General features: G+C 70.9%; 196 protein-coding genes, 3 tRNA genes and 2 pseudogenes (1 of these 201 only partly in view). 97 read left to right on the forward strand and 104 right to left on the reverse strand.

The genetic code is table 11. The features are described from left to right. The 4 genes from pepN (ACIP63_RS04840) to ACIP63_RS04855 form a co-directional block, all read left to right on the forward strand. On the forward strand, positions 1–106 hold the 3' end of the coding sequence (gene pepN / locus ACIP63_RS04840) for an aminopeptidase N (RefSeq protein ID WP_401511467.1). The gene continues 2,483 nt to the left of window position 1, outside the view; the window shows 106 of its 2,589 coding nt (coding positions 2,484–2,589); its start codon lies beyond the left edge, outside the window; it ends in the stop codon at positions 104–106. Between the two features lie 171 nt (positions 107–277). Further along, positions 278–1,285, forward strand: coding sequence for a hypothetical protein (locus ACIP63_RS04845; protein WP_401511468.1), 1,008 nt, complete (start codon positions 278–280; stop codon positions 1,283–1,285). 154 nt (positions 1,286–1,439) lie between these two features. After that, positions 1,440–4,748, forward strand: a complete 3,309-nt coding sequence (locus ACIP63_RS04850; protein ID WP_401511469.1) for a S8 family serine peptidase — start codon at positions 1,440–1,442, stop codon at positions 4,746–4,748. A 186-nt stretch (positions 4,749–4,934) separates the two neighbouring features. Next, on the forward strand, positions 4,935–5,963 hold the full coding sequence (locus ACIP63_RS04855) for an aspartate-semialdehyde dehydrogenase (protein WP_401511471.1): 1,029 nt from the start codon (positions 4,935–4,937) through the stop codon (positions 5,961–5,963). Positions 5,964–6,020: 57 nt separating this feature from the next. Here ACIP63_RS04855 and ACIP63_RS04860 read toward each other — a convergent pair whose 3' ends face one another. From ACIP63_RS04860 to ACIP63_RS04870, 3 genes are read right to left on the reverse strand one after another with little or no spacing between them, the layout of a single operon-like run. After that, positions 6,021–6,368: a type II toxin-antitoxin system PemK/MazF family toxin gene (locus tag ACIP63_RS04860; protein WP_401511473.1), complete on the reverse strand. Its 348-nt coding sequence runs from the start codon at positions 6,366–6,368 to the stop codon at positions 6,021–6,023. Continuing rightward, the gene (locus ACIP63_RS04865; protein ID WP_145801513.1) at positions 6,361–6,585 is read right to left on the reverse strand and encodes a ribbon-helix-helix protein, CopG family; all 225 of its coding nucleotides are present in this window, start codon (positions 6,583–6,585) and stop codon (positions 6,361–6,363) included. The genes ACIP63_RS04860 and ACIP63_RS04865 overlap by 8 nt, the downstream gene beginning before the upstream one ends. 46 nt (positions 6,586–6,631) lie before the next feature. Then, a complete protein-coding gene (locus ACIP63_RS04870; RefSeq protein WP_401511474.1) occupies positions 6,632–7,132 on the reverse strand; it encodes a DUF1203 domain-containing protein in 501 nt (166 codons plus the stop codon). Between the two features lie 125 nt (positions 7,133–7,257). Between ACIP63_RS04870 and pepN (ACIP63_RS04875) the strand changes: the two genes are divergently transcribed. Further along, the gene (pepN, locus tag ACIP63_RS04875) at positions 7,258–9,834 is read left to right on the forward strand and encodes an aminopeptidase N (protein WP_401511476.1); all 2,577 of its coding nucleotides are present in this window, start codon (positions 7,258–7,260) and stop codon (positions 9,832–9,834) included. A gap of 60 nt (positions 9,835–9,894) precedes the next feature. Here the strand turns inward: pepN (ACIP63_RS04875) and ACIP63_RS04880 are convergent, their stop codons facing one another. The 7 genes from ACIP63_RS04880 to ACIP63_RS04910 all read right to left on the reverse strand — a co-directional run bounded on the left by ACIP63_RS04880 (position 9,895) and on the right by ACIP63_RS04910 (position 16,223). Further along, positions 9,895–10,293: a VOC family protein gene (locus ACIP63_RS04880; RefSeq protein WP_401511478.1), complete on the reverse strand. Its 399-nt coding sequence runs from the start codon at positions 10,291–10,293 to the stop codon at positions 9,895–9,897. A gap of 154 nt (positions 10,294–10,447) precedes the next feature. Then, positions 10,448–11,593, reverse strand: coding sequence for an allantoicase (gene alc / locus ACIP63_RS04885; protein WP_401511480.1), 1,146 nt, complete (start codon positions 11,591–11,593; stop codon positions 10,448–10,450). Positions 11,594–11,652: 59 nt separating this feature from the next. Next, positions 11,653–12,588, reverse strand: a complete 936-nt coding sequence (locus ACIP63_RS04890) for a LysR substrate-binding domain-containing protein (protein ID WP_401511482.1) — start codon at positions 12,586–12,588, stop codon at positions 11,653–11,655. A 79-nt stretch (positions 12,589–12,667) separates the two neighbouring features. Beyond that, the gene (locus tag ACIP63_RS04895; protein ID WP_015577166.1) at positions 12,668–12,880 is read right to left on the reverse strand and encodes a hypothetical protein; all 213 of its coding nucleotides are present in this window, start codon (positions 12,878–12,880) and stop codon (positions 12,668–12,670) included. A 38-nt stretch (positions 12,881–12,918) separates the two neighbouring features. Beyond that, positions 12,919–15,066, reverse strand: a complete 2,148-nt coding sequence (gene malQ, locus ACIP63_RS04900) for a 4-alpha-glucanotransferase (protein ID WP_401511483.1) — start codon at positions 15,064–15,066, stop codon at positions 12,919–12,921. Next, positions 15,067–15,399 (reverse strand): hypothetical protein, encoded by a 333-nt coding sequence (locus tag ACIP63_RS04905; protein WP_401511485.1) that lies wholly within the window; start codon positions 15,397–15,399, stop codon positions 15,067–15,069. It abuts the gene before it with no gap. Positions 15,400–15,686: 287 nt separating this feature from the next. After that, entirely contained in the window at positions 15,687–16,223 is a 537-nt protein-coding gene (locus tag ACIP63_RS04910) for an HNH endonuclease (RefSeq protein WP_104785722.1), read from the reverse strand. Between the two features lie 318 nt (positions 16,224–16,541). On the opposite strand from ACIP63_RS04910, the gene ACIP63_RS04915 reads away from it, so the two are divergent. The 18 genes from ACIP63_RS04915 (at position 16,542) to ACIP63_RS05000 (ending at position 43,536) form a co-directional block, all read left to right on the forward strand. Then, positions 16,542–17,606 carry a mechanosensitive ion channel family protein gene (locus ACIP63_RS04915; protein WP_401511486.1) on the forward strand — a complete coding sequence of 355 codons (1,065 nt, stop codon included), beginning with the start codon at positions 16,542–16,544 and terminating at the stop codon, positions 17,604–17,606. A 147-nt stretch (positions 17,607–17,753) separates the two neighbouring features. Then, positions 17,754–18,914, forward strand: a complete 1,161-nt coding sequence (locus ACIP63_RS04920; RefSeq protein ID WP_401511488.1) for an ROK family transcriptional regulator — start codon at positions 17,754–17,756, stop codon at positions 18,912–18,914. A 144-nt stretch (positions 18,915–19,058) separates the two neighbouring features. Next, a complete protein-coding gene (locus tag ACIP63_RS04925; RefSeq protein ID WP_401511490.1) occupies positions 19,059–20,399 on the forward strand; it encodes an ABC transporter substrate-binding protein in 1,341 nt (446 codons plus the stop codon). A gap of 11 nt (positions 20,400–20,410) precedes the next feature. Then, positions 20,411–21,409 carry a carbohydrate ABC transporter permease gene (locus ACIP63_RS04930; protein ID WP_401511492.1) on the forward strand — a complete coding sequence of 333 codons (999 nt, stop codon included), beginning with the start codon at positions 20,411–20,413 and terminating at the stop codon, positions 21,407–21,409. Between the two features lies 1 nt (position 21,410). Then, the gene (locus ACIP63_RS04935) at positions 21,411–22,310 is read left to right on the forward strand and encodes a carbohydrate ABC transporter permease (protein WP_401511493.1); all 900 of its coding nucleotides are present in this window, start codon (positions 21,411–21,413) and stop codon (positions 22,308–22,310) included. A 5-nt stretch (positions 22,311–22,315) separates the two neighbouring features. Continuing rightward, positions 22,316–23,581, forward strand: coding sequence for a 6-phospho-beta-glucosidase (locus ACIP63_RS04940; RefSeq protein ID WP_401511495.1), 1,266 nt, complete (start codon positions 22,316–22,318; stop codon positions 23,579–23,581). Continuing rightward, positions 23,572–24,540: an N-acetylglucosamine kinase gene (locus tag ACIP63_RS04945; RefSeq protein ID WP_401511497.1), complete on the forward strand. Its 969-nt coding sequence runs from the start codon at positions 23,572–23,574 to the stop codon at positions 24,538–24,540. The genes ACIP63_RS04940 and ACIP63_RS04945 overlap by 10 nt, the downstream gene beginning before the upstream one ends. Before the next feature lie 295 nt (positions 24,541–24,835). Continuing rightward, positions 24,836–26,227 carry a hypothetical protein gene (locus ACIP63_RS04950; protein WP_401511499.1) on the forward strand — a complete coding sequence of 464 codons (1,392 nt, stop codon included), beginning with the start codon at positions 24,836–24,838 and terminating at the stop codon, positions 26,225–26,227. Between the two features lie 11 nt (positions 26,228–26,238). Beyond that, on the forward strand, positions 26,239–27,279 hold the full coding sequence (locus tag ACIP63_RS04955) for a glutamate ABC transporter substrate-binding protein (RefSeq protein ID WP_401511501.1): 1,041 nt from the start codon (positions 26,239–26,241) through the stop codon (positions 27,277–27,279). 47 nt (positions 27,280–27,326) lie between these two features. Next, on the forward strand, positions 27,327–28,664 hold the full coding sequence (locus tag ACIP63_RS04960; protein WP_401511503.1) for a hypothetical protein: 1,338 nt from the start codon (positions 27,327–27,329) through the stop codon (positions 28,662–28,664). Beyond that, the gene (locus ACIP63_RS04965) at positions 28,661–31,402 is read left to right on the forward strand and encodes a tetratricopeptide repeat protein (protein WP_401511505.1); all 2,742 of its coding nucleotides are present in this window, start codon (positions 28,661–28,663) and stop codon (positions 31,400–31,402) included. Before ACIP63_RS04960 ends, ACIP63_RS04965 begins: the two co-directional genes overlap by 4 nt. Positions 31,403–31,404: 2 nt before the next feature. After that, on the forward strand, positions 31,405–32,766 hold the full coding sequence (locus tag ACIP63_RS04970) for a PP2C family serine/threonine-protein phosphatase (protein WP_401511507.1): 1,362 nt from the start codon (positions 31,405–31,407) through the stop codon (positions 32,764–32,766). A 154-nt stretch (positions 32,767–32,920) separates the two neighbouring features. Continuing rightward, positions 32,921–34,282, forward strand: a complete 1,362-nt coding sequence (locus tag ACIP63_RS04975; protein WP_401511509.1) for a VWA domain-containing protein — start codon at positions 32,921–32,923, stop codon at positions 34,280–34,282. 113 nt (positions 34,283–34,395) lie between these two features. Further along, a complete protein-coding gene (locus ACIP63_RS04980) occupies positions 34,396–35,844 on the forward strand; it encodes an FHA domain-containing protein (protein WP_401511511.1) in 1,449 nt (482 codons plus the stop codon). A 73-nt stretch (positions 35,845–35,917) separates the two neighbouring features. Further along, complete coding sequence (locus ACIP63_RS04985; RefSeq protein ID WP_362937074.1) at positions 35,918–36,322, forward strand: globin; 405 nt, start codon at positions 35,918–35,920, stop codon at positions 36,320–36,322. Between the two features lie 158 nt (positions 36,323–36,480). Then, positions 36,481–39,810: an FtsX-like permease family protein gene (locus tag ACIP63_RS04990; protein ID WP_401511513.1), complete on the forward strand. Its 3,330-nt coding sequence runs from the start codon at positions 36,481–36,483 to the stop codon at positions 39,808–39,810. Between the two features lies 1 nt (position 39,811). After that, positions 39,812–42,583, forward strand: a complete 2,772-nt coding sequence (locus ACIP63_RS04995; protein ID WP_401511515.1) for an FtsX-like permease family protein — start codon at positions 39,812–39,814, stop codon at positions 42,581–42,583. Further along, positions 42,580–43,536 carry an ATP-binding cassette domain-containing protein gene (locus ACIP63_RS05000; RefSeq protein WP_401511517.1) on the forward strand — a complete coding sequence of 319 codons (957 nt, stop codon included), beginning with the start codon at positions 42,580–42,582 and terminating at the stop codon, positions 43,534–43,536. The genes ACIP63_RS04995 and ACIP63_RS05000 overlap by 4 nt, the downstream gene beginning before the upstream one ends. A 16-nt stretch (positions 43,537–43,552) precedes the next feature. Here ACIP63_RS05000 and ACIP63_RS05005 read toward each other — a convergent pair whose 3' ends face one another. The 7 genes from ACIP63_RS05005 to ACIP63_RS05035 form a co-directional block, all read right to left on the reverse strand. Continuing rightward, a complete protein-coding gene (locus ACIP63_RS05005) occupies positions 43,553–44,245 on the reverse strand; it encodes a hypothetical protein (protein ID WP_401511519.1) in 693 nt (230 codons plus the stop codon). Then, positions 44,242–44,664: a thioesterase family protein gene (locus ACIP63_RS05010; RefSeq protein ID WP_362926592.1), complete on the reverse strand. Its 423-nt coding sequence runs from the start codon at positions 44,662–44,664 to the stop codon at positions 44,242–44,244. Before ACIP63_RS05010 ends, ACIP63_RS05005 begins: the two co-directional genes overlap by 4 nt. A 5-nt stretch (positions 44,665–44,669) precedes the next feature. Continuing rightward, positions 44,670–46,334, reverse strand: coding sequence for an energy-dependent translational throttle protein EttA (gene ettA, locus ACIP63_RS05015; RefSeq protein WP_401511522.1), 1,665 nt, complete (start codon positions 46,332–46,334; stop codon positions 44,670–44,672). A gap of 207 nt (positions 46,335–46,541) precedes the next feature. Next, entirely contained in the window at positions 46,542–48,011 is a 1,470-nt protein-coding gene (locus ACIP63_RS05020) for a Cys-Gln thioester bond-forming surface protein (RefSeq protein ID WP_401511524.1), read from the reverse strand. A 188-nt stretch (positions 48,012–48,199) separates the two neighbouring features. Then, positions 48,200–48,625 carry a single-stranded DNA-binding protein gene (locus tag ACIP63_RS05025; RefSeq protein ID WP_401511526.1) on the reverse strand — a complete coding sequence of 142 codons (426 nt, stop codon included), beginning with the start codon at positions 48,623–48,625 and terminating at the stop codon, positions 48,200–48,202. A 155-nt stretch (positions 48,626–48,780) separates the two neighbouring features. Then, positions 48,781–50,769: a GTPase gene (locus tag ACIP63_RS05030; RefSeq protein ID WP_401511528.1), complete on the reverse strand. Its 1,989-nt coding sequence runs from the start codon at positions 50,767–50,769 to the stop codon at positions 48,781–48,783. Beyond that, a complete protein-coding gene (locus tag ACIP63_RS05035; protein WP_401511530.1) occupies positions 50,766–52,409 on the reverse strand; it encodes a dynamin family protein in 1,644 nt (547 codons plus the stop codon). The genes ACIP63_RS05030 and ACIP63_RS05035 overlap by 4 nt, the downstream gene beginning before the upstream one ends. 306 nt (positions 52,410–52,715) lie before the next feature. On the opposite strand from ACIP63_RS05035, the gene ACIP63_RS05040 reads away from it, so the two are divergent. Continuing rightward, a tRNA-Arg gene (locus ACIP63_RS05040) sits at positions 52,716–52,788 on the forward strand. A gap of 179 nt (positions 52,789–52,967) precedes the next feature. Here the strand turns inward: ACIP63_RS05040 and ACIP63_RS05045 are convergent. The 12 genes from ACIP63_RS05045 to ACIP63_RS05100 all read right to left on the reverse strand — a co-directional run bounded on the left by ACIP63_RS05045 (position 52,968) and on the right by ACIP63_RS05100 (position 60,505). Further along, positions 52,968–54,362, reverse strand: coding sequence for a tyrosine-type recombinase/integrase (locus ACIP63_RS05045; protein WP_401511532.1), 1,395 nt, complete (start codon positions 54,360–54,362; stop codon positions 52,968–52,970). Continuing rightward, positions 54,362–54,559 (reverse strand): helix-turn-helix transcriptional regulator, encoded by a 198-nt coding sequence (locus tag ACIP63_RS05050; protein WP_401511534.1) that lies wholly within the window; start codon positions 54,557–54,559, stop codon positions 54,362–54,364. The genes ACIP63_RS05045 and ACIP63_RS05050 overlap by 1 nt, the downstream gene beginning before the upstream one ends. Beyond that, positions 54,556–55,965 carry a replication initiator protein RepSA gene (gene repSA, locus ACIP63_RS05055; protein WP_401511536.1) on the reverse strand — a complete coding sequence of 470 codons (1,410 nt, stop codon included), beginning with the start codon at positions 55,963–55,965 and terminating at the stop codon, positions 54,556–54,558. Before repSA ends, ACIP63_RS05050 begins: the two co-directional genes overlap by 4 nt. A 91-nt stretch (positions 55,966–56,056) precedes the next feature. Continuing rightward, positions 56,057–56,374 carry a SpdD-like protein gene (locus tag ACIP63_RS05060; protein ID WP_401511538.1) on the reverse strand — a complete coding sequence of 106 codons (318 nt, stop codon included), beginning with the start codon at positions 56,372–56,374 and terminating at the stop codon, positions 56,057–56,059. A gap of 11 nt (positions 56,375–56,385) precedes the next feature. Then, entirely contained in the window at positions 56,386–56,541 is a 156-nt protein-coding gene (locus ACIP63_RS05065; RefSeq protein ID WP_401511540.1) for a hypothetical protein, read from the reverse strand. Between the two features lie 11 nt (positions 56,542–56,552). Then, the gene (locus ACIP63_RS05070) at positions 56,553–56,744 is read right to left on the reverse strand and encodes a mobile element transfer protein (RefSeq protein ID WP_266717818.1); all 192 of its coding nucleotides are present in this window, start codon (positions 56,742–56,744) and stop codon (positions 56,553–56,555) included. Position 56,745: 1 nt separating this feature from the next. Further along, the gene (locus tag ACIP63_RS05075) at positions 56,746–56,940 is read right to left on the reverse strand and encodes a hypothetical protein (RefSeq protein WP_401511542.1); all 195 of its coding nucleotides are present in this window, start codon (positions 56,938–56,940) and stop codon (positions 56,746–56,748) included. A gap of 20 nt (positions 56,941–56,960) precedes the next feature. Further along, positions 56,961–57,623 (reverse strand): DUF2637 domain-containing protein, encoded by a 663-nt coding sequence (locus ACIP63_RS05080; RefSeq protein ID WP_401511544.1) that lies wholly within the window; start codon positions 57,621–57,623, stop codon positions 56,961–56,963. Continuing rightward, complete coding sequence (locus ACIP63_RS05085; RefSeq protein WP_401511546.1) at positions 57,623–57,781, reverse strand: hypothetical protein; 159 nt, start codon at positions 57,779–57,781, stop codon at positions 57,623–57,625. The genes ACIP63_RS05080 and ACIP63_RS05085 overlap by 1 nt, the downstream gene beginning before the upstream one ends. 84 nt (positions 57,782–57,865) lie before the next feature. Further along, on the reverse strand, positions 57,866–59,221 hold the full coding sequence (locus ACIP63_RS05090; protein ID WP_401511548.1) for an FtsK/SpoIIIE domain-containing protein: 1,356 nt from the start codon (positions 59,219–59,221) through the stop codon (positions 57,866–57,868). Positions 59,222–59,223: 2 nt separating this feature from the next. Further along, entirely contained in the window at positions 59,224–59,586 is a 363-nt protein-coding gene (locus tag ACIP63_RS05095) for a hypothetical protein (protein WP_401511550.1), read from the reverse strand. Between the two features lie 139 nt (positions 59,587–59,725). Next, entirely contained in the window at positions 59,726–60,505 is a 780-nt protein-coding gene (locus ACIP63_RS05100; protein WP_401511552.1) for a GntR family transcriptional regulator, read from the reverse strand. Positions 60,506–60,535: 30 nt separating this feature from the next. On the opposite strand from ACIP63_RS05100, the gene ACIP63_RS05105 reads away from it, so the two are divergent. From ACIP63_RS05105 to ACIP63_RS05115, 3 genes are all read left to right on the forward strand, one after another. Then, a complete protein-coding gene (locus ACIP63_RS05105) occupies positions 60,536–60,988 on the forward strand; it encodes an NUDIX hydrolase (RefSeq protein WP_266717831.1) in 453 nt (150 codons plus the stop codon). Between the two features lie 477 nt (positions 60,989–61,465). Beyond that, a tRNA-Ala gene (locus tag ACIP63_RS05110) sits at positions 61,466–61,536 on the forward strand. Positions 61,537–61,596: 60 nt separating this feature from the next. Beyond that, entirely contained in the window at positions 61,597–62,013 is a 417-nt protein-coding gene (locus ACIP63_RS05115; protein ID WP_401511554.1) for a hypothetical protein, read from the forward strand. 1,086 nt (positions 62,014–63,099) lie between these two features. Here ACIP63_RS05115 and ACIP63_RS05120 read toward each other — a convergent pair. The 10 genes from ACIP63_RS05120 to ACIP63_RS05165 form a co-directional block, all read right to left on the reverse strand. Beyond that, positions 63,100–64,374 carry a hypothetical protein gene (locus ACIP63_RS05120; RefSeq protein WP_401511556.1) on the reverse strand — a complete coding sequence of 425 codons (1,275 nt, stop codon included), beginning with the start codon at positions 64,372–64,374 and terminating at the stop codon, positions 63,100–63,102. 967 nt (positions 64,375–65,341) lie between these two features. Continuing rightward, complete coding sequence (locus ACIP63_RS05125) at positions 65,342–66,856, reverse strand: hypothetical protein (protein ID WP_401511558.1); 1,515 nt, start codon at positions 66,854–66,856, stop codon at positions 65,342–65,344. 1,192 nt (positions 66,857–68,048) lie between these two features. Continuing rightward, entirely contained in the window at positions 68,049–68,897 is an 849-nt protein-coding gene (locus ACIP63_RS05130) for a pentapeptide repeat-containing protein (RefSeq protein ID WP_401511560.1), read from the reverse strand. 572 nt (positions 68,898–69,469) lie between these two features. Further along, a complete protein-coding gene (locus tag ACIP63_RS05135; protein ID WP_401511562.1) occupies positions 69,470–69,823 on the reverse strand; it encodes a hypothetical protein in 354 nt (117 codons plus the stop codon). A gap of 592 nt (positions 69,824–70,415) precedes the next feature. Further along, positions 70,416–71,618, reverse strand: a complete 1,203-nt coding sequence (locus tag ACIP63_RS05140) for a type II toxin-antitoxin system HipA family toxin (protein WP_401511564.1) — start codon at positions 71,616–71,618, stop codon at positions 70,416–70,418. Beyond that, on the reverse strand, positions 71,599–73,218 hold the full coding sequence (locus tag ACIP63_RS05145; RefSeq protein WP_401511566.1) for a DUF262 domain-containing protein: 1,620 nt from the start codon (positions 73,216–73,218) through the stop codon (positions 71,599–71,601). Before ACIP63_RS05145 ends, ACIP63_RS05140 begins: the two co-directional genes overlap by 20 nt. Positions 73,219–73,701: 483 nt before the next feature. Further along, entirely contained in the window at positions 73,702–74,004 is a 303-nt protein-coding gene (locus tag ACIP63_RS05150; RefSeq protein WP_401511568.1) for a hypothetical protein, read from the reverse strand. Next, positions 74,001–74,732 (reverse strand): GntR family transcriptional regulator, encoded by a 732-nt coding sequence (locus tag ACIP63_RS05155; protein WP_401512266.1) that lies wholly within the window; start codon positions 74,730–74,732, stop codon positions 74,001–74,003. Before ACIP63_RS05155 ends, ACIP63_RS05150 begins: the two co-directional genes overlap by 4 nt. An 8-nt stretch (positions 74,733–74,740) precedes the next feature. Next, positions 74,741–74,968, reverse strand: a complete 228-nt coding sequence (locus ACIP63_RS05160; RefSeq protein WP_401511570.1) for a hypothetical protein — start codon at positions 74,966–74,968, stop codon at positions 74,741–74,743. A 526-nt stretch (positions 74,969–75,494) separates the two neighbouring features. Next, entirely contained in the window at positions 75,495–75,773 is a 279-nt protein-coding gene (locus ACIP63_RS05165) for a hypothetical protein (RefSeq protein WP_401511572.1), read from the reverse strand. A 78-nt stretch (positions 75,774–75,851) separates the two neighbouring features. Here ACIP63_RS05165 and ACIP63_RS05170 point away from each other — a divergent pair, with 78 nt between their 5' ends. From ACIP63_RS05170 to ACIP63_RS05180, 3 genes are all read left to right on the forward strand, one after another. Further along, entirely contained in the window at positions 75,852–76,607 is a 756-nt protein-coding gene (locus ACIP63_RS05170; protein WP_401511574.1) for a GntR family transcriptional regulator, read from the forward strand. 50 nt (positions 76,608–76,657) lie between these two features. Continuing rightward, positions 76,658–76,855, forward strand: coding sequence for a hypothetical protein (locus ACIP63_RS05175; protein WP_401511576.1), 198 nt, complete (start codon positions 76,658–76,660; stop codon positions 76,853–76,855). A gap of 67 nt (positions 76,856–76,922) precedes the next feature. Beyond that, positions 76,923–77,004: transfer RNA gene (locus ACIP63_RS05180), tRNA-Arg, on the forward strand. 182 nt (positions 77,005–77,186) lie between these two features. On the opposite strand, the gene ACIP63_RS05185 is transcribed toward ACIP63_RS05180, so the two are convergent. From ACIP63_RS05185 to ACIP63_RS05215, 7 genes are all read right to left on the reverse strand, one after another. After that, entirely contained in the window at positions 77,187–77,756 is a 570-nt protein-coding gene (locus ACIP63_RS05185) for a hypothetical protein (protein WP_401511578.1), read from the reverse strand. A 333-nt stretch (positions 77,757–78,089) separates the two neighbouring features. Then, positions 78,090–79,172 carry a glycoside hydrolase family 76 protein gene (locus ACIP63_RS05190; RefSeq protein ID WP_401511580.1) on the reverse strand — a complete coding sequence of 361 codons (1,083 nt, stop codon included), beginning with the start codon at positions 79,170–79,172 and terminating at the stop codon, positions 78,090–78,092. Positions 79,173–79,216: 44 nt separating this feature from the next. Beyond that, on the reverse strand, positions 79,217–80,236 hold the full coding sequence (locus tag ACIP63_RS05195) for an ABC transporter ATP-binding protein (protein ID WP_401511582.1): 1,020 nt from the start codon (positions 80,234–80,236) through the stop codon (positions 79,217–79,219). Then, positions 80,233–81,258 carry an ABC transporter ATP-binding protein gene (locus tag ACIP63_RS05200; RefSeq protein ID WP_401511584.1) on the reverse strand — a complete coding sequence of 342 codons (1,026 nt, stop codon included), beginning with the start codon at positions 81,256–81,258 and terminating at the stop codon, positions 80,233–80,235. Before ACIP63_RS05200 ends, ACIP63_RS05195 begins: the two co-directional genes overlap by 4 nt. A 26-nt stretch (positions 81,259–81,284) precedes the next feature. Next, entirely contained in the window at positions 81,285–82,181 is an 897-nt protein-coding gene (locus ACIP63_RS05205; protein WP_401511586.1) for an ABC transporter permease, read from the reverse strand. Between the two features lie 11 nt (positions 82,182–82,192). Continuing rightward, the gene (locus tag ACIP63_RS05210) at positions 82,193–83,254 is read right to left on the reverse strand and encodes an ABC transporter permease (protein ID WP_401511588.1); all 1,062 of its coding nucleotides are present in this window, start codon (positions 83,252–83,254) and stop codon (positions 82,193–82,195) included. Next, a complete protein-coding gene (locus ACIP63_RS05215) occupies positions 83,251–84,903 on the reverse strand; it encodes an ABC transporter substrate-binding protein (protein ID WP_401511590.1) in 1,653 nt (550 codons plus the stop codon). The genes ACIP63_RS05210 and ACIP63_RS05215 overlap by 4 nt, the downstream gene beginning before the upstream one ends. A gap of 223 nt (positions 84,904–85,126) precedes the next feature. Between ACIP63_RS05215 and ACIP63_RS05220 the strand changes: the two genes are divergently transcribed. Genes ACIP63_RS05220 through ACIP63_RS05230 form a run of 3 tightly spaced genes read left to right on the forward strand, consistent with a single transcriptional unit; the run spans position 85,127 to position 90,702 of the window. Further along, entirely contained in the window at positions 85,127–86,098 is a 972-nt protein-coding gene (locus tag ACIP63_RS05220) for a LacI family DNA-binding transcriptional regulator (protein ID WP_401511592.1), read from the forward strand. Beyond that, a complete protein-coding gene (locus tag ACIP63_RS05225) occupies positions 86,091–89,087 on the forward strand; it encodes an alpha-mannosidase (RefSeq protein WP_401511594.1) in 2,997 nt (998 codons plus the stop codon). Before ACIP63_RS05220 ends, ACIP63_RS05225 begins: the two co-directional genes overlap by 8 nt. Continuing rightward, a complete protein-coding gene (locus ACIP63_RS05230) occupies positions 89,080–90,702 on the forward strand; it encodes a hypothetical protein (protein WP_401511596.1) in 1,623 nt (540 codons plus the stop codon). Before ACIP63_RS05225 ends, ACIP63_RS05230 begins: the two co-directional genes overlap by 8 nt. A 61-nt stretch (positions 90,703–90,763) precedes the next feature. On the opposite strand, the gene ACIP63_RS05235 is transcribed toward ACIP63_RS05230, so the two are convergent. After that, the gene (locus ACIP63_RS05235; RefSeq protein ID WP_401511598.1) at positions 90,764–91,360 is read right to left on the reverse strand and encodes an NADPH-dependent FMN reductase; all 597 of its coding nucleotides are present in this window, start codon (positions 91,358–91,360) and stop codon (positions 90,764–90,766) included. A gap of 113 nt (positions 91,361–91,473) precedes the next feature. On the opposite strand from ACIP63_RS05235, the gene ACIP63_RS05240 reads away from it, so the two are divergent. Continuing rightward, positions 91,474–92,313, forward strand: coding sequence for a helix-turn-helix transcriptional regulator (locus ACIP63_RS05240; RefSeq protein WP_401511600.1), 840 nt, complete (start codon positions 91,474–91,476; stop codon positions 92,311–92,313). Between the two features lie 29 nt (positions 92,314–92,342). Here ACIP63_RS05240 and ACIP63_RS05245 read toward each other — a convergent pair whose 3' ends face one another. The 3 genes from ACIP63_RS05245 to ACIP63_RS05255 form a co-directional block, all read right to left on the reverse strand. Beyond that, positions 92,343–93,659, reverse strand: coding sequence for an MFS transporter (locus ACIP63_RS05245; protein ID WP_401511602.1), 1,317 nt, complete (start codon positions 93,657–93,659; stop codon positions 92,343–92,345). Then, positions 93,656–94,264 carry an ArsR/SmtB family transcription factor gene (locus ACIP63_RS05250; protein ID WP_401511604.1) on the reverse strand — a complete coding sequence of 203 codons (609 nt, stop codon included), beginning with the start codon at positions 94,262–94,264 and terminating at the stop codon, positions 93,656–93,658. Before ACIP63_RS05250 ends, ACIP63_RS05245 begins: the two co-directional genes overlap by 4 nt. A 75-nt stretch (positions 94,265–94,339) precedes the next feature. Next, positions 94,340–95,137, reverse strand: coding sequence for a TIGR01458 family HAD-type hydrolase (locus ACIP63_RS05255; RefSeq protein ID WP_401511606.1), 798 nt, complete (start codon positions 95,135–95,137; stop codon positions 94,340–94,342). Between the two features lie 104 nt (positions 95,138–95,241). Between ACIP63_RS05255 and ACIP63_RS05260 the strand changes: the two genes are divergently transcribed. The 7 genes from ACIP63_RS05260 (at position 95,242) to ACIP63_RS05290 (ending at position 102,460) form a co-directional block, all read left to right on the forward strand. Beyond that, the gene (locus tag ACIP63_RS05260; RefSeq protein WP_401511608.1) at positions 95,242–96,516 is read left to right on the forward strand and encodes a phosphoribosyltransferase family protein; all 1,275 of its coding nucleotides are present in this window, start codon (positions 95,242–95,244) and stop codon (positions 96,514–96,516) included. A gap of 79 nt (positions 96,517–96,595) precedes the next feature. Continuing rightward, entirely contained in the window at positions 96,596–97,147 is a 552-nt protein-coding gene (locus ACIP63_RS05265; protein WP_401511610.1) for a GNAT family N-acetyltransferase, read from the forward strand. Between the two features lie 244 nt (positions 97,148–97,391). Next, positions 97,392–98,915: a sugar ABC transporter ATP-binding protein gene (locus ACIP63_RS05270; RefSeq protein ID WP_401511612.1), complete on the forward strand. Its 1,524-nt coding sequence runs from the start codon at positions 97,392–97,394 to the stop codon at positions 98,913–98,915. Beyond that, the gene (locus ACIP63_RS05275) at positions 98,912–99,964 is read left to right on the forward strand and encodes an ABC transporter permease (RefSeq protein WP_401511614.1); all 1,053 of its coding nucleotides are present in this window, start codon (positions 98,912–98,914) and stop codon (positions 99,962–99,964) included. Before ACIP63_RS05270 ends, ACIP63_RS05275 begins: the two co-directional genes overlap by 4 nt. Then, positions 99,948–101,003 carry an ABC transporter permease gene (locus ACIP63_RS05280; RefSeq protein WP_401511616.1) on the forward strand — a complete coding sequence of 352 codons (1,056 nt, stop codon included), beginning with the start codon at positions 99,948–99,950 and terminating at the stop codon, positions 101,001–101,003. The genes ACIP63_RS05275 and ACIP63_RS05280 overlap by 17 nt, the downstream gene beginning before the upstream one ends. Positions 101,004–101,042: 39 nt before the next feature. Then, a complete protein-coding gene (gene rhaS / locus ACIP63_RS05285) occupies positions 101,043–102,128 on the forward strand; it encodes a rhamnose ABC transporter substrate-binding protein (protein ID WP_401511618.1) in 1,086 nt (361 codons plus the stop codon). Positions 102,129–102,145: 17 nt separating this feature from the next. Next, complete coding sequence (locus ACIP63_RS05290; RefSeq protein ID WP_401511620.1) at positions 102,146–102,460, forward strand: L-rhamnose mutarotase; 315 nt, start codon at positions 102,146–102,148, stop codon at positions 102,458–102,460. A 48-nt stretch (positions 102,461–102,508) separates the two neighbouring features. Here ACIP63_RS05290 and ACIP63_RS05295 read toward each other — a convergent pair whose 3' ends face one another. The 5 genes from ACIP63_RS05295 to ACIP63_RS05315 form a co-directional block, all read right to left on the reverse strand. After that, entirely contained in the window at positions 102,509–103,702 is a 1,194-nt protein-coding gene (locus ACIP63_RS05295; RefSeq protein ID WP_401511622.1) for a hypothetical protein, read from the reverse strand. Positions 103,703–103,761: 59 nt separating this feature from the next. Next, on the reverse strand, positions 103,762–104,712 hold the full coding sequence (locus ACIP63_RS05300; protein ID WP_401511624.1) for an STM4015 family protein: 951 nt from the start codon (positions 104,710–104,712) through the stop codon (positions 103,762–103,764). Between the two features lie 112 nt (positions 104,713–104,824). Further along, entirely contained in the window at positions 104,825–106,420 is a 1,596-nt protein-coding gene (locus ACIP63_RS05305) for a von Willebrand factor type A domain-containing protein (RefSeq protein ID WP_401512267.1), read from the reverse strand. 126 nt (positions 106,421–106,546) lie between these two features. Further along, positions 106,547–107,437: an ABC transporter permease gene (locus ACIP63_RS05310; protein ID WP_401511626.1), complete on the reverse strand. Its 891-nt coding sequence runs from the start codon at positions 107,435–107,437 to the stop codon at positions 106,547–106,549. Continuing rightward, positions 107,434–110,133: an alpha/beta fold hydrolase gene (locus tag ACIP63_RS05315; protein ID WP_401511628.1), complete on the reverse strand. Its 2,700-nt coding sequence runs from the start codon at positions 110,131–110,133 to the stop codon at positions 107,434–107,436. The genes ACIP63_RS05310 and ACIP63_RS05315 overlap by 4 nt, the downstream gene beginning before the upstream one ends. 131 nt (positions 110,134–110,264) lie before the next feature. Here ACIP63_RS05315 and ACIP63_RS05320 point away from each other — a divergent pair, with 131 nt between their 5' ends. Beyond that, the gene (locus ACIP63_RS05320) at positions 110,265–110,699 is read left to right on the forward strand and encodes a GNAT family N-acetyltransferase (protein WP_401511629.1); all 435 of its coding nucleotides are present in this window, start codon (positions 110,265–110,267) and stop codon (positions 110,697–110,699) included. A gap of 90 nt (positions 110,700–110,789) precedes the next feature. Beyond that, positions 110,790–111,425: pseudogene (locus tag ACIP63_RS05325) on the forward strand (phosphatase PAP2 family protein); the annotation flags it as partial. Between the two features lie 33 nt (positions 111,426–111,458). Here the strand turns inward: ACIP63_RS05325 and ACIP63_RS05330 are convergent. From ACIP63_RS05330 to ACIP63_RS05340, 3 genes are read right to left on the reverse strand one after another with little or no spacing between them, the layout of a single operon-like run. Further along, complete coding sequence (locus ACIP63_RS05330) at positions 111,459–112,142, reverse strand: response regulator (RefSeq protein ID WP_401511631.1); 684 nt, start codon at positions 112,140–112,142, stop codon at positions 111,459–111,461. A 7-nt stretch (positions 112,143–112,149) separates the two neighbouring features. Continuing rightward, positions 112,150–113,577: a sensor histidine kinase gene (locus ACIP63_RS05335; protein WP_401511633.1), complete on the reverse strand. Its 1,428-nt coding sequence runs from the start codon at positions 113,575–113,577 to the stop codon at positions 112,150–112,152. 55 nt (positions 113,578–113,632) lie between these two features. After that, a complete protein-coding gene (locus ACIP63_RS05340) occupies positions 113,633–114,238 on the reverse strand; it encodes a DUF4291 domain-containing protein (protein ID WP_401511635.1) in 606 nt (201 codons plus the stop codon). A 118-nt stretch (positions 114,239–114,356) separates the two neighbouring features. Here ACIP63_RS05340 and ACIP63_RS05345 point away from each other — a divergent pair, with 118 nt between their 5' ends. Both ACIP63_RS05345 and ACIP63_RS05350 read left to right on the forward strand, forming a co-directional pair. Continuing rightward, positions 114,357–114,950 (forward strand): hypothetical protein, encoded by a 594-nt coding sequence (locus tag ACIP63_RS05345; protein ID WP_401511637.1) that lies wholly within the window; start codon positions 114,357–114,359, stop codon positions 114,948–114,950. A 16-nt stretch (positions 114,951–114,966) separates the two neighbouring features. After that, positions 114,967–116,046, forward strand: a complete 1,080-nt coding sequence (locus ACIP63_RS05350; protein WP_401511639.1) for a hypothetical protein — start codon at positions 114,967–114,969, stop codon at positions 116,044–116,046. A gap of 3 nt (positions 116,047–116,049) precedes the next feature. Here the strand turns inward: ACIP63_RS05350 and ACIP63_RS05355 are convergent, their stop codons facing one another. The 6 genes from ACIP63_RS05355 to iolC are packed head-to-tail and all read right to left on the reverse strand — an operon-like array spanning position 116,050 to position 123,468. After that, positions 116,050–117,090 carry a phosphotransferase family protein gene (locus ACIP63_RS05355; protein WP_401511640.1) on the reverse strand — a complete coding sequence of 347 codons (1,041 nt, stop codon included), beginning with the start codon at positions 117,088–117,090 and terminating at the stop codon, positions 116,050–116,052. Positions 117,091–117,131: 41 nt separating this feature from the next. Beyond that, positions 117,132–118,640, reverse strand: a complete 1,509-nt coding sequence (locus tag ACIP63_RS05360) for a CoA-acylating methylmalonate-semialdehyde dehydrogenase (protein ID WP_401511641.1) — start codon at positions 118,638–118,640, stop codon at positions 117,132–117,134. 13 nt (positions 118,641–118,653) lie between these two features. Beyond that, positions 118,654–120,570 carry a 3D-(3,5/4)-trihydroxycyclohexane-1,2-dione acylhydrolase (decyclizing) gene (iolD, locus tag ACIP63_RS05365; RefSeq protein ID WP_401511643.1) on the reverse strand — a complete coding sequence of 639 codons (1,917 nt, stop codon included), beginning with the start codon at positions 120,568–120,570 and terminating at the stop codon, positions 118,654–118,656. Further along, entirely contained in the window at positions 120,567–121,451 is an 885-nt protein-coding gene (iolB, locus tag ACIP63_RS05370; protein WP_401511644.1) for a 5-deoxy-glucuronate isomerase, read from the reverse strand. The genes iolD and iolB overlap by 4 nt, the downstream gene beginning before the upstream one ends. A gap of 56 nt (positions 121,452–121,507) precedes the next feature. Further along, positions 121,508–122,398: a deoxyribose-phosphate aldolase gene (locus tag ACIP63_RS05375; protein ID WP_401511646.1), complete on the reverse strand. Its 891-nt coding sequence runs from the start codon at positions 122,396–122,398 to the stop codon at positions 121,508–121,510. Continuing rightward, positions 122,395–123,468: a 5-dehydro-2-deoxygluconokinase gene (gene iolC, locus ACIP63_RS05380; RefSeq protein ID WP_401511648.1), complete on the reverse strand. Its 1,074-nt coding sequence runs from the start codon at positions 123,466–123,468 to the stop codon at positions 122,395–122,397. The genes ACIP63_RS05375 and iolC overlap by 4 nt, the downstream gene beginning before the upstream one ends. Before the next feature lie 168 nt (positions 123,469–123,636). Between iolC and ACIP63_RS05385 the strand changes: the two genes are divergently transcribed. Beyond that, entirely contained in the window at positions 123,637–124,563 is a 927-nt protein-coding gene (locus ACIP63_RS05385) for a sugar phosphate isomerase/epimerase family protein (RefSeq protein ID WP_401511650.1), read from the forward strand. Between the two features lie 169 nt (positions 124,564–124,732). Further along, the gene (locus ACIP63_RS05390; RefSeq protein WP_129263096.1) at positions 124,733–124,924 is read left to right on the forward strand and encodes an AlpA family transcriptional regulator; all 192 of its coding nucleotides are present in this window, start codon (positions 124,733–124,735) and stop codon (positions 124,922–124,924) included. A 19-nt stretch (positions 124,925–124,943) separates the two neighbouring features. On the opposite strand, the gene ACIP63_RS05395 is transcribed toward ACIP63_RS05390, so the two are convergent. After that, on the reverse strand, positions 124,944–125,996 hold the full coding sequence (locus ACIP63_RS05395) for a zinc-dependent alcohol dehydrogenase family protein (protein WP_401511652.1): 1,053 nt from the start codon (positions 125,994–125,996) through the stop codon (positions 124,944–124,946). 301 nt (positions 125,997–126,297) lie between these two features. Between ACIP63_RS05395 and ACIP63_RS05400 the strand changes: the two genes are divergently transcribed. Next, positions 126,298–126,603, forward strand: coding sequence for a heavy-metal-associated domain-containing protein (locus ACIP63_RS05400; RefSeq protein ID WP_401511654.1), 306 nt, complete (start codon positions 126,298–126,300; stop codon positions 126,601–126,603). 725 nt (positions 126,604–127,328) lie between these two features. On the opposite strand, the gene ACIP63_RS05405 is transcribed toward ACIP63_RS05400, so the two are convergent. The 4 genes from ACIP63_RS05405 to ACIP63_RS05420 form a co-directional block, all read right to left on the reverse strand. Beyond that, entirely contained in the window at positions 127,329–130,973 is a 3,645-nt protein-coding gene (locus tag ACIP63_RS05405; RefSeq protein WP_401511656.1) for a hypothetical protein, read from the reverse strand. A 168-nt stretch (positions 130,974–131,141) separates the two neighbouring features. Further along, positions 131,142–132,440: a citrate synthase gene (locus ACIP63_RS05410; RefSeq protein ID WP_073746777.1), complete on the reverse strand. Its 1,299-nt coding sequence runs from the start codon at positions 132,438–132,440 to the stop codon at positions 131,142–131,144. Between the two features lie 197 nt (positions 132,441–132,637). Further along, positions 132,638–134,851, reverse strand: coding sequence for an ATP-dependent RecD-like DNA helicase (locus ACIP63_RS05415; protein WP_401511658.1), 2,214 nt, complete (start codon positions 134,849–134,851; stop codon positions 132,638–132,640). 390 nt (positions 134,852–135,241) lie between these two features. Next, positions 135,242–135,496: a hypothetical protein gene (locus tag ACIP63_RS05420; RefSeq protein ID WP_401511660.1), complete on the reverse strand. Its 255-nt coding sequence runs from the start codon at positions 135,494–135,496 to the stop codon at positions 135,242–135,244. Between the two features lie 615 nt (positions 135,497–136,111). On the opposite strand from ACIP63_RS05420, the gene ACIP63_RS05425 reads away from it, so the two are divergent. Then, positions 136,112–137,533, forward strand: coding sequence for a hydrolase (locus ACIP63_RS05425; RefSeq protein WP_401511661.1), 1,422 nt, complete (start codon positions 136,112–136,114; stop codon positions 137,531–137,533). Positions 137,534–137,555: 22 nt separating this feature from the next. Here ACIP63_RS05425 and ACIP63_RS05430 read toward each other — a convergent pair whose 3' ends face one another. Beyond that, the gene (locus ACIP63_RS05430) at positions 137,556–137,777 is read right to left on the reverse strand and encodes a hypothetical protein (protein ID WP_401511662.1); all 222 of its coding nucleotides are present in this window, start codon (positions 137,775–137,777) and stop codon (positions 137,556–137,558) included. A gap of 309 nt (positions 137,778–138,086) precedes the next feature. Then, positions 138,087–138,917, reverse strand: a complete 831-nt coding sequence (locus ACIP63_RS05435) for an EamA family transporter (RefSeq protein ID WP_401512269.1) — start codon at positions 138,915–138,917, stop codon at positions 138,087–138,089. A 167-nt stretch (positions 138,918–139,084) separates the two neighbouring features. Between ACIP63_RS05435 and ACIP63_RS05440 the strand changes: the two genes are divergently transcribed. Together ACIP63_RS05440 and ACIP63_RS05445 are read left to right on the forward strand one after the other, a co-directional pair. Continuing rightward, positions 139,085–139,987 (forward strand): LysR family transcriptional regulator, encoded by a 903-nt coding sequence (locus tag ACIP63_RS05440; RefSeq protein WP_401511663.1) that lies wholly within the window; start codon positions 139,085–139,087, stop codon positions 139,985–139,987. Positions 139,988–140,090: 103 nt separating this feature from the next. Further along, complete coding sequence (locus tag ACIP63_RS05445) at positions 140,091–140,702, forward strand: ATP-binding protein (protein WP_401511665.1); 612 nt, start codon at positions 140,091–140,093, stop codon at positions 140,700–140,702. Positions 140,703–140,728: 26 nt separating this feature from the next. Here the strand turns inward: ACIP63_RS05445 and ACIP63_RS05450 are convergent, their stop codons facing one another. The 4 genes from ACIP63_RS05450 to ACIP63_RS05465 form a co-directional block, all read right to left on the reverse strand. After that, complete coding sequence (locus tag ACIP63_RS05450; RefSeq protein WP_401511667.1) at positions 140,729–142,666, reverse strand: glycosyltransferase family 2 protein; 1,938 nt, start codon at positions 142,664–142,666, stop codon at positions 140,729–140,731. Between the two features lie 299 nt (positions 142,667–142,965). Further along, the gene (locus ACIP63_RS05455; RefSeq protein ID WP_401511669.1) at positions 142,966–143,799 is read right to left on the reverse strand and encodes a sugar phosphate isomerase/epimerase family protein; all 834 of its coding nucleotides are present in this window, start codon (positions 143,797–143,799) and stop codon (positions 142,966–142,968) included. Next, the gene (locus tag ACIP63_RS05460) at positions 143,796–144,938 is read right to left on the reverse strand and encodes a dihydrodipicolinate synthase family protein (protein ID WP_401511671.1); all 1,143 of its coding nucleotides are present in this window, start codon (positions 144,936–144,938) and stop codon (positions 143,796–143,798) included. Before ACIP63_RS05460 ends, ACIP63_RS05455 begins: the two co-directional genes overlap by 4 nt. After that, a complete protein-coding gene (locus ACIP63_RS05465; protein ID WP_401511673.1) occupies positions 144,935–146,086 on the reverse strand; it encodes a Gfo/Idh/MocA family protein in 1,152 nt (383 codons plus the stop codon). Before ACIP63_RS05465 ends, ACIP63_RS05460 begins: the two co-directional genes overlap by 4 nt. Positions 146,087–146,196: 110 nt before the next feature. Here ACIP63_RS05465 and ACIP63_RS05470 point away from each other — a divergent pair, with 110 nt between their 5' ends. Further along, a complete protein-coding gene (locus tag ACIP63_RS05470) occupies positions 146,197–147,264 on the forward strand; it encodes a LacI family DNA-binding transcriptional regulator (RefSeq protein WP_401511675.1) in 1,068 nt (355 codons plus the stop codon). A gap of 59 nt (positions 147,265–147,323) precedes the next feature. Continuing rightward, positions 147,324–148,112, forward strand: coding sequence for a sugar phosphate isomerase/epimerase family protein (locus ACIP63_RS05475; protein WP_401511677.1), 789 nt, complete (start codon positions 147,324–147,326; stop codon positions 148,110–148,112). A 2-nt stretch (positions 148,113–148,114) separates the two neighbouring features. Here ACIP63_RS05475 and ACIP63_RS05480 read toward each other — a convergent pair whose 3' ends face one another. Next, on the reverse strand, positions 148,115–149,017 hold the full coding sequence (locus tag ACIP63_RS05480) for an EamA family transporter (protein ID WP_401511678.1): 903 nt from the start codon (positions 149,015–149,017) through the stop codon (positions 148,115–148,117). A 99-nt stretch (positions 149,018–149,116) separates the two neighbouring features. Here ACIP63_RS05480 and ACIP63_RS05485 point away from each other — a divergent pair, with 99 nt between their 5' ends. The 5 genes from ACIP63_RS05485 to ACIP63_RS05505 all read left to right on the forward strand — a co-directional run bounded on the left by ACIP63_RS05485 (position 149,117) and on the right by ACIP63_RS05505 (position 154,760). Continuing rightward, complete coding sequence (locus ACIP63_RS05485) at positions 149,117–150,028, forward strand: LysR substrate-binding domain-containing protein (protein ID WP_401511680.1); 912 nt, start codon at positions 149,117–149,119, stop codon at positions 150,026–150,028. Between the two features lie 97 nt (positions 150,029–150,125). Further along, complete coding sequence (locus ACIP63_RS05490; RefSeq protein WP_401511682.1) at positions 150,126–150,734, forward strand: helix-turn-helix domain-containing protein; 609 nt, start codon at positions 150,126–150,128, stop codon at positions 150,732–150,734. Beyond that, complete coding sequence (locus ACIP63_RS05495) at positions 150,731–152,032, forward strand: MFS transporter (RefSeq protein WP_401511684.1); 1,302 nt, start codon at positions 150,731–150,733, stop codon at positions 152,030–152,032. The genes ACIP63_RS05490 and ACIP63_RS05495 overlap by 4 nt, the downstream gene beginning before the upstream one ends. Before the next feature lie 147 nt (positions 152,033–152,179). Continuing rightward, a complete protein-coding gene (locus ACIP63_RS05500; protein WP_401511686.1) occupies positions 152,180–154,018 on the forward strand; it encodes a glycoside hydrolase family 3 protein in 1,839 nt (612 codons plus the stop codon). A 118-nt stretch (positions 154,019–154,136) separates the two neighbouring features. Continuing rightward, positions 154,137–154,760, forward strand: a complete 624-nt coding sequence (locus tag ACIP63_RS05505; RefSeq protein WP_401511687.1) for a hypothetical protein — start codon at positions 154,137–154,139, stop codon at positions 154,758–154,760. 39 nt (positions 154,761–154,799) lie between these two features. Here ACIP63_RS05505 and ACIP63_RS05510 read toward each other — a convergent pair whose 3' ends face one another. From ACIP63_RS05510 to ACIP63_RS05540, 7 genes are all read right to left on the reverse strand, one after another. Next, positions 154,800–156,293 (reverse strand): S28 family serine protease, encoded by a 1,494-nt coding sequence (locus ACIP63_RS05510; protein WP_401511689.1) that lies wholly within the window; start codon positions 156,291–156,293, stop codon positions 154,800–154,802. 77 nt (positions 156,294–156,370) lie between these two features. Beyond that, positions 156,371–156,811, reverse strand: a complete 441-nt coding sequence (locus tag ACIP63_RS05515; protein ID WP_401511691.1) for a hypothetical protein — start codon at positions 156,809–156,811, stop codon at positions 156,371–156,373. Positions 156,812–156,912: 101 nt separating this feature from the next. Beyond that, positions 156,913–160,605, reverse strand: coding sequence for an ABC transporter ATP-binding protein (locus ACIP63_RS05520; RefSeq protein ID WP_401512271.1), 3,693 nt, complete (start codon positions 160,603–160,605; stop codon positions 156,913–156,915). Positions 160,606–160,884: 279 nt separating this feature from the next. Next, on the reverse strand, positions 160,885–161,748 hold the full coding sequence (locus tag ACIP63_RS05525; RefSeq protein ID WP_401511692.1) for a serine hydrolase: 864 nt from the start codon (positions 161,746–161,748) through the stop codon (positions 160,885–160,887). A 244-nt stretch (positions 161,749–161,992) separates the two neighbouring features. Then, entirely contained in the window at positions 161,993–163,675 is a 1,683-nt protein-coding gene (locus ACIP63_RS05530; RefSeq protein ID WP_401511694.1) for a thiamine pyrophosphate-binding protein, read from the reverse strand. After that, entirely contained in the window at positions 163,672–164,640 is a 969-nt protein-coding gene (speB, locus tag ACIP63_RS05535) for an agmatinase (protein WP_104785935.1), read from the reverse strand. The genes ACIP63_RS05530 and speB overlap by 4 nt, the downstream gene beginning before the upstream one ends. Before the next feature lie 95 nt (positions 164,641–164,735). After that, positions 164,736–166,199: a sodium:solute symporter gene (locus tag ACIP63_RS05540; protein WP_401511695.1), complete on the reverse strand. Its 1,464-nt coding sequence runs from the start codon at positions 166,197–166,199 to the stop codon at positions 164,736–164,738. 116 nt (positions 166,200–166,315) lie between these two features. On the opposite strand from ACIP63_RS05540, the gene ACIP63_RS05545 reads away from it, so the two are divergent. Then, positions 166,316–167,833, forward strand: coding sequence for a PucR family transcriptional regulator ligand-binding domain-containing protein (locus ACIP63_RS05545; protein ID WP_401511697.1), 1,518 nt, complete (start codon positions 166,316–166,318; stop codon positions 167,831–167,833). A gap of 274 nt (positions 167,834–168,107) precedes the next feature. On the opposite strand, the gene ACIP63_RS05550 is transcribed toward ACIP63_RS05545, so the two are convergent. The 5 genes and pseudogenes from ACIP63_RS05550 to ACIP63_RS05570 all read right to left on the reverse strand — a co-directional run bounded on the left by ACIP63_RS05550 (position 168,108) and on the right by ACIP63_RS05570 (position 170,542). Beyond that, positions 168,108–168,362, reverse strand: a complete 255-nt coding sequence (locus ACIP63_RS05550; RefSeq protein ID WP_401511699.1) for a hypothetical protein — start codon at positions 168,360–168,362, stop codon at positions 168,108–168,110. Further along, positions 168,349–168,693, reverse strand: a complete 345-nt coding sequence (locus ACIP63_RS05555; RefSeq protein ID WP_401511700.1) for a hypothetical protein — start codon at positions 168,691–168,693, stop codon at positions 168,349–168,351. The genes ACIP63_RS05550 and ACIP63_RS05555 overlap by 14 nt, the downstream gene beginning before the upstream one ends. 143 nt (positions 168,694–168,836) lie before the next feature. Then, positions 168,837–169,485 (reverse strand): annotated as a pseudogene (locus tag ACIP63_RS05560) (RDD family protein). A gap of 177 nt (positions 169,486–169,662) precedes the next feature. Then, entirely contained in the window at positions 169,663–170,097 is a 435-nt protein-coding gene (locus ACIP63_RS05565) for a hypothetical protein (protein WP_401511702.1), read from the reverse strand. A 7-nt stretch (positions 170,098–170,104) separates the two neighbouring features. Next, positions 170,105–170,542, reverse strand: a complete 438-nt coding sequence (locus ACIP63_RS05570) for a hypothetical protein (protein ID WP_401511704.1) — start codon at positions 170,540–170,542, stop codon at positions 170,105–170,107. 104 nt (positions 170,543–170,646) lie between these two features. Between ACIP63_RS05570 and ACIP63_RS05575 the strand changes: the two genes are divergently transcribed. Continuing rightward, positions 170,647–171,057 carry a RidA family protein gene (locus tag ACIP63_RS05575; RefSeq protein ID WP_401512272.1) on the forward strand — a complete coding sequence of 137 codons (411 nt, stop codon included), beginning with the start codon at positions 170,647–170,649 and terminating at the stop codon, positions 171,055–171,057. A 279-nt stretch (positions 171,058–171,336) separates the two neighbouring features. Here ACIP63_RS05575 and ACIP63_RS05580 read toward each other — a convergent pair whose 3' ends face one another. The 3 genes from ACIP63_RS05580 to ACIP63_RS05590 form a co-directional block, all read right to left on the reverse strand. Then, positions 171,337–172,464, reverse strand: a complete 1,128-nt coding sequence (locus ACIP63_RS05580; RefSeq protein WP_401511706.1) for a tetratricopeptide repeat protein — start codon at positions 172,462–172,464, stop codon at positions 171,337–171,339. Then, a complete protein-coding gene (locus tag ACIP63_RS05585) occupies positions 172,461–173,711 on the reverse strand; it encodes an ATP-binding protein (protein WP_401511708.1) in 1,251 nt (416 codons plus the stop codon). The genes ACIP63_RS05580 and ACIP63_RS05585 overlap by 4 nt, the downstream gene beginning before the upstream one ends. Positions 173,712–173,866: 155 nt before the next feature. Then, entirely contained in the window at positions 173,867–174,715 is an 849-nt protein-coding gene (locus ACIP63_RS05590; RefSeq protein ID WP_401511710.1) for a helix-turn-helix transcriptional regulator, read from the reverse strand. Positions 174,716–174,955: 240 nt separating this feature from the next. Here ACIP63_RS05590 and ACIP63_RS05595 point away from each other — a divergent pair, with 240 nt between their 5' ends. From ACIP63_RS05595 to ACIP63_RS05605, 3 genes are all read left to right on the forward strand, one after another. Further along, positions 174,956–175,897, forward strand: a complete 942-nt coding sequence (locus ACIP63_RS05595; protein WP_401511712.1) for an SDR family oxidoreductase — start codon at positions 174,956–174,958, stop codon at positions 175,895–175,897. Positions 175,898–176,107: 210 nt separating this feature from the next. Then, entirely contained in the window at positions 176,108–176,776 is a 669-nt protein-coding gene (locus tag ACIP63_RS05600; RefSeq protein ID WP_401511714.1) for an RNA polymerase sigma factor, read from the forward strand. Further along, positions 176,773–177,906 (forward strand): CU044_5270 family protein, encoded by a 1,134-nt coding sequence (locus tag ACIP63_RS05605; RefSeq protein WP_401511715.1) that lies wholly within the window; start codon positions 176,773–176,775, stop codon positions 177,904–177,906. Before ACIP63_RS05600 ends, ACIP63_RS05605 begins: the two co-directional genes overlap by 4 nt. Positions 177,907–177,973: 67 nt before the next feature. Here ACIP63_RS05605 and ACIP63_RS05610 read toward each other — a convergent pair whose 3' ends face one another. Beyond that, positions 177,974–178,534, reverse strand: a complete 561-nt coding sequence (locus ACIP63_RS05610) for a hypothetical protein (protein WP_401511716.1) — start codon at positions 178,532–178,534, stop codon at positions 177,974–177,976. 147 nt (positions 178,535–178,681) lie between these two features. Between ACIP63_RS05610 and ACIP63_RS05615 the strand changes: the two genes are divergently transcribed. Next, a complete protein-coding gene (locus ACIP63_RS05615) occupies positions 178,682–179,275 on the forward strand; it encodes a TetR/AcrR family transcriptional regulator (RefSeq protein ID WP_401511717.1) in 594 nt (197 codons plus the stop codon). A 69-nt stretch (positions 179,276–179,344) separates the two neighbouring features. Continuing rightward, a complete protein-coding gene (locus ACIP63_RS05620) occupies positions 179,345–179,983 on the forward strand; it encodes a hypothetical protein (protein WP_401511719.1) in 639 nt (212 codons plus the stop codon). A gap of 45 nt (positions 179,984–180,028) precedes the next feature. Here ACIP63_RS05620 and ACIP63_RS05625 read toward each other — a convergent pair whose 3' ends face one another. Beyond that, positions 180,029–180,883 carry an alpha/beta fold hydrolase gene (locus ACIP63_RS05625; RefSeq protein WP_401511721.1) on the reverse strand — a complete coding sequence of 285 codons (855 nt, stop codon included), beginning with the start codon at positions 180,881–180,883 and terminating at the stop codon, positions 180,029–180,031. Positions 180,884–181,119: 236 nt separating this feature from the next. Here ACIP63_RS05625 and ACIP63_RS05630 point away from each other — a divergent pair, with 236 nt between their 5' ends. The 6 genes from ACIP63_RS05630 to ACIP63_RS05655 are packed head-to-tail and all read left to right on the forward strand — an operon-like array spanning position 181,120 to position 189,623. Further along, entirely contained in the window at positions 181,120–182,412 is a 1,293-nt protein-coding gene (locus tag ACIP63_RS05630) for an ABC transporter substrate-binding protein (RefSeq protein ID WP_401511723.1), read from the forward strand. Positions 182,413–182,443: 31 nt separating this feature from the next. Further along, positions 182,444–183,385 carry a carbohydrate ABC transporter permease gene (locus ACIP63_RS05635; protein ID WP_401511725.1) on the forward strand — a complete coding sequence of 314 codons (942 nt, stop codon included), beginning with the start codon at positions 182,444–182,446 and terminating at the stop codon, positions 183,383–183,385. A 14-nt stretch (positions 183,386–183,399) separates the two neighbouring features. Then, positions 183,400–184,227: a carbohydrate ABC transporter permease gene (locus ACIP63_RS05640; protein WP_401511727.1), complete on the forward strand. Its 828-nt coding sequence runs from the start codon at positions 183,400–183,402 to the stop codon at positions 184,225–184,227. Next, entirely contained in the window at positions 184,224–185,276 is a 1,053-nt protein-coding gene (locus ACIP63_RS05645) for a LacI family DNA-binding transcriptional regulator (protein ID WP_401511729.1), read from the forward strand. Before ACIP63_RS05640 ends, ACIP63_RS05645 begins: the two co-directional genes overlap by 4 nt. A 52-nt stretch (positions 185,277–185,328) precedes the next feature. Next, the gene (locus ACIP63_RS05650; RefSeq protein ID WP_401511731.1) at positions 185,329–187,263 is read left to right on the forward strand and encodes a cellulase family glycosylhydrolase; all 1,935 of its coding nucleotides are present in this window, start codon (positions 185,329–185,331) and stop codon (positions 187,261–187,263) included. A gap of 26 nt (positions 187,264–187,289) precedes the next feature. Further along, on the forward strand, positions 187,290–189,623 hold the full coding sequence (locus ACIP63_RS05655) for a glycoside hydrolase family 3 N-terminal domain-containing protein (RefSeq protein WP_401511732.1): 2,334 nt from the start codon (positions 187,290–187,292) through the stop codon (positions 189,621–189,623). 41 nt (positions 189,624–189,664) lie between these two features. Here the strand turns inward: ACIP63_RS05655 and ACIP63_RS05660 are convergent, their stop codons facing one another. The 3 genes from ACIP63_RS05660 to ACIP63_RS05670 form a co-directional block, all read right to left on the reverse strand. Next, positions 189,665–190,999 (reverse strand): MFS transporter, encoded by a 1,335-nt coding sequence (locus ACIP63_RS05660; protein WP_401512274.1) that lies wholly within the window; start codon positions 190,997–190,999, stop codon positions 189,665–189,667. A 171-nt stretch (positions 191,000–191,170) separates the two neighbouring features. Further along, positions 191,171–192,478 (reverse strand): glucarate dehydratase family protein, encoded by a 1,308-nt coding sequence (locus ACIP63_RS05665; RefSeq protein WP_401511734.1) that lies wholly within the window; start codon positions 192,476–192,478, stop codon positions 191,171–191,173. Beyond that, positions 192,475–193,413 (reverse strand): 5-dehydro-4-deoxyglucarate dehydratase, encoded by a 939-nt coding sequence (locus tag ACIP63_RS05670; RefSeq protein WP_401512275.1) that lies wholly within the window; start codon positions 193,411–193,413, stop codon positions 192,475–192,477. Before ACIP63_RS05670 ends, ACIP63_RS05665 begins: the two co-directional genes overlap by 4 nt. A gap of 131 nt (positions 193,414–193,544) precedes the next feature. Here ACIP63_RS05670 and ACIP63_RS05675 point away from each other — a divergent pair, with 131 nt between their 5' ends. Beyond that, a complete protein-coding gene (locus ACIP63_RS05675) occupies positions 193,545–194,339 on the forward strand; it encodes an IclR family transcriptional regulator (protein ID WP_401511736.1) in 795 nt (264 codons plus the stop codon). A gap of 25 nt (positions 194,340–194,364) precedes the next feature. Here ACIP63_RS05675 and ACIP63_RS05680 read toward each other — a convergent pair whose 3' ends face one another. Beyond that, a complete protein-coding gene (locus ACIP63_RS05680; protein WP_401511738.1) occupies positions 194,365–194,928 on the reverse strand; it encodes a TetR/AcrR family transcriptional regulator in 564 nt (187 codons plus the stop codon). 125 nt (positions 194,929–195,053) lie between these two features. Between ACIP63_RS05680 and ACIP63_RS05685 the strand changes: the two genes are divergently transcribed. Next, complete coding sequence (locus ACIP63_RS05685; protein WP_401511740.1) at positions 195,054–195,791, forward strand: SDR family oxidoreductase; 738 nt, start codon at positions 195,054–195,056, stop codon at positions 195,789–195,791. 67 nt (positions 195,792–195,858) lie between these two features. Here the strand turns inward: ACIP63_RS05685 and ACIP63_RS05690 are convergent, their stop codons facing one another. From ACIP63_RS05690 to ACIP63_RS05700, 3 genes are all read right to left on the reverse strand, one after another. Next, entirely contained in the window at positions 195,859–196,863 is a 1,005-nt protein-coding gene (locus ACIP63_RS05690) for a MerR family transcriptional regulator (protein ID WP_401511741.1), read from the reverse strand. Next, positions 196,857–197,537, reverse strand: a complete 681-nt coding sequence (locus tag ACIP63_RS05695; RefSeq protein WP_401512276.1) for a HEAT repeat domain-containing protein — start codon at positions 197,535–197,537, stop codon at positions 196,857–196,859. The genes ACIP63_RS05690 and ACIP63_RS05695 overlap by 7 nt, the downstream gene beginning before the upstream one ends. A gap of 350 nt (positions 197,538–197,887) precedes the next feature. Beyond that, on the reverse strand, positions 197,888–198,352 hold the full coding sequence (locus ACIP63_RS05700) for an Asp23/Gls24 family envelope stress response protein (RefSeq protein ID WP_401511743.1): 465 nt from the start codon (positions 198,350–198,352) through the stop codon (positions 197,888–197,890). Between the two features lie 266 nt (positions 198,353–198,618). On the opposite strand from ACIP63_RS05700, the gene ACIP63_RS05705 reads away from it, so the two are divergent. The 9 genes from ACIP63_RS05705 (at position 198,619) to ACIP63_RS05745 (ending at position 207,406) form a co-directional block, all read left to right on the forward strand. Then, entirely contained in the window at positions 198,619–199,776 is a 1,158-nt protein-coding gene (locus tag ACIP63_RS05705) for an acyl-CoA dehydrogenase family protein (RefSeq protein WP_401511745.1), read from the forward strand. A 21-nt stretch (positions 199,777–199,797) separates the two neighbouring features. Beyond that, a complete protein-coding gene (tesB, locus tag ACIP63_RS05710; protein ID WP_401511747.1) occupies positions 199,798–200,673 on the forward strand; it encodes an acyl-CoA thioesterase II in 876 nt (291 codons plus the stop codon). A 29-nt stretch (positions 200,674–200,702) separates the two neighbouring features. Next, positions 200,703–201,662, forward strand: a complete 960-nt coding sequence (locus ACIP63_RS05715) for a cation diffusion facilitator family transporter (RefSeq protein WP_401511749.1) — start codon at positions 200,703–200,705, stop codon at positions 201,660–201,662. Positions 201,663–202,165: 503 nt separating this feature from the next. Next, on the forward strand, positions 202,166–203,632 hold the full coding sequence (locus ACIP63_RS05720; RefSeq protein ID WP_401511750.1) for an ATP-binding protein: 1,467 nt from the start codon (positions 202,166–202,168) through the stop codon (positions 203,630–203,632). After that, positions 203,629–204,051 (forward strand): roadblock/LC7 domain-containing protein, encoded by a 423-nt coding sequence (locus ACIP63_RS05725; RefSeq protein WP_103514904.1) that lies wholly within the window; start codon positions 203,629–203,631, stop codon positions 204,049–204,051. Before ACIP63_RS05720 ends, ACIP63_RS05725 begins: the two co-directional genes overlap by 4 nt. Then, a complete protein-coding gene (locus tag ACIP63_RS05730) occupies positions 204,048–204,398 on the forward strand; it encodes a DUF742 domain-containing protein (protein WP_401511752.1) in 351 nt (116 codons plus the stop codon). Before ACIP63_RS05725 ends, ACIP63_RS05730 begins: the two co-directional genes overlap by 4 nt. After that, positions 204,376–204,975, forward strand: a complete 600-nt coding sequence (locus ACIP63_RS05735; protein WP_401511754.1) for a GTP-binding protein — start codon at positions 204,376–204,378, stop codon at positions 204,973–204,975. Before ACIP63_RS05730 ends, ACIP63_RS05735 begins: the two co-directional genes overlap by 23 nt. After that, on the forward strand, positions 204,972–206,291 hold the full coding sequence (locus ACIP63_RS05740; RefSeq protein ID WP_401511756.1) for a cytochrome P450: 1,320 nt from the start codon (positions 204,972–204,974) through the stop codon (positions 206,289–206,291). Before ACIP63_RS05735 ends, ACIP63_RS05740 begins: the two co-directional genes overlap by 4 nt. After that, positions 206,183–207,406 carry a cytochrome P450 gene (locus ACIP63_RS05745; RefSeq protein WP_401511758.1) on the forward strand — a complete coding sequence of 408 codons (1,224 nt, stop codon included), beginning with the start codon at positions 206,183–206,185 and terminating at the stop codon, positions 207,404–207,406. The genes ACIP63_RS05740 and ACIP63_RS05745 overlap by 109 nt, the downstream gene beginning before the upstream one ends. Positions 207,407–207,475: 69 nt before the next feature. On the opposite strand, the gene ACIP63_RS05750 is transcribed toward ACIP63_RS05745, so the two are convergent. Beyond that, the gene (locus ACIP63_RS05750; protein WP_401511759.1) at positions 207,476–208,273 is read right to left on the reverse strand and encodes a phosphatase; all 798 of its coding nucleotides are present in this window, start codon (positions 208,271–208,273) and stop codon (positions 207,476–207,478) included. Between the two features lie 82 nt (positions 208,274–208,355). Beyond that, a complete protein-coding gene (locus ACIP63_RS05755; RefSeq protein ID WP_401511760.1) occupies positions 208,356–208,745 on the reverse strand; it encodes an HGxxPAAW family protein in 390 nt (129 codons plus the stop codon). A 98-nt stretch (positions 208,746–208,843) separates the two neighbouring features. On the opposite strand from ACIP63_RS05755, the gene ACIP63_RS05760 reads away from it, so the two are divergent. Continuing rightward, on the forward strand, positions 208,844–209,341 hold the full coding sequence (locus tag ACIP63_RS05760; protein WP_401511761.1) for a MarR family winged helix-turn-helix transcriptional regulator: 498 nt from the start codon (positions 208,844–208,846) through the stop codon (positions 209,339–209,341). Positions 209,342–209,355: 14 nt separating this feature from the next. Here the strand turns inward: ACIP63_RS05760 and ACIP63_RS05765 are convergent, their stop codons facing one another. After that, the gene (locus tag ACIP63_RS05765; RefSeq protein WP_401511763.1) at positions 209,356–209,970 is read right to left on the reverse strand and encodes a TetR/AcrR family transcriptional regulator; all 615 of its coding nucleotides are present in this window, start codon (positions 209,968–209,970) and stop codon (positions 209,356–209,358) included. A gap of 99 nt (positions 209,971–210,069) precedes the next feature. Here ACIP63_RS05765 and ACIP63_RS05770 point away from each other — a divergent pair, with 99 nt between their 5' ends. The 12 genes from ACIP63_RS05770 (at position 210,070) to glmS (ending at position 225,551) form a co-directional block, all read left to right on the forward strand. After that, positions 210,070–211,686: a carboxyl transferase domain-containing protein gene (locus tag ACIP63_RS05770; protein WP_393759068.1), complete on the forward strand. Its 1,617-nt coding sequence runs from the start codon at positions 210,070–210,072 to the stop codon at positions 211,684–211,686. Between the two features lie 13 nt (positions 211,687–211,699). After that, a complete protein-coding gene (locus tag ACIP63_RS05775; protein ID WP_401511764.1) occupies positions 211,700–213,748 on the forward strand; it encodes a biotin carboxylase N-terminal domain-containing protein in 2,049 nt (682 codons plus the stop codon). A 17-nt stretch (positions 213,749–213,765) separates the two neighbouring features. Next, entirely contained in the window at positions 213,766–214,695 is a 930-nt protein-coding gene (locus ACIP63_RS05780) for a hydroxymethylglutaryl-CoA lyase (RefSeq protein WP_401512278.1), read from the forward strand. 7 nt (positions 214,696–214,702) lie between these two features. Next, positions 214,703–215,869: an acyl-CoA dehydrogenase family protein gene (locus tag ACIP63_RS05785; RefSeq protein ID WP_401511766.1), complete on the forward strand. Its 1,167-nt coding sequence runs from the start codon at positions 214,703–214,705 to the stop codon at positions 215,867–215,869. A gap of 218 nt (positions 215,870–216,087) precedes the next feature. Next, on the forward strand, positions 216,088–217,116 hold the full coding sequence (locus ACIP63_RS05790; RefSeq protein WP_401511768.1) for an ABC transporter substrate-binding protein: 1,029 nt from the start codon (positions 216,088–216,090) through the stop codon (positions 217,114–217,116). A 71-nt stretch (positions 217,117–217,187) separates the two neighbouring features. Beyond that, positions 217,188–218,039: a siderophore-interacting protein gene (locus ACIP63_RS05795; RefSeq protein WP_401511770.1), complete on the forward strand. Its 852-nt coding sequence runs from the start codon at positions 217,188–217,190 to the stop codon at positions 218,037–218,039. Positions 218,040–218,201: 162 nt separating this feature from the next. Further along, positions 218,202–219,650, forward strand: coding sequence for a pyridoxal phosphate-dependent decarboxylase family protein (locus tag ACIP63_RS05800; protein ID WP_401511772.1), 1,449 nt, complete (start codon positions 218,202–218,204; stop codon positions 219,648–219,650). After that, positions 219,634–220,920 (forward strand): lysine N(6)-hydroxylase/L-ornithine N(5)-oxygenase family protein, encoded by a 1,287-nt coding sequence (locus ACIP63_RS05805; RefSeq protein ID WP_401511774.1) that lies wholly within the window; start codon positions 219,634–219,636, stop codon positions 220,918–220,920. Before ACIP63_RS05800 ends, ACIP63_RS05805 begins: the two co-directional genes overlap by 17 nt. After that, entirely contained in the window at positions 220,917–221,492 is a 576-nt protein-coding gene (locus ACIP63_RS05810) for a GNAT family N-acetyltransferase (RefSeq protein WP_401511776.1), read from the forward strand. The genes ACIP63_RS05805 and ACIP63_RS05810 overlap by 4 nt, the downstream gene beginning before the upstream one ends. Further along, on the forward strand, positions 221,489–223,273 hold the full coding sequence (locus ACIP63_RS05815) for an IucA/IucC family protein (protein WP_401511777.1): 1,785 nt from the start codon (positions 221,489–221,491) through the stop codon (positions 223,271–223,273). Before ACIP63_RS05810 ends, ACIP63_RS05815 begins: the two co-directional genes overlap by 4 nt. A gap of 118 nt (positions 223,274–223,391) precedes the next feature. Continuing rightward, positions 223,392–223,667, forward strand: coding sequence for a hypothetical protein (locus ACIP63_RS05820; RefSeq protein WP_362926760.1), 276 nt, complete (start codon positions 223,392–223,394; stop codon positions 223,665–223,667). Positions 223,668–223,721: 54 nt separating this feature from the next. Further along, positions 223,722–225,551, forward strand: a complete 1,830-nt coding sequence (gene glmS, locus ACIP63_RS05825; RefSeq protein WP_401511779.1) for a glutamine--fructose-6-phosphate transaminase (isomerizing) — start codon at positions 223,722–223,724, stop codon at positions 225,549–225,551. Positions 225,552–225,637: 86 nt separating this feature from the next. On the opposite strand, the gene ACIP63_RS05830 is transcribed toward glmS, so the two are convergent. Then, the gene (locus tag ACIP63_RS05830; protein WP_401511781.1) at positions 225,638–226,159 is read right to left on the reverse strand and encodes a universal stress protein; all 522 of its coding nucleotides are present in this window, start codon (positions 226,157–226,159) and stop codon (positions 225,638–225,640) included. An 825-nt stretch (positions 226,160–226,984) separates the two neighbouring features. Between ACIP63_RS05830 and ACIP63_RS05835 the strand changes: the two genes are divergently transcribed. Together ACIP63_RS05835 and orn are read left to right on the forward strand one after the other, a co-directional pair. Continuing rightward, entirely contained in the window at positions 226,985–228,217 is a 1,233-nt protein-coding gene (locus ACIP63_RS05835; protein ID WP_401511782.1) for a helix-turn-helix domain-containing protein, read from the forward strand. A gap of 10 nt (positions 228,218–228,227) precedes the next feature. Then, on the forward strand, positions 228,228–228,833 hold the full coding sequence (gene orn, locus ACIP63_RS05840) for an oligoribonuclease (RefSeq protein ID WP_104786026.1): 606 nt from the start codon (positions 228,228–228,230) through the stop codon (positions 228,831–228,833). The last annotated feature ends 13 nt before the right edge of the window (positions 228,834–228,846 follow it).

Raw genomic sequence — 228,846 nt, forward strand, 5'->3', positions numbered from 1 at the left:
GACCTCGCACCCGGACGCGGCACCGGCGCTCCGGCGGCTGGTCCTGGAGGCGCGGGACGATCTGGCACGGGCGCTGCGGGGTCAGGAGCGCGACGCGGCGGCGTGAGATTCCGGCGCGCGCCCCGCACACGTGTGTGGGGCGTGCGCCGTACAATCCCCGTCGCGACCACCCTTTTCGGCGTTCGAACTGCCGTACTTCAAAACGGCGTTGTCCTGGAACGTCGACGGGCGTGTAACACGGGTTAGCGCGGCCCGCGGCTGCGGGAACCTCCCCGGCATGAACCGGAACGCCCCTCTCTCCTCCAGCCCCGTCCATGAAGTGACCCACCGCGTGCAGTCCGCCGCGCAGCTGCGCTCGCAGGGTGTGACCGCCGCGCAGACCGCGGCCCAGTGCCTGCCCGGCGGTCCGTGGCAGCAGCTGCTCCCCGGCGTGTACCTCCTGCACCCGGGACCGCCCACGAACGACGACCGGGTGCGTGGCGCCCTCCTGTACGCCGGGCGGCCCCCGGCCGCCGCCCGCCGGACCGTGCCGGCCCAGCCGGGGCCCGGCTACGGCGAGGCCATGGTGACGGGCCTGGCGGCGCTGGCCCTGTACGGCTTCACGTCGGCTCCCCCGGTGATCGCGCTGCACCGGATCGACGTGCTGGTGCCGCGCACCAGGCGGCTGCGCTCCACCCGCTTCGTCCAGGTCACCAGGGCCGCCGTCCTGCCCCGGCCGCAGCGCCGGCTCGGGGTGCCGCTGGCTCCGGTGGAGCGGGCGCTCGCGGACGCGGTGGCCTCGCTCGCGGACGCCTCGACGGTGCGCCGGATCCTGACGGAGGCGGTGCGTGGCGGGCACTGCGAACCGGCGTCCGTCGTACGGGAGCTGAACGACGCCAAGCTGCTGGGCCGCGCGCACGTGGTGGACGCCGTGGACGCGCTGCTCGTCGAGGGCCGGGCGATGGCGGAGGGCCGGCTGTACGAGATGGTGCGCGCCCACGGTCTGGCCCAGCCGCTGTGGAACGTGGAGCTGTCCCTGCCGGGCGGCAGCTTCCTGGGAGGGGTGGACGCGTACTGGCCGGAGCAGGCGGTCGCGCTCGAACTGGGCACCCGCTCGCCCCGGGAGGAGCATGTCGCCTTCGCCGCGGAGCGGGAGCATCTGGAGCGGCTCGGGGTGACGGTGGTGCGGGTGACGCCGAAGCAGCTGCGTGACTCGACGGAGCAGCTGTCGGTGGTGCTGCGTACGGCGATGATGGCGGCCGAGGACCGTGAACCGGCCGCCTACGTGGTGGTCCTGCCCCGGTGAGCACGGGCCGGTGGCGCGATCGCTCCGGTGGCGGATCTACGCCATGTCACTTTCTCGTCCCCGCCAACTCTCCACAAACCCCTGTCATTTACGAAAGGCTGAGCGGTCATCGGGTACCGAATTCCGGACTCTCTCTTTCTTTCACAAAACAGGGATGCTGATGACCAAGGAATCCCCCAGCTCCATACCCGGGGCGAGACGCGCGGCACGCATCGCGGCCGCAGCCGGTCTGGTGGCCGCGCTGGCCGCCTCCGGCGCGGCCCCGGTCTTCGCCGCCGACGACCCGGTGGCTTCCCCCGTGAAGCCCGCCGCCGCGGGTGCGAGCGGCGACAAGCTGGGCGAGGCCGACGCCGATGTGCTGGCGAAGGCCGAGGCCAAGGGCGAGAAGAACATCACGATGATGGTCGCCACCACCCCCGGTGCGACCGAGAAGGTCGCCGACCAGCTGGACGCCGTCAAGGGGTCCGTGCTGGGGCAGACGTACGACAAGCTCGGCTATGTCCGGGCGACGGTGCCGACCGCGACCGCCGAGGCCACCATCAAGGCGGCGCAGAAGCTGTCGTCGGTCCAGGGCATCGATCTCAAGCAGGAGATCAAGCTGGACGACCCGACGCCCACGGGCGACCGGGCCGCCGGAGCGAAGCAGCAGAAGGCCACGGGCAGTTACGCGGCGCCGAACAGGAAGACCCCGGCGAAGAACCCGTACAACCCGTCCTTCGAGACGGGCGCGGTCGACTTCGTCGAGCAGCACCCGAAGGCCGACGGCCGCGGGATCACCATCGGTGTGCTGGACTCCGGTGTCGACCTCGGCCACCCCGCACTGCAGAAGACCACCACCGGCGAGCGCAAGATCGTCGACTGGGTGACGGCCACCGACCCCGTCAGCGACGGCGACGGCACCTGGCTGCGGATGGACCAGGCCGTGTCCGGCCCGACGTTCACGAGCGGCGGCACGACGTACTCCGCGCCGAAGGGCTCGTACGCCTTCCGCGTCTTCAAGGAGTCCGCCACCCGTGGCGGCGACATGGCGGGCGACCTCAACCGTGACGGCGACACCACCGACCAGTGGGGCGTGCTGTACGACCCGGTCACCGGCACCACCCGTGTCGACCTGAACAGCGACGCGGACTTCGGCAACGACGCCGTGCTCAAGCCGTACAAGGAGAAGCACCAGGTCTCCTACTTCGGTGAGGACGACCCGCGGACCGACGTCGTCGAGCGCATCCCGTTCGTCGTGGAGACCCGCAAGGACGTCGCCGTCGACGCGGCCGGCAACACCGCCGACTACGTCAACATCGGCGTGATCGAGAGCGAGCACGGCACCCACGTCGCGGGCATCACCGCGGCCAACGGCCTGTTCGGCGGCGAGATGAACGGCGCGGCGCCCGGCGCCAAGATCGTCTCCTCGCGCGCCTGCACCTGGTCCGGCGGCTGCACCAACATCGCGCTGACCGAGGGCATGATCGACCTCGTCGTCAACCGCGGAGTCGACGTCGTCAACATGTCGATCGGCGGTCTGCCGCCCCTCAACGACGGCAACAACGCCCGCGCCGAGCTCTACAAGCGGCTCATCGACATCTACGGCGTCCAGCTGGTCATCTCGGCCGGCAACGACGGCCCGGGCGTCAACACCATCGGTGACCCCGGCCTCGCCGACCACGTCATCTCGGTCGGCGCGTCCATCTCCAAGGAGACCTGGGCCGCCAACTACGGCTCGAACGTCACCAAGAAGTACGACATGCTGCCCTTCTCCTCGCGCGGTCCGCGTGAGGACGGCGGCTTCGCGCCGATCCTGACGGCCCCCGGCGCGTCCATCAACACCACCCAGACCTGGATCCCCGGCGGTCCGGTCAAGGAGGCGGGCTACTCCCTCCCCGCCGGCTACTCCATGCTGCAGGGCACCTCGATGTCCTCGCCGCAGGCCGCCGGTGCGACGGCGCTGCTGCTGTCCGCCGCGAAGCAGAAGCACATCGAGCTGCCCCCGGCCGACCTGCGGACCGCGCTGACCAGCACCGCCACCCACATCAAGGACGTGCCCGCGCACGCCCAGGGCTCCGGGCTGATCAACATCGTCGGCGCCTGGAAGCAGATCGAGAAGCAGGGCGCCGCGGCGCACGAGTACACCGTGAAGGCCCCGGTCGACACCGCGATCGACTTCGCGCTGAAGACCCCGGGCTTCGGCACCGGCCTGTACGACCGTGAGGGCGGCCTGAAGGCCGGCCAGAAGAAGTCGTACGACGTCACCGTCACCCGCACCACGGGTCCGGACAAGGCCGTCAAGCACAAGCTGTCCTGGAAGAACAACGACGGCACCTTCTCGCTGACCGGTTCGAGCACCGTCTCGCTGCCGCTCGGCAAGCCGGTGACCGTCAAGGTCCAGGCGAAGCCCCGCACGGCGGGCGTCCACAGCGCGATCCTGGTGGTGGACGACGCGAAGACCACCGGCGTGGACCAGCAGATCCTCTCCACGGTGGTCGTCGCCAAGGACCTGGTGAAGCCGGGCTACGCCTTCTCGACGAGCGGCTCGGTGCAGCGCAACGGCACCACGTCGTACTTCCTGAACGTCCCCGAGGGCGCCGAGACCCTCGAGGTCGCGCTGAGCGCCCTGCGCTCGGGCAGCCAGACGCGGTTCATCTCCATCCACCCGTACGGGGTCGCGGTGGAGGACAGCTCCACGGTCTACTGCTACCCGAACTACGAGAACCCGGCCAACACCTGCCGCCCGGACACGCGCTCCTACAAGGACCCGCAGCCCGGCGTCTGGGAGATCGAGGTCGAGTCCCGCCGTACGTCGCCGCTGCTGGACAACCCGTACAAGCTGGATGTCTCGCTGCTCGGCGCCACCTTCGACCCGGCGGTGCAGACCATCGCCGAGGCGAAGATCGGCACCCCGGCCGCGGTGGACTGGACGGTCACCAACAACGCCGGTGACCTGGAGGGCTCCCTGAAGGGCGGCTCGCTGGGTTCGGCCGACGTCGAGCGGCCGTCGATCGCCACGGGTGGCGAGTACACCAAGACGGTCACCATCGGTGAGGGCGTCGAGAAGCTGGACGTCGCCATCGGGAACACCTCGGACGCCAACGCCGACATCGACCTGTACGTCTACAAGGGCGACACCGAGGTCGGTGCCTCGACGACGGCGGGCTCGGAGGAGTCGGTCAGCCTGGTGAACCCGGCGGCCGGCACCTACACCGTCGTCATCGACGGTTACTCGGTCCCGGCCGGGACCACCGAGTACGACTACCGCGACGTGTACTACGCACCGTCGCTCGGCGAGATCAAGGTCGACGAGTCCAAGGCCGTGAACCTGGCCAACGGCGCGTCCGCCCAGGTCGGGGCCGAGGTCGTGGTCGCCGGAGCGGCTCCCGAGGGCCGGCAGTTCTTCGGCGAGGTCCAGCTCGTGAACGCCCGCGGCACCGCGGCGGGCACGGGCAGCGTCGTGATCGAGAAGGTCACGCCGTAGCCGTAGCGACGGTGTGATCCGCACGACACCGGAACACTGTGGGGCGGGGGCTCGCAAGGGCACCCGCCCCACACCGCTGTGCGCGGCCTGTCCGCCTGCCGGACAATGGATTGGACATGGGGGCCATGGACATAAGCATCATGGACCGGCAACCGTGCCCGTTCGCACATCCGTGAGGGAGTCCCAGTGAAGGTCGGAATCGTCGGCGCCACCGGTCAGGTCGGCACAGTCATGCGCAGGATCCTGGCCGAGCGGAAGTTCCCCGTCGCCGAGCTGCGGCTCTTCGCCTCCGCGCGTTCCGCGGGCTCCACCATCGCTTACGAGGGCACCGACATCACGGTCGAGGACGCCTCCACCGCGGACTACACCGGGCTCGACATCGTGCTGTTCTCCGCCGGCGGCGCCACCTCGAAGGCGCTGGCCGAGAAGGTCGCCTCCCAGGGCGCCGTCGTGATCGACAACTCCTCCGCCTGGCGCAAGGACCCCGAGGTCCCGCTGGTGGTGTCCGAGGTCAACGCGCACGCGGTCAAGAACCGCCCCAAGGGCATCATCGCCAACCCGAACTGCACCACGATGGCCGCCATGCCCGTGCTGCGCCCCCTGCACCAGGAGGCGCAGCTCGACGCGCTGACCGTCGCGACCTACCAGGCGGTGTCCGGTTCCGGTGTCGCCGGTGTCGCGGAGCTGCACGGCCAGGCGACCAAGGTCGTCGCCGACGCGGACAAGCTGACGCACGACGGCGACGCGGTCGACTTCCCCGAGCCGGCCGTCTACAAGCGCCCGATCGCCTTCAACGTACTGCCGCTGGCCGGCTCGATCGTGGACGACGGCTCCTTCGAGACGGACGAGGAGCAGAAGCTCCGCAACGAGTCCCGCAAGATCCTGGAGATCCCGGAGCTCAAGGTGTCCGGCACCTGCGTCCGGGTCCCGGTCTTCTCCGGCCACTCCCTCCAGATCAACGCCCGTTTCGCCCGTCCGATCAGCGTCGAGCGCGCCTACGAGCTGCTGAAGGACGCCGAGGGCGTCGAGCTCTCCGAGATCCCGACCCCGCTCCAGGCGGCCGGCAAGGACGCCTCCTACGTGGGCCGTATCCGCGCCGACGAGACCGTCGAGCACGGCCTCGCGCTGTTCGTCTCCAACGACAACCTGCGCAAGGGCGCCGCGCTCAACGCGGTCCAGATCGCGGAGCTGGTGGCGGCGGAGCTCAAGGGCTGACCACCCGCACCACGGAAGGGCGGCCCCCGATGCCCGGGAGCCGCCCTTTCGCGTGTCTCAGAGGGCGAGGTGACGCCTCAGTGCGGCGTCGATCTCGCTCATGCGCTGACGCGGCACTGTCCCGACGCGCTTCAGAACGCGCTCGGGGGAAACAGTCCGGATCTGCTCGCACTGCACCTTCGAGTCCCTCGGCAGGCCGCTCTCGGCGGACCGGAGCAAGGCCTGGAACGTAAGGACGCGAGCGGTGTTCGAGGTCAGGGGCACCACGGTAATCACCCCACGGCCGTTCGACACGACCGACTGATTGGCCGCGTTGTTGGACACGATCACAGCCGGCCTGACCTTGTCGGCCTCGCTGCCCCGGGCGGGTTCCAGGTCGACCAGATGGATATCGCCTCTACGCATCGACGATTCCGTCCCCGACCGTGCGGTCCCACAACGCGGCGTCCTCGCTCGCGTCCCATTCCTCGAAGGCCTCGGTGTACTCCGCTTCGAGCCCAGCCTCGCGCAGCAACTCGATCGCGGCGTGTATCACCGCCGAGCGGGAGTCCGCCTCGGTCTTCGCGGCGTACTCGTCGACGAAGGCGACATCCTCCTGCGGCAAGCTCACACTGATCTTCATGCCTTGCATCCTACCAAGGTAGGAACACTGTTGCTACCTGTAGGGGTCAGGCCCGTCGTACCTCGAAGTGGAAGCAGCCGTACTCCACGGCCCGCACATGCACCAGTGCCACGTCGGGGTCGGCGAAGGCCTCCGCCATCGCCTCGTCGAAGCCCCGCTCCTCGTCGGCCGGGATCTCCAGCAGCCGGCCTCCGACGATCCTGCCGTCCGCGTCGTAGCGCCGGACCGCGCGCAGCGCGCCCGCCCGCGAGAACGGGTAGCCGGTCCGGTCCGCCGCCGGGCCCTCGCACTCCTCGGAGTGGATGAAGACCGGACCCTGCTCGTCGTACGCCCCCGGGCGCGCCCAGGTCTGAGCCGCCCAGCGCCGCAGCGGCGCGTACGACACGAGGGCGATCCTCTCCCCGGGCCCGGCACCGCGCAGGCAGCAGCGGAGGGGATCGCCGCCCTCCGTCGCCGTGTACGGGACGCAGGGACGTCCGGCGTCGTCGGTCGTGCGCAGCTCTTTCAGAGCGTCCGGCCCGATGGGCCGTGCCTCGTAAGTGGTCATGACCCGAGGGTGGCCCGATCGGCTCCACCGGTCCGGCGGAAAACGGACATCGCGCTGTGCCCGCCTCACGTGGAAGGATGGCGAAAAACGTCGCATATCAAGTCGCACACCAAGGAGATGACCGCGTGCCTGGCACGAATCTGACCCGCGAAGAGGCACAGGAGCGGGCGCGCCTGCTGACCGTGGACGCGTACGAGATCGATCTCGACCTCTCCGGCGCGCAGGAGGGCGGCACCTACAGGTCCGTCACCACCGTGCGCTTCGACTCCGCCGAAGCGGGTGCGGAGACCTTCATCGATCTGGTCGCGCCCGCGGTGCACGACATCGTGCTGAACGGCAAGGACCTGGACATCGCCGCCGTCTTCCGGGACTCCCGGATCACGCTGAAGCACCTCCGGGCCGGCGCCAACGAGCTGAAGGTCGTCGCCGACTGCTCGTACACGAACACCGGTGAGGGGCTGCACCGGTTCGTCGACCCGGTCGACGAGCAGGCCTACCTCTACACCCAGTTCGAGGTCCCGGACGCCCGCCGGGTGTTCGCGAGCTTCGAGCAGCCCGACCTGAAGGCCACCTTCCGGTTCACCGTGAAGGCGCCGTCCGGCTGGACCGTGATCTCCAACTCGCCGACCCCGGAACCCGAGGGCGACGTCTGGTCCTTCGAGCCGACGCCGCGCATCTCCACGTACATCACGGCCCTGATCGCCGGTCCGTACCACGCGGTGCACAGCAGCTACGAGAAGGACGGCCAGTCGGTGCCGCTCGGCATCTACTGCCGGCCGTCGCTCGCCGAGTACCTCGACGCGGACGAGATCTTCGCGGTCACGCGGCAGGGCTTCGAGTGGTTCCAGGAGAAGTTCGACTACGCGTACCCGTTCGCCAAGTACGACCAGCTCTTCGTCCCCGAGTTCAACGCCGGGGCCATGGAGAACGCCGGCGCGGTCACCATCCGCGACCAGTACGTGTTCCGTTCGAAGGTCACGGACGCGGCCTACGAGACGCGCGCCGAGACCATCCTCCACGAGCTGGCCCACATGTGGTTCGGCGACCTGGTCACCATGGAGTGGTGGAACGACCTCTGGCTGAACGAGTCGTTCGCCACGTACACGTCCATCGCGTGCCAGGCGGACGCCGAGGGCTCGAAGTGGCCGCACTCCTGGACCACGTTCGCCAACTCCATGAAGACATGGGCGTACCGGCAGGACCAGCTGCCGTCGACACACCCGATCATGGCGGACATCCAGGACCTCGACGACGTCCTGGTGAACTTCGACGGGATCACGTACGCGAAGGGCGCCTCGGTCCTGAAGCAGCTCGTGGCGTACGTCGGCAAGGACGCGTTCTTCAAGGGCGTGCAGGCGTACTTCAAGGCGCACGCGTTCGGGAACACGCGCCTGTCCGACCTGCTGGGCGCGCTGGAGGAGACCTCCGGCCGTGACCTGAGGACCTGGTCGAAGGCGTGGCTGGAGACGGCCGGCATCAACATCCTGCGCCCGGAGATCGAGACCGACGAGAACGGCCACGTCACCTCGTTCACCGTGCTCCAGGAGGCCCCCGCGCTGCCCGCCGGGGCGAAGGGCGAGCCGACGCTGCGCCCGCACCGGATCGCCATCGGCTGCTACGACCTCGACGCTGCCGGGAAGCTGGTCCGCACGGACCGGATCGAGCTGGACGTCGACGGGGAGCGCACCACGGTGCCGTTCCCGGCCGGCACGGCGCGCCCGGCGGTCGTCCTGCTCAACGACGACGACCTCTCGTACGCGAAGGTCCGCCTCGACGAGGAGTCGCTGCGGGTCGTCACCGCGCACCTGGGTGACTTCACGGAGTCCCTGCCCCGCGCCCTGAGCTGGGCCTCGGCCTGGGACATGACGCGTGACGGCGAGCTGGCGACGCGCGACTACCTGGCGCTGGTCCTCTCCGGGATCAGCAAGGAGACGGACATCGGCGTCGTGCAGTCGCTGCACCGCCAGGTGAAGCTGGCCCTGGACCTCTACGCCGCCCCGGAGTGGCGCGAGGCGGGTCTGAACCAGTGGACCGAGGCGACGCTCGCGCACCTGCGCGCGGCGGAGCCTGCCAGTGACCACCAGCTGGCGTGGGCCCGTGCCTTCGCCGCGACGGCGCGCAGCCCGCTCCACCTGGACGTGCTGCAGTCGCTGCTGGACGGCACCCAGGAGATCGAGGGCCTGGCCGTCGACACGGAGCTGCGCTGGGCGTTCGTGCAGCGCCTCGCCGCGACGGGCCTCATCGACGACGAGGAGATCGCCGCCGAGTACGAGCGCGACAAGACGGCCGCGGGCGAACGCCACGCGGCGTCCGCACGCGCGGCCCAGCCGTCCGAGGACGCCAAGGCCGAGGCGTGGGCGTCGGTCGTCGAGTCCGACAAGCTGCCGAACTCCTTGCAGGAGGCGGTCATCGGCGGCTTCGTGCAGACCGACCAGCGTGAGCTGCTCGCTCCGTACACCGAGCGGTACTTCACGGCGGTCAAGGACGTCTGGGACTCGCGCAGCCACGAGATGGCCCAGCAGATCGCGGTCGGCCTCTACCCGGCCCTCCAGGTCTCGCAGGAGACCCTGGACGCGACGGACGCCTGGCTGGACTCGGCGCAGCCGACCGCCGCGCTGCGCCGGCTGATGTCGGAGTCGCGCGCGGGCGTGGAGCGTGCGCTGAAGGCCCAGGCCGCGGACGCGGCGGCGGCCACCGCGTAGCGGGACCCGCACGGCTAGGGGGGGGCGTCTCCGCCGGGAGGCGCCCCCCTTCCGTGTCCCCTAGGCCCGGCGCTCCCGCGCGTCCTGCGGGTACCAGCGCAGCTCGACGGTGTTGCCGTCCGGGTCCTGTACGTAGACCGACTGCGCCAGGCCCCGGGCGCCGAACCGCTCCCCCGGGCCGTCGAGCACGGTGAAGACGCCGGAGTCGATGACCTGCCGCCAGTCCAGGGGCTCGACGACCAGGCAGATGTGGTCCACGTTGGACTCGCCCCGGGGACCGCTGAGCAGATCGATGATGGTGGTCGGGCTGACCCGCACCGAGGGGAACGGGACCTCGCCGGAGCGCCACTCGTCCACCCGGACCGGCTCCAGGCCGAGAGGCCCGCAGTAGAACTCCAGCGCCCGCTCGACGTCCCGCACATTGAGCACCAGATGGTCGAAGGCCTTGACGCGCAGCATGGGCCGCCCTTTCGGTGGTGACGCCGTCGGTTCCCGCTCGTTGCCGGACATCCTCCCCCGAAGGGCCCTCGTGCCGCTGCCCGATGAGAACCGCCCGGCGGACGGGCGCCTGGTGCGCAGCCGTCCGCCGGGCGGGAGTTGTGGGCGCCCGGCGTCAGCCCTTGGACTGCTCGTAGCGGCGGGCCAGTTCGGCCGCGCCCGCCTCCGTCGGCGAGCCGTGGAGGCGCATCCTGGCCACGCCCCCGTCGGGGTAGGCGTCCAGGCGTACGTGGGTGACCACGGCCTCGGTGCCGAGGACGAAGCGGTGCAGGGTGTCGGGCTGGAGCCGGGTGCGCGGGAGGATCTCGAACCACTCGCCGCTCTCGCCGTCGCGGCCCTGGAGGCCGATCCAGCCGGCCGCGTTCCCCTTGAGGTAGGCGGTGTCGATCTCGACGGCGCGCACCGCGCCCTGGGCGGGCAGCCGGAAGCGCACCCAGTCGTTCGTGTCACGGACCCGGCGGCGGCGGTTCTCCCAGCCGTCGTCCATCTTGCGGGAGGTGCCGGGCAGGATGATCTGCGCCGGCGAGGAGTAGAAGCGGTCCGAGGCGTCCTCGTACATGCCGCCGTTGAGGATCGAGATCAGGTCGATCGTGCCCAGTGCCGCGAGCCAGGCCGGGTCGGGGACGACCTCGCCGTGGACACGGAGGCGTGCGATGCCGCCGTCGGGGTGCTGGCAGATCCGCACGTGGGTGTAGCGGCGGCCGCCCGTGACCTCGAAACCGTTGGCGGCGTGGCCGCGCACGGGGGTCGGCGGGACGAGCTCCTCCCACTTCACGTCGTCGGCGAGGAGCTCCTCCGGCCCGGGGGCGCCTTCCACGGCCGTCGCCTGGACGGAGACGCGCTGCGGGTAGTTGCCGCGGAAGTGTGCGGTGTCGACGACCATGCCGCGGATGATTCCGGGTGTGCCCAGCCGGACGATCGCCCAGTCGTGGTCCTCGGGCGCGGGGAAGGGGTGGTGCGCGTCCACGCCCCGGCGGCGGCGGGTCTCCCAGCCGTCCATGATCTTGCCCTTGTGGCCGAAGCGCTCGGGGTCGAAGACGGCGGGTTCGCGGATCAGGAGGTTCTCGCGCTCGGCGAAGAACTCGTCGTTGGCCGCGATCACCCCCGCGCCGAGGCGGCGGTCCGCGAGGTCGACCAGCCCGGTGAAGGGGAAGTCGCCGGTCCGGTAGTCGGCGTAGGGGTCACCGCCGCCGTAGGGGGCCGCGTCGTTGGCGTGCGGGTCGGTGGAATGGGGCTCCGTCTGGATCTTGTCGGTGGGCATGTCCCTACTGTGCTGCCGCGACACCGATCAGGTCCATCGAAAGTTTTCGTACGATTCTTTCAGTTCTTCTGAACGTTCTGCTGGACGGTCCGCTCCGCCGCCCGCTGGAGCGCCCCGAGCACCCGGGCGACCGCCGGACCGCGCTCCGCCCCCTGCCGCACCGCCGCGACGACATGGCGGCAGGGCCGGTCCTCCTCCAGGACCCGCATCACCACGCCGTCGCGCGGCCGGTCGGAGGACGACACCATCCGGGGGACCAGAGCGACGCCCATGCCCGCCCGGACCATGGCGAGGATCGCCGTCCAGCCGGCCGCGCTGTGGGCCTGCTCGGGGACGAATCCCGCGGCCTCGCACGCGGCGGTGGTGATCTCCGACCAGGGGCCGGACCCGCCGAAGATCCAGGCCTCCCGGGAGAGGTCGGCCAGCCGCAGTGCGGGCACCCCGGCGAGGCGGTGACCGGCGGGCAGCGCCACGTCCAGCGGGTCGGCGAGGAGCGGCAGCAGGGCGAAGCGGGGATCCCGGGCCGTCGGGGCGTGTGCCGCCAGGGAGAGCGCCAGGTCCACCTCGCCGGCCGACAGCAGCTCGTACGCCTGGGCCGCCTCCGCCTCCCGTACGCGCACCTGGGGCCCGGGCCGGTCCCCGGCCTCCAGCAGCCGCACGGCCGGTACGACGAGCGCGGGAACGGCGGTCGAGAAGGCACCGACCCGCACCTGGCCCGCCTCTCCCCGCAGATAGCCGGTCAGCTCGGCGTCGGCCCGCTCCAGCTGGGCGAAGACGGCCTCGGCGTGGCGCAGTACGAGATGGGCGGCGTCGGTGAGCCGCACGCGGCGGCCCTGCGCCTCCAGCAGCGGTACACCGAGCTGCCTGGAGAGGTTGGTGAGCTGCTGCGAGACGGCCGACGGGGTCATGAGAAGCGCTTCGGCCGTGGCGGTGACCGTGCCCCGGTCACGCAGGGTGCGCAGGATGCGGAGCTTCTTGACGTCCCACTCGGTCATGGCCGAAACCTACCCGTCGCCCGGACATGCCGATGCGCCGCGCGGTACGTCGTACCGGCGGCGCACTCGGAAGAGCCTTCTAGGCCTGCTTCTTGGACTTGTCGAGGACCATGACGAGTCCCGCGATCACCAGGAACAGGACGATCGGGAGCGCGACGTAGAGGCCGAGGGTCTCCAGCACGTTCAGCCCCGGGCCCGGGTCGTCACCGTCGTCGCGGGTCAGCGCGAGCGCCGGGGACGACATGAGCAGCATCATCAGCGTCGTACCGGCCGCGACGGCGCCGGCGCGCATAGCGTTCTTCTTGTCCACGGTGCAAACGTAGCGAACGCCTACGAGGGGCGCGCGCCCGGGGGTGCCGTACGGGACTCGTGGCCATCCGTCAGGACGGCCATGAGCCGGTGCAGCCGGGGCGAGGCGGTGATCTCCTCCAGCGTGACGGGGTGGCCTTCCGCGTCGGCGACGGGCAGGCGCCAGTTGGGGTACTGGTCCCATGTCCCGGGGAGGTTCTGCGGCCGGCGGTCGCCCACGGTGTCCGGGAGCCACACCCCGGTCATCCGGGCGGGGGTGCGACGCAGGAAGCGGTGGACGGCGCGGACGGCCGCCTCCTCGTCGCCGTCGCCCTCGGGCAGCAGCCGGAGCCGGGCCAGGTAGGCCAGCCACTCGGCGGTGTCCGCGGCGTCCTCGGCCAGCTCCTGTTCCAGGCTCCGGGTGAGCAGCCCCAGCCGGTGGCGGAGCGTCACGTGATCGCCGGTCAGGCGGGCGGCGGTGGACGGCAGGTCGTGGGTGGTCGCCGTGGCCACGCAGTCCTCGCGCCACTTCTCGGGGACCAGCGGCCGCCCCGTGCCGCCCCAGTCCCGCTCGAACCAGAGCACGGAGGTGCCGAGCACACCGCGCCGGGCGAGCGCCTCGCGTACGCCGGGCTCGACGGTGCCGAGGTCCTCACCGATGACGACGGCACCGGCCCGGTGCGCCTCCAGGACGAGGACGGCGAGCATCGCCTCGGCGTCCTGGCCGACGTAGGCACCCTCGGTGGGCGGGCGCCCCTCGGGCACCCACCAGAGCCGGAAGAGGCCCATGACGTGGTCGATGCGCAGCGCTCCGGCGTGGGCGAGGAGGCCGCGCAGGAGGTCGCGGAAGGGGCCGTAGCCGGACGCCGCGAGGGCGTCGGGGCGCCAGGGGGGCAGCCCCCAGTCCTGGCCGTGGGCGTTGAAGGCGTCGGGGGGCGCGCCGACGGACATGCCCTGCGCGAAGGCGTCCTGCTGGGCCCAGGTGTCGGCGCCGTCGGGGTGGACGCCGACGGCGAGGTCGTGGACGATCCCGACGGTCATCCCTGACTCCCGCGCGGCGCTCTGGGCCGTGGCGAGCTGGGTGTCGGTGAGCCAGGCGAGCCGGCAGTGGAAGTCGACCCGGTCCAGCAGCTCGGTGCGGGCGCGGGCGCTCTGCGGGGAGCGGGGGTCCCGCAGCCCTTCGGGCCAGGCACGCCACAGGGGGCCGTGCACCTCGGCCAGGGCGCACCACAGGGCGTGGTCCTCCAGGGCCTGTCCCTGGCCGGCGAGGAAGTCGCAGTAGGCGGCGCGGCGGCCGGGGGTCAGGGGGACCTCGTGGACGATCTCCAGGGCCTGCTTCTTGAGCGCCCAGACGGCGTCCCGGTCGATCAGGGCGCCCTTGTTCAGCACGGCCTCGCGCAGGGCAGCGGCTTCCTGGCGCAGGTCGTCCAGGGCCGCCCTGCCGGGCTCGGCGACGTGGCCGTACTCCGGGATCGACTCGATGTGCAGATGCACGGGGTCGGGGAAGCGGCGGGAGGAGGGGCGGTACGGGGAGGGGTCGGTCGGGCTGCCCGGTACGGCGGCGTGCAGCGGGTTGACCTGGACGAAGTCACTGCCCAGGGTCCGTCCCGCCCAGGCAGCGAGGTCGGCCAGGTCCGAGAGGTCGCCCATGCCCCAGGAACGGGCGGACAGCATCGAGTAGAGCTGGACGAGGAATCCGTGCGTGCCGGCGGGCGGCTGGGGTACGCGGTCCGGAGCGACGACGAGCGTGGCGGTGGCGTAGCGGCGGTCCGCGGTACGGACGGTCAGCCGGTGGACGCCCAGGGGCGGTTCGGTCCACCAGGTGGGCGTCGTCGGCGTGTTCGCGTCGGGTGCGGGGGCGGGGAGCACCCGCATGCGCAGGGGCGACCGGGCGTCGGTGGCGCCGGGCTCGGGGTCGACCGTCAGGAGTGCGCCGGGCGGCAGCGCGGTGAGCGCGGCCGGCAGCGGCTCTCCCGACCAGGCCACCACCGTCGGCGGGAGCAGTCGGGAGGCCGCCGCCGATTCGGCTGCGGCGAGTGATCTCCGCACCTCCGCGGGAGTGCCGGCGTCGACGCCCAGGGCGGCGAGCACGGCCGTGACCGTGTCGTCGGGGACGGACACCGTGACATCCGCGGACGGGGAGAAGGAGGTGGCGACGCCGTGCAGTGCGGCGAGCCGGGACAAGCCCATTCAGACTCCTGGGGACTCCATGCCCCCTGCGGTGCCAGGTGCTGTCGGCTCGCTGGTCAGAGGGGCGACGGCGGCGAGCGGTGGCTCGCTCGTGAGGGGTGTGGCGTCGGCGAGCGGGGGCTCGCTGGTGAGCGGGGGTTCGCTGAGGAGCGGGGCGCTGTCGGCGGACGCGGGTTCACCGATCAGGTGGGAGACATCGGCGAGCGGCAGCTCACTGATCATCGGAGGGGCGGTGAGGGTCGGGGACTTCTTGCCCGCCAGCGGATCGGAACCCATGGGGCTAGGCACCTGTTTGGAGAGGGCGGAGAGCAGAAGCTGCGCGGAAGCGGGCATGTTGGCCTCCTGGCCGTGGACAACAGGACACAGCAGACCTACCCAGCGGGCGCGGGAGCAGACGTGGACGTGACATAGGCGTTATGACAACGATTCCAACGTGCCGTGGGTCACACTTCGTTCCCCGGCGCGTCAGGTATGGGCCGTTTTCAGCCACTCGGCCGTGCCTTCCCCCGCGGCAAGGGCGTCCTGGACCCGTTCTCCGGCCGCGCCGCCCGCCGGGCCGTCGCCGCGCTCACCCGGCCGGGTGAGCGCGGCGGCCTCCGATACGTCGACGGCCCGGTTCCTCAGGCGGAAACGCCGTCGATCCGGGCCATCACGTCGTCCGCGCCGAACGGCTGCAGGTAGGGCAGCCAGCGCGGGTCCCGGTGCCCGGTCCCGATGATCCGCCAGGCGAGGCCACTGGGCGGCGCCGGCTGGTGGCGCAGCCGCCAGCCGAGCTCCGGCAGGTGGCGGTCCGCCTTGACGTGGTTGCAGCGGCGGCAGGCCGCCACCACGTTGTCCCAGGCGTGCTGCCCGCCGCGGCTGCGCGGGATGACGTGGTCGACGCTGGTCGCGGCGGCCCCGCAGTACATGCAGCGGCCACCGTCCCTCGCGAAGAGCGCCCGGCGCGTGAGCGGGACGGGCCCCCGGTACGGGACCCGCACGAACCGCTTGAGGCGGACCACGCTGGGCGCCGGCACGGCACGGGTGGCACTGTGCATGAAGGCGCCGGACTCCTCGAGGCAGATGGCCTTGTTCTCGAGGACGAGGACGAGCGCGCGGCGGAGAGGTACGACGCCGAGCGGCTCGTACGAAGCGTTGAGAACCAGGACGTGCGGCACGGTGGATGCCTCCTTGTACGCCGGCGACGCGTGGCTCGCGCCGGGACGATCCGATCTCAGTCTCTCCTCATGCCTGGTCCGAGCGCCACCACGTGCGGGTAACGGGCCGGAGGGATTTTTCTCACCGCCCGGCCGTACGCACGCCCCCGGGCGCACCGGAACAGGTGTGTGAACCGGTCGGCGGGCCCCCTGTGGGATCGGCCACACCCACCGTGCGCCCGGGTGAGACGTGTCTCTCCCCCCTCGACGGCAACGAACCGGCCCCCCGCCTTCGTTACTGTGGTTGGTCTGCTGTCGCCCCATCTGGAGGTCCCCGCCGTGTCCCTGTCCGCCCTCCTGGCCGCGGCTCCGTCCCCCGGGGCCGCGGGCTCGCTGGACGAAGCCGCCGAGCGGGCCGGGAACGCCGCAGGCTGGGTCGAGGAGAACTGGTCCACCTGGCTGAACACCGGCCTCCGGATCATCCTCATCGCGGCCATCGCGATCGTGCTGCGCTACCTGATCCGGCGCGCCCTGACCAATCTCATCGACCGGATGAACCGCAGCGCCCAGGCGGTGGAGGGCACGGCCCTCGGCGGCCTGCTGGTCAACGCGGAACGCCGACGCCAGCGCTCCGAGGCCATCGGCTCCGTGCTCCGCTCGGTGACGTCGTTCCTGATCCTCGGCACCGCGGCCCTGATGATCCTGGGCGCCTTCCAGATCAATCTGGCCCCCTTGCTGGCCTCGGCGGGGGTCGCCGGTGTGGCACTGGGCTTCGGCGCGCGCAACCTCGTCACCGACTTCCTCTCCGGCGTCTTCATGATCCTCGAGGACCAGTACGGCGTCGGCGACACGGTCGACGCGGGTGTCGCCTCCGGCGAGGTCATCGAGGTGGGCCTGCGCGTCACCAAGCTGCGGGGCGAGAACGGCGAGATCTGGTACGTGCGCAACGGCGAGGTGAAGCGGATCGGCAACCTCAGCCAGGGCTGGTCCACAGCCGGTATCGACGTCACGGTCCGCCCGACGGAGGACCTGGAGTCGGTCCGCAAGGCGATCGCCGGCGCCGGCGAGACCATGACCAAGGAAGAGCCCTGGTCGGAGCGGCTGTGGGGCCCGGTGGAGGTGCTCGGTCTGGACGCGGTGCTGCTCGACTCGATGACCCTGCGGGTCACCGCGAAGACCATGCCCGGCAAGTCGCTGGGCGTCGAGCGCGAGCTGCGCTGGCGCATCAAGCAGGCGCTGGACGCCGCCGGGATCATGATGATCGGCACCATCCCCCTCCAGACGGACGGGGAGGCCGCCGCCGACCCGACGGCGGCCGTGGCGGCCCCCTCGGCGTACGCGTCGGCGACGTCGCCGCAGTCGCTGGCGGCGACCCCGATACCGCCCGCCAACCTCACGAAGTAGCCGGCACCGGACGTCCGGTGCGCACAGCGCCCCCGCAGGTAACACTTTGGTTGCCTCGGGGGCGCTTCCCATTGACGCCCCGGTGACGCCGCCATACCTTCCTCTCACCGATAGGAAAGTTTCCTAACAGAGGCAGGCGCGTCGCTCATGGCCGGAACCACACCAGGCACCCCCAGCGTTCTGCGTGCCATGAACGACCGGGCGGCGCTCGATCTCCTCGTCACCCAGGGGCCCCTCACCCGCACGCGCATCGGCGAGCTGACCGGGCTGTCCAAGCCCACCGCCTCCCAGCTGCTGGCGCGTCTGGAGGAGGCGGGCCTGGTCCGCTCGACGGGCAGCCAGAGCGGGCGCCCCGGACCGAACGCCGTGCTCTACGAGATCGACCCGGCCTCCGCCCACGTCGCGGCTCTCTCCGTCGGGCCCACCGGCATAGACGCGGTGGTCGCCGACATCACCGGCACGGTGGTCGGCTCCTGCCGCGTGGAGGCCGAGGCGGTCGCGGAGGACGTACGGCACCGCACCGCCCAGCTCGTCGCCGAGGCCGTGGACGGGGCCCTGCGTCCGACGGGTCTCGGCCATGACGACCTCGCCGCCGTGGTGGTGGGCACGCCGGGCGCGATCGACCCGCACACCGGGCAGCTGCGCTACGCGCCCCATCTGCCCGGCTGGCACTCCCGCACCCTGCTCGCCGACCTCGCCGAGGTGGTCGGCAGGCCGGTCGTCATCGAGAACGACGTGAATCTCGCCGCCGTCGCCGAGCAGTACGAGGGCGCCGCACAGGACCACGACCACTTCGTGCTCGCCTGGGTCGACGAGGGCGTCGGCGCCGCGATCGTGCTGGGCGGCACCCTCCTGCGCGGCGCCACCGGCGGCGCGGGGGAGATCGGCTACATGCCGCTGCCCGGCGCCCCGCTCGCCCGGGGCGGCGCCGCCGACTGGGCGGGACCCGACGCGGGGGGCGGCTTCCAGAGCCAGGTCTCCTCCCCCGCCGTACGCGACCTGGCCGGAGGCAGGCCGCTGGCCGAGGCCCTCGCCGACGAGGCCGTGTCCGCCGAGGTCGCCCGCAGACTCGCCACCGGCCTCGCCTCCGTGGTCGCCGTGGTCGACCCGGAGCTGGTCGTGCTCTCCGGCTCCGTGGCCCAGGCCGGCGGGGACGACCTGCGCAAGCGGGTCGAGGCCGAGATGACCGGACTGGCGCTGCCCAGGCCGCTGCTCCGCATCAGCGACATCGAGGGCGACCCGATACTGACCGGCGCGCTGCGCACCGCCCTCGCCCAGGCGCGCGACAGCACCTTCGACACCGCCTGACTCCTCCCGACGACCCGCCGTACCGCCCGTACCCGGTGGTGCGTACGGCACCCCCATGCCCGGTGAGCCGCTGCGCGCCGTGGTTCCGAGCCGTACCTCCACGCTTCACCGCCCGTCCCCTCTCCCCCGTGAAGGAAGTCCGCCATGGCGCTACGGCGCATTCGTACCCGCGTGCCCCTGGCGCTCGGCGCAGCGGCCCTGCTGCTGTCCGGCTGCGCGAATCCGAGCACCGGCAGCAACACCGACGACCCCACGAAACCGGTCACGCTGAAGTTCTGGCACGGCTGGTCGGCGCCCGGCGAGGTCAAGGCGATCAACGAGAACATCGCCCGGTTCGAGAAGCTCCACCCCAACATCGACGTCGTCTCCACCGGCAACGTCAGCGACGAGACGATCAACCAGGCGCTGCGGGCCGGCGGCGGCGACGCACCCGACGTCGTCACCTCGTTCACCACCAACAACGTCGGCCAGTACTGCTCCTCCGGCATGTGGGCGGATCTCGACCCCTTCCTGAAGAAGAGCGGGATCGACAAGGCGAAGGTCTTCCCGAAGACCCTGCTGGACTACACGCGGTACGAGGGCGTCCAGTGCGCGACGCCCCTGCTCGCCGACGCCTTCGGCATGTACTACAACAAGGACGCCTTCGAGGAGGCGGGCATCAGCCGGCCTCCTCGCACCATGTCCGAGATGAAGGCCGACGCGGCCAAGCTGACGCGGAAGAAGAAGGACGGCTCGCTCGAGCGCGCCGGCTTCATGCCGAACTTCCAGCTCTACCAGAACTCCCCCGACCGGATGTTCGCGCAGTGGGGCCCCGAGTACTTCGACGGCGAGGGCAAGGCGAAGCTCGCCGACGAGCCGAAGACCGAGCAGTTCTTCACCACCATGCGCGGGATCTCCGACGCGCAGGGCGGCTTCGACGCCTTGGAGCGGCTGCGCGCGACCTTCGGTGACGAGATGTCGTCCCAGAACGGCTTCCTGACCGGCAAGCTCGCCATGCACCTGGACGGCGAGTGGCGCGGTCTGATGCTCGACGAGGCGAAGGCGGAGTTCGACTGGGGGGTCGCCCCTCTGCCGGTCCCCGACGACCAGGCCGACACCTACGGGCGCGGCTATCTGACGGGCACCGTCGCCGGCATCGCGCACAGCAGCCGGCACCAGAACGCGGCGTGGGAGCTGGTGAAGTACCTGACGACCGACACCGAGGCGGTCGTCCACTTCGCCAACGCGATCCACAACGTGCCGTCCACCTTCGACGCGCTCAAGTCGCCCGACCTGGACGCCGATCCGGCCTTCCGCGCCTTCATCAAGATCGCGCAGAACCCGCACAGCCAGGCAGTCCCGCCCTCGAACAACGGCGGTCAGTACATCACCTCGTTCGGCGACTTCTCGCAGTCCGTCGAAGCGGGCCGGACCAAGGACCTGCACCGGGCCCTGAAGGACCTCGACGAGCAGATCGACGCCGACAACCTCCAGTCGGAAAACTGAGGAGCCGAGTCATGGCACTTTCCCTCTCCACCCCGGCGAAGTCCGCCGGACAGGGGACCGAACCGGCCCCCCGCAACTCCCCCCTGCGGCGCAAGCGGAACCGCGAGCGGCTGCGCACCCTGGGGTTCCTCTCACCCTGGCTGGTCGGCTTCTCGGTCTTCTTCGGCTACCCGCTGATCGCGACCGTCTACTTCTCGTTCATGCACTACAACCAGATCAAGGCGCCCACCTTCGTCGGGCTGCGCAACTGGAGGTACGTGCTGGAGCAGATGCCGCTGTTCGGCCCGGCCCTGTGGAACACGCTGTGGCTGGTCGTCGTGATGGTGGCCCTGCGCGTGGTGTTCGGTCTTGGTATCGGCCTGCTGATCACCAAGATCAAGACGGGGGTCGGGCTGTTCCGCACGGCCTTCTACATCCCGTACCTGGCACCGCCGGTCGCGGCCACCGTCGCCTTCGTCTTCCTGCTCAACCCGTCCACCGGACCGGTCAACGAGGTCCTCTCGTGGATCGGCCTGCACGGCCCGAACTGGTTCAACGACCCGAACTGGTCGAAGCCCTCGCTGGTGCTGCTCTCCCTGTGGGGCATCGGCGACCTGATGGTCATCTTCATGGCCTCGCTGCTGGACGTGCCGAAGGAGCAGTACGAGGCCGCCGACCTGGACGGCGCGGGATCCTGGACGAAGTTCCGCTACGTCACCTGGCCCGCCATCACGCCGATCGTGCTGTTCGCCGTCGTCACGGGCGTCGTGCAGACGATGCAGTACTACACGCAGGCCCTCGTCGCGGGGAAGCTCGCCTCCGGCGTCTCCATCGGCCCCGGCACCGTGATCCAGCCCGGCTACCCGGACCACTCCACCCTGACGGTGCCGCAGCTCGTCTACTCGATGGGCTTCCAGAACTTCAACACCGGTGCCGCGTGCGTCCTCTCGCTCGTGCTCTTCGCCATCGCCATGGCCGTCACCCTTCTGCTGATGCGCAAGAGCGTCGGCCTCATCCCGGCGGAGGACTGAAATGACCACCACCCTGACCAGGCCGGACACCGCCGTCGCGAGCCGTCCGAGCGGCCCCGACGCCGCCCGGCACCGCCGCAAGCGCGTACTGAACTGGATCGCGGTCCACTCCGTGGCCGTCGCGCTCGCCCTTTTCTTCGTCCTGCCGTTCGTCTTCGTCCTCCTCACCTCGGTGATGAGCGACGAGCAGGCGATGAGCGGCGACCTGTGGCCCGACTCCTGGAACTGGTCGAACTACTCGACGGTCTTCCACACCCCGGGATTCCTCGACTGGTGGCGCAACTCGCTGATGTACGCGCTCGTGGGCACGGTGTTCACGGTGTGCTCGTCGGTGCCGGTCGCCTACGCGCTGGCCAAGTTCCGCTTCCGCGGCCGGCGTACGGCGATGATCCTCGTCATCTCCACGATGATGCTTCCGCCGCAGGTCATCATCATCCCGATGTACCTGGTGTGGGCGCAGCAGTTCCACCTGTCGGGCTCGCTGTGGCCGCTCATCATCCCCATGGCGTTCGGCGACGCCTACTCGATCTTCCTGCTGCGGCAGTTCCTGCTCACCATTCCGCAGGAGTACATCGAGTCGGCGAAGGTCGACGGATGCGGTGAGTTCCGCACACTCCTCAAGATCGTCGTACCGATGGCCAAGCCCGGCATCGCGGCCATCGCGCTCTTCCAGTTCTTCTACTGCTGGAACGACTACTTCGGACCGCAGATCTACGCCGCGCAGAACCCGGGCGCCTGGACCCTGAGCTACGGCCTGGAGTCCTTCAAGAGCGCCCACGCGGTCAACTGGAACCTGACGATGGCCGCGACCCTGCTCGTCATGGCGCCGGTCATCATCGTGTTCTTCTTCGCACAGAAGGCCTTCGTCGAAGGCGTCACCCTCACCGGAGTAAAGGGCTGAGAAGCATGAAGCTCGCAGTAGTTGGCGGCGGGTCCACCTACACCCCCGAACTGATCGACGGTTTCGCGCGGCTGCGGGACACCCTGCCGGTCGAGGAGCTCGTGCTCGTCGACCCGGCGGCCGACCGGCTGGAGCTGGTCGGCGGCCTGGCGCGGCGGATCTTCGCCAAGCAGGGCCACCCGGGCCGGATCGTCACCACCTCCGACCTGGACGCCGGGGTCGCCGGTGCCGATGCCGTGCTGCTCCAGCTCCGCGTCGGCGGGCAGGCCGCCCGCAACCAGGACGAGACGTGGCCGCTCGAATGCGGCTGCGTCGGCCAGGAGACCACCGGGGCGGGCGGTCTCGCCAAGGCGCTGCGCACCGTCCCGGTCGTCCTCGACATAGCGGAGCGGGTACGCCGCGCCAATCCTGACGCCTGGATCATCGACTTCACCAACCCCGTCGGGATCGTCACCCGGGCCCTGCTCCAGGCCGGGCACAAGGCCGTAGGGCTGTGCAACGTGGCGATCGGCTTCCAGCGGAAGTTCGCCGCGCTGCTCGACGTGACGCCGGGCGAGGTCCACCTCGACCATGTCGGGCTCAACCACCTGACGTGGGAGCTCGGGGTGCGCCTGGGCGGCCCGGACGGCGAGGACGTCCTGCCGAAGCTGCTCGCGGAACACGGTGACGCGATCGCCGGCGACCTGCGCATGCCCCGGCACATCATCGACCGCCTCGGTGTGGTCCCGTCGTACTACCTCAGGTACTTCTACGCGCACGACGAGGTCGTACGGGAGCTCGGCACGAAGCCGTCCCGCGCGGCCGAGGTCGCCGCGATGGAGAAGGAGCTCCTGGAGATGTACGGCGACCCGGCCCTGGACGAGAAGCCCGCACTGCTGGGCAAGCGGGGCGGCGCCTTCTACTCGGAGGCGGCCGTCGACCTGGCGTCCGCGCTGCTCGGCGGGGGCGGCTCCGCGGTGCAGATCGTCAACACGTACAACAAGGGGACGCTGCCCTTCCTGCCGGACGACGCGGTGATCGAGGTCCAGGCCCGGGTCGACGGCACGGGCGCCACACCGCTCGCGGTGCCCTCCCTGGACCCGCTGTACGCCGGGCTGATCGGCCACGTCACCGCGTACGAGGACCTGGCCCTGGACGCCGCGCTGCGCGGCGGGCGCGACCGGGTGTTCAAGGCGCTGATGGCCCACCCGCTGACCGGCCAGTTCGAGTACGCCGAGGCGCTCACCGACAAGCTGATCGCGCACAACCGGGAGCACCTGGCGTGGGCCTGACCGCACATGTGCTCGCGATCGACGCGGGCAACAGCAAGACCGACGTGGCCGTGATCGGCGCCGACGGGACCGTCCTCGGCACCGGGCGCGGGGGCGGCTTCCAGCCGCCGGTCGTCGGGATCGGCACGGCCGTCGACGGGCTGGCGGAGGCGGTCGGGACCGCCCTCGCGCAGGCGGGGGCCGACGGCGTCGGCCATGTGTCGGCCTGCCTCGCCAACGCCGACCTCCCGGTCGAGGAGCGGGAGTTGGCCGAGGCGCTGGAGGGCCGCGGGTGGGGCGGCACCGTGGAGGTGCGCAACGACACCTTCGCGATCCTGCGCGCGGGGGTCGACGAGCCCCGCGGCGTCGCCGTGGTGTGCGGTGCGGGGATCAACTGCGTCGGCATGCGGCCGGACGGGGCGACCGCCCGCTTCCCCGCGATCGGCCGGATATCCGGTGACTGGGGCGGCGGTTCGGGGCTGGCCGAGGAGGCGCTGTGGTTCGCGGCGAGGGCCGAGGACGGCCGCGGCGAGCCGACCGAGCTGGCGCGGACCCTGCCCCGGCACTTCGGGCTCGACTCGATGTACGCCCTGATCGAGGCGCTGCACCTGGGGCACATCCCGTACGCCCGCCGGCACGAGCTGACACCGGTGCTGTTCTCCACCGGTGCGGCCGGCGACCGGATCGCGCGCGGCCTCGTGGACCGGCTCGGCGACGAGGTGGTGGCGATGGCCGCCGTCTCGCTGGCCCGGCTCGGCCTGCTGGAGGAAGAGGTGCCGGTGGTGCTGGGCGGCAGCGTGCTGGCGGCCCGCCACCCCGCTCTGGACGACAGGATCGCTGAACTCCTCGCCGCGCGCGCGCCGAAGGCGGTGGTCCGGGTCGTCTCCGCTCCGCCGGTGCTGGGCGCCGGGCTGCTGGGTCTCGACCGCACGGGGGCCGCCACCGCGGCGTACGACAGGCTCCGGGCGCAGTACGCCTGAGAGGGCCGGAGGCGTCGGGCGTCCCGTGGGCTGTGCCGCGCGGGGCGCCCTTCGCGTACGGGAACCGATCAGCTGTCCCGAACGTGTTCATGGTAGGGAGATCAGTCCGCTCGACGGCCCGCCCGGCCGATCGCCTTGATCGCTCGCCCTCGGCCTGATCGAATACGGGGGGCGGGGGCGGGATCCGGGCGTTCCTGGTGGACTGCGGCCCCTGGGGCCATACTTCTGGCCAGGACGAGTCGTCCCCCGATCGGCCGGGGGGCCGGGCCGTCGTCATGACCGAGGGGGAGGTCACGTGACATACCCGCCGAGCGGGGCCGCGCTGCGGGAGCCGGAGCCGGATGTGCCGTCCGCGCCCGTGACCGTGCCCGCGCAGCGCCGTGGTGCCCCGTCCGTGGCCGTCGACCGGCTGCGCGCCGCTGCGACGACCGAGCCGGGCAGGCTGCAGATCTTCGGCGCCGTACTGGCCCTGCTGGTCGTGGTGTTCGGCGCGGTCACCGTCACGGAGGTCTCCGGACGGTCCTCGTCCGCCGACGACGTCGTGAAACGCAGTCAGCCGCTCAGCGCGGCCGCGGCGAGCATCTACCGTTCGCTGGCCGACGCGGACACGATGGCCGCGAGCGGCTTCCTGGCGGGAGCGCAGGAGCCCAAGGACGTCCTCGCGCAGTACGACGCGGACATCAAGGAGGCCTCCCGGCTGCTGGTGAAGGCCGCGGCGAGCACCGACGCCTCGACCTCGTCGCACCGGGAGATCACCGCGCTGGGCGAGCTGCTTCCCGAGTACACCGGGCTGATCGAGCGGGCCCGGGCCAACAACCGGCAGGGGCTGCCGCTCGGCGGCGCCTATCTCCGGTACGCCAACCAGAAGATGACGAACGAGATCCTCCCGGCGGCCGAGCGGCTGTACGCGGCGGAGACCGGCCGGCTCTCCACCGACTCGGCCGACGCGCGGCGCTGGCCCTTCCTCTCGCTGGCCACCGGGATCGTGGCGCTGGCCGCGCTGGTGTGGATGCAGCGGCGCAACTACCGCAGGACGAACCGCGTCTTCAACCACGGGCTGCTCGCGGCGACGGCCGCGGCCACGGTGGTGCTGCTGTGGCTGGCCGTGGGGCACACGGTGGCCAGGGCGGAACTGCATAGCGCGATGGTGAACGGGCAGCAGTCACTCGACGTCCTCAACAAGGCCAGGATCAACTCGCTGAAGGCACGGGCCAACGAGAACCTCACGCTGGTCGCCCGGGGTGCGGTCCTGACCCCGGACGGCAAGCAGGACAAGTACGAGACCGACTACAGCACGGGTATGAAGGCACTCGGCACACAGCTCGAGAGCGCGGAGAAGCTCGCCGGCGACGACTCCGGGGGGAGTGAGCCGGTGGAGGCCGCCATCAGCAGTGTGTACGAGTGGCAGGACCGCCACAAGAAGGCCAGGGCGACGGACGACCAGGGCGATTACGACAGCGCGCTGCTGCAGATCATCGACCCGCAGAACTCCACGGGTGAGTCCTTCGAGAAGGTCGACGACGCGCTGGAGACGGCTCTCGCCCATGAACAGGACCAGTTCGACGCGGCGGCCGAGGACGGCCGCGGGGCACTGGGCGGGCTGCCGGCCGGGGCCGCCGTCCTCGCCGTGCTGGGTGCGGTCGCCGCGATAGTCGGGGTCAACCGCAGGCTCTCGGAGTACCGGTGAGGGGACGAGCGATGACCAGGCCGAAGGGCTGGGCCGCACGCGGCAGACTGCGCGGCTGGGGCGGCGTGACGGGCATGGCGGTGGCCTGTGCCGTCACGGCCTCGCTCACCCTGCTGCCGCTGGCGCACGGCGAGGGTTCGCTGGGCGGGCTGCACACGGGGCAGGGCGCCACCTCGGCGGTGCCTGCGATGGCAGAGGAGTGCGAGGACCCGGAGGCGAGCCTGCCGGCGTCGAGCGCCGACGGCCCGAGCATCGAGAAGATCAGGAAGCGCGGCAAGCTGATAGCCGGTGTCGACCAGAACAGCTTCCGGTGGGGCTACCGGAACCCGGAGGCCGAGTCCGGCACGCTCGAAGGCTTCGACATCGACCTGGTGCGGGCCATCGCGGAGAACATCCTCGGCGACCGGGACGCGGTGATCTTCCGTGCCATCCCCACCAACCAGCGCATCGCCGCGCTGGAGAACGACAAGGTCGACGTCGTCGTGCGCACGATGACGATCAACTGCAAGCGCGCCGAACAGGTCGCGTTCTCCACGGCCTACTTCCAGGCGGGCCAGCAGGTCCTGGCGCCCAAGAAGTCGACGATCACCGGCTACGACGAGTCCCTCAAGGGCAAGCGGGTCTGCACGGCGGAGGGCTCGACGGCGTACGACGCGCTGAACGAGAAGTCCTTCGGCGCGGTCTTCGAGGACGAGCACGACGACACCGAGCTGGACGAGGACCAGCTGACCGTCCCCAACCAGCTCGACTGCCTGGTGCGGCTCCAGCTCGGCGAGGTCGACGCGGTGGTCACGGACAACGCGCTGGCGGCCGGCCAGGCGGCCCAGGACCCCGCGGTGGAGCTCAAGGGCGACAAGCCGTTCACCACCGAGTACTACGGCGTGGCCGCGAAGCTCGGCGCCGACGACCTGGTGGCCCGGGTCAACCAGGTGCTGGCCGAGTACCGCCAGGGCGGTGCGGACAGCGCCTGGATGAAGTCGTACCGGACCTGGCTGGCGGAGGGGCTGCCCGGCATCAAGGGCCCCCCGGCACCCAAGTACCGCAGCAACTGAACCTGTCCGGGCCCTGGGGCCCGGCGGACGGAACGGAGAGGTGATCGATGGGCGTGGCGGGATCCTTCCCCGGTTTCGCGGGGAGGCCCCCCGGCCCGGTCATGGACCGGGACGAGGCGGACCGTGCGCTGGCCCGGCTCGGTGCGGAGCACGAGGCCATCGAGACCTCGCTCCTCGCCTTGCAGGACCACGCCGGCCGCCGGCTCCTGGAGGGCGCCGATCTGACCGGCGTCACCAAGGGACGCTGGGCCACGACCGAGCAGGCGATCACGCTGCTGTGGGGGTACTTCGACGCCTACGCGGGGGCGCTCGCCAGGGCCCGGGAGATCCGGGCCGGGCGCCGCTACCCCGGCAAGGACGACCTGGCGGCCCTCACCGACATCCTGCGCGGTGACAGCGTGACCGTCGCGAACCCGGGAGCGGTCAGCCCGGGGCCCTCCGGCGGCGGGCCGGCCAGACTCTCCGAGCGGTTCACGCTGGAGGAGCTGGTCGCCCGGATGAACGACCTGTACGCCCGTTCGCTGGACATGGTCGTCGCCGCGGACTCCGTGTGGTCGGCGCTGCCCGCCCGGATAGACCTGCTCGCCGCGGAGCTGCGCCGCACGCGCTCGCTGGCGCACTCCGTAGGAGTGCGCCCCGGGGAGCATCCCGCCGGGGACGACCTGGAGTCGATCACCCAGGAGCTGACCACCCTGCGGGCGCAGGTGATCTCCGATCCGCTGGCGTTCTGGACGCCGGTCCCCGGCAGTGCCGCGCCCGGCGGAGGACGTCCCGACACCACACGCTACGACCGGGCGGCCCGCGCCCTGGAGGACGTACGGCGGGAGATCGAGGCGGTGCTCGCGGTCCGGCAGGACGCCGAACAGCGCCTGGTCCAGCTGCGCGACGTCCTGTCCCGCGCGGACCGTACGCTCTCGGAGGCCCGGTCCGCGCGCGGCGAGGTGCTGGCGAAGATCGCCGCCTCCGAGGTTCCCGCCGTGAGCGGCCCGCCGACCGCCCTGCAGGAACGGCTGGCCGCCGCCTCCGAATACCGCAGGCACGCCCAGTGGAACCGGCTGTCGCCGCTGCTGGACTCACTGGAGCGGGAGGCCGAGGACGAACTGCTGCGCGCCCGGGACTCGCTGACGTCCGTGACGGCGCCGCTCGCGGTCCGTGCGGAGCTGCGCGGCAGGCTCGACGCGTACAAGGCGAAGGTGGCCCGGCACGGTCTCGCGGAGGACCCGCTCCTCATCGAGCGGTACGACGCGGCCCGCCGGATGCTGTGGAGCGCCCCGTGCGATCTGCGCGTCGCCGAACAGGCTGTGCTGCGCTACCAGCAGGCCGCCACCGATCTGCTGACACCGCGCCGTCGGGACGAGTACGACGGACAGGGGGAGACATCATGAGTACGGAGTGCCAGCGCCCCACGTGCGAGGGCAGCTACGAGGACATGGGCGGCGGCGAGCTGTACTGCGACACCTGCGGCCTCGCGCCGGTCGTCTCGCCCACGGGCATGGTGAGTTCGCCGCCCACCGGCATCGCGGGCGGTGGCAGGGCGGCGGGCGGCCGGGGAAGCGGCAGCACCTCGCAGCGGACCGGCTCGCAGGCGTCCGCCCGGTCCTCGTCCCGCTCGTCGACCTCCCGGCGCTCGGTGTCCGGGCGGCTCTCCCGCTCCCTGTCCGGAAGCTCCACGTCCCGCTCGGTGTCGGTGCGTTCCTCGGGCGTCTCGACGGGTTCCTCCTCCGGGCGCGGCCGGCTGGGCGCGGGCCTGGTGCTCGTGCCCGACGTGCCGCGGCCCGACCCGCACACGGCGGTGATGGAGAACCCCGAGGTCCCCGAGCGGAAGCGGTTCTGCTCGCGCTCCGACTGCGGTGCTCCGGTGGGCCGGGCCCGTGGCGCGCGGCCGGGCCGCACCGAAGGGTTCTGCACCAAGTGCGGTCACCCGTACTCCTTCGTGCCGAAGCTGCGCGGCGGCGACATCGTGCACGGGCAGTACGAGGTGGCGGGCTGCCTGGCGCACGGCGGGCTCGGCTGGGTCTATCTCGCGGTGGACAGGGCGGTCTCCGACCGCTGGGTGGTCCTCAAGGGCCTCCTGGACACCGGGGACCAGGACGCCATGGCGGCGGCCATCTCCGAGCGGCGCTTCCTCGCGGAGATCGAGCACTCCAACATCGTCCGCATCTACAACTTCGTGGAACACCTGGACCAGCGCACCGGTTCGCTGGACGGCTACATCGTCATGGAGTACGTCGGCGGGAAGTCGCTCAAGGAGATCGCCAACGAGCGCCGCACACCGGCCGGCAAGCGGGACCCGCTGCCGGTGGAGCAGGCCTGCGCGTACGGCATCGAGGCGCTGGAGGCGCTCGGCCACCTGCACAGCCGCAACGTGCTGTACTGCGACTTCAAGGTCGACAACGCGATCCAGACCGAGGACCAGCTCAAGCTCATCGACATGGGCGCGGTGCGCAGGATGGACGACGACGAGTCGGCCATCTACGGCACCGTCGGCTACCAGGCGCCCGAGGTGGCCGAGGTCGGCCCGTCCGTCGCCTCCGACCTCTACACGGTCGCGCGGACCCTCGCGGTGCTGACCTTCGACTTCCAGGGGTACACGAACGTCTTCGTGGACTCGCTCCCCGACCCGGACAACATCGAGGTGTTCCGGAGGTACGAGTCGTTCTACCGGCTGCTCGTGCGGGCCACGGACCCGGATCCGGCCCGCCGGTTCTCCTCGGCCTCGGAGATGGCGGAGCAGCTGACGGGTGTGCTGCGGGAGGTGGTCGCCCTCCAGACGGGCCGCCCGCGCCCGGCGCTCTCGACCCTGTTCGGTACGGAGATGCGCGTCACGGACACGGCGTTGTTCCCGGAGCTGACCGGCGACGTGTCGCGGCTCGGCGCCCGGACGCGCCCGTCCGGCGGCGCGGGACGCGTCGGACGCCGGCGGGCGGCGGCGGCCGTCCCCGCGGCCGCCCTCCCCGCCCCGCCGCTGACGGCCGCCCCCGCCGTCGCCCCCGCACCGCTGGGCCCACCGCCCGGAGCCGCTCCGCTGTACGCGCCCGCCACCCATGTCCGGGGCAGCGCGGGAAGCGGCGGGGTGGCGTATCCGCAGCCCCAGGCGGCCGTCCCGGCGCCTCGCTCGCCGGTCCAGGGGCCGGGGGCGCTCCCGGCCGTGGACCCGGGCGCCGGCCCCCGGCTCGCCCCGTTCGACGCGAGGGCGACCTCGCTGGCCCTGCCCGTGCCCCGGGTCGACCCGAACGACCCCAACGCCGGTTTCCTCGCCGGGGTGATGACGTCGGCGCCCGCGGAGCTGATCTCCGCCCTGCACTCCGTGCCCGCCCCCTCGCTGGAGACCCGGCTGCGGGAGCTCCGCGCCCGCCTGGAGATGAGCGAACTCGACTCCGCGGTGCGGGCGCTGACGGCGGTGGAGGCCCAGCACCCGGACGACTGGCGGGTGGTCTGGTACCGCGGGATCACCTCGCTGGTGACCGGTGACAACGAGAACGCCGCGCTGTCCTTCGACGCGGTCTACGACGCTTTCCCGGGCGAGCCCGCGCCGAAGCTCGCGCTGGGGGTCTGCGCGGAGGTGCTGGGGCAGCTGGACAACGCCGCGGAGTATTACCGCCTGGTGTGGGCGACGGACCCGAGCTTCGTCAGCTCGGCGTTCGGTCTGGCCCGGGTGCAGATCGCCGCAGGCGACCGGCCCGCCGCCGTGCGCACCCTGGAGTCCGTGCCCGAGTCGTCGATCCACTACACGGCGGCCCGGGTCGCCGCAGTGCGGGCCCGGCTCCGTGAACGGGTCCCGCACGAGCCGCTGTTCGACGATCTGTCCGCCGCCGCGGACCAGGTGGCCGCGCTGCGGGGTTACGGCCTGGACGCGGTGAGACGTGAACAGTTGTCGACCGAGGTACTCGGCACGGCGCTCGACTGGGTACTCTCCGGTAGTCCCACGGCTCAGCCGTCGGCTCAGCCCTCTCCCGCAGCCGCGGGACCGAGGACGGTGCTCGGCAGCGAGCTGGACGAGCGGGGCCTCAGGTTCGGTCTCGAACGCTCGTACCGGATGCTCGCCCGGCTCGCGCAGCGGGGCGACGAGAGGATCGAACTGGTGGAGCGGGCCAACCGTTTCCGCCCCCGGACCTGGGTGTGAAGATGTCACAGAGCCACCAGCAGGCCTCCTTGCCGGGGTGCCCCAGCTGCGAGGAACCGCTGGAGCCGGGCGACCTGTTCTGCGGGGCGTGCGGGTACGACCTCTCGGCCGTGCCGGCGCCGCCCGCCGACCGTCCGACGGTCGCCATCACGGTGCCCGGACAGGGCGCGGCTGCGCCCGTCGGCGCCGGTCCGGTGGAATGGCCCTCCGCCTCCGAGACGGACAGCTCCGACCTGCCGGCGCCCACGCACCGCCCGGCGGATCTCCCGGGGGTGGACTCGGGCGGCAAGCCCCTGCCCGCCGCGGAGGGGGCGGCGGTCCGCTACGACGAGCCGGACGCCCCGGAGGGGGCCGCCCGGGCCGGTGCCGTCGGCGACTTCGAACTGGCCGCCCCCGACCCCCGTACCGCGGAGCACGCCACCGCCGGTGGGGCCGCGTCCGGTGCCAAGGTCTGTGTGGCCTGCCGCTCGGGCCATGTGGACACCGACGGCTACTGCGAGAACTGCGGCCACGCCCAGCCCCGCGAACGCGACCACATGGAGCAGGAGCTCGGCTCGGTGGCCGCGGTGAGCGACCGTGGTCTGCGCCACCACCGCAACGAGGACGCGTTCGCGGTGTCCTCCACCGCGCTGCCGGACGGTTCGCCGGCCGTCGTCGCCATCGTGTGCGACGGCGTCTCCTCGGCGAGCCGCCCCGACGAGGCGTCGGCCGCGGCGGCGAGCGCCGCCAACGAGTCGCTGCTGGAGTCGCTGCCGCGCGGCACGCACGCGCAGCAGGCGATGCACGAGGCGATCCTGGCGGCGTCCGAGGCCGTCAACGCCCTGGCCCAGGACCCCGGTCAGGCGTTGGAGCACGATCAGCACCGCCATCAGAACGCCCCGGCCTGCACCCTGGTCGGCGCGATCATGGCGGGCGGTCTGCTCGTCGTCGGCTGGGTCGGCGACAGCCGTGTCTACTGGGTGCCCGAGGACCGCTCCCATCCACCGGCCCGGCTCACGGAGGACGACTCCTGGGCGGCGCAGATGGTGGCGACCGGCCTGATGAACGAGGCGGAGGCGTACGCCGACGAGCGCGCCCACGCCATCACGGGCTGGCTCGGCGCCGACGCGTACGAACTGGAGCCGCACACCGCGTCGTTCAAGCCCGACCGGCCCGGCCTGGTGGTGGTGTGCACCGACGGTCTGTGGAACTACGCGGAGGCGGCGGCGGAGATGGCAGCGGTGGTACCGGCCGACGCGTACGAACGGCCGTTGCACGGCGCACAGGTGCTGGTCGGTCATGCCCTCGACGGCGGGGGCCACGACAACGTAACAGTGGCGCTGCTGCCGTTCGCCGTGGCGGCGCCAGGGGCAGGATCGGCCTGAGCCGCTCGCGGTCCGCCGGCTGCCGGCCGGTGTTCCGCCCTGTCCCCGCGCCCTGCTCGTCCCGTGCCCCGTGCCCGCGTCCTACGCCCTGAACTCTGTCCGTCCGCCCACCTGTCTTCTTCCGACACATGTGGAGCATCGAGGAGCCGATCAGATGGCCAACTTCTCCAAGTCCGGCGTGCCGCAGTTCTCCGTCGAGGTGTACCAGAACGAATACCTCCCCGAGGGCGGCCGCGAAGTCAACGCGATCGTCACCGTCACGTCCACGGGCGGGGGGACGACCGGCGGTGTGCCGCTGGCCGACGGTGCTCCGGCATCGGGCCGCCTCCCGGGGCGGGCGCCGGACGCCGCCGTGGTGCTCATGGTCGACTGTTCGGGCTCGATGGACTACCCGCCCACGAAGATGCGCAACGCCCGCGACGCGACGGCGGCGGCCATCGACACCCTGCGCGACGGCACGCGGTTCGCCGTGGTCGCGGGGACGCACGTGGCCAAGGACGTCTACCCCGGCAACGGGCAGCTGGCGACGGCCGACCCGGGGACCAAGGCCCAGGCGAAGGAGGCCCTGCGCCGGCTGAGCGCGGGCGGGGGCACGGCGATCGGGACCTGGCTGCGGCTGGCCGACCGGCTGCTGGGGGCCGCCGAGGTGGACATCCGGCACGGCATCCTCCTCACCGACGGCCGCAACGAGCACGAGTCCCCGGAGGATCTGCGGGCCGCCCTGGATTCCTGTGCGGGCCGGTTCACGTGTGACGCGCGGGGTGTCGGCACCGACTGGGAGGTGAAAGAGGTCACAGCGATCGCCTCCGCCCTGCTCGGCACGGCGGACATCGTCGCCGACCCTGCGGGGCTTGCCGCGGACTTCACACAGATGATGGAGAACGCGATGGGCAAGGAGGTCGCGGACGTGGCGCTGCGGCTCTGGACGCCCGTCGGTGTGGAGATCGTTTTCGTCAAGCAGGTGGCCCCCACGGTCGCCGATCTGAGCGGCCGCCGCACCGAGGCGGGACCGCGTGCGGGCGACTACCCGACCGGCTCCTGGGGCGACGAGTCCCGGGACTACCACGTGTGCGTCAGGGTTCCGGAGGCCGGGATCGGCCAGGAGATGCTGGCGGCCCGGGTCTCGCTGGTCCTGCCGGCTCCGTCCGGCGGCGGCGCCCCGCAGACCCTTTCCCAGGGGCTCGTACGGGCCGTGTGGACGGACGACATGGTCGCGTCCACCTCGATCAACCCCCAGGTGGCGCACTACACAGGCCAGGCGGAACTGGCGCAAGTCATCCAGCAGGGACTTGATGCGCGTAAATCGGGAGACTTCGACGGCGCGACAGCCAAACTGGGCCGTGCGGTGCAGCTCGCGTCGGGCTCCGGAAACGCGGATACTGCGAAACTGCTTTCGAAGGTGGTCGACGTCGTCGACGCGGCGACCGGTACTGTGCGACTGAAAGCGAGGGTCGCGGAAGCGGACGAGATGACACTCGAAACGCGCTCGACCAAGACAGTTCGCGTCAAGAAATAGCGACACGGACGACAGCGAAACCGACCGTACGGAGAGCCGCCCCGGCCGACCGGACGGCGCACCGAACAGCATGGCGGCCTCCGGGCCGGACGAGGAGAGGGGGAAGCGCCGACATGCCGACCTGCCCGAACGGACACCAGTCGGGTTCCGAGGACTGGTGCGAGGTCTGCGGACACCGCATGGCCGGAACGGGCGCGCCCACGGGCGCGGTCCCGCCGCCGCCTCCCCCGCCGCCCGCACCCGGTTACGGCTACCCCCCGGTGCCCGGCACCGGGGAGCCGACCGCCCAGGCCGAGCTCTGCCCGCAGTGCCGCACCCCGCGTGAGGCGATGGCGCCGTACTGCGAGGAGTGCCGCTGGAACTTCCTCACGAACACGGCGACGTCGTACACCCCGCTGGCCCCGCAGGGCGGCGTGGGTGGGCCGGCGCCGGGCCTGAATCTGCCGCCCGGCTTCCAGGCGCAGCAGGGCCCGCCGCAGCAGCAGCGGGACCCGTTCGAATACCAGGGCTCCCGGCCTTCGCAGGTGAACCGGCCGGCCGAACCGCTCTCGCCCGACCAGGGCAGCCGCCCCGGTCCGCCGCCGCCCCCGCCCTCCTTCCAGCAGGGGCCGCCGCCTCCGCCGTCGTTCCAGCAGCAGTCGCCGTCCCCGTTCGAATCGCAGGGGCAGGGGCAGCAGGGTCCTGGGCCGCAGGGTCAGCAGGGCCCGGGGTCGCAGGGCCCGGGGTCGCAGGGCCCCGGCCAGCAGGGCTCTCCTTCGCCGTTCGAGTCCCAGGGCCCCTCGTCGCCGTTCGAGTCCCAGGGCCGGCCGGGCCAGCAGGTCCCCGGACAGCAGGGTCCCGGTCAGCAGGGCCCGGGCCCCCAGGGTCCCGGACAGCAGGGCGGCCCGCCGTCGCCGTTCGAGCCGCAGCGGCAGGGGCCACCTCCCCCGCCGTCGTTCCAGCAGCAGTCCGCGCCGCCCGCACCCCAGCGGCCGCAGGCGCCGCAGCCCGGTGGCGACGACGACTGGATGCTGCCGCCGCCCTCTCAGCAGCAACAGCAGCACCCGCAGGCCTTCCAGCAGGGCCCGCAGACGCCGCAGGCCCCTCGGGCGCCTCATTCTCCGCAGCAGCAGTTCCCCGGTCAGGCGCCCGCCCAGGGCGGACTGGACCAGGGAACGGTCAGCTGGAAGGCCGTCGTCGGCCCGGACCGCGACTACTTCCTGGCGATGATGCAGCGCAGCGGCCCCGAGGCGACCGGGCTCAACCTGCCCGCGTACTCCCCGGAGCAGCACCTTCCGCTCACCGGCAGCCAGATCACCATCGGCCGCCGCCGGCACAGCACCGGCGAGTCCCCCGACATCGATCTCGCCGTGCCGCCGGAGGACCCGGGCGTCTCGCACCAGCACGCCGTGCTGGTGCAGCAGCCGGACGGCACCTGGGCCGTCGTCGACCAGAACTCCACCAACGGCACCACGCTCAACGGCGCCGAGGAGCCGATCCAGCCCTATGTCCCCGTCCCGCTGCAGGACGGTGACCAGGTGCACGTGGGGGCCTGGACGACGATCACGGTCCGCCGCGACTGAACCTCCGGAGCCGGCCGGGGTCAGGAGCCCTAGGACTCCTGACCCCGGCCGCCGTGTCTGCGACGATGGACGGGTGACAGAGATTCCGCGCGACACGCTTCAGGAGCAGACCTTCTACGAGCAGGTCGGCGGCGAGGAGACCTTCCGGCGCCTGGTCCACCGCTTCTACCAGGGCGTCGCGGACGACCCGCTGCTGCGACCGATGTACCCGGAGGCGGATCTGGGTCCCGCCGAGGAACGGTTCACGCTGTTCCTCATGCAGTACTGGGGCGGGCCGCGCACCTACAGCGATCAGCGGGGGCACCCCCGGCTGCGGATGCGGCACGCCCCGTTCCAGGTGGACCGGGCGGCGCACGACGCCTGGCTCGGCCACATGCGGGTGGCCCTCGACGAGCTCGGCCTCCCCCCTGAGCAGGAGCGGCAGTTGTGGGAGTACCTCACCTACGCGGCCGCCTCGATGATCAATACCGCGGGCTGAACCATGTGCGGAATCCGGTACTCCAGAGCCGCATAACGGTCACGATCGCATCAAGGTGCACCCGCAAGCGGTTTCCAGGAGCCCGTGCACTCTGAAAGCATCCGGTACGCGCCGGGGGGCGTGCGAGGCGTGCGGCTGCTGAGGGTTCGGGGGATCAGGTGACGGGGTTCGTCCTTCTGCGGGTGCGCGCGCACCGGCTCCTGCTCGCCGCCGCCGTCCTGGCCGTGCTGCTCACCACCTGTGTGCTGGCCGCGCTCACCGCGTTCTCGGGTTCCATAGGCGACGCCGCTCTGCGGCACACGCTCACCCACCGTTCCGCCGCGCAGGCCTCGCTCCTCGTCTCCGCCGATGTGGACCGCGAGCAGCGGGGCGAGGCCGACGCCGAGGTGCGCCGGGCGGCCCGCGACACGTTCGACGGGCTTCCGGTGACCGTGCGGAAGCTGGAGAGTTCGGGGTCGTACGCGCTGCCGGACGGGCTCGGGGCGCCCGCCGCGCGGCGCGACGAGCCCGATCTGACGCATCTCGCCTCGCTCGACCGCAGCCGGATCCGACTCACCGCGGGGCGCCTGCCGGAGGCCGGGGCGGGTGACGCCGAGGAGGGCGTGCAGGTCGCGCTGCCCAGCGCCGCCGCCGAGGCGCTGAAGCTGAAGCCGGGTTCCCGCCTCACCCTCACCGACCGGCTGAAGGAGACGTCGCTGCCGGTCGAGATCACCGGCATCTACGAGCCGGCCGATCTGGACGACCCGTACTGGCAGCTGGACCCGCTCGGCGGGCGCGGCGCCCGCAAGGTCGTCTTCACCACGTACGGCCCCCTGCTGGCCGACCCCGCCGTGCTCGCTTCCGGCCGGGTCAGCGCCGGTCCGGTGTCCTGGCTGGCCGCCGCCGACTTCCGTTCGGTGACGACCGGCCGGACCGAGGCGCTGCGCCGGGCGGCGACGGACGGGCCGAAGGCGCTGTCCGCCTCCCCGGTCTTCGGGGACGGTGCCACGGTGCGGACCTCGCTGCCGACCGTCATCGGCCAGATCGAACGGGCACTGCTGGTGTCCCGCTCCACGATCATGATCGTCGCGGTGCAGCTCGTCCTGCTCGCCGCGTACGCCCTGCTGCTCGTGGCCAGGCTGCTGAGCAGCGAGCGTGGCGGCGAGACCGAACTGCTGCGGGCCCGGGGCGGGTCCAGGGGCCGGATCGCCTCACTGGCCGCGATCGAGGCGTTGCTGCTCGCGGTGCCCGCCGCCGTCGTCGCGCCGTTGCTCGCCGGTCCGCTGACCCGGTTGCTCGCGGCCCGGAGCGAGCTCGGCAGGATCGGGCTGCGGCTCGACGGCGGGGTGGACGGCACGGTCTGGCTGGTGGCGGGCGCCGTCGCGCTGGCGTGCGCGCTGGCCGTGGTGGCGCCCGCCCTCACGGCGGGCGCGGGGGGCCGCCGTGGGGCCCGGGCCGCGGGGCTGCCCACTCCGGTGCGGGCGGGCGCCGACATCGGGCTGCTGCTGATCGCCGGGGTGGCGTACTGGCAGCTGGACCGGCAGACCGGGGCAGGGAGCGGTGCGCTCAGCGGTGACCGGGAGGGTGACCTGGGCATCGATCCGCTGCTGGTCGCCGCCCCCGCGCTGGCCCTGCTCGCGGGCACCGTCCTGACTCTGCGTCTGCTGCCGCCCGCGGCCCGGCTCGCGGAGCGCCGTGCGGCGGGCGGGCGGGGGCTGTCCGCGGCGCTGGCGGGCTGGCAGTTCAGCCGCCGGCCGCTCCGGGGCGCGGGCCCGGTGCTGCTGCTGGTCCTGTCGGTCGCCATGGGCATGCTGGCCATCGGCCAGGGCGCGTCCTGGGACCGTTCGCAGGGTGACCAGGCGGACTTCAGGTCGGGTGCGTCGGTGCGCATGGTGGGGACGCTGTCGGGCGACCCCGCGAAGGCCGCCGCGTACACGGATCTTCCGGGCGTACGGGAGGCGGCTCCGGCCTTCCGTACGACGGCCGATCTCTCCGGCGGCCGGACGGCCGAGGTCCTCGCCCTGGACACCGCGCACGCGGACGAGCGGATGCTGATGCGGGAGGACCTGTCCGGCACGTCTCCGCGGGAGCTGTTCGACGCGATCGCGCCGCCGAGGACCGCGCGGGCCGGAGTGGTCCTGCCCGAAGGCAGTGAGCGGGTGCTGTTCGATCTGCGGATCCGGGACACCTCGGCGCCCGGCGGGAGGTCCCCGTCCTCGTCGACGGCGCTGGTGAGCGTGCTGCTGGAGGACCGTTACGGCATCGGGTACCGGATCGGGGCGGGGGCCGTGCCCGTCGACGGCCGCGCGCACAGCGTGTCGTTCCCCGTGTCCGCCGCCGGTGAACTGGCGGTGACGGGATTCGAGCTGGACGGGGAGGTGCCCGCCGTCCGCCCCGAGAGGCGGCTTGTCGACGTGACGCGGCTCCGGGCCCGCACCACGGACGGACGTGAGGAGCCGGCGCCGACTGCTGAAGGAGTGCGCTGGAAGGCGGGGACGACGGTGGCCGAGGGGAGTGAGACCCGCCCCGGCGAGGCCGCTGAGGAGGTGGCCGGCTCGGGTGCCGCCCCGTCGTTCCGGTACGGCACCGGCGCCACCCCGCCGGACGACTCGTTCTGGGGCAGCGGCGCCGCGGTCGGCACCCTGCGGATCACGGCGGTCCGTCCCGCGGCCCCGTTGCTGAAGGCGGTGGCCACCGACGCGTATCTGGCGTACGCGGGGGCGAAGCCGGGGCAGGAGATCGACCTCACGCTGGCGGGCAACACGGTCCGGGTGAAGCTGGTGACGTCGGTGCGACAGCTCCCGACCACCGGCCCCGGGGCGTCCGCCGGTGTACCCGAGGGCGCCTCGGAGGAGTCGTCCACGAAGCCGGGCGGCAGCCTGCTGCTGGATCTGAAGGCGGTGTCGGAGGTGCTCGCCCACCGGCCGGGCGCCACCCTGGCGCCCACCGAGTGGTGGCTGAGCGCCGCCCCCGGCGACGGCCCGAAGGTGGCGGCGGAGCTGCGTGCGCTGCCCGGCACCGATCCGGCACAGGTGCGGGTGCGCGACGAGGTGGCGCGGGAGCTGGCGGACGACCCGCTGGGGGCGGGGCCGCAGTCCGCGCTGCTGGCCGTCGCCGTGGTGGCGGCCGCGCTGGCGGCGGTCGGCTTCGCCGTCGGCCTGGTGGGCTCGCAGCGCGAACGGGCGGCCGAGTTCGCGGTGTTGCGCGCGCTGGGCGCACCCCGCCGCCGGCTGGCCCGGACCGCGGCCGCCGAACAGGGCGTCCTGATCGCCGTCGCCCTGCTGATCGGACTCGCCCTCGGGGCGGCGCTCACCAGGGCCGTCGTACCGCTCGTCGTGCTGACCGGGCAGGCCGCGAGGCCCGTGCCGGACGTACTGGTGCTGCTGCCGGCCGGACAGGTCACGGTCCTGCTCGCCTCGGTCGCCGCGGTGCCGCTGCTGACCGTCGCCGCGATCACACTGCGCCGCGCCGATCCCGCGGTGTCGCTGCGCCACCAGGGGGACAACTGACATGAACGCCGCCAAGATCCCGGCCGCCTGCGCCCCCTGGGTGCGTACGCGGCTGCGCACCGCCCCTGGTATCTCCGCCGCCCTCGCGGTCCTGGTGTTCCTGACCGCCTTCCTCGCCGCCGCGTTCCCGCGTTCCGTGGACGCGTACGAGACGAAGGCCCTGCGCCATGACGTCACGACGGCGGCACCCGGGCAGAGCGTGCTCGAAGTGGCCACGCCGCCGCCCTCGCTCGCCGCGCCGCGTCCGGTGCGGGAGCAGGCCATGCGGGAGCAGTCCCTGGCCGGGATCGACCGGGCGCTGGTGAAGGCGCTTCCCGGCCCCGTGCGGGCCGATCCGCCGCTCTCCTCCTACGGGGTGCACACCACGAAGCCGGTCGTCGCGGAGGAGCCCTGGCTGCCCCGGCCCAACGCGATGCCTCCCCAGCTGCACTACGCCGTCCCGTCGGCGCTCGGCGAGCACAGCGAGCTGGCCGCCGGGCGCTGGCCCGCCTCCCACGGCGAGGTGACCGCCGCCGAGGGTGAGGTGGAGGCGGCCGTCACCGAGGAGACCGCGAAAGAACTGAGGATGAAGCCGGGCTCCACGCTCGCGGTGCCCACCCAGGGCGGCAAGCCGCTGACCGTACGCGTCACGGGCATCGTGACCCCACTGCACCCGAAGAGCGGCTACTGGTCGGTCGCCCCCCTCTACCGCGCCCCGTCCCTGATGCAGGACCCGGCCTCCCCGACGCCGGTCCTCTACTGGACGGGGACCCTGCTCCTGGCGCCCGGCACAGGCCCGGCGCTGCTCGACACGATGGGCGAACCGGAGCTGTACTGGCGTCTCGCCCCGGACCCCTCCGGGCTCACCGCGGCCGACGTCCCCCGGCTCCGCGACGCCGTCGCCGGGCTGGAGAACGGCCCGGCGCTGCTGAAGCTGCGTGCCCTGGTGGGGCCCAACACGACGCTCACCACGGACCTGGACGCGATCCTCGACGCGTACACGGCGATGCGCGCCGCCATCGGGCCCGTGGTCACGGTGGCCGCCGTGGGGATCGGCGCGGTGGCCGCCGTCGTCCTGCTGATGACGGGCGGGCTGATCGGCGCGCGCCGCCACCACGAACTGGCCCTGCTGCGCTCCCGTGGCGGCTCGCTGCGGGGCATCGGCGGGCGGCTGCTCGCCGAGACGGCGGTGGCCGTGCTGCCCGCTGCCGCTCTCGGGCTGCTGCTGGCCGTCCTCCTCGTCGGGGAGGCCAGGTTGCTGCCCGCCGTGGCGGGTGCGGCGGCCGTCGCGGTGCTCGTCTGCCTGGTGCTGCCGCTCCGCACGGCCCTGCACCACCGCAGGCCCCTGCTGCACGGCGCCCGCGACGACATGGTGGACGCCAAGCCCTCCCGCCGTCGTACGGTGGCCGAACTGACCCTGCTCGTCCTGGCGGTGGGCGCCGTCGCCGCACTGCGCCGCCGTGGCACGTCGACGGGCTCGGGCGCCGATCTGCTGGTCAGTGCCGCGCCCGTCCTGGTGGGGCTGATCGCCGCGCTCGTACTCGTACGGCTGTATCCGCTGCCGCTGCGCCTTGCGGCCCGCCCGGTGGCGCGGCTGCGCGGTGCGGTCGGCTTCCTGTCGCTGGCCCGCGCGGGCAGGGCCTCGTCGAGCGGCACGCTGCCCCTGCTGGCCCTGCTGATCGCGCTGACCACCGCCGCGTTCGGCGGCTCGGTGCTCGCGGGGGTCGCGGACGCCCGTGACGAGGCGTCGCTGCGGGCCGTCGGCGCGGACGCCCGGATCAGCGCGGAGGGCGGGCTCTCCCCGCTCTCCGAAGGCTTCGTCCGTGAGGTGCGGGCGCAGGACGGCGTCGAGGACGTCGCCCCCGTGCGCATCGAGTACGGCACCCCGCTGGCGGCCGGCCCGGACGTCAGGTCGGATACGAAGCGCGCGACGCTGATGGGCGTCGAGCCGGAGTCGTACGCGCGACTGGCGCGCGGCACCGGGCTGCCGGCCTTCCCCGTGGCCACGCTGGAGAGCGGGCCGGGGCAGGACAAGGTGCTTCCCGCGCTCGTCTCGCCCGCGCTCGGTGAGCGGCTCGGCGAGCGGCCGCACACCATCCGGTCGCAGGCGGGTGACATCAGGGTGCGGGTCGCCGGGGTGCTGACGCGCACCTCCGCCGTGAGCGATTCCGAGTTCCTGATCGTCGACGCGAAGGGGCTCGCCCAGTCGGATCCCACGACCTTGCTGGTCACCGGTTCCTCGCTCGACGGGCGCCGGCTCACGGCCACAGCGCGCGACGAGGGGCCGGAGTTCGGGGTGCGGCTGCGGTCGGCGGAGCGCGAGAGGTTCGTGGACACCCCGATGCAGTCGGGCGCCGAACGGATCTACGGGGCGGCGGTCGTGGCGGGCGCCGGATACGCGCTGCTCGCCGTGGGGCTCTCCCTGCTGCAGACCGCCCCGGAGCGCACCACGCTCCTGGCCCGGCTGCGCACCATGGGGCTCACCACGCGGCAGGGGAGGCGGCTGCTCGCGTTCGAGGCGATGCCGCAGGCGCTGCTGGCCGCGTTCGGCGGGCTCCTCGTCGGCTGGGCGACCATCGCCCTGCTGGCACCGGGCGTCGATCTGGGCGCGCTGGCACTGGCCGGCGGCGATCCCTCGACGCCTCACACCGCTTCGCTGCGGGCCGACCTCCTGTCGCTGGCGCTCCCGGCGGCCGGGGTGGTCGTCCTCGCCGCCGCCGTGGCCGGAGTCCAGGCGTGGTGGGCGAGCCGTCGTGGATCGATCAAGGAACTCAGGGCAGGAGACACCCGGTGACATCGTCGACAGAGACCACCCTGGCGGAACTCGAACGACGGGCCGCGGCGCGCCGTGACCGGCCCTCGTACGGGCACGACGCCCTGATCGCCTGCGACCGGCTGGTGCGCATCTTCTCCACGGACGGGGTGGAGGTGCAGGCGCTCCAGGGGCTCGACCTGCTGGTCACCGAGGGCGAGTTGATGGCCCTGGTCGGCGCCTCGGGCAGTGGGAAGTCGACCCTGATGAACATCCTGGCGGGCCTGGACGTCCCCACGGCCGGGTCGGCGAAGGTGGCGGGCTGCGACCTGCTGGCGATGGGGCAGAAGGAGCGGCTGCGCTACCGCCGCGACGTCGTCGGGTTCGTCTGGCAGCAGACCTCCCGCAATCTGCTGTCGTATCTGACCGCCGTACAGAACATCACGCTCCCCATGCAGCTGCGTGGCGGCGGCCGTAACCGCGAACGGGCCGCGCGGGCCGAGTCGTTGCTGGAGATGCTGGAGGTCGCGGACTGCCGCGACCGCCGCCCCGCCCAGATGTCCGGCGGCCAGCAACAGCGGGTGGCGATCGCGGTGGCCCTGGCCAACAACCCGTCGGTGCTGCTCGCCGACGAGCCGACCGGTGAGCTGGACTCCGCGACCGGCGAGCAGGTGTTCGCCGCGTTCCGGCGTGCCAACGAGGAGCTCGGCACGACGATCGTCATCGTCACCCACGACCAGGCGGTGGCGAGCGAGGTACGCCGCACGGTCGCGATCCGCGACGGCCGTACGTCGTCCGAGGTGCTGCGGCGCACCGAGGTGGACGCGGCGACGGGGCAGGAGTCCCAGGTGGCGCGGGAGTACGCGATGCTCGACCGGGCGGGGCGGCTTCAGCTGCCGGCCGACTACACGGAGGCCCTGGGGATGGAGCACCGGGTGATGCTGGAGCTGGAGCAGGACCACATCGGGGTGTGGCCGGACGCGGCGAAGGAGTAGGCCCGGGCGGGCGGCTTCAGGCCGTTCCGACCGTCACGGCGAGCGCGCCGAGGCCGGCACCGCCCGCGCCGCGCAGCGCGATCGAGCCGAACGGCGTGCGCAGCCGCAGCCAGGATCCCGCCGTGAGCAGCGCGACGGGGAAGTCGGGCGCCGGACGGAGGAAGCCGAGGGACTGGGCGGCATGGACGGCGCGCAGCGGGAGCTCCGTGTCCCCGACCGTCCGGGACCAGATGTCGTGGCCGATCAGGTCACGTTCCGCCCGGGTGCGCCGGTCCTCGGGCAGCGCCGCGTCACGGGACCGGAACTCGGCCACGGCGTCGGTGAGCCGGGTGCGCAGGTCGACGGGGCCCGGCAGCCCGGGGCGCTCCCGCCAGCCGCTCCGCGGCGGCAGCAGCCCGGCCCAGGGCGGGCCGGTGACGGGCGCGGGCAGGGGGCAGGCCGCTTCGCCGGCCCCTTCCGTGTCGAGCGCTTCGAGGAGCTCACCGGCCGAGACCGTGACGTCGAAGTCGTGCGCCCCGGACAGCCGGGCCGTCCGGATCGCGAGGACCTCGAACGACGGCGGCCGGCCGAAGACGGCCAGCGCCCCGCCGCCCGCCTGGAGACGGACGGCGGCGGCCCGGTCGTAGTGCAGGAGCCGGCCGAGGAAGGCGGCGAGATCGGCCGCCTCCCTCACGTCGGCGAACCGCGCCGACCGCACAGGCACTGTCATGCGACGGCGGGCTCCTGGTCGAGGTACTCCTGCAGGAAGAGCTTCTCCTCGGCGGTGATCCGCCGGGGCCGCTCCTCGGCCAGGTTGTACGGCACGACGACCGTCGACGCCCGTACGTACACCTGCTCGGGGTCCTTGACCTCGTAGGCGATCGTCAGCGACGCCGCGGTGATCTTCGTGACCCATGACTCGATGGTCACCGGGGCGTGCCGGTGGACCAGCGGGCGCACGTAGTCGATCTCGTGCCGGGCCACGACGGACCCGCCGGCGAAGGACGGCGAGCCGTCCCCCGGCGCCAGCCGGAACATGAAGTCGATGCGCGCCTCCTCCAGGTAGCGGAGGAAGACCACGTTGTTCACGTGGCCGAAGGCGTCCATGTCCGACCAGCGCAGCGGGCAGCTGTAGATGTGACGGGCCAAGTCGATCAGCCTCGCGTGAGCTTCTTGTAGGTGGCACGGTGCGGGCGGGCCGCGTCCGCGCCGAGACGCTCGACCTTGTTCTTCTCGTACGACTCGAAGTTGCCCTCGAACCAGTACCACTTGGAGTCGCCCTCGTACGCCAGGATGTGCGTGGCGACGCGGTCCAGGAACCAGCGGTCGTGGGAGATGACCACCGCTGCTCCGGGGAACTCCAGCAGCGCGTTCTCGAGCGAGGACAGGGTCTCGACGTCGAGGTCGTTGGTGGGCTCGTCGAGGAGCAGCAGGTTGCCGCCCTCCTTGAGCGTCAGCGCCAGGTTCAGGCGGTTGCGCTCACCACCGGAGAGGACACCGGCCGGCTTCTGCTGGTCCGGGCCCTTGAAGCCGAACGCGGAGACGTACGCCCGCGAGGGCATCTCGACCTGGCCGACGTTGATGTAGTCCAGCTCGTCCGACACGACGGCCCAGAGGGTCTTCTTCGGGTCGATGTTGGCGCGGGACTGGTCGACGTACGAGATCTTGACCGTGTCGCCGACCTTGATGGCGCCGGAGTCCGGCGTCTCCAGGCCCTGGATCATCTTGAACAGCGTGGTCTTGCCCGCGCCGTTCGGACCGATGACGCCGACGATGCCGTTACGCGGGAGCGTGAAGGACAGGTCGTCGATGAGGACCTTGTCGCCGAAGGCCTTGGAGAGGTTCTCGACCTCGACGACGATGGAACCGAGCCGCGGGCCCGGCGGGATCTGGATCTCCTCGAAGTCCAGCTTCCGCATCTTGTCCGCCTCGGCCGCCATCTCCTCGTAACGGGCGAGACGTGCCTTGGACTTGGTCTGCCGGCCCTTGGCGTTGGAGCGGACCCACTCCAGCTCTTCCTTGAGCCGCTTGGCGCGCTTCTCGTCCTTGCGGCCCTCGACCTTGAGGCGGGTGGCCTTCTTGTCGAGGTACGTGGAGTAGTTGCCCTCGTAGGGCAGGGCGCGGCCGCGGTCGAGCTCGAGGATCCACTCGGCGACGTTGTTCAGGAAGTACCGGTCGTGCGTCACGGCGACGACGGCGCCCGCGTACTTCGAGAGGTGCTGCTCCAGCCAGTTCACCGACTCGGCGTCGAGGTGGTTGGTGGGCTCGTCGAGGAGGAGCAGGTCCGGGGCCTCGATGAGGAGCTTGCAGAGCGCCACGCGGCGCTTCTCGCCGCCGGAGAGGTTGTTGACGGGCCAGTCGCCGGGCGGGCAGCCCAGGGCGTCCATGGCCTGCTCCAGCTGGGCGTCGAGGTCCCAGGCGTTGGCGTGGTCCAGGTCCTCCTGGAGCTTGCCCATCTCGTCCATGAGCGCGTCGGAGTAGTCCGTCGCCATGAGCTCGGCGACCTCGTTGAAGCGCTTGAGCTTGCCCATGATCTCGGCGGCGCCGTCCTGGACGTTCTCCAGGACGGACTTGTTCTCGTCGAGCTTCGGCTCCTGCATGAGGATGCCGACGCTGAATCCGGGCGAGATGAAGGCGTCACCGTTGGACGGCTGCTCCAGGCCGGCCATGATCTTCAGCACCGTGGACTTACCGGCACCGTTGGGCCCCACGACACCGATCTTCGCGCCGGGCAGGAAGTTCAGGTTGACGTCATCGAGAATCACCTTGTCGCCGTGCGCCTTGCGCGTCTTGCGCATGGTGTAGATGTACTCAGCCAAGAGAAACCGTCCGGCAGCAATAGAGGTGTGGGCAGATACACCCATCTTGCCTGACGTCCGCACCCGGACGGAAACCCGTCCGGTTCCCGGTACGGGCCCGGCCCCTGCCGGACGGCCCGGCCGGAAGGCCCGGGGAGCACGAAGGGCCTGGTACGGAGGTCCGTACCAGGCCCTTCACCGGCGCATTCCCGCTGCGCCTGTGCTCAGTCACTCACCGCTGGTCTGCGGCTTCTTCCGGCGGAGCAGGAAGACCGCGCCGCCGCCGAGGACGACGAGGGCGATGGCGACACCCGCGATGACGGGGGTGGCGCTGGAACCGCCGGTCGCGGCGAGGTCACCCTCCGCAGCGGGCGTGCTCGCGGCGGGCGTGGGCTCGGAGCCGGTCTGGGTGGTGACGTCGTCACCCGGGGCGGGGGTGCCGGCGGTCTCGCAGTCCAGGACGCCCTTGAAGTTCTTGCTGAAGCCGCCGGGGCCGGTGATCGTGAAGTCGTAGGCCTCGTCCTCGCCGACCGGGACGGTCACCGTGCGGGTCTCACCGGCCGGGATGGTGTGCTCGGTGCCGGCGAGCTCGAAGGTGAACGCCTCGTCACCCGTGTTGCTCGCGGTGATGTCCACGCCGCCCTTGGCGCAGTTCTTCTCCGCGGTCACCGCGGGGACGGCGCCCTTCTCGGCCCAGGTGGCGGTGGCCGTCGCGGAGACGGTGGACTCGCTGGAGCCGGCGAGGATCATCGTCTGGCTCTTGATCAGTCCGGCGAAGACCCGGCCCACGGGCACGGAGGTCGAGGCCTGGACGGAGAACGAGGCGGAGCCGTCGGTGGCGTCCTCGGGGACGGAGAAGTAGAGGTCGGTGCCGTCGGCGGCCTCGGTGACGGGCTTGCCGGCCTTGTCGGTGACCTGGACCCCGCTGGCGGCGGCGTCGGCGGGCGGTGCGACCGAGACCTGACCGGCGTCGGTGTGCACGGTGATCGGACCCAGCTTCTCCCCGGCCTTGCCGGAGACCGCGGACGGAGACAGCCCCACGGACGCCTTGGGCTCCGCGACGTTCTGTGCGTTCGCCTCCAGCCAGTCGGCGAGCTTCTCGGCGTTCGCGTCCTTGGCCGTCACGTCGGCCTTGTCCGAGAAGCGCCAGATGGCGACCTGGGTGCCGGCGGCGGCGGTCTTCTCGTCGAGCGGGCCGGTACCGGCCTGCTCGGCGAGCGCCGCGAAGTCGTTGACCTGCGGGTAGGAGTGCTGCAGGATCCAGCGCACCTTGCCGGCGTCCTGGTTGGTGCCGAGCGAGGACTGGTCCCAGGGGGTCTCCAGGTACTTCGCTCCGTCCTTGGTGGGCGTGTGGAAGTCGATGCAGTACGTCTGGATCGTGCCGCCGCCGTCGACCTTCATCTCGAACAGGCCGGCGGGCAGCTCCTGGGGCTTCTTGCCCTCACCGGTGTTGAGCTCGGCGGTGCCGTAGGTCTTCAGACCGTCCAGTACGGCGACCGCACCACCCTGGTGCTGACCCGACTCGTCCGTCGGCGCGGCCGTGGCGGCCGTCGCCCCGACGATCGTTCCCGCAGCGACCAGCCCGGTGGCCAGCACCGCGGCGGCCGTCCTGACGAGACCGCGGCCGTGGCCCTTGCTCCGGCCCCCGGGGGAGCCCTCCGTCGACGACGAAGTGCGTGCTGAAGACACAGAAAACACAGAATTCCCCTCCGGGCGAGACCTTCACGCTTGAGGCGCGTGTGGGAGGTGTCTCGCCAGCAAACTCAAGTGCCGCATGAGTACTGGGGAATCGTAAGGAGCGAGCGAAGGGGAATCCCCCTTCATGCCATCACATAAGCATTCCGACTCGTAATCGTTATAGCCCTGTTCGGCGCGCCCCCTCCCCTTCAGGACACCGATGCCATTTCCGTGGCTGGTTTCTGACGATGCGTAGGCGCCGTCAGGGAGGAGTCGGCTCTGACGACGCGCCGGAACGCCGCCGTCCCCCTGGTCAGATCGTGTCCCACCGCCACGGCCTCGATGTCCACGGAGGTCTTCCACACCCCGTCCCGCTCCTCCTCGCGCACCTTCAGACGGCCGTGCACGACGAGCGGCTCTCCGACCGAGACCGAACCGGACAGATTCGCCGCGAGCGTCCGCCGCGCCCACACCGTGTAGAAGCTGGTGCGGCCGTCCGTCCAGGCCTGCTGCTCCCGGTCCCACCGCCGGGGCGTCACCGCCAGCCTGAATCGCGCCGTCGGCCCCGTGGCCGTCTCCCGGAAGTCCACCGCGGTCGCGGCGTTTCCCACCAGTGTCACCGACGTCTCGTTCATTTCCGGTCCCCCGATTCCTGCCGCATTCCGTCCGCTTCCCGGCCCGCAGTCCGCCCTGCACCGATGCGGTGCACGGACGTGCGGTCCGGTGCGGCTGTCCGACCCGCTGCGAACCATCCTGGACGGAAAGGGGGAATCCCGCCGACGCCTGTGGATTACCCGCCGGTTGTGGACAACTCCGTCACCGCCACATATCGCTCCCGCACCTCGCGGTAGCGGGCCAGTTCCGCCGCCACCGGGTCGAGGACCCTGACCCTGCCGCATCCGGCGGCGGCCTCGCGGAGCCGCCGTTCCGCCTCCTGCCCGTACCGGCGCGCGGGCCCCCGCGCCGCCGCCGCGCACGACCACTCGACGAGCGGCCCGCCGACCACTCCCGCCAGCATGAGCAGGGCCGGGGTGAGCAGGCCCGGTTCGAGCACGCCCACGATCTGGCCGAGCAGCCACAGTCCGCCGAAGATCTGGAGCAGCGTCATCGAGGCCTGCGCGAGCACCGCCGCGGGCCACCATGCCGGGCGGGGCGGCCTGGCGTGGCGGCCGCCCGGGGCCCCGGCGACGGGCGCGGTGGCCCTGCCCCCGGAACCGGAACCGGAACCCGCGGGACCGGAACCACGCTTGCCCTGCCCCGCCGCCGTCGTCGTCCCGCCCGCGCCCTGTGCGCCCTGGCCCCCGGGGGCGGACCCCGTGTCCGCGCCGCCCCCGCGGCCTCGGCCGCCGGCTCCCGCCTGCGCGTTGCGTGACAGCTCGTCCAGCGCCTCCGGCAGTCCCTTCGCGCCGTTCACCGCCGTCTCGCGCACGGCCTGCGCCCACGGCGTGGGCAGCCCGTCCACCGCGTCGTCCGCCAGCTTCCGTACCGCCTGCTCCACGCGCTGCCGGGCGGTGAGTTCCTCCTCCGGCGGTGCGAGGGCCTGCGCCATCAGGTCCAGGCCGCCGCCCAGCTGCCGGGTGGACTCGTACCAGCGCCACAGCCGCAGCCAGGGCGTCCCGCAGGCCCGCCCCGCGTTCCTCCGCCACTCGCGCTCCGCCGCCTGGCCTGCCGCCGCCGCGCCGACGGCTTCCGAGAGCCGGTCGGTGAACTCCTCCCGGGCCCGCTCGCCGAGCCCCGGCCGCCCCTCTGCGACGTACACCGGCCGGAGCCGCGCGGCGGCTGCGTCCACGTCGGCGGAGAGCCTGCGCGCCGCCGCCGTACGGGCCTGCACGAACCTGCCGAGCACCTCGCGCAGGTCTCCCACCCCGGCCCCGGTGAGCGCGGACAGGGACATGACGGTGACGCCCGGCTCCCCGTGCTCCCCCACCGCCATGCCGTCCTCGTCGAGCAGGCGGCGCAGGTCGTCCAGGACCAGGTCGGCGGCCTCGCCGGACAGCCGGTCGATCTGGTTGAGCACGACGAAGGAGATCTCGGCGTGCCCGGCGAGGGGCCGCAGATAGCGTTCGTGCAGGGCGGCGTCGGCGTACTTCTCCGGGTCGACGACCCAGATCACCGCGTCGACCAGGGCCAGCACCCGGTCCACCTGCTCGCGGTGGCCGGTCGCCGCCGAGTCGTGGTCGGGCAGATCGACCAGGACGAGCCCCTGCAACGCCTCGTCGGTGGCCGTGCCGCCCTGCACCGGCCTGCGACGGAGCCGGCCGGGGATGGCCAGCCGGTCGAGCAGCCCGGCGGCGCCGTCGGTCCAGCTGCAGGCGATCGGGGCCGAGGTCGTCGGCCGGCGCAGCCCCGTGTCGGAGATCTGGACGCCCGCGAGCGCATTGAAGAGCGTGGACTTACCGCTGCCGGTGGCCCCCGCGACGGCGACGACCGTGTGCCGGGAGGAGAGCCGCTGGCGCGCCGACGCCTCGTCGAGAACCCGGCCCGCCTCGGCGAGGGTGTCCCCGTCGAGCCGGGCGCGGGACAGCCCGACCAGTTCACGCAGTGCGTCCAGCCGTGGCCGCAGCGGGCTGCCGGGCAGTCCGTACGCCTCCACCTGGGGTCCCGGCTCGTCGTCCTCGGGAGTCCGCTCGGCCTCGGAACTCTCCTGCGCGGCCTCGGCGGCACGGCGCGCGATGAGCCCGTCGTCCCAGCGCCTGCCGTCGTCCCGCCCGGCGTCTTCCACGCCCTCGCGCTCCGGTCCCTGTCCGTGGTCGCGGTCCTGGTCAGTGACGGCAGTCATCGCTGCCACCTCTCCTTCTGCAGTACGGACAGCGCGGCGATGAGTTCGGCCTGCGGCTCGGGTGCGACGTCGAGCGCGTCCAGCGGGGCGAGCCGCCGGTCGCGCTCGCCGTGCATGACCTGGTCCAGGCAGTCGGTGAGCAGCGCCCCGCCCTTGTCGCGGAGGCGCAGCGCCCCCTGGGCGCCGATCCGTTCGGCGAGCTGCTCCCCGGCGCCCCTGGCGCGGCGGCCGCCGAGGAGGGCGGCGGCCAGCAGCGCGGCCACCGTCTCGGCGTCGGGCGCGGCGCTGCGTTCGAGCAGCCGCGCCTCCTCCTCGGCGAGCTCCTCCAGGACGCGCCGCCAGCGCCGTACGGCCATGGCGATCCGGCCCTGGATGTCCTCGGCGGGCCCCCACCCGCCGGCCTCCCTGCCGGCGTCCTCGAACCGGAAGATCCCGGCGGCGGGCTCCCGCTGCCAGACGTTGCGGATCTGCTCGTCGGAGGCCGCCACGGCGCACTGGAGCAGAGCGATCAGGCTCTCCACGAGTGCGTCCAGCAGCTCCCCCGCGGTGCTGTAGAGCGGATATCCGCGCCACCGGGTGCGGGCTCCCCCGGCGAGCACCGCGCCGTCGCGGAGCCTGCGTCGCACGCGCGAGAGCTCCTTCCCGTACGCCTCCTCGACCACGCCGGTCAGCCGTACGGCCGCGGCGTACTGCGCGGCGACGGCCCCGGCCAGCTCGGGCATCCGTACGTTGAGCGAGTCGATGACCCCGGACGCCGTACGCCCCACGGCCTGCTGACGGGCCGCCGGGTCCTGCGCCCGGTGCGTGAGCCAGGCGCGCAGGGGTGCGACGGCGGTGGTGGGCAGCAGTCCGCTGCCGCCGCCTGCGGACTCGGGGAGCTCCGGGATGGTGAAGCGGGGCACCTCGCCGAGGCCGGCCCGGGTGAGGAGGGCGGCGTACTGCCGGGACACCTCGGCGATCACCTGGTGCGGCACCCGGTCCAGGACGGTGACGAGGGAGGCGTCGTACTCCTTGGCGGTGCGCAGCAGATGCCACGGCACGGCGTCCGCGTACCGGGACGCGGTGGTCACCATGACCCAGATGTCGGCGGCGCAGATGAGTTCGGCGGCCAGGACCCGGTTCCGGACGACGAGGGAGTCGATGTCCGGGGCGTCCAGGAGCGCGAGCCCCCGGGGCAGGGTCGCCGCGGTCTCCACACGCAGCACGGTGTCGTCCCGGTCCCCGTCGGCCCCGAGGTGGTCGAGCCCGTCCGGGTCCGGGATCTGCCCCGGTGGCAGCCACACCCTGGTCAGCTGCGGCAGCACCCGCACCCCGGCGAACCAGTGGTGGTCGTCCGGGTGGCAGACGAGTACGGGCGTCCGCGTGGTCGGGCGCAGCACACCGGCCTCACTGACCCGGCATCCCACCAGCGAGTTCACGAGCGTGGACTTGCCGGCTCCGGTGGATCCGCCGATCACCGCGAGCAGGGGTGCCTCGGGATCCTTGAGACGGGGTACGAGGTAGTCGTCGAGCTGGGCGAGCAGTTCGGTCCGCGTCTGCCGGGCGCGCGGGGCCCCCGGCAGGGGAAGTGGAAGACGCACGGCAGCGACACGGTCGCGCAGGGCGGAAAGTGCGTCGATGAGCTGGGGCCGTACATCCATGGTTACCACATGTGAAGAATGCCCAATTTTGACGCCTTTTTGAAGCGTATAGGCCCCTCTGCGCGGCGGATCCATCCTGGGGACAGAGGGGACGAGTGGGGCGCAGGCATAACGAGTGCACAACACCCGGGGCGTGAGGCGTGAAAAGCGATGCACGAATCGCACCCACCTGCGATTATCGGTTCGCTTCACCGAACCTCCACATCGTGCCACGCAGGTGAAGCAACCGGGACGAGGTGATCTGAGCCCTATCCTTGTCCCCGCAAGGTCACGGATGGCTTGAACCAGCGCCCTCCGGGACACCCGGCCCCCGTAGCTCAGTGGATAGAGCAGGCGCCTTCTAAGCGCTTGGCCGCAGGTTCGAGTCCTGCCGGGGGCGCAAGTCTCCGCCCTCCCTTTGGGAGGGCATTTTTGCTGGTCAGAGCATGTTTCGCGAGGCACGGCGAAGCCCCGGACACTCCCCTGACGATCATGGGGAAGGTCCGGGGCCGTCCGGCTGTCACCGGGTTTTCGCGGGTGGCCCTGTCGAATACGTGTCGAAGTTTTCCGCGAGGTGCGTCAGCCCGCAGCTGGCGGCTCGGAGAGATCTCCCGCGGCCTCCAGGCGCCGTTTCAAGTCAGGCAGCTGCCCCTCGACGCACCGGGCGTAGGTGGCCAGCAATACCGGCACGCTGTTGCCGGCCCATTCAGCCACCTGGGCGGGCGGGATCCCATCATTGAGCCACTTCGTGAGGCGCGTGTGCCGGTTGTCGTACACCCGCCTCCCAGTGGGCGACTCGAACACGTGCGGAGGCAGGACGGCCTTCCGCGCACTGCGCCACGCCCGGCGGATGACCGAGCCGGCGAGAATGCCGCCCGTCTCCCCCTGGAACAGCAGATCACCGGGCTTGAGCTGCTCGTCCTCGACGTGCTGCCGCAGGATGCGCGTCAGGGCGGGGTGCCCCGGCACGGTGCGCGTCTCACCTTCGGCACGGCCCTTCAGGTCACGTTCCTCGTGGATCTCCCCGGTGTCGGTCCACTGCTTGCCGACCTCCGGGGTCGCCGTGTGGATCAGCAACTCACACCACTGGTCTCGGGTGTGGGGGTCAGGAAGCATCACGTCCTGCACTCGCATGGCTACGGCTTCCTCCGGCCGCAGAGCGCAGTAGTACAGCGTGGCGAAGAATGCATGCAGCCGCGTTCCCCCGCGTGGCCGGCGACGGATCCAGTCGAGGAGCGCCGCCGCCTGGTCCGCGTTCATCAGAGACCGCTTGTCCACGGCGTTGCTGGTCTTGGTGACGGTCGTCGCTTCCTTGCCCTTGGGGAGCGGGTTGGTCCGCAAGACGCGCCGCCGGATTGCGTGCTTCATGACGACGTTGAGAATCCGGCGGTTGCGCTTCCTGGACCAGGCCGCCGCCTGCTTGCCGTCGAGACGCGTGTCGACGGCTCGCAGGACCTCATCAACCCTCTCCGGCTCCTCCCAGACGGAGACCGGCAGGGAGTTGCGCTCCACCCACCTGAGGATGGTCACCACGTCTCGCGGGGCGTCCGCACGGCGTGTCGCATTGAACGCCCATTCGCGCAACGCGGTCCGGACGGCCACCGGGGCGATCTGGGTCGGCTGGGTACGCAGCAGTGCGATGGTTACCGCAGTGAGGGTCTTGGCGGTGTTCTTACGGCTGTTGCCGCCGAGCTCCGGCCACCGGGCATCCACGTACCCGACGGCGAACGCGTACCAGCTCATCGAAGCCGACTTGGAGCGGTGGGACACAGGCAGCCCGGTGGCGATGACGAAGGCCTCGCCCTTCCCCGTGGCCCGAATCAGTTCGGAGCGGAAGCCCTCAGCGAGTGCGACGGTGCCGAAGGGTTCACGCCAGCGCTTGCCCGCGACCTCCCAGCGCACGGTGTACGTGGTCTTCCGGGCCCCCTTGTACGTGAGGATCTTGTAGACCTTCACGTCGTACGTGGTCTCCATCAGGCGGCGTCCTCACGGTCGTCGAGCCAGTGGTCGAGATCGCTCCGCCGGATCCGGAGGTCGCCGTTCGGAAGCTTGATGCAGCGCGGTGCACGCCGCTTCGCTCGCCAGTCGTAGAAGGTCGAGCGCGAGACGCCCAGTTCCTCGCAGACCTCCGCGAGGGTCAGCATCTTGCGCGACCGGACAGCCGTGGTCATTCCGTGTTCCCTTCGCTCCGGAGGGCTTCGCGGGCGGTCTCGCGGTTGGTGTGCAGGTCGCGTGCGATGGTCGCGGCGAGGGCGGCCTCGCCCGGAGTGTGGCCGTGGCCGGCGTACTGCCAGTCGGTCAGGACGAGGACCGTGTCCGGTTCGCGGTCGTCGAGGCCGAGGACGGACGCCTCCTGGGCGGCGCGGAAGTCGGCGCGTTCCTGACGGAGAGCGCCGATGGTGGTCGAGTACGTGCGCGACTTGGACGAGAAGTGCCCGCGGAAGCCGAGCATGTGAGCCCAGGCCCAGAGCCGTCGGTCCGGGTACAGCGCGTCGAGGTCGCGGCACGCGGTGATGAGCCGCCGGGTGTGGTCGGGAACGCCGTGGCGGTCGAGTTCGGCGAGTTCGCCGATGCGGCGGTCCAGGGTGCCGGTGTTCTCGGCGGCCTTGGTGGCGTACTTGGCGACGTAGGAGGCGACGGCCTGTTCGGTGATGTCGGAGCCGTCCCCGAACGCCTTGACCGGGCGAACGTCGAGCTGTCGGCCCCATCGGAACGTCCGGGCGGGCCGGTCGTCGGCGGCCGGAACCGAGACAGACGTGTACGAGTGCGCGGCGGCGGCCCGGAGCGCGTCGGTGAGCACGTCGACCGTGGCCCAGGTGGGCGGCGCTGTGCCGGGTCCTTCGGGGCCGTCGACGCGTACGACGGCGTGGAAGTGCAGGGCGCCGCGCTTCTGGAACTCAGCCACCTTGCCGTACGAGACGCGCAGGTGGTCGGCGAGCTCCCGGCGGGCCAGGCCGCCGCGGGCGGCGAGTTCGCGGCGGAGCCGGGTGGTGAAGCGCTGCCAGAGCTGTCCGGCGTGGTTGTTGAACAGGACGGCGCCCGCGTAGTCGTAGGCGTCCGGGTCAAGGGCGGTGCCCAACTCCGGGGCATCTAGCGCGTGCCGGTCGCCGCAGCGGCAGGGGCCGCCGTAATCGGGCCGGTTGTGGACCGGGCCGAACGAGGGAGCCGTGAGCGTGGCGAAGACGCGCGGGTGATCGCGGACGGTGGCGGGGATGTCGCGGCGGTCGTCCCCGGCGAGGCCGGCGCGGATCAGGTGGTAGGTGTCACCCGCGTAGGTCCAGGCGCAGGAAGGGCAGCGGGAGGCCCGGCGGTTGCCGCAGGCGAGGCGGAGACGTCCGCCCGGCTCGTTCTCGGTGGAGTAGTGATGCAGCGTCTCGCCGGTGGTCTTGTCCTTGGTGAGCGTCCAGCCGGTCAGATGGATCGGGTCGGAGCAGCCGCCGGTACGGCGAATCTGGTCCTCCCAGCGGGCGTAGTCGGAGGCCGAGGCCACCCGGAGGATGTCTCCAAGGGTGATCGGGCCGAGCGATTGGGCGGGCGTGGGCGTCTTCAGTGCCGCGGATGAGGCCCTATGGGCCATGCTGAGTGTTCCTTCCGGTTGCGAGATCGATCGGTGGGGACGGCTCCCGGGCGGCGGATGCTTGGCGGTATCAGGGCCGCCCGGGGGCCGGTCAGCGTCGCTTGGCGTCAGAGGCGAGCAGGGAGCGCAGGACGACGGCGCACACGGCGACGGACGCGCCGGTGATGGCGACCGCCAGGAACAGCGAGAGCAGGACGGCGCCGAGGACCAGGACCACGGCCGTTCCGGCAGCGACGAGGGCGAGGGCGGTACCGGAGGTGAGCTGGACGACCGGGCGGGACGGGGCCGGGGCGACGGTCGCCGGAGGCGGGGCCGGGGTGCACGAGGTGATGGCGGTCGGCTCGGCGATCACGGGCCGTGAGACGAGCCCGGTCGGGGTGGGCATGGTGGGGATCTTCGGGCGGAGCATGGCGGAGCTCCCTACTTGATGGCGGTGTCGATGACGGGGGCGAACAGGCTGTCGGCGATGAGGTAGCCGCCGAGGAGCAGCACCAGGACCAGCCAGAGCGGCGGGCGGAAGAGCTTGCAGCCGAGGTAGCCGACGACGGCGAGAGCGAACCAGAGCGGGACCTGCATGGCGTTGTCTCCTAGCGGACGCGGCAGCGGTGGGTGCGGGCGGCGAGCTGCGCGGCGGTGCCGCTGGAGTAGTCGGCGGACCAGCCGCAGCGGTCGGCGGTGCAGACGGCGGCGTGCACGGTCCTGCCGTTGCGGTCGCGGTGAGTGCCGATCTGCACGGGGCCGATCCGCATGACGGAGTGGAAGTTGTCACGGGCGGGCATGTCAGTCGGTCTCCTCACGGGTTGCGGTCGGGTCGGGGAATCTGGCACGGATGCCGGCGGCGGTGGCCGGGTCGGTGGTGCGCCGGGCGGCTTCCTCGGCGAGCAGGTGGGCGAGGTAGGGCCGGTCGGCGGCGGTCATCTCGCGGGCGCCGTCGAGGTAGTCGGAGGCGGTCAGGTCGGCGGGGTCGGAGGTCATCTGTCGTCCTGTCTTCCGGGTCAGGTGAGCTGGGCGGCGATGGCGTCGGCGAGGTGCGGCGGGACGCCGAGGCGGGCGCGCAGGGTGTCCGTGTCGATCGGGGCACCGGTGCGGTCGCGGTAGTCGGCAGCGACCTTGCGGGCGTGGTCGACGAGGACGGCGGGAACCGCGGGGGCCGGGTCGGCGGGCGGAAGCGCCGGCGGTTCCGCCACCGGGGCCGGGGTGGGCGCCGGGTCCGGCACGGGTTCGGCTTCCGGCTCGGTGTCTGTGACGGAGTCGGTTTCCGGTGCGGGTGCCGGCTCATCCGGGGGCCGGTGGTCGGCGGAGTGGGCGAGGAGGGTGCCGCCGAGGAAGGCGAGGGCGGGCCATCCGGCGATGCCCAGGCGCAGCAGGGCGGGCGGGTCGGCCAGGTCAAGGAATCCGGCGGTGGCGACGTTGGCACCGAGGGAGGCGAACAAGGCAATGAGGAACCAGGACCAGGCCAGCCGGGACGGTCCGTCAGCGCGGAGGCGTCGCCAGGCGGCGACCAGGAGCAGATCCACGCTGACCGGGTAGGCCCAGGCCTTCCAGCCGTCCTGTCCGGCAGCGGCGGCCAAGTCGTGCAGGTGGGCGAAGGACAGGGCACCGGCAATCACGGCCTGGACCAAGACGGCGTCGACACGCAGGACGTGACGGGCGGCCATCAGGGCTCCTCCCCGGTCGGCGGCTCGGGAAGCGAGGCGGCCAGGGAGGGGCTGACGATGTCGACGAAGTCGAGGTCTGCGCCGCTGGTGTCGGCGTAGAGGGCGAGCTGGCCCAGGAGCAGGACGGTGCGGGCGAAGTCCTCGCAGTCGGGGCACATGACGCGGGTTCTCCCTTCATCAGGCATGGCGGGGGTAGGGACTCGGCGCGAGGGGCGGTCACGTCGGCCGAAGGGACGAGCGAGTCAGGCGGTGGCCGGAGAAGGCTTGACCGACAGCACGGGAGCGGCGGCGGGTCCGGCGAGGGCGGGTCGGAACGGCGCCAGTTCGGGCAGGGCCGGGGTCCGGTCGGCGTGCCGGTTGCAGAGGTTCACGGCTTGGCGGAGCGAGGTGTGCGGAGCCCGGATGCGGTGCCAGCCGCCGGAGGAGTCACCCGCAATGGCGATCCCCTGCATCTCGGCCGGGATCTGGATGGCGGCGAGGACGGCGTCCGGGGAGATGTCACCGAAGGCCATGTTGGCGCTGGTCTCGTCGTTGACGCGGTGGGCGGTGCGGCCGGTGAGCTGAGCACGGAGCATGGTGATGCCCTTGCCGAGTTCGGAGCCGAAGCGCTGTCCGCAGATCTCCAGGTAGATGCCGGCCGCGCGGCCGAGCTGGGCGAGGCGGACCAGGGCAGTGATGATGCGGTCGCGCCGCTTCTCCTCCTCCTTGCTGGCGAACAGGGCGAGTTCGGCGACCTCGTCGACCAGGACCACGATCGGGGTCGGACGCAGTTCGTCGGGCAGATCCCAGATGTCGGCGGCGATCTCCGCGTCCGGCACGTCGACCGTGATCCGCTGCTGGGCACGGATGAGCTGATAGACGTCTGCCATCCGAGTCACGAGCGCGTCGAGCAGTTCGGCGGCGGTGTCGGGGTTGTCGGCGAGGGCGGAGAAGCGGCGGGCCAGCGGGAACAGCTCGACCCCCTGTTTGCAGTCGATGCCGACGAGCGCGACGTCCATCGGGGCGAGTCCGACGACCAGGTTGCGTTGATAGACGGACTTGCCGGATTCCGTGGCTCCGAGGGTGAGGGCGTGAGGTATCGCCCGGTAGTCGCGGTAGTGCACCGAGCCGTCCTGCCGTAGGGCTACGGGAACCCGCATGGGCCGGGTCTCGGTCGTGGCTGGCATCTGCACCCGCTTGAGCACGTCGTAGCCGGTCATCCGCACCTCAACGACGCCGGATCGCAGCTCACACGAGGTGACGCCGTACATCGAGAACGAGTGGCGGAGCCGGTCCGAGGCGGCGGCGATGTCGAAGGCGTCCTGTCCGGGGCGCAGTTTGAGCCGTAAGACCAGGCTGGTGCGAGTCGGCCGCAGCCGCAGGATGCGCGGCGGCCGGGGCTCCGGCATAGGGCGGTTGGTGGCCCATGCCAGGGCGAGCCGCCATCTCGCGGGCGGTACGGTCAGCCCGCACGCGTCCATGACGGAGCCGTACCGGACCAGGACCCGCAGCGTGGCCAGGGCGACCCCGAAGGCCAGCCAGTACCAGGCGGGACGCCGCCACCGCAGGAGACCCGCGGCGGCGACGACCAGCACCAGAACGACCGTGAAGCCGGTCATGATCAGGCCGCCTTCGGCCCTGCGGCGGCGTTGACGTTGGCGAGCGAGGTGACCGCGATCGCACGGAACGCGATGCCGTGCCGCTTCTGACCGTTGAAGTCGTTCTCCCAGGGCCGGGCAAGCAGGCCGGTGAGCGCGACCGACGTGCCCATGGCCAGCTCACCGCTGATCCCGGGCTCCGGGACGGTGATGGACAGGATCTCCACCTCCTCGTTCACCGCGAACATCACGTCGACCGTCATCAGCTTCGAGCCGGACTCGATGTCCATGGCGATCTCGCCCGTACGGCGGTCCTTGACCTTGGGCTGCGGGGTCTTGGCGACCATCACGATCGCGGCGGAGGTGTCGACGGGAATCTGACGCATAGCGAAGTACTCCTCTATAGATGCTGAACTCCGCCACTCATGTACATGAGTGACATGGAGAAGAGTGCATCACTCCTGTACATGAGTCAACCCGCCGCGTAGAAGAACTCGCGACGGGCTGTGAGGAGTTGAGCGAGCGTCAGTCGTCGGCAGGGATGCGGTACTCGAAGACGAACTGGTCAGCCGCCATGAGCGTGTCGCACACCTCGACCACGAGACCCGCAGTCGTACGGGCTTCCCGGATCAGATGAATCACGGCGGCACCCGGGCTCAGCGCAAGCTCCGAGGCTTCTGCCTTCGAGGCCGGCCGCGCTTGCAGCGTCTCGACAAACTCCGCGAACTCGTGTCCGTGGTCTTCGAGCCGGGCGTAGATGCCACCACCACCGGGGTTCTCGGCGAACAGCTCCGGGATCTCCTTCACGACGTCCCACGGCAGGTAGGACGTGGCAGTCTCGACCGGAACGCCATTGCGGAAGTAGAGACGCCGGCGGGCCAGCACTTGCTCACCGGCAGGGACACCCAGCCGCTGGGCGGCGTCCTCGGGAGCCTCCATGGGCCCGATATAGAGGACGCTCACCTTTGCGGTGGCGCCAGACTGCGCGGACTCGGCAAGGTAGGCCGCCTGTCCTCCCTGCCGGAGCGAGCGCCGGAAGCGGTCGGAGGAGCGGTGCCGCACAGGAGGCCGGTTCTTCACGATCGAGCCCTTGCCATGCCGGGTCTCGACGAGTCCACTCGCCCGCACCTCGGCCATCGCCTTACGGATCGTCCCGCCCGACACGCCGTAGCGATCCACCAGCTCGGATTCGCTCGGCACCATGCCACCAGGCTTCAGAACCCCCGCCCGGATCTGCTGCACGATCTCTTCTGCGATCTGCACGTACCGAGGCCCGGCCGTGCCCCCTCCAGCAGCAGTTCCCATAGTCCTTCTCTGCCTCCTAAGCTCCTCTACATGAGTCAACCACAGGAAGCGACACCGCCTCCCCTGCACTCCGTGTCCGTAGCGGGAGTGGTGGTGCGCGAGGACGGCCGCCTCCTGGCGATCCGCCGAGCTGACAACGGCACCTGGGAGCTCCCCGGCGGCATCCTCGAACTCGACGAGACCCCAGAGGCCGGCGTCACCCGCGAGGTCCTGGAGGAGACAGGCATCCACGTCGAGGTGGACGAACTCACCGGCGTCTACAAGAACATGACCCGCGGAGTCGTCGCCCTAGTCTTCCGCTGCAAGCCCTCAGGCGGCACGGAACGCACCTCCAGCGAGTCCACCGCGGTCTCATGGCTCACACCCGACGAGGTCACCGAGCGCATGTCCGAAGCCTTCGCCATCAGGTTCCTGGACGCCTTGGACGGCAACGGCCCGCATGTACGGAGCCACGACGGCAAGCACCTCATCCCAGCGGGATAAGACTTTCTCTCCATCATCAAGGCCCGCGCAAGCGCGGGCGCGCGCCGCCTCTGCGGCGCGGCCTGCCTCCTGTCTGCGCCCCGGCTGGCCGCGCCCCGGCGGCGCGCTACGTGTATGCGGGCAGAAACGAGGAAGTTGCCCTCGGGCCAAAGCGATGCCTCCGGCGGGGGATCGGCCAGCACCGGGATGGAGGGGGCGCCGTTCCCGACTGCGGGCCCGAAGTGGCGTGCGCGGGGAGCTCCCATCCCGTCCACCGTCGACCCAGGCGAAGCCGAGCAGACGCGGCCCATGGCGTCCAGGTCGTTCGTACAGTGGCGCGCTCCACCTGGACGCCATAAACCACGCCCGCTCCACGGTGTGTGGGTTGACGGCGGACGGGATGGGAGCTGAGGAAGGTGGTGGGTTGCGGGAGTCTATGTCGTGATCGTTTAGATTCCCGATTTGCCTCAAATCCCCTTCGTGGGCTACAACTTGAATGCTTGTAGCTCAGTGGATAGAGCAGCCCTTTCGCGAAGGGCAGGTCGCGGGTTCGAGTCCCGCCAGGCCCACAGGAGGCGGGGATCACACGTACCCCGCCTCCGTCAACGTCTAGGGAAGGGGTGTCGCTCATGCGCTGCCCCTCTTGTGCCGCTACAACATGTGTCGTTGTTGCCGAAGTGAGTGATCACGGATCGACGATCAGGCGTCGCCGCAGGTGCTCCGCGTGTGACTTGCTGTTCACCACTTTGGAGTGCGCAAACCTGGTCACGGTCCCGCAGTACAGAGTGCGTGTCCCGTTTTCCCGTTGGTCTGTGATCACGAAGGTGCGCACCGCAGCGCAACGGCAATGCCAGGTGATCGACTCAATCGCCCACCGCGAGCGAACCAGAGGCCAATCACTAGGCGTCTCGCTTCACCATCACCTCGCACAGAGCCAGACCCCGGAATCCAGCGAGCTAGGCGCAACGTCGCCTTCTCGCTGGCGTCTGCTTCGGGCCGGGGCTGAGCCAGCGTTCTGCCAATCTTCGTTCGGACTGTGCGTGTGAGGAGTGCGATGCGCGGCCGGCCCCATGGCGCATCTACGCCCACGTGTGGTCACTCGTTCGCGATCTCTCTATTAACATCCTCAGTGGAGCCTTCATCAGTCTGGTAGGCGCAGCGGCCCAGCGAATCCGACGTCGGCGCGCGGAGACTGATCCCAGGGCCGTGTCCGACGAAACCGAATGACACCGGCGTCGATTGGGCGTCGTTCTGTCAGGCAAAACGTCAAGAAGCTCGTTGATGTCTGACACCAGCGGCTGACACCAACAGGCACGGACAACCGCGATCGGTGCCGAACGTCGACGACCGATCAGCCGAGGATTCCAGCCGGTCGACCTACGTCGATGGCCCCCCGTGATCGACCTGATAAGGATCAGACCATACTTCCAGGACCTGGCCTACACGGGCGCCAGCCACACCGTCGGCTGGCGCCCGTTACCTTGACTCGGTCATTTAGACTCCAAAGCCCGCCCGCCCAGCCACAGGGGCGATCAGACTGGCCCATCGGCTCTATCTAGATCGCGCAAGAGCTCCGCCGAGTCTGCTACAGCCTTACGCGTCCGGTCCTTGGCTGCCGCAAGTCGCCTCTTCCGGAACCACCGGGACCGCTGAGGATGCCACAGAGCTTGGTAGATCATCTCGGCGGCCTCGTTCAGGCCTTGCAGATGATGGGATTCCAGCCACCCACCCCCCTCGTCGGGGCCGCCGTGCCGCTCGTAGTTACGACGACTCTGCCTGTAGAAGGCAGACCTCGTAGTTACGTACCAATTCGATAGGTCACGAGACACCCCGGCGATCATGGAGGCTGATTCGAATGCGTGCAGGGCCCTCCGGAGCCGAGGCCAGGCCTCGGGGTCTTCTGCACGCCAAACAAGCTCATCCAGTTCCGTCATAGCGCTCCGAACGTCAGCACGAGCTTTACGGCGTTCGGGGCTCGCACTCACGTATTGGCCTACAACGCCACCAACGCTGCCCGCACCAAGGAGTTGCAGCCATCCAGCAAGATCAGCCATCAGGCGACGGTAACAGAGCAATGAGTGCAGTCGCACGGAGTCGGAGTCGGGGTCGGAGCCGCCAAGGCTACATGCATCTCAACCGATATTTCCGGGCCCTTTAAGTCTCTTGGTGACTTCATTGATTCTCTGAGTGCACTCCATCAAAACATCAATGGAGGGAGTGTTGTGCCCATGGGTCACCCTATTTCGCACTTGGCGCAGGAGGTCGATCTCTCCAATGGTAGCGTCATCGAATCCCGCCAAATTGCGCAGCAGTCGCCCAGTCGGGATCATGCGATCATTCGGATCACCGCCATTAGCGAGGTTGATTTCCCTCAGGACCTTTTCGAGCTCCACCCAACTTGACAGGAAATGCCCAATTTCGCGGTGTCGCACGGCTTCCTCTGGGCTTCCTCCACCCTTGCGCGTATGCACTTCCCCACGCAGAGAATCATAATCTGCATACCGGGATGGATCTTCCGAAAGGAGGGAATCGATAACCTGCTCAGCTAGTGGCCGCATCTCCAGATTTTCATGCAGCGAATTCAGGTAGGGCGACAAGCCCTGAGGCGTCTGCTTCCCGGTTTTTACCAACATGGCGAAGAGGTCGTCTACGCGCCCAAGGCCAGATTCACCCACAGGCTGATCAATTAGGTGATTCACGCGGCTGAGTAGGTGCGCAGCCAACTCATAATGGTTCAGGAACTTCCGCTCTTCGCCTGCTACTCGATTTTCGCCTGCCTCCTGTAGCATTCTAAGTGAAATTTCACCAGCCATCACTAGGCCGTTAAGCTGATCCAGGATGGAGTGCTCCCGTTCGGACAGGTCACCTCCGAGTTGCTTATAGTCCAAGTCATGCTCAACTTCTGACCATGCATGCATCAGAACGGAAGCTACCTGGATTTCGATGCGCGCCTTCGCGTATCTTTTGTCAGCGTCGCTCAAGCCGTGCTCTTTGAGCTGAACGCGGTAGTGCGCTGCCGAGTAGCCGGAAAATATTTTGTTGGACTTCCGCGCTTCAAGGTCTGGGAAGACCTTCTTCTTCTCTAGTTGAGAGAATAGCCGCAAGATCGCCTTCTCTACCTGATCCTGCTCCCCAGGAAAATAGAGCGCAACGCGCACCCCCGCCAAATCGGCGATATCGTCATAAATGTCATCTACTTTCCCGTATTTCTTATCATCAAACCTTCCGCGACATTTATCCTCCAGCCGAGAGGCGTCTTTAGCGCGATAGGTAACAATGGAGCGGACTCCAGAAGCCCTCAGATCCGCCTCCAACATCTGCGAGGCCAGGCGAGCCGCCTGGTTATAGAAGTCGTATTCCTTGGTGTAGCGTTCGATGAATTCACCAATCAAATCCACAGCGACCACCCGGCGTGTCTACAGACGATAGGCATGTTGTACATACAGCATGCCTCAAAACATGTGGACCAGTGCTACAAATCGTGGAACCCACCGGGGTGGACTTACCGTCGACGACTCCGCCGGTGGGAGAGCCCCAAGGAAGGTTCTTCATCAGCCGCGACCCGATCCAATGCGCGAGGGCGGCAACCGAGAAGCTGACGATGACGGCGGCCGTATGCGCATGACGCGACGTCAGTTGCTCCGCCGGTTCACGAGCCAGCCCGAGAAGAAGAACCCTGTTGTGGTTGCCAGGAGGCGCCAGCCTTGTCCTTGGTCCACCGCACCTTTGGCGCGGAGTGGCTTGTCGCCAGTTGGTTGTATCGGGGACGCGGGCGGTGCACAGATCGAGGCGGCCCCAGAGACCACGCTCGGCTCCGTGGTCGCGCGGTACAGCGGCGAAGTACGGCAGCCCCAGCAACCGGCATCACTCCGCACCGGCTCTCGGGCAACCTGTATGACCTACCCTGGCCGATCCCTACAGAGCTACGGATCAGAAGGTTCTGACATCCACGGCTGACATCAACGACGACGGACGGTGGCGTACACCAACAATCCTGTTCGGCCGTCGCTCCAGTCGACCACGACATTCGGAGCGGTCTCGGATCGAACTACTAATGCGGTGCTCACCCGGTGTTGCCGTCAGGGACAGTGACGGCAGCGCTGGCGGACGGCAGCGGCACTCGGTGGCCCGGAGCGGTGCCGACATAGGACGATTGGGCCGGCTCACCGATGTCTGCCGCATCCTCTATTAGCCCCTGATCGCTCAAGCTGATCCAGCGATGAGTACGCGTGGCCGACGAGCCTTGACGTGCCGGCCGCAGACGAGGGGCGGCAGAGTTGGGCGGCACCCTCAGCCCCGCCCGTCGGGGACATCGTCGTGCGGCATCCGGCGCCCCCTTTCGATCTTCGCCAAAGTGTTACGTGCCGGGTCAACTTAGAAACGCCACCGTGGGAATGAGTGCACCGCCGATCCGAGCGAAGCCCATTCGAGTTGCAATCTCCCCTTCTGGTCGCGGCGTGCGAACCACACGATCTCACGGTGACTCAAGACATCTAGAATCTCCTCGTCCGATAGAATTTCTTCCCAATCGCCAGCTGTTCGCGCAACGAAAATAGAAGCGTCTTCGTCACCCGCAAGATGCGCTGAGGTTTCATTAAGTTGTGCGTTGTACCGTATCCAGTGAGTATCAAATGCGATCGCACATGTCATGGGCGTCTCCAGGAATGCCGTCGCTGCGTCAAACCATCCTTGAGGTTTGACTCTACTGAGTTCGTCGACAACTCTACGGACTCGGTGCGTCATTTTCTTTCCAGGGCGGTCCGCACGAGGACCGTCGCCGCGCAGGTAGGCGTGGTAGTCGTCGAATCTCGCTTGTCCGCCTGAAATAAAGGCGATCCCGTTTTCTTTCTCGGCAGCCTTAACGCGCAAAGCGACATCGGTGCCCTCAAGGAACATGGCCAGCATCTCAATTTCGTCGTGAACGCGAATGCGTGGGTGCTTCGACCATTTGTCGCGAAATCTGAGGTAGGCGATGAACTCTGGGCCGTTCCTGAGAGTGTCTACCACGAGGGCCAGGTCGGCCACCGCGACGATCCAAGGCGAAGCGTCCTCCGGCAAAATGCCAAGCTGGTGAAGCATTGCGAGGTTGCTTCCAGCTTCTCCGAGCCCGTCAAGTGTGGGAATTACATAGTGTACGTTCTCAATGTTGGTGAGAGTCGGTGAGATAAGAGGTCCAGACCGGCCTGACGTTGTTCGAACAATCTGATACTTATGGGCCGAGCTGCCGAATATGGCCTCTCGGTCCCGCTGTAGTTGACTCCACGCTTCACTGATCAGATTTTCGAACTGAGATTTCAGCCTCCTGACGTCACCACGTAGACTGGCAAGTTTCAGTGGCGCCCCTTTTCCCTCGACAAGGATGGCGGTGCTACCCGTGGTCACGAGGCCATCCATTTCGAACTCAGAGCCAGTATCTGTCTCCCGTACGAAGACTCCTGAAGCTTTTGAGGCGGTAGGAAGGTGTTTACTCAAAAGGTGCACTGCATAGTCGTCAACTACCTGTGCTCTCTTTGCTGACCAATCAGCAGGGAAAGTCCTCGAGAGCAGGGATTCCATGGTCGCTACTGAGTCGACATCCAAAGCGTTGGGATTGGCTAGTAGGACGCGCGAAGTAGACTTCTTGGAAGCTGTTTCCTCCGGTGGCCAAATAAGAAACGGGCGAGTCCGAATTGGGTTGTCTGCCAGTGGGCCGAGGGGTTTGTCCCAGTCTCCTACAGTCGAGCCCAGATGTTGCACGATCGCAGTTGCCCGCTTGTTGTATTTGCCGGCATCGTCCGACAGGTACTCATCCAGATCTGAGATCGGGACACTCAGAACCGCCGGGACCACCAGCAGTAGAGACTCGTAGTAGTGGTAGCGCCACTCGCTCGTTGCGCTGGCCACGTCCACGGGTCGGCCGCCCGTTGCATTGCTGGCGAAGTCCCAGCATGCGATGTTCGCGTCTCTTAGTCCGCCGCGCCACCGTTGATGTATGTAGTCCGCTACTTTCTCAAGGTCAGCGTATCGGAAGCCCAACTTGTCTACGAAGCGCCTGCCGTAAGCGCTGGCCAACTCATTGGCAGTGGCGCGTGCAAACTGAGGTGCCGAGGCACCTCGTACTGCGAGCCATCTTTGTATGGTGATTGCGCGCAACGTGTCGTCCGCAGTTAGCTCATTCGAGCTGAGTTGATAGGCTTCACTCAGGGTGAGAGCTACATTCCTAATCTCCGCTACGAGCCGCATGCACTTCAAAAGGTCTGTCGGCCCCGGGTAACGCCCAGCATGGTCCCGTTGGCGCGCGACAGCCGCTGTCAGAATCTCATGGTCCAACGAGTTGGGTGTGGAGTCAGGTTCGTAGTACCTACCCCATTCCTTGAATTGCGTCAGGAAGGTAGTGACGCAAAGGAGAGGCACGCCTTGCACGGTTCCTACTAGCTCTTCCAAATCCTTCAAAAGGGAGGATTGGAGTTCTGCAAAATGCTGAGCTGCCGCGGGGGCCAGTGTGTGCAGTTCCGTGACGTCTTGAGCGCTAGGGGTGAACAGTCGTCCATTTTCAACCGGTGTGAAGGAGTCGGTGAATCGCGAAAGCAGCAACGCAAATGGTTGACCGGTTGATGCGAGCCAACGTGACCAGTTATCTACTGCCTTGGACCCTAGAATCGGCGGCACTCGGGCTTCACGTGCCGATAGGGCGCCCTTGACTTGATCTACCGGAGGAGCAATCCCACCTTTAGCATAGTTCGTGCTAGCAGCGCGTCTCGGCTGTGATTGCGCTGCCGCTTCCTTCGGCTTCCGACGTTTACCCCGTGCCGACACCTTAATTCCCCCCACTCTGCCTCGCCGGTTATCCGAGCGAAATAGGTCGTGCTTCAGCATCTTGTTACATCAAGGCTCACGGTAGCGAGTTCGTGGCGTAGCCTGCGAGCGTTTTGGTCAGCATCTCGGCAGGTCTGAGTCTGCGCGCGATCACTCAGCCGGGGGTGAGGCGGCCGTGCAGGGGGCGTATGTGTGCGCTCCCTGAGACGTGGCATGAGGACGCAGGCTCGAACTACATGTCGTTACCCGCATACGTGGCCTGCGAGAGCCTGGTTGACCCCACCACTCATGACAGCACCATGCGGGCGGTGACTCGCGGATCTTGTGCGATCTCAGCGGGAAGCTGGGTGGCTGGGCTCAGGCGAGCCGCTAGTACTTGCTCCACCGTAAGGCCCGTGGCCTTACGGAGATCTGCACCATAGAGCAAGGCGCCGGTGAGATCTGCTCCGTCGAACCGCGCCCCAGTGCAGTTGGTCCCGGCAAGAACGGTGCACGTGAGGTCGGCTCCATCGAGCAGGGCACTCGTGAGGTCGGCGTCAACGAGTGCTGCGCGAGTGAGATTTGCCCCGATAAACCAGGCTCCAGTGAGATTCGCTCCGACAAGGCCCACGTTCGTAAGGTTCGCCCCATGGAACGTAGCTCCAGCGAGGTCTGCCTCATCAAAGGTGGCACCTTCAAAGTGCAGGACAGACAGGTCAAGCTTCTGGTGTGGGCTGATGTGTTTGCGAACTTCTGGTCGGCTTAGAACGCGCAGGGCGCAGCCCACGTCAGCCTCCGGGCGGTCGGGGCGCTGCGTCGAAGAGACGACAGATCCTGATCCGCGACGGGCAGCCTGGCGGGCAACGGTGATGCGATCACGTCGGCCTGCAGTCGATGTCGCTTCTTGGTGGCCGGGGGCACGGCGGCGGAGAAACACGTTGAGCACTTGCACCGCGTGGGCCGTCTGGTCGGGAGCATCTTGGATGATCTGCTCCAGAGCCAGGACGCCGCCGATACGGACGTACAACTCCTCAGAGCCGAGTCGTTCCAGGGCTTTGATGAAGCGGTCGGTGACCTGTCCACGATGAGTCAGCCTGTAGTTGAACGCCGTGAACAGCAGGGCGATGCCGGCTCCCAGGACAGCGAGGAGCTGCACGACAGACGTGCGAAACCCGGTTACCAAGGCAGCGGAGCCTGAGCGTAGGTCTTGCTCGCTCAGGTAGTCACCGTCCAACCACCACGGGCCTCGCCATACCAGCAACACCGCACCGCAAGCGACCGCAACGGCCCCCAGGAGCAACATCATCTGTCGTGTGCGCATGATTCATCTCAGCGCATCAGAGCCAGCCAGGGAGCGGAACGTCCATTTCAGGGCTCGCATAGCCCGATGCAGACCACGGCTGCTGCACCGCCCAGGGGCGCGGCACCGACCGACAACCCTGGTGCCTCAGCCCCGATTCGAACGACACGGGCACGGCCGCCAACTCTACCACAGTGCACAGGCCCAGGCCAGCAACAGGTCTATTGGCATGGTCGGATCCTGCCACCCATCATCATCCGACCGTCTCAGTTTCCGTCTCATTCATCGGCGTCCGGATTCGTCCACCGCTGTCCAGCAGCAGCTGGCTACCGTCAACGCCAGATCGGGCTTGAACGCAGGTGAACGCTGCTGCACACGGCCTCGCAGCCCACCACCACAGTTGGAAAGCGTGTTGGCCGTGCCCAGGTTCAGCAGGCCGATTCTGGTTGGGATTGCCTTACGCCAGTGCACGCCACCAGTGTGCTGCCGTCCGCGTCGAGGAACAGCATGAAGATCCACGATCCGTCGGCAGTCCTGATCTGCCCCAGTCGAACCGGTCGGCTGTATAGGTCGAGGCGTTGCACGGCCCGGGCCAAGCCGGAGGTCTCGATGCCCCTCCGAAGGGTGTGACGGAGTCGGCGCCCGTAGACCGTCGCGAGTGATTTAGGTGAAGTCGTTCCGTCCCAGACGACGTATGAAGCGTCGGCGCGGAGTGCAGCGAGAGCGGCCGACGACGTGTCGTCGCCACCACCCAGCAGCCGTTCGAGCTGCTGCCGTTCCATGGCCTCTCCCTGAGGCATAGACGAACCTCGTATCGAACCGCTCAGCAGATGTCAGCCCACCTGGCCCGGCTCGAACGGGCTGGTCCCCTCCACAACGGGCCGGTGCTGCGGGTCTACAGCGCGCCGGCCGACGCAGGCAGACTCATGGTAGGACGGCCGTCAGCGCCCTTGCACCGGTGTTTCCCACACAGAAGATGGAGCAAGGCTGAGTGTCTAACTGCGTGACAACGCCGACGAACACCGGCGGACGAGCGCGGACGTCAGCGGACCATCGGCGCAGGTGAGCAACGCACCAGCCCGAGGCCGAACGCCCACCTAAGTTGCTTCGGGACGAAGAGGTCGTCGGGTTTACGGAGCTCCTGTGTGCTCAATAGTCAAAACGCCGCCATCTAACGCGTCACGACACCAGCAGATCTGAGTACAGAGCCCCGCAGGTGACGACTACGGAGATCTTGAAGAAACTCTCCCCCGGCAGCAGGTCGGTATTCTGATCATTTAGACAGTCGAAGATAACAACCACCGTCGGCCAGTTGCGGCTGTGGCGAGTGAGCGACCCTCGCCGAGAATATTAACGTCGACAGCTTGTTCACCATCAGATGCCGCGGAGGAGAGGGAGCTGGGTCACGCGAGCACGCAAATGGGTCGTCAGGAAATTTGGAGCACTTATGTCTTCAATAACTGTTGGAAGTGCTTCGTGCAGCTTGGTGACTGTTTCATGGACGACGCCGAGTACGCGCTCCTCGCCCACGCCGATGTTTAGGGCGAACCGCTTGAAATGATCTTCGGTGATGTAGCGCATATCCTTTTGCTCTGCAATTGACAGGGTGAGACCCTTTCTTTGGAAATCTCTGTAAGACGTCGCAGAAAGCATGTCGTAGGCAGGGGACAGGCGTGGCGTATATCCGTCCTCGTAGCGAAGTGACCAGTTCTTTAGATGTTCGTCATTATTGCCTGCAGCGATACACAAGACGATACGTCGCACATACTCTTCGAGATCCTGAGGGCAGTTGTCAAGGATGATCCGAGCAATGTCTTCGTGCCGTCCGTGGTCCTTGTCTGCGGGGAGCACGTTGAAAATCTGTGCGAAGTCTTCCTGGTGAATTCGTCCGCCGGCGACACCTCTGTCGAAGCGCCGGATAGCGAAGGCGGTGCTGCCTCCTTCACGGTAGTCGTCTTCGATTCCCGTAACGGCGGTCAGTGGGACGAGCTGTTGGTCGGGGACATCGATACCGACAGATTTCGCCCAGCTCATGACGATAAATTCGTTGACGGGAAGCTCGTCCAAGACGGCGCCAGGCAGTTTGACGATCCATTCGCCAAGTTCACCGGTCGCAGGAAGCCGAAAGGTGTCCCTGTCTTGCTGCATGGAAAACTTTGGCTGCATGCCTGACAGGGAGAAGCTGAGGGGCTGGTTCTGGGCAGCCACTTCGGCCTCTTCGAGTGCCTCCGACATTTCATGCGGAAGATCACCTTCGACCTCGATGCGTACAGCGCCGGGGAGGTCGTTTCCGAGATAAACGAGGAGGAGGAAGTCATTGGCGTTGCGACCTAGGCGCTGATTGTAAATCCGACGCAGAGCCGAGCCGCGCTCGGGAAGAAGGTTCGCGAACCAGCTAGGCACGCCGGTGATTTCGTCCGCTGCGGCATCGGGATCGTATTCGAAGGCCAACCCTAGGATGGGATGGTCTGGGTCGATATCTTCATAAAGGAACGCCGAGCGGCCGCTTCTGTAAGTGAGCGTTCCGATATAGCGGTCACCTAGCAGTACGCGAGCGTTAACGGTCTTCTTGGCCATCGGGGCCCCTTGATGTATCGGTTAGCGTCGGCTTGCGTCCTGCGCGAAATCCCCGCCGGGCAAATGACTGAATTCGTTTGTTGATCGCGAGCTTCAGCACCTCTTCACGATGCTCGACAAGTTCGAAAATTCGGTTATCTTGGAGAAGGCGAACGCTCCGCTTATCGAACAAGTGATATTCGAGGGATCCGAAATCCTCGTACGAAAGGGCCAGCAGCCCTTGCCTGAGGTCATTGGCAGGTGCCGGAGGATGCAAGAGGAAGCACCCTAGCGTGAGCTCCGGCTCGTAGTCGTGCGGCACGAAGGGCGCAAAAGCAGGGGCACCGCTGTCCAACCATGGCGTCAGGACCTGTGGTGCTTCCAGAGGAAAACCCGGATCGACCCGTAGATCGGGAATCGCAGTAATGGAGACGGGCCAGGCATGCAGCATGCCCAGAGCATTGAGTCGGCCGTGCACAGTGGAGAGATCGGTGGCCCAAAGGCTGGATGTGTAGCGCTGAGCGTTTCGCGGAGATGTATGTGCCAAGAGCCGTTGTGCTTCATCAAAGGCCGTTTGCTCCACGGGAGCTTGCATAGCCTCATGCATCTGAAAACTATCGTCGGCGCGCCACACCCACCGGCGCAGTAGCTCTCGGGCTTCGTGGTCGGCGGAGCGCCGGCAATGAGCAAAGAGACGCACTGCGGCAGGAAGCGCCAGGGGCTGTGGCAGCAAGCGGACATGAGGGATGCGGGCGGTTTGGCGCAGGTAGTCCACGACGGAGCTAAGAACCTGGCGTGCCCGCCGCTCTGCGATCTCCCGGTCGTGGAGTGACATGCTGTGATAGGCATCCAAGGCTTCGCCTTCGGTCACTGGCATGGTTGCACGTCCCATTGGTGCTGAAGCCACGGCGCAGTGTGCGGCGGCTTCCTCGCTCAGCCTGCCGAAGCCTAGCCCTTCCACCCGCTGCACAATGCCCCGCAAGCCCTGGGGCTTGGATCGGGGCCGGGACTTCGCGCGATCGATATCAGCTCTTGTAAGGGATGATCCTCCCTGATTCAAGCGTTGGAACAGCTCGAATCGCTCGTCAGCAAGACTCATCACCACCGTCACGGGAATGCTATAGCTGGTGAGGGTATGGGAGAGAGTGCGTACATGACTCTGGTCGGTTTCTGAGAGGAATGGACGCTCCCTCAGCCAGGCTTTTAGACGCTCACCATGTACCAGCACGGGAACGGGAAGCATCAACAGGTGGCTGGCGGGCCCGGGAACGAAACGGCGCCCCTCAAGGTCGTAGCACAGTTCGTATGGCGAGCTTTCACGGGCGTCCCATGCTCCGATGAGCGAGGACAGACGCTGAAGCCCGTCGATGACCATCCAGGCTTCTGAGTCTTCCGGCGCATGGATGGTGCGGCCGCCCAGTTCCAGCTCCTCCTCTGGCGCCGGCCCCTCGTACACGACAAGCTGGCCCACAGGAAATCCTCGAGCCAGAGAGTCGAAGAAGTCAGCGATCTGTTGAGGACCCCAGACCATGGGCCTGGAGAAGGAAGAGCTACGGAAGCGACCGCTCAGCCCCGCACCGACGAGCTGGTGCAGGGAAAAGACCATGACACGCTGCTGCATGCCTTGCGCCACCACTACCGCCTCTGCTGTCAGATCTGAACTCTTGTGAATAGTAGAACGGCCTGTGGGTTTGCCCTGAGCCAGGCGCGCAGTTCAGTCCGCGATGGCCAGCCGTTCAGGCTCAGCATTCCCTGGAGTCTCACGGTCTGGCATCGCGCATCCGTTGAGCCGGTCAGGCAGGAGACTCGCTGTTGCTGGGCTGGCCGTTCGCTGACGGTGCGCGGGTCTGCGTGGGGGCTGGTGGATGTGGGCTGATCTGCCGGATGAACCGCCTGCGGTCCGTCCGGTGCCAGACCCGATCCGTTGACGACTGACGCTGCCGCGCGACCAAGCCCGAAGGGACTCTGAAGCTGCTAGTTGCTGAACCAGAAGGCTGTCCGGTCGTGGGCCAGTGCAACGGAACGGATCGCGGAGTCCGAGACCTTACTCGGACTCCGCTATCCGTTCCGTTTCCGCCGGTGAAGCCGTTGCCTGCCGACGCCTTCAGAAGCGGTGAGGTTCGCTCGCGTCCAAGAGGTGACCGCGGCTGGTGGCTACGCGGAGTACGTCTCGTAGCGCTCCGGTAAGTTCCTTCGCCAGGAGTTGCATGTCCCCCGGGTTTGCGCGCTCGTCACCGAGGGTTTCCGCGGCTTGCTTCAGCAGTGCGGCCGCTGTCTCGAGTTGCTCCGATTCGATGTTGTCGGCCAGACGGGACATGTAGCCGTTTCTGTCGTCGGTGCTCAGGTAGCAGGGCTTGCCCTCCGGTCCCGTCCACGGGAGGAGCCGCAGCTCGTTCTGTGTCGTCATCCTTGCGTCTGCCTCTCGTCGAGCACGTGGTGAGTGGTGAAGACCCCGTCGACGCGGTCCCCCGGGAACACCAGAAGTGCGACCTCGACGACGCGGCCGGCGGTGTCGGCGGCGACGCGTGTGATCGCGAGCACCGCAGTGGTGGGGTTGATCCGGAGGGTGGATGCCTCATCTGGCGTCGGCGGGCGCGCCGAGACCGTCTCCCGGACTTCCGCCGACAGAGGGCTCAGCACAGCGAAGCTCTCTTCTGTCCGCGCATATGAGGAGTCGTCACCGAGCGGCCCGGTGGGATCCAGGCCGCACGGGACATAGATGCGGGCCAGGCTATGCGGGGACTCTCCCTGGTAGCTGATGCTGAGAAGCTCCGTCAGGGGGCTGCCGTTCGGAACTCGCAACAGGGTTGCCAGGTGCCCGTGCGCCTCGATCGTGGTGACGCGGTCCGTGACATGCAGAGCTGCCTCAGCGGCTGTCCACGGGTCCAGCGTCCCCCAGCCACCGACGTACATGATCTTCCGGAGGCGGCGGCGGACGAAGTTCCCCTTGCCGTGGATCTTTTCGACGAGGCCTTCACCCTGAAGCACCGCGAGAGCGCTCCGCAGGGTCGCCGTGCTGACTTCGTATTGGCGGGCCAGTCCGACTTCGGACGGAAGGCGGTCGCCGGCCTTGATGCGGCCGGTCGTGATCTGATGCTTGAGGTCATCGGCGATGTCGTGATGGCGAGAACTCATGGTCTGCATCACCGCCTTCTCTGCATCCGCACGGCGACGAGCCGGGTCCGCGCGTGCATAGTCAGCAGCTCGCCCGACTCGAACAGCAGTTGCTTGGAGCCTTGGGGTAACTGGAAGAGGTTGCTCACCCGGCATGCCCGGCCGCCGACTTGGATGACGTCGCCGCGCTGCACAGTGGTCGAGGTGATCTCGATGGGCTGGGATACCAACGCACCGCTGATCGCCCGTTGCCTCACCGCTGTGCCTCCGCCGGCGTGGGCTGGCGGGGCGTGGGGTGGCATGGGCAGCCGCACATCTCGTAGATCACCGGCAGGTCGACGGGTGCCACCGCCGGGGAGGACTCCCCGCAGGCGTCGTGAGTGCCGATCCGGCATGCGGTCGATCGGTAGGGGACGGGCGTAGCGTCCGTGACGTGGCACTGGCGGCGAGGAGGCATCAGCGGACTCCCCCGAGGCGCGACCAGGCTTCGGCCGGCAGATGGGGCGCCATGACCATCGAACGCCGTGGCCGTTCACGCTTCTCCCAGGCCAGCACGCACGGGCGGACGAGTACGCTGTCCTCGCCGGCGAGCGAGCCCGCCAGGTTCGCCAGGTCTCGGCCCTGCCATCGGACCGGCGTTAGCACCTTCGCGGGCCCAGAGGAGGCACAGGCCAGCGACGGCCTGGTGGACGTTAAGGGGCGGCGGTGCCTGCCCCTGGGAAAGTGCCGCTCTCTGGTGAGCGAGACGGCACGGCGGATACGGTTGAGCACGCTGGTCAGCTCCTATCGCTGATGGCCCGGTCCCCCGACATCGCCCGTCACGGGGACCGTTTTGCGTACGACCGCCCAGAGGGTGCGGCCGTTCATGCTGGTGGCGAGGAGGCCGAAGCTGTCGGCTTCCGCCACCACCTCCAGGACCTCCCGCCATGACTCGGCGGAGAGTGCGTCCGGCACCTCCGCTTCCACCGACGTGTGGCGGGGGTGTTCGTCCACTCGCGTGAGAAGCCCGAGGGCGGACAGGCGGGCGGCGAGGGCCGCCGCGCTAACTCCCGAAGCGGGCACAGGGCAGCCTCCGTCACCAGCGATCACTTTGAGTGAAGCTAGTTAACTAGATTAGAGCTAGTGGACTAGATTTTCCACATGCCTGAGCAGCCGCCCTATCTCCGCATCGCCGACGAACTCCGGCAGCGCATCGCGGAGCACGTCTGGGAGCCGGGGGACCGCCTGCCCTCCCGCGCCCAGATCGGCGAAGAGTGCGGCGTGGGTGAGAACGTGGTCCGCCGAGCGCAGGAGTTGCTGATCTCCCAGGGCGTGCTGGAGGGTCGCGCCGGATCAGGCACGTACGTCGCCGAGTCGCGGCGGCGCGTGCGGGTGGTCCGTTCCTCGGCGCGCGAGCAGCCCAACGGGTCCCCTTTCCGCTCGGACATGAAGGCTGTCGGCAGGCAAGGGGATTGGGAGAGTCGGACCGACGCCAAGGTGCCGGCGCCGGCGGAGATCGCGGCGCGGCTGGGCATCGCCGAGGGCGAGCTGTGCGTCCGTACGACGTACGAGTTCCTGGCGGACGGCAGACCCGTGCAGCTGTCGACGAGTTGGGAGCCGTACGAACTCACGGTCGGCACGCTCGTCGTCCTCCCCGAGGGAGGGCCACACGCCGGGGCGGGTGTCGTGAACCGCATGGCCGCGATCGGTATCACCGTCGGCCACGCCGTAGAGCAGCCGGAGCCGCGGCAGGCGACCGCCGAGGAGGCGTCGCTACTCGGCATCCAGAAGGCCGCGCTCGTCACGCACATCCGGCGGACGTACTACAGCGACGGGGGACGGCCCGTCGAGACAGCGGACATCGTCGTGCCCTCCGCTCACTGCGAGATCGTCTACGAGATCCCGATCAACCGCTAACGGGACAGAGCTGCCTCATGCCGTAGCCCCTCGGCTCGTATCGTGATGCCATGCGCAACGAGCGGCACGATGAGCGGCTGTCAGACGAGGAGTTGGAGTTGTTTCTCCAGTACCTCCACAGGTTCGCGAACCATGACCTCGATCTCTTCGCCCTCATGCAGGCAGGAGACTCTGAGCACCCCGCCTACGTGTCCTTCAGCAGGAAGCCGGAAGCGGGTGTCGACCCTTCGGCCTACCGGCGGCCGTAGACCGACTCCGGGCCAGGTCGAATGCGTGTCGAAGTCACCGAACCTCCGCGCTCAGCATCCGGAAACGGCCAGGTCAGGCCCACCCATCTGCCGGTCAGCTCAAGCGCCTTCTAAGCGCTTGGCCGCAGGTTCGAGTCCTGCCGGGGGCACACATCGCGCACCACTGTGAGGCCCTCCACCCCGGAGGGCCTTTTCGCTGGTCAGAGGCACGATACCCAGCGGTGCGTAGCAGCAACGTAAGCGCCGGACCGGCCCTCGGGCGGTGGCGAGGGCCGGTCCGGCGTTGTCCGGCTGTCACCGGGCAGGGGTGGGGGGCAGGGGCGCTCGGCGATTACTTCTGCACCGGCGGGCAGGTGCCCGTGTCCTCACCGATCGAGTTGATCTCGGCGTTCGAACGGGAGTCGCCCGCGTAATCGACCTGGTCCGTGCACTTCGTGTCCGGGTCCTTCGGCGTGCCCGACGCCTCACCGGACTTCTGCACCGGCGGGCAGGTGCCCGTGTCCTCACCGATCGAGTTGATCTCGGCGTTCGAGCGCGAGTCGCCCGCGTAATCGACCTGGTCCGTGCACTTCGTACCCGGGTCCTTCGGCGTACCCGACGCCTCACCGGACTTCTGCACCGGCGGGCACGTACCCGTGTCCTCACCGATCGAGTTGATCTCGGCGTTCGAACGGGAGTCGCCCGCGTAGTCGATCTGGTCCGTGCACTTCGTGTCGGACTTCGCCGGCGTGCCGGACGACTTGCCCTCCACCGTGTCGGACTGCTGGGTGCTCGTGGCCGTCACCGATGAGCTGCTCGCGGCAGAGGACGCGTTGCCGCCACCGTCGTTGCTGCATGCCGTCAGCGCCAGGCCGAGGGCCACCGCGGTCATGGTCAGTACCGAGATCTTCCGAGTGCGCATGCTGGTCTCTGTCCTCTGCGTGGGGGTGTCGCGGGCGAGTGGGCCGGGCGACCGTTCGCCCGTGTGGCTTCCGTCCTCCCAGACGGCCGGTGCGGTTGCCCGAGTTGCCTCTTGATCGTCTTCAGGACACGTTCGTGACATGACAGTGGTCGCGTCGTGAAGTCCCCATCGGGCGTGTCGCCTGCGGAGAGATCACCTCGACACCCTCCGGTGGTACGCGGCGTGACGGGGCGCGAGCGGAAGCATCGCCGCAGGTGGCGGTTGCGTACCCCTCGAACGCCGCTCCGCACGGTTGCCGGTGCAGCCGGTACGGATGCAGGGCACCAGCTCCCGTCAGTACACGGCCGCGGTCAGGGCGTCGAGCGCGCTGTGCTGACGTGCCGCGTCCGCCTTGTCGAAGGGACCGTTCCAGTGGAACCCGTAGAAGTTCCCGCTGCGGTCGAGGGTACGGAGAGCATCGGCCTGCCGGTCGATGAAGGCGGAGTAGGGGCGACCGGGCAGGGCCCGGTCCAGGGCGCCCAGGTTGCGCATGAACGCGCCCTTGAAGGAGGGCCCGTCGGCGCCACCGTCCGTGGCGTCGTCGTCGGGCTCGGAGAGGATGCCGCCCGGAGCGAGCAGGGGCGAGGCGATCACGGCTTCCGCGATCCGGCGGGCCTGGGCAAGGGCGGACGCGTCGCCGGTGGCCCGGTGGAGTTCGACGAGGCCGCCGAGGATGACGCCCTGGTTGTAGGTCCACGTCGCGGTCCGGCCGGTGTTCACGCATTCCGTGTTGAGCCCGTCGTTGACGAGATCGTCGCCGTTGATGAGCTTCTTCGCCTGGAACCAGTCCCAGACGTCCTGTGCGCGGGCGAGGTGCGTGGTGTCGCCGTCGAGACGGTTGTGGATGCCCGCCGACAGGGCGATGAAGAGCTCGTTGGTGATGGTGTTCTTGTACTGGTGCGCGTAGTTCCACCAGATGCCGCCGCCGCAGGTGCTGTCGTGGTGGGCCCACATGTGGTTCGCGTCGGCGATGGCGGTGTCGAGGTAGCGCCGGTCGCCGGTGAGGTCGTAGGCCTTGAGCCAGGCAAGCCCCCACCATCCGGTGTCGTCGAGGTAGTCGTTGCGGAACTGGCCGTCCTTCACGCCGACGTTCTTGTCGTAGATCTCGGCGGCCAGCTGCTCGATGTCGTGGCCCCCGGTGTCGCCGGGCGCCTGCCAGAAGTCGAGGAGTGCCTGGAGGTCGTTGGCGTTGTTCCACCAGCCCGTGGTGTCGAAGTCACCGCTGTCCGGGTTCCACCAGGTCATGAGCCCGTCGACAGCGGCCACGGCGTCCTGGTGGCGGTCGGCGCCGGGCCGCGCCGTGGCGGGACCGGCTGCCACCAGGCAGAGGCCGACGGCCGTGGCCAGGACAGCGAGCAAGGGCCTGTGGGTGCGCATGGGGGTGTTCCCTTCGTCGGGTGCGGGTTCAGTCGGGTGCGGGATCAGGCAAGGCCGCGAAGCGGTGTGGCGAGCTCATGGCCGCGGCCTTTGTCGTGCATCCAGCAGTGGGCCCAGTGGCCGTCGGACAGTTCCGTACGGGGCGGGAAGGCGCGGCGGCACTCGTCCATGGCGAACGCGCAGCGTGGGTGGAAGCGGCACCCGGCGGGCGGGTCGGTGAGGTTGGGCGGTTCACCGAGCGCGTCGTCCTCGTCGTACGGCGCGGAGGCGTGCTCGCCGAGCCGGTGGGCCGGGTCGGGAGAGGCCTCGACGAGCATGCGCGTGTAGGGGTGCCGCGGCGTGTTGATGACGGCGTCCTTGGGGCCGCCCTCGACCATCTGACCGGCGTACATCACCTGGATGTCGTCGCACAGGTACCGGGCCGACGCGATGTCGTGGGTGATGTAGAGGAGGGCGAGGCCCTGCTCGTCCCGGAGCCTGGCGAGCAGGTTGAGCATGTCGAGGCGGATCGACACGTCCAGCATGGAGATCGGTTCGTCGCCGAGCAGCACTTCAGGGCGTACGGCCAGGGCACGGGCGATGACGACGCGCTGCCGCTGCCCACCGGACAGGGAGTGCGGGAGCTTGCCGAGGTAGTCGGATGCCGGCGTGAGCCCGACCTGTTCGAGGAGTTCCGCCGCGAGTCCGTCCGCCTCGGCCCTCCCACGGGCGTGGCCGTGGATCAGCAGCGGGCGGCGCAGGGTGTAGCCGACCGTGTGACTGGGATGCAGCGAGCCGAACGGGTCCTGGAAGATCATTTGTACGGCCCGGTGGTAGTCGCGGCGCGGACGTGCCCGTACGTCGACCGGCTTGCCGTGGAGCTCCAGCGCGCCGGACGTCGCGGTGTACATGCGGGCGAGGAGCCGGGCCACGGTGGTCTTGCCCGAGCCGGATTCGCCGACGAGGGCCACGATGCGGCCGCGCTCCAGAGTGAGATGGGCGTTCTCCACGGCGTGGACCCGTGCTCCGCCGGTGGCGTCGAAGTGTTTGGTGAGATCGAACGCCCGCAGGACCGGCGTGCTCATCGGCTCTCCCGTGTCGTGTCGTCGAGATGGCAGGCCACCGCGTGTTCCAGCTCCGGGCGCTCGGTGCGGCAGCGGTCGAACACATGGGGGCAGCGTGGGTGGAAGGCGCAGCCCTCGGGGAGGCGGGTGAGGTCCGGTGGTGAGCCGGGGATGCCGTGCAGTACCTCGACCGGCGCGTGCAGTGGCGGGAACGACGCCTTGAGGCCACGCGTGTAGGGGTGCCGGGGCCGGTGGTAGAGCGTGGCGGCCTCGGCGGTCTCGACGATGCGGCCGGCGTACATCACGGCGATACGGTCGGCAGTCTCGAGCAGCAGGGACAGGTCGTGGGTGACGATGACGACGGCGAAGCCGATGCGCCGCCGCAGTCGGAGGATCTGGCCCATGATCCGGCGCTGCATGATGACGTCGACGGCGGTGGTCGGCTCGTCCATGATGACGAGCTCGGGTTCGCAGGCCAACGCCAGCGCGATGGAGGCACGTTGTCGCATGCCGCCGGAGAGCTCGTGGGGGTACGCCCGCGCGCGGCCCGCGGGGATGCCGACCATGCCGAGGAGTTCGGCGATCCGTTCATCGGCCTCGTCACGTCCGATGCCCGGCCGGTGCTCCCTGAGTACGTCGCCGAACTGGGCCCGCAGGCGCATGACCGGGTTGAGGGCGTCCATGGCCGACTGCAGGACCACGGCGATCCGCGTCCAGCGCAGGCGCCGCATCTGCCTGTCGTCCAGGGTGAGCAGGTCGGTGGCAGTGCCGTCGCGGTGGTAGACGAGCTCACCGGCCGTTGTGGCGGCGGGCGGGCGCTGCAGGCGTGTGAGGGCGGTGATGAGAGTGGACTTGCCGGAGCCGGACTCTCCGGCGATACCGAGGATCTCGCCCCGGTGAACGGTCAGATCGATGTCGGCACAGGCAAGGACCGGTGGCGTGGTCAGGTACTCCACGCGCAGTCCGCGTATGTCCAGCACCGGTTCCGAGGAGGGAGTTCCGGTGCTTGCGGAGCCGGACGGTGTGGGTGTGGTGAGGGGCATGGTGTCTCCCTGAGCCCGTCGAGGGGCTACGGACGGATCGGGGAAGGGGCGGGCTTCACGCTGGTTCGGCGGGCGGCCTTGCGCTGGGTACGCGCGTCGGCCAGGCGGGGGTTGGCGATCTCGTCGATGCCGAAGTTGATCAGCCCGGTCGCCGTGCCGAGGGCCGCGATGCACAGACCCGGTGGTACGAACCACCACCACTGCCCGTTGAGGATCGCGTTCTGCTCCTGGGCATTCTGGATCATGGTCCCCCAGGAGGGGTTGTTCAGGTCCGAGACACCGAGGAACGCCAGGCCCGCCTCGGCGAGGACTCCGCCGATCAGGGCGTGCAGGAACATCGCGAACACCCAGCCGGACAACAGCGGGAAGACCTCGACGAAGACCATGCGCAGCCGGCTCTCCCCCAGCATGCGGGCGGCGTGGGCGAAGTCGCGGTTGCGCAGACTCAGGGTCTGGGCGCGCAGAGTACGGGCGCCGCCCGCCCAGCCGAAGACGCCGACGATCACGGCGATGGCCGGCGCGCTGATGTTCTCGGCGTATCCGGCCACCACCAGGGTCAGTGCGAAGACGGGCATGACGATGAAGAGGTTGGTGACGAAGTTCAGGACGGTGTCGACCCAGCCGCCGAAGAAGCCGGCCGTCACGCCGAACACGATCGCGAGTCCCGTCCCGATCAGGGCGGAGACGACGCCGACGAGCAGAGATCCGCGGGATCCCGCGATGACCTGGGCCAGGACGTCCTCGCCGGAGGCTGTCGTACCCAGGAGGTGGCCGGTGCTAGGCGGCTTGTTGACCTCCAGGTAGTCGAGGGTGTTCGGGTCGCTGCCCAGGACGTGCGTGGTGAACCAGGGCCCGAGGACGGCGCCCAGCACGCACAGGGCGAAGATCGCCGCCCCGGCCTGGACCTTGCGGTTGCGCAGCATGCGGTGGCTCCTCAGTTCTGGCGCCGGGTGCGGGGATCGAGGAGGACGTAGAGGCTGTCGACGAGGAAGTTGGCCACGAGGACGGCCAGCGTGGTGAACAGCAGAATCCCCTGCATGAGTGGAAGGTCGCGGTTGCTGACGGCTCCGGCGAGCAGGTTGCCCATGCCCGGATATCCGAAGACGGTCTCCGTGACGACGGCCCCGCCGATCACCGAGCCGATGGCCAGGGCGAAGCTGGTGAAGGTGGGCAGGACGGCGTTGCGGGCCGCGTAGCGGAACATGACGCGGGCGGGCGACAGCCCCTTGGCGCGGCCGAGCAGGACGTAGTCCTCGCTGGTCGTGGTGAGCGTCATGTTGCGCATGCCGAGCAGCCATCCGCCGAAGGAGGAGAAGACCATGGTGATCACGGGCAGGAGCCCGTAGTGCAGCGTCGAGAGCCAGAAGGCGGGGCTGCCGGACTCCGCGTCGGGGTCCGCGCCGCCTGCGAGCGGTGCCCAGCCGAGGACGAAGGCGAACAGCCACAGCGCGAACAGCGCCACCCAGAAATACGGGACCGAGCTCAGGAACGTGGACAGCGGGCTGAGGACCGAGTCCATGCGACTGCCCGAACGCCACCCGCAGAGGGCGCCGAGCGCCGACCCGACCAGGAAGGACAGCACGGTGGCGGTGCCGACCAGGAGAAGGGTCCAGGGCAGGGCGGAGGTGATGAGCTCTCCCACCGGAGTCGGGTAGTTCGTCAGCGAGATCCCTAGATCCCCGTGGAGAATCCGGCCCAGGTACGAGAGGTATTCGCGGACGAGTCCCTGGTCGGTGCCGCCGAAGAGCTTCTGGATGGAGGCGACGGTCTCGGGCGGAACGGATCCGCCGCTCTTCGTGGCGATCTGCTGGGTGATGGCATCGGTCGCGTTGCCGGACATCAGACGCGGCAGCCCGAAGTTCAGAGTGACGGCGGACCACGCTGCCACGAGGTAGAAACCCAGACGCCCGGCCCAGCCGCGCAAGTGCCCGGAGCGCCTGCGGCCGCGGGCCGCGGGGGCGGGCGAAACCGGTGGCGCGAGAGTCGTCCCGGTCATGCCGCCACCGACTTCAGCGAGCGCAGCAGCGTGGCGGCGGCGGGCGCGGAGTTGACGCCCAGGGGAGAGTCCCCGTCCTTGTTGGCCGGCCAGCCCGTCCAGTACGCGGTCGTGCGCGCGGCCCAGTTGCAGGACCAGATGAAGGGGATGGCCGGCACCCTGTCGGCCATGATGCGCTGGAGTCCGGCCACGACCCGCCGGGTTTTGCCGGGGTCGCGCGTGGCTGCCAGGTCGGTCAGCAGATCCGCGGTCTCCTTGTCGTCCCAGCGGATGGCGTTGAACAGGGTGCTCCTGCCGATCGGCGTCACCGTGTTGGCGTCCATCAGCAAGCGGAAGTGGTTGTAGATGGAGCCGCCTCCCTGAGGTGAGAGATGCAGGTCGAACTGCCCCTTGTTGATGCGGTCCACGAGGGTGGGCACGTTGACCGCGGAGAGCTGCACGTCCACGCCCAGGTTGCGACGCCACTGGTCCGCCACCGCCGCCGCCTGCATGCGGTGGGAGGGGATACCCGCGAAGCAGGCGAGCTTGACGGTGTAGTGACGCCCGTCGCGGTGCTCGAGACGTCCGGCCGCGACCTTCCAGCCGCCGCGCGCCAGTTCGTGGTGCGCCGCGTCGGCGTCCGCGTCGGGTACGACCGCGTACTCGTCCAGCAGGTAGTCCCCGAAGACGTTCGGGGCGAGACCCGCGGCGTTGGCGGGTGCCTGGTCCGTGGCCACCAGGCGCGAGACGACGCGCCGGTCCAGTCCGAGGTTGAGGGCGCGCCGCACGTGCACATCGCCCCAGGGGCGCTTCGCGTGGTTGAAGAAGATCCCCGCGAACGACCCGTTGGGAGAGGGGACATAGGAATTGAGGTGCGGGTCGCGCGCGTCGAAGTAGCGGGCGCCGCCTGGCCAGGAGATGTCGAGGAAGTCCAGTTCGTGCGCGAGGATGCGCAGTTTGGCGTTGTCCTCGCCGACGGTCCGGAAGCTGACGAAATCCGGGGCCATGGGGCCGCCCCAGTAGTCGTCGCGCACCTTCATGCGGACCTGCGCGGTGGAGAAGGAGTCCACGGTGCAGGGGCCCGTGCCGACCGGTTGCGGATTGTCCCAGGTGGTGACGGAGCGGTGTTCCCAGTGGCGCTTCGGCACCATCTTGAGTGTGCCGAGCGGAAACAGCTCCTGGTAAGCGGGCCGGTCCCAGCGCAGGGTGACGGCGTCGGGGCCGGAGCGTTCGGCGTGGGTGTAGGTGACTCCGGCCGCGTTGGTCTCCGGGATGCGCAGCGGCAGCTGGAAGCTGTAGAGCGCGTCTTCGGCGGTGAAGGGCGCGCCGTCGGAGAAGAGCACTCCGGCGCGGACGCTCAGGGTGAGCGCGCGTCCGCCGTCGCTCCACTCGTAGGACTTCATCAGCCAGGGTTCGACGCGGCCACCGCCCATCTCCACGGCCCACAGGGCGGGTTCGTACACGAAGTTGGCCAGTGAGCCGATGGTGGACGCCGGCGAGAAGACGTTGAAGTTGCGCACCATGGAGGAGTTGCGGTTGGACAGCGCCAGGGTCCGCGACCGGCCGCCCCTGCCACTGCCGGGGAGGGTGCAGCCCGAGAGCAGGGCGGCCGTCACCCCCAGGCCCGCACCCGAGGCCGCCATCATGGATCGCCGTGACAGGTCAGGCAACGAACTTTCCTTTCACTTCCGGCGACCGCGCACGCCAACCACCCTTTCTCTGAAGGGGAGTTGAGATACCGGCGCGCGTCAGACATCGTTGTCAGAAAGCGCATTCTGATAACGTTCCCTGAGAACGTAACCAGGGGGCAATTTCCCGTCAACCCCTGCGCAACGCCCGGATCCGCCATCCACCGAGAGGCTTCCCATGGGATCGGAACCCACCATGCGCGACGTGGCTCGTGTCGCCCGCGTGAGCGTCTCCACCGTCTCGCGCGTCGTGAACGGCGAGCGATACGTCGGTCGCGCCACCAAGGAGCGGGTCGAGAACGCCATCGCGCAAATGGGGTTCCAGCCCAACGACATCGCCCGCACGCTGCGCCCCGGCCGCACCAGCGCGACACTCGGACTCGTCGTCGAGGATCTCGGCAACCCGTTCTCCGCGGCGGTGGCCGACGGAGTGGACGAAGTGGCCCGCGACCGTGGTTTCGTGGTCCTGCTCGGCTCCACCCGCCGCGACTTCGCCCGCGAGCAGGAAGTCCTTCAGGAGATGGCCCGCCGCCGCGTCGACGGCCTCCTCGTGATGCCGCGCCCGGAGGACCACACGCACATCGAGCGGGACCTCGCCGGGCGGTGCCCCATGGTCTTCCTGGACCGTCGGCCCAAGGGGGTCGAGGCCGACGCCGTGACCCTGGACAATCGGGGCGGGGCCCGCCGTGCGGTCGCGGAGATGCTCGAGCGCGGCCACCGGCGCATCGGCTACATCGGTGGCGCGGCCGGTGTCACCACGGGAGCACATCGCCTGGCCGGCTACCGGGCCGCGCTGCGCGAGCACGGCGTCACCCCGGACACCTCGCTGATCCGCCTGAGCAACCACGACACCCAGGACGCGCAGGAAGCCGCCGCCTCGCTACTCGCCGGCGCGCACCCTCCGACGGCGCTGTTCGCCGACAACAACCGTATGACCGTGGGCGCGGCCCTGGCCGTGCACCGCTACAGGAGCCCTGTCGACCTGACCGGTTTCGACCCTCTCGAGCTCGCCGAGTTGCTGCACGTCCCGCTGACCCTGGTCACCTACGACGCCCGGGCGCTGGGACGGATCGCCGCCGAGCTGCTGTTCCGGCGTATGGACGGCGACGAGGCGAAGCCCCGGCGTATCACTCTTCCCACCGAACTGACTCGTTTCGGGAGCACCGACCATGCATGACCGCCGCGCCCTCACCGAGGACCGCCTGACCCGCCAGCTGCGCGACCGCATACGCCCGGCCATCCATCCGGAGCGCGTCCCGGTGGAGGTCCGGACCGCAGCCGTGGACGGCGAGCCTCCCTCTGTGCAGACCGCCTTGGCCACTCTCGACTACCTGCCCCATCGTGCGGGCGAACCATGGGGCCGGCCGTGGTCCACCACCTGGTTCCATGTGCGGGCGACGGTTCCGGCCTCCTGGCGCGGGCGGCGGGTCGAGCTCGTGGCCGACCTCGGCTTCGACCGCGGCTCGGTCGGCTTCCAGTGCGAAGGGCTCGCCCATACGGCCCAGGGCACACCGGTCAAAGGGCTCAACCCGTATTCGGACTGGCTGCCCGTCAGCCGTAGCGCCGACGGCGGGGAGCTGGTCGAGTTCTACATCGAGGCCGCCGCCAATCTCTCGGCCATCGGCACCCCGGGAAGCGGGTTCGACTTCCGTCCCTCCCTCCAGGGTGACCCCCGCACCGCTTCCACCGGGCCCCTCTACCGGACGCACGCCTTCGACCTGGTGGTCGTCGACACCGTCGTGTGGGAACTCGTGCAGGACCTCGAGGTACTCCAGGAGCTCATGGGCCAGCTCGACCTGCACGACGCGCGGCGATGGGAGATCCTCACCGCCGTGGAGCGCGCGCTGGACCAGCTCGACCCCGAGGACATCGGTGCCACGGCCTCCGCGGCCCGCGATCAGCTCAAGGGGGCCATGTCGGCTCCGGCGCATGCCAGCGCGCACCGCCTGAGTGCCGTCGGGCACGCGCACATCGACTCGGCATGGCTGTGGCCCGTGCGCGAGACGGTACGCAAGGTCGCCCGCACCTGCGCCAATGTCGTCGACCTCCTCGACGAAGACCCCGAGTTCGTCTTCGCGATGAGCCAGGCCCAGCAGTTCGCCTGGCTCCGGGACCATCGGCCCGACGTGTTCGCCAGGGTGCGGGAGAAGGTCGCCGAGGGGCGCTTCGTCCCCGTGGGCGGTATGTGGGTGGAGGCGGACACGAACCTCACGGGCGGCGAGGCGATGGCCCGTCAGTTCGCGCACGGGAAAAGGTTCTTCCTGGAGGAGTTCGGTGTGGAGACCGACGAGGTGTGGCTCCCGGACTCCTTCGGATACAGCGCCGCGCTCCCCCAGCTCATGAAGCTCGCCGGTGCCGACTGGTTCCTCACGCAGAAGATCTCGTGGAACACCGTGAACCGCTTCCCCCACCACACCTTCTTCTGGGAGGGGATCGACGGATCGCGGATCTTCACCCACTTCCCGCCCGCCGATCTGTACAACGCACAGATCACCGGCAGCGAAGTCCACCACGCCGCACGGAACTTCGCCGAGAAGGGCCACGCCAGCCGTTCCTTGATCCCCTACGGTCACGGCGACGGCGGTGGCGGCCCCACCCGGGAGATGCTCGCCCGAATCCGCCGCCTGCGCGACCTGGAGGGCTCACCGCGGGTGGAGTTCTCCTCCCCCGCCGCGTTCCACACCGCGGCACGCGCCGAGTACCCCTCCCCACCGGTATGGACCGGCGAGCTGTACCTGGAGTCGCACCGGGGCACGTACACGTCCCAGGCCAGGACCAAGCAGGGCAACCGCCGCTGTGAACACCTGCTGCGAGAGGCGGAGCTGTGGGCCGCCACCGCGGCCGTCGGTACCGGCCTTCCCTACCCGTACGAGGAGCTGGACCGGCTGTGGAAGGTCGTCCTGCTCCACCAGTTCCACGACATCCTGCCGGGTTCCTCCATCGCCTGGGTCCACCGCGAGGCCGAGGCGGCCTACGACGCCGCCGCCCAGGACCTGGAGCGGATCGTCGCCGAGTCGCTGGCCGCCGTGACGGCAGGAGGCAGGGCGAGGCTCACGGTCAACTCCGCACCCCACACACGCCGTGGTGTGCCGGCCATGTCCGCGCAGCCGCCCGCCGATGTCGACGCCACCGTTCTCGTACGGCCGGACGGAGACGGATGGCGGATCGCCAACGGCGTGCTGACCGTCACGGCGGACCGCGACGGGCTCATCACCTCGGTCCATGACCACACCGCCCGCCGCGAGGCCCTCATGCCCGGCGAGCGGGCGAATGTGCTCCAGCTCCACCGTGACCTGCCCAACCAGTGGGACGCCTGGGACATCGACGAGAACTACCGTGATCACACGGTCGAGTTGACGGGCGTCGATGCCATCGAGGTCGTCGAGCACGGCATCCGCGTGACCCGGCGATTCGGGTCGTCCGTGGTCACGCAGACCATCGAGCTGCGGCCCGGCGCCCGCCGGGTCGACTGCACCGCGGAGGTCGACTGGCACGAGCGGCAGAAGCTGCTCAAGGTGGCCTTCCCGCTCGATGTGCACGCGGAGCGCAGTGCCGCCGAGATCCAGTTCGGCCATGTCTTCCGCCCCACTCACTCCAACACCACCTGGGACGCGGCCAAGTTCGAGATCCCGGCGCACCGCTGGGTGCACGTCGGCGAGCCCGGCTACGGGGTGGCCGTCGTCAACGAGGCAACGTACGGCCACGACATCACGCGTGTCCCCCGGCGCGGTCAGGGTTCGGGCACCCTGGTGCGGCTGTCGCTGCTGCGGGCGCCCCTCTCACCCGACCCCGGGGCGGACCAGGGCCGGCACGTGCTCCGCTACGGGCTCGTGCCGGGCGCGCACATCGCCGACGCGGTGCGCGAGGGATACGCGGCGAATCTGCCGGAGCGGTCCGTCACCGGCAGGCCTGTCGCACCGCTGGTGCGCAGCGACAGCGCCGCCGTGGTCGTCGAGTCCGTCAAGCTCGCCGACGACCGCAGCGGCGACGTGGTCGTCCGGCTGTACGAGTCCCTGGGCGGACGGGCCGTCACGACTCTGCACACCGATTTCCCCGTGGTGCGCACCTGTGAGGCCGACCTGTTGGAGCGGCCGACCACCGACCTGGACGGGCCTCTGCACCTGCACCCCTTCCAGATCCGCACCGTACGGCTGTGCCGTGCCTGAACCCCTGTCCTCGCGCAAGGAGACCGCTGTGCCCGACCTGCCCAACTCCGTCGAGGTCGTGACGGGTACTCACGACGTCCGCCTCGCGACGCACAAGGGTGACGGAGTGTTCACCGCCGGCGGCGCCCGTATCGAGGTGACCCATCAGGGTGACGCCCTGCGTCTCACGGCGGAGGCACCGCCCGAGGGACTTTCCCTGATCGTCCTGCGCTGGCGCGTGCCGACGCCCGCCGACGCCCTCGTCCTCGGTGACGCCTGGGAGCGCGCCTACGGAGATCTGCAATGGCGGCCGCTTCAGCCCGACCGTCCCCTTCCCTGGTACGCGCTGGTCTCCGCCGGCTTCGACGGGCCGACCACCGGCTGGGGGGTGCGCACGCGCGCCGGCGCTATGTGTGCGTGGACGGTCGCACACGACGAAGTGACGCTGTGGGCGGACCTACGCTCCGGGGCGCTGCCGGTGCGACCGGGCCGCCGGGTCGTCGACGTGGCGACGGTGGTCACCGCGCGGGCCGACTCCCCTTTCGCCGCGCACCGAGACCTGAGCTCGGCGATGTCCCCCGACCCCCTCCTCCCTGCGGAGCCCGTGGTCGGGTGCAACAACTGGTACTACGCCTACGGAAAGGGGTTCGGCCCGAACGCGGTGCTGCGCGACGCGCGAACCGTCGTCGAGTACGCCGACGGGCACCCCGTGCGGCCCTACTGCGTCATCGACGACGGCTGGACCGAGGGCGGGGGCTCCGCACCGGGCGGCCCCTGGGACAGGGGGCTGCCCGGGGTGTTCGACGACATGGCCGATGTCGCCGCCCGCATCCGCGAGACGGGCGCCCGCCCGGGCCTGTGGTTCCGCCCGCTGCTCTCGTCCGTCGAGACCCCCGCCACCCGCCCGGGCACGATCCTCGACGGCGGGCACCCCCTGGACCCCTCGACCTCGGCCGCTCTCGACACGGTCACCGCGGACGTCTCCCGCTTCCGCTCCTGGGGCTACGAACTCCTCAAGCACGACTTCTCCACCTACGACGTCACGGGACGCTTCGCCTCCGGTCAGCCCGCCCGGCTCGTCGACCGTGACTGGACCTTCGCGGACCGCTCCCGGACCACGGCCGAGATCCTCGTGGACTTCTACCGCGCGATCGCCCGGGCCGCGGACGGCGCGCTCGTCATCGGCTGCAACACCGTCGGACACCTCGCCGCGGGCCTCGTACACCTGCAGCGCGTCGGCGACGACACCTCGGGCCGCGACTGGCGACGTACCCGCCGCATGGGCGTCAACGCGCTCGCCTTCCGTCTCGCGCAGCATGGCCGCCTCTTCCACGTGGACGCGGACTGTGTGCCCTGCACGCCGGAGACTCCCTGGTCGGCACATCGCCAGTACCTCGATCTCGTCGCACGCTCCGGTACGGCGCTCTTCGTCTCCGTGGACCCCGCGGCCCGGACCGCGCAGGCGGACGATGACCTGTCCGCCGCCGTCCGCAGGGCACTGGACGGCGGCGAGCCCGGTGGCATCGAGCCGCTCGACTGGCAGCGCACCACGGTCCCCCGGCACTGGGCGGCTGGGGACGGTCCGCTCCTGTACGACTGGAGCGACGGAGGCAGTGGATGGCCCTACCCCGTCTGACAGGCCCGCCTCCCTGTGTGGCGACCCCGTCCTGACCTCGTGGCCGAGGCGCCCAGCCGCCTCATGACGGGTACGGGTTCGCCTCCCGCGCCGTCCGGAGGGCACCCGCCCACCAGGCCAGCTGCTCCAGCAGCGTCTTGGCGTACTCCGGGGCGCCGGGGTCGAGGGGGCGGCCGTCCTCCCACGCCGTGTAATAGTTCGGGAAGGCGAGACCGTCCCGGATCGTCACGGCGTGCAGTTCGGTCAGCACGTTCTCCAGGTGCAGAACCGCGTGCCGGCCGCCTGCGGCCCCGCCGTAACTGACGAAGGCGACGGGCTTGGCCGCCCACTGGGTGAAGTGCCAGTCGATCGCCGCCTTCAGCGACGCCGGATAGCTGTGGTTGTACTCCGGCGAGACCAGGACGAACGCGTCAGCGCCCTCCAGGGCGGACGTCAGTGCCGCCATCCCGGCGGGACGGGGGTAATCGTCCCCGGCGTACTTCGGTGAGGCCGCCGGCAGCTCCAACGGAATGTCGATATCGGCCAGATCGACGATGTTCACAACGAACGCGCCGTGGTTTCGCGCCTGTTCGGCGACCCAGGAGGCCACGACCGGTCCGAACCGACCTTCGCGGACGCTTCCGACGAGGATCACCAGTCTGTACGTGTCGTTGTCCATGCCCACCACGATCCGGCCGCCCCTGCGGCCGCGACCAGACCGTGCTCAGGCTGGCCCCCGCAGGGCCACCCTGAGCCCTCCGCCGTCCCCGCGCAGCGCCCTATGCTCGGCACATGGGTTCGCCGTTGGGAGATTTCATCCGGGCCAGGCGTGACAGCGTCCAGCCGGAGTCGCTGGGGCTGCCGGACCACGGGCGCCGCAGGGCACCGGGGTTAAGGCGTTCGGATCTCGCGGGGCGGGCCGGTATCAGCGTGGAGTACCTGACCCGCCTGGAGCAGGGCCGTGACCGCAATCCCTCGGTCGCGGTGGTGAACGCGGTCGCCGACGCGCTGGGTCTCGACACCGCGGAGCGCGGCCACCTGCGTTACCTCACGAAGATCACCGGCGGCGAGTGCACCGCCCACACCCAGCCCTCACCGGCGCCCCGCGAGGTCCGTCCGCCGGTCCTGGAGACGCTCCGCCTCATCGAACCCGGCATCGCCGTGGTGACCAACCGGCTGGGCGACGTCCTGGCCCGCACCAGTGCGTACGAGGCGGTGACGAGCGGGACCGGGCTGCTCGACAGCGACGCCCCGAACCTCACCCGTTACCTCTTCACCGACCCCCGTGCCCGGAGGTTCTTCGCCGACTGGGACGACGTCGCCGACGAGCAGGCCTTCGACCTGTGGCTCGCCCCGTCCATCGAGAACACCGAGTGGTTCACCGCGGAGCTCGCCCCCGTCGCCGGCCCCGACTTCACGGGCCGCCTGAACGGCCATGTGGTTCCGCGACGTGGGGTCCTGCGCCTCAACCACCCGTCCGGGGAGGAACTCCGGCTGCTCCGCGAGACGCTCGACCTCTCCTCGGACGCCCAGCAACTGGTCGTCTTCCTCCCCGCGGACGAGAGAACGGCCGAGGCGGTCGCCCGGCTCCGCGCCCTGCCACCGCACGGCCGGCTCCGCGCCCTCTCGTGAAGGCCCCCTGGCCACCCCTTACGCCGTCGTCAACAGGGCACCGGCCGATTGCCCTCACCTCCGTCGTCCTCCGATTCCGCGACACCGGCCGGGGCCAGGGAGCGGATGCCCGGTATCGGTGAGGGCAGTAGCCAGAGGAGTGACAGGACTCCGCCGACGGCTGCGATGAGGAGGGTCGCCCTCAGACCGAGGAGGGTCGCGAGCACGCCGCCGACGACGGCGCCGACAGGGCGGATGCCGTAGTTGATCGTGCTGTACGCACCGGCGACACGGCTGCGCATGCCATCGGGGATCACGGCGGCCTGAAGCGAGTTGAGGTTGACGTCGAACAGCATGACGCCGAAGCCGGAGAGGAACTCGGTCGCGGCCAGTGCTCCGGCACGGAGCCAGAGAGGGCCGTCCGCCGCTGCGGCGATGGCGAGCGGCGCCGGAAACAGCACCGCGCCCACGACGATGCTGCGCCCCACGCCGATCCGCCGCGAGATCTTCGGAGCGAGTACCGCGCCGAGCAGGGCACCGGTCGCACCGATCCCGAACGCGATCCCGATCACTCCCGCGGAGAGCCCGAGGCTCCGGTTGGCGAACAGCACGATCAGACCGCTGCCCGCGACGAAGGTGAAGAAGTTGACGGTCGCCGCGCAGCCGAGACCGGCCCGCAGAACCGGGTGCCGGATGATGAACAACAGGCCTGCCCCGGCCCGCCGCAGCAGGGAGGGGGCAGCGGCCCCCGCGGAGCTCACCGGGGGTTCGTCGACCGAGACCTGGCCGACCAGGACCGCCGACACCAGGAAGGTCAGGGCGTCCACCACGAGGGTGACCGGTGCGGTCAACGCCTGGACCAGTGCTCCCCCGATGGCCGGGCCGGCGACATAGGACACGGAACGGCTGGTGCTGAGTTTGCTGTTCGCGTCGACGTAGGACGTACGCGGCACGAGGCGTACGAAGAACGGCGGGTAGGCGGTGTTGAACAGCACCCCGGCGGCACCGGTCAGCAGTGCCACGGAGTAGAGCTGCCCCAGTGTCACCGCCCCCAGCAGGTAGGCCACCGGGATGCTGAGCAGCACCGCGGCGCGTATCAGGTCGGCGAGGATCATCAGGCGGCGTTTGCGGGCCTGTTGGTCGACCCACGCCCCCAGAAGGATCGCGAGCAGGTTCGGGGTCCAGCTCAGTGCGGTCAGCCATGCCACTTCGTTGGGTGACGCGTTCAGAGCGCCGACGGCGATCAGGGGCAGAGCCAGTTCGGTGATCCGGTCGCCGAACTGTGAGACCGACTGACCGGCCCAGAAGCGGCGGAACAGCCGGTCCCGCCACAGCGATATTTCTGGGGTACGGTCCGGGCCGCTCATGAGGCCGGTCCGGCCTGCTCCTCGTCGTTCTCCGGCAGGACGTAGCGCATCAGCCGGACGCCGCGGCTGTCGGCCGGCCGCTCCTCCGGGTCGCGCGTGACGTACGGCGCGAGAACGCGCTCGATCGCGTCCTCGATGGCGGCGAGCTCATCGGCGGAAACGACGACGCGGGTGTTGGCCAGCCCGGCCATCCTGCGCCAAGCCGTACCGAGTCCGGGTTCGACCTCGGCCGCCCACCGGCTCGGAACATCCGCATGGCGCTGGAACAGCTGCTGCGACAGCACCCGGGCCGCCGCCTGTCCCTCCTCGTCCGCCGGATCCTGCGGCGACTCGAACCGGAACCCGCGTGCCACCGCCTCCCATCGCCGCTTGCGGCGGTCCGGTCCGGGCTCGCTGTCACGGATCAGCCCGAAGCCTGCCAGGTGGCGCAGATGCCAGCTGGTCACCGTCGGGGTCGCTCCCACGTGGGGCGCGAGTTGCGTCGCGGTCGCCGGCCCGTGCCGCTGCAGGTGATCGAGGATCGCCAGCCGCACGGGATGCGCCAAGGCCCTCATCGCGTGTGGGTCGGTGATCTCGACATCGCCCAGGTGATTACTGGAGTTCATGACGTGAGAGTCTCCTCTCACGATTTGTGAGAGTCAACGCTCAGAACGACCGCTCTCGATGCCGGCTCCGCGCCGTCAGCGCCCCAGCCGCTCCAGCAGCGCCGGCACGTCCGCGAACGAGTCCACCACGTGGTCCGGGGTCCCCTCGGCGGCCTCGTGGGTCTCCGGCCGGTACTTGCCCGTCCTGACCAGCGCCCCGGTGATGCCGTGGCGCTGGGCGGCGAGTACGTCCGTCTCGATGTCGTCGCCCACCATCAGCGTGCCGTCCGGGCCGGTGCCGAGGTGGGCGAGTGCGGCCGCGAAGAAGGCGCCGGAGGGCTTGCCGGTGATGACGGCCTCGGTACGGGCGGCGCGCTCCAGGCCGGTGAGGAACGCCCCGGTATCGAGGTCGAGCCCGTCGGCGGTGCGCCAGTACAGGTTGCGGTGCATGGCGACGAGTGCCGCGCCCTGCTGGACGAGGCGGAAGGCGCGGTTGAGCGCCGCGTACGTGAAGGCGTCGCCCGCCCCGCCGAGGACGACGACGTCGGGCACGGCCCCCTCGGTGTCCTCCTCGACGAGGGCCACCCCGGACAGGTCGTCCCGTACGTCACCGGTGTTGATCAGCAGGCAGCGGGCTTCGGGATGGTGCTCCCGGAGATGGGCGGCGGTGACGGCGGGCGCGGTGAGGATGTCGCCGGGGCCGACGGGGAAGCCGCAATCCGCCAGCCGTCCGGCGATCCGGGCGCGCGTCCGCGACGTGGTGTTGGTGACCAGCGCCAGGGGGACGCCGGCGGCGCGGAGCCGTTCCACGGCCTCCACCGCTCCGGGCAGCGGCTCCCAGGACACCGTGAGTACGCCGTCGATGTCGATCAGGACCGCGCCGATCGGCTTCATGTACCCGACCGTCCCCGACTTGCCCGGCGGGCGCAAATGCGGTTGCTTCGAAGGTGGGGGTGCGCGTGTGTGTTCCGCTCTTCCTCGCTTGGAGGTGAACCACCGTGCTGTTCACCGACCGCACGGACGCCGGGCGGCGGCTCGCCGTGGCGCTGCGGCACCTGGAACGCCGCGATCCCGTCGTCCTGGGGCTGCCGCGCGGCGGCGTCCCGGTGGCGTACGAGGTGGCGCAGGACCTCGGCGCCCCGCTCGATGTGATCGTGGTCCGCAAACTCGGGGTGCCCTACCACCCGGAGCTGGGGTTCGGCGCGATCGGCGAGGGTGGGGTGCGGGTCATCAGCGACGAGATCGTCCGCCATGCCGGTGTCCGGGAGAAGGACCTCGACTCCGTGGAACGCGCCGAGGAGGCGGAGCTCGTGCGGCGGGCACGGACGTACCGCGAGGGCCGGCCGCGCCTGCCGCTGAAGGGGCGCACGGTGGTCGTGGTGGACGACGGGGTCGCCACCGGAGCGACCGCGCGCGCGGCCTGCCAGGTGGTGCGGGCGCAGGGCGCCGCCTCTGTCGTGCTCGCCGTGCCGGTCGCCTCACCGGATGTCGCCGACAGGCTGCGCGAGGACGTCGACGAGGTCGTCTGCCTCTCCACACCGCACCTCTTCTCCGCGGTGGGTGAGTGGTACCGGGACTTCTCCCAGACCTCGGACGAGGAGGTCGTCTCCCTGCTGGCACGGGCTTCCGGGGGTGCCGCCACGGCCGAGGAGGTCGAGGTGGACGCGGGCGGGGTCCCGCTCTCCGGGGACCTCGTGCTCCCCGCGGGCGCGGGAGCGGTCGTGGTGTTCGCCCACGGGTCGGGCAGCAGCCGCCACAGCCCGCGCAACCGCGCCGTGGCCACGGCGCTGAACCGTGCCGGCCTGGGCACCCTGCTCTTCGACCTGCTCACGCCCGGGGAGGAGGTCTACCGCGCCAACGTCTTCGACATCGGGCTGCTGGCCGGGCGGCTGGCGGACACCACCAGCTGGCTCCGCCGCCGTGTGTCCCTCCCGGTCGGCTCCTTCGGGGCGAGTACGGGTGCGGCGGCGGCTCTGCGGGCCGCCGCGGCGGCGGACTCGGGCGTCGGCGCCGTGGTCTCCCGCGGCGGGCGCCCCGATCTGGCCGGAGCGGACCTGTCCGCCGTACGCGCGCCCACCCTGCTCGTGGTGGGCGGCGCCGACACCACGGTGATCGACCTCAACCGGCAGGCGCAGGCGGCACTGCACTGCGAGAACCGGCTGGAGATCGTCCCGGGCGCCAGGCACCTGTTCGAGGAGCCGGGCGCCCTGGACCGGGTCGCGGAGCTGGCCGAGAACTGGTTCACCACGCACCTGGTCCGGTCGGCCGGCTGAGCGGGGAATCGTCTCGGGAGGTGCGGTACATCGCCGCTCATATCCTGTTCGGGGAACAGTCCGAGGCGGGGGTGTGGTCATGCGGGTCCGGCTGGTCGGGGGCGGAAGCCTTCACGCGTACGCCGACGGGATCCGGCGGGTGTACGCCGAGGTCTTCTCGGCGCCGCCGTGGAACGAGGACCCCTCCGCGGGCGCGCTGTACGTCGAGCGGCTCGCCGCCGACGCCGTGCGCCCCGGGTTCACCGCCGCGCTGGCCACCGACGGGGACGCCGTGGGCGGCTTCGCCACGGCCTGGACCACGCCCGGTACGTTCCCCTCCGGCCGCAGCTACGGGCACGTCGCCGAAGCACTCGGGCCCGGCCGCGTCGGTGACTGGCTGTGCGGGGCCCTGGAGGTCGACGAGCTGGCCGTCGCCCCGGAAGCGCGCGGCACAGGGCTGGGCGCGGCCCTGCTGGCGGCGGTCACCGAGGCCGCCCCGGACGGGCGGTGCTGGCTGCTCACGTCCGTACACGCCGGGGCGACACTGCGCTTCTACCGGCGCGCGGGCTGGCACCAGGTGCCGGTGACGGTGCCCGGCCGGGCGGGGCTCGTCGTCCTCCTGGGGCCGGGCCATCCCGCAGCGCACGTGTAAGGGGAGCGATGCACGACCGTTACGTGAATCGATTCAAGATCCCGGAAGATAGTGGCCGCCCCGAAGGCTGTCAAGGGCGCCCACCCACTCCCCCGTTCAGGTCGCACATCCCCCCTCTCCTTCCTGGAACTTCCCGCCATCAACCCATTGACGGCGCCCGTCATCCCCGTTTAGCTTCCGAACAACCTCATTGAAACCTTTCACGGCGGGTGGAGCGGAACAGTCCCACCGCTGAGGAGCTCCCATGAACCAGTCCGCCCCGGACCCGGTCCCGGTCCTGGCCCTGAAGGGCGTGAGCAAGTCCTTCGGTGCCGTACGGGCCCTGCAGGACGTGTCCCTGGAGTTGTTCCCCGGCGAGGCGCACGCTCTCGCCGGTGAGAACGGCGCCGGCAAGTCGACCCTGATCAAGGCCCTTGCCGGAGTGCACCGCCCGGACAGCGGCGAGGTGCTCCTCGACGGCGAGCCCGTCGTCTTCCACGGTCCGGCGGACGCCCGTGACGCCGGCATCGCCGTCATCTACCAGGAGCCGACGCTCTTCCCCGATCTGTCCATCGCCGAGAACATCTTCATGGGCCGTCAGCCCCGGCGCTCCCTGGGCCGGATCGACCGCAGGGCCGTGCACGACATGACCGCCGGGCTGATGCGCAGGCTCGGGGTCGACCTGGCACCGGACCGGCCGGCGCGCGGACTGTCGATCGCCGACCAGCAGATCGTCGAGATCGCCAAGGCGCTCTCGTTCGACGCCCGCGTCCTGATCATGGACGAACCGACGGCCGCCCTGACCGGCAGCGAGACCGCCAGGCTCTTCTCCGTCGTCCGTACGCTGCGCTCCGAGGGCGCGGCGGTGCTGTTCATCTCGCACCGCCTCGACGAGATCTTCGAACTGTGCCAGCGCGTCACGACCCTGCGCGACGGCCGGTGGATCTCCTCCGAGCCCCTGGAGGGTCTCACCGAGGACGACCTGGTGCGCCGGATGGTCGGCCGAGACCTCGACGACCTCTACCCCAAGCAGGACGCCGAGGTCGGCGAAGTCGCCCTGTCGGTGCACCGGCTGACCCGCGAGGGCGTCTTCCGTGACGTGTCCTTCGACGTCCGCCGCGGCGAGATCGTCGCGCTGGCCGGGCTCGTCGGCGCCGGGCGCACGGAGGTCGCCCAGGCCGTGTTCGGTGTGGACCGCGCCGACGCGGGCGAGGTGAAGGTGGCCGGCACGGTGCTGCGCCCCGGTTCACCGACCGCCGCCATGGACGCCGGGCTCGCGCTCGTACCCGAGGACCGGCGCCAGCGCGGGCTGGTCATGGATATGTCGATCGAGCGGAACATCGGCCTCACCGGTCTGGGCGAGGTCCGCAAGCGCGGGCTCGTCAGCCGGGCCCTGGAGCACGAGCGGGCCGCCGACTGGGCGGTGCGCCTCCAGCTCAAGTACAACCGGCTGGCCGACACCGTGGGTGTGCTCTCCGGCGGAAACCAGCAGAAGGTCGTGCTGGCCAAGTGGCTGGCGACCGGGCCCGCCGTGCTGATCGTCGACGAGCCGACCCGCGGGATCGACGTCGGCACCAAGGCGGAGGTCCACCGGCTGCTCTCCGCGCTCGCGGCCGACGGCCTCGCCGTACTGATGATCTCCTCCGACCTCCCCGAGGTCATCGGCATGGCGGACCGGGTGCTCGTGATGCACGAGGGCCGGCTCGTCGCCGAGATCCCGCGCGAGGACGCGACCGAGGAGTCGGTCATGGCCGCGGCCACCGGACGCAACGAGAGGGCAGCGGCATGACCACCACCGTCGAGAGCCCCCCGGACACCGCGAAGGCGCCGGAGCGCAGTGCCTCCTCGCTCGTGGACGCGGTCTTCCGGGCGCGGGAGATCTCCATCGCCGGGGCGCTGGTCCTGCTGATCCTCGGCACGTACCTGGCCAACCCGCGCTTCCTGTCCGACCAGGGCGTCAAGGACCTGCTGCTCAACGCGTCGATCCTCGTGCTGCTCGCGGTCGGCCAGTCCGCCGTCGTGATCACCCGCAACATCGACCTGTCGGTCGGCTCCGTGGTCGGCCTGTCCGCCTTCGCCTGCGGCAAGTTCGTGGCGGGCAGCGACCACGGTGTGCTGACCGTGATGCTGCTCGGCATCGCCATCGGCGTCGTCTGCGGCCTGGTCTCCGGCGCCCTCGTCAGCTTCGGCAGGGTGCCCGCGCTCGTCGTGACCCTCGGGATGCTCTACATCATCCAGGGCGTCGACTACTGGTGGGCGCAGGGCGAGCAGATCAGCGCCGCCGACGTCCCCGAGGCCGTTCTGGGCCTGGGCAGCGGCAGCGTCCTGGGCGTCCCGTACCTCCCGCTGATCGCACTCGTCCTGCTCGCGGCGACCGCGTACTTCCTGCGCGCCTACCGCTCGGGACGCGAGCTGTACGCCATCGGGTCGAGCCCCGAGGCGGCCCGTCTCGCCGGTATCCCGATCCGTCGCCGGGTGCTCGCCGCGTACGCCTTCTCCGGGGCCGTCGCCGGCTTCGCCGGGGCCCTGTGGCTGGCCCGCTTCGGCACCGTCGTCGCGGACAACGCGCACGGCTGGGAGCTGACCGTCGTCAGCGCCGTCGTCGTCGGAGGTGTCGCCATCACCGGTGGCACCGGCACCGTCTGGGGCGCCGCCCTCGGCGCCCTGCTGCTCACCACCATCGGCAGCGTCCTGGTCGTGCTGAAGGTGGACTCGTTCTGGCAGGGCGCCATCACCGGTGCGCTCCTCCTGCTGGCCATCAGCGTCGACCGGATCGTGAACCTGCGGATGACCGCCGCCCTGAGGAAGAGGAACGCCCGCCATGACCACGGCGCCTGACACCGAGCCGGCCCCCACGCCGCGGGCCGCGACGAAACCCACTCCCCTGCGCTCCCTGGCGCTGCGCTGGGACACCGCGGTCGGTGTCCTGCTGGTGGCGGTCCTCGTCGTCGGGCTCGGTTCCACCGAGGGCTTCGGCTCGACCGAGAACCTCGCGTTCGCCTTCAACGACATCGCCGAAGTCGCCGTCATCGCGCTGCCGATGACCCTCCTGGTCGTCGCCGGACAGGTCGACCTGTCGGTGGCCTCCATGCTCGGCCTGGGCAGCGCGCTGACCGGCGCGCTGTGGGAGGCGGGCTGGGCCTTCGAGATGATCGTGCCGGTGGTGCTGCTGGTGGGCGTCGCCGGAGGCCTCCTCAACGGCTGGCTGGTCACCAGGGTGGGCCTGCCGTCCCTGGCCGTCACCATCGGCACCCTGGCGCTCTACCGGGGTCTGGCCTCGGTGGCGCTCGGCAGCGACGCGGTGACGGACTTCCCGCAGGTCTACGCGGACTGGGCGGTCGACACCACGACCGTCCCCGGCACCTTCCTCACCTACCCGGTGCTGCTCTTCGTGGTCCTGGCCGCGGTCACCGCGGTGGTGCTGCACGCCACCGGTTTCGGCCGCTCGCTCTTCGCGATCGGCGCCCAGGAGGAGGCCGCGTACTTCGCCGGCATCCGGGTCAAGCGGATCAAGCTGCTGCTCTTCGTCGTGACCGGTCTGTTCTCCGCATTCGCGGGCGTCATCTTCACCCTGCGCTACGGAAGTGCCCGCGCGGACAACGGACTCGGCTTCGAGATGCTCGTCATCGCGTCCGTCCTGCTCGGCGGAATCGACTTCGACGGCGGGAAGGGCACGCTCTTCGGCGCGGTCGCCGGTGTCCTGCTGATCGGCCTGCTGAAGAACCTGCTCACGCTCAACGACATCGCCAACGAGGTGCAGGTCATCGTGACCGGTCTGCTGCTCGTGGCGTCCGTGCTGACCCCGAGGATCATCGCGACGGTCGTCGAACGCCGGCACAGGCGGGCCGCGAACGCCCCCGCACCCCAGTCGTCATAACGCCCCTCCCCCGTACCTCTCCGAAAGGCACACGCCGCCATGATGCTCCGCAATGCCGCTGGGCGCCGCGCCGTCGCGACCGCAGCCACCGCCGTCTCCCTGGCCCTCGCCCTCACCGCCTGTTCCGGCACCACGAAGGACAGCAAGGAGAGCGGGAGCGCGAAGGCGGGCAGCTCCGCGAAGGCCGACCCGGACGCCCCGCTGAAGAAGGGGCTGAAGCTCGGCTTCCTGCCCAAGCAGATCAACAACCCGTACGAGAAGATCGTCGACGAGGCGGGGATCGCGGCGGCGAAGGAGTACGGCGGCACGGGCAAGGAGGTCGGCCCGTCCGACGCGAACGCCTCCTCGCAGGTCTCCTACATCAACACCCTCATCCAGCAGCGCCAGGACGCGATCCTCATCGCGGCGAACGACCCGAACGCGGTCTGCGGCCCGCTCAAGCAGGCCATGAAGAAGGACATCAAGGTCGTCGCCTACGACTCGGACACGGCGAAGGACTGCCGCCAGCTCTTCATCAACCAGGCCGGCTCGGAGGAGATCGGCCGCAGCCTGGTCCAGCACCTGGGCGAGCAGATCGGTTACAAGGGCAAGGTCGCGATCCTGTCGGCGACCCAGAACGCGACGAACCAGAACACCTGGATCGAGTACATGAAGGAGGAGCTGAAGCTCCCCGAGTACAAGAACATGGAGCTGGTCAAGGTCGCCTACGGTGACGACGCGGACCAGAAGTCCTTCCAGCAGACGCAGGGCCTCATGCAGGCCTACCCGGACCTCAAGGGCATCATCTCCCCCACGACGGTCGGCATCGCCGCCGCGGCGCGCTACCTGAGCGACTCCTCGTACAAGGGCAAGGTCGTGCTCAACGGCCTGGGCACACCGAACCAGATGCGCAAGTACGTCAAGGACGGCACCGTCGAGCAGTTCTCGCTCTGGAACCCGGAGGAGCTCGGCTACCTCGCCTCGTACGCGGCCGCGGCGCTGGCGTCGGGGCAGATCACCGGTGCGGAGGGGGAGAAGTTCACAGCGGGCAAGCTCGGCGAGTACACGATCGGCAAGGGCGGCGAGGTCATCCTCGGCGAGCCGACCGTCTTCGACGCCAAGAACATCGACACGTTCGACTTCTGACCGGAGGGGCCGGATCCATGCAGCGCGTCTGCTTTCTGCTGAAGGTCCGTGAGGACCGCAAGGACGAGTACCGCGAGCGCCATGCCGCGGTGTGGCCGGAGATGCTCGCCGCGCTGTCGGAGGCGGGCTGGCACAACTACTCGCTCTTCCTGCGCGAGGACGGCCTGCTGGTGGGCTACCTGGAGACGGAGGACTTCGACGCGGCCCGGGAGGCGATGGCGGCGACCGAGGTCAACGCGCGGTGGCAGCGGGAGATGGGCGAGTTCTTCGAGCAGCCGGAGGCCGCCGACGAGGCCATGGTCCCGCTGACCGAGGTGTTCCACCTCACCTGACCGGTGGTGCCCGCCCCGGCTGTCCGCGACAGCCGGGGCGGACGTACGTCAGGACGCGGCGAGAGCACCCCGCACGTCCGGGTACTCCACCTCGTCGGGGAGCTCGAAGCCGAGCTCGGTCAGCCGGGCCGCGACATCCGCGGGGCTCCTGCCCGTGAGGCTCGCGCTGCGCAGGACGTGCTCCAGGTGGACGTCGTCCAGGTAGGAGCGGTCGAGGGTGTCCAGCAGCCTGATGTCCGCCTCGTCGGCGGTCTCGGGCAGCTTCGCGTTCCCGTGCAGCCGGTGGCCCAGTTCGGTCAGCCTCGCGGTGATCTCCGCGGGGCTGCGTCCCGTGGCGAGGGACGCGCGCAGGATGTGTTCCATCCGCGGTCCGACGACGGTGTTCCTCCGCAGCCAGGGCCCGCGGCCGTCGAGGTTCTCGCTGAGGATGACGAAGTCATCCTGGTCGGGGGACTCGGGCACCGGTACGCCCGGCGTCCCGAGCCCCAGCACCTCCAGCCGGTCCACGATGTCCCGGGCACTCCGCCCCGTCTCCCTGGCGACGGTGAGGACGTGGCCCATGGACGGCGGCCTGTAGCGGCCGAGCCGGCATGCGCCAGGGGCGTCACCGACCCTGAGCAGCCGTTCGTCGTCCGGCTCGGGGGTGTACGGCAGCCGCAGGCCGAAGGAGGCCAGCCGCGCGGCGGCGGCGTGGGGGCTGCAGGACAGAGCGGCGGCCGCCTCCAGCACATGTCCGGCGGAGACCTCGTCATTCCAGTCGAGCCACCTGCCGTCGCCCCGGGCATTGGTGCGGATCAGCATGACGTCACGGGGGTCCGGGGTCTCGGGGAGCGGCCCGCTGCCACCGAGCCGGTAGCCGAGAGCCGTCAGCCGGCGCCCGACGTCGGCGGGGGCGCGTCCGCTGTGCTCCGCGGTTTCCAGCACCTGCCGCAGGGAGACGGGCGCGGCGACGTCGATCCAGCGCTGAAGGAACGAGTCGTTTCCCTCCCTCCTGGTCAGCGCGGCGTCGTCGGGGGTCACGGTCTCGGGGAGCGGGCAGCCTGCGTCCTGGATGTCGGGGTAACCCAGTGCGGTCAGCCGCGCGACGACCTCCGCGGGGCTCCGCCCCAGCAGGGCTGCCGCGTACAGGACATGGCCGTACGGGACCTGCTTTCCGGGTTCCAGCACGGGTCGCTTCCCGTCGAGATCACGGCTGGTGAGCAGGGTCTCTTCCGGGTCCTGGGTCGTGGGGGCGTCGGTCATCGTGCGGGCCTTTCTCTGCGGCTGGGCGGGCGGGGGCGGGGCGGGGTCCGGGGCGGCCGTCATTCGGAGACCGCGACGTACCGGCTGCTCCACTCGTCCTCGTCGTCTTCGTCCTCGTCCTCCCTGCCGGTGAGGTTCACCCGCACCCCCAGCGGCTCCAGCTCCGTCCAGATCCGCAGCATCATGTCCTGGCTGAGGTAGTGGTGCGAAAGGTCGATCTCCCGCAGATGGGCGAGGGACTGCCCCTCCAGGAGTGCCTCCGCGCCCTCGTCGCCCAGCGTGCCCATCGACAGGCTCAACGAGGTGAGCCGGCGCACGACCGGGGCGGTGGCCAGCGCCGCGGCCAGCTCGTCCTGCACCGGGCTGTTCTGCAGCCCGAGATGGCGCAGCGCGGGCTTGCCGACGCCGGCGAGCAGCGGAGCCAGGTCCTCGACCGTGGTGCCGCCGCCGTAGTCCTCGTCGCCCAGCCACAGCTCCAGGTGCTCCAGGGACGGCAGGGAGGCGGCGGCGATCTGGGCCGCGGCCTCGCGGGGCAGCCCGCCGGATTCGACGCGCAGCACCCGCAGCCCTTCGTGGCCCGTCACGGGGAACTCCAGGTCCTCCCCACCGCGCATGGCCAGCTCCCGCAGCCCGGGGAACGCCTCCAGAAGCTCCGTGAGACCGCCCAGCCCGATCGTGGAGATCATCGCCTCCTCGTCCTCCAGATCGCCGAGGAACAGCGCTTCGAGGCCGGTGAACCGGGACCGCATGTTGAGCAGTTCGTCCGGGCTGCTCCCGCCCTCGCTGTCGTACCAGGGGCTGCCGAAGATCAGAGCCCGTACCTTCTCCAGGTCGACCGACTCGGTGAACCGCTTCCAGTAGGACTGGGAGCGTTCGTCGGTCGGGTACGGACCGCAGTGGAGGCGCCAGGCGACGGCGTCCGCGTCGGGCAGGTCCGCGGGGTTCGCGTGCTGCGGGAAGGTGAAGGCCGGCAGTCCGTGGAACTGCTCGACGTGCTGGACATAGGACAAGACAGAGCTCCTGACAGTCCGTTCGATGGCTGTTCGATGTGTTCTATCAGGAGCCTCAGACATGGAAGGGCCCGGCAGGGGCGAGCCCCCGCCGGGCCAACGAGCGGCCGCTTCAGCCGAGTTCGCCTTCACCCTCGCCGCCCGGCGGTTCGTCGCCGCCGCCGTTCCTGATCCGGTCGGCCTGCTCGATCGCCGTCGCGAGCCTCTCCACCGAGCTGTCCTCGGTGGAGGACGCCAGCTTCCGCGCACGGCCGGCGAGTTCGCCGAGCGTGGGCGTCCCCTGGAGGTCACCGCCGCGCAGGGTGTCCGCGAAGTAGGCGGCCACCGCGGTCACCTGGAGCCGTGCGCCGGCGTCGTCCCAGAGCCGGCCGTCGATCGCGCCGGTCTCCACCGACCCGGTCTCCTCGTGCGACTTCCTCGTCCTGGGGTCCAGCCACCGCACCGTCGCCGTCGCCACATGGCCGGAGGCGCCTTCACGGAGCCGCACGGCGTAGAGCGCGGTCACCGTGTGGCCGGGTCCCACCTCGCCGCCGTCGACGCCGTCGTCCCGGAAGTCGTCGTCGGCGACCTTGCGGTTCTCGTAGCCGATGAGCTCGAACTGCTTGACCGTCTTACGGTCGAACGCCACCTGCGCCTTGGCGTCACGGGCCCGGAGTTCGACGTGGGCGGGCAACTGGTCGACGAACACCTTCCTGGCCTGGGTCTCGTCGGCGATGTAGGTGGTGTTGCCGTCGCCCTTGTTGGTGAGCTGTTCCATCAGCGCGTCGCCGTAGTCGCTGCCGACACCGACGCCGAAGAGGGTGATGCCGTACTCCTCGCGTGCGTCACCGATGCGTTCCACGATCGCGTCCGCGTCGGTCTCACCGGTGTTGGCGAGGGCGTCGGAGAGCAGGACGACCCGGTTGGTGGCGCCCTTGCGGTGGCCCTCGACCGCCTCGTCGTACCCCTGCTGGACGCCTGCCGCCACGTTCGTGGAATCGGCGGGTTCCAGCTCCTCGACGGCGTCCCGGACCTTGGTGCGGTTGCCCCCGAGGCGGGTCATCGGCAGCCGGGTCTCGGCCTCGCCGCTGAAGGTGACCAGCGATACGGAGTCGTCGTCGCGCAGCTCGTCGGCGAGGATGCCCAGCGAGGTCTTCGCCAGGTCGAGGCGGCCCGGCTCGGCCATGGAGCCGGAGATGTCGACGACGAAGGTCAGGGCGGCGGGCGGGCGTTCGCCCGCATCCGAGGCGGCCTTGGTGGCCAGCCCGACCCGTACGAGCGTCCAGTCGGCGGCGTCGGTCCTGGCACCGTCGAGGTTCACCGAGAAGCCGTTGCCCTCCGGCCGCTCGTAGCCCTGGCGGAAGCTGTTGACGAATTCCTCCGGCCGCACCGTGCCGGCTTCGGGCAGCTGTCCGTCGCCCAGGGTGCGGCGCGCGTAGCCGTAGCTGGCGGTGTCCACGTCGAGGGCGAAGGTCGACAGGTAGTCGGGCGCCACGCTCTCCCGTGCCGCCCCGTCCTCCGCCTGACCCGCCCCGTCCTCGTCCTGCCCCGGCACGGCGGACGGAGCGGCGGGGGGCTGTTTGCCCCCGGCCGGCCCCCCGCTGCCGGCGGCACGGTCGATGGTGGCGGTGTCGTTGCTCGTGCCCGACCCGCCGCAGCCGGTCACCAGGATCCCGCCCGCCAGCAGAAGCGCGAGCGCTCCCCGATACGTCCTTGCCCTGCGGTCCATCCGTACCCCCCACGTCGTAGACATCTGCGAATGTGACGTGTGAGGGGGCCGGGCGGAGTCGTCGGAAGCGTTGCGGAACCGTCTCGATGGTGCAACGACGGGCGCTGATGTGGCGGAACATCAGGGTCAGGACACGATGTCCTTACGACTGAACCCGCGGAAGGCGAAGGCGAACAGGATCAGGGCATAGGTCACCGATACGGCCGCGCCCTTCACCATCCCGCCCCATGCGAGATCGGGCTGGAGCGCGTCGGCCCAGGCGAACTGCCAGTGGGCGGGCAGGAACTCACGCCAGGTACCGAGCGCGGTGACCGCGTCCAGGACATTGCCGACGATGGTCAGTCCGACCGCACCGCCCACCGCGCCGAGCGGTGCGTCCGTCCTCGTCGACAGCCAGAACGCCAGCCCTGCGGTGACGAGCTGGGAGACGAAGATGAAGGCGACGACGAGCGCGAGGCGCGGCACGGTGTCCGAGGTGGCGAGCGCCCCCCCGGTGGGCAGCTTCAGCGGCCCCCAGCCGTACGCCACCGCTCCCGCGCCGAGGGCGACGAGCGGCAGCAGCACCATCGCGGCGAGGCTGAAGCCGAGCGCCACGACGAGCTTGCTCCACAGCAGCCTGGCCCGGGGGACGGGGGCCGCGAGCAGGTAGCGCAGCGAGGACCAGCTGGCCTCGGAGGCGACCGTGTCCCCGCAGAACAGTGCGACCGGCACCACGAGCAGGAAGCCGGCGGAGACGAAGAGGCAGGTCGCCGCGAAGTTCGCGGCGGATTCCGTCGCCACGTCCATGAGGTTGATCCGCGATCCGCCGCCTCCGCCGCCGCCCTCGCCGCCGCCGGGTGTGCCGCCGACCGCGAAGGCGATGATCAGGACGAACGGCAGGGCCGCCAGCACCCCGAACATGAGCAGGGTGCGCCGTCTGCGCAGCTGCCGCATCGCCTCCACGCGCAGCGGCAGGGTGCGGCGGGCGTGGTAACCGGGGGCTTCGGCGAGTGCCTGGATCTCAGTTGCGGAGCTCATGCGGATCCTTGGGAGATGAGGGTGAGGAACGCGTCCTCCAGGCGGCGGTGCGGCCCGACACCCGTGATCGGCACGTCGAGACGGACCAGTTCGGCGACCAGCTGCGCGGCCGTGGCGCCGTCGAGGCGGACCAGCAGGCCGTGGCCGTCGTCGAGGCGGACGGCGGAGCCGATGCCCGCCAGGGCGGCCACCTTGTCCACGAGCGGTTCGGCCACCTCGGCGCCCGTGGTGACGAGCAGCATGTCGCCGGAGCCGGTGATCTCGGCGACCGGACCGGCCTGGACGAGCCGGCCCCGGTCCATGACCACCAGGTGGGTGCAGGACTGTTCCACCTCGGAGAGGAGATGGCTGGAGACGATCACGGTCCGGCCCCCGGCCGCGTACCGGATCATCACGTCCCGCATCTCGCGGATCTGGGGCGGGTCGAGACCGTTGGTCGGTTCGTCGAGGATGAGGAGGTCCGGCATGCCGAGCATGGCCTGGGCGATGGCGAGCCGCTGCCGCATCCCCTGGGAGTACGTGCGCACGGCGCGGGCCAGGGCGTCGCCGAGTCCGGCGATCTCCAGGGCCTCGTCGATGTGGGCGTCCTCGGCGGGCCGCCCGGTGGCCTGCCAGTACAGCTCCAGGTTGGAGCGGCCGGACAGGTGCGGGAGGAAGCCGGCGCCTTCCACGAAGGAGCCGACGCGGGACAGCACGGGTGCTCCGGGGCGGATCGCGTGCCCGAAGACGCGGATCTCACCGGCGTCGGGGGTGATGAGCCCCATCAGCATGCGCAGGGTGGTGGTCTTGCCCGCACCGTTCGGTCCGAGGAGGCCGAGGACCTGCCCCTTCTCGACGCGGAAGCCGAGGTCGCGGACCGCGTACCGGTCGGTGGACCTGGCGTACTTCTTGGAGAGCCCGGTGATCTGCAACGGGACCCCGGTCAGCGCCGGGTCGGGGGCGGGCGCCGAGGTACGCCGGCGTGCGGTGAGCAGGACGGCGGCGGCGATGACGAGCCCGGCCGCCGGGAGCCCCCAGGTCCACCAGGGCAGAGCGGCCGCGGCGGTCTTCACGGCGGGTGCCGTGGGGACGGTCAGGGGCCCGTCGAGGGAGACGGTGTATGTCGCGGGCTCGGCGGGAGAGGCGTAGGCGAGGTCGGTCGCGGAGAGGACGAGGCGGAGGCTGTGCCCGGCCTCGACCTCGTGGTCGACGGCGGGCAGGGTCAGCTCGACCGGCTTGCCCTGCTCCTCGGGGGTGATCCGGTAGGGGGAGACGAGCTGGGAGGGCAGGACCTGCTGCTTCCCGTCCGGCGAGACGTCGTAGACCTTGCCGAACAGCACGGCGTCGCCCTGGTCCGCCTTCACGTTCACGCGGACGGTCGGCGACCCGGTGACGTGTACGGCGCTGTCCAGCGGGGCGGAGTCGAAGCGGGCGTACTGCCCGGGGAAGTCGAGGGAGAACCCGACGCCGAGCGACGACAGCTGGGAGAGTCCGCCTCCGACCCCGGGGACGGCGGAGATGGAGGGCGGGCTGGCACCGGCGGGGTTGCGGAAGGTCTGCGTGAGGCCGCCGGCGGCGTCCTTCGCCCCGCCGGTCGCGGGCTGCTGCCCGGCCCCCGTGAGGGTGATCCTCCGTCCGCCGCTGCTCAGCCCGGGGTACGTGGCGCTACTCGCGCCGCGCTTCAGAGCGGCGCCGTCGGTGGAGTCCACCCCGCCGGTGCGGGTCACCCGGAAGCCGGGCCCGGTGTCGGCGCCCTTCTCCTCCTTCAGATACCGGTCGAACCAGTCTCCGACGCGGCCTTGGACGCGGTCGCCCTCGTCGTCCCCACCGTCGTGACCGCCCGCGATCCAGTCGACGGAGACGGGTGCGCCGTTGGCCTTGATGGCCTCGGCCATGGCATCGGCCTGGCCGAGCGGGAACAGGGAGTCGCTCTGCCCCTGGAGGATCAGCGCGGGCACGTCGATCCGGTCGGCCACGGCCTCGGGGGAACGTTCCGTCAGGAGGGCGCGCGCGGCGGCGTCCGGTTTGCCGCTGACGGCGACCCGCTCGTACATCTCGCACAGCTGCTTCTGGAATTTCTGGCAGCCACCGCCGGAGCTGACGAAGATCCCGGCCCAGAGCTTCTTGAACACCCCGTCCGGGAAGAGCGCGTCGGCGAGGTTCCAGTAGCTGATCACCGGTGCGATGGCGTCGACCCGGTCGTCGTGACCGGCGGCCAGCAGCGACACCGCGCCACCGTACGAAGCGCCGGTGACGCCGACGCGCGGGTCACCCTTCGCGTCGAGCTGCACCTCGGGCCGGCCGGCCAGCCAGTCGATGAGGCCGGACACGTCCTTGACCTCGCCGTCGGGGGCGTTGAGCGTGATCTCCCCGCTCGTCCTGCCGAATCCGCGGGCGGACCACGTCATGACGGCGTACCCGTCGGCGGCCAGCTTCTCGGCCTGGGCGCGCACGTCGTTCTTGCTGCCGCCGAAGCCGTGCCCGATGAGGACGGCGGGCCGGCGCTGCGTGCCCCCGGACGTGAAGTACGACGTGTCGACCGACACCCCGTTCATCTTCATCATCCGGTCCTGCCGGTGCACGGTCGGGGGGCTGTCGTCGGCGACGGCGGTCCAGGTACCGGCCCCCACGAGCACGGCGAGGGCGGCGACCACCGCGGCCCACCGGCCTGGGGTACGGGGCAGCCGGTGCCGCCACCGGGAAGTCGGTTTCTCCATGACTCGACCCTAAACGGAGCGCGCGGTGCACCAGGATGCCCCCAGGGGGAGCTCCCCGGCCTCCCTGAGAGGTACGGCACACCCCGCCCGTACTCCGCATGCGGTACACCACACGCGCGAAAGGCCCATACGTGAACATCCGCCCCGCCACCACCACCGCCGAGCTGCTCGCCGCCGCGCATCTCTACGACGCCGAGCCCCGCCCCGAGTGGGCTGCCCGCTTCCTGGCGGCGGAGGGCCATCTGATGCTGATCGCGTACGTGGACGATGTCCCCGCCGGATTCGTGTCGGGCATCGAGATGCTGCATCCGGACAAGGGCACGGAGATGTGCCTGTACGAACTCTCCGTCGACGAGGCGTACCGCCGCCGCGGCATCGGCCGGGCGCTGACGGAGGCCCTGGCGGCGCAGGCCCGGGGGCGGGGCTGCTACGACATGTGGGTCGGGGTGGAGCGGGACAACGAGGCGGCACTCGCCACCTACCGCTCGGCGGGTGCGGCCGACGACGGGGTGTTCGCCATGCTGACCTGGGAGTTCGGCGGTACGGACGCTCCCGGCCCGGCCTGAGCACGGGCACCCACCCCTGACGAACGTCGCATACGGCCCCTGCCGTTCGGCCCGGGTGCCCGGCCCACTGCCGCTCGTACGTTCGGCGGCATGAAGAACCCACACTCCCTGGCCGCCCGCCTGCTCTGCGGGGTGGCTCTTCTGGCGGTGGCCGCCGGCAGCGTCGTACTCCTGTCACCGGGTGGGCTCGGCCGGGCCGAGCCCACCGAGGTGACCCGGGGCGCCTCCGTGTCCCTGTACCGGTCGTTGACGGCGGCGGTCGCTGACGTGCCCGACCGGCTGGCCCACCTCCTGGAGCCGCTCACCGAGTTCACCCTGGTCGCTCTGGGCCTGCTGCTGCTCCTGCTCGGCTGGACGGCCGTACGCCGCAGGGACGCGCGCCTGGCTGCCGGAATCATCCTGACCGGCGCCGGAACCGTCGTGGCCTACGCCGTCAGCGAGGCGCTGAAACTGGTGGTCGACGAGGAACGCCCCTGCCGGGCCGTGCCCGGGGCCGAGGCGGTGGCCGCGTGCCCGGAGGCCGGCGACTGGTCGTTCCCCAGCAACCACGCCACGCTGGCCGCCGCCCTGGCGACGGGGCTTGCGATCCGGCGGCCTCGTCTGGCCGCCGTGACCGTGCCGTTGGCCGTGGCGGCGGCGCTGCTGCGGGTCCTGACCGGGGTCCACTACCCGCACGACGTACTGGCCGGCTCGCTGCTGGGCGCAGCCGTCGTGGCCGCGCTCCTGATCGTGACGCAGCAGCCGGCGGAGCGCGCCGCGTCAGCCGTTCTCCGTCGTGTGCGCGGGCACGACGCCCGCCTCATGGGCCACGACGGCGGCGGCGGCCCGGTTCTCCACCCCGAGGCGGGACAGGACGGAGCTGACATGCGCCTTGACGGTCCCCTCCACCACGTGGAGCCGCCGGGCGATCTGCCCGTTGGACAGCCCGCTGCCGAGGAACGACAGCACCTCGCGTTCCCTGGGGGTCAGCCCGGCGACCTTCTCCCGGGCGACGGTCCGGCGCCCGGCCCGGTCACCGGCTCCGCCGGACGCGAGGTGCGCGACCACACGCGCGGCGACCTTCGGTGACAGATAGGCGGCGCCGTCGGCCACCGCCCGTACGCCCGCGAGGAGTTCCTCGGGCTCACCCGACTTGATCAGGAAGCCGGCGGCCCCGCAGCCGAGGGCCCGGAGGATGTAGTCGTCCTCGCCGAACGTCGTGAGCATGATGACGCCGGTGGCGGGAGCGGTCCGGTTGATCTCCGCCGCGGCGTCGATACCGTCGGTCCTCGGCATCCGTACGTCGAGCACGGCCACGTCGGGGCGGTGGCGCCGTACGAGCTCCACCGCCTCGTGTCCGTCGCCCGCCTCGGCGACGATCTCGATGTCCGGGTCGGTGGACAGCACGGCCCGGACACCGGCCCGGATCATCGGCTCGTCGTCGGCGATCAGCACCCTGGTCATCGCGCGCTCACCCGGCCAGGGCGTCGAGCGAGACCAGCGTGTCGTCGCGGAAGCAGAGCCGGTAGGCGTCCCCGGACCGGCTGTCGAAGCGGTCGGCCGTCATCGCGTAGAACTCGCACGTCACTCCTCGTCCCTCGGGCCGCTCGCCGCCGGACGGCCGGTGGACCGACTCGCGGTCCGGCAGCACCCGCTGCACCTCCGCACGATCCTGCCCCACCCGGAGGCGGGCGTAGTCACCCGGATCGAGTGTCGACCGTGCCGCCGCCACCATGTCCCACCCCGTCACCGCGGCGCCCAGCACCGCGCCCACGCCGAGCGGGGCCAGGAGCGCGGTGGCCAGGGTGCGGCGCGCACGCCGCCGTGCCGTGCGGTACTCCGCCGGTGCCGCAACCGAGGGCTCAGGTGTGCGACGGTCCGGTTGCCGGGCCGGGAGGCGGCGCGGCAACCGGGCGGACACGGCGAAGCCGCCTTCGCGGGGCCCGCATTCGAAGGTTCCGCCGGCGAGCCGGACCCGTTCGTCGAGCCCGACGAGCCCCCGGCCTCCCTGCCCCGGCGGCCGCCCGGCCGGGGACTTCGCGGGACCGTTGACGACGCACACCTCGCTCCTGGTCTCCGTGTGCCTGACCTGGACGGTGGTCGCCGCGCCGGGCGCGTGCCTGGCCACATTGGTCAGTGCTTCCTGCACGACCCGGTGCACGGCCCGCGCGACGACTGGAGGTAGCCCGTCCGCCTCTCCGTCCATCCGCAGTTCGACCCTCAGCCCGGCCTCGGTCGCATCGCCGACCAGTTCACTCAGCTCCCTGCCGTGCGGCCGCAACGGCGGCGGTTCCGCGTGGCCGCTCAGGACGCCGACCACTTCGCCCAGGCGCTCGACCGCCGTGGCCGCCCGTGCCCTGATGTCCTTGGCGGCCCGCCGCTGCTGGTCGTCGAGCCCGGGGGCCAACTGGAGAGCGCCCGCGGACAGGGCGATCAGGCTGAGATCGTGACCGAGCACGTCGTGCATGTCCTGCGCGATGCGGGCCCGCTCCGCCAGCCGCGCCTGCTGGGCGACCAGCTGCCGCTCCCGCTCCAGCCGTTCAGCCCTCTCCCAGCCGGCCCGGGCCAGCTCCTGGTACTGCCGCCAGAACCGCCCCGCGAACCAGGGCAGCAGGACGCCCAGAACCATCACCCCGACGAACCGGGTACCGAGCGCGAGCAGGGGCGGCACCAGCGAGGCGGTCACCACTCCGGCGGCGAGCACGGCGGCCAGCGAGCAGAGCACCGCTCCGGTACGCCCGGGGCCGCGCCCCGCCAGGAACGCGGCGACCACGGTCGGCGCGGCCCACCAGGGGCTCACCAGGCTCAGCCCCCCGAGCACGGCCACAGCCGCGGGCACCAGGACAGCCGCTACGCGTTCCCCGCTCACGTTCCCGCGCGGAATCAGGTTCAGGTTCACCGGCCCGACGGTACGGAATCCCGGGTCCGGCGGGCACTGCCGAAAGTCATGGTGCTCACGGGGCGGCGGGAACCGGACGGGGAGCCCTGAGATCGAGCGGTGTCTCCACGGGCAGCAGGGCGGCGGCCCGATCCCGCTCCCCCGCCCGGACCGCCGCATGCACCTCGCGGGCCAGGGGCGTGACATCGCGTACGGACACGGTCCACTCGTCGGCGTACCGCCGGGCGGCTTCCCCGGAGAGCCCGAGCTGGAGCGAACGGTACGGGAGCGGGTTCAGGTCGAGGTCGCGCTCGGGGTCCCACTGGACACGCGCGGGAGCGGACCGCAGCGCGCGCTTCCACGCGCCCTGGTCCTCGTGCACATCCCTTACGTAGTGCGAGAGTTCGGCGTTCTCCAGTGCCCAGGCGAAGCCGTCACGGGTGATCTCGACGGCGAGCACGGTCTCCTGGCCCTCCTTCGCGCCCCAGCCGCAGCGGTACATCATCCAGAGGAAACTCGGCTTGATCCAGGTCATGCGGTCACGCTTCCAGGCCGGCGGGAAGCGCCCGTCGCGGGCGGCGGGCAGTCCGATGGCCGGCCGGTAGGCCTGGTACACGGTGACGGTCGATTCGGTGTGCTGCGCGCGGATCTCGTAACGGGGCGGGTGTGTCCGGTCGTTCATGCGTTCCAGGATGCGGGCCCCGGCGCGTGACAGCACCTGGTTTTCGCTGCGCGGTACGGCGCGTACGCAGCCCTGACACTCCTGCCGCCGGCACGGGACGGTGGTCCAGAATCAGGGTATGGACGTGCCCGCACTGCTGGAAGCCGCTTCCCTGCTGGTCCCTGAGGACATCGCCACCGAGAACGACCTCACGGTGAACGACGTCTGGGATCTCCTCACCGGGGACGAGTGGGAAGTTGCCCTGGGGCTGCTGGAGGAACTCGGTGGCTTCCGGCCGCTCCCCATCGGCTTCTGGGAGAGCCTGGCCACCGCAGCCGAACACCTGCGGCTGGACAGGAGCGCGGCCTGGTGCCACTGGCGCTGCTACGAGACGCGCAACGGCATCATCCGAGCCGTCCTCACGCTCCGCCCGGCCACCGAAGCGCGCCGGCAGACGCCCTTCTCCGGTGCCGGTGTCCTGCGGCCGATGTGGAACATCGGTAACCGGGCCCCGACCGGCGAGCCGGCCGTCGACATCGCCCGGCTGTGGGTGGAGTTCGCGCCTTCCCTGGCGCCCGGTGGACGAGCCTCGGTACGGCTTGCCCCCCTTGATCCCACACAGTGGCAGCATGTTCGGCCGGGCCGATCGATCACCATGCACGAGGACCGGACCGTGGCGGGCACGGCGGTCGTCCTGGAGGTCCGTCGGCCCACCACCACGTCCACCGCGTAACAGGGAGCACCGTTCCATGGCCCGCACCACCCCGCCCCGTCCCTTCGACGTGGAAGCGGCTTTCCCCGCCCTCGCGGCCCACCGGCGCACAGCCACCCGCCTGCACCCCCGTCATGGCTCACCAGGGGCACACGAGAGTTCGGTGGCGGGCCCCCTGCTGTGGCCGGCCGGCGAACCGTGGCCGGTGTGCACGGCCGTCCACCCGAAAAGCACGGGCCACCTGCTCTCCGACGTGCGGCTGAGCCGCAGGATTCTGGAGGACTCCCGCGGGCGGGAGCAGACAGAGGAGGAACGGCACCTCCTCGAGGGCATGAGCGAGGGCAACCACATCCCGGAACTTCAGGACGACGCCCCGCTGCCGATGCTGGCCGTCGCCCAGCTGTACGCGCGCGAGGTCCCGGATCTCGCGGGGCCAGAGGGGCACGATCTGCTCCAGGTCTTCTGGTGCCCCTTCGAGGTGCACGGCGCCGACCGCACGATCGACGTCGTACTGAAGTGGCGACGGTCCACCGATGTCGGCGCCGTACTCATGCCTCAGCCCGAACCGCCGGTGGTCGGCCGGAAGGAATGCGTGCCGAACACGTGCGTCGTACACCCCGAGCGCGTCGTGGAGCACGAGTACCTCGGCCTGCTGGAGGAGGAACTCCAGGAGGCGATCGACGAGTGGGAGGAGGCGCGCCTCGACGAGGACGATGCGGACGAATACAACTCCGCTCCACCAGCAAGCTACGCGACGTATGAGGAGTTCGAAGAGGCGATGGCCGCAGCCGAAGCTGCCGAGCCCGAGCAGATCAACTACATGAGCGATCTGTCGATCGCCCCTGGCTGGAAGGTCGGCGGCTTTGCTTCATGGCACCTGACCGACCCCGCTTCGGTCGACTGCGAGGTGTGCGGGGCTGCGATGCCGCCCCTGCTCACCGTGAACATGTGGGAGTGTGACGGGGCCTCACGCAGCTGGCTGCCGATCGAGGACCGGGACGCCGGAAATGCCCGACACGTGACCAACCCGACATACGTCTACCTCGGCCGCGGCCTGATGCGCGTGCACACCTGCCCGGCCGATCCCGGCCACCCGCACCGCCTCAGCTTCCAGTAACCGCTACGGGCGCCGCGTCGGTACGGGCCGCAGAGCCGGCCAGCGGTCGAGGACGGTGCGGCGCAGGTCCGCCGCGAGGACGCCGAGGCTCCGCAGTCCGTCGTGGTCCGTGGTCATGCCGGCGACCACCCCGAGCCGGTGGGCGAGGCGTTGGCGGGCGGTCGCCGTGCCCCAGGTCCAGTCCTCGTCCGGGACGCGGGCCAGGTGGTCGGTGGTGCCTCGGTGCGCTCGCTCGACCAGGGCGTCGCCCCGGATCAGCCAGCCCGCGCAGGCGTCGGCGAGGCCGGTGTCCGGGAGTGGGGTGCCGGTCTCGGTGTGCCAGGCCGTGCGGTAGGCGGTTTCCGCCCGCTCCAGCAGGGGCGCGGCTGCCCTGGTGACGCACCAGCAGGTCGGGAATCCGATGCGGAGGTAGGCGAGTTCCATCAGGCCGCTGCCCAGGGACGCCTGCTCGAAGTCGATGAACCTGACCCCGTCCGGGGTGTGCAGGTCGTTGCCGGGGCACGGGTCGCCGTGGAGGAGCGCGGTCCCCTCCGCCCGGCCGAGGCGCTCCACGAGGGCGTGGAGTTCGTCCCGTACTCCTGGCGGGGCGACCGCCCCGAGGGTCTCGGCCAGGGTGAGGAACGACGTGACGTCGGCACCGGTCGGGCCCTGCCAGCGGGGCAGCACTCCCGCGTCGCCCGGACGGGCGGTGCTGTGCAGCCTCGCGAGGGCGGCCGCGTAGTCGACGATCCAGCCGGCGGGCGGCCGCCGTTCGTCGAGGTGTTCGATGACCAGGACCCGCTCGGCCGGATCGGTGCCCAGGAGTGCGGGCACGACCGGGGTGCCGGAGGCCCGGCCGGCGATGGTCAGGGCGGCCACCTCGCGGGCGTACCGCTCGTCGGCCCCGGGGCCCGCCACCAGCTGCTTCAGCACCGCCGGGCGCCCGGGCAGCTCGATGCGCCAGACCTGCGAACGCGGGCTGCTCTCCAGGCCCACCGGATGGGCGGGTGAGCCCAGACGCGCCCTCAGGGTCTCGCCGAACGGAAGCCGCGACGCCGTCACCATGCGGTCAGTCTTCCAGTCGGCGAGCGCCCGCGTCCGCCGTGTCAGTGATTGCGGGGGAAGCCGAGGTCGACGCCCGCCGGGGCGTCGGCCGGGTCGGGCCAGCGGGTGGTGACGACCTTGCCCCGGGTGTAGAAGTGCACGCCGTCGTTGCCGTAGATGTGGTGGTCGCCGAAGAGGGAGTCCTTCCAGCCGCCGAAGGAGTGGTAGCCGACGGGGACCGGGATCGGGACGTTGACGCCGACCATGCCGGCCTCGATCTCCAGCTGGAAGCGGCGGGCCGCCCCGCCGTCGCGGGTGAAGATCGCGGTGCCGTTGCCGAAGGGCGAGGCGTTCATGAGGGCGACGCCGTCCTCGTACGTCTCGACGCGCAGGACGCACAGGACGGGGCCGAAGATCTCGTCGCGGTAGGCGTCGGAGTCCGTGGAGACGTTGTCCAGGAGGGACAGGCCGATCCAGTGGCCGTCCTCGAAGCCCTCGACCGTGTGGCCGGTGCCGTCGAGGACCACGTCTGCGCCCTGGGCGGCGGCGCCGGTGACGTAGGAGGCGACCTTGTCGCGGTGGGCGGCGGTGATCAGCGGGCCCATCTCGGAGGTGGGGTCCGTGCCGGGGCCGATCGTGATCTTCTCGGCGCGCTCGCGGATCTTCGCGACCAGCTCGTCCGCGACGGAGTTCACGGCGACGACCGCGGAGATGGCCATGCAGCGCTCCCCCGCCGAGCCGTACGCCGCGGAGACGGCGGCGTCGGCCGCGGCGTCCAGGTCGGCGTCCGGGAGGACCAGCATGTGGTTCTTCGCGCCGCCGAGTGCCTGGACGCGCTTGCCGTTGGCGGAGGCGGTGGCGTGGATGTACCGGGCGATGGGGGTGGAGCCGACGAAGGAGACGGCGGCGACGTCGGGGTGGGCGAGGAGCCCGTCCACGGCGACCTTGTCACCGTGCAGGACGTTCAGCACGCCGTCGGGCAGGCCCGCCTCGGCGGCGAGCTCCGCCAGGAGGTTGGCGGCCGACGGGTCCTTCTCGCTGGGCTTGAGGACGAAGGTGTTCCCGCACGCGATCGCCAGCGGGAACATCCACATCGGCACCATGGCCGGGAAGTTGAACGGGGTGATGCCCGCGACGACGCCGAGCGGCTGCCGGATCGAGGAGACGTCGACCCGGCTGGAGACCTGGGTCGACAGCTCGCCCTTGAGCTGGGTGGTGATGCCGCAGGCCAGCTCGACGATCTCCAGGCCTCGGGCGACCTCGCCGAGCGCGTCGGAGTGCACCTTGCCGTGCTCGGCGGTGATCAGCGCGGCGATCTCGTCACGGTGGGAGTCCAGCAGGGCGCGGTAGCGGAAGAGGACGGCGGTACGGGCCGAGAGCGAGGAGGTGCCCCATGCCTCGTACGCGGTCCTCGCGGCGGACACCGCGGCGTCGACCTCCTCGGTGGAGGCGAGCGCCACCTGGGTCGTGACGGCGCCGGTCGCCGGGTCGGTGACCGGACCGTAGTTGCCCGACGTGCCCGCGGCCCGCTCGAAGGGCCTGCCACCGATCCAGTGGTTGACGGTCTTCATGACGGGGTCTCCTTCACAGGTGGCGGCGTCGGGCTGCGATCTGCCGGTCGTACTCTTTCCTGGCCTCGACCGCCGACGGGCGGGTCGCGGTTTCGGCTACCGGAACATCCCACCACGCCTGTGCCGGGGGAGGCCCCGACACTGTGTCTGCCGTTTCGGTCTCGACGTAGACACAAGTCGGACGGTCCGCGCCGCGCGCCTCGGCGAGGGCCCGGCGCAGCTCCCCCACCGATCCGGCGCGCAGTACGTCCATGCCCAGCGAGGCCGCGTTGGCGGCGAGGTCGACGGGCAGCGGGGTGCCGGTGAACGCCCCGTCCTCGGTGCGGTGCCGGTAGGCGGTGCCGAAGCGTTCGGCGCCGACGGACTCGGAGAGGCCGCCGATGGAGGCGTATCCGTGGTTCTGGAGGATCACGAGCTTGACGGGCAGGCCCTCCTGCACGGCGGTGACGATCTCGGTGGGATTCATCAGATACGTGCCGTCGCCCACCAGCGCCCAGACGGGCCGGCCGGGCGCCGCGAGCTGGACGCCGAGGGCGGCGGGGATCTCGTATCCCATGCAGGAGTAGCCGTATTCGACGTGGTACTGGCGTGGGGAGCGGGTCCGCCACAGCTTGTGGAGGTCGCCGGGGAGGGAGCCCGCCGCGTTGATCAAGATGTCGTCCTCGGTGACCAGCTCGTCCAGCAGTCCGAGGACCTGCGCCTGGGTGGGGCGGGCGTCCGGGTCGCCGGTGGCGAAGGCCTCGTCGACGCGGCTCTCCCAGTCTTCCTTGGCCTCGGTGTACTCGCTCTCGTAGGCGGGGGCGACGCGGTGTCCGCGTGCGCCGAGGGCCTCGCCGAGGGCTTCGATCGCGGTGCGGGCGTCACCGACGAGGGGGAGCGCGGCGAGCTTGTGGGCGTCGAAGCCGGTGATGTTGAGGTTGAGGAAGCGGACGGCCGGGTCGGCGAAGAGGGTGCCGGACGCGGTCGTGAAGTCGGTGTAGCGGGTGCCGATCCCGATCACCAGGTCGGCCTCGCGGGCCAGCGCGTCCGCCGTGGCGGTGCCGGTGTGGCCGATGCCGCCCACGTCGGCGGGGTGGTCGTGGCGCAGGGAGCCCTTGCCGGCCTGGGTGGAGGCGACGGGGATGCGGGTGGCGGCGGCGAACGCGGCGAGGGTCTCCTCGGCGGCGCTGTGGTGGACGCCGCCGCCCGCGACGATCAGGGGGCGCCGGGCGGCGCGCACCGCCCGGACGGCCTGTTCGAGTTCGTACGGGTCGGGGGCGGGCCTGCGTACGTTCCAGACGCGCGTCGCGAAGAACTCCGCCGGCCAGTCGTACGCCTCCGCCTGGACGTCCTGCGGCAGCGCGAGCGTGACGGCGCCCGTCTCCGCCGGGTCGGCGAGGGTGCGCATGGCCTGGAGCGCGGCCGGGATCAGCGCCTCGGGGCGGGTGATCCGGTCGAAGTAGCGGGAGACGGGGCGTAGGCAGTCGTTGACCGACACGTCACCGGTGTGGGGCACTTCGAGCTGCTGGAGCACGGGGTCGGCGGGGCGGGTCGCGAAGGTGTCGCCGGGCAGGAGCAGCACGGGCAGGTGGTTGACGGTGGCGAGCGCGGCGCCGGTGACGAGGTTGGTGGCGCCGGGGCCGATGGAGGTGGTGACGGCGTGGGCGGAGAGCCGGCCCGACTGGCGGGCGTATCCGACGGCGGCGTGCACCATGGCCTGTTCGCTGCGGCCCTGGAGATACGGCATCGCGGGGCCGGCTTCGACGAGTGCCTGTCCGACGCCCGCGACGTTGCCGTGGCCGAAGATGCCCCAGGTGGCGTTGATCAGACGGTGGCGCCGGCCGTCGCGCTCGGTGTACTGGCGGGCGAGGAAGGCGATGAGCGCCTGGGCGGTGGTGAGCCTGCGGGTGGGCTTCGGAGCGGCTCGGGGCGTGCTGCGTGGTGTGGTCACCGGGCACCTCCGGTGCCGTGGAGCGGCAGCCGTGGGTCGACGGGTTGTGCGGGCCAGGTGTCGCGGATCCAGCGGTGGTCCGGGTGGTCGCTGATCAGCCACTCGCGCTTCTCGCCCGGGCCCGCCATCACGTTCAGGTAGTACAGGGTGCGGCCGGGCGGGGCGATGGACGGGCCGTGCCAGCCGTCGGGGATGAGGACGGCGTCGCCCGTGGCGACTTCGGCGAGGACATCCGTGCCTCCGGGGCGGGACGGTGAGACCCGGTGGTAGCCGAGGCCGTCGCCCTCGACCTCGAAGTAGTAGATCTCTTCCAGCACGGACTCGGTGCCGGGGTGGTGCTCGTCGTGCTTGTGCGGGGGGTACGAGGACCAGTTCCCGCCGGGGGTGAGGACCTCGACGGCGATGAGCCGGTCGCAGTCGAAGGTGTCGGCGGCGGCGAAGTTGTTCACCTGGCGCGAGCAGGCGCCGGCGCCGCGGAGCTCGACCGGTACCTCCGGCGCGGGGCCGTAGCGAGCGGGGAGTCGTCGCTCGCACTTCGCTCCTGCCAGGGCGAAGCGGCCTCCTGCGCCGGAGGCGATCTGGGCGCGGGCGTCGCGTGGGACATAGGCGAAATCGGTCGCCGCGCTGAACACGTCTTTCCTGCCCAGCAGTTCAAAGATCTCACCTGCTGCCTGCACCGTACAGCCACCGGACAACGGCAGGATGATCCATTCGCTCTCCCCGGTTACCAGGGTATGAACACCTCCTGGTTCGAGCTCCAGGACGCGCAGACTCGACCGTTCCCACCCGGCGCGCTCCGGGTCGATGTCGAGGGCGTAGGGGCCGCGTGCGGCACGGCCGGCCCTGAGGTGGTACCGCTGCTGCTCGTCGGTGGTCGTCATGGCTCCATCCCTACCCGTCGTCCCGTCCGTTCACGGGCACCCGTGGCCGGGTGCGTTCACAGCAGCCCCACGGCCGTGTCGACCGCCCCCGTCACGTCCCCGTCGGCGGGGTAGAGCAGCGAGCGCCCGACCACCAGCCCCTGGACGGTCGGCAGCCGCAGCGCGCCGCGCCATTTCTCGTACGCCGTGTCGGGGTCTCCCGTGACCTCGCCGCCGAGCAGCACGGCGGGGAGGGTCGAGGCCCGCATCACCCGCTCCATGTCGTCGGGGTCGTCGGTGACGGGGACCTTGAGCCAGGTGTACGCGGATGTCCCGCCCAGGCCCGAGGCGATGGCGATGGAGGTGGTGACGGCGGTGGCGCCCAGGTCGGTGCGGAGCCCGGCAGGGGTGCGGTGGCAGAGGAACGGCTCGATGAAGACCGGCAGCCGGAGGGCGGCCATCTCGTCCACGGCGCGGGCGGCGGTGTGCAGGGTGTCCAGGGAGCCGGGGTCGTCGTGGTCGATCCTCAGCAGGAGCTTGCCCGCGTCGTAGCCGTGGCGGGAGAGGTCGGCGGGGCGGTGGCCGGTGAAGCGGTCGTCGAGCTCGAAGGCCGCTCCCGCGAGCCCTCCGCGGTTCATGGAGCCGAGGACGACCTTGCCCTCCAGGGCGCCGAGGAGGAGCAGGTCCTCCAGGACGTCCGCGCCCGCGAGCACTCCGTCGACGCCGGGGCGTGCGAGGGCGAGGCAGAGGCGTTCGAGGAGGTCGAAGCGGTCCGCCATGGCCAGGTCGTCGTCGCCGACGGCGAGGGCGCCGCGCGCCGGGTGATCCGCCGCGATGATCATCAGGCGTCCGGTGGGGCCGAGGAGAGGGCGTCTGCGGCGGGCGGCGGCGGCCTCGGCGACGGCTTCGGGGCGGTGGGCGCGGAGCCGGACGAGATCGGCGACACCGGCCGCGGCGGGCGGGGTCACGGGGTGGCTCCCGTGGCTCCAGCAGTTCCTGTGACTCCCGTGCCTCCAGGTGCGCCTGAGGGTCCCGTGGCTGCGCCGGCCGTGCCCTCGGCGAGGGCCTGTTCGACCTCGTGCGGGTACGGCATCGCGGACGAACAGGCGAGGCGGGAGGCGACGATGGCCCCGGCCGCGTTGGCGTAGCGCATGATGTGCGCCGTGTCCCAGCCGGCGAGGAGGCCATGGCAGAGGGCTCCGCCGAAGGCGTCGCCTGCGCCGAGACCGTTGACGACGTCGACGGGCAGGGGCGGGATCTCGGCGGTGGTGCCGTCGCGGTGGACCGCGAGGACACCCCCGGGCCCCTGTTTGACGACGGCGAGTTCGGGCCCGGCGTCGAGCAGGGCGCGGGCGGCCGCGTGCGGTTCGCGTTCTCCGGTGGCGATCTCGCACTCGTCGAGGTTGCCGACGGCGACCGTGGCGTGGGCGAGTGCCTCGCGGTAGTGGGCGCGGGCGGCTCCGTCGTTCCCGGCGCCCTCCTCGCCCCAGAACATGGGGCGCCAGTCGAGGTCGAAGACGGTGGCCCGCGGGTGGCCCGGCGCGTCCGGCGGGGCTGTCGCGCCACGGGCGCGGAGCGCGGTGAGGGTCGCGGTGCGGCTGGGTTCGGCGCAGAGGCCGGTGCCGGTCATCCAGAAGACCCGGGCCGCCCGCACCGCGTCCAGGTCGAGCTCGCCGCTGTGGATCTCCAGGTCGGGTGCCTTGGGCTGCCGGTAGAAGTAGAGCGGGAAGTGGTCCGGCGGAAAGATCTCGCAGAAGGTGACCGGGGTCGGATACTCCGCCACGGCGCTCACCCACCGGTCGTCCACCCCGAACTCCCCCAGCGCCTGGTGGAGATAGTCGCCGAACGCGTCCCGGCCGGTCCGGGTGATCACCGCCGTGCGCCGTCCCAGCCGGGCAGCCGCCACCGCCACGTTGGACGGGGAGCCGCCGAGGAACTTCCCGAAGGTCTCGACCTGGGCCAGCGGTACACCGGTCTGCAGCGGGTAGATGTCCACCCCGATCCGCCCCATGGTGATCACGTCGTACGGCTCAGGCATACGCATCCCTTCGACCCGTCGCTCCGGCCCGGCACGTCCTCCCGGGAGGCGGCCACGGCCGGACGGCCGCTCCCAGGTCTAGCCCTCGCCCGGAACCCTGTCAACACTTTGTCCGGACATTCGGACGAACTCTTGACACTCCTCCCCGAGGACTGGAGTGTGGGCGATATGACCTCCTCCGTACCCCCTCCGGCCCGCATCCGCATCGGTTCGGCACCCGATTCGTGGGGAGTGTGGTTCCCCGACGATCCGCAGCAGGTGCCCTGGGAGCGATTCCTCGACGAGGTCTCCGAGGCGGGATACGAGTGGATCGAGCTCGGCCCTTACGGCTACCTGCCGACCGATCCCGCCCGGCTCGCGGACGAGACAGCACGCCGGAATCTCGCCGTCTCCGCGGGCACCGTCTTCACGGGATTGCACCACGGCCCCGCGGTCTGGGACCGGACCTGGGAGCATGTCGCGGGCATCGCGGCACTCACCCGGGCGATGGGCGCCGGACATCTGGTGGTCATCCCGTCGTTCTGGCGGGACGACAAGTCGGGCGAGGTGCTGGAGGACCGCACGCTCACCGCCGGGCAGTGGCGCGACCTCACCACCCAGACGGAACGCCTGGCCCGCGAGGTCCGGGACCGTTACGGGCTGCGGATCGTGGTGCACCCGCACGCCGATACGCACATCGACAGCGAGGAGAACGTCAACCGCTTCCTCGACGCCACCGACCCCGACCTGGTCTCGCTCTGCCTCGACACCGGTCATTACGCGTACTGCGGCGGGGACAGCGTGAAGCTCATCAGGACCTACGGCGAGCGGATCGGCTATCTGCACCTCAAGCAGGTCGACCCGGAGGTGCTCGCGGACGTCGTGGCGAACGAGGTGCCGTTCGGTCCGGCCGTGGCGCGCGGCGTGATGTGCGAACCGCCGGGCGGAGTGCCCGCGCTGGAGCCCGTGCTGGACGCCGCGCGAGCCCTGGGCACCGACCTGTTCGCCATCGTCGAGCAGGACATGTACCCCTGCCCGCCCGACAAGCCGCTGCCCATCGCCCGCCGCACCCGGGAGTTCCTCCGCATCTGCGGGCCCGCGCGGCCGTCCTCCTGAGCTTTCTCTTCAGCCTCCCGGTCCCCACCCGCCGCAGCAGTCACCCCTCTGTCACGTATGTCCGCGTTCCGCTGGGTCCCTGTCACGGACTCGCGACGCCCCCTGCCCGGGCCGGGCCGCTCTCGTTCACCGGAGCAGAGGCGCACGGACGTACAGAGAGGTGTCATTCATGACGGACAGAACGCTCTGGTCGTACAAGGACATTGCGGCACACATCCGGGTCCAGCCGGACACGATCCGTTCGTACCGCAAGCACGGGCTCCTACCGCCTCCCGACGACGTCCGGAACGGGAAGCCCTACTGGTACGTGGACACCGTCCTGGCGTGGATCGCGTCCCGGCCCAGCAACCGGGGCCGCTGAGCCGGCCGGACGCGAACGCTCAGGCCCCCTGCGCCGGTTCGATGACCGTGACGCCCGCTCCCGGGGCGGTGCCCATCGCGGCGAGGGCCGCCGGGGCGGCGTCCAGCGCGATGGTGGAGGTCACCAGCAGATCCGGCCGCAGGGTGCCGGCCCGGACCATGTCCATCATCGGCGGGTAGTCGTGGGCGGGCATGCCGTGGCTGCCGAGGATCTCCAGCTCCAGCGCGATCACCCGCGCCATGGGTACGACGGGGTCACCGGCCGCCGGCGGCAGCAGCCCGACCTGGACGTGACGGCCCTGCCGGCGAAGGCTCCGCACCGAGGCGGCACGGGTGACCGGGGACCCCAGCGCGTCGAGCGACAGATGCGCACCGCCGCCGGTCAGTTCGCGTACGGCTTCGTCGGCACCGACGGGGTGGTCCGAGGCGTCCACGCAGGCCGACGCGCCGAAGGCACGCGCCAGCTCCAGAGCCGGCCGCGAGACGTCGACCGCGACCACCCTGGCCCCGCACGCCACCGCGATCATCACGGCCGACAGCCCGGCCCCGCCGCAGCCGTGCACGGCGACCCACTCCCCCGGCGCCACCCGCCCCTGTCCCACGACGGCCCGGAACGCGGTGGCGAACCGGCACCCGAGCCCGGCGGCCGTGGCGGACGACAGCCCCTCGGGCACCGCGACCAGATTCACGTCGGCCTGCTCCAGTGCCACGTACTCGGCGAACGACCCCCAATGGGTGAAACCCGGCTGGGTCTGCCGCTCACAGACCTGCTGGGCGCCGGCCGCGCAGGCGGAGCACCGGCCGCAGGCACAGACGAAGGGCACGGTGACCCGGTCGCCGGGGCGCCAGTTGTGGACACCGGAGCCCGCCTCCTCGACCACCCCGGCCAGTTCGTGTCCGGGTACGTGCGGGAGGACGATGTCCGGGTCGTGCCCCATCCAGCCGTGCCAGTCGCTCCGGCACAGCCCCGTGGCCTCGACCCGGACCACGACGCCCCCGGCCGAGGGGGCGGGGTCCGGGAGGTCCCGGACCCGGGCCTCCTGCCCGAACTCCTCGAACACCACTGCCCGCATCCGCCCCGCCTCCCATGGCCCGGCTCACGCCGCCGGGTTCCTCAGGGCCGCGCCGCCCCGCGATCCGGCGAATCTACGCGCCGGCCCCGATCTTGTCCCGCCCCCGGCCGCCTCCCCCGGCCGTCTCCGATGTGCCGCTGCCTGGCGCCCCTGATGTGCGACACGCCCGGTCGAGTGACGCCAGGGGCACCTTCATACCCCCTAGGGGTATAGTTGTCCGTGCGGGTAGGCGCACCGGGCTCCCCGGCGCCCCCTCGCGCCACATCCGCCACACATCAGTGCCTGCGAAGAGGAGAACGCCATGACCGCCGAGACCGACACGCCCCGGACCGCCGGCTCCTGCTGCTCGTCCACCGGTTCCTGCCACGACGGAGCGGCCGACGCCCAGGCGGGCGGCGTCACCACGGTGTACGAGGTGAAGGGCATGACCTGCGGCCACTGCGAAGGAGCGGTCACCGAGGAGGTGTCCGGGATCGAGGGAGTCACCTCGGTGCAGGCGGAGGCCGCCACCGGCCGGGTGACCGTCACCGCCGCGGCGCCGCTGACCGACGACGCCGTACGCGCGGCCGTCGACGAGGCGGGCTACGAGCTGGTGGGCCGCGCCTGAGGATCGGCGGCCCGCGCCTCACGCGGCTCGCATCGAGGGCACCCGGGGGCGGCCTCACGCCGGTTCATGGAGATCTCAAGGTGGCCCCTGCCGTCATCCACCCTTCGAGGCGTACTCTGTGCACCATCAGAAGCAACCGCTTCCAGGCGTGCGGCCACCCTGTGGCCACTCTGCCGCTGACCACGTCCTGGCAGGTCAGAGCCATGTTCGCGGGTGCGGCAGCAGACGCCACCGACGGCCTCCGTCACGACGGGCGGTCTGCGGTTGTGCTCCTTCACATAATTTCTACAAAGAGACTTAGATCACACCGATTTGAGGGTAACCATCTGATGAGTTGGTGAGTCTAAGAGTGCGATGCCAAGGATGTCTTGGGGGACGTCCGACGGAGTGTCTTGGGGGACGCTCCGGGCAAGCGTGGCCGGGGCACGTGCACCGGGGAGCTTTGAGCGGCCCTCCCGTGCGTACGTACCCCGGCAGTCGCACAGCAGGACCGAACTGAATACGCACCACAGGAAAACAAAGGGAGTTCAGGCTCCCGCGCAAACGCCCGGCCGGATCCCGTGGGGGGAATCCGCTCCGGGATATGGGAAGCGCCCTGTCCGTCGACCCGTGGGGGGATCGGCAGACGGGGCGCTTCTCGCGTTCCGCGGCTTCACCGTGTGAGCCGCTCAGGGTCCCTGCGGGGGCTCGGGTCCGCTGTCCTTCCGCAGGACCGCGGACCGCACTCATCGGCTCAGCAGCGCGGCCACCGTCGACAGGTGCTCCCACTCCGTGGCGCCTCCGGTCAGCCTCCTCGCCACCCGGGCCCAGGCCGCCCCGTCCGTGCCGAGCCGGGTCCGTACGAGAACGGCGAGCTCGGCCCGCGCGGCAGCGGCCTCGGGTGGTGCGTCCATGCGGCGGCCGGCCGCGTTCAGATAGGCGAGCATCCGTACGGCCGGGGTCGCCAGACTCAGCAGGTCCGCGCCGGTCAGCAGACCCTTGGTGAGCAACCCGTCCAGCTGCGTGGCCGGTGGGCAGTTGTACCGGCCGCCCAGCCCGTGCCGGGCCCGCTCCCGGGTCAGCCGCTCGCCCTCCGGCAGCCCGTCGGGCCCCGGCTCCGGCAGCAGCGCCGCGTGCCGCATCCGTACGCTCTCGGGGACCACGGACAGATTGATCAGATCACCCCAGTACGGCAGCGGGTCCTGTTCGTGGGCGGCTTCGAGCGCCTCCCAGTCGACGGGCTCACCGGGCGGAAGCGCCTCGACGATGCCGCGCGCCTGGGCGGCGTGACGGGCCCGCCGCAGTTTCACGAGGAGCTTCTCCGGGGCCAGTTCACGGTCGAGCCGAGCACGGAGCACCGCGGCGGGGTCGGCGGACGCCAGCGCCTTCGCGCACAGCGATGCGGCCGCCCGCCCCAGCACGCTTCGGCCCGCGAGGCCGGCCAGCCGGTCGGCCCCGCCGTGTTCGAGCAGCCGCAGACAGCCCAACAGCTGGTGTCCGAGACCCAGTCGGGCACCTTCGCGGACGAGGAGCTCCTCGACCAGGCCGGGTTCGGCCGAGCACAGCCAGGTCAGGCCTCCGGCCGGGCGGGCTCCACCCCCGGCACGCCACTCGGCCAGTACGCGGGCCCCCGACGACGGCGGTTCGGCTCCCCGCTGAGGGCGGGAGCGGGTCACGATCCGGTGGACGGTCGGCCGGTGCGTCAGGTGCCGCAGGACCACGAGGTCGATGTCCGGGTCGTCGAGATCGGCCAGCCGCGCCGCCGAGCCGTCCTTGAGCCAGCGGCACTGTGCCGCGAGTACGCGGAGCGCGTCGGGATCACGACCGGCGAGCAACCGGTCGAGGAGGTGGCGCGGAGTGCGGTCGTAGCGCAGCAGGTACGCGGCGAGGAGCCACGGCCCGTCGGGGCCCAGCCTCGGCAGCACCGCGTCGACCACCTCGGCGTCGGCCAGGCACAGCAGAGTGCCTTCCGGCCACGGCCACAGATGGTTGCCCCGCTCCAGCAGCTTGATCGCCTCGTCGGGCGTGCGCGGCCGGGGCGTGGCCGGGAGCCAGCTCTGCCGCGGTGTGGGGGCCTCGGCCGGCGAATGGGCCGCGGTGTGCGGGGCGGGCCCGTCACCGGAGCGTGCCAGGCGCAGCAACTCGGCCCAGGTGGGCCCCTCCGAGGCGCCGGTGGATCCGGACGCGGCGGACGCCGACGCGGTGGCGGCCAGGCGCAGCCACGCCTCCGGATCGGCGCCGAGGTCGGCGCGAAGCCGACGGGCGAGCGTGGCTCGCCAGGCGTGGGCGAACGCGAGGCGCCGCCAGTCGTGAGGGAACAGCAGCAGGTGGCCGGCCGGCAGCAGGGTGAGCAGCTCGTCGGCGGGCAGAACGCCCTGGACGTAGGCGTGTTCGGTGAGGAGGGCGCCGGACCCGTAGGTCCGCGGACGCTGCGCCCGTACCTCCGCGAGGGTGGGCGCGACGTGGACGGCCCCTTCCCCGGACGGGGCGATGCCGTGGGCCGCGCAGGCTTCGGCGAACCATTCCGGGGTGCTCAGCCCAGGGGCGTCACTCCAGTCGCACTCGGCCAGCACGCGCAGCACATCGGGGTCGTCGGGCAGCGGTGCGCCGACGGGAGCGAGGGAGTACAGCAGGTCCAGGGCCGGCAGGGCCAGGGACCGTTCGTAGCGGCTCAACCGCGACGGTGCCGGAGCGCAGGCGCGTGCTTCCGGCGAGGGGCGCTCCTCCTCGACACCCGGCACGGCGGCGACCCCACCGGTGGTGGCCGGGGCGGCCCTGCCCGCGTCCGCGATCAGCTCCGCCACGGATCCGCGGTGCTCGGGCAGCAAGCTGTCGAGTGCGGCCCAGATCCCGGCATCCTCGCCCAGGTGGGTGTCGGCCAGTACGCGGAGCGCGGCCACGGCCTCGTCCGTCAGCAGGGCCCGCTGGGCGAGCGCGCCGAGGGCGGCCATCGCGTGGACGGCGGGTCGCGCCCCGCGTATCAGCTCGACCGGGTCCAGCAGGCCGGCATCGACCATGCCCTCCGCCCAGCGGGCAGCACTGTCGTCGAGCGTCTCCTCGGCCAGGCGCTGTCCCGGCAGGCCGGTGTTCCCGGCACGGCGGCCGTCGGCCCGCCACGGCTCGTTGAGGACGCTCAGGCGAAACGCCAGGCGCTGCGCGTCGCTCGCCGCTTCGTGGCGGGCCAGCTCCTCGCACGCCTTGGGCATGAACGGGCTCTTCGCATGGGCCAGGGCCAGGGCGTCGATGTCGTGGACGTACGGCTCGGAGAGCAGGTCGCGCAGGGTGCTGGTGCCCCGGGTGGTGGCCAGCAGGGCGGGCAGGCGCGCGGGATCCTCGTACGGCTCGCACCGGTCCCGCAGACGACGTACGGCGTCCGCGGTGCGGCCGTCCCGGCCGGGCTCCTCGCCCGCGCCGCCGGAGTCGGCGTCCGACAGGGCCGCACCGACCTCGCTCACGACATCCCGGCCCAGGTGACGGGCCACGGAGGGGTCGTCGAGCAGGGCTCGTACGGCGTGCGGCCCAGTGCGCTCCCAGACTCTCAGCAGCGCGTACTGCTGAGCGACCCGCCGGGGTCCGGACCGCAAGGCCGAGGCCACCAGCTGTGGATCTCCGGAACCGAGCAGCGGCGCGAGCCAGGTACGCGGCACGTCGTCGCGCGGTGAGGCCAGCTCCGTGCGCAGCGTGTCGTCCATCGGCTCGGCGGGGAGCCGGTGCGCGACGGTACGACGCAGGGACTGGGTGGCGCGGGGGTTGCGGTAGACGGCCGCCGCCACCTCGGAGTCGCCGACGGTGAGCAGACGGGCCAGGATCCGGGTGTCGAGCCGCGGGTGGCGGGCCAGGGCGGCGCGGACGCGGGAGTCGCCGTGGTCGAGGACGGCGGTGACGAGGGACGGCGCGGGAAGCGTCCCGCCGGCGAGCAGCTCCGCCGCCACCTGTTCGGGAAGGCCGGCCAGGGCGACGGCGGCGTGCCGCGGCTCGGCGTGCTCCAGCAGCAGGCCGAGCGTGGCGTGGACGCTCCGGGGCGCGGGCGGGACGACCGCACCCTCGGCGGGGGGCTTCTCAGGCACCGGCGCCTCGGCGAGCACTTGGGGCAGGCTGCCCCGGTGGCCGACGAGCGCGTCGTGCAGGCCACACCACCGCTCCACGTCGCCGCCGAGCTGACTCCCGGCCAGCTCACGCAGCAGCAGAGCGGTTTCGCGGTCGGCTCCGCCCGCGGCGGCGACCTTGGCCGCGACCGTACGTGCCGGACGCGTCTGCTGTACGGCCCTGAGAGCGGCGCCCGCCTCGTCCTGGACCGACGCGGCGCTCCCGTCGCTTCCGGGTGTGCCGGAGGACGCGCCGAGGAGTGCGCGCAGCACGCGGCCGGCGGGCCCGGCCTGCATTTCTGTCATGGTCGACATGCTAGGTCCGGCCCGGGACCCGGCCGCTCCCCGGAACGCCGAATCGCCCCGTACACCGCGCTCGATGATCGAGCACGGTACGCGGGGCGAAGGCAGTGGACCTCGAAGGTCCGGTACGTCAGCGGCTCCGGCGAGGCGGGACCGACGGGTGGTCGGGGATCAGCGGCCCTCGACCGGGACGAAGTCGCGCAGGACCTCGCCGGTGTAGATCTGGCGCGGGCGGCCGATGCGGGATCCCGGCTCCTTGATCATCTCGTGCCACTGGGCGATCCAGCCGGGAAGGCGGCCGAGCGCGAACAGCACGGTGAACATCTCGGTCGGGAAGCCCATGGCGCGGTAGATCAGGCCCGTGTAGAAGTCCACGTTGGGGTAGAGGTTGCGCGAGACGAAGTACTCGTCGGAGAGCGCGTGCTCCTCCAGCTTGAGCGCGATGTCCAGCAGCTCGTCGGACTTGCCGAGCGACGACAGCACGTCGTGGGCGGCGGCCTTGATGATCTTGGCGCGCGGGTCGAAGGACTTGTACACCCGGTGGCCGAAGCCCATCAGGCGGACGCCGTCCTCCTTGTTCTTCACCTTCTGGATGAACGAGTCGACGTCGCCGCCGTTGGCCTGGATGCCCTCGAGCATCTCCAGCACCGACTGGTTGGCGCCACCGTGCAGCGGGCCCCACAGGGCCGAGATGCCGGCGGAGATCGAGGCGAACATGTTCGCCTGCGAGGAGCCGACCAGACGCACGGTGGACGTCGAACAGTTCTGCTCGTGGTCCGCGTGCAGGATGAGCAGCTTCTCGAGCGCCGAGACGACGACCGGGTCCGGCACGTACTCCTGGGCCGGCACGGAGAACGTCATCCGCAGGAAGTTCTCGACGTAGCCGAGGTCGTTGCGCGGGTAGACGAACGGGTGACCGATCGACTTCTTGTACGCGTACGCCGCGATCGTCGGGAGCTTGGCCAGCAGCCGGATCGTCGAGAGGTGACGCTGCTCCTCGTCGAACGGGTTGTGGCTGTCCTGGTAGAAGGTGGACAGCGCGCTGACGACCGAGGACAGCATGGCCATCGGGTGGGCGTCGCGCGGGAAGCCGTCGAAGAAGCGCTTGACGTCCTCGTGCAGCAGCGTGTGCTGGGTGATCTCGTTCTTGAAGGCCGACAGCTCGTCGACCTTGGGAAGGTCACCGTTGATCAGCGTGTAGGCGACCTCGAGGAACGTCGAGCTCTCGGCGAGCTGCTCGATCGGGTAGCCGCGGTACCGCAGGATGCCCTGCTCACCGTCGAGGTACGTGATGGCGGATTTATAGGCGGCTGTGTTGCCGTATCCGCTGTCCAGCGTGACCAGGCCCGTATTGGCCCGGAGCTTCCCGATATCGAAGCCCTTGTCGCCGACGGTGCTGTCGATCACCGGGTAGGTGTACTCGTCATCGCCGTACCGCAGTACTACAGCGTTGTTGGTGTGCTCGCTCACGTCATCCCTCACCGACGTAGTGCCTCTTCTTCGAGGTGCCCTGACTGTCTCCACCCTCCCCCATTTGGCGCAGGAGAGTGCACTCGGGGTCGTCCATTGGACCTACCGACGGCACTGAGTGCCGCCAACTTGCCCATCCTGCCCCCTCCCATCCGGTTCCGGAAGGGCTCAGTGATGTATCCCACCGTTTTGATCGATCATTTTTCCGGGAAGTCTTCCGACGCCTCGCCGCGGAGCCGGAAATCCAGTGCCGTGCAGCGCCTGCCTGCGGAAACCGTGCGGACCGCCTGGCCGATGGCCTTGCGCGAACCGACCAGTACGACGAGCTTCCTGGCCCTGGTCACGGCGGTGTACAGCAGGTTCCGCTGGAGCATCATCCAGGCGCTGGTGGTGACCGGGATGACGACCGCCGGGTACTCACTGCCCTGCGAACGGTGGATGGTCATCGCGTAGGCGTGGGCCAGTTCGTCCAGTTCGTCGAAGTCGTACGCGATCTCCTCGTCCTCGTCGGTGAGAACCGTCAGCCTCTGCTCGTCCGCGTCGAGACCGGTGACGACACCGACCGTACCGTTGAAGACGCCGTTCTCACCTTTGTCGTAATTGTTTCTGATCTGCGTCACTTTGTCCCCGACCCGGAAGACCCGGCCGCCGAACCGCTTCTCGGGCAGGCCGGGACGGCCCGGGGTGATGGCCTGCTGGAGCAGTCCGTTGAGATGGCCCGCGCCCGCCGGGCCGCGGTGCATCGGGGCGAGGACCTGCACGTCACGACGGGCGTTCAGGCCGAACCTGGCGGGGATGCGACGGGCCGCGACGTCCACGGCGAGCACCCCGGCGTCCTCCGTCTCGTCCTCCACGAAGAGGAAGAAGTCGTCCAGGCCCTGGGTCAGCGGCGGCACCCCGGAGTTGATCCGGTGGGCGTTGGTGACGACACCGGACTTCTGGGCCTGCCGGAAGATGGTGGTCAGCCGGACCGCCGGAACCGGGCCGTCCTCGGCGAGCAGGTCCCTCAGCACCTCCCCCGCACCGACCGACGGCAGCTGGTCCACATCGCCGACCAGCAGGAGATGGGCACCGGGTGCCACCGCCTTGATCAGCTTGTTGGCGAGCAGCAGATCGAGCATCGACGCCTCGTCGACGACGACCAGATCGGCGTCCAGCGGCCGGTCACGGTCGTACGCCGCGTCCCCGCCGGGCTTCAGCTCCAGGAGCCGGTGCACGGTGGACGCCTCGGCGCCGGTCAGCTCGGAGAGCCGTTTTGCGGCCCGCCCCGTGGGGGCGGCCAGCACCACCTTCGCCTTCTTGGCGCGGGCCAGCTCGACGACGGAGCGGACGGTGAACGACTTCCCGCAGCCCGGGCCGCCCGTCAGCACGGCGACCTTCTCGGTGAGGGCGAGCCGGACGGCCGCCTCCTGCTCCGGCGCCAGCTTCGCCCCCGTACGACCGGCGAGCCAGGACAGCGCCTTGTCCCAGTCGACGTCACCGAAGGCCGGCATCCGGTCCTCCGGCGTACGCAGCAGACGCCGCACCTGTGCGGCGAGGGAGATCTCGGCGCGGTGGAAGGGGACGAGATACACGGCGGTGACCGGCTGCCCGTCCTCGGGACCCGGCACCTTCTCCCGCACGACTCCCTCGGGGTCCTCCGCGAGCTCGGCCAGGCAGTCGATGACGAGACCGGTGTCGACCTGGAGCAGCTTCACGCCGTCCGCGATCAGCCGCTCCTCGGGGAGGAAGCAGTGCCCCTGGTCGGTGGACTGCGACAGGGCGTACTGCAACCCGGCCTTGACCCGCTCCGGGCTGTCGTGCGGGATCCCGACGGCCTGGGCGATGCGGTCGGCGGTGAGGAATCCGATGCCCCAGACGTCGGACGCCAGCCGGTAGGGCTGGTTCTTCACCACGGAGATCGAGGCGTCCTCGTACTTCTTGTAGATGCGGACGGCGATGGAGGTGGAAACGCCGACGGTCTGGAGGAAGACCATGACCTCCTTGATCGCCTTCTGCTCCTCCCAGGCCGCGGCGATCATCTTCGTCCGCTTCGGCCCGAGCCCGGGCACCTCGACGAGCCGCTCCGGCTGCTGCTCGATGATGTCCAGGGTGTCCACCCCGAAGTGGGTGGTGATGCGGTCGGCCATGACCGGCCCGATGCCCTTGATCAGGCCGGAGCCGAGGTAGCGCCGGATGCCCTGGATGGTGGCGGGCAGGATCGTCGTGTAGTTCTCGACGGTGAACTGCTTGCCGTACTGCGAGTGGGAGCTCCAACGCCCCTCCATCCGCAGCGACTCACCGGGCTGCGCGCCGAGCAGCGAACCGACGACGGTGAGCAGGTCCCCTGCCCCGCGCCCGGTGTCGACGCGGGCGACCGTGTAGCCGTTCTCCTCGTTGGCGTACGTGATCCGCTCCAGGACCCCGGTCACTTCGCAAACACCTTCGGGGCTGCCCCGCCTGTCGTCAACTCCCCTACCGGGCATGGCCCCACCTGCGCTTCCTACATGAACGGCCCTTCGGAGACTATCGCTCGCCGCTGACAGGCAGACTGGGATGCACCTACGGGACCCGCGTGGGGGCCGCATATGTGGTGGCGCTGCGTCCGACCGGTCATGCCGATGTCGAACTGACCCGCCACGGAAGGAACGGCGCCGGGACCGTGTGCCTGCCACCCCTCGGGTTTCCGTGGTCCGCAGGGGATGATCCGGTCGAGGCCCGCCATTCCGGCGTCCGAGGCGTCAGTGCCGGGACGGCCTCCGAACCGAAGAGGACCGCCTCGCAGAAGGCGGTCCTCCGGGGTCGTGTCAGGGAGTGTCAGGTCAGTCCGGTCTCCTCGCTCGCGCGGCGAAGTGGACCGGTTCGAGCGAGAATCCGGCTTGCCCGTCGACGAATTCGGACACCCCGACCGCCACCTTCGAGCAGACGACCCAGCTCACGGCGTCCACACTGCGCAGTGCGAGCGCCAGCAGCGGATTCGGGCGCGGCCTGAGGTAACCCGTGGCCGCGATCTCCTCCAGAAGGGCGTCATCGGCCGACTCCAGGCTGAGACCACGAAACGTGCGGCCGACGTTCATCCGCTCCACCGCCTCGAACCGGATGCCGATCGGCTCCGCGTCCTGCCCCTGACCCGACAGACTACGGATGAGCAGTTGGGAGTGCCCGACGCCGTAGAGCCACAGCTGGAAAAAGAGCGGACTCGACCAGAGGACGTGCTTCCCCGAAGCCTGTCCCTCCGTGTCGCCCCCTGCATCTCGGGCGTCGGCTTGAGCGAACTGCCCAGCCCCGCCTGGCGTCAACTTCCCCCTGGGCACTGTCCCACCTGCACTTCCTACGTGGACGGCCCTCCGGAGGCTGTCGCGGACAGAGAACTCATTCACGGCCACGACATCGTCACGCGAGTCCTCCAACTACATGACCCCAGTGCAAATGAGGATCGCGGGGACCACCACACGTGACGTGTTGCAAAGGGGCTGGTACCTGATCGATCCAAGCACGGCGGTGTTGGACATGGTTCCGACGGTATCGGGTGGGCCCGACAGCCCGTGCCGGGACTGCCTTCCCTGTGGCATCAGGACCGCCGGGCAGCTTCGTGAGGACCGGGAGCGGGGGCAGCCGGTCCGCCTCTTCGGGCACCTGTCGTGCCCTGTGGCTTCCTGACTCGGCACCGTTGCCGCGTTTAACGTCCGGGAGTGAGCCTCTGGACTTCTCTTGAGCCCGCCTCCACGACAGTGGACCCGGGTGGCAGTGCGACGGTGCGGCTGCGTCTTCGTAACACCGGTGACGTGGTGGAGGAGTACCGCTTCGAGGCGGTGGGCTCTCTCGCGCCCTGGACCGCTGTGGAGCCGCAGTCGCTGCGGTTGTACCCGGGGACGACGGGCTCGGTGGATCTGACGTTCACGCCGCCGCGTACGCCGGATGCGACGGCGGGGCCGAATCCGTATGCCGTGCGGATCACGCCCACGGAGCATCCGGAGGCGACGACGGTCCCGGAGGGGAACGTCACCATCACTCCGTTCACCGAAATGCGGGCGGAGTTGATTCCGCCGACGGTGAAGGGCCGTTTCCGTGGCCGCCCGAAACTGGCCGTGGACAACCTGGGCAACACGAAGCTGACGGCTTCGGTGAGTGGCAGTGACAACGGCGATCAGCTGTCGTACGACATCCACCCGGGCAACGTGCAGATCGAGCCGGGCCGTGCGGCGTTCGTGAAGACGACGTTGAGGCCACAGCAGATCATCTGGTTCGGGTCGGCGGAGCAGCGGCCCTACACCCTGGCCGTGCAGCGGTCGGGGGCGACGCCGCTGGACGTCGAAGGCACGTACGTGCAGCGGGGTTTCCTGCCGCGCTGGCTGGTGGCCTTCCTCAGTCTCCTCCTGGCGCTGGCGATCGCGTTCGTGATGCTGTGGATCGCCTACAAGCCCCAGGTCCGCAGCACCGCCACCGAAAAGCACCCGGACGCCGTCATCAGCACGCTGCCGCCCTCTCCCTCACCGTCCGCCGGTGCGCCGAAGGCACCGTCCGCCGAGGCCACGGCCCCTCCGGCCGCGACGCAGCAGACGGACGGAGCGGGGGCGGGAGGCGGCGGTTCCGAGGAGGAGGAGACCGAGGCCCCGGAGAGGACCGCGGCGACCGCCGTCCAGCAGCTCGCCGCGGACGATCCGAGCGGACGGCACATCTGCTATCGCGTCCATGTGGCGGGCCAGGGCTGGACCGATGCCGTGTGCGACGGGGAGACGGCCGGCGCAGAGGGCAAGGGGAAGCCGATCAAGGCCGTCAACATCGCCGTGTCCGGAACCCAGGGCACATCCGGCGGCGCCTTCGTCCATGATCCCGCGTCGGCCAATGGCACGGGGCACTACCCCGACCCGTGGTCGAACGCCGCCGACGGCATCGACAACTACGTCGGCAGCACCAAGAAGGACGCGCCGAACATGCTGGGGTTCAGCGTCAGCGTCGACGGTGGCAAGGGTGCCGTCTGCCAGTCCACCTACGTCCACGACGACTCCTGGCTCGGCCTGGAATGCGACGAGCCCGGGAACGGGTACGACTTCACCTACGCCGGCACCCACGACAACGAGTCGTGGATCGAAGCGGTCAGGCTCACGGTGTGACCGGACGTTGACCGGCGCCCGGTCAGGAACGGCGTCCTAAGTCGAAGCTGATGTGGAAGTTGCCACCCTCGTCCTTGGTCAGCTCGCCCCCCGCGATGAAGTACTCACGCTCCGGGGGAAGTCCCTTCACCTTGTTGTACGTCCGCACGGTGTTGAACGTCGATTTTCCGTTGACCGTGCTCATCATCTGCTTGTACGTGTCGCTGTTCTCGGCGAAGGAGACCTCGGGTTCGTCCCCGAGCATGTCACCGAGGGGCTTCTTGGCCTGTTCTCCTGAGATGTTCTGCCGGTAGATGCGGTCCGGCAGCTCGTCCGGGATCCCGGCGGAGGCGGTCTTCTCTTCCGCCAGGCCCCCTTGACCTTCTTGTTCAGCGCCTTGTCACTGAGCTCGCCGCTCGTGCCGAGCACCGAATCGGCCGCTGTCCGTCCACTGCGAGTTCAAAATCCTCGAAGGGTCTTCCGTGCCGAACCCGCACTGGAAGAGAGGTCTTGGCTGCGCGATTCGCTCCACTTCGAGGGAGATCGCCAGACCGTAGGTGGTGCCGCCTCCGGCCTACGAGGACAAGTGAGCAGTCCGGACCAGGGGGGAGGCCGCTGTGACGGCTACGACGTTGGCGCCGACGATCACCCCGATGGCTGCCCAAGCGGCCGTATCGAGGTGCTGGTGGAGCACGATGAGGCCGACCAGGGCGGCGAAGACCGGGTTGACGCTCATAAACACGCCGAAGAAGTGTGCCGGGACGCGTCGTAGTGCCAGCAGGTCGGCGAGAAACGGTACCGCCGAGGACAGCACTCCCGCTGCCAGTGCGCAGGCGAGGGCAGTGGGGGTGGGGGGATGCTGCCAGAGCACCAGGACGCCGACGGGGACGTAGAGGGCGCCGGAGACGGCCGCGGCGGCGGCCGAGCCCTCCAGGCCGGGCAGGCGCTGGCCGACGGTGCGGTTGAGCAGGATGTAGCAGCCCCAGCACGTTGCGGCCAGCACTGCCAGGCCGATGCCGAGGTAGTCGGTGGAAGGAGAGGGGCGAGTGAGAACGACGACGGCGGCCGCGGCTGCCAGCGCGCACATGGCGTCGATCCGGCGGCGGGAGCCGGCCAGGGCCACCGTGAGCGGGCCGAGGAACTCCAGTGTGACGGCCAGTCCGAGTCCGATGCGGTCGACGGCCGTATACAGGGACAGATTCATCACGGCGAATACCAGCGCCAGCGCCAGCACCGGCCGCCATTGCGCTGCGGTGAAGGCCCGCAGTCGCGGTCTCCCGGCCGCCCACAGCACCCCGGCGGCCACCCACTGGCGGATCGCGACCACCCCCGTCGGGCCGAGTACCGGGAACGCCAGCGCTGCCACCGATGCCCCGACTTGGTTCGACAGTCCGCTGCCCAACATCAACGCCACCCCGACGCGAGGGCTCCCGCCCCGGCCCGGTGTACCGCCGTCGGCGGCGGCAACAGCCCGCCCGGCGTCCTGTGAGGTCTTCAGCACCATGTCCTCACCGTGCAGCCTTCACGGTTATACGCAAAATGCATCCGCAGCGCTATTGATACGCTGAGCGTATGGATGACGGAAGCCGAGGGAACTCCACCGGACTGGAGCTGAAACACCTGCGCTGCCTGGTCGCCATCGTCGACACCGGCAGCTTCACGGACGCGGCCTTCGAACTGGGCATCTCCCAGGCCGCCGTCTCCCGGAACCTGCTCGCCCTGGAAAAGATCCTCGGAGTGCGGCTGCTGCACCGCACCAGCCGCACGGTCGCGCCCACCACAGCAGGCGTGCAGGTCCTCGCCCGCGCCCGCCCACTGCTCTCCAGCGCCCACGAACTCGTCACCGAAGCCACCGCCGGCCACAGCCACCTGCACATCGGACACGCCTGGTCGGCCTTCGGCCGTCACACCACCGAATTCCAGCGGCGCTGGCGCCACGAGCACCCCGAAACCCAACTCCGGCTCATCCGCCACAACTCCTCCACCGGCGGCCTCGCCGAAGGACTGTGCGACCTCGCGGTCATCCGCGCCCCACTCAACCTCAAACCCTGGTCACACGCCCTCGTCGGCCAGGAGCACCGATACCTGGCCCTCGCCTCCGACGACCCGTGGGCCCGCCGACGCAGTATCCGCCTGCACGAAGTCGCCACCCGCGCCCTGGCCCTCGACCGCCGCACCGGCACCACCACCCTGAACCTGTGGCCCGAAGACGGACGACCCACCGTCGAGTACACCCACGACATCGACGACTGGCTCGCCGCCATCGCCACCGGTCGCTGCGTCGGCGTCACCCCCCAGTCCACCGCCGCCCAGTACCGCCGCGACGGCATCACGTACCGCCCACTGCGCGACGCCGAACCCGTCCCTGTCCAGCTCATCTGGCGCCGACAGGACCCCCACCCTGCCACCCACGCCGCCGTCGCTCTCGCCATCGACCTCTACCGCGAGAACCGCCAAGCCCCGGCACTACCGTAGATGCGTGGTGCTTGACTGCTATGGAATGCCGTCGCGGGTGGGCGGTGCATCTCTCGATGTGGTCGCCGACGAGGCGGTCACCTGCCTGGGTGGAGATTCTCCCGTGGATACATCAAGGGCTTCCTGGCGCAACACGACGCACGACTGGGCCGGCTCCGTGGACCTCGACCATCTGTCGGACATTCGGCGGCATCCGGCCGTGTTCGCTCCCGGGGGGACCCTGCACCTGGTCCTCGAAGTCGTCGCCTACGCGGCCGACGAGGCGGAGTGCGGCGGCGGAGGGCACTGCCGCGTCACTCTCCACCCCGACGGCTCCGTGTCCGTGGCCGACGACGGGCGAGGCACCGACACCCGGTACGACGAACACGGCCAGGCCGTCAGGAAGCCGGTCATGGCCACGAAGGACCTGCGGTTCTTCGACTTCCCGGAGGCCCGGACGCTTCCTGACGGCCATCCGCGCCGTGGCATGTCCGCGGTCGCCGCGCTCTCTGACTGGCTCGTCCACACCAACCGGCGCCGCAACGGATCCTGGACCCAGCGCTACGAGCGAGGTGTCCCGGTGACCGGCCTGGAACCCGTCGCCGACGACGGTACGACCGGGACGGTCGTGCATTTCCACCCCGGTGAACTCCTGGCTCCGACGGGCCGGTCGGCGGGCGACATCGCCCGACTGGCCACGGTGTGGCCGCAGCTGGCCGTGGACGTGAGGGGCTGACCCCGGCCGCCGAAGTCGACGCAGGCTCAGCCCGACCGGCCCAGCCGTCGCCGTACGCGCCGGACCTGGCCGTTGTCGGCGACCGTGTCGAGGATCCGGCGTCCGGCGCCGGCCTCGTACGCCGGGCCCTCCAGCCGGAGCAGGGCGCCGCCGCGGACCACGGCGTACGCGACCGGCGCCTCCGCCTTCGGCAGGGTGACCGGGTGGCGTCCGTCCGGGAGCTTCAGACGGGCGGGCAGGCGCAACGCCGCCGTCGGCCCGTCGGCGGCGGGGACCACTTCGGCGGTGACCGTCAGGGCGGACACGGTGACCTTGACGGGCGCCGGGTCTCCGGGGCTCGCCGCCACATAGGGCAGCGGGAGCGAACGGCCGCCGCGTCCGGCGTTCGACGCGGCGGCACCGGCCGTGTCGGGGCCGAATCTCCGCAGGCGCTGGTCCATGTCGAGGGCGAGCTGGCCGACCCCGGCGGTCCGGTACGGGAGCGCGAGCCGGCCGCCGGTCAGCGCCGGACCCGCCGCAGGACCGCCCGGGACGCCCTGGCCGGTCACCCGGACCATCCGGTCGATGCCCAGCAGTTGGACGAACGCCCACACGTCGTAGACCCCGCGCTCGAGCCGCCGTCCGCCGGCCAGACTCCGCGGGTCGAGGCGGAGCCGCCCGGAGGCGAGGAGCCGGGACCGGCCCTCCCCCAGGGGCTGGAGCCTGACCTCCAGGTCGCCGTCCGGGTACCACCAGTCCTCCCGGTCACGGTCCTTGACGACCAGTTCCGCGTACGCCATCCGGAGCGGGTCGCGGACCTCCCATCCGCCTTCCGTTCCCGGTACGCCGGTCAGCAGCTCCGGGTCGAGCCACCACTTCCCGTCGCGCTCCGTCAGGACCAGCGGCTCGCCGTCGCCGCGCAGCAGTTCCAGCGTGACGTCGGCGACGAGGCAGCCGTCCTGCCAGTGCGGTGCGCCGAGCTCGCTGCGGGCCGTCACGGTGCGGACGTGCTCCGCGAACGCGACCGCTCCGGCGAAGTCGCCGCGTTCCAGCAGTTCGGCCCTCACCCCGCTCACCGCGGGCAGCCCACGCCGCACGGCGGGCGGGAACTCCTCCAGCGCCACCTCGCGCGCCGTCCCGAACCGCTGTCGCTGCTCGGCCGGGTCCTCGCGCAGGATCTCGGGCTCGCGGGCCCTGGACAGGACCTCGACGTGATAGAGGCGGTGCAGGAGCCGGTTCTGGAGGGCGTCGACGTCGTCGGAGGGGCTGGTGCCGTCCTTGATCTGCCCGATGACGGTACGGAGGTTGGGCCAGAAGCCGTGCCGCGGATTGAACCGGTGGCGGGTGTTGTTCCCGCCGTCGTCCCGCTTCATCCAGTAGTAGCAGGGGTAGTCGGCCAGGACCGAGATCCGTTCCGCCTTCAGGTAGGCGGCGGTGACGAAGGCCAGATCCTCCATGATCCACGGGCCCTCGGGGAAGCGCAGCCCGTGCTGCTCGACGAAGGCCCGCCGGAACATCTTGTGCGGTGACATGCTCTGCATGAGCTCGTCGTTCTCGATCGTGCAGCTGTCCAGGGTGTACCGGAACAGCCGCCGGGGCCGCACCATCGTGCTGGACATCTTGCCGATCACCACGTCGGCCCGGTTGCGCGTCGCGTGCTCGTACAGCCGCTCGAGGGCCTCGGGCCCGAGCTTGTCGTCGTGGTCGACGAACTGCACGTACTCGCCCCTGGCGTGCTTCATACCGAGGTTGCGCGGGGCGCCCGGCCAGCCGGAGTTGGGCCGGGTGTGCACCTGGACGTGGTCGTGCCCGGTCGCCAGCTTCTCCAGCCGTGCCAGGGTGTCGTCCGTGGACCCGTCGTCGACGTAGATGACCTCGTACTCGTCGGCCGGAAGGCTCTGGCCGAGCAGCGACGGGGCGCACTCGTCGACGTATTTCCCGGTGTTGTACACGGGAACGATCACGCTGACTTTGACTCTCGGCATTCCACGGACCTTCACGTTGGCGGGCGCAGGGCATCCGAACCCTCCCTCCCCGGGCCGGACGAGGAGGGGTCGAAACCCTGATCCGGTCCTCCGAACCGTCCGGACGGCTCACGGACGGCTCATGCAAGCGGAATGGGGCCCGGCCCACAGGCCGGACCCCCCTCGCTTTCCCCCTCCGTCGGGCTTCCCGATCCCCCCGGACCCCTCCCCGGAAGTCCCGACGCTGAGTACGACCGGGGTAGGTACGTAAAGGTTGCACGCCTTGACGATCTCTTTACCTTTGCGTGGCCAACCGGCTCTCAGCAGGCGTGTTCCAGGTAACGTGCGGCCACTTCGGCGATCACTTCGGCTCCGTCACGGGCCCAGAGCCCCTCGTTGAAGATCTCGACCTCGATCGGCCCGTCGAAGCCGGTCGCCTCGACCTGCCGGCGCATCGCGCGGAAGTCCACGCTCCCGTCGCCCAGCTGGCCGCGGCCCACCAGGACTCCCGCCGGAAGCGGAGTGATCCAGTCGGCCAGCTGGAAGGAGTGGATCCGGCCGCCCGCGCCCGCCCGGGCGATCTGCGCGGGCACCTGGTCGTCCCACCAGATGTGGTACGCGTCCACGACCACGCCGACCTGCTCGGCCGGGAAGCGCTCGGCGAGGTCCAGGGCCTGGGACAGGGTGGAGACGACGCAGCGGTCCGAGGCGAACATCGGGTGGAGCGGCTCGATCGCGAGGCGGATGCCGCGCTCGGCGGCGTACGGGGCGAGCTCCGCCAGCGCGTCGGCGATGCGCTCCCGGGCGGCGTACAGGTCCTTCTCCCCGTCGGGAAGACCGCCCGAGACCAGGACGAGGGTGTCGGTGTTCACGCCCGCCGCCTCGTCGACCGCCGCACGGTTGTCGTCCAGGGCGCGGGCGCGTTCGGCGGGGTCGGTGGCGGTGAGGAAGCCGCCGCGGCAGAGGCTGGTGACGGTGAGGCCCGCGTCCCTCATGAGCTGCCCGGCACGCTCGACGCCGTACTCCTGCACCGGGGCGCGCCACAGGCCGACCTGGCCGATGCCCGCCTTGGCGCAGCCCTCGACGAGCTCCGGCAGGGACAGCTGCCTGACCGTCTCCTGGTTGACGGACAGGCGGGACAGATCGGCGGTCATCGGCTTCCTCCGTGGACGGACAACAGGGCGCGCATGCGGTCCTCGGCCAGCTCGGGGTCCGGGAACAGGCCGAGGCGGTCGGCCAGTTCGTACGCCTTCGCCAGGTGCGGCAGTGAACGGGCGGACTGCAGGCCGCCGACCATCGTGAAGTGGTCCTGGTGGCCCGCGAGCCAGGCGAGGAACACGACGCCCGTCTTGTAGAAGCGGGTGGGGGCCGCGAAGAGGTGGCGCGACAGCTCGACCGTGGGGTCCAGGAGCGCGCGGAAGCCTTCGGTGTCCCCGGTGTCCAGGACACGCACCGCGTGCGCGGCCAGCGGGCCCAGCGGGTCGAAGATGCCGAGCAGGGCGTGGCTGAAGCCCCGGTCGTCACCCGCGATCAGCTCGGGGTAGTTGAAGTCGTCGCCGGTGTAGCAGCGCACCCCGCTGGGAAGGCGGCGCCGTACGTCGATCTCGCGTTCGGCGTCCAGGAGCGAGATCTTGATGCCGTCGACCTTGTCCGGGTGTTCCGCGATGACCTTGAGGAAGGTGTCGGTGGCGGCGTCGAGGTCCGCACTGCCCCAGTAGCCCTCCAGCGCGGGGTCGAACATGGGGCCGAGCCAGTGCAGGACGACCGGCTCCGTGGCCTGGCGCAGGAGATGGGCGTACGTCTCCAGGTAGTCCTCGGGGCCCTTCGCGGCGGCGGCCAGCGCGCGGGAGGCCATCAGGATGGCCTGGGCGCCGCTCTCCTCGACCAGGGCGAGCTGCTCCTCGTACGCGGCGCGCACCTCGGGCAGGGTGGCGGGGCCGGTGAGCTGGTCGGTGCCGACGCCGCAGGCGATCCTGCCGCCCACGGACCTCGCCTCGGCGGCGGAGCGGCGGATCAGCTCGGCCGCGCCGGCCCAGTCCAGGCCCATGCCGCGCTGCGCGGTGTCCATGGCCTCGGCGACGCCCAGGCCGTGCGACCAGAGGTGACGGCGGAAGGCCAGGGTGGCGTCCCAGTCGACGGCGGCGGGGTCGTCGGTGCTGATGTCGGCGTACGGGTCGGCGACGACGTGCGCGGCGGAGAAGACCGTACGGGAGGCGAGTGGCGCCCCGGACGGTGCCAGGTCGAGCGGGGTGGTCCGGGGCTCGTAGGGCCCCTGCGGGAGGTGGATGGTCACAGGCTCAGCTCCGGCACGTCGAAGCGGCGGCCCTCGGCGGAGGACTTGAGGCCGAGCTCGGCGAGCTGGACGCCCCGGGCGCCGGCCATCAGGTCCCAGGTGTAGGGCTCGTCGAGGACGATGTGGCGGAGGAACAGCTCCCACTGGGCCTTGAAGCCGTTGTCGAACTCGCCGTTGTCGGGGACTTCCTGCCACTGGTCGCGGAACGGCTCGGTGACGGGGAGGTCGGGGTTCCAGACCGGCTTGGGGGTGGCCGAGCGGTGCTGGACACGGCAGTTGCGCAGGCCCGCGACGGCGGAGCCGTGGGTGCCGTCGACCTGGAACTCGACGAGCTCGTCGCGGTTGACGCGCACGGCCCAGGAGGAGTTGATCTGGGCGACGGCGCCGCCCGCCAGCTGGAAGGTGCCGTACGCGGCGTCGTCGGCGGTGGCGGGGTAGGGCTTGCCCTGCTCGTCCCAGCGCTGCGGGATGTGGGTCTGCACATGCGCGGAGACGCTGGTGACCTGGCCGAACAGCTCGTGCAGGACGTACTCCCAGTGCGGGAACATGTCGACGACGATGCCGCCGCCGTCCTCCGAGCGGTAGTTCCAGGAGGGGCGCTGTGCCTCCTGCCAGTCGCCTTCGAAGACCCAGTAGCCGAACTCGCCGCGCACGGAGAGGATCTCGCCGAAGAAGCCGCCGTCGATGAGGCGCTTCAGCTTGAGCAGGCCCGGGAGGAAGATCTTGTCCTGGACGACGCCGTGCTTGATGCCGGCGTCGCGGGCGAGGCGGGCCAGGTCGAGCGCGCCCTCGACGTCGGTGGCGGTGGGCTTCTCGGTGTAGATGTGCTTGCCGGCCGCGATGGCCTTCTTGATCGCCTCGACACGGGCCGAGGTGACCTGGGCGTCGAAGTAGATGTCGATCGACTCGTCGGCGAGCACCGCGTCCAGGTCCGTCGACCACTCGGTGAGGCCGTGCTGCTCGGCGAGCGCCTCCAGCGCGTGGGCGCGGCGGCCGACGAGGACGGGTTCCGGCCACAGCACCTCGCCGTCACCGAGGTCGAGGCCGCCCTGCTCGCGGATCGCGAGGATCGAGCGCACCAGGTGCTGCCGGTATCCCATGCGTCCCGTGACGCCGTTCATGGCGATGCGCACTGTCCTGCGTGTCACGAAAGTTCCTCCATACAGCCGTAGCAAGCGCTTTCTATGCAGTATGACGCTAGCCTGCCGACAGTGGCCCGGACAAGGGGGGCCGCGCCACAACTCCTCGGAGGAGAGCGATGACAGTCACCCTGGCGGACGTAGCGGCCCGCGCCCGGGTGTCCCCGGCCACCGTGTCCCGCGTCCTGAACGGCAACTACCCGGTGGCCTCGTCCACCCGGGAGCGGGTCCTGCGCGCGGTGGACGATCTGGACTACGTACTGAACGGCCCGGCCAGCTCGCTCGCCGCCGCCACGTCCGACCTGGTGGGCATCCTGGTCAACGACATCGCCGACCCGTTCTTCGGCATCATGGCCGGAGCGGCGCAGAGCGAGATCGGCGGCCCGGGCGACGGAACCGGCCGCGCGGGCGGCGAGAAGCTCGCCGTCGTGTGCAACACCGGCGGCTCCCCCGGGCGCGAACTCACCTATCTCACCCTGCTGCAGCGGCAGCGCGCCGCGGCCGTCGTCCTGACCGGCGGCGCGCTGGAGGACCCGGCCCACCAGGCCGCGATGGCGGTGAAACTGGCCAAGCTCGCGGACGCCGGCACCCGGATCGTGTTCTGCGGACGCCCTCCGCTGCCGGGCACCGACGCGGTGGTCGCCGCGCTGACCTTCGACAACCGGGGCGGCGCCAGGCGCCTCACCGAGCATCTGATCGCCCTGGGGCACCGGCGGATCGGCTACGTCGCCGGGCCCCTGGAGCGCACCACGACCCGGCACCGGCTGGAGGGCCACCGCGAGGCCATGAAGGCCGCGGGGCTGTACGGGGACGAGGAGAACGTCACCGTCCACGGCCCGTACGACCGCAGCTCCGGCTACGACGCCACCCTCGAACTCCTGCGCAGGGAACCGGACGTGACGGCCGTCGTCGCCGCCAACGACACCGTGGCACTCGGTGCCTGTGCGGCGGTCCGGGAGCGTGGGCTCCGCATCCCCGAGGACGTCTCGGTGGCCGGCTTCGACGATCTGCCCTTCTCCGTGGACGCCGTACCGGCCCTGACGACCGTACGGCTGCCGCTGTTCGAGGCGGGGGCGCGGGCGGGCCGGCTGGCGATGGGTAAGGAGACACCTCCGGCGGGAGGCACCGCGACGATCGCCGCGGAGCTCATGGAACGCGGATCGACGGCGCCGCCGCGGGTGGGATGAGGAATCTCCCCCGCGAACACGGGTACTGGTCAGACCGCACCGATGAAAGGACAGACACCGTGAAGCTCGCTTTCTCCACCCTCGGAGTTCCGGGGATGCCCGTGGCGGACGTGGTGCGGCTCGCCGCCGGGAACGGCTACCAGGGGGTGGAGCTGCGCGCCCACACCGAGGAGCCGGTACACCCCGGCCTGACCGCGCTCGAACGGGCCGCCGTGGCCGAGGAGTTCAAGCGCGGAGGCGTCGAGATCCTCACCGTCGCCGGGTATGTGCGCGTGGCCGCCGAGGGTGAGGACGGGCCGGTGATCGCGGCGCTCGCCGAGCTGGTGCAGCTGGCGCACGACTTGGGCGCGGCCAACGTCCGAGTGTTCCCCGGCGGCGGGGACCTGGACCCCGCGGAGGCCGACGCGATCGCCGCGCGGCGTCTGGGAGCGGCCGCGCCGCACGCCGCCGACCTGGGCGTACGCATCCTGCTGGAGACCCATGACTCGCACCGCGCCGGGGCCGACGTGGCCCGGGTCGTGGGCACCGTCGGACACGGGCAGATCGGCGCGATCTGGGACGTCATGCACACCTGTCTGGCCGGCGAGGAGCCCGCGGCCAGCCATGCGGTCCTGGCCCCGCACCTGGGATACGTACAGGTGAAGGACATCGCCTCCGCCGAGGACACCGTGCCGCTCGCCCTCGGCGCGGGGACGCTGCCCCTGAAGGCCTGTCTGGACACGCTGGACCAGGACAGCTGGGTCTGCTGGGAGTACGAGAAGCGCTGGTACGCCGATGCCGCTGAGCTGCCGGACCTGCTGGCGGCGGGCCGGGAGCACGTCCTGCGGCTCGGCGCGCCGAAGCAGTAGGTTCAGACGGCCGCCTCCCGGACCTCCGGCAGCGGTGGAGCGGCGACGCGACGGGGCCTCGCCAGGGAGGTCAGGGCCACTCCCGCGACCAGCAGCGCCGCCGCGCACCACCGCAGGGGGCTGACCGTCTCGCCGAGGAGGAGCGCGGCCGAGGACATCCCGAAGACGGGCACGAGCAGGGTGAACGGGGCCACGGACGAGGCCGGGTGGTGGCGGAGCAGGAAGCCCCAGGCCGCGAAGCCGAAGACGGTGGAGATCCAGGCGACGTAGACGACGGTGCCGGCGCCGCTCCAGTCGAGCGCGGCCAGGGCCTCGGCGTCACGGTCCCAGCCCTCGAGGAGCAGGGACAGGGCGAGGAGCGGCAGTACGGGCACGGTCGACACCCAGACCATGAAGTTGAGGGAGTCGGCCGGCGCCGCCTTGCGGGTGATCACGTTGGAGACACCCCAGCAGGCCGCCGCCAGGATCACCAGGGCGAAGGCGAGCACGGGTCCGGACGCCCCCTCGTCGACGGCGGCCACGCCGATCCCGGCGAGCGCGACGCCCATGCCCAGGACGCGCGCCCCGCCGGGCCGTTCGGACAGCACCAGGGCCGCGAACAGGGCGGTGAAGACGGCCTGGACCTGAAGGACGAGCGAGGAGAGCCCGGCGGGCATCCCGCGGTCCATCCCGATGAAGAGCAGCCCGAATTTGGCCACCCCCAGGGCGAGACCCACCCCGACGATGTACTTCCACGCCACCGTGGGCCTGCCGACGAAGAACACGGCGGGCAGCGCGGCGACGAGGAAGCGCAGGGCGGAGAAGAGCAGGGGCGGGAAGTGGGCCAGACCCAGCTCGACGACGACGAAGTTCACGCCCCAGACGGCGGCGACCAGCGCGGCCAGGGCGATGTGGAGGGGACGCATGGACCGAGCATCCGATGCCGGGACCATGTAGCACCAGCGCGGATTTCTTCATGGTTGGATTGAGGATCGCTAACGCTTTCCGTTCGCCCGGAGGTCCCGGTGCTCGACCTGTCCCGGCTGCGCGCCCTGCACGCCGTCTCCGTCCACGGCTCGGTCGCGGGCGCCGCCGCCGCTCTCGGCTACACCGCGTCGGCGGTCTCCCAGCAGATCACCAAGCTGGAGCGGGAGACCCGCACGACCCTGCTCGAACGGCGCGGGCGCGGGGTGGCGCTCACCGAGGACGCACTTCATCTCGCCTCCACCGCCCAGCGGTTGCTGGCGATCGTGGAACAGGCCGAGACGACGCTGGAGCAGCGCAGGGGGCAGCCGACGGGGCGGCTCTCCATCGCCGCGTTCGCCTCGGCGGCGCGCGGACTGCTGCCCGGGGTGCTGGCGGAGCTGGCACGGGAGCACCCGGCTCTGGACGCGCGGCTCACCGAGGTCGACCCGCATCTCTCGGTCGACCTGGTGGCGAAGGGCGTGGTCGATCTCGCGGTCGCCCACGACTGGGACATCAGCCCGCTGCCCGCACCGGAGGGGGTCGCGCAGGCGGTGCTCGGGGACGACCGGTGCGATCTGCTGGTGCCGGAGGGCCATCCGCTCGCCGGCCGGGAGGCGGTGCGGCGGGAGGAGCTGGCCAAGGAGCGGTGGGTGTGCCAGCCGCCCGGCACGGTGTGCCACGACTGGCTCGTACGGACCCTGCGTGCGGCGGGGTGCGAGCCGGACATCCGGCACCGGGCGGAGGAGAACCATACCCAGCTGGCGCTGGTGGCGGCCGGGCTCGGCGTGGCGATGATCCCCCGGCTGGGGCGGGGCCCCCTGCCGCCGGGTGTGGTCGCCGTGCGGCTGGATCCCGTACCGGTGCGGCGGCTGTACGCGCTGTGGCGTACGGAGGCGGCGCGGCGGCCCGCGATCATCGCGGCGGTGTCGGTGCTGCGAGGGGCCTCCGAAGCATTCCGGGAAGCGGACTAGGACAGCACGGCTCACCCGCCTGTCCGTCCCGGGATGCACAACAACTCTTGCGCAGTTTTTATTGCGCATATTTTCTTTTCTACCTAGGCTCAGGAGCATGGCCAAGGAGAAGAAGCCGCCGAGCATCACCGATCTCGACGCTCTGAAGGTCTTCGCCCACCCCCTGCGGATCGCCCTCTACCGGCACCTGAAGACGGCGGAGGCCGCCACGGCCTCCCAGCTCGCGGAGCAGGTGGACGAGGCGGTGGCGCTGGTCAGCTACCACCTGCGCAAGATGGCGGCCCACGGCTTCCTCGTCGAGGCGCCGGAGCTGAGCACGGACGGCCGTGAACGCTGGTGGAGGCTCGCGTCGGACCGGGGGTGGAGCTTCCGCAGCTCGGACTTCACCGGGGACCCCGAGGGCGCGGCGGTGGTCGGGCAGGTGACACGTCATCTGCTCGCGACCCGTGCGGAGCGGTACTCCGCCTATCTCGACCAGCAGGCGGCCTGGCCCGAGGAGTGGACCGACGCCGCGTTCAGCTCCGAGTACACACCGCGGCTGACAGCGGCGGAACTGGCGGGGCTGGGCGAGGAGATCGCCGCGCTCGTCCGGCGTTACGGCGAACGCGGCCGGGCCGCCGAGGCCGCCGGCGACACCACGGGCCGCGAGCACGTGGCCCTGCATCTGTACGGCTTCCCCTTCCGCTCCCCCGGCGGCACGGCATGACACGCCCCGCCGCGATATCGGCCCCGGCCGGGTCGCCACCCGCCCACCGGGACGCGAACGTGCTGCGCTGGCTCGGCGCGCTCACCCTCTCGCTCCTGGGCGACAACGTGTACTTCCTGGCCCTCTCCTGGGCGGCGATCCACGTCGGCGGCCCCGCCGAGGCGGGGCTGGTCCTGGCCGCCGGGTCCCTGCCGCGCGTCGTACTCATGCTGGGCGGAGGCGTGCTGGCCGACCGGCTGGGGCCGCGCAGGGTGATGATCGGCAGCGATCTGACGCGCTGCGCGGTGATCCTGGCCATGGCGGGCACCTTGGCCGTCTCGACCCCGGGCGTGTGGCTGCTCGTGCTGCTGGGCCTGGTCTTCGGCGCGGTGGACGCCTTGTTCCTGCCGTCGGTCGGCGCCCTGCCGCCGCGGATCACCGGGCCGGACCAACTGGCCCGCGTGCAGGGCCTCCGGGGCCTCGCCACCCGGGCGGCCACCATCGGGGGTTCGCCGCTGGGCGGCCTGGCCCTGGCACTGGGGGGCCCGGCCTCCGCGTTCGCGGTCGCCGGCGCGATGTTCGCGGTGTCCGTGCCCCTGCTGATCGCCCTGAAGGTCGCGCCCCTCCCCCGGGCCGACGGCGAGGACGCCGGGGCGCGCGGCACCCCGTGGCAGGACCTCGCCGACGGGCTCCGGCACATCCGGCGCGACCGTGTCCTGGCTCCGCTGGTGCTCGTCATCGCGATCGGCGACCTCGGCTTCGCCGGCCCGCTGAACATCGGCCTGACCCTCCTGGCGGACGAGCACGGCTGGGGCGCCGCCGGACTCGGCTGGATCGTGGGCGGTTTCGGCCTGGGGGCGGCCGTGGCCTCCCTCCTTCTGGCCGCCCACGGCGGCGTCCCGCGCGCGGGGCTCGTACAGCAGGGGTGCCTGGCCCTCGGGGCGGTGGCCATCGGCGCGCTGGCCTTCGCCCCCTCGCTCGGCGTCGCGGTCGGGGTCGGCGTCACCATCGGTCTCACCGCCGGGCTCAGCGGGGCCCTGTGCGCGGCCCTCCTGCAGACGGCCGCCGATCCCGCGTACCTCGGCCGGGTCACCTCGGTGGCGGCCCTGTCCTCGCTCGGCCTCGCCCCGCTGACGTATCCCCTCAGCGGAGCGGCCATCGCCGCCTGGGGGACGCAGCCGGTGTTCACCGTCAGCGCCGCGTTCGTGGCGCTCGGAGCGCTCGTCGGGCTCGGCACCCGGTCGTTGCGGTGCGCCGAGCTGCCCGGGCCGAGGGCGGGAGCGGCCGAGGCGGCGCCGTCCCGCCCGGCCGGAGACTGAGGGCCTCTGCCGCCGGCCCGTTGCCGGGCATGCCCACCCCTTGTCCCGCGTGTCATGCCCGTTCTCGGACCGCCCCCTTGACTGGTAGTTACTTTCCATATATCCGTACCTTCTTGGAAGTTTCTTTCAGCACCGGAAGGGGCTCACGTGCACTACCGCACCTCCAGACGCACCCTCCTCACCGCCACCGCGGCGACCGCAGCAGCCGCGGCAACCGGCGTCGCGGCTCTCCCCGGCGCCGCGCAGGCAGCCACCACGGGCACCTCCACGGACAGCCGCCTCAAGCGGCTCATCGCCCGGATGAGCCTGGAGGAGAAGGTCGGCCAGCTCTTCGTGATGCGGGTGTACGGGCACTCCGCGACCGACCCCGACCAGGCGGACATCGACGCCAACCTCGCCGAGATCGGGGTCCGGGACGCCGCCGAGCTGATCTCCACGTACCACGTCGGCGGAATCATCTACTTCGCCTGGGCGCACAACACCCGCGACCCGCACCAGATCGCCGAGCTCTCCAACGGCATCCAGCGGGCCGGGCTCGCCGGTCCCACCCCGCTGCCGCTCCTCGTCTCCACCGACCAGGAGCACGGCATCGTGTGCCGCGTCGGCGAGCCCGCGACGCTGCTGCCGGGTGCGATGGCGCTGGGCGCCGGCGGTTCACGCTCCGACGCGCGCGCGGCGGGCAGGATCGCGGGGGCCGAGCTGGCGGCGCTGGGCATCAACCAGAACTACGCGCCGGACGCGGACGTCAACGTCAACCCGGCCAACCCCGTCATCGGCGTACGCTCCTTCGGCTCCGACCCGGAGTCGGTCGCCGGGATGGTCGCCGCGCAGGTGAAGGGTTATCAGAGCGCCGGGATCGCCTCCACAGCCAAGCACTTCCCGGGCCACGGGGACACCAGCACCGACAGCCACACCGGTCTGCCCGTCATCTCGCACACCCGCGAGCAGTGGGCCGAGCTCGACGCCCCGCCGTTCCGGGCGGCCGTCGCCGCGGGCATCGACTCGATCATGACGGCCCACATCGTGGTGCCCGCCCTGGACCCGTCGGAGGACCCGGCGACCCTGTCCCGGCCCATCCTCACCGGCATCCTGCGCGAGGAGCTCGGCTACGACGGTGTCGTGGTCACCGACGCGCTCGGGATGGAGGGCGTCCGCACGAAGTACGGCGACGAGCGCGTCCCCGTCCTCGCGCTGCGGGCCGGCGTCGACCAGCTGCTCAACCCGCCGCACCTGGACGTCGCGTGGAACGCGGTCCTGAACGCGGTGAGGAGCGGCGAGATCAGCGAGGCCCGCATCGAGGAATCGATCCTGCGCATCCTGCGGCTGAAGACACGGCTCGGCCTGTTCCGCGACCCGTACGTCACCCGGCGGGGCGTCGACCGCACGGTCGGCATCCCGTCGCACCTCGCCGCCGCCGACCGGATCGCCGAGCGGACGACGACACTGCTGGCCGACAGCGGTTCGCTGCTGCCCCTCTCACGCCGGTCCCACAGGAACCTCCTGGTGGTGGGGGCCGATCCGGCCTCCCCCTCCGGCACGACGGGGCCCCCGACGACGACGCTCGCCGGGGCCTTCGAGGAGCTGGGGTACGCGGCGACGGCGCTGTCGACGGGCACGGCCCCGACCCAGGCGAAGATCGCCGAGGCGGTGGCCGCCGCCGAGGGCAAGGACGCGGTGATCGTGGGCACGTACAACGTCACGGCGACCAGCACCCAGCGCACCCTGGTCAGCGCGCTCGCGGCTACCGGCGTCCCGGTGATCACGGTCGCGATCCGCAATCCGTACGACATCGCCCACCTGGCCGATACGGGCTACGCCGCGAGCCTCGCCACGTACTCCTGGACGGACGTCGAGCTGCGGGCCGCCGCTCGTGTGATCGCGGGGCGGGCCCGGCCGGAGGGCAGGCTGCCGGTCCCGGTGCAACGGGCGGACGCGCCCGCGCAGACGCTGTACCCCGTGGGCTACGGGCTGTCGTACCGGAGCTGAGCCACACCCTCTCCGTAACCACCCCAACGAGCTAAAAACACCCGTGCACCTGGCGTGTGCCCGCCCCGGCGGGTCACGCTGGGTGCACGTCCGTGTGGACGCACCGGGGGGACGTTCTATGGGGAAGTGCCGTGTCGCAAGGGTCTCGCGCGCCCTGCTGCCCGTCGTCATGGCGCTCTGCCTGAGCGCCTGCCGGCAGCCGGCGGGCGGTGCGCCGGAGACGCCGTCCGGCCGGTCCCATGACGGCGCGGCGCCCTCGGGTCACGGCGTGGAGTTCCTGGGTCCCGGGGACTGCAGCTCGCGGGGCCAGGTCTTCCGCGAGGTGTCGTGCGGCAGCGAGAGGGCGGGGGCCCGGGTGCTGGCCCGCCACACCGGCACGCCGTCGCACGGGCCGGCCTGCCCGCCACCGACCGACTTCGTCCTGCACATCTCCCCCGGCGGCGCCTCCCCGTCGGGGAGCCCCGCCGCCGCGCCCCGCGGGTACGCGTGCATGCGCAACCTGGAGCCCCCGCACCCCGGCGATCCCGGCCAGGGCGGCGGCCCGCTGACGGTCGTCGGCGACTGTGTCCACGGCTTCCACGGGGGCGAGGTCAGGGAGACCGCCTGCGACGGATCGGGCGAGCGGCCGCCGGAGTTCGAGATCGGCTCGGCGGTGGCGCGGCGCGCGCTCTGCCCCGGCACCACGGATCTGTACGTGCGGTTGGGCGGGGACATGCCGGTGGGCTGCGCCCACCGGATGTGAACATCCGGCAGGCCCAGCCCACTTCGGCGCGGAGCGGCCCTACGGCCGCAGCGTGCCCCGGTCCCGCTGGAGTTCGGCGTCACGCACGTCCAGGCGCGCGTCGAACTTCGCGAGGGGCTTCGCCTTCGCCGGATCGGCCTCGACGGCCGCGGGAGCGACTCCGGCCCAGCGCAGGATGGCGGCGGTCGCCTTGGCCTTCTCGTCGGCGACGAGACCGGCGACCTTGGAGCCGTGGTTGCCGCCCGGCACCGTGTAGACGTAGCTGTCACGGGCGCCGTGTCCGAGGCGGAAGGGCTCGGCTCCCCACGGGTCGTTCTGGCCGTAGACGTACAGCATGTGTTCGGCGTTGTTCCGGACCCAGCTGTCCACGTCCCGCATGGCCGAGGGCTGGAACTTCATCGGGATGGAGCGCGGCACGAAGTTGCGCGGCGGCTGGTAGCCGTAGCGGCTCAGATTCCCGAGCCAGGGCTGCTTGATGTCGGGCGAACCGAGCTGCGTACCCGCCTGGTAGTAGTACGGCGTGTAATTCGCCAGGCCCTGGTCGGCGTAGGCGGAGAAGCCGGAGATGCCGTCGACGGAGTCCCAGATCTCCTGGTCGGTGGCGTTCGGGGCATCGGCCGGGATGGAGTCGCAGTCGGCGAGCAGGCTGTACTGCCAGTAGGCCCAGACGTAGTCCATGACCACGGCCTCGTACGCCTTGTCGAGCGTGCCCACGGTGTCGAAGGTCAGGCCGTTCTCGGCGGCGTACGCCTCGAACTTCTTCTCCAGCGGCTCGCGGCGCACGAGGGCCTCGCGCTGGACACCGCTCAGCCGGTCCCGGCACTCCTCGGTGCCGACGCGGGCGAAGAACCGGTCGTACGCCGAGTCCTCCTTGTTCACCACGTCGTTGGGCGCGACATAGGCGACGACGCCGTCCATGTCCTTCGGGTAGAAGCGCTCGAAGTAGGTGGCGGTCATGCCGCCCTTGGAGCCGCCGGTGGTGAGCCAGTTCTCGGAGTAGATCTTCTTCAGCGCCTTGAAGACCCGGTGCTGGTCGCTGGCCGCCTGCCAGATGTCGAGCTTCGACCAGTCGGCGGGGGCCGGGCGGGACGGGGTGAAGAACCGGTACTCCAGGGAGACCTGGTTGCCGTCGACGATCTGCGTGGGCTCGCTGCGGCTGGGGTTGGTCGAGACGTTGTAGCCGCTGGTGAAGAAGACCGTGGGCCGGGTCGTGTCCTTGTGCAGCAGGGTGAGCCGCTGCTGGAACGTGCCCTTGGACGGATGCCTGTGGTCGACCGGCTGGGTGTAGTTCAGGACGAAGAAGCGGTAGCCGGGGTAGGGCTTCTCCTCGATCAGACTCATGCCCGGGATGGCCAGGATGCGGTCCTTGATGTCCTCGCTGCTGCTCTCGCCGCTGCTCTCGTTGCTGCTGAGGCCGCTGCTCTGCTTCACGGCCGGTTCCGCGGCTGTGGCCGCACCGGCCGAGGCTCCGGTCGCACTCACTGTGCCTATGAGCACCGCGAGCGACAGAACGCCTCTGAGCGCCTTGCGCATGCACCCTCCCCTTGATTCACGACAGTCGCCGTGAACCTAGCGGTGGTCACACCCGTCACGCCAGACCCACTCGCGTGTCAGCATCCGATCCACCCCGTGGAGCCGGAGGATCCCCCGACGGAACCGGAGGCGCGGACGCAGCGGTTGAGCGCGTGCACCGTGACCGGGCCGGCCAGTGCGGTGAACCTGCCGCTGTCGACGACCGCCCGGCCGCCGCGCGGCTGGAGCGAGACCCGCATCGCCCTGCGTGCGCCCGGCTTCTTGGCGACGGTGACGGCGCACGCGTAGGCGCGGCTCTTGTAGACGCGCAGCGAACCGGTGGAGAACTTCACCGTCTTGACCAGCCGCCCGGAGCACGGCGACGCGGCGTGCGCCGGGGCCTGCCCAACGGGGCCCGTCACCAGCACCAGGGCCCCGAGCAGCGGCAGGAGGAGGAACGACGCCGTCCTGCGCCGGCCCGTCGCCGGCCCCCGCCGCTTCGGCCCCGTCCGTCCCGACGACCTCAGCTGTCTCACCACACGGTCCACCCCATCCACCCCTCGAACATATCGTCCCCCATCAGACACACGTACGCATGGGTGTACGACGCGGGAGGACGGCGTTCAGTTGCGGAGGGGCGTCACACTCCCGCCGGGGCGTCCTCCCCTATGCCCTCCCCTATGAAGGTGCGCCACAGTCGGGCGTACGTGCCTTCCCTGGCCAGGAGCTCGGCATGCGTGCCGTCCTCGGCGACCCTGCCCCGGTCCATCACCACGACCCGGTCGGCACGCGCCGCCGTCGTCAGCCGGTGGGCGACCACCAGGGTGGTGCGCCGTCCCGCCAGCCGGTCGGTGGCCTGGTTGACCTGCGCCTCGCTGGCGAGGTCGAGCGAGGCCGTCGCCTCGTCGAGCAGCAGGATGTCGGGGTCGACCAGTTCGGCGCGGGCGAGCGCGATCAGCTGGCGCTGGCCGGCCGAGAGGTTGCGGCCCCGTTCGGCGACCTCGTGCAGATAGCCGTCCTCCAGGGTGGCGATCATGTCGTGCGCGCCGACGGCCCTGGCCGCCGCCTCCACCTGGGCGTCGGTGGCCTCCGGGAGCCCGTAGGCGATGGCGTCGCGGACCGTGCCCTCGAAGAGGTATGCCTCCTGCGGCACGACCCCCAGCCGGTGCCGGTACGCCGTCCTGTCGAGCTGCCGCAGATCCGTGCCGTCCGCCGTGACCCGTCCGCTCGTCGGGTCGTAGAACCGGGCGACGAGCTTGACCAGCGTGGACTTGCCCGCCCCCGTCTCACCGACGAAGGCGACCGTCTGGCCCGCCGGGATCCGCAGATCGATGCCGGTGAGGGCCTCCTCCTCGTCGGCGTAGGCGAACGAGACGTTCTCGAAGGCGATCTCGCCGCGCAGCGACGTCACGTCCACCGGCTCGTCGTGGTCGGCCGTGGAGGTCGGCTCGCGCAGGAGTTCCTGGATGCGGCCGAGGGAGACGGTGGCCTGCTGGTAGCCGTCGAAGACCTGGGACAGCTGCTGCACGGGAGCGAAGAACAGATCGATGTAGAGCAGATAGGCCACCAGCGCGCCGGTGGTCAGCGTGCCGTTGTCGACACGGCCGGCGCCGACGATCAGCACGGCGGCCGCCGCGACCGAGGCCAGCAGCTGGACGAACGGGAAGTAGACCGAGATCAGCCACTGACCCCGCACCCTCGCCTGGCGGTAGTGGTCGCTGCGCGCCGCGAACCGCTCGGCGCCGTCACGCTCGCGCCGGAACGCCTGGACGATCCGCAGACCGGAGACGGACTCCTGGAGGTCGGCGTTGACGACGCCGATGCGCTCACGGGCGAGCTCGTACGCCTTGACGCTCTTGCGGCGGAAGAAGAACGTCCCGACGATCAGCAGCGGCAGCGTGGCGAAGACGACCAGGGCCAGCTGGATGTCGAGGACGAGCAGCACGACCGTGATGCCGAAGAAGGTGACCAGGGAGACGAAGGCGGTGACCAGACCGGTCTGAAGGAAGGTGGAGAGCGCGTCCACATCCGTGGTCATCCGGGTCATGATCCGGCCGGTCAGCTCGCGCTCGTAGTAGTCGAGTCCGAGCCGCTGGAGCTGGGCGAAGATCTTGAGGCGCAGGGAGTACAGCACGCGTTCGCCGGTGCGGCCCGTCATCCGGGTCTCACCGATCTGGGCCGCCCACTGCACGAGGACGGCCAGCAGGCCGAGACCGGCCGCCGCCCAGACCGCGCCGAGCGCCATCTTCGTGACGCCGTCGTCGATGCCGTGCCGGATCAGCACCGGCAGGAGCAGTCCCATGCCCGCGTCGACGGCGACCAGCGCCAGGCTCACCAGCAGCGGGGCTCCGAAGCCGTGCAGCAGCCTGCGCAGGCCGTACGACTTCTCCGGTCGCACCGCGCTCGCCTCGTCGATGCCGGGGGCGTCCGTGGCGGGCGGCAGCGCCTCCACCTGGGCGAGCAGCTCGGGGGTGGCGGGCATACCGGCGGCCGCCGCGTCGCGCTGCTCCTCCTTCCGGATCCACAGCCCGGGGGTGAGACCGCGCTCGGCGTCGAACTCCGCGTCCAGCTCGTCCAGGAGCGCGCGGTCGTCCTCCGGTTCCGCGGTGACCGACGGCTGGTGCCCGGGTGAGGTCCCGCCCATCTCGTCCGGGTCGGTGAGCAGCCGGCGGTAGAGCGCCGAGCGGCGCTCCAGCTCCGCGTGCGTGCCGATGTCGGCGAGCCGCCCCTGGTCGAGGACGGCGATGCGGTCGGCGAGGCCGAGCGTGGACCTGCGGTGAGCTATCAGCAGGGTCGTGCGGCCCTCCATGACCTGGGCCAGGACCTCGTGGATCTCGTGTTCGACCCGGGCGTCGACGGCGGAGGTGGCGTCGTCGAGGAGCAGCAGGCGGGGGTCGGTGAGGATGGCGCGGGCGAGCGCGACGCGCTGGCGCTGGCCACCGGAGAGGGTGAGCCCGTGTTCGCCGACCTTGGTGTCGTAGCCCTCGGGCAGTTCGGAGATGAAGCCGTGCGCCTGGGCGGCGCTCGCGGCGCGTTCGATCTGCTCCTGGGTGGCGCCCGGGTATCCGTACGCGATGTTGGCGCCGACGGACTCGGAGAAGAGGAAGCTGTCCTCCGGTACGAGCCCGATGGCGGCCCGCAGCGAGTCCTGGGTCAGCTCGCGGACGTCGTGGCCGCCGACCAGGACGGCGCCGTGCGACACGTCGTAGAAGCGGGGCAGCAGCAGCGAGACGGTGGACTTGCCGCTGCCGGAGGCCCCGACGACGGCGACGGTCTCGCCCGGCTCGATGGTGAGGGAGAAGCCGTCCAGGACCGGCCGGTCGTCGTCGTAGCCGAAGCGGACGTCGTCGAACTCGACGCTCGCGGGGGCGTCGGCCGGGAGCGTCTTGGTGCCGTCCTCCATGGACGGCTCGGTGTCGATCAGCTCCAGGACGCGCTCCACACCGGCGCGGGCCTGCTGGCCGACGGTGAGGACCATGGCGAGCATCCGGACCGGGCCGACGAGCTGGGCGAGGTAGGTGGAGAAGGCGACGAACGTACCGAGCGTGATCTCGCCCCGGGTGGCGAGCCAGCCGCCGAGGGCCAGCATCGCGACCTGCCCGAGTGCGGGGACGGCCTGGAGCGCCGGGGTGTAGCGGGAGTTCAGCCGGATGGTGCGCAGCCGGCCCGCGAAGAGCCTGCGGCTGACCTCGCGGAGCTTGCCGGTCTCCTGCTCCTCCTGGCCGAACCCCTTGACGACCCGGACGCCCGAGACGGCGCCGTCGACCACTCCGGCGACGGCGGCGGCCTGGCTCTGGGCGTACCAGGTGGCCGGGAAGAGGCGCGCCTTGGATCGGCGGGCGATGAACCACAGCGCGGGGGCGACGGCGAGGGCGACGAGGGTGAGGGGCAGCGAGAGCCACGCCATGATCACCAGGGAGATGAGGAAGAGCAGGATGTTCCCGATGGTCATCGGAAGCATGAAGAGGAGGCTCTGGATGAGCTGGAGGTCGCTGGTGGCCCGCCCGACGACCTGCCCGGTGGAGAGCTCGTCCTGGCGCTTCCCGTCGAGCCGGGTGAGGGTGCCGTACATCTCGGTACGCAGGTCGTGCTGGACGTCCAGGGCGAGCCGCCCGCCGTAGTAGCGGCGGATGAAGGTGGAGATGTAGACGAGGACGGCCGCGCCGATGAGCAGTCCGGTCCAGACGCCGAGGGAACGGGTGTGGCTGCCGACGACGTCGTCGATGATCACCTTCGTGATGAGGGGGACGAGTGCCATCACGGCCATGCCCGCGAGCGACGAGCCCAGCGCGAGGACGACGTTGCGCCGGTAGCGCCAGGCGTATCCGCTCAGCCGCCGGCCCCATGCCTGTGTCTCGGGGGCCTGCGTCCCGGCGCCCTGCTTCCCGGAGTCCTGCGTCCCGGCGCCTTGTTTCTCCGCGCCCTGTTTCTCCGCGCCTTGTTTCTCCGCGCCCACGCGTGCCTCCTGTGTCGCCCCGTCGCCCCGCCTGGGCCTACCGCAAGACTCCAACGCGGCCGGCCCAAGATTTCATCCTCCCGCAACAATTCTCGGCCGATGGGCGGATCCCGGAGGCCGGTGGTCCTAGGACTCGGGCGGCGGAAGCGGCGGCGCTCAGTGGGCGGCGGGCCCGATGTCCTTGTGGACGGCCTTGGAGACGGCCTGAATGGTGTCGATGCCGTCCTCCATCGTCTTGTTGTCCTGCGTGAGCACGGTGATCACGTAGTCGTGGCCCTTGCCGCTGAACGCGCCGACGCTGTGCACGCGCCAGCCGTGGGTGGAGCGCTCCAGCCAGCCGTTCTTGAGCTGCACCGTCGCGTCGCCGGGGGCGCCGGCCGGAACGCCCCAGCGCTGTTCCGGGACGACCTTGCGCATCCGGTCCAGGACGAAGGTCCGCGAGCTGTCGTCGAGGACCTTGTTCCTGGCCGTCACGAGGGTCAGCAGACGCTGTTCGTCATGGGCGGTGATCTGGGTGAGCCCCCATGCGCCCTTGGCGTCCAGTGCCGTACGGGTCATTCCCGCGGCCTTGAGGAAGCCCTTGACCTTCGCGGGGCCGAGCTCGTCCCACAGCTCGGTGGTCGCGTCGTTGTCCGACTCGGTGATCATGGCCGTGGAGAGCTTGCTCTCGTGCGGGGTGAGCGGCCGGCCGGTCTTCTGCGCGTCCCAGAGCAGTGCGGCGAGGACGGTGACCTTGACCACGCTCGCCGAGTCCACCTGCTGGGCGGGGCGCAGCGTGCAGCTCGTACGCGTCCGGTGGTCCTGCACCGCCAGGGCGGTGGTGGACTTGTGCCCCTTGAGGGCCGCGGTGATGTCCTTGGACATCTTCGCGGCGAGCCCGGCCCGGTCCGAGGCGCAGGAGACGGCGGGGGCCGGTGCCGCGGTGGCGGGCGACGCCACGGCCGCCGGGACGAGAGCGCCACCGATCAGGGCGGCGCCGAGCGCGGCGCCGGTGTACCGGGTCATCCGCTGGTGAGTCATACCGTCCTCCGCACTGTCTCGTCGGCCGCCCCTGCGGAGCACCCGGACATGATGCGCGGAACGGACAAACCGAGCTATGGCCTGGGACACAGGCGGGAGGCCGCCCCCGGCGCCGGTCCCGCGCCGCAAGGCCTCCGGGCCGGGCCCCGTGACCGACGCCACGCCGCTCACCCCCGCCGGGCCCCGGGCCGGAAGCCGGTCGGGGACACGGCGGAGGGCCGGGGTCACAGGCGGAGGGCCGGGGTCAGAGGTGCGTCGGCTCGAACATCTTCAGCAGCGCCGGGAGCACGACGACCGCGGGCCCGGGGGCCGCCAGGGCCTTGCCGAGGTCGGCGGCGAGGGTCTCCGGCGTCGCACGGACCGCCGGGACGCCGAAGGACTCGGCGAGGGCGACGAAGTCCGGGCGGGAGAGTTCGGTCGCCGTGGCCTCGCCGAAGGCGCCCGTCATGTACTCCCGCAGGATGCCGTAACCCCCGTCGTCGACGATCAGCCAGGTGACGGGCAGGTCGTACTGCCGCACGGTGGCGAGCTCGGCGATCGAGTACATCGCGCCGCCGTCGCCGGAGACCGCGAGCACCGGCTTCGTCGGGTCGGCCGCGGCGGCGCCGATCGCGGCGGGGAAGCCGTAGCCGAGGCCGCCCGCACCCTGGGCCGAGTGCATCGTGTTCGGACGGCGGGCGTCGAAGGCGGACCAGGCCCAGTAGGCGAGGATCGTCATGTCCCAGAAGCTGGGCGAGGTGTCGGGCAGTGCCTCGCGGACCGAGGCCAGCACCTGCTGCTCCAGCGTGAGGTCCTGTGCCGCGATGCGCTCGTGGACCCGCTCCAGCAGCTCCCGGACACGCTCGGGCGCGGTGTCGTCCTCGCGGGGCTCCACGGCGTCCAGGAGGTCGGCCAGGGCCTCGCGGGCGTCGGAGTGGATGCCGAGCGCGGGGTGGTTGGACTCCAGCTTCCCCGCGTCGGCCTCGATCTGGACGACCCGGCCGCGCGGGGCGAACGTGTGGTAGTTCGAGGAGAGTTCACCCAGTCCCGAGCCGACGACCAGCAGCACGTCCGCGGACTCCAGGAAGTCCGTGGTGTACCGGTCCTCCAGCCAGGACCGGAGCGAGAGCGGGTGTTCCCAGGGGAAGGCGCCCTTGCCGCCGAAGGTGGTGACGACCGGGGCGTTGATCTTCTCCGCGAGCGCGCGCAGCTTGCCGGAGGCGTCGGAGCGTACGACTCCGCCGCCCGCGATGATCACCGGGCGCTCGGCGTTCGACAGCAGGTGGGCGGCCGCGAGCGTCAGTTCGGGGCGCGGATACAGCTCGCGCGGGGTGGCGTCGAGCGCGCTGACGACGGGCAGGATCGTCTCGGCGAGCAGCACGTCCTGCGGGATCTCGACCCAGACCGGGCCGTGCGGGGCGGTCAGCGCGGACTCCCAGGCGGCGGCGATCGCGGAGGGGATCTGTGACGCCGTGCGCACGGTGTGCACGGACTTCACGATGTCCCGGAAGGACGCCTTCTGGTCGCGGAGTTCGTGCAGATAGCCGTGGCGTCCGCCGCCGAGTCCGGCGGTGGGGATCTGGCTGGAGATCGCCAGCACGGGCGCGGACGCGGCTGCCGCCTCCTGGAGCGCGGCCAGGGAGGTCAGGGCGCCCGGACCGGTGGAGAGGAGCAGGGGCGCCACCTCGCCGGTGATCCGTCCGTAGGCGTCGGCGGCGAAGCCCGCGTTGTTCTCGACGCGCAGTCCGACGTACGAGAGCGAGGAGCGGCGCAGCGCGTCGAACATCCCGAGCGCGTGCTGGCCGGGCAGCCCGAAGACGGTGGTGGCGCCGAGGCCCTGGAGGGTCTCGACGACGAGGTCGCCGCCGTTGCGTCCCGGCGGGGGGTTCAGGGCGGCCTCGGCCTGCGCGGCGGTGAGCTGCGGCCGGTCGTCGTGGTCGTGACTCACTGGGTGCGGCCCTCCGCGATCTGGCGGGACATGATCGTCGTCAGCTCGTACGCCGTGTGCGAGGCGGCGACGGAGGTGATCTCGGCGTGATCGTACGCCGGGGCGACCTCGACCAGGTCCGCCGAGACGAGGTGGCAGGACGAGAGCCCGCGCAGGATCTCCAGGAGCTCGCGCGAGGTGAGGCCGCCGGCCTCCGGGGTGCCGGTTCCGGGGGCGTGCGCCGGGTCGAGCACGTCGATGTCGATGGAGATGTAGAGCGGGCGGTCGCCGATGCGCTGCCGCAGCTGGTCGGCTATCTCGTCGACGCCGCGCCGCATGACGTCGGCGGAGGTGACGATGCCGAAGCCCATCTTGGCGTCGTCGGTGAGGTCCTGCTTGCCGTACAGCGGGCCGCGCGTGCCGACGTGGGACAGCGCCTCCGTGTCGAGGATGCCCTCCTCGACGGCGCGGCGGAACGGGGTGCCGTGGGTGTACTCGGCGCCGAAGTAGGTGTCCCAGGTGTCCAGGTGGGCGTCGAAGTGGAGCAGGGCGACGGGACCGTGCTTCTTGGCGACGGAACGCAGCAGGGGCAGCGCGATGGTGTGGTCGCCGCCGAGCGTCATCAGCCGGGCGCCGGTGGAGAGCAGGTCGTCGGCGGCGGCCTCGACGGTCTCGACGGCCTCGTTGATGTTGAACGGGTTGGCGGCGATGTCACCGGCGTCGGCGACCTGGGCGAGGGCGAAGGGGGAGGCGTCCTGCGCCGGGTTGTAGGGCCGCAGGAGGCGCGAGGCCTCCCGTATCGCGTTGCCGCCGAAGCGGGCGCCGGGCCGGTAGGAGACGCCGCTGTCGAAGGGCACGCCGACGACGGCGACATCGGCGGAGCCGACCTCGTCGAGCCGGGGCAGCCGGGCGAACGTCGCGGGTCCGGCGTACCGCGGGACGCGGGAGGAGTCGACGGGTCCGCGCGGCGATTCGTTGCTGCTCATGGGTGCGGGTGCCTTTCGTTGTGCCATGCGCGCCTTGTGGGCGTTCATACGGTATTCAGTCTGCCAGGGGCCCGTCTGGGCCGGTGGACGGGCGGTCAGACGGCGACCGGGTCCGGGGCGGCCGGGTCCTCGGTACCGCGCCCGGCCAGGCGCTCACGCCAGGCGGTCAGCACGGCGGGATCGGTCGGCCTGGTCGCCAGCGAGACGACGACGTACACCGCGAGTGAGGCGATCAGCCCGTAGTAGACCGGCTCGTTGGCGAGGATTCCGTAGGCGGCCATCAGTCCGATCACCGCGACACCGCCGACGGCCACGGCCGCCAGCGCGCCCGCCGCCGTGCCCCGGCGCCAGAGCAGGCCCCCGAGGATCGGCACCAGCAAGCCGCCGACCAGCAGGTTGTAGGCGACGGTCAGCGCCTCGACGACGTTGTTGAGCGCGATGGCGATCACGATGACGGCGACGCCCATGATGAGGATGAAGGCCCGGTTCCCCTTCACCTCGTCCCGCTCCTCGCCGCCTTCCCTGGCGACCACGCCCCGAAGCCGCGACCAGATGTCGTTGTTGGCCACGGTCGCGCAGGCGATGAGGGCGCCGGAGGAGGTGGACATCACCGCGGCGAGCGCGGCGGCCAGCACCAGTCCCCGTACGCCGACCGGCAGTTCGTCCTTCACGATCGTCGCGAAGGCGGCGTCGGCGCTGGGCAGCTTCGGGTACATCACCTTGGCCGCCGTCCCTATGACGGCACCGGCGACGGCGTAGACCAGACAGTACGTACCGGCGACGGTGCCGCCCCAGCGTGCCGTGCGGTCGCTGCGCGCGGTGAACACGCGCTGCCAGATGTCCTGGCCGATCAGCATGCCGAAGGTGTAGATCAGGACATACGTGAAGATCGTCTCGCCGCCGATGCCCAGCGGGTCGAAGTACTCCGTGGGCAGCTTCGCCTTCATCTCGCTGAAGCCGCCCGCCTTGACCACGGCGATCGGCAGGAGCAGGAGGAGGACGCCGATCGTCTTGACGACGAACTGCACCATGTCGGTGATCGTGATCGACCACATGCCGCCGAGCGTCGAGTACGCGACGACGATGGTGCCGCCGAGGATGATCGCGACGGTCCGGTTCACGTCGAACAGGACGTCGAAGATGGTGGCGTAGGCGATGGTCGAGGTGACCGCGAGCATCAGCGTGTACGCCCACATGACGACACCGGAGATGACCCCGGCCCGGCCGCCGTAGCGCAGGTCGAGCATCTCGGAGACGGTGTAGACCTTCAGCCGGGCGATGCGCGCGGAGAAGAACACGGACAGGGCGAGCAGCCCGAGGCCGATCGTGAAGACCATCCAGGCGCCGGAGAGCCCGTACTGGTAGCCGAGGCCGACGCCGCCGATGGTCGAGGCACCGCCGAGGACGATCGCGGCCATGGTGCCCGAGTACATCCAGGGGCCGAGCCGCCGTCCCGCGACCAGGAACTCGCTCTTGGACTTGGCGCGGCGCATGCCCCACCAGCCCATGGCGAGCATGCCGAGCAGGTAGACGACGATCACGGCGTAGTCGACAGCCATGGGCTTCCCTCCGTTCCACGCGTTTCAACAGGTTCGTGAAGACGGTAGGTGGCCGGAAGCCGACGCTAAAGTGTACGTTTCCTCCATCCTCATGAAGCTGAATGGATGGACCATCCATGCCGGACTCCCCCGCCGGGCCGCCCGCCCCTCCCATCGCCCTCTCCGAGCTGCTGGCCCGGGAGGAGCTCGGGCTGCGCCGGATCGCCGGTCCGGACCACGCGGATCTGCTGTGGGTGCACACCTCGGAGATGGCCGACCCGTATCCGTATCTGCTCGGCGGTGAGCTGCTGCTGAGCGCCGGGGTGCAGCTCACGGACGCGGACACCTACGTGGCCCGGCTGGTGCAGGCGGGGGCGGCGGCGCTCGGCTTCGGAGTGGCCCCGGTGCACGACACGGTCCCGGCCGCCCTGGTGGAGGCGTGCGACCGGCACGGGCTGCCGCTGCTGGAGGTGCCGCCGGAGACCCGCTTCACCGCGATCGCCCAGGCGGTGTGGCGGCTCATGGCGGAGGCCCGCCACCGAGAGCTGCGCCGGGTGACGCGGGCCCAGCAGGCCCTGGCGACGGCGGCGGCCCGCCCGGAACCGGTGCCCGCTGTGCTGCGCCAGCTCGCCGTGCAGCTGGAGGGGCGGGTGGCGCTGCTGACGGCGGACGGCGGTGTGCTGCACGCGGCGGGCGGGCGCCCGGCACCGGATGTGCAGACGGCCCTGGCCCGGCTGGCCCGGGTGGTGGCGCCCACGCCCCCCTCCGGCACTGGGCCCACCGCGCCCTCAGGTTCCACGGGCCCCGCCCCGGACCGTAAGCCGAGCCCCTCGTCGGCGACCGACACCCGGGGCGGCACCCACCTCTTCGCGTACGCGCTCGGCGGCGGGCAGGGGCTGGCCCTCGCCCTGGCTACGCCCCGGCGCGACTTCGGCGACCACACCGTCGCGGGGATCGCCGTCGTCCTGCTCTCCCTGCTCACCGCCCCGCACCAGGGCGCCGACGCGGCGGGCCGCTCGGCGGCGCTCGTACGGCTGCTGCTGGGCGCGGCCCCGAAGGACGTGGCCCCGCTGCTGGGCGACGGCGACGCCTGGACGGTGGTCCACGCACGGCGGGCCGACGGCACCCCGGCCGGCGCGCTGAACGCCGGGGCCCTCGGCGCCGCGCTGGGCTCCGCCCTCTCGGACGTGGACCGCGAGACCGTACGGGTCCTTCTCCCCGGCCGCCACGAGGCGGTGCCCCCGCAGCCCGGCTGGACCCTCGGCGTCTCCGGCCCCGCCCCGGTCACCGCCCTGCCCGACGCCGACACCCAGGCGGCCCGCGCCCTGGGCCACGCCGAGGCGACCCGCGCCGCGCTGACCACGCACCGCCCCGGCACCGGAGGCCTGGCCGCCCTGATCCCGCCCGACCGCGCCGAGGCCCACGCCCGCGCGCTCCTGGCCCCCCTCACCGAGCCCCTGGCCGAGACGCTGCGCTGCTGGCTGAGCCTCCACGGCAGCTGGGACCGCACGGCGGTGGCCCTCAAGGTCCACCGCAACACGGTCCGCCAGCGCATCGCCCGGTGCGCGGCGCTGCTGGACGCGGACCTGGACGACATGGACGTACGGACGGAACTGTGGTTCGCACTGCGGGACCATGGGCCCGCGCGTACGTGAATCCGCCCCCTGGAACACACCCGGCCGCCCGTGCCTTATGTTCGGAGCGACCACGACTGACGCTATGGACGACTGAGGCGACGGACGACGCATGGCACGGGATTACGACAGCCAGCTACTGGAGTCGGTGGGGGTACGCCGACGCTATGATCGGCCGTCACTCACGGTCGGGCTCGGGCTCGGCAGCACGACGTCACCGACCAGGTGGCCGACGATCTCGATCTGCGGGCATGGCGCTGGCGGCCTGCCGCCTTCAACTGCCCGTCCTCCAGCGCTAGCTTTGGACCGGCCACTCCAGCGTTTCGCCGCTGAATCCCTGGGTGAGCTCAACGGCCTCCGCCTTCTCGCCCCTGGTGATGAGGAACGCCGTGCAGATCTTCGCCGACTCCCCCGAGTTCAGCCTCTTCTCGGAGTCCGGGGTCGGGCAGTTCGGCCGGGTGGCGTCGCCCATGAGGACGAAGACGGCCTTGGCGCGGTCCCCTCGGTCCGTCCTGATGACCAGGCTGTTGCCCATCTCATCGATCTTCATGGCCCGTCTTGCCGCTCTTGGCCACACGCACACGGGAACCCTGGGGGCCCGGCAACTCCGCTGGTTCCAGGCCGGAGTTGTCCAGGTCGGCCGCCGTCCCCATCTGCACCTTCGTGGGCGTGACCGTGTACTGGCTGTCCGCCGACGTCATCAGCATGCTGTCCTGCAGCGGGCTGGGCTCCCCCAGGCGGAAGGACGTCTTGTCCTTCGTCGCGTCGGGGCTGGGACTGTTCCCGCCCTTGGCCGGGGCCGAGTCGTTACAGCCGGTCAGCACCACAGCCGGCGCCAGAGCGGGACCGTCGGCCTGGCGGCGGGTTGCGGCGACTTTCACACTGCGCTCCGCCCGCTGTCACGACGCCGAACAAGCTGCTCGGCCAGGCGCTGAGCCCGCCAGGGGAGGCCCCCTGGCGGGTGCACTGAGGACTGCCTACGCCGACCGCCCGGCCCCCACCCGGTCTGGCCTCGGGCGACAACTCAGCCCTTGTTGACCTTGATGACGACGGTCTTGCACACCTTGTCGGCGAAGGTCTGGTTCTTCTCGTCCCACAGCGGCCACAGCCAGCCGAGGTAGCACGCGAAGCTGTCCAGGAAATGCGCGAGCTTGCGTACGAACGCCATGCCGAACCCCAGCGGCCTGCCGTCGGCCTCCCGGTGCAGGCTGATGCCGAGGACCTTCTTGCCGGTCGTCTGGCCCGTCTTGCCCTCCAGGTAGAGCTGGAAGAAGGCCATGCCGAGGGCGTAGACGACGCCGATCGCGAAGAAGACTCCAGGCTCGGCAGTCGCCGGGTCATCGCTGCCCGCCAGGTCGATGAAGCCGAGCGCGTACATCGGGCCGGCGATGATCAGCACATCCAGCAGGTACCCGCCCAAGCGCTGCCCCCCAGTGGGCCAGCGGCGGCAGCCCTGCCCCCGGCATGCCGGGCGGCGGGTACGCCCCGTACGGCTGCTGCGGGTACCCGTACGGAGGGGGCGGCGCCTGCTGCGGGTAGCCGTACTGCGGCGATGCGCCCTGCTGCGGGTAGCCGGGCTGCTGGGGCACGCCCTGCGGTGCCTGCTGCGGGTAGCCGGGCTGGCCTTGCGGGGGTTGCTGGCTGTAAGGGTTGTTGGGATCGCCGAAGCTCATGGCGAAGCTCTCCAGTTCCGAGGTGGGGACGGAGCGACCTGAGCGGAGGGCTGTTTCACGCCACGCGCAGTTGCCCCCCGTGCAGCCGCGATTGTGCGCGATCATCGTGTTCGTAGGACTGTCTGCTTGTCTAATCCGACCAGGACCTGTCCGGCCGGGCGAGGTATGTCTTCCTACCTACGCGACCCAGCAGTAGACGCCTCGTCCCTGGAGCCGTGCGCTGCTGACGAGCGCGGCCAGATCGCACAGGATCACTTCGGCGATCTCCGTGTCGATGAGCTCGCCGTCCTCCGCCCGCTGCAAGGACCATGCGGCGGCGGCATCCTGCAACTCGGACCGTTCGGCCTCGGCGAGTGCCGTGGACAGGCGGGGCGAGATCGCGAAGACGACGCACCCGTCATCGTCGTCCTGGCCGGCGACGAGACGGGGCTCATCCGCTTCGACGAGTTCCTCGACGCTGCCGCCGGCAAGCAGGCACTCCCACTCGACCACAGCCTCTTCGGGATCGAAGTTGCCGAAGGAGAGCGACGCGAACGCGCGTGGCCCGGTCCGGAGAGCCAGAGCCGCGGACGCGTCGTCCGGAGCAGCGAAGAACTCGACGATGACGCTCACCCCGACATCATGCCGGACCGCCCGCGCCCGCGTCCGGCCGGACAGCTCCTGGCATTTCGTCAGGCTTGAGCGACATCCGTACCAGTGTTCCCGCCTCACTGATCAGCAGTTCCGGCACATGGTCCTCGTAGAAGCGGATCTGCCCGATGACGCCCTCGGTGCTGCTGTGCCGCGCCAGTTGCTCCAGCAGCGGCTCCAGGTCGGGTAGACACTCCGCGTGCACCTCCTGGCGTGCGGTGAGGGCCCATCCGCTGTCTGTCCGGTGCAGCTCACCCACCAGCAGGCCCCCGATGCGCCACGCAGGTCCACGCTCGGCAAGGAGGGGGAACACATCGCCCGGTCCGGTCAGTTCAGTGCCGAGATGCCACTCCAGCTCGTCCACGACCGCGCTCGGCACCGTGGCGCGGAGATTCAGCGAGAGCTCGACTGCGTACATGTCACCCATCCCGGCAGCCTATGCACGCGCGGTGGGCGCAAAAATGGGGGGCAGCCCCGAGAACGGTCTGCTAGGAATACGGATTCCTCTTCAGCCGACACGACTTGGACGCCATGCCCCGCGCCGTCACACTCATCCGTTCCACCGCCCTCTCCGACGTGGCCGAGTACGCCTACGCCGCCACCGCACCCGCCGACGCACGGCTGATCTTCCTCGCCGGGGCGTGCCCGCTGAACGAGGACGGGTCGACAGCGGCCGTCGGCGACTACGCCGGCCAGGCGGCGAAGGCCCTCGAGAACATGAAGACCGCACTCGCGGCGGCGGGGGCCGGTCTGGAGGACGTCATCAGTACGCGCGTACTGGTGGCCTCCACGCGGCAGGAAGACCTGGTGACCGCCTGGGAGGTGGTCCGGGACGCGTTCGGCGACCATGACGTCCCGAGCACGTTGCTCGGCGTCACCGTGCTCGGGTACTACGACCAGCTCGTGGAGATCGAAGGCGTCGCCGCCGTGCTCGACGCCTGATCATCACGGGGCAGCTCAGTCCCTGCGTCGTGCCGTCCGCTGAGAACTGAGGCCCTCGCCGTGCGCCCGCCTCCCAGAACGGCAACGCGTCCAGCACCCGGTGACGTACACACGAGGCCATCGCGGCCTCCTGCGGGCCGAAAAGGACGCTCGCGTCGCCCCTCGCGACCGCAGGGTCGAACTCCTCCGCCATCGCCCGGTGCGGGCGCCCGTAGCTCTCGGCCCGGGGCGGCTCGCCCGTCAACCCGTGGAGTTGCGCCGGCCCCAGGGGCGCTGGGCTCAGCCGGTCTTCTTCCGGTCGAACCACATCGTCGCCACCGCCGGCACCAAGCCGGCCCAGAACAACACGAGCGGAACCGTGCGTTGCGTCCAAGGGATCTGGGTGATCAGCAGCGCGCAGAGCATGACCCACGCTGCCTGACCAAGGACGACGCGGGGCCAGGTACGGCGCCGGATGAGCGACAGCAGGTTGACCTGGATGCCGGCGCGCAGGCGGCGGTACCGCAGCAGGGCTCCCAGGACCCAGATGGCTGCCATGGGGATGAGGTCCCAGAGCCGCTGGCCGAGCACCAGCGGCAGCTCCCGCTGGGTCTCCCCCTCCGTCGCGAACAGGTCGATGCCCGCGGCGGAGAGGGCCAGGCAGAGCAGGGCCAGCCAGCGGACGCCGCGCAGCAGGCGGTAGGAGGCCTCGTCCAGGCCGCGCTGCATCAGCGTCGAACCGGGGGCGGAGGACAGCGCGTCGGCGTACAAGGTGGCGGCCTCCGTCGCCTTGACGCCGGGGGCCGTCGCCGCCTTCTTCGCCTGCCGGGTCAGGGCATCCTCGTGCTGCGGGTCGATCCGGAGGATGGCCCCCTCCCACTGGTCGGCAGCGGCCCGGTCGCCCGTCATGTCAGCGATCAGCAACGCCACTTCGTAGGCGTACACCTCCTCGGGACCCAGCCGGATGGCCTCCCGGACGAGCTCGTCGGCCTCCCGCAGACCGGCCGTCATGTCCTCGCGCCGGGCCGTGCCGCCGTTGGCCTGTCCGGAGCTGATCATTCTGATGCGCCACAGCCAGTCGGCGAGCAGCGCGTAGCCGTGCCAGTGGCCGGGGGCCAGGCGGATCACCTCGCGCAGCACGCCCTCGGTCTCCGGGAAGCGGCCCGACGCACGCAGGGCGTGGGCGTGAATGGTGAGAGCCCCGATGTCCTCGGCATCCAGTGCCAGTGCCCGCTCGGTGGCTTCCAGTGCCTTCGCGCCCTCCTTCTTGTCTCCGAAGAGGTGGCTGCGGGCAAGCTTGACCCAGGCCCGGATGTCTTCAGGGTCCTCCGCCAGCCGCCCGGCCAGCAGTTCCCTGGCCTCCTCGTACCGCTTGAGGTCGATGAGCAGGTCGGCCCGCTCCACGGTGGGGTGCAGTATCGCGGTCACAGCTTGCGCCTCTTCTTCAGATACGCCATCAGGTCGTCGTACATGCCGCCCTCGTTGGCGAACATCGCTACGTTGCGCGCGGAGGCGAACCACGGCTCGGCGGACGGTACTGCGTCGCGCGCGGCGGCCAGCAGGTCCTTCATGTCGATCATCCGAACGGTACCGGTGCGCGCCGAGTCCAGCAGTGCCCGCTCGGCCGCGGCCTCGCAGACATGGGCCAGGTCCGCGCCGGACAGACCGTCGGTGATTTTGGCCAGCTTGCCCAGGTCGATGTTCTTGATGGGCCTGTCCCGCAGGTGGTGGCGGAGGATCGCCTCCCGGGCGGGCCCGTCGGGTGGCAGGACGAGGATCGTCCGGTCCAGGCGGCCGGGGCGACGCAGGGCGTTGTCCACGTCCCAGGGCACGTTGGTGGCTGCCAGTACGAAGACGCCCTCGTTCGCAGCCGAGTCGATGCCGTCCAGTTCGCTGAGCAATTGGTTGACCGTGTTACGCATACCGCTGTGCGCGGTGCGGCTGCGCTTGGCGCCGAGGGAGTCCAGCTCGTCCAGGAAGACGACGCAGGGCGCCTGGCGGCGCGCGGTCTCGAAGATCTCGTGCATGTTGCGTTCGGAGTTGCCGATCCACATGTCGAGGACGTCGTTCACGGACACGGACAGGAATGCGGCGCCGAGTTCACCGGCCACTGCCCGCGCGACGAACGTCTTGCCGCAGCCGGGCGGCCCGTACAGCAGCAGCCCGCCGCGGAGGCTCTTCCCGTACAGCTTGCGCAGCTCGGGGTTGCGCAGCGGGGCGAGGAAGGCGGCCTCCAGGCGGTCCTTGACGTCCTGCATGCCGCCGACGTCGGCCAGCCGCAGGGTGCCGGGCTCCTCGACGTCCCACGCGTCGGCACCTGCGGAGTCGTCCTGCCCGTCCGCGCGGATCGGCGTCTCGGCGAACCGCGGCGGCACCGCGTCCCCGACCTGTTCCGCGGCGGCCTCCCAGTCGAATTCGGCCTGTTGGCGAGGGGTTTGCTCCGACGCTGGGGGTTCCTCCGCCGGGGACGCCACGCCCATCGCCCGGGTCATCAGGGCCCGGGCCTGGGCGTCACCCGGTGCGTGCTGCAGGGTTACGGCCGCCTCGGCGACGGCGTCATCGGACCGCCCCTCCTCCAGCAGGAGCTGGGCCAGGTGCAACCGCAGCGGCACATCGGCGGGAGCGGCGGCGACCGCGGCACGCAGGCTCTGTATGAGAGGGGAGTCGTCCGGCATGATCGTCAGACTAACGCCGTGCTATGACGCCCCAGGCCATCCACCCGCGGGGCCGCTGGCGGTCGTTGGGGAGTTACGGACAGCGAGTGGCCCTGAATGTCCGACATGCGTGTCCGTAACTTCCCAACGACCGGAGTCACGGCGCCGCACGCGGGTCAGCGCAGGGCGTGCGGGCCTATGACCGCGAGGAGGCGCAGTTTTTCGTGGCTCTCGCTGCCCGGGACCGCCGTGTAGACGAGCAGGCGGTGTGACTGGTCCGGGTCGAGGAGGTTCTGGCAGTTCAGTTCGAGGGCGCCGACCTCCGGGTGGACGAAGCGTTTGACGTGATGGGGGCGGACGCCGACCTCGTGCTTGTCCCACAGGTTGCGGAATTCGTCGCTTCGGGCGAGGAGCAGCTCGGCGTAGTGGGTGGCTCGGGAGCCGGGGCCCCGTAGAGCGGCCACTTCACGCAGGCCGGACGCGAACATCCGGGAGAGAAAGGCGTGGTCCTCCGGGGCGTAGAGCTCGCGGGCGGCCGGGTCGGTGAACCAGCGGTAGCCGATGCTGCGCGCCGGGCCGGTGTAGCGGGTCGTGTCGCCGGTGAGGGCTGTGCCGAGCGGGGTCTGCCGCAGCGTCTCCCCGAGCTCGGTGACGACCTCCGCGGGCGTGTCGTCCAGCCGGTCGAGGATGCGCAGCAGGCCGGGGCTGATGTGCTCGCTGACGGTGCCTGTGCCGCGTACGGGCGGGGCCTGGCCGGCGAGGCGGAACAGGTGGTCCCGCTCGTCGAGGGAGAGGTGCAGTCCCTGCGCGATCGAGGCGATCATCGGCTCCGAGGGCTGGGGGCCGCGTTCGCGCTCCAGCCGGGCGTAGTAGTCGGTCGACATGTGGCAGAGCTCGGCGACCTCCTCGCGCCGCAGGCCGCTGGTCCTGCGCCGCTGTCCGCGCGGGAGGCCGACGTCCTCGGGTTGCAGCAGCTCCCGGCGGCGCCGCAGGAACGCCGCGAGCCCGGCTCGGTCGATCTCCATGCGTTCTCTCCCTCTCGTACGGATCCTTTGTAGCGCGCGCACCCGTGCTTATCCACTGATCGTCGATCCCCCTCTACGACAGGGGGTGCGGGGCGGCGGCGGGCGTGTCCCGGCGCAGTCCGTGCAGGTCAGCTCTAGCCTGGCCCCGCCGGCCCCGCGTATCGGTGGATCGGGAGTCCCTGGATAGGTCCGGTCGTCGGGGTCACGGTGGGGGCAACGACTTCATCAGGGAGTGCACTCATGCCACGACAGGACATCGACATCACCGTTCCCGACCTGACCGGCCGGCGCGCCGTCGTCACCGGAGCGAGTGACGGGATCGGGCTCGGCATCGCCACGCGGCTGGCCGCCGCCGGCGCGGAGGTCGTCATGCCGGTGCGCAATCCGCGTAAGGGCGAGGCAGCAGCCGCCAGGATCCGTGAGCAGGCCCCCGGCGCGAACGTGTCGCTGCGCACCCTCGACCTCTCCTCGCTCGCCTCCGTCGCGGAGCTCGGCAAGACCCTGCTGGACGAGGACCGCCCCATCCACCTCCTCGTCAACAACGCCGGCGTCATGACCCCGCCCGACCGGCAGACGACGGCCGACGGCTTCGAGCTGCAGTTCGGCACCAATCATCTGGGCCACTTCGCCCTGGTCAACCACCTGCTGCCGCTCCTGCGCGCCGGGCAGGCCCGCGTGACGTCGCAGGTCAGTGTCGCCGCCAACAGCAACGCCATCCAGTGGGACGACCTGAACTGGGAGCGTTCGTACAAGGGCATGCGCGCGTACAGCCAGTCGAAGATCGCCTTCGGCCTCTTCGGGCTCGAACTCGACCGCCGGAGCAGGGCAGCGGGCTGGGGCATCACGAGCAACCTCTCCCACCCGGGAGTCGCGCCGACGAGCCTGCTCGCCGCCCGCCCCGAGGTCGGCCGTGCCAAGGACACCCTGGGCGTGCGACTGATCCGCGCCCTGTCCGCCCGCGGCGTCGTGGTCGGAACGGTGCACACGGCGCAGTTGCCGGCCCTCCACGCCGCCACGTCACCCGAGGCCGTGGGCGGCGGGTTCTACGGACCGAGCGGCATCGGGCACATGGGTGGCGGCCCGGCGGAGCAGAAGCTGTACGGCCGCCTGCGCGGCAGGGAGGACGCGCAGCGCATCTGGCGGATCTCCGAGGAACTCACGGGCGTTCGCTCGTGGGGATAGGGCCCGCTCCTGGGGACGGGGCCGGACGGGGCGAGGCCGCCTCTGTTCAGCCGAGCAGCGACGGGAACGCCGTGGCATCACCTGCCGTCGGCGGGCCGGGCCGTCCGTCAGCAGTGGCTCGCCGCCGTGTGGCGCGGGTCACCGGAACTCCTAGGTCCGGCCGGAGAGGTAGGGGGTGTGAGGTGTAACGAACAGGGAGATCGGGAGCGCATGCGTGCACGGATCAGGGCGGGCGACCGCGAGGCGTTCGCCGCGCTCTACGAGGAGTGCGCGCGGGCGGTCTACAACCACGCCTACCGGCTGACGGGCGACTGGTCGACGGCCGAGGAGGTGTTGTCCGAGACCTTCCTGGCGGCCTGGCGCACCCGTCACGCCGTCGAACCGGAGGGCGACTCGCTGCGGCCGTGGCTGCTCGGGATCGCCACGAACAAGGCGCGCAACGCCAACCGCGGCACCGGGCGGCGCCTGGCCTTCCTGGCCCGCCGCCCCGCCCCGGAGCCGGTGGCGGACATCGCGGACGCCACGGCAGGGCGTGTCGACGACGGACGGCGACTCGCCGCGGTGCGGCAGGCACTGGGCGGGCTCCGCCGCCAGGAACGCGAGGTGCTGGTCCTCTGTGTCTGGTCCGGTCTGGACTACGCCGAGACCGCCGAGGCCCTCGGCATCCCGGTGGGCACCGTGCGGTCGCGGCTGTCCCGTGCCCGTGCCCGGCTGCGCCGGCTCACCGACGAGGAGCTGGGCCGGGCACCGGACGGGTCCGCGCGGGAGGCGCGATCCGGAGAAGCGGTCCCATCAGGCCGGGAACCCCGCCCCGGCCGCGGAGAGGTAGGGAGCAGGGCCCCGTTCGTGGCCCTGCCCATCCAGGAGGAAGCCCGATGAACGACCGTACCTCCGGCCCCGAGCAGGCCGAACGCGAGGAACTGGACCGGCTGTTGCCGGCCCCGGCCGAACGGGACCTGCCCCCGGGCCGTCATCTCCACCACAAGGACACCCTGATGCGTCTGATCGACCAGGACGACGACCGCGCCACCGCTCGCCCCCGTTCCCGCCTCCTGCGCCCTGCCGTTCTGCTGCCCGCCGCCGGACTGGCGCTGGGCGGGGTGCTGTTGACCACGCTCGCCGTCATCGGTCAGGACAGCGCTCCGTCACCGTCCGCAGCGGCCAGCGGCTCCCACGCACCGGCCTCGGGCGGTGCGGCCGTACTGCTCGACCGGATCGCGTCGGTCGCCGGGGAGAGCGACGAACAGACGGTCACCGGCGACCAGTTCGTGTACGTCAAGACACTGCAGACCGGGAGCGAGGGGAAATTCGGTGGTCCGCTGAAGCTGGGCAAGCCCCACGAGCGTGAGGTCTGGATGGCGCAGAAGGCGGGACCGGTGATCGATGTCGGCCTGATCCACGAGGAGGGCTCGTACCTCCCGATCACCGTCGGGGTCCCGGACGGCGAGACTCCCGTCGGCTACCCGGCGGGCCTCAACCGGCCGACGTACACGTGGCTGGCCTCGCTGCCCACCGACCCCGACGTCCTGCTCCGGCGGCTCACCACCGAGATCACCCGGGACCAGGACGCGCGCGACACCCCGGCCGAGGACCGGAACCAGACCCAGGACACCTTCGACGCCATGGGTGAGCTGCTGCGGGAGACGGTGATGCCGCCGAAGACCGCGGCCGCTCTCTACAAGGCGGCGGCGAAGATCCCCGGCGTGACCGTGGACCCCGACGCGGTGGACGCGGCCGGCCGGCACGGGATCGGTGTGGCCCGCGACGACACCCGGGCCGGCTGGCGCACCGCCTGGATCTTCGACCCGGCCACCCTGGAGTACCTGGGCGAGCGCACCTACCTCATCCGGGACACCACCATGGGCAAGAAGGGCACCCTGCTCAGCAAGTCGGCGGTCCTGGAGCGCGGGGTCGTCGACGCCCTCCGCGAGAGGCCGTCGGACGAGAGGCCGTCGGACGAGAGGCCGTCGGACGAGAGGCCGTCGGACGAGAAGCCGTCGACGACCTGATCCCGGCGGGGACCTGCCGGGGCGTGACCAACACGCCCCGGCACCGGCCTCTTCCGCACCGCCCTCGTCACGCCCGGTTGCGCGTGGGCTTCAGCCGGAGTGCCGAGACGAGGAAGAACACACCTCCGAGGAAGGCGTAGCCCGCGAGGTTCACCAGCGTGGGATCGCCGCTGCCGGCCTGCGTGATGAACGAGGTGCCGGCGAGTACGGAGATGGCGCCACTGATGATCATCGGCCACTGGCCGCCCAGTGCCCGGCGAACGGCACCCGCGACGAGTTGGACGAGCCCGGAGGCGACGGCCCAGGCTCCCCAGATCCGCAGGACGTCCGGAATGCCGGATGTGACGGCGACCGCCAGGCCGATGACGGCGAGCGAGCTGATCGCGATGTTCACGTGGAGGGCCGGCGCCGTACCGCCGTTCGCCTTGGCGGACCGTACGTCGACGACCGCGGCCGCCACGTCGAACAAGGGATAGATCAGCAGGAGCGCCACACTGAGCGGTCCCAGGGTGTCGGCGGTCGCGAACAGGAGCCCGGCCCAGACCGCGGCGAACGCGAAGCGCCCGACATACAGCTTTCGCAAGGTCGCGGGGACGCTGGGGGGCGCGGTGCTGACGAGAGTGTCCACGTAAGTGCCTTTCGGTGACGCGCAGGGATACAGCCGAGCCGTCCACCACATGCGAGGGAGAACGTTCGGTCTCATCGCATTAGAGGCCCCCGGCCCGGGCCTGTCAAGACCGAACGTTCTACCTCAGGGGTTTGGTAGCCTGGCCGCATGAGCCGAGGCCCAGAAGGCGGCAGCACGTCCGAGGCACGGGCGCGGCTGCTCAGCACAGCGATCAGGATCTTCTACGCGGAGGGGATCCACTCCGTCGGCATCGACCGGATCACCGCGGAGGCGAAGGTGACCCGGGCGACGCTGTACCGGCACTTCACGGGCAAGGAAGAGCTCGTCCTGGCCTATCTCGACCAGGCCGACCAAGGAATCCGAGCGCAGATCGCCGCCGCCCGGGCAGGCAGCCGGTCGGCCCCCGACGAGGTCCGGGCCGTGGCCAGGTCCATCACGGAGGGCATCCGGTCCCCCGGTTTCCGCGGCTGCGCGTTCCTCAACGCGGTAGCCGAGTATCCCGATCCGACACACCGTGTCCATCAGGCCGTCCTGGCCCACCGGGAGTGGTTCCTGAACACCGTCACGGACCTGCTGGCACAGACCGGCGACGCGCCCGCCGGGCCCGCCGCCCGGCACCTCGTCATGCTCCGGGACGGCGCCATGGCCGCCGGTTGCCTCTTCGATCCGGAGCTGGTCTCCGAAACCTTCCTGCACGGCGTCGAGGGAATCCTGAGCTCCCGCGCCGCCGCCGAGGGCTGAGCGACGCACCGTCGGGGGCCGGGCACTTCCCCGCCCGAGCGGCGCGCCCCGCCCGATATGGTCGCCGGCATGCGCGGTGTGCGAGTGGTGCTGATCGGGGGCACGTCGAACGTCGGGAAGTCGGCCGTCGCCCGCGCGGTGGCGGACAGGCTCGGCTTCGAGTGCCTGTCGACGGACAACCTGGCCCGGCACCCGGGTAGGCCCTGGCGGACGCCGGAGTGGGAGGTGCCGCCGCACGTCGCCGAGCATTACGGCAGTCTCACGGTCGATGAGCTGATCCGGTCCGTCCTCGACCACTACGACCGGCTGTGGCCCCGCATCGAAGAGCTGATCACCGCCCGCGCGGCCGAGGACGGCACCGGGACGGGCCTGGTCCTCGAAGGTTCGGCGCTCCGGCCCGTGCCCGTCGCGGAGCTGGAAGTCCGGCATACGGCCGCGGTATGGCTCACCGCGGACGAGGCGGTGGTACGCGCCCGGGTGCGCACGGCCGGCCGCTACGAGGCGGCGACCACGGCGGAACAGCACCTGATGGACCAGTTCCTGGCCCGGACCGGGCGCTACCAGGAGCTCATGCTGGATGCCGTCGACAGGCTGGGCCTGGACCGCGTCGACACGGGGGCGGGACGATCGGTCGCGGAGTCGGCCGACCTGGTACTCGCCACGGTCGACAAGCAGGTCACCGCAGGGCGCTCACCCGGCGGGGGCTGACCGGACAGCTGATCCCACGCCGGTTTGAGCGCCCTGCGACGGGTGTCAGTGCGCCGCGAGGTCAGCGAGCAGCTCGGCGGCGGCCTTCGGATGGACGAGCCAGCGCAGATGGCTCCCCTCGAGCGTCCGGACGTCGAAGGGATTGTCCGGTGTGAGCGCGTCGGCTTCGCGGATCATGCGGTCCTGCACGGCGGGCGGAACGCTGGCGTCGGCGGCCAGGCGCACATAGGTCCTGGGAATCCGGCCCCAGGTCGCGGCCTGCGCCCGGTCGGCGGACGTACCGGCGTCGAGGTTCTCGTCGGGCTGGAAGGTGTTCAGGAAGGTCCTGAACTCGTCATCGGTGAGGTCGGCGGCGAACGCCTGCCTGAACGCGGCGAGCGCCACCGGGTCGGCGGTGCGGAAATTGACCCGCAGCAGGCCCAGTTCGGCCGGGTTCCCGACGAGTGCGGCAGCCAGTGCTCCCGGATCGACGTCCGCCATCTCCGGCTGGGCGTAGTAGTCGGCCACGTCCAGATCGACGGGGCACCAGGCGGAGACGTAGACGATCCGGTCGACCAGCTCGGGCCGGGCGTTGGCGACGGCGGTGATGGTGATGCCGCCCCTGCTGTGGGCAACGAGAACGGTGGGGCCGTTCCGCTTGGCCCGCTCGAGGGCTTCGATCACGCGGGCGACGTTGTCCGCGAGCGTGACGCCCTTGATGCCCCCCGGTTCGGCGGCGAGGGCGTCGAAGTCCTGGGGAGCCTGGTAGGGCTCGGGAAAGGTCGCCTCGAATCCATGGCCCGGCAGGTCGACCGCGACCGATCGATGCCCCAGGAGGGCGAGTTCGGCCTGCAGCGGTGCGAAAGAGAACGAATTCGCGAAGGCCCCGTGGACAAGGACGAATGTCGGCAGATTCTGCATGCCTCACCCTCCAACAGAACGATCTTCCGAGCAACACCCCTACCAGGATTCACCGCTCCCCGGCCCGCGCACCACCCCTACCAGGATTCACCACCCCCGGCCCGCCCGGAATGTCGGCTCTTCCAGCATGTGCAACCGGGGGTTGACCAACTCTTCCCGCGCCCCTAAGTTTCTCGCAACCCGCTGGTACATCGATTAACCACCCTGGTCAACGTCCTGGTTGGAGACATCCCGCTGTGCGCTCACCCCTGAGTCGGCGCGGTTTCCTTGCCGCTGGTTCCGGCCTCGCCGCCGCTGCCGCGCTCCCCGCAATGTCCGGCTGCTCCACGCTCGCCTCGGCCGATTCCGACCCCGGCTCCCTACTCGTCCACACCCAGCTCGGGACCACCGCGCCGGGCTCCGCCACGTACACCGCCGTCGTCAAGGCCTTCGAGAAGGAGAACCCGGGCATCCGGGTCAAGAACCTCGTCAACGGCGACGACCTCCCCCAGGTCTACGAGACCTCACGGCTGGCCCGTAAGGAGCCGGACGTGGTCATGGTCAACCTGTACGACAAGACGCTGGCCTGGACCGACGTCGGTGCCACCGTCGACGTCAAGGGCTACCTCGACGACTGGGGGCTGCGCGACCGCGTCCTGCCGGCCGCCCTGACGGAGTGGACCGACGGACAGGGCAGGCTCCGCGCCTTCCCGTACTTCGCCACCAACTGGCCCGTAGCCTTCAACACCCACCTGCTCGACCGGGCCGGTGTCGGCTCCGTCCCCACCACCGGGGACCAGCTCATCGGCGCCGCACGGAAGTTGCGCGCCAAGGGCATCGCACCCGTCACCGTCGGCGGCAACGACTGGACGGGGCAGAAGCTGCTCGCCCAGATCATCCAGACCTTCCTCACCCCCGAGGAGGCCAGGCAGCTCTACACGACCGGCGACTTCAGCGGCAGCCGGGGAGCCCGCGCGGGCATCGACTACTTCGTGACCCTGCGGGACGCCGGCGTCTTCGCCGACAAGGCGCAGGGGCTGACCTCCGACACGATGACCACGCAGTACAACACGGAGGCGGCGGCCATCCAGTCCGCGATGTCCTCCGCGCTGGCGAAGATCCCGCCGAAGGCGGCCGGGCACACCGAGATCGGCGGCTGGCCGCTGGCGCCGGGTGCCGCCCACGAGAAGCCGACCATCCTGCGCTCGTACACCCTCATCGGCTTCTGGATCAGTCCCAACGGGGTCAGGAAGCTGTCCTCCGTCGAGAAGTTCCTCCGCTTCATGTACCGCCCCGACGTGGTGTCGCGCTTCATCACCGAGAGCGGCCGGGACATGGCGCTCGTGACCGACACCGTCAGCAAGGACTTCCCGCTGGTGGCCGAGGCCCAGCAGCTCGGCGAGCGGGTCGGCCAGGTGCTCCTCCCCGACCTGTACGTCCCCCCGACCGCCACCCAGCCGCTGATCACCGCCACCAGCACCGCCTTCACCCGGGGGACGAGCGCGGCCTCCGTGCGCTCCGCCCTGGAATCCGCCTACCGCACGGCCTGATCCGCGCGCCCGAGCCATTGCGAGTCCTCCCATGACGATGCTCTCGTCCGCCCCGGGCGGCGCCTCGGTCCGCGGACCGGTCCCTCCCCCGCCGTCCGCCCTCACCACGAAGCGCCGTACGCAGGGCGGGGTCATCCTCGCCGTGCCCGCGCTGGTCTGGTACCTCGTCTTCATGGTCGGCCCGCTGGTCGCCATCTTCGTCATCGCCGTCCTGCACTGGCCCGGCATGCTCCAGCCGGTCTCCTTCGCCGGCGCCGGCAACATCAGCGCGGTCCTGGACGACCCGGTCTTCTGGGACGCGGTACGCAACACCGCCGTGCAGCTCGCCGTGGCCGTGCCTCTGATGATCACCGGGGCGTACATGCTCGGGTACTACGTCGCGCAGAAGCCGCCTGGCCACCGCGTCCTGCGCTATCTGCTCTTCATCCCCGGGCTGATCTCCACCCCCGCCAAGGCCATGGTGTTCTACGCGGTCCTCTCCCCCGACGGCCTGCTCAACGGCGCCCTGGACAAGGCCGGTCTCGGCTCGCTGACCGACGCCTGGCTCGCCTCGCCGTCCACCGCGCTCGGCTCCCTCATCCTCCTCGACGTGTGGAGCGGCATCGGGTTCACCGCCGTGCTGTTCGCGGCCAGGCTCGGCAGCGTCCCGGACGAGATCGGTGAGGCCGCGCAGCTCGACGGCGCCGGGCACTGGCGGGCCATGTGGCGCATCCACTTCCCCGTCATACGCGACTTCGTGGGCGTCGTGACGATGCTCCAGTTCCTCTGGACGCTGTTCGGCTCCGCACAGAACGTGCTGCTGCTGACCCAGGGCGGGCCGGGGAGCTCGTCGACGACGCTGTCCTTCCTCGTCTACCAGAAGGCGTTCATCGCGGCCGACCTCGGCTACAGCCAGACCGTCGGTGTGGTCCTCTTCCTGGTCGGTCTGGCAGGGCTGCTGACCATCCGCCGTGTCTTCCGCCAGAACTACTGATCGGAGCTGGTCCCATGAAGTTCGGAAGGTCCTGGCTGCCGGCGCACATCTTCGCGTGGCTGTACATGGTGCTGCTGGTCGTCCCCCTCTACTACCTGCTGGTCTCGGCGTTCAAGACGAACGACCAGATCTTCGGGAGCCCGTTCTCCCTCCCCACCTCCCTCTCCACCGCGAACTTCACCGAGTCGTTCTCCTCAGCTCACCTCGGGCCGGCGATCCTCAACTCGATGCTCGTGACCGTGCTGGCGCTGCTGCTCACCCTGGCGCTCGCGATACCGGCGGCCTTCGCCATCGCCCGTGCGGAGGGGCGGATCGGGGCCCTGGTGGAGCGGGTGTTCTCGCTGGGCTTCCTGATCCCCACGTTCGCCGCGCTCTTCCCGACGTTCCTGCTGGCCGCAGCCACCGGGCTGTTCCACACCCGCGCGTTCATGGTGCTGTTCCTGCCGGCCACGGCGATGCCGCTCTCCGTCGTCATCCTGGTGCAGTTCATGCGGACCATCCCGCGCGAGATGGAGGAGGCGGCGCGCATGGACGGCGCGTCCACCTTCGCCGTCCTGCGGCACGTCTACACACCGATGTGCATGCCCGGGATCGCGACCATCCTGCTGCTGAACTTCCTGACCTTCTGGAACGAGTACCTCTACTCGCTCGTCATCATCGGCCCCGACCCGGACCTGCGGACCGTGCAGGTCGCCCTGCCCACGCTCAAGTCCCTGACGGGTACGGACTACGGCATTCTTACGGCGGGCACGGTGCTGACCCTGGTCCCGGTCTGGGTGGTCTACACCGTGCTCCAGAAGCGGATGCAGCAGGCCCTCGTCAGCGGAGCGGTGAAGATGTGAACAAGCCCCTCGAAGGGCGTACCGCCGTACGCCCCACCATCAAGGCCGTGGCCGCGGCGGCGGGTGTGTCCACCGCCGCGGTGTCCCAGGCCGTCAACGGCACCGGCCGGATCTCGGAGGCCACCCGACGCCGGGTCCTGGACGCGGCCACGGAGCTGGGCTGGTCCCCGAGTGCCTCCGCGACGGCGTTGCGCCGGGCCCGTACGCGGACGATCGCGCTCGTCGTCCGGCGGCCCACCGACGTGCTGGGCTCCGACCCGCACTTCAGTGAGCTGATCACCGGTCTGGAGGGCGAGCTCGCGCCGCGCGGTTACGGTCTGCTGCTCCACCTGGTCGCCGACATGGCGCAGGAGAACGCGCTGTACGAACGGCTCGTCGCGGAGGGCCGGATAGACGGCGCCGTGCTGACCGACGCCCGCGCCGACGACCCGCGCCCGGACCTGCTGCGCGGCCTCGGGCTGCCCGCCGTCCTGCTGGGCGCCCCCGACGCCGGATCGCCCGTGCCCCGGGTGGGACTCGGGCAGCAGGGCGCGGGCGTGAAGGAGGCCGTGGCCCATCTGCTGGAGCTCGGTCACCGCCGCGTCGCCTATGTCGCGGGCCCGGGCGAACTGCTGCACACCCGGCTGCGGTTGCACGCCTTCGAGGAAGCCCTGGCCGAGGCGGAACTGGCGCCCGTCGCCGTACGTCACAGCGACTTCACCGAGCAGGCCGCCGTCGCGGTCACCGAGGAGCTGCTGGCCCTGCCCGACCGGCCGACGGCCCTGGTGTTCCCGAACGACTCCATGGCCGTCTGCGGCATCGGCACGGCGCAGCGCGCCGGTCTCCGGGTGCCGGACGACCTGTCGGTGGTCGGCTACGACAACCTCTCGCTCGGCCGCTGGGTCCACCCCCGGCTCACCACCGTCGACCAGCAGGTGCAGCGCGTCGGCGCGGCCGCCGCCCGCACGCTGCTCGCCGGCTGCGGGGAGGACGTGCCCCCGCCGGTGCTCGACGGCCGTCCCCGTCTCGTCGTACGGGAATCGACGGGCCCGCTGACCTCCCCGACCTGAACCGCCGCACCACCCCGGTACCCCCCGCACATCGAAGAGGACCCGAAACACCATGCGACGCCACAGCGCCCAGCTCACCCACGACCCCGCCGTCCTCCCGTGGCTCGGCGCCAACTTCTGGTCCCGCACCGGCGGCCCGCTGATGTGGCGGAACTACGAGCCGAAGACGGTCCGCGAGGAGCTGGCCGTGCTCGCGGAGCACGGTCTGAACATGACCCGGTCGTTCTTCTACTGGCCCGACTTCCACCCGGAGCCCGGACGGATCGACGAGGAACTCTGCGACCGCTTCCGGGACTTCCTGGACGCCCACCACGAGCTGGGCATGGGCACGGTCCCCACGTTCATCGTCGGCCACATGTCGGGCGAGAACTGGGACCCGGCGTGGCGTGGTGACCGGGATCTGTACGAGGACGTGTGGCTCGTCGGCCGGCAGGCGTGGTTCGTGTCGCAGATGACCCGCCGCTTCAAGGACCACCCGGCGGTCACGGGCTGGCTGATCACCAACGAGATGCCGGGTTACGGCCGGATCCACCAGGTCGACCCGCCGTCGAGCGACGTCGTCACCGCCTGGGCGCAGTTCATGTGCGACGCGGTGCGCGCCGCGGGCGGCACCCAGCCGGTGTCTCTGGGCGACGGCGCCTGGGGCATCGAGGTGACGGGACGCGACAACGGCTTCTCGCTGCGGGAGACCGCCGAGTACGTCGACTTCGTGGGGCCGCACGTCTACCGTTCCGACACGGACCGGCCGCGCCAGCACTACCGGGCCGCGTTCGAGTGCGAACTCGCCGCCGTCACCGGCCAGCCGGTCGTCCTGGAGGAGTTCGGGCTCTCCACGGACACGGTCTCGGCCGCGAACGCCGGAATCTTCTACCGGCAGACCCTGCACAACTCGCTGCTGGGCGGGGCCACCGGCTGGATGGCCTGGAACAACACGGACTACGACGAGCTGTGGGAGCAGTCGCCGTACGACCACCACCCCTTCGAGATGCACTTCGGGATCACCGACAGCGCAGGGCGTCCGAAGGAGCCGCTGCGTGAACTGGCCGCCTTCGCGAGGGTGTTGGAGCAGGTCGACTTCCCGCGCTGCCGCCGTACGGACGCGGACGCGGCTCTCGTCGTGCCCGCCTTCCTGGAGCGGGGCTACCCCTACAGCAGGCCCGCCGACCGCCCGCTGATCTTCACCTCGCTGCACCAGGGTTATGTGGCGGCGCGCGGCGCGGACCTGCCGGTGGCGTTCGCCCGGGAGGCCGACGGGCTGCCGGACGACGCCTCGCTGTATCTGCTGCCGTCGACCCGCCAGCTGACCACCCGCACCCGCCGCGCACTGGAGCGCAGGGCGCGGGAGGGGGCCACGGTCTACCTGTCGTTCTGCTCGGGTGAGTACCCGACGACGCGCGGCCCGTGGTTCCACGACCTCGACGGGCTGTTCGGGGTGGAGCTCCAGCTGTCGTACGGTGTCGCCGAGCCGATCGAGGACGACGTCCTGGAGATGACGTTCGGCGAGGACTTCGGCTCGATAGCCGCGGGCGAGGTGCTGACGTTCCCGGTCGCGGGCAACGAGGACAGCCGCGCCTATCTGCCGGTCGTCCCGGACGGCGCGCGGGTCGTCGCCACCGACGCGCACGGCCGCCCGGCGCTCCTGCGGTACGAGACGGGCGCGGGCCGCACCGTCCTGGCCACGTATCCGCTGGAGCACATGGCCGCCCGTACGGCCCGTGCCAACCCCGAGCAGACCCACCGGCTGTACGCGGCGCTCGCCGAACTGGCCGGTGCCGCGCGCCCGGTGACGGTGGACACCCCGTACGTCAGCGCCGACACGCTGGTCCGCGAGGACGGCGCACGCTTCGTGTGGCTGGTGAGCCAGTCCGGCGAGGAGCTGGCCGTGCGCCCGTCGGCGGACGGGGAGCTGCGCGAGCTGACCGGTGGGGACCCGGTGCGGGACGTGACGCTCGCCCCGTACGGCGTGCGCGTGCTCGAAGTGCGCTGACCGCCCGATCCTTGAGGAGCCTCCCGATGTCCGATCCCCTGTTCCGCAGCCCGGAAGCGGCCGTCCCCGACCGGGTGCGCGATCTCCTGTCCCGGATGACGCTCACCGAGAAGGTGGGCCAGGTCAACCAGCGGATGTACGGATGGGACGCGTACGAGCGCACCCCGTCCGGTCACCGGCTGACGAACGCGTTCCGTGCGGAGGTGGCGGCCTACGACGGGATGGGCGCGCTGTACGGGCTCCAGCGCGCCGACCCCTGGTCCGGGGTGACGGCGGAGACGGGGATCGGCGCCGCGGACGGGGCGCGGGTCTCGGACGCCGTGCAGCGGCACGTCGTCGAGAACACCAGGCTCGGCATCCCGGTGCTGCTGGTCGAGGAGATGCCGCACGGCGTCCAGGCGCTGGACGGGACGGTGCTGCCGGTGAACCTGGCGGTCGGCGCCACCTGGAATCCGGAGCTGTACGAGGAGGCGGCGGCCCTCGCCGCCGGGCAGCTCCGGGCCCGTGGCGGCCATGTGGCGCTGGTGTCCGCGCTCGACCTGGTGCGGGATCCGCGCTGGGGCCGTGCGGAGGAGTGCTTCGGGGAGGACCCGTATCTGGCGGCGCGGTTCACCGAGGCGCTGGTGCGCGGGGTGCAGGGGCCGGCCGGGGACCGCATCGGGCGGGACCGGGCGGCCGTCGTGCTCAAGCACTTCGCCGGGCAGGGGGCCACGGTCGGCGGCCGCAACAGCGCGGCCACGGAGCTGGGCGCGCGGGAACTGCACGAGATCCATCTCGTGGCGGCGCTGGCGGGCGTACGGGCCGGAGCCGCGGGACTCATGGCGGCGTACAACGAGTTCGACGGCGTCCCGTGTGCGGCGAGCCGCCACCTGCTGACCGGGATCCTCCGGGAGCGGTGGGGCTTCGACGGCCTGGTGATGGCCGACGGGCTCGCGATCGACCGGCTGGTGCGGATGGCGGGTGATCCGGCGGCGGCCGGTGCGACGGCGCTGCGGGCCGGGACCGACCTGAGCCTGTGGGACGACTGCTATCCCCGGCTGGCGGAGGCGGTCCGGCGCGGGCTGGTCGACGAGGCCACGCTCGACACGGCGGTCGGGCGCGTCCTGGCGCTGAAGTTCCGCCTCGGGCTCTTCGAGGATCCGTACACCGGCGTCCGGGTGACGGACCCCGCGCGCGTGGAGGAGCTGAGTGAGCGTGTCGCCCGCGAGTCCGTGACCCTCCTCGAACACGACGGGGTGACGCTGCCGCTGGCCGGCCGGCCCGTCGGGACCGTCGCGGTCATCGGGCCGAACGCCGACTCCGTGCCGCAGCAGATCGGGGACTACACCGCGCCGCAACGGCCCGGCACGGGCAGCAGTGTGCTCGCGGGCCTCCGGGCCGCGGCGCCCGCCGGCACGGACGTCACGTGCGCCCGGGGCTGCGGCCTCGTCGGCGGCGACCGGTCGGAGCTGCCGGAGGCGGTGACTCTCGCCTCCGCCGCCGATGTGGCGGTGCTGGTCCTCGGCGGGTCGAGCGCGCGCGGGTCCGGGACGCGCTTCGACGCGAACGGCGCGGCCGTCGTCGCCTCCGGGAATCCGGTGGAGATGACGTGCGGCGAAGGCGTCGATCTGGCCGAACTCGCTCTGCCCGAGGGGCAGTCGGCGCTGCTGGAGGCGGTCTCCGCGACGGGCACCCCGGTGGTCGTGGTGCTGGTCCAGGGCCGGCCGCACGCCCTGCCGGACCTCACCGGCAGGGCGGCGGCGGTACTGAGCGCCTGGTATCCGGGCCCGTGGGGCGGAAGGGCGGTCGCGGACGTGCTGTTCGGCCGGTCGGGACCCCAGGGGCGGCTGCCGGTCTCGGTGCCCCGCTCGGCGGCCCAGCTCCCCGTGTTCTACAACGGGAAGGACCACGGCTACCGGGGTTACGTCGACCAGCCCGCCACCGCTCGTCACGCGTTCGGCCACGGGCTGTCCTACACGACGGTCGAATACGGCGCGCCGCGGCTGTCCGTTCCCTCCCTGGCGGCGGACCTGTTCGACGGGCCGGCACCGCTGAGCTGCACGGTCCGCGTCGCCAACACGGGCGCCCGGCCGGTGCGGGAGACCGTCCAGCTCTACGTGCGCCGGGTGCTCGGCGGGACGTCGTGGCCGCGGGTGCGTGAACTGCGGGGCTTCGTCCGGGTGGAGCTGGCGCCGGGCGAGAGCACCGAGGCCGTCTTCCCGGTGGACGCGGCGGTCCTCGCCTCGTTCACGTACGCGGGGGAATGGGCCGTGGAGCCGGGCGAGTTCGCGGTCGGGACGGGGCCGTCCTCACAGCTCACCCAGGACGCCCGGCTCACGGTGACGGCGGCACCCGTCGGAGGGGGCACGGGGCGCCGGTGACGGCGTACGCGCCACAGGGACCGGCGGCCCTCCCCGTCCTGTCAGGCCGTCCCGGGCCCCGCCTGCACGGACCTCGCCGTGCCCGGCGCCGCCTCCGGTGAGGGGGCCGCGGCTCCCTTCGCCGTACGGACACGAGCGCGGTCGTTGCGCCCGCCGCCCCGCACCAGCAGCACGCTCACCGCGGCCAGGAAGCCGACGACGGTGAGGCCGACCAGGCCGCCCTTCGTCGAGCCGGTCGTGTCCTCGATGATCCCGAAGGCGGTGGGGGCGACGAACCCTCCGAGGTTGCCGATGGAGTTGATCAGCGCGATGCCGGGGGCGGCGGCCCGGGCGTCGAGGTAGCTCTGCGGGATCGTCCAGAAGACCGGCGATGCGGGCTTGAAGCCCACTGCCGCCAGGCAGAGCGCACCCAGGCCCACCCAGGGTGAGACGAAGACCGCGAGCAGGGTGCCGCAGCCGCCGACGAGGAGAAGCACCACCAGGACCGGCCGCCGTTTGCCGATGCGGTCCGAGATCCGCCCGCTGACGTACACGGCGAGGATCGCGCAGATCCAGGGCACGGACGTCAGAAGTCCGACCTGGAGGTCGTTCAGGCCGCCGATGTCGTCGACGATCGAAGGCAACCAGAACGTCACCGCGTACAGGGCGACGTTGATCGCGAAGTAGATCCACAGGAAGAGCAGCATCTGGGGGTCGGCGAGCAGCTTCCAGCGGGAGACCCGGGCCCTGGAGCCGCGCTGTGCGTCCCGCGCGTCCTGTTCGGCGTCGATGGTGGCGACGAGGCCGGCCTTCTCCTCGTCCGTCAGCCAGGTCGCCTTCTCGATGCTGGAGTCGAGGTAGCGGTAGACGACGAAGCCGAGGACCACGGAGAAGACGCCCTCGACGAAGAACATCCACTGCCACCCGGAGTGGCCCCAGAGTCCGTGCATCTCCAGCAGCGCCCCGGAGATGGGACCGACGATGACGGTCGCCGTGCCGGAGCCCATCAGGAACACGGAGGTGGCCCGGCCGCGGTGGGAGTCGGGCAGCCAGCGGCTGAAATAGTAGATGACGGCCGGGAAGAAGCCGGCCTCGGCGACGCCGAGCAGGAAGCGCAGGGCGTAGAACATGCCCGGGCTGTTGACGAAGGCCATCGCGGTGGCCACGACGCCCCAGCTGATCATGATGCGGGTGAGCCACACCTTGGCCCCGAACCGCTCCATCATCATGTTCGAGGGCACCTCGAAGATGGCGTACGCGATGAAGAAGATCCCCGCGCCGAGTCCGAACGCGGCGGCGGACAGCCCTACGTCGGCGCGGAGCTGGTCCTGGGCGAAGCCGAGGTTGACGCGGTCCATGTAGTTCGCGACGAACATCACGAAGAAGAGGGGGACCACGCGGCGGAAGATCTTGCGGATCGCGGACCGGACGACGGCCGGGTGCTGGACTTCGGGGGTGGGGGGAACTGCGGACACGAGCGGCACTCCTTCGTGCGGCCGGACCACCGCCGCACCCGCGGCGGTAACTGCTCGCCGTCGGTGCGGTGGGGACGAGGAGGTGGGAGACGGTTACCAGCGCGGCACGGACGGGGCGACCCACTGCGGGTCGGTGACGCGCATCGCGGCCGCGTCGTCCCGGTCCTTGTACGTGCCGTCGTCGTCGAGCCACCGCTGGTGGAGGAACGCGAGCTTGTCCCGGTCGAGTTCGACGCCGAGGCCGGGTGCGTCGGAGACGGCGACCTTCCCGGCGTCGAAGGTGAGACGCTCGGTGAGGACGTCCTCGGACTGCCAGGGGTAGTGGGAGTCGCAGGCGTGGCGGAGGCCGGGGACGGTGGCGGCCACATGGGTCATGGCGGCGAGGCTGATGCCGAGATGGGTGTTGGAGTGCATGGACACTCCGACGCCGAACGTGCTGCAGATGGCGGCCAGTTGCTGGGTGTTGCGCAGGCCGCCCCAGTAGTGGTGGTCGGAGAGGACGACCTGGACGGCGCCCTGGGTGAACGCCTCCTTGATCTCGTCGAACGTCGTCACGCACATGTTGGTGGCGAGCGGCACGCCGGACTTCGCGGCGACCTCGGCCATGGCCGGGACGCCGGTCGCCGGGTCCTCCAGGTACTCCAGGACGTCCCGTAGCTCCTCGGCCACCTCCAGGGAGGTCTCCACGGACCAGGCCCCGTTCGGGTCCAGCCGCAGCGGGTGGCCGGGGAAGGCGGCGGCGAGGGCCTTGACCGCGGCGATCTCCTCGGCCGGGGGGAAGACGCCGCCCTTGAGCTTGAAGGAGGTGAAGCCGTACCGCTCGGTGAAGGTGCGGGCCTGCTGGACGATTCCGGCGGGATCGACGGCGGCGCCCCACCCGTCCTCCTCGCCGGACGGCTCGCCCGACGGGCCTGCGGGGTGAGCGGCGTACTTGTAGAAGAGGTACGCGCTGTACTCGACGGCGTCCCGCACCTTGCCGCCGAGCAGCGCGTGCACCGGCAGGCCGAGCGCCTTGCCGAGGGCGTCGAGGCAGGCGACCTCGAAGGCGGAGACCACGGAGAGGCGCAGTTTGTCGGCGGTCTGGACGCCGCGCAGTCCGCCGACGTCGACCTGGCCGGTGACCCGGGCGGCGTCGACGGCGACCTCGTCGGCCGCGCCGAACAGGCCGTTGAGGTCGCTGACCTGGTGGCCGATCAGCTGCTCGGCGAGGGGCCGGGCCAGCTCCAGGTATTTGGTGTCGCCGTACGTCTCGCCGAGGCCCGTGGTCCCGTCGGCCGTGACCACCTCCACGATCAGGCGCGGGGTGTACGGCTGGTGGACGCCCGCGGTGTTCAGCAGCGGCGGGTCGGCGACCAGGATCGGGGTCAGCGTCACGTCCGTGATGGTGAGGTTTCGGGTCACAGGGAGGCTCCTACGAGGTCGAGTCCGGTGGAGAGCAGGGTCTTGAGCTCGGCCAGGTCGGCGGCCGAGGGGTCGGTGAGCGGGGCGCGCACGGGCCCGACGGCCCGGCCGCGCAGCCGGGCGGCGGCCTTCACCAGCGACACGGCGTATCCGGGGACGCGGTCACGGAGCTCGACGAGCGGGACGTAGAAGTCGCGCAGCAGCTTGTCGACGGCGCCGGAGTCGCCGTCGCGCAGGGCGGCGAAGAAGGCGTTCGCGATTTCGGGCGCGAAGGCGTGGACGGCGGAGGAGTAGGCGGGGACGCCGACGGTGGCGTAGGCGCGGGCCTGGATCTCGGCGGTGGCGGCGCCGTTGAAGAACAGGAAGCCGTCAGGGGCGGCGAGGGTCAGGCGCTGGAGGCGGTCGAGGTCGCTGTGGCCGTCCTTGACACCGATGACGCCCGGGATGCGGGCGATGCGGCGGAGCGAGTCGGCGGTGTAGGTGACCTGGCCGCGCTGGTAGGCGATGAGCGGGAGCCGGGTGCGGGCGGCGATGTGCTGGAGCTGGGCGACCAGCCCGTCCTGCGGGGCGGCGGTGAGGTAGTGCGGCAGGACGAGGAGCGCGTCGGCTCCGGCTTCCTCGGCGATGCGGGCGAACCGGGCGGCCTGCGCCCAGCCGTAGCCGGTGCCGGCGACGACTGGGAGGCGGCCGGCCGCCTCCTCGACGGTGATCGTGACGGCCTGTCGGTACTCGTTCTCGTCCAGCGAGAAGAACTCGCCGGTGCCGCAGGCGGGGAAGACGGCCCCCGGGGCGGTGGCGAGCTGCTCCGCCACGTAGTCGCGGTAGCCGTCCGGGTCGAAGGATCCGTCCTGGTGGAAGCTGGTCAGCGGGAAGGAGAGCACGCCGCCCGCCATCCCGTTCCGCAGCCGTCGTGCCACGGCCTCCGCGGCCTCCATGCCGGTGTCGAGACTCACGTCATCTCCCCATGTAGACGTCATCCATGTATGAGGATGGAGATTAGGGAGGTGAACCGCAGGGCGTCAATGGGTGTGCACCACCCTTCTCCGAGCCCGATTACGATCGGTGCATGCCTGACACAAGGGGAGAGGCGGGCGGCGTCCGCGAGGTGAAGTCCGCGGCACGCACGGTCGAGTTGCTGGAGGTCCTGGCGGCACGCGGCGACCGTCCGGCGCGCCTCCAGGAGCTGGCGGACGAGCTGGGAGTGCCGCGCAGCTCGATGTACGCGCTCCTCCAGACGCTGATCTCACGCGGTTGGGTCCGCACGGACCTGACCGGCTCCCTGTACGGCATCGGCATCCACGCCCTGCTCACCGGCACCAGCTACCTGGATTCCGATCCCCGGCTGAGGGCGGTTCGGCCGTATCTCGACGAGGCCTCCGAGGCGTTGGGCGAGACGATCCACATGGGACGGCTGGACGGCCGTGACGTGGCTTATCTCGCGACCCGGGAGTCGCACGAGTACCTGCGGACGATCAGCCGCGTCGGACGGCGGCTGCCGGCGCACGTGGGCGCACTGGGCAAGGCGCTGCTGGCCGAGCGACCGGACGGGGAACTGCCCGAGGGGCCTTACGAGGCGCTGACGCCGAACACCCACACCGACCGGGGCACCCTGCTGGCCGACCTCGCGGAGATCCGGGCGCGCGGTTACGCGGTGGACCGGGAAGAGGGCGTATCCGGGCTCGTCGGCTTCGGGTTCGCCCTGCGGTACGACAACCCGCCGCAGGACGCCGTCAGTTGCTCGGTACCCGTGGCCCGGCTGACACCGGAGCACGAGGAGCGGATCGTGGCGGTGATGCGGGAGATCCGGGCGAAGACGGAAGCGGCGGTTCCCACCGGGAGCGGGGCGGCGCACTGGCGCTGAAGCCCGCCACCCCGGCGACGTCCCGCTACGGCCGCCCGGCGCGCAGGCCGTCGATGACGATGGCGAGCATGCGTTCGCCGCGTTCCTGCCAGTCGGGCCCGTCGGCCTTCCACAGGAACGACACCAGCAGCAGGACCTCGTCGGCGTCGGCGTCGGGGCGCAGCTCCCCCGCCTCCTTGCAGGCGGTCAGCAGCCGGTCCAGTGCGGCGATGACCGGCGCGTAGTACTCGTTGCCCAGGTCGGCGCGGGTCGCGGCCTCGACGGCCAGGGACGCGCCGTGCTTGATCCGGCCGTAGGCGGCGAGGCGGCCGAACCAGAGGCGGAGCGCGGCCAGCGGTTCGTGCTCCGCGAGCAGGGCGGGGGCGGCGTCGACGAGGGCCTCGACGTCCTCCCGGTAGACGGCGACGAGCAGTGCCTCGCGGTTGGGGAAGTGCCGGTACATGGTGCCCTGGCCGATGCCGACCGCCTTCGCGATCGACTGGAGGGTCGCGTCCGGGGTTTCGGTGAACGCGGTGCGCGCGGTGTCGATGATGCGCGCCCTGTTGTCCTGCGCGTCCGACCGCGTGGCGCGGCGGCGTGGCTCCGTCATCGGCTCTCCCTCGTCCCGGGCCTACGGGCACCGATTGCTTATACGGACACATGTCCGCTACCGTGGAATCCGTACTGGACACGTGTCCGCTTAACAGTCTAGAGCGTCTTGGACGGAGATTCGGCATGCCTGGAACCGAGGGCAAGGTCGTGGCGATCACAGGGGCGAGCAGCGGGATCGGCGCCGCCACCGCGCGCCTGCTGGCGGAGGGCGGGGCGAAGCTCGTGCTCGGCGCCCGCCGGGAGGAACGGCTCGCGGCCCTGGCCGACGAGCTGCGGGAGAAGGGGTGCGAGGTGGCGTTCACCTCGGTCGACGTCACCCGCCGCGAGGACCCGGCACGGCTGGTGGAGCTCGCCCGTGAACGCTTCGGCCGGCTGGACGTCCTCGTCGGCAACGCGGGGATCGGCCCGGTGTCGCCCCTCGACGACCTGCGGGTGGACGACTGGGACGCGATGATCGACGTGCACGTCAAGGGACTGCTGTACGGCATCGCGGCAGCCCTCCCCGTCTTCCGGAGGCAGGGGCACGGCCAGTTCGTGCACACCCTGTCGACCGCGGCCTACCGGACGGTGCCCACCATGGCCGTCTACTCGGCCTCCAAGGCCGCCGCGCGCACTCTCACCGAGGGCCTGCGGCAGGAGGCCGGGCCGTCGATCCGGGTCTCCGCGGTCTCACCGGGATTCGTGGCCACCGACTTCGTCGACTCCGTGCCGGACGCGGACCTGCGTGCGCGGATGAACGAGTCGAAGGAGGAGACGGCCATCCCGCCGGCGGCGGTCGCGCGTGCCATCCGGTTCGCGATCGAGCAGCCCGACGACGTCGACGTCAACGAGATCGTCGTCCGGCCGACCGCCCAGGCCTGAGCCGACCGCCCAGCCCTGAACCGACCGCCCAGCCCTGAGCCGACCGCCCCCCCCTGAGCCGGCCGCCTCACCGCTCGTCGCGCAGCCGGAGGAGGTACGTCGCGGTCAGCGCGACGGGACGGTCCTCGTCGTGCGACAGCTCCACGAGGGCGTCCGACGCCTTCGCCCCGGGGACGGCGGCGAGCGCCTGGGTCAGCCGTCCGCGTCCGGGCGCGTCGGTGGCCTCGTGGGCGAGGCGGTCGACGAGCATGGTCGCGATCCGGTCGGCCGTGGCGGTGTCGCCCGCCAGTGTGCTCAGCGCGTCGGCCGCGTCGATGTCGTTCCTTCCCTCCACGATCATGTCGACGAGCATGGGGACCGCTTCGGCCACGCCCCGTGCCCCGAGCGCCAGTGCCGCATACCCGCGCACCCCGGCGTCGGGGGCGGCGAGGGCCTGGCTCAGCCACTCCGTGGCCTCGGCGCCGGGCATCTCGGCGAGGGAGCGGACGGCGCGTTCGCGCACCTCGGCCACCGGTGAGCCGAGGCCCTCCGCCAGCAGCGCCGTCGCTCCGTCGCCCGATCGCGCCAGGGCCCACCGAAGAGCTCCCGCGACGTTCGGCTCCGTCTCGCGCAACGCCGCTTCGGCCAGGGCCTCCACGGGCACCGGGACCTCGTCACCCGAGGAGAGGGCCGCGCTCTGGCGTACACCGGCGCTCTTCGAGCCCAGCGCCTGGAGGAGCGCGACGACCTGGAGGACGTCCTCCCAGACCTCGGGATCCGCGGCATCGATCCGGCGCAGCCGTGTGAGCAGCTCGGTCTCGGCCGCGATGCGTTCGCGTGTCCTGCCGATGAGGTCGTCGACGAGCGCCGCGGGCGTGAAGCCGGGATCGTCGAGCGCGCGCCCGATCTCACGGAGCGAGAGACCCAGTGACCGCAGGCTCTCGATCTGGAAGATCCGCCGGATGTCCTCCCCGGAGTACTCCCGATAACCGGAGCCCGTCCGGCCGGCGGGCCGGACCAGGCCGAGCGACTCGTAATGCCGGAGCATGCGGGCGCTCACCCCGGACCGTCGCGCCACCTCACCGATCAGCACGCTCCATCGTCCCCCGGGCCGGACCCGCCGAGAGCCACGGCGCGCTTCGCCTCCTCGATCGCGTACCCGAATCCGGCGTCCGGGTCGCGCAGCAGCCGTCGCGTGGCCAGCGCGTGCGCGCGCACGTGCGGCTCCGGGGCCGCCGTCGCCGCGCGCACGGGCGGCAGGATCACCTCACCCAGCGCGACCAGCGCCCGGCTGAGGCTCAGCTGCGTCTCCCGCCCACCGCGCCCGAGCTGGGTTGCCAGCGCCGCGGCCAGGGCGGGCTCCTCGCCTTCCGGCACCAGCACGACCGCGGCCCGCCAGGCGCTCCGCGCCACCTCGTCGTCGGCGTCGGCCAGCAGTGCCGGTGTGATCACCGGCCACGCCTGCCGGTCCCCGATCTTCGACAGCGTGTGCAGTGCCTGGCTCCGCGCCTGCGAACGCTCCGAGCCGACCTCGCGGATCAGCCGGGGGAGCGTCGCCGGCACCGGATGGCGGGTGAGCGCCCAGGTCAGCATGTCGCGGACGAAGAACTCGGGCTCGATCGCGCAGCGCTCGACGAGCGTGCCGACGAAGCGCGGGTCGGGCGCCGTGCCGACCGCCAGAGCGGCCCGCAGCCGCACGGACGAGCGGCCGTCCTCCAGCGCCCGGAGCGCTCGCTCCGCCTCCGTGTCCTGTCCCGTGATCGTCATCGTGACCACCTCCTCGCCCTGGATCGAAGTCCTTGTCACCGTGTCAAGGTCAACCCGGACCGCCGCGCCCGGAACGGCGGAAGGCCTCCGCGCGCACATGGCGGCGGAGGCCCCGGGAGGCGGCGGCCGGGCATGAAGGGCCGCGACGGCACTACAGGGGGACCGGGGTGTCCCGGCACACGGGCAGGCGGTACGCCGCCGAGGCCCGGAAGCACCTCAGGGCGCGGGCGGGAGCGCGGCGCCGGGGTCAGGCCGACCGGAGATCCACGCGCCTTCGGCCGGCCGGAGGCCCGGCGCGGCGTCGGCGCGCGCCACCGGAGGTCCCGGGCGACGCCGTCCTCGCGGTGCTCTCACCGAACCCGCGCGGAGGCCCGGCCCGAGCGGTCGTCCTCGTCCTCCTCGTCCTCGTCCTCGTCCGGCACGTGGACGTCGAAGACGTAGATGTTGATCTCGACGACCTCCAGACCGGTCATCGACTCCACCGCGTCCGTCACCTGGGCCCTGATCCGTTCGGCCAGCTTGTGGATCTGGACGCCGTACTCCACCTCCACGTCGACGTCGATCGCGGCCTGCTTCTCGCCCACTTCCACCTTGACGGCACGCCCGGCCCCGGAGGACCCCGACCTCCGTCCGGTGACCGCGCCTATGGCCTTCGAAGCCCCGCGGCCGACCGAATGCACGCCGTCGGTCTCGCGAATGGCGATTCCGGCGATGGTGGCGACGACGCCGTCGGCGATGGTCGTCGTGCCGCGCCCGGCCTGCCCCGTGCTCCTGTCCGCGATTGAACTCCCGCCCTGGGTCCCGACATCAGCCATGACTGCCTCACAGAGAATTGATGCGACGAGGCTGCTCGCGTCCCCGTCGGCTCCTCATTTCACTGTGCGCCTGCCCGCCGCAGCCCGCCATCGAGGCGTACACAGCGCTCGTGGCGGCCACGCTCCGCGACCGGGCGCCCGGTGGAGCCGACCGTGCTCAGCGTCACCCTGGACAGCCACCGTGACCGCCGGGTAACTTTTGACCAGGACTGAGCAAGCGCTTAGCCACCGCGACCGACGCTGAAGCTGACACCAGGAGGCATCCCGTGCGCCGTACGGTTTACAACGAGGACCACGAGGCGTTCCGGGAGACCATCCGCGCCTTCATCGAGTCCGAGGTCGTCCCCGTCTACGACGAGTGGTTCGCGGCCGGCCAGGCGCCCCGCGACTTCTACTACAAGCTCGCCGAGCTGGGCATCTTCGGCATCGAGGTGCCCGAGGAGTACGGCGGCGCGGGCGTGGAGTCCTTCAAGTTCGAGGCGATCCTGTACGAGGAGACCGCCCGCGCGGGCATCTCCTTCGGCGGCTCCGGCGTGCACGTCCTGCTCTGCCTGCCGTACCTCAAGGCGTACGCCACCGAGGAGCAGAAGAAGCGCTGGCTGCCGGACTTCGTCTCCGGCAAGTCCATGTACGCGATAGCCATGACGGAGCCGGGCACCGGTTCGGACCTGGCCGGCATGAAGACGACCGCCAAGCTCTCCGAGGACGGCACGCACTACGTCCTCAACGGCGCCAAGACCTTCATCACCGGTGGCGTGCACGCCGACAAGGTCATCGTCTGCGCCCGCACCGACGCCCCCAAGGCCGACGACCGCCGCCACGGCATCTCGCTCCTGGTGGTCGACACCAAGTCCGAGGGCTACTCGGTCGGCCGCAAGCTCGACAAGCTGGGCCTGAAGGTCTCCGACACCGCCGAACTGGCCTTCGTGGACGTCAAGGTGCCCGTCGAGGACCTGCTGGGCGAGGAGAACAAGGGCTTCTCCTACCTCGGCCAGAACCTCCCCCAGGAGCGCCTGGGCATCGCCGTCGGCGCGTACGCGCAGGCCGCCGCCGCCGTGCGCTTCGCCCAGCAGTACACGCAGGACCGCACCGTCTTCGGCAAGACCGTCGCGTCCTTCCAGAACACCAAGTTCGAGCTGGCCGCCTGCAAGGCCGAGGTCGACGCGGCCGAGGCCGTCTGCGACCGGGCGATCGAGGCCCTGGACGCCGGTGAGCTCACCCCCGCCGAGGCCGCCTCGGCGAAGCTGTTCTGCACCGAGGTCGCGCACCGCGTGATCGACCGCTGCCTCCAGCTGCACGGCGGCTACGGCTTCATGAACGAGTACCCGATCGCCCGCCTCTACACGGACAACCGGGTCAACCGCATCTACGGCGGCACCAGCGAGGTCATGAAGTCGATCATCGCCAAGTCCATGGGCCTCTGAGAACGGCTACGTTTCTCCTTCATGAGCGCAGCACTTGAATCCCTGCTCGATCTGCTCGACCTGGAGCAGATCGAGCAGGACATCTTCCGGGGCATGAGCCGTTCCGCGGTCGTGCCCCGCGTCTTCGGCGGCCAGGTCGCGGCCCAGGCCCTGGTCGCCGCCGGGCGTACGGTCCCCGAGGACCGGGGGGCCCACTCCCTGCACGCGTACTTCCTGCGCCCCGGGGACCCCGGCGCGCCGATCGTCTACAGCGTGGACCGGATCCGCGACGGGCGGTCCTTCACCACCCGCCGGGTCGTCGCCGTCCAGCACGGCAAGCCGATCTTCCACCTCTCGGCGTCGTTCCAGGTGCACGAGGAGGGCATGGACCACCAGGCCGTCATGCCCCCGGCCCCGGACCCGGAGACCCTGCCGACCGCGGCGGAGATGCTGCCCCGGTACGCACACCGCTTCACGGACCCGCGCATGGTGGACCGGCTGCTGGAGGCCCGCGCCGCGGTCGACCTGCGGTATGTGGACGCCCCGCCGTTCGCCACCGCCGGTGAACCGCGCGAGCCGCGCTCCCAGGTCTGGTTCCGGACCCACGGCAAGCTGGCGGACGACCCGCTGCTGCACGTCTGCATGGCGACGTACGTCTCCGACATGACGCTGCTCGACTCGGTGCTGCTCGCCCACGGGCGCGGCGGCTGGTCGGTCGGTGACGTGGTGGGCGCCAGCCTCGACCACGCGATGTGGTTCCACCGCCCCTTCCGGGCGGACGAGTGGCTGCTGTACGACCAGGAGTCGCCCTCCGCGTCCGGCGGGCGCGGTCTCGGCCAGGCCAGGATCTGGACGGCGGACGGGAAGCTGGCCATCACGGTCATCCAGGAGGGCCTGGTTCGCGTCCCGAGGGACTGAAGCCCGCGTATTCGGACATACTGCCCCCCATGAGTGACGACGGGTCCGGCGGCAGCGAGTCCACGTTCACCGTCGTCGTCGCGGCGGTCGCCAATCTCGGCATCGCCGTGGCGAAGCTGGTGGCGGGGCTGATCAGCGGTTCGAGCGCCATGCTCTCGGAGGCAGCGCACTCGGTCGCCGACACCGTCACCGAGGTCATGCTCCTCACCGCGCTGAAGCGCAGCGAGAAGCCCGCGGACGAGGACCATCCGCTGGGCTACGGCCCCGAGCGGTACATCTGGGCGATGCTCGCGGCGGTCGCGACGTTCGTCGGCGGCGCGGTGTTCTCCCTCTACGACGGCATCCACACCCTGCTGAAGGGCGAGGAGCTCGGCGATCCGCTCGTGTCGTACATCGTGCTCGCGGTCGCCTTCCTGCTGGAGGGCTTCTCGCTGCGTACGGGTGTCCGGCAGGTGCGCGGTGAGGCCGCGCGGCTCCGGATGCCCGCGCCGCGCTATCTGCGCCGGACCCCCGACACGGCGGTCAAGGCCGTGGTGATGGAGGACTCGGCGGCGCTGGCCGGGCTGCTGCTGGCGGCCGGCGGCCTGCTCGGCGGGCAGCTCTCGGGCTCCGGGGTGTGGGACGGCATCGCCTCCGTCCTCATCGGCGTACTGCTGGTGTACGTGGCCTGGGTGCTCTGCCGGTCCAACGCCCAGCTGCTGATCGGCCGTCCGCTCCCGGCCGGGATGCGGGACGGGGTGCGCGAGGAGCTGCTGTCCGTGCCGCACATCGTCGAGGTGGTGGAGCTGACCACGCTGATCCAGGGGCCGTCGGAGATGCTGATCGCGGCGAAGATCGACTTCCGGGACGCGTCGACGGCCGCGCAGATCGAGTGGGCGTGCGAGGAGGCGGAGCAGCAGCTGCGGGAGCGGTACCCGTCGATCCAGCGGGTGTACCTGGATCCGACACCGGGGCGCGCCCAGCGCCTGGCGGCGCGCGCCGACGACTGAAGAGGGAGCGGGCAGCCGCCACGCCCCCGGACCACTGTCCGCTACGGGCCAGATCCAGCCAGAGGCGCGTCCGACAGAACATTCGGCGGCGAGATCGGCCAGGACACCGCACGTTCCGCCCCGCCTGCCGCCCCCACGCCGGTGATCGACCTTACTCACCGCCATGCGGGAATGCGTCCGACGTGAGACCCGCACGCCTCGCTGCGCACGTGTGGCCACACGCCGCAGCCGCCCCTGCGGGCCACAGTGTGTCAAATGGGGATGTTTCCGTTGGGTGTGCGCGAGCGGCGCACCACATTCTGCCCATGTACCTTTTTACCTTTCATGTCAATTTTTGAAATAACTCGGTGCTGATTGAAATTGTCCGAGGGCTCGAATTCAAGCCATGATCAGCGGATTTATTGCATCTGCGGCCAGGAACCGATGTCCTTCTCAGGGTTGCCTCAACTAGCCCTGGCCGCGCGCGGGCAGGCGCATCCCCCCATCCACTGAGGACCTTTGTGATGACGCACATATCGGAGGCCGGCCCCTGGGTACTGGCGCTGGCCATGACGGCCGCCGCCCTCGCCCTGGCGCTCCTCCTCCTCCGCACGCGCCGTTCGAACGCGGCACTGCGTGCTGAGGCTCGCACCGAAGCACGAACCGCGGCCGGCAGGTACCAGGCGCTGGAGACCGAGGCGCGGTCCGGTGCACAGGCGGCGGCACAGGCCTCGGAGGCCCGCTACCGGTCGATGGAAGCGGCCCTCCTCGCCGAGGCGCAGGAAGCCGAGCGCGCCAGACTCGCCGCCGAGCAGCAGAGCGGCCGGATCAGCGGGGAGCTGGCGTACTTCGTCGACACCCGGCTGCCTGCCCTCGTCACGCACCTGAGGCACCGTCATGTGCCGGTCCCCGGAACGCAGGACCCGGCGCTCACCCACACCGACATCGGGACCCTCCTGGAACGGGCCCTGAACCAGGTCGCCCAGGTCGTCGTCGACACCGAGCAGCGGGTCGACGCCGGCGCCCAGGCCGTGCTGCGGGCCACCACCGCCGAGATCCAGGCCAAGTCCTACCGCCTCCAGGAGATGATCGAGGAGGCGCAGTTCACCTTCGACGATCCGGAGATCGCGAAACGGCTGGTGTCGATGGACCGCACGAACGAGGAGAACCTCCGGCAGATCCAGGCGACCGGGGTGCTCTGCGGGGCGTGGCCGGGGCTGACACGGGACGACTCCCACCTGGGTGACATCGTTGCCGGAGCTCAGTCCCGCATCGCGGGCTACCAGCGCGTCCAGATCACCAGCCAGCTCTCCGACCCGGTCGGGGTGGTGGCGCGGGCGGTGGAGCCGCTCGCCGTGATCGTCGCCGAGCTGCTCTCCAACGCGGTGCACCACACGCCTCAGGGCACGCGGCCCGTCGACGTCAGCCTGCATCAGGTGCAGGCGGGGGCGTGCGTCGTGATCGACGACCCCGGCGTCGGCATGACGGACGAGGAGCGTGAGTTCGCCGCGCGCATGCTGTCCGGTCAGGAGGGTGTCCTGCTGACCCATCTGGGAGATCCGCCCCGCGCGGGGTTCGCCACGATCGGCCGCCTTGTGCAGCAGTTCGGTTTCACCGTCACGGTGGACAAGCCCTCGTCGTACGGCGGCGTGCGAGCCGTGGCGTTCATCCCCGATCACCTGCTGATGCTGATGGATGAGGTGGCCCAGCCCATGTCGGCCATGTCCCCCGCCCTGCGCAAGCCGGAGCCGCCCAGGCAGGAGAGCCCCGCGCCGTCACCGGCCACCGGGCCCGCCGGGGCGATCGACCTGCCGCGGCGGCGACGCCAGCGGGCCGCTCAGGACACGGACCGGCCCGCCCAGCAGGGCCCGGACCCGGTGCCCGCGATCAGCCCGGACCAGGCGGCCCGGACGTGGGGCGCCTGGCAGACCGGCACCATGCGCGGATTCGAGGACGCGCACACCGACCAGGAAGAAGGCACGCAGTCATGACCGTCGTTCCCAAGCGCCCCCTTCTCAGGGACATGTCCTGGGTGCTCACCCCGCTCCTGGAGGTGCCGGGGGTCGTGCACGCTCTGGTCCTCTCCGGGGACGGGATGATCCAGGGCGCCACCCAGGCCCTCACCCGGGAGGCCGGGGAGGGCGCCTCCGCCATGGCGTCGGCCGTCCAGGGCGCCTGCAAGGAGCTGGTCAGGAAACTGGCGGGGCAGGAGGAGAGCCCCGTACTGCACCAGGTGGTGGTCAGCACGAACTACGGGTTCGCCTTCCTGATCCCCGCGGGCGACAACACGGTCATGGCGGTCTTCGCGCAGCCGACCGTGGACATGGGCGTCATCGCCCACGCGATGCAGGTGCAGGTCTCGAAGCTCGGCGACAAGGTGATGAACTCACCTGCGCGGGCCCGGGGATGACGCCGGCCCCCCGCCGGCGGCTGGTGCCGTCGTTCCTGGCCACCGACAGCGTCCAGCCGACGCGCAACACGCTGGACCGCCTGACGCTGCTGTCGTCCACCGGCGTCACCGCCGTGGACGACCTGACGCACGCCCAGCGCCGGCTGGTCGAACTCCTCCGGGGCGGCCCGCTGGCGCTGGTCGAGGTCGCCGCACGCCTCGCGCTGCCGGTGAGCCTGGTGCGCGTCCTCGTCGCGGATCTCGTCGACAGTTCGCACCTGCACGCCCGCGCCCCCATCCCCGAAGCGAAGGCGCACGATCCCCAGCTGCTAGAGAAGGTGCTCGATGGACTCCGCAGTATCCGATAACACCTTCCTCGACAGCGACGAGCAGACGCTGGTGAAGATCGTGGTGACGGGACCCTTCGGCGTCGGGAAGACGACGCTGATCAACACGCTCTCCGAGACCGCGCCGCTGCACACCGAGGAGGTCATGACCCAGGCCGGTGCGGCGGCCGACGATCTCGCCGGTGTCCGGGACAAGGCCACCACCACGGTCGCCATCGACTTCGGCCGCAGGACGCTCCCGGGTGACCTGGTCCTCTACCTGTTCGGCACCCCGGGCCAGAAGAGGTTCAAGCCGCTCTGGGAGGACATCGCGCGCGGCGCCCTGGGTGCGGTGGTCCTGGTCGACACCCGCCGTCTCGACGACTCGTTCGACGTCATCGACATGATCGAGCAGCAGGGGCTGTCCTACGCCGTGGCCGTCAACAACTTCCCCGACTCGCCCGACTACCCGCCCGAGGTACTCCGCGACCACCTGGACCTGGAGCCGCACACCCCGCTGGTCGTCTGCGACGCCCGCGAGACGTCGTCGGCCGTGGACGTACTGATCGCGCTGGTGACCCACCTGCTCGCCGCCCACCCCGTCCTGGAAGCCTCATGAGCACCTACCTGCCCCTGGCCGTCCCCCTGCACAGCCCGGACTTCGCCGCGGATCCCGGGCGTGTGTACGCCCGCCTGCGCGCGTTCGGGCCGGTCGCCCCCGTCGAGGTGTCCCCGGGCGTCAGCGGCTATCTCGTCACCGACCGCGACGCCGCTCTCGCCATACTCAACAACCCCGAGGTCTGGTCGAAGGACCCGCGGGTCTGGGAGAGCGGCCTCCCGGCCGACTCGCCGGTGAAGCCGATGATGGGGTGGCGGCCCAACGCGCTGTTCAACGACGGCGCCGAGCACCGCCGCTACCGGTCGGTCATCACCGACAGCTTCAGCCGGATCGAGCCGCACGACCTGCGCCGGCAGGTCGCCGAGATCGCGGACGGTCTGATCCAGGACTTCGCCGAGGCGGGTGAGGTCGACCTGGTCGGCCAGTACGCCCGCCCGCTGCCGCTGGTGCTGTTCAACGCGATGTTCGGCATGCCGCCCGAGGACGGGCCCCGTCTGGTGGCCGCCATGGGCGGCCTGTTCGAGTCCGAGCCCGAGCACGCGATCAAGGCGAACGAGGACTTCGGCCGGTACATGGACGAACTCATCGCGCTCAAGGTGCGGCAGCGCGGCGAGGACCTGACGAGCTGGTTCATGGACCACCCCGCCGGTCTGGCGCCGGAGGAACTCGCCCACCAGGTGATCCTCACGATGGCTGCCGGGCAGGAGCCGACCACGAACCTGATCTCGAACGCGCTGTCGCGCATGCTGTCCAATCCGGACTACTACAGCAGCCTCTCCAACGGCGCCCGCACCGCCCGCGACGCCATCAACGACGTGCTGCGCCACGAGCCGCCGATGGCGAACTACAGCGCGCACTACCCGCGGCGCAACATGCAGATCGGCAGCACCTGGATCCCCGCCGACAGCCTCGTGCTCATCTCGTACCACGCGGCGAACACGACCCCGGACGGTCACGACGGCGGCGAGCGCACCGACGGCGGCGCGCACCTCGCCTGGTCCTCCGGTCCGCACGCCTGTCCCGTCAAGCAGCCCGCCCTGCTCATCGCGATCACCGCGATCGAGAGGCTCACCAGCCACCTCGGGGACCTCGAACTCGCCGTACCCCGCGAGAGCCTGCAATGGCGCCCCGGCCCCTTCCACCGCGCACTGGCACACCTCCCGGCCCGCTTCGGTCCCATCACGCCGCAGAAAACTGGAGTCACCCCATGGAGCAGCCCCTCGTCCTCGACCCCGCCGGTCGCGACATCCACGGAGAGTCCGCTCTCCTCCGCGAGCGCGGACCGGCGGCCCGGGTCGTACTCCCCGGCGCCATAGACGCCTGGGCCGTCACCAGCCACTCGCTCCTCAAGGAGCTCCTGACCGACGACCGCGTGACCAAGGACCCCCGCGCCTGGGCCGTCTGGCAGCGCGGCGAGATCACCCCGGACATGTGGGTGTACACCTGGGTGGCGGTCTCCAACATGTTCACCGCGGCGGGGGCGGACCACCGCCGCCTGCGCAAACTCGTCACCCCCGCGTTCACCGCACGCCGCATCGAGGCGCTGAGGCCCGTCATCCAGGAGATCGCCGATCGACTGCTGGACGACGTGGCGGTCGACTCCGACGGCAAGGCGGACCTGCGCAGCTCGTTCGCCCACCCGCTGCCGATGCAGGTCATCTGCCATCTGTTCGGGCTGCCGGAGGAACTCCGGCCGCGCATGGCCCAGTTGGTCGAGAAGGTCTTCGACACGACCATCGAGGACGCCGCGTCGAACTTCGCGGAGCTCCAGCAGATGCTGACCGGACTCATCGCGAGCAAGCGGCAGAACCCCGGGGACGACCTGACCAGTGTCCTGATCGCCACCCGCGACGACGACGGCACGCGTCTGAGCGAAGCCGAGCTGACCGACACCCTGCTGCTCATCATCAGCGCCGGTTTCGAGACCACCGTCAACCTCATCGGCAACGCCGTCCGCGCCCTGCTGGAACACCCCGAGCAGCTCCAGAAGGTCACCGAGGCCGGTGCGAAGCGCTGGAACGACGTCGTCGAGGAGACCCTGCGCTGGGAGCCGAGCGTGGCCCATCTGCCCCTGCGCTACGCCGTCGAGGACATCGACCTCCCGGACGGGCAGCGCATCGCCCAAGGGGAGGCGATCCTCGCGTCCTACGCCGCGGCGGGCCGGGAGCCGGCCCAGCACGGCCCGGACGCCGACCGGTTCGACATCGACCGGTTCGGCCGGGAGCACCTGGCGTTCGGTTACGGCGTCCACTTCTGCCTCGGCGCACCGCTCGCGCGCCTGGAAGCCGATGTCGCCCTGACCACCCTGTTCGCCCGGTACCCGGACCTCTCCCTGGCGACCCCCGCCGCGGACCTGCCCTCCGTCGAGTCGTTCATCGTCAACGGCGCCCAACGCATCGACGTCACGCTGGGCCGTCCCACCCCGGCCTGAGAACCGGAGAGGCAACAGTCCGGCCGGCGGCGGTCGTCCACCGGCCGGCCGGACTCCCTCCCGCTGTCGTTACCCCCGGTGCTCGGCGGGGAACAGCCCGGCCGCGTCCAGCAGGTAGTCGGTCATCGGGTCGTAGAAGCGGGGGTCGGTGACGTGGTCGTCGAGCGGCACGGTGACCTGGAGGGTGCCCTCGGCCTCGCCCAGGAAGAGCGCGGGGTCGTTGCAGTCCGCGTAGCCGATCGAGTCGATCCCGCGCTGCCCGGCGCACCCGGCCCACCCGTGGTCGGCCACGACCAGGTCGGGCCGGGGCCGGCCCTCGCGCTCCAGGCCGTCCAGGATGGCGGCCATCGGCACCGGTGAGTGCGTGTGCCACAGGGTCGCGCCGCGCTCCAGGACGGCGACGTCCGCGAACTGGAAGACCATGCCCTCGTCCGCCATCAGGCCGCCGGGGATCCGTACGATCTCGCATCCGGCCGCCCGCAGCGCGTCCGCGGTCTGCCGGTGCACGTCGAGCAGCCCGCCCGGGTGGCCGGTGGCGAACAGCACCCGTTCCCCGTCGGCCGCCGCCTTCCGCAGCCGTGCGGCCATCCGGTCGAGGGCGTCGACCGTCAGCTCGGGGTCGATGGTGTCCTGGCCCTGGCGGTGCTCCGGGTCGTCGTTGACCCCGCATCTCTCGGCCATCACGGCGAGGACGTCCTGCTCGTCGGTCCACCGGTCGCCGAGCTCCAGCCCCAGCCAGAAGTGGCGGTTGCCGTTGGCGAGCTGGCGGTAGTGGGAGAGGTTGTTGTCGCGGGGAGTGGCGACGTCGCCCGCGATACGTGTGCGGACGAGGTGCTCGACGAGTTCGGCGCGGCTGGGTATCGGCATGCACCCATTGTGCCGTCGGCGACGCGCTGTGTGCCCGGTGTCTCGTACGGCGGAATCCTCCGCGGCACGGTGCGCCGCGCGCCTACGCGGATCCTGCCCGCACCCGCGCCCCGGGCAGGACCCGCCCGTCGAGCGGCGGGACGGGGTCCTCGGCGGACCCGGCGGGGACCCCGCCCCTTCCCGCCATCCGGCACCCGAGGCAGCCGGGGTGCCCGATCCGGGCGGCGGTGTCGCGGGACCGCCAGTCCTGGCGGCTCGGCGGGCGCGGCCCGGTGGGCTTGCCCCAGCCGGCCAGATGCAGGGCCCAGCAGGTCGCGGCCGCCAGCACGAGGACCGCGAGCCCGAGCCACAGCAGCGTGGCGGACGTGGCGATGACGGCCGCCCCCAGCACCGCGGAGCCCAGGACGCCGATGGCCGTACCGGTCCAGCCGGCCACGGTGTGGCCCAGGTCGTGGTCACCGTGTGCGCTCACGTCGGCTCCTCAGGGTGTGATAGTTCAGCGACCGGATCCCGACGACCCGGCGCCAATAACTTACGAGCTAAGTAACTTAGATGCTAAGGGGATTTTGCGTGGACGGCAAGAAGCGCCCGGAGGCGACGGCCGACCAGGCGCTCCAGGCGATGGACCGGATGATCGCGCTCGCGCAGTTCGGGCAGCACGACATCGCCGGGCGGCTTGGCCTCAACACCACCGACCTGACCTGCCTCGGCTTCGTGATGGAGGCCGCCCTGGCCGGCACGCCGCTCACCGCCGGCGACCTCGCCGAGCGGGCACGCCTGACGACGGGCGCGGTGACGGGCGTGCTCAACCGCCTGGAGAAGGCGGGCTACGCCCGGCGTCAGGCCGTGGCCGGCGACAGACGCCGGGTGCGGGTGGTGATGGAGGAATCGGCGCAGGCGCGCGTCCTCGAGGTGTACGGGCCGTTCTACGCCCGCCTGGGCAGCCTCTTCGCCGACTACGGGCCGGACGAGATCGCCGTACTGGCGGACTGGTTCACCCGCGCGCGGTCGGCCATGCAGGAGTCGCTCGACGAGATCAGGGGCGGGACGGACGGGAGCGGCGCCTGACCGCTCCCCCGCGCTTACGAGGCCGCCGCCTCGAAGGCCCCACGCGCCAGCCGGTGCAGCAGGGCGGCCGTGGCGGCCCTGCCCGGGAGCGCTTCGGGGCGGGTCAGGTGGGGGGTGGAGTTCAGCAGGCCGAACACCGCGTGGACGGTGACCCGGGCCTCGTTCTCCGCGAGGCCCGGGTAGAGGGCGCGTACGGCCTCGACCCAGACCTCGACGTACTGCCGCTGGAGCTGGCGCACGCGCTTGCGGTCGGTGTCACGCAGGCGGTCCAGCTCGCGGTCGTGGAGGGTGATCAGGGGGCGGTCGTCCAGGGCGAAGTCGATGTGGCCCTCGATGAGCGCGTCCAGGAGCGCGTCCGGGGAGCCGTCGCGGGAGGCGCCGCCCTCCGTGACACGCAGCTTCCCGCCGGCCAGCAGGCGCTCGCTGATGCCGACGAGCAGTTCGGCGAGCATCGCGTCCTTGCCGGGGAAGTGACGGTAGAGGCCGGGGCCGCTGATGCCGACCGCCGCCCCTATCTCGTCGACCCCGACACCGTGGAAGCCGCGCTCGGCGAAGAGGCGGGCAGCCTCCCGGAGGATCTGCTCGCGGCGGGTGGGAGCCGCGACACGGGCGGCGGCATGGGTGCTCATGAGGATTCATTCTAGACAGGCGGGTTAGCGCTCGTTAACCTGAGCACCATGCGTTAACGCTCATTAACTATCGCGGTACGGGCAAGGGGGCTCGACAGGATGCAGCAGGCACCGGTCCTGGTGAGCGCGGCCGATCCCGCCTCGGAGGCCTGGCAGGCCAACGAGGCGGCGCATCACGCGCTCGCCGAGGAGCTGCGCACGCGGCTCGCCACGGCACGGCTCGGCGGGGGTGAGAAGGCCCGCGCCCGGCATGTGGCGCGCGGCAAGCTGCTGCCCCGGGAGCGGGTGGACACGCTGCTCGACCCGGGCTCGCCCTTCCTGGAGCTGGCACCGCTCGCGGCCGAGGGGCTTTACGGGGGCGCGGCGCCGGCCGCCGGGGTGATCGCCGGGATCGGGCGGGTGAGCGGCCGGGAGTGCGTGATCGTCGCCAACGACGCGACCGTCAAGGGCGGCACGTACTACCCGATGACGGTGAAGAAGCACCTCCGCGCCCAGGAGGTGGCCCTGGAGAACCGGCTGCCCTGCCTGTACCTGGTGGACTCGGGGGGCGCGTTCCTCCCGATGCAGGACGAGGTCTTCCCCGACCGGGACCACTTCGGGCGGATCTTCTACAACCAGGCCCGGATGTCGGGCGCCGGCATCCCGCAGATCGCGGCGGTGCTCGGTTCGTGCACGGCGGGCGGGGCGTACGTCCCGGCCATGAGCGACGAGGCCGTCATCGTCCGGAACCAGGGCACGATCTTCCTGGGCGGCCCCCCGCTCGTGAAGGCGGCCACGGGTGAGGTCGTCACGGCGGAGGAGCTGGGCGGCGGCGAGGTGCACTCCCGGACGTCCGGGGTCACCGACCATCTCGCCGAGGACGACGCGCACGCGCTGCGGATCGTGCGGAACATCGTCGCGACCCTCCCCGGCCGCGGGCCGCTCCCCTGGTCCGTGGAGCCGGCCGAGGAGCCGAAGGCGGACCCGGCGGGCCTGTACGGGGCGGTGCCCGTCGATTCACGTACGCCCTACGACGTGCGGGAGGTCATCGCCCGCGTGGTGGACGGCTCCCGCTTCCAGGAGTTCAAGGCGGAGTACGGCCAGACGCTGATCACCGGCTTCGCCCGGATCCACGGCCATCCGGTCGGCATCGTCGCCAACAACGGCATCCTGTTCTCGGAGTCCGCCCAGAAGGGCGCCCACTTCATCGAGCTGTGCGACCAGCGGGGCATCCCGCTGGTCTTCCTCCAGAACATCTCGGGCTTCATGGTCGGCCGGGACTACGAGGCCGGGGGCATCGCCAAGCACGGCGCCAAGATGGTCACGGCCGTGGCGTGCACGCGGGTGCCGAAGCTGACCGTCGTGGTCGGCGGGTCGTACGGCGCGGGGAACTACTCCATGTGCGGCCGGGCGTACGGGCCGCGCTTCCTGTGGATGTGGCCGAACGCCAAGATCTCGGTCATGGGCGGCGAGCAGGCCGCCTCGGTGCTGGCCACCGTCAAGCGCGACCAGATCGAGGGGCGCGGCGAGGAGTGGCCCGCCGAGGAGGAAGAGGCCTTCAAGGACCCGGTCCGCGCGCAGTACGAACAGCAGGGCAACGCCTACTACGCCACCGCCCGGCTCTGGGACGACGGCGTGATCGACCCTGTGGAGACCCGGCAGGTGCTGGGTCTCGCCCTGACCGCGTGTGCCAACGCCCCGCTGGGCGAGCCCAGTTTCGGCGTCTTCCGGATGTGATGTGAGGACTTCCATGTTCAGCACTGTTCTGGTCGCCAACCGTGGCGAGATCGCGGTCCGGGTCATCCGGACCCTGCGCGAGCTCGGCGTGCGGTCGGTCGCCGTCTTCAGCGACGCGGACGCGGACGCCCGGCACGTCCGGGAGGCGGATACGGCGGTACGGATCGGGCCGGCGCCCGCCGCCGAGAGCTATCTGTCGGTGGAGCGGCTGCTGGACGCCGCCCGCCGCACGGGCGCCGAGGCGGTCCACCCGGGTTACGGCTTCCTCGCGGAGAACGCGGGCTTCGCCCAGGCGTGCGCGGAGGCGGGGCTGGTCTTCATCGGCCCGCCCGCCTCCGCGATCTCGCTGATGGGCGACAAGATCCGCGCCAAGGAGACCGTCGCCACGGCCGGGGTGCCGGTCGTGCCCGGCTCCTCCGGGAGCGGACTCACCGACGACCGACTGGGCGCGGCCGCCCGGGAGATCGGGATGCCCGTCCTGCTGAAGCCGTCGGCGGGCGGCGGCGGCAAGGGCATGCGGCTCGTGCGCGAGGAGGCGCTGCTCGCCGACGAGATCGCGGCGGCCCGGCGCGAGGCGCGGGCCTCGTTCGGCGACGACACGCTCCTCGTGGAGCGGTGGATCGACCGGCCGCGCCACATCGAGATCCAGGTCCTGGCCGACGGCCACGGCAACGTGGTGCACCTCGGCGAGCGCGAGTGCTCGCTCCAGCGGCGTCACCAGAAGATCATCGAGGAGGCTCCCTCGGTCCTGCTCGACGAGGCGACCCGGGCCGCGATGGGTGAGGCGGCCGTGCAGGCCGCCAGGTCCTGCGGATACGTCGGCGCGGGCACGGTCGAGTTCATCGTCCCGGGCAGCGACCCCTCCTCGTACTTCTTCATGGAGATGAACACCCGTCTCCAGGTCGAGCACCCGGTCACCGAGCTGATCACCGGGCTCGACCTGGTGGAATGGCAGCTGCGGGTCGCCTCCGGCGAGCAACTTCCGTACGGCCAGGCGGACATCACGCTCACCGGGCACGCCGTCGAGGCCCGGGTCTGCGCCGAGGACCCGGCGCGCGGCTTCCTGCCGTCCGGCGGCACGGTGCTGGCACTGCACGAGCCGCAGGGCGGCGGGGTGCGGACCGACTCGGGGCTCAGCGAGGGCGTGCCAATCGGCAGCACGTACGACCCGATGCTGTCGAAGGTCATCGCGTACGGCCCCGACCGGGCGACCGCCCTGCGCCGGCTGCGGGCGGCGCTCGCGGACACGGTGGTGCTGGGCGTCCCGACGAACGCCGGGTTCCTGCGGCGGCTGCTGGCCCATCCGGCGGTGGCGGCGGGCGATCTGGACACCGGCCTCGTGGAGCGGGAGGCGGACGGCCTGGTGCCGGACGGGGTGCCGGAGGAGGTGTACGCGGCGGCGGCGCTGCTGCGGCAGCCGTCCCCCGCTCCGGCCGGCGGCTGGGTCGATCCGTTCTCGGTCCCCAGCGGCTGGCGGCTGGGCGGCACCCCCGCGGAAACCTTCCACCACTTCCGTGTCCCCGGCCATGACCCGGTGCGCGTAGGGCTGCGTACGGGCGCGGGGGCCACGGCGGCGCTGACGTTCGGCCACGCCGGGGACCGGCGGGAGCCCGCGGACGCGTGCGGTCCGGTGCCCTCGCTGCCCGGTGCGGAGAGGTCCCGGCTGGTGGAGGCCTCCGGGCGGCGCCTCGTCGTCGAACTCGACGGCCTGACCCACACGTTCAGCCTGGCGCCGTCCCCGGAGGGGGTCTGGCTCGGCCGGGACGGGGACGCCTGGCACGTCCAGGACCACGACCCGGTGGAGGCGTCCCTGAGCGGCGCCGCGCGTTCGGGCGCCGACACGCTCGCCGCGCCCATGCCCGGGACCGTCACGGTGGTGAAGGTGGCGGTCGGGGACGAGGTCGTGGCCGGTCAGAGCCTGCTGGTCGTCGAGGCGATGAAGATGGAGCACGTCATCTCCGCCCCGCACGCCGGGACCGTCACCGAGCTGGACGTCACCGCCGGTGCCACGGTCGCCATGGACCAGATCCTGGCCGTGGTGGCCCCGAGGGAGGAAGCGTGACCGACACCGGACTGCCCATGACGGTGCCCGCCCCGGGGCTGCCCGCCCGGGTACGTATCCACGAGGTCGGCGCCCGTGACGGACTGCAGAACGAGAAGTCCGTCGTACCGACCGGGGTGAAGGCGGAGTTCATCCGCCGTCTCGCGGAGGCCGGGCTCTCCACGATCGAGGCGACCAGCTTCGTCCACCCGAAGTGGGTGCCCCAACTGGCCGACGCGGAACAGCTGTTCCCGCTCCTCGGCGACATCGCGGAGGCCGGGGACGTGGCCCTGCCCGTCCTGGTGCCCAACGAGCGCGGCCTGGACCGGGCGCTCGCGCTCGGTGCCCGCCGGATCGCGGTGTTCGGCTCGGCGACGGAGACGTTCGCCGCCCGCAACCTCAACCGCACGGTGGACGAGTCGCTCGCCATGTTCGAGCCGGTGGTGGCCCGGGCGAAGGCGGCCGGGGTGCATGTGCGCGGCTATCTGTCGATGTGCTTCGGGGACCCGTGGGAAGGGGCCGTGCCCGTCGCGCAGGTCGTGCGGGTCGCGAAGGCGCTGACGGACCTCGGCTGCGACGAGCTCTCCCTCGGCGACACGATCGGCGTGGCCACCCCGGGCCATGTGACGGCGCTGCTGACCGCGCTGAACGGGGCGGGGGTCCCCACCGGCACGGTCGGGGTGCACTTCCACGACACGTACGGCCAGGCGCTCTCCAACACCCTGGCCGCGCTCCAGCACGGTGTGACGACGGTGGACGCCTCGGCCGGCGGCCTCGGCGGCTGCCCGTACGCGAAGAGCGCGACAGGAAATCTCGCCACCGAGGATCTCGTGTGGATGCTCGACGGCCTCGGTGTCGAAACCGGGGTCGATCTCGGCGCACTCACCGCCACAAGCGTGTGGATGGCCGAACAGCTGGGCCGCCCGAGCCCTTCCCGTACCGTCCGCGCGCTGTCCCACAAGGAGTGAACGACCCATGTCCCTTGACCACCGGCTGACAGCCGAGCACGAGGAACTGCGCCGTACCGTCGAGGAGTTCGCACACGATGTGATCGCCCCGAAGATCGGCGACTTCTACGAGCGCCACGAGTTCCCGTACGAGATCGTGCGGGAGATGGGGCGCATGGGCCTGTTCGGCCTGCCCTTCCCCGAGGAGTACGGCGGCATGGGCGGCGACTACCTCGCCCTCGGGATCGCCCTGGAGGAGCTGGCCCGGGTCGACTCCTCCGTGGCGATCACGCTGGAGGCGGGTGTCTCGCTCGGCGCCATGCCGGTCTACCGGTTCGGGACCGAGGAGCAGAAGCGGCGGTGGCTGCCGAAGCTGTGCGCGGGCGAGGCGCTCGGCGCGTTCGGCCTGACGGAGCCGGACGGCGGCTCGGACGCGGGCGGGACGCGGACGACGGCCGTGCTGGACGAGGCCGCCGGCGAGTGGGTGATCAACGGCTCCAAGTGCTTCATCACCAACTCCGGTACGGACATCACGGAGCTGGTCACGGTGACGGCGGTCACCGGCCGCAAGGAGAACGGCACCCCGCGCATCTCCGCGATCATCGTCCCGTCGGGCACCCCCGGCTTCACGGTGGCCGCCCCGTACTCCAAGGTCGGCTGGAACGCCTCGGACACCCGTGAGCTGTCCTTCTCCGACGTCCGGGTCCCGGCGGCGAACCTGCTGGGCGAGGAGGGCCGTGGTTACGCGCAGTTCCTGCGGATCCTGGACGAGGGCCGGATCGCGATCTCCGCGCTCTCGACGGGTCTGGCGCAGGGCTGTGTGGACGAGTCCCTGAAGTACGCGAAGGAGCGGCACGCCTTCGGGAAGCCGATCGGCGCCAACCAGGCCATCCAGTTCAAGATCGCGGACATGGAGACGCGGGCGCACATGGCCCGAGTCGGCTGGCGGGACGCGGCCTCGCGGCTGGTGGCCGGCGAGCCGTTCAAGAAGGAGGCGGCGATCGCCAAGCTGTACTCCTCGACGGTGGCGGTGGACAACGCCCGCGAGGCGACGCAGATCCACGGCGGCTACGGCTTCATGAACGAATACCCGGTGGCCCGCATGTGGCGCGACTCCAAGATCCTGGAGATCGGCGAGGGCACGAGCGAGGTCCAGCGGATGCTGATCGCCCGGGAGCTGGGCATGGACGCCTGACACGCGAGCAGATGCCTGCCTTCAGCCGGCCACCGGCTGAGCGCGGACGTCCACGACAGCCGCCTTCCCTGGTCACGGGGGGAGGCGGCTTTCCCGTGGGTCGGTAACGGAACGGCAGCCCCCCTTGCCCTCCCCGCCCACGACATGTGAGGTTAGGCTAGCCTTCCCTTCGAATCGTCAGCGGGCGCCCTGGGGCGCGTACGAAAGCAGACACACTCATGCCCAACCTCCGGACCAGCCCACTCTCCCGCCGCGGCCTGCTGGCCGCCGGTGGCGCCGTCGGCCTCGGTGCCGTCCTCACCGCCTGCGGCGACAGCGACGAGAAGAGCTCCGCCTCGGGTTCGGGTGCGGAGAAATCCGGCCCCTGGTCCTTCAAGGACGACCGCGGACAGACGGCCGAGGCCGGGTCCGTACCGAAGAACATCGTCGCGTTCATCGGTGTCGCCGCCGCGCTCCACGACTACGGCGTCGAGGTCAAGGGTGTCTTCGGTCCGACGAAGACCTCCGACGGCAAGGCCGACGTGCAGGCCGGTGACCTGGACATCAGCAAGGTCGAGGTGCTCGGCAACGTCTGGGGCGAGTTCAACGTCGAGAAGTACGCCGGTCTCGCGCCGGAGCTCCTCGTCACCGCCATGTGGGAGAAGGACGCCCTCTGGTACGTGCCGGACCAGTCCAAGGACAAGATCCTCAAGCTGGCCCCGAGCGTCGCCCTGTGGGCCGCGCAGACCACGGTGCCGAAGGCGATCCAGCGTCACGAGGACCTCGCCGCCTCCCTCGGCGCCGACGTCAAGGCCAAGAAGGTCACCGACGCCAAGGCCGCGTTCGAGAAGGCGGCGGCCCGGCTGCGCGCCGCCGCCAAGTCCCAGCCGAACATCAAGGTCATGGTCGGCTCGGCCAGCCAGGACCTGTTCTACGTCTCCCTCGCCAAGACGTCCGCCGACACCCTGTACTTCCAGGAGCTCGGCGTGCAGTTCGTCGAGCCGAAGGTCAACTCGGCCGGCTTCTTCGAGGAGCTGAGCTGGGAGAACGTCGACAAGTACGACGCCGACATCATCATGATGGACAACCGCTCCTCGGCCCTCCAGCCCGACGCCCTGACCTCCAAGCCGACCTGGGCCCAGCTGCCCGCCGTCAAGGCCGGCCAGGTCATCCCGCGTACGACGGAGCCCATCTACTCCTACGACAAGTGCGCGCCGATCCTCGACGCCCTCGCCGAGGCCATCGAGAAGGCCAAGAAGGTCAGCTGACCCTGCCGGCCCTGCCGGGAGTGACTCCCGGCAGGGCCTTCGCCGTTCCCGTTCCTGGGAGGACCCCTCGCATGACGACCGCCACCGCACCCGCCGTCGCCCCGTTCCGGTTCTTCGGCCTGACGGTCCTCAGGACCAGCAGGCTCAGTCCTTCCATGCGGAGAATCACCTTCGGCGGACCGGGGAGCGACGGCTTCGCCGCCGGGGGCCGGGACCAGAGCCTCTCGATCTTCCTGCCGCATCCGGGCCAGACCGAGGCGGTCGTCCCGGTCGACGGGAACGGTGAGTGGTTCGCGGCGTGGCGGGCCCTGCCCCCGGACGTCAGGGCCGTGATGAGGTCGTACACCGTGCGCGCCCAGCGGTACGCCCCGGACGGCTCGACCGAGATCGACATCGACTTCGCCCTCCACGAGGACGGCGGGCCTGCCTGCCGCTGGGCCGAGGCCGCCGTGCCGGGGCAGCGGCTCACCGTGCTGGGCCCCACCGGCGAGAACAACAACGGGATCCGCTTCCAGCCCCCGCAGGACACCGGGTGCGTCCTGATCTGCGCCGACGAGACGGCCCTTCCCGCCGCCTCGGCCGCCCTGGAGTGGCTGCCGGCCGGCACGAAGGCCAGGGTCTGGCTGGAGGTCCCGCACACCCAGGACCGGCTGGACATCCGCACCGAGGCCGACGCGCACATCACCTGGCTCGTACGGGACGAGGGCGCCCCCTCCGCCGTGGACGCCGTGCGCGCCGCCGCACTGCCCGAGGGCACCCCGTACGTCTGGATCGCCGGTGAGTCGTCCGGGGTGCGGGCGCTGCGCCGCCACTTCGTGCGGGAGCGGGAGTTCGACCGCAGGCGTGTCACCTTCGTCGGCTACTGGCGGCGCGGGCTGAGCGAGGAGCAGCTGCGGGAGGAAGCGGCGCGGGTGGCCGCGTAACACGTCTGCGTTCCTTGTGGGGAGTTCCTGTGACGGCCCCCGGGGGGGCGAGGATCGCGAAAATTGTTAGGTTAGGCTTGCCTAACTTAACCGTCGCGCCCTCGTCCCCCCTTTCTCTGCCCGGAGGGCCGCGACGACGTCCCTACCCGGGAGGCCCCCCACATGCGTTCCCACCTGCTCAACCACACGACGGCGGAGGACTACCGTCGCTCCGTCACCGCGGGAGTCGAACAGGTCGCAGCCAGACTCGCCTCCGCCGAGCAGCCGTTCAGCGGCATCGGCGTCGAGGCGCTCGCCCCCGTCGTCGACGCGATCGACCTCGACCGGCCGCTCGGCGACACGGCTGCCGCCCTGGACGAGCTCGGCGAGGTCTACCTCCGCGACGCCGTGTACTTCCACCACCCCCGCTACCTCGCCCACCTCAACTGCCCGGTGGTCATCCCCGCCGTGGTCGGCGAGGCCGTGCTCTCCGCGGTCAACTCCTCCCTGGACACCTGGGACCAGAGCGCGGGCGGCACGCTGATCGAGCGCCGGCTGATCGACTGGACGGCCGCCCGCATCGGCCTCGGCCCGGCGGCGGACGGCGTCTTCACCAGCGGTGGCACGCAGTCCAACCTGCAGGCGCTGCTGTTGGCCCGCGAGGAGGCCAAGCTCCGCCCCGAGGAGTTCACCCGGCTGCGGATCCTCACCTCCGAGTGCAGCCACTTCAGCGTCCAGAAGTCCGCGAAACTCCTCGGCCTGGGTCCGGACTCCGTCGTGTCGGTCCCCGTCGACCGTGAGAAGCGCATGCAGACCGTGGCGCTGGCCGCGGCACTCGAACGCTGCGAGGCAGAGGGCACCGTGCCGATGGCGGTCGTCGCCACCGCGGGCACCACGGACTTCGGTTCGATCGATCCGCTGCCCGAGATCGCCGCGCTCTGCGAGCGGTACGCGACCTGGATGCACGTCGACGCCGCCTACGGCTGCGGACTGCTCGCCTCGCCCACCCGGCGCGCACTCGTCGACGGCATCGAGCGCGCCGACTCGGTCACCGTGGACTACCACAAGTCCTTCTTCCAGCCGGTGAGTTCATCCGCCGTGCTGGTCCGCGACCGGGCCACGCTGCGCCATGCCACGTATCACGCGGAGTACCTCAATCCGGAGCGCACCGTCGAGGAGCGCATCCCCAACCAGGTGGACAAGTCCCTTCAGACCACGCGCAGGTTCGACGCGCTCAAGCTGTGGATGACGCTCCGCACCATGGGCGCGGACGGTGTCGGTGAGCTGTTCGACGAGGTGTGCGACCGGGCCGCCGAGGGCTGGCGGCTGCTGGCCGCCGACCCGCGCTTCGACGTCGTGGTGGAGCCCCGGCTGTCCACCCTGGTGTTCCGCTACGTCCCCGTCCACGTCAGGACGCCCGCCGACATCGACCGGGCCAACCTCCACGCCCGCAAGGCCCTCTTCGCCTCGGGTGAGGCCGTGGTCGCGGGCACGAAGGTCGGCGACAGCCAGTACCTGAAATTCACCCTGCTCAACCCCGAGACGACCGCGGCCGACATCTCCGCCGTCCTCGACCTGATCGCCGGCCACGCCGAGCAGTACCTGGGAGAGTCCCTTGACCGCGCTTCCTGAGCCCCTCGCCGCTCCGTACGACTTCATCGGGATCGGGCTCGGCCCGTTCAACCTCGGACTCGCCTGCCTGACCGAGCCCGTCGAGGAGCTGAACGGGCTGTTCCTGGAGTCCAAGCCGGACTTCGAGTGGCACTCCGGGATGTTCCTCGAAGGGGCCCATCTCCAGACGCCGTTCATGTCGGACCTGGTGACGATGGCCGACCCGACCAGCCCGTACTCCTTCCTGAACTACCTCAAGGAGCGGGGCAGGCTCTACTCGTTCTACATCCGGGAGAACTTCTACCCGCTGCGCACCGAGTACAACGACTACTGCCGGTGGGCCGCGGCCGCGCTGAGCAGCGTCCGTTTCAAGCAGACCGTGCAGTCGGTTACGTACGACGAGGGTGACGGCCTGTACACCGTCCGCACCGCCGACAGCGCCTTCCGCGCCCGTCACCTCGTCCTGGGCACCGGCACCCCGCCGCACATCCCGGAGGCCTGCCGGGGCCTGGGCGGCGACTTCCTGCACAACTCCCGCTACCTGCGGGAGAAGGCGGCGCTGCAGGCCAAGAAGTCCATCACGCTGGTGGGAAGCGGGCAGAGCGCGGCGGAGATCTACTACGACCTGCTCTCCGAGATCGACGTGCACGGCTACCGGCTGAACTGGGTGACGCGCTCCCCCCGCTTCTTCCCGCTGGAGTACACGAAGCTGACGCTGGAGATGACCTCTCCGGAGTACGTCGACTACTTCCACGCCCTGCCCGAGGAGACGCGCTACCGGCTGGAGTCCGGCCAGAAGGGCCTCTTCAAGGGCATCGACGGCGAGCTGATCGACTCGATCTTCGACCTGCTCTACCAGAAGAACCTGCCGGGCCCCGTGCCCACCCGCCTGCTCACCAACTCCGCGCTGAACAGCGCGCGTTACGAGGAGTCCACGGGCACGTACACGCTGGGCCTGCGCCAGGAGGAGCAGGGCAGGGACTACGAGCTCGACAGCGAGGGCCTGATCCTCGCCACCGGCTACCGGTACGTCCCGCCGGCCTTCCTGGAGCCCGTCGCCCACCGGATCCGGCACGACTCCCGGGGCCGGTTCGACGTGGCCCGCAACTACAGCATCGACACCACCGGGCGCGGGATCTTCCTGCAGAACGCCGGGGTGCACACCCACTCGATCACCTCGCCCGACCTGGGCATGGGTGCCTACCGCAACGCGTACATCATCGGCGAACTGCTCGGCCGTGAGTACTACCCGGTCGAGAAGTCCGTCGCCTTCCAGGAGTTCGCAGCATGACCAGTACGAAACCCCAGGGGACGTTCACCGTCCGCCCCATGGACCCCTCCCCCGGCCGTCCGGGAGGGAGGTCCGACGCCGAGCTGGTGCACGAGTGGGTCACCCATCCCAGGGCGGCCTTCTGGATGATGGGCGACGCCCGGCTGGAGGACGTCGAGCGGGAGTACACGGCGATCGCCGCCCACCCGCACCACGACGCCTTCATCGGGCTGCACGACGGCCGGCCCGCTTTCCTGATGGAGCGCTACGACCCCACCGAGGTCGAGCTCAAGGGGCTGTACGAGGCGGAGCCCGGCGACGTCGGGATGCACTTCCTGGTCGCCCCGCCCGAGACCCCGGTGCACGGCTTCACCCGGGCCGTGATCACCACCGTCATGGAGACCCTGTTCGCCGATCCGCGGGTCCGCAGGGTCGTCGTCGAACCCGACGTCACCAACACCGCGGTGCACGCGCTGAACGAGGCGGTCGGCTTCGAGGTGGTCCGCGAGATCACCAAGCCGGAGAAACAGGCCCTGCTCAGCACCTGCACCCGCGAGCAGTTCGAGGCCGCGACCACTGGAGCCCACCGATGACCGACCGCACCGCCACCACCGCAGCCGTCGACCACCTGACCCCCGAGCGCTGGGCCGTCGCCAACCGGCTGCTGATCCGCAAGGCGCTGGCCGAGTTCTCCCACGAACGGCTGCTGGTCCCGGTCCCGCTCGGCGACGGCGGCTACAGCGTGCGCGGTGACGACGGCGCGGTCGAGTACCGCTTCACCGCCCGCCGCTTCGCGCTGGACCACTGGCAGGTCGACGCCGGGTCGGTCACGCGTCACCGGCACGGCTCGGACCTCCCGCTGGACGCGCTGGAGTTCTTCGTCGAGCTGCGCTCCACGCTGGGCCTGTCGGCGGAGATCCTTCCCGTGTACCTGGAGGAGATCTCCTCCACGCTGGCCGGAACCGCGTACAAACTGACCAAGGAACCGACCACCGCCGCACAGCTCGCCGTGTCCGGTTTCCAGGCGGTGGAGACCGGCATGACCGAGGGGCACCCCTGTTTTGTCGCCAACAACGGCCGGCTCGGCTTCGGGGTCGACGCCTATCGCGCGTACGCCCCGGAGGCGGCGACCGGAATCCGCCTGGTCTGGCTGGCCGCCCGTCGCGATCGCGCCACCTTCACGGCGGGCGCCGGGCTGGACTACCAGGGCCTCATCGCGGGTGAGCTCGGCGAGGAGACCCTGGGCAGGTTCGCCGCGCGGATGACGGACCTCGGGCTCGACCTCGACGACTACCTGCTGATCCCGGTCCACCCCTGGCAGTGGTGGAACAAGCTCGCGATCACCTTTGCCGGCGAGGTGGCCCGGCAGCACCTGGTCTGCCTGGGCGAGGGCGAGGACGCCTATCTGGCCCAGCAGTCGATCCGGACCTTCTTCAACACCGACCACCCGGGGAAGCACTATGTGAAGACGGCGCTGTCCGTGCTGAACATGGGCTTCATGCGGGGGCTCTCCGCCTCGTACATGGAGGCGACCCCCGCGATCAACGACTGGCTGGCCGGTCTGATCGAGCGCGACGAGCTGCTGCGCGGGGCCGGTTTCTCGATCATCCGGGAGCGGGCCGCCATCGGCTACCACCACCGGACCTACGAGGCGGCGACCACCAAGGGGTCCCCGTACCGGAAGATGCTCGCCGCGCTCTGGCGGGAGAGCCCCGTTCCCTCCCTGGTGGGGCGTGAGCGGCTCGCGACGATGGCGTCGCTGCTGCACACCGACGCCGAGGGCCGCTCGGTGGCGGGCGCGCTGATCGCCGAGTCGGGGCTCGACCCGGCCGACTGGCTGCGGCGGTACCTGGACGCGTACCTCGTGCCGGTGCTGCACAGCTTCTACGCGTACGACCTGGTGTTCATGCCGCACGGCGAGAACGTGATCCTGGTGATCGAGGACGGCGTGGTGCGCCGGACGGTCTTCAAGGACATCGCCGAGGAGATCGCGGTCATGGACCCGGACGCGGTCCTGCCGCCCCAGGTCGAGCGGATCCGCGCGGACGTCCCCGAGGACATGAAGCTGCTGTCGGTCCTCACCGACGTCTTCGACTGCTTCTTCCGCTTCCTGGGGGCGGACCTGGCCACGGAGGGGGTCCTCGACGAGGAGACCTTCTGGCGGACGGTCGCGGCGTGCGTCCGGGGCTACCAGGACTCCGTGCCGTACCTCGCCGGCAAGTTCAAGCAGTACGACATGTTCACGGAGGAGTTCGCGCTGTCCTGCCTGAACCGGCTGCAGCTGCGTGACAACCAGCAGATGGTCGACCTGGAGGACCCTGCGGGCGCACTCCAGCTGACCGGCAGGCTGCGGAACCCGATCGCGGGGTACTGAGGCCGAAGGATGAGAACGTAACGGACATTCCTTCCAGATCAACCCCGCAGGATGAGAAATCTGCCCGATATCGGGCAGATTTCTTGCGTAGCGCCCTCGATCCACGCAATATCGACGAGTGCTCGAACACCGCCCCGCGCATGACGACCTCATCGACCACCTCGTACGCTCCACCGCGCTCCAGCGCGGCGAGGCCGCCAGGGTGATCCTCGACGTGCTGGCGTACTTCGACGAGACGACCGAGGCCTTCGTCCGGCGCCGCCACCGCGAACTGCAGTCCGGCGGCCTGGTGAACACGGAGATCTTCGAGCGGATCGCGGCCGAGCTGCCGCACCGCGCGGTGGCGCCGCAGGAGCTCTCGCTCCGCCAGCTGCGCCGCATCGTCTACGGCTGAGCAGGGCGGGCCGGGCACCAAAACCTTGTACGTCGATGGAGGGGCAGAGAATCCATGTGCGGGATCGTCGGTTACATCGGGAAGCGTGACGTGGCTCCGCTGCTGCTGGAAGGCCTCCAGCGGCTGGAGTACCGGGGCTACGACTCCGCGGGCATCGTCATCACGGGCAAGGCCCAGGCGGGCAGGCCCGGCGCCCTGAAGATGGTCAAGGCCAAGGGCCGGGTCCGCGAGCTGGAGGCCCGCGTGCCCAAGCGGTTCGCCGGCACCACCGGCATCGCCCACACCCGCTGGGCCACGCACGGCGCCCCGAGCGACGAGAACGCGCACCCGCACCTGGACGCGGAGAGCAAGGTCGCCGTCGTCCACAACGGCATCATCGACAACGCCTCCGAGCTCCGCGCGAAGCTCGTCGCCGACGGCGTCGCCTTCCTCTCGGAGACCGACACCGAGGTGCTGGTGCACCTGATCTCCCGCTCCCAGGCGCTCACGCTGGAGGAGAAGGTCCGCGAGGCGCTGAAATCCGTCGAGGGCACGTACGGCGTCGCCGTCCTGCACGCCGACTTCAACGACCGCATCGTCGTCGCCCGCAACGGCTCCCCGGTCGTGCTCGGCATCGGCGAGAAGGAGATGTTCGTCGCCTCCGACGTGGCGGCCCTGGTCGCGCACACCCGCCAGATCGTCACCCTGGACGACGGCGAGATGGCCACCCTCAAGGCCGACGACTTCCGTACGTACACCACGGAGGGCTCGACCACGACGGCCACGCCGACCACCGTGGAGTGGGAGGCCGAGTCGTACGACATGGGCGGCCACGACACGTACATGCACAAGGAGATCTCCGAGCAGGCGGACGCCGTGGACCGCGTGCTGCGCGGCCGCATCGACGACCGCTTCTCCACCGTGCACCTGGGCGGCCTGAATCTGGACGCCCGCGAGGCGCGCGGGGTCCGCCGGATCAAGATCCTGGGCTGCGGCACCTCGTACCACGCGGGCATGATCGGCGCCGGCCTCATCGAGGAGCTGGCCCGCATCCCCGCGGACGCGGAGCCCGCGTCCGAGTTCCGCTACCGCAACCCGGTCGTGGACCCCGACACCCTGTACGTCGCCGTCTCGCAGTCCGGCGAGACCTACGACGTGCTGGCCGCCGTGCAGGAGCTCAAGCGCAAGGGCGCGCGTGTCCTGGGCGTCGTGAACGTCGTCGGCTCGGCGATCGCCCGTGAGGCGGACGGTGGCATGTACGTCCACGCGGGCCCCGAGGTCTGTGTCGTCTCCACCAAGTGCTTCACCAACACCGTGGTCGCCTTCGCGCTGCTCGCCCTGCACCTGGGCCGCATCCGCGACCTGTCGGTGGCCGACGGCAAGCGGATCATCGAGGGCCTGCGCAAGCTGCCGGAGCAGATCGGCCGGATCCTGGAGTCGGAGGACGAGATCAAGAAGCTGGCCGAGGAGTACGCCGGTGCGCAGTCGATGATGTTCATCGGCCGTGTCCGGGGCTACCCGGTCGCGCTGGAGGCCTCCCTGAAGCTCAAGGAGATCTCCTACATCCACGCCGAGGCCTACCCCGCCTCGGAGCTCAAGCACGGCCCCCTCGCGCTCATCGAGCCGGCGCTCCCCACGGTCGCGATCGTCCCGGACGACGACCTGCTGGAGAAGAACCGCGCCGCGCTGGAGGAGATCAAGGCCCGCAGCGGACGCATCCTCGCCGTCGCCCACCGCGAGCAGGAGAAGGCCGACCACACGATCGTCGTCCCGAAGAACGAGGACGAGCTGGACCCGATCCTGATGGGCATCCCGCTGCAGCTGCTCGCCTACCACACGGCGCTGGCCATGGGCCGGGACATCGACAAGCCGCGCAACCTGGCGAAGTCCGTCACCGTCGAGTAGCGGACACCGTCCCCGCTGCCTGCGGAAAGGCCCCTGACGTCGCGTCAGGGGCCTTTCCGCGCACTCAGGGGCTGCTCAGGAGCTGCTCAGGGGATGACGATGACCGGGCGCTGGGCGCGGCGCGCGAGACGGCCCGCCACGGACCCGAAGATGCGGCCCACGAGGCCGTGCGTCGAGCCGACGACGATCGCGTCGGCCGAATACTCGCGGCCGACCTCCTCCAGCTCGTGACAGATGTCCCCGCCGCGCTCCACGAGGACCCAGGGGACCTCGGCGAGATAGTCCGCGCAGGCCAGCTCCAGGCCGAGGACCTCGGTGCGGTGATCGGGAACGTCGACGAAGACGGGCGGCTCGCAGCCGGCCCAGACGGTGGTCGGCAGCCGGTTGGCCACATGGACGATGATCAGTCCGGAACCGTGCCGGTTGGCCATGCCGATGGCGTACGCGAGGGCTCGTTCGCTGGACATGGAGCCGTCGAAACCGACCACGACTCCATGCCGGAAGGCGGGATCGCAGGAAGGGCGCGACTCTCCGACCGGCTGCGGTTCCGACCCGGGGTCGGCTACCTGCTTGCGGTCTGCGGGTTCAGGGATTTCGTGACCGGCCATCGGTGTCTCGGCGAAGAGAGTCCTCGTGAGGAGGGAGCGGTTTGGAGGTGTACCTGCGAGCGGTGGAGCTGTGTCCGGGAAACATCTTCCCAACCCCTTACCCCCAAGGGTACGGCGCCACTCCTCCACTGCCCAGCGCTCACACATCGCGGGCGGCGATGGAGGGAGCATGCCGGAGAGTGCCCCGGTATGGCAATGCCGGTTGCGTCGTACATCCAGCTCGTGGACGCTTCGACGGGTTCCGGTCACGGTGTCCGGCCGGCGCTCACCGGGATCCGGGCGCGGCGGCCGAATGTGCCACCCGCCCCTCCGGCCGGGGCCGTCACGCCCCGCCATCATGCAATTGCAGATCGTTCACCCGGAGAGCCCCAATGGCCTCCAGAGGCCCCAGAGGCGCATGGATGCTCCCGCGAACAGGGGGCGTACGCCGGTCGCATGACTGGATTACGCACACGCAACCATCGGTTTTCAGCCAACTTCACCCCCACCCCGTTCCCTTGGGGTCCGAGCCGCTCAACCCACGTGCCACCAGGCAGGAATAGACCGCGCGGTACGCTTTGACCCTATGGGGACGGGCCATGATCGTCATGCGCACTTCCCTGGGGAGCTCGCGGGTGAAACGCTTCGTGATCGAACGCTTCGCGCCAAGTTGCCTTGTCGACATAGTGCCGGTGGGGGAACGTGTCACGTCGGGACCACGGGACGCAGTAGATTCGATCTTGAGTGTCGAGGACTGGGGACGCGTGCGAGACCGAGGGGAAACGTGCAGGAGCGACAGGCCCGTAAGGACCAGGAAGACGCGAACACCGAGGGGGGCTTAGCGTCATGAGCCAGGACTCCGCCACCGCAACGGAGGCGTCACGGAAGCTGACCGGGCGGCGACGCCGGGAAGTCGTAGCCGTACTGCTGTTCAGTGGCGGCCCTATCTTCGAGAGCTCCATTCCGCTCTCGGTTTTCGGAATCGACCGGCAGGACGCGGGCGTTCCCCGCTACCGCCTGCTGGTCTGCGGGGGTGAGGAAGGACCGCTGCGCACCACCGGCGGGCTCGAACTCAGCGCACCGTACGGCCTGGAGGCGATCAGCAGGGCCGGCACCGTCGTGGTGCCCGCCTGGCGGTCCATCACCTCCCCGCCGCCCGCAGAGGCCCTGGACGCGCTGCGCCGCGCCCATGAGGAGGGTGCCCGCATCGTCGGACTCTGCACGGGGGCCTTCGTCCTCGCCGCGGCCGGCCTGCTGGACGGCCGCCCGGCCACCACGCACTGGATGTACGCGCCGACGCTGGCCAAGCGCTATCCGTCGGTGCACGTCGATCCGCGTGAGCTGTTCGTCGACGACGGCGACGTGCTCACCTCGGCCGGGACGGCGGCCGGAATCGATCTGTGCCTCCACATAGTCCGTACCGACCACGGCACCGAGGCGGCAGGGGCCCTGGCCCGCAGGCTCGTCGTACCGCCGCGGCGCAGTGGCGGCCAGGAGCGCTACCTCGACAGGTCTTTACCCGAAGAGATCGGCTCCGACCCGCTCGCCGAGGTCGTGGCCTGGGCGCTGGAGCATCTCCACGAGCAGTTCGACGTGGAGACGCTGGCCGCGCGCGCCTACATGAGCCGGCGGACCTTCGACCGCAGGTTCCGCTCGCTCACGGGCAGCGCACCGCTCCAGTGGCTCATCACCCAGCGCGTGCTGCAGGCGCAGCGGCTGCTCGAGACCTCCGACTACTCCGTCGACGAGGTCGCGGGCCGCTGCGGCTTCCGCTCGCCGGTCGCGCTGCGCGGGCACTTCCGCCGCCAGCTGGGCTCCTCCCCCGCCGCGTACCGGGCCGCCTACCGGGCCCGCCGTCCGCAGGGCGGGGCGCTGGAGAGCGTCACCACGGTGCTGGAGACGTCCGTACCCGCCCAGGGCACGGGGTCGAGCCGGCGGGCCGCCGCGGCGTCCTCGCCCGGCCCGTCGCCGGTCACCGCGACGGCCGCACCCGGCGGCGCCGTGGACCGCCTGGGACCGGGTCCCGAGGCGTACGCTCCGGGCCGCCCGGCCCTGCCGGGGCAGCGCAGCGCCCCGTAGGGTGGGGCCCATGAACGACCGTATGGTGTGGATCGACTGCGAGATGACCGGGCTCTCGCTGACGGACGACGCACTCGTCGAGGTGGCCGCGCTGGTCACCGACTCGGAACTGAACGTGCTCGGCGAAGGGGTGGACATCGTGATCCGCCCGCCGGACGCGGCCCTGGAGACCATGCCCGAGGTGGTGCGGCAGATGCACACCGCCTCGGGCCTCCTCGACGAGCTGGCCGGGGGCACGACCCTGGCCGACGCGGAGGAGCGGGTCATGGCCTACATCCGCGAGCACGTGAAGGAGCCGGGCAAGGCCCCGCTGTGCGGAAACTCGGTCGGCACCGACCGGGGCTTCCTCGCGCGTGACATGCCGTCGCTGGAGGGCTACCTCCACTACCGGATCGTCGATGTGTCCTCGGTCAAGGAGCTGGCGCGCCGCTGGTACCCGAGGGCGTACTTCAACAGTCCGGAGAAGAACGGCAACCACCGGGCGCTCGCCGACATCCGCGACTCCATCACGGAGCTGCGTTACTACCGGGACGCGGTCTTCGTGCCGCAGCCCGGACCGGACTCGGCCCGCGCCAAGGAGATCGCGGCGCGCCACACGCCGGCCGCCGGGCAGTAGGGACACACCGCTG

The sequence above is a fragment of the Streptomyces sp. NPDC088746 genome, from assembly GCF_044751065.1.
Classification (GTDB): Bacteria; Actinomycetota; Actinomycetes; order Streptomycetales; family Streptomycetaceae; genus Streptomyces.

Coding starts and splice junctions, on each gene's coding strand:
- ACIP63_RS04845 (WP_401511468.1), top strand. CDS start 278: ATGAACCGGAACGCCCCTCTCTCCTCCAGCCCCGTCCATGAAGTGACC.
- ACIP63_RS04850 (WP_401511469.1), top strand. CDS start 1,440: ATGCTGATGACCAAGGAATCCCCCAGCTCCATACCCGGGGCGAGACGC.
- ACIP63_RS04860 (WP_401511473.1), bottom strand. CDS start 6,368: ATGCGTAGAGGCGATATCCATCTGGTCGACCTGGAACCCGCCCGGGGC.
- ACIP63_RS04865 (WP_145801513.1), bottom strand. CDS start 6,585: ATGAAGATCAGTGTGAGCTTGCCGCAGGAGGATGTCGCCTTCGTCGAC.
- ACIP63_RS04870 (WP_401511474.1), bottom strand. CDS start 7,132: ATGACCACTTACGAGGCACGGCCCATCGGGCCGGACGCTCTGAAAGAG.
- ACIP63_RS04880 (WP_401511478.1), bottom strand. CDS start 10,293: ATGCTGCGCGTCAAGGCCTTCGACCATCTGGTGCTCAATGTGCGGGAC.
- alc (WP_401511480.1), bottom strand. CDS start 11,593: ATGCCCACCGACAAGATCCAGACGGAGCCCCATTCCACCGACCCGCAC.
- ACIP63_RS04890 (WP_401511482.1), bottom strand. CDS start 12,588: ATGACCGAGTGGGACGTCAAGAAGCTCCGCATCCTGCGCACCCTGCGT.
- ACIP63_RS04895 (WP_015577166.1), bottom strand. CDS start 12,880: ATGCGCGCCGGCGCCGTCGCGGCCGGTACGACGCTGATGATGCTGCTC.
- malQ (WP_401511483.1), bottom strand. CDS start 15,066: ATGGGCTTGTCCCGGCTCGCCGCACTGCACGGCGTCGCCACCTCCTTC.
- ACIP63_RS04905 (WP_401511485.1), bottom strand. CDS start 15,399: ATGCCCGCTTCCGCGCAGCTTCTGCTCTCCGCCCTCTCCAAACAGGTG.
- ACIP63_RS04920 (WP_401511488.1), top strand. CDS start 17,754: ATGGCCGGAACCACACCAGGCACCCCCAGCGTTCTGCGTGCCATGAAC.
- ACIP63_RS04925 (WP_401511490.1), top strand. CDS start 19,059: ATGGCGCTACGGCGCATTCGTACCCGCGTGCCCCTGGCGCTCGGCGCA.
- ACIP63_RS04930 (WP_401511492.1), top strand. CDS start 20,411: ATGGCACTTTCCCTCTCCACCCCGGCGAAGTCCGCCGGACAGGGGACC.
- ACIP63_RS04935 (WP_401511493.1), top strand. CDS start 21,411: ATGACCACCACCCTGACCAGGCCGGACACCGCCGTCGCGAGCCGTCCG.
- ACIP63_RS04940 (WP_401511495.1), top strand. CDS start 22,316: ATGAAGCTCGCAGTAGTTGGCGGCGGGTCCACCTACACCCCCGAACTG.
- ACIP63_RS04955 (WP_401511501.1), top strand. CDS start 26,239: ATGACCAGGCCGAAGGGCTGGGCCGCACGCGGCAGACTGCGCGGCTGG.
- ACIP63_RS04960 (WP_401511503.1), top strand. CDS start 27,327: ATGGGCGTGGCGGGATCCTTCCCCGGTTTCGCGGGGAGGCCCCCCGGC.
- ACIP63_RS04965 (WP_401511505.1), top strand. CDS start 28,661: ATGAGTACGGAGTGCCAGCGCCCCACGTGCGAGGGCAGCTACGAGGAC.
- ACIP63_RS04970 (WP_401511507.1), top strand. CDS start 31,405: ATGTCACAGAGCCACCAGCAGGCCTCCTTGCCGGGGTGCCCCAGCTGC.
- ACIP63_RS04975 (WP_401511509.1), top strand. CDS start 32,921: ATGGCCAACTTCTCCAAGTCCGGCGTGCCGCAGTTCTCCGTCGAGGTG.
- ACIP63_RS04980 (WP_401511511.1), top strand. CDS start 34,396: ATGCCGACCTGCCCGAACGGACACCAGTCGGGTTCCGAGGACTGGTGC.
- ACIP63_RS04995 (WP_401511515.1), top strand. CDS start 39,812: ATGAACGCCGCCAAGATCCCGGCCGCCTGCGCCCCCTGGGTGCGTACG.
- ACIP63_RS05005 (WP_401511519.1), bottom strand. CDS start 44,245: ATGACAGTGCCTGTGCGGTCGGCGCGGTTCGCCGACGTGAGGGAGGCG.
- ACIP63_RS05025 (WP_401511526.1), bottom strand. CDS start 48,625: ATGAACGAGACGTCGGTGACACTGGTGGGAAACGCCGCGACCGCGGTG.
- ACIP63_RS05030 (WP_401511528.1), bottom strand. CDS start 50,769: ATGACTGCCGTCACTGACCAGGACCGCGACCACGGACAGGGACCGGAG.
- ACIP63_RS05035 (WP_401511530.1), bottom strand. CDS start 52,409: ATGGATGTACGGCCCCAGCTCATCGACGCACTTTCCGCCCTGCGCGAC.
- ACIP63_RS05045 (WP_401511532.1), bottom strand. CDS start 54,362: ATGGAGACCACGTACGACGTGAAGGTCTACAAGATCCTCACGTACAAG.
- ACIP63_RS05050 (WP_401511534.1), bottom strand. CDS start 54,559: ATGACCACGGCTGTCCGGTCGCGCAAGATGCTGACCCTCGCGGAGGTC.
- repSA (WP_401511536.1), bottom strand. CDS start 55,965: ATGGCCCATAGGGCCTCATCCGCGGCACTGAAGACGCCCACGCCCGCC.
- ACIP63_RS05060 (WP_401511538.1), bottom strand. CDS start 56,374: ATGCTCCGCCCGAAGATCCCCACCATGCCCACCCCGACCGGGCTCGTC.
- ACIP63_RS05065 (WP_401511540.1), bottom strand. CDS start 56,541: ATGCAGGTCCCGCTCTGGTTCGCTCTCGCCGTCGTCGGCTACCTCGGC.
- ACIP63_RS05070 (WP_266717818.1), bottom strand. CDS start 56,744: ATGCCCGCCCGTGACAACTTCCACTCCGTCATGCGGATCGGCCCCGTG.
- ACIP63_RS05075 (WP_401511542.1), bottom strand. CDS start 56,940: ATGACCTCCGACCCCGCCGACCTGACCGCCTCCGACTACCTCGACGGC.
- ACIP63_RS05080 (WP_401511544.1), bottom strand. CDS start 57,623: ATGGCCGCCCGTCACGTCCTGCGTGTCGACGCCGTCTTGGTCCAGGCC.
- ACIP63_RS05085 (WP_401511546.1), bottom strand. CDS start 57,781: ATGTGCCCCGACTGCGAGGACTTCGCCCGCACCGTCCTGCTCCTGGGC.
- ACIP63_RS05090 (WP_401511548.1), bottom strand. CDS start 59,221: ATGACCGGCTTCACGGTCGTTCTGGTGCTGGTCGTCGCCGCCGCGGGT.
- ACIP63_RS05095 (WP_401511550.1), bottom strand. CDS start 59,586: ATGCGTCAGATTCCCGTCGACACCTCCGCCGCGATCGTGATGGTCGCC.
- ACIP63_RS05100 (WP_401511552.1), bottom strand. CDS start 60,505: ATGGGAACTGCTGCTGGAGGGGGCACGGCCGGGCCTCGGTACGTGCAG.
- ACIP63_RS05105 (WP_266717831.1), top strand. CDS start 60,536: ATGAGTCAACCACAGGAAGCGACACCGCCTCCCCTGCACTCCGTGTCC.
- ACIP63_RS05115 (WP_401511554.1), top strand. CDS start 61,597: ATGCGCTGCCCCTCTTGTGCCGCTACAACATGTGTCGTTGTTGCCGAA.
- ACIP63_RS05135 (WP_401511562.1), bottom strand. CDS start 69,823: ATGGAACGGCAGCAGCTCGAACGGCTGCTGGGTGGTGGCGACGACACG.
- ACIP63_RS05140 (WP_401511564.1), bottom strand. CDS start 71,618: ATGGCCAAGAAGACCGTTAACGCTCGCGTACTGCTAGGTGACCGCTAT.
- ACIP63_RS05145 (WP_401511566.1), bottom strand. CDS start 73,218: ATGCAGCAGCGTGTCATGGTCTTTTCCCTGCACCAGCTCGTCGGTGCG.
- ACIP63_RS05150 (WP_401511568.1), bottom strand. CDS start 74,004: ATGACGACACAGAACGAGCTGCGGCTCCTCCCGTGGACGGGACCGGAG.
- ACIP63_RS05155 (WP_401512266.1), bottom strand. CDS start 74,732: ATGAGTTCTCGCCATCACGACATCGCCGATGACCTCAAGCATCAGATC.
- ACIP63_RS05170 (WP_401511574.1), top strand. CDS start 75,852: ATGCCTGAGCAGCCGCCCTATCTCCGCATCGCCGACGAACTCCGGCAG.
- ACIP63_RS05175 (WP_401511576.1), top strand. CDS start 76,658: ATGCGCAACGAGCGGCACGATGAGCGGCTGTCAGACGAGGAGTTGGAG.
- ACIP63_RS05185 (WP_401511578.1), bottom strand. CDS start 77,756: ATGCGCACTCGGAAGATCTCGGTACTGACCATGACCGCGGTGGCCCTC.
- ACIP63_RS05190 (WP_401511580.1), bottom strand. CDS start 79,172: ATGCGCACCCACAGGCCCTTGCTCGCTGTCCTGGCCACGGCCGTCGGC.
- ACIP63_RS05195 (WP_401511582.1), bottom strand. CDS start 80,236: ATGAGCACGCCGGTCCTGCGGGCGTTCGATCTCACCAAACACTTCGAC.
- ACIP63_RS05200 (WP_401511584.1), bottom strand. CDS start 81,258: ATGCCCCTCACCACACCCACACCGTCCGGCTCCGCAAGCACCGGAACT.
- ACIP63_RS05205 (WP_401511586.1), bottom strand. CDS start 82,181: ATGCTGCGCAACCGCAAGGTCCAGGCCGGGGCGGCGATCTTCGCCCTG.
- ACIP63_RS05210 (WP_401511588.1), bottom strand. CDS start 83,254: ATGACCGGGACGACTCTCGCGCCACCGGTTTCGCCCGCCCCCGCGGCC.
- ACIP63_RS05225 (WP_401511594.1), top strand. CDS start 86,091: ATGCATGACCGCCGCGCCCTCACCGAGGACCGCCTGACCCGCCAGCTG.
- ACIP63_RS05235 (WP_401511598.1), bottom strand. CDS start 91,360: ATGGACAACGACACGTACAGACTGGTGATCCTCGTCGGAAGCGTCCGC.
- ACIP63_RS05240 (WP_401511600.1), top strand. CDS start 91,474: ATGGGTTCGCCGTTGGGAGATTTCATCCGGGCCAGGCGTGACAGCGTC.
- ACIP63_RS05245 (WP_401511602.1), bottom strand. CDS start 93,659: ATGAGCGGCCCGGACCGTACCCCAGAAATATCGCTGTGGCGGGACCGG.
- ACIP63_RS05250 (WP_401511604.1), bottom strand. CDS start 94,264: ATGAACTCCAGTAATCACCTGGGCGATGTCGAGATCACCGACCCACAC.
- ACIP63_RS05255 (WP_401511606.1), bottom strand. CDS start 95,137: ATGAAGCCGATCGGCGCGGTCCTGATCGACATCGACGGCGTACTCACG.
- ACIP63_RS05265 (WP_401511610.1), top strand. CDS start 96,596: ATGCGGGTCCGGCTGGTCGGGGGCGGAAGCCTTCACGCGTACGCCGAC.
- ACIP63_RS05270 (WP_401511612.1), top strand. CDS start 97,392: ATGAACCAGTCCGCCCCGGACCCGGTCCCGGTCCTGGCCCTGAAGGGC.
- ACIP63_RS05275 (WP_401511614.1), top strand. CDS start 98,912: ATGACCACCACCGTCGAGAGCCCCCCGGACACCGCGAAGGCGCCGGAG.
- ACIP63_RS05280 (WP_401511616.1), top strand. CDS start 99,948: ATGACCACGGCGCCTGACACCGAGCCGGCCCCCACGCCGCGGGCCGCG.
- rhaS (WP_401511618.1), top strand. CDS start 101,043: ATGATGCTCCGCAATGCCGCTGGGCGCCGCGCCGTCGCGACCGCAGCC.
- ACIP63_RS05290 (WP_401511620.1), top strand. CDS start 102,146: ATGCAGCGCGTCTGCTTTCTGCTGAAGGTCCGTGAGGACCGCAAGGAC.
- ACIP63_RS05295 (WP_401511622.1), bottom strand. CDS start 103,702: ATGACCGACGCCCCCACGACCCAGGACCCGGAAGAGACCCTGCTCACC.
- ACIP63_RS05305 (WP_401512267.1), bottom strand. CDS start 106,420: ATGGACCGCAGGGCAAGGACGTATCGGGGAGCGCTCGCGCTTCTGCTG.
- ACIP63_RS05310 (WP_401511626.1), bottom strand. CDS start 107,437: ATGAGCTCCGCAACTGAGATCCAGGCACTCGCCGAAGCCCCCGGTTAC.
- ACIP63_RS05315 (WP_401511628.1), bottom strand. CDS start 110,133: ATGGAGAAACCGACTTCCCGGTGGCGGCACCGGCTGCCCCGTACCCCA.
- ACIP63_RS05330 (WP_401511631.1), bottom strand. CDS start 112,142: ATGACCAGGGTGCTGATCGCCGACGACGAGCCGATGATCCGGGCCGGT.
- ACIP63_RS05340 (WP_401511635.1), bottom strand. CDS start 114,238: ATGAACGACCGGACACACCCGCCCCGTTACGAGATCCGCGCGCAGCAC.
- ACIP63_RS05345 (WP_401511637.1), top strand. CDS start 114,357: ATGGACGTGCCCGCACTGCTGGAAGCCGCTTCCCTGCTGGTCCCTGAG.
- ACIP63_RS05350 (WP_401511639.1), top strand. CDS start 114,967: ATGGCCCGCACCACCCCGCCCCGTCCCTTCGACGTGGAAGCGGCTTTC.
- ACIP63_RS05355 (WP_401511640.1), bottom strand. CDS start 117,090: ATGGTGACGGCGTCGCGGCTTCCGTTCGGCGAGACCCTGAGGGCGCGT.
- ACIP63_RS05360 (WP_401511641.1), bottom strand. CDS start 118,640: ATGAAGACCGTCAACCACTGGATCGGTGGCAGGCCCTTCGAGCGGGCC.
- iolB (WP_401511644.1), bottom strand. CDS start 121,451: ATGACGACCACCGACGAGCAGCAGCGGTACCACCTCAGGGCCGGCCGT.
- iolC (WP_401511648.1), bottom strand. CDS start 123,468: ATGCCTGAGCCGTACGACGTGATCACCATGGGGCGGATCGGGGTGGAC.
- ACIP63_RS05385 (WP_401511650.1), top strand. CDS start 123,637: ATGACCTCCTCCGTACCCCCTCCGGCCCGCATCCGCATCGGTTCGGCA.
- ACIP63_RS05390 (WP_129263096.1), top strand. CDS start 124,733: ATGACGGACAGAACGCTCTGGTCGTACAAGGACATTGCGGCACACATC.
- ACIP63_RS05395 (WP_401511652.1), bottom strand. CDS start 125,996: ATGCGGGCAGTGGTGTTCGAGGAGTTCGGGCAGGAGGCCCGGGTCCGG.
- ACIP63_RS05400 (WP_401511654.1), top strand. CDS start 126,298: ATGACCGCCGAGACCGACACGCCCCGGACCGCCGGCTCCTGCTGCTCG.
- ACIP63_RS05405 (WP_401511656.1), bottom strand. CDS start 130,973: ATGACAGAAATGCAGGCCGGGCCCGCCGGCCGCGTGCTGCGCGCACTC.
- ACIP63_RS05420 (WP_401511660.1), bottom strand. CDS start 135,496: ATGAACGTCGGCCGCACGTTTCGTGGTCTCAGCCTGGAGTCGGCCGAT.
- ACIP63_RS05430 (WP_401511662.1), bottom strand. CDS start 137,777: ATGCTCGGGGACGAACCCGAGGTCTCCTTCGCCGAGAACAGCGACACG.
- ACIP63_RS05435 (WP_401512269.1), bottom strand. CDS start 138,917: ATGTTGGGCAGCGGACTGTCGAACCAAGTCGGGGCATCGGTGGCAGCG.
- ACIP63_RS05440 (WP_401511663.1), top strand. CDS start 139,085: ATGGATGACGGAAGCCGAGGGAACTCCACCGGACTGGAGCTGAAACAC.
- ACIP63_RS05450 (WP_401511667.1), bottom strand. CDS start 142,666: ATGCCGAGAGTCAAAGTCAGCGTGATCGTTCCCGTGTACAACACCGGG.
- ACIP63_RS05455 (WP_401511669.1), bottom strand. CDS start 143,799: ATGACCGCCGATCTGTCCCGCCTGTCCGTCAACCAGGAGACGGTCAGG.
- ACIP63_RS05470 (WP_401511675.1), top strand. CDS start 146,197: ATGACAGTCACCCTGGCGGACGTAGCGGCCCGCGCCCGGGTGTCCCCG.
- ACIP63_RS05480 (WP_401511678.1), bottom strand. CDS start 149,017: ATGCGTCCCCTCCACATCGCCCTGGCCGCGCTGGTCGCCGCCGTCTGG.
- ACIP63_RS05490 (WP_401511682.1), top strand. CDS start 150,126: ATGGCCAAGGAGAAGAAGCCGCCGAGCATCACCGATCTCGACGCTCTG.
- ACIP63_RS05495 (WP_401511684.1), top strand. CDS start 150,731: ATGACACGCCCCGCCGCGATATCGGCCCCGGCCGGGTCGCCACCCGCC.
- ACIP63_RS05505 (WP_401511687.1), top strand. CDS start 154,137: ATGGGGAAGTGCCGTGTCGCAAGGGTCTCGCGCGCCCTGCTGCCCGTC.
- ACIP63_RS05510 (WP_401511689.1), bottom strand. CDS start 156,293: ATGCGCAAGGCGCTCAGAGGCGTTCTGTCGCTCGCGGTGCTCATAGGC.
- ACIP63_RS05525 (WP_401511692.1), bottom strand. CDS start 161,748: ATGACTCACCAGCGGATGACCCGGTACACCGGCGCCGCGCTCGGCGCC.
- speB (WP_104785935.1), bottom strand. CDS start 164,640: ATGAGCAGCAACGAATCGCCGCGCGGACCCGTCGACTCCTCCCGCGTC.
- ACIP63_RS05540 (WP_401511695.1), bottom strand. CDS start 166,199: ATGGCTGTCGACTACGCCGTGATCGTCGTCTACCTGCTCGGCATGCTC.
- ACIP63_RS05545 (WP_401511697.1), top strand. CDS start 166,316: ATGCCGGACTCCCCCGCCGGGCCGCCCGCCCCTCCCATCGCCCTCTCC.
- ACIP63_RS05550 (WP_401511699.1), bottom strand. CDS start 168,362: ATGAAGATCGATGAGATGGGCAACAGCCTGGTCATCAGGACGGACCGA.
- ACIP63_RS05570 (WP_401511704.1), bottom strand. CDS start 170,542: ATGGGTGACATGTACGCAGTCGAGCTCTCGCTGAATCTCCGCGCCACG.
- ACIP63_RS05575 (WP_401512272.1), top strand. CDS start 170,647: ATGCCCCGCGCCGTCACACTCATCCGTTCCACCGCCCTCTCCGACGTG.
- ACIP63_RS05585 (WP_401511708.1), bottom strand. CDS start 173,711: ATGCCGGACGACTCCCCTCTCATACAGAGCCTGCGTGCCGCGGTCGCC.
- ACIP63_RS05590 (WP_401511710.1), bottom strand. CDS start 174,715: ATGGAGATCGACCGAGCCGGGCTCGCGGCGTTCCTGCGGCGCCGCCGG.
- ACIP63_RS05595 (WP_401511712.1), top strand. CDS start 174,956: ATGCCACGACAGGACATCGACATCACCGTTCCCGACCTGACCGGCCGG.
- ACIP63_RS05600 (WP_401511714.1), top strand. CDS start 176,108: ATGCGTGCACGGATCAGGGCGGGCGACCGCGAGGCGTTCGCCGCGCTC.
- ACIP63_RS05605 (WP_401511715.1), top strand. CDS start 176,773: ATGAACGACCGTACCTCCGGCCCCGAGCAGGCCGAACGCGAGGAACTG.
- ACIP63_RS05615 (WP_401511717.1), top strand. CDS start 178,682: ATGAGCCGAGGCCCAGAAGGCGGCAGCACGTCCGAGGCACGGGCGCGG.
- ACIP63_RS05620 (WP_401511719.1), top strand. CDS start 179,345: ATGCGCGGTGTGCGAGTGGTGCTGATCGGGGGCACGTCGAACGTCGGG.
- ACIP63_RS05625 (WP_401511721.1), bottom strand. CDS start 180,883: ATGCAGAATCTGCCGACATTCGTCCTTGTCCACGGGGCCTTCGCGAAT.
- ACIP63_RS05635 (WP_401511725.1), top strand. CDS start 182,444: ATGACGATGCTCTCGTCCGCCCCGGGCGGCGCCTCGGTCCGCGGACCG.
- ACIP63_RS05640 (WP_401511727.1), top strand. CDS start 183,400: ATGAAGTTCGGAAGGTCCTGGCTGCCGGCGCACATCTTCGCGTGGCTG.
- ACIP63_RS05650 (WP_401511731.1), top strand. CDS start 185,329: ATGCGACGCCACAGCGCCCAGCTCACCCACGACCCCGCCGTCCTCCCG.
- ACIP63_RS05655 (WP_401511732.1), top strand. CDS start 187,290: ATGTCCGATCCCCTGTTCCGCAGCCCGGAAGCGGCCGTCCCCGACCGG.
- ACIP63_RS05670 (WP_401512275.1), bottom strand. CDS start 193,413: ATGGAGGCCGCGGAGGCCGTGGCACGACGGCTGCGGAACGGGATGGCG.
- ACIP63_RS05675 (WP_401511736.1), top strand. CDS start 193,545: ATGCCTGACACAAGGGGAGAGGCGGGCGGCGTCCGCGAGGTGAAGTCC.
- ACIP63_RS05680 (WP_401511738.1), bottom strand. CDS start 194,928: ATGACGGAGCCACGCCGCCGCGCCACGCGGTCGGACGCGCAGGACAAC.
- ACIP63_RS05685 (WP_401511740.1), top strand. CDS start 195,054: ATGCCTGGAACCGAGGGCAAGGTCGTGGCGATCACAGGGGCGAGCAGC.
- ACIP63_RS05695 (WP_401512276.1), bottom strand. CDS start 197,537: ATGACGATCACGGGACAGGACACGGAGGCGGAGCGAGCGCTCCGGGCG.
- ACIP63_RS05700 (WP_401511743.1), bottom strand. CDS start 198,352: ATGGCTGATGTCGGGACCCAGGGCGGGAGTTCAATCGCGGACAGGAGC.
- tesB (WP_401511747.1), top strand. CDS start 199,798: ATGAGCGCAGCACTTGAATCCCTGCTCGATCTGCTCGACCTGGAGCAG.
- ACIP63_RS05715 (WP_401511749.1), top strand. CDS start 200,703: ATGAGTGACGACGGGTCCGGCGGCAGCGAGTCCACGTTCACCGTCGTC.
- ACIP63_RS05720 (WP_401511750.1), top strand. CDS start 202,166: ATGACGCACATATCGGAGGCCGGCCCCTGGGTACTGGCGCTGGCCATG.
- ACIP63_RS05725 (WP_103514904.1), top strand. CDS start 203,629: ATGACCGTCGTTCCCAAGCGCCCCCTTCTCAGGGACATGTCCTGGGTG.
- ACIP63_RS05730 (WP_401511752.1), top strand. CDS start 204,048: ATGACGCCGGCCCCCCGCCGGCGGCTGGTGCCGTCGTTCCTGGCCACC.
- ACIP63_RS05735 (WP_401511754.1), top strand. CDS start 204,376: ATGGACTCCGCAGTATCCGATAACACCTTCCTCGACAGCGACGAGCAG.
- ACIP63_RS05740 (WP_401511756.1), top strand. CDS start 204,972: ATGAGCACCTACCTGCCCCTGGCCGTCCCCCTGCACAGCCCGGACTTC.
- ACIP63_RS05745 (WP_401511758.1), top strand. CDS start 206,183: ATGGAGCAGCCCCTCGTCCTCGACCCCGCCGGTCGCGACATCCACGGA.
- ACIP63_RS05750 (WP_401511759.1), bottom strand. CDS start 208,273: ATGCCGATACCCAGCCGCGCCGAACTCGTCGAGCACCTCGTCCGCACA.
- ACIP63_RS05765 (WP_401511763.1), bottom strand. CDS start 209,970: ATGAGCACCCATGCCGCCGCCCGTGTCGCGGCTCCCACCCGCCGCGAG.
- ACIP63_RS05770 (WP_393759068.1), top strand. CDS start 210,070: ATGCAGCAGGCACCGGTCCTGGTGAGCGCGGCCGATCCCGCCTCGGAG.
- ACIP63_RS05775 (WP_401511764.1), top strand. CDS start 211,700: ATGTTCAGCACTGTTCTGGTCGCCAACCGTGGCGAGATCGCGGTCCGG.
- ACIP63_RS05780 (WP_401512278.1), top strand. CDS start 213,766: ATGACGGTGCCCGCCCCGGGGCTGCCCGCCCGGGTACGTATCCACGAG.
- ACIP63_RS05785 (WP_401511766.1), top strand. CDS start 214,703: ATGTCCCTTGACCACCGGCTGACAGCCGAGCACGAGGAACTGCGCCGT.
- ACIP63_RS05790 (WP_401511768.1), top strand. CDS start 216,088: ATGCCCAACCTCCGGACCAGCCCACTCTCCCGCCGCGGCCTGCTGGCC.
- ACIP63_RS05795 (WP_401511770.1), top strand. CDS start 217,188: ATGACGACCGCCACCGCACCCGCCGTCGCCCCGTTCCGGTTCTTCGGC.
- ACIP63_RS05800 (WP_401511772.1), top strand. CDS start 218,202: ATGCGTTCCCACCTGCTCAACCACACGACGGCGGAGGACTACCGTCGC.
- ACIP63_RS05810 (WP_401511776.1), top strand. CDS start 220,917: ATGACCAGTACGAAACCCCAGGGGACGTTCACCGTCCGCCCCATGGAC.
- ACIP63_RS05815 (WP_401511777.1), top strand. CDS start 221,489: ATGACCGACCGCACCGCCACCACCGCAGCCGTCGACCACCTGACCCCC.
- glmS (WP_401511779.1), top strand. CDS start 223,722: ATGTGCGGGATCGTCGGTTACATCGGGAAGCGTGACGTGGCTCCGCTG.
- ACIP63_RS05830 (WP_401511781.1), bottom strand. CDS start 226,159: ATGGCCGGTCACGAAATCCCTGAACCCGCAGACCGCAAGCAGGTAGCC.
- ACIP63_RS05835 (WP_401511782.1), top strand. CDS start 226,985: ATGAGCCAGGACTCCGCCACCGCAACGGAGGCGTCACGGAAGCTGACC.
- orn (WP_104786026.1), top strand. CDS start 228,228: ATGAACGACCGTATGGTGTGGATCGACTGCGAGATGACCGGGCTCTCG.